We start from the raw sequence: 208405 nt of genomic DNA, 5'->3' as shown, positions 1-208405 counted from the left end.
TTTCTTGCTGGACAAGTGGTGCTGGCCCGACTTTTCAAGTTTGAAGGAGTGCCACCGGGAAATGCAGAACGCCTTTCGTTGTATGCGCTGGTAGGAGCTATCGCAGGCGCACGCCTGGTCCATTGCTTGTTCTATGATCCGCATTACTACCTATCAGACCCGTTGGCAATTCTTCGCATTTGGGAAGGGGGTCTCGCTAGCCATGGAGGGGCTGGGGGAATACTTCTCGGCCTCTGGTTAGGGGCGCGTACGCTACGACCTAAGGTATCGTTTCTCTGGCTCATTGATCGAGCAAGCATCCCCGCAGCGCTAGGAGCTGTGTTTGTGCGGATTGCTAACTTTCTCAACTCAGAGATCGTTGGTATACCTACAATGAGCGGTTGGGGAGTTATATTTGAGGCGGTCGACGGGTTACCCCGCCACCCGGCACAATTGTACGAGGCAGCGGCCTATTTAATCACCTGCTTCATATTGCTGACCATCTACTGGCGTTTGCGACAGCGCACACCACACGGCTTGTTGTTCGCAATCTTCCTTGTGCTCGTATTCACTGCGCGCATTTTTGTTGAATTCTACAAAGTTCCACAGGCTGCATATGAATCTGGTCAATTCTTCAGTGTTGGCCAACTCCTGAGTTTACCGTTTGTAGTTTTCGGGTTAGTTATGGTTCTGTGGTCCACAGGGCATCTAACACGTAGTTCCACCGGGCGCGCAAAAAGCGGCGCGTCGGTGAGCTAGACCTTAGCGATCTAAAAAAGGAATGAGTATGAGGGTATTACTTTTCGTTGCGGTGTTACTGCTGTCTTCTTGTGGGCGCAGTGCTCCTGAGTCATCATCGTGGAATAAGCCGGACTCGATTGTTGTGGGGTGTGAAGACTATCAATCATTAGAGATAAAGCACGGAGTACTATATAACAACGTGTGGAATAAGCACGCCGATGAAAGTGGTGACGGAGTCCAGTGTTTAGAATCAAGAGAAGTCGATGGATCCATTCAGTATGGATGGTCTTGGAGTTGGCCGGAAGGGAAACGCGTCATATACGCCTACCCTCAGATAAAGGTGGGGTCTTCCCCTTGGGACCCAGAACCTAGATTCGACGAAAGATTCCCTAAGAGAATATCGTCCTTGCAAAGGTTCGAGCTGGATTTTGACGTAGAAACAGTCACCAATGGTGACCACAATCTGGCGGCATCGGTGTGGCTCACAACAGAGCCTATCAAAGGAGGCGAGCCCAACCCCTCAGTAATCGCTGCCGAGATAATGATTTGGAGCTACTCCACGGAGGGGCATTTCGATCCTGCGGGAACGAAAACCGCTGAAATTGAAATCGACGGTGATTGGTGGGAAGTCTGGGTGGACAGAGATTGGAAAGATGCGTCAGGCATGAACGACAACCGATGGACTTACGTCACCTATCGATCAAAGGAGCAGTCGATGAGTACAACCTTGAGACTATTGAAATTGCTTGAGTACGCAGTGGAGCACCAAATAGTATCTGAGAATCTGTACGTCTCCGACCTAGAGCTTGGCAATGAGATAATGAGTGGTTCGGGCATCACTTGGATCAACTCGTTCGAAGTGGTCTTGGACTAGGCGCTAAATTCAGAATACAGAGAGGTATATATGACTAACTTGATTCAGCAGTATGTTCAAATATGGAATACTCAGGAAATCGAAAAAATCCCTACAATTTTCTCAAAAACAGCGACATATAAGGATGCCTTTTTTCACAAATAAGCTTAAGAAAGCAAAGTTTGACCGATTTGAAGCTATCAGGCTATTGGGTAGTCTAGAGATTGAATTAGTTGGCTGAAAATTTCTGATAACTGTAGGCTGTTCGTTGAAGTATTTACATCCGACGGCCTCGCCGCGCTGGAGCGTCGCATTTTAAATAGGAACTAGGAAGTCACATGTACAAGTTGTTTTATTTCCCACGCAATGCTAGCTGGGCACCGCATATGGTACTTCACCACATGAAGGTTGAGTATGAGCTGGTGCTGGTCGACAGGAAAACTAACGAACAAAAGTCTGAAAGCTACCTGAAACTTAATCCTACCGGACGTATACCAACTCTCGTAGATGGTGACCTATCGCTCTTTGAAAGTGCAGCCATTTGCCTGCATCTATGCGATCAGAACCCTCACGCAAACCTCATTCCAGCTATAGGCAACCCTGATCGACCCAAGTTTCATCAATGGCTTGCATATTTAACTACCACTTTGCAGCCTGAACTGATGATCTATTTCTACCCTGCCAAGCACACCACCGATACTGCGGGAGAGTTGGCGATTGTTGCAGCGCAAGAATCGCGGGTAGCCGAAATGTATTCATTCCTAGACGAAGCCCTTGAAGGCCGTGAATTTCTTATAGGTAGCAATGTATCCGTATGTGATTACTTTCTTTTCATGCTAGCCCACTGGGGTAGTGGTTTTAGCCGGCCGCCCCTATCATATCCCAACCTGGGCGCTTATCTTAGACGCCTCGCTAAGCGAGAGACCGTGAAAGCAGTGTGCGCCGTTGAGGGTACAGATTTGGGTGCTTACAATTAAATCGGGTTATGAGTGCATTTCAGGCAATGCGGTAACCAAACGGCTGAACTTTTGGTTAGGAGGGTTTATAGTCTCAGTCCTACTAACAGAAGGACTCGTGGCAGCACCAAGGAGCAGCGCGCCTGAAGTACAATATAGTGTCTCTAGAGGAATACCACCACAAGGAGTATGTAAATGAAAGATGTCGTCAAAATTGTCTTATGCTCGGCCCTAGCCGCAATTGCGGCCTATGTCGTGGGAGGGCAAGTAGCCTTGCTTATGGTAGGAAATGAGGCTCGCTCGCTTTTGAACGCAAAGTTTGTAGGATCTCTCTTGGCAGCCATTTTCTTTACATGGCAAGCGGCCGATCTAGCAAACTCCAAGTTTTTTAAAAACATAAAGATCCACAAACATAATATCTCCCCGGATTCCCTGACTTCGCACCGGTAAGCTCAGCGTCATTTGAGTGTGGCGCAAAAAGCAACATTGTCGGGTAGCTGTCGGGCGAAATTCGTACCCGACACCGTAAGAATCTATGAATACTCATGGTTCACTTACGTTGGAGTATTTAGATGATTCTTAAACAGTTACGTATTAGTCGCCATCTATCCCAAGAGCAATTGGCTTTGATGTCTGGTTTGAATGTTAGAACCATTCAAAGGATAGAAAGCGGTCATAAACCTAGCTTAGAGTCTCTTAAATGTCTTGCGTCTGTGCTTGAAGTTGATGTTTCAACCTTAAACCAGGAGATATTTATGATGGACAAAAATACGGACAACTGGCACAGCTTGCCATTTTGGGTTAAATGTTGGTTTTTCTTTAACTTTCTAGATTTCCGCCCCACTAGGGCTACAGCTAAAAGAGTAGAGGTTCTAGCTCATGCCAGTGGGTTTACATTTTGTGCTTTGGGTTTCGTAAATCAGGCTGCGTTAGCTGGCGGTTTATGCATGCTTTTTACTGCATATCTATTTTACTTTCTGGTTTGGAAGGGAGATAAATATGGCATTTGGTATGAACCTCTAGAGCCTAAAAGAACATAGCAGATCGTTTCAGCATTGCATCCGCGGTGCTGAACGTTTTTTAAGTAGAGCGCAACGTTAAAATTCTTTCGTGACGAAAAACAAGCCCAGAATTCTCGAAAGGAGTATGCATGCATCAAAAGGCAGCCCAATGGATCGTGGGATTACTGGGTGATCGAAGCATCCCATATCTAATCTGCGGCGGCCTTGCAGCAAAGGGGTACGGTTCTACGCGTGAGTTGAACGATATTGATCTTTTCGTTCCCGGCGAACATTTTCAGTGCGTGGTGCAGGCCGGCGAGGATTATATATCCAAGGCCTCCGATCACTACCGAGAGGAAGGATGGGATCTGACCTACGTCCAGTTCCAGTATGATGGAATCAAAGTAGAGGTGGGCAACGCTGACGGTTCGAAAATTCTTGATGCGGGTAGTCAGACCTGGATTCCGCTGAACATAGATTTTTCTCGCTATAATACTGTGCACCTGCTCGGCCTTGAGTTGCATGTTATGTTGAAGGAAGATTTGATCAAGTATAAAACGGCACTTTCACGATCTGTAGACCTTGAGGATATTCGTGTCATCGGTTAGATCGCATCGCATACTTCATGTGGTGGACGACCAAATGAAGCTTCGCACTTTCATGGCCGCTGTCGCTGGAGTCGTTACACGAGGGAAAAATGAGTCGATGTCCAAACTGCAACGTACATATTGGCATACGAAAGAAGCTCTTCTTTAATCAAGTATCGCTTCTTAGATGTCGGGAATGCGGGGTTCTGCTCGGGCGCAGTCACACATCAAATGTGCTGACAGGATTGCTAGTCGCGGTTACGCTATTTGCTCTTGTGGCGCTTCTCATGGTGCCCCACAATGGCTATGCTCAACTGTTGGCATTGATAAGTACGCTTAGCCTTTTGTCGCAACGGTATTCGTCTAAGCTATATGCCGTTAATAAGATTGGGTCCGGAAAGTATGAGTAACAAACGGCACCAGCGACTTAACTCGTACCCACTTTCAGGGCGACAAATCCGCCTAATAACCGGGCGTTTTTCGCCAACGGAGATTCATTGTCAGTCATGAGCCAGTTGAACGACGAAACTGTATCTTTCTCGCCTGAAAAGTATTTCAGGTTGAGAATAGAAAAGCGGTTCGAAGAGCTGCGAAACGAGCTGCAAGCCATGGTGCCAAACTCTGAGATTGAGCACGTTGGAAGTACAGCCATACCTGGATCCCTAACCAAGGGCGATCTCGATATTCAGGTTCGTATCGGAAAGTCTGAATATTCTGCTGCTAAGGATAAGTTGTTTCAGTTATACGATGTTAATCACGGTGGATTTACAGCCGAAGATGCTATCTCATTCGAAGATTACAGTAGCGATCCCCATGTAGGAATTCATCTAACCGTCAGGGGCGGTAGTGGTGATATCCAGTATCTGTTTCGGGATCGTTTAATCGCATCGGAGCCTCTTCGCCGTGAGTACGACAACCTGAAGCGACGATATGAAGGAAAGTCAATGGCGGAGTATCGTGATGCTAAAGAGAAGTTTGTTATGCGAGTTCTCGATGGCACCGCCTCGCCAATTCCAGACGCGATGACGAAAAAGGAGTGACTGTGAAGAAAGAGCAAGTGCGTCGCTTCTACGAAGATATATGGAACGCATATGATAAGAAGGTGATTCCGGAAGTGCTGCATGAGGGGTTTACGTTTCGTGGGTCGTTAGGTCAGCAGGCCCACGGCTATGATGGGTTCGCCGAGTATGTTGATATGGTGCATGGTGCTCTAAGCGATTACCGATGCATCATCGAGGAGCTCGTTTCTGAAGGCAATAAAGTTTTTGCAAAAGTGACGTTTACCGGAGTTCATCAACATGAGTTTATGGGGCATCTTCCGACTCACAACCAGCTAAGCTGGCTTGCGTGTGCATTATTCACGTTCGAAATGGACAAGATATCGGATGTTTGGGTGCTCGGTGACTTAAAAGGGTTGGAGTCTCAGTTGATCCAAAATAGGGCATAACTAGGCCAACAGAGCGATAACTGGAGCGGGAGCTAAGACCCGCTCCGAGCAAAGCGGATCAATTTATTGACCTGCTCCTAGGTCTAGCTTGGATGAGCGCCGGCCCAAGGCCTTGATATTCACCCCCCGGAGGATTAATTTAGATAGCTTGGCGTCGGGGTGTCTCGGCAAGAACGGTGAATAATACGACAATTAAATGGAGATACCCATGGATATATGGACTGCCTGGACCGCTCTTTTGGAGTACGGGATTACCCTGCTTTCTACCCAGCTCGGACTGTCCGAAGCCCTTGCCATCATTGCGTTCACTTTGCTCGCGCGGCTGGCTTTGATGCCGCTCTCCTTCAGGGCGGCGTACGACACGTACCAGAATCAAGCGGCCATTCGCAGTGCCAAGCCGGAAATCGAGCGGCTGAAGGAAGTCTATAAAGACAATCCTCCCGAACTCGCCAAGAGAACCATGGCGTTGTATAAGAAAAGAGGCATCAAATTTCTGGGCAAGAGCATGGTCTTCAATATCGGTAGTCAGGGCGTCCTCGGCTTGGGTCTGTTTCACACCCTTAAGAATATGACCTTCAGCTCCAAGTTCCTCTGGATCACCAACCTGGCGAAGCCCGACGTCATTTTGGCCTTGGCGGTAGGCGCTTTGATGTTCGCCGGTATGCTTTTGATGCCCGGCAGCGCGGAACAGGCTTCCTTGCTGATATTTCTGATACCAGTGGCCATCTCGGTGTTTGTACTGGTGAGCTTTCCATCCGCTATCGGCATTTATTGGGCTGCATCCAATTTCGCTACCCTGGGGCAATCACTCTATCTGCGGCACGTGGTGAAGCGAGAAGCTACTTTAGCTCGCGACTAGTGCCGTGCCCCGCTTCTCGCGGGATGTTTCCTTCGCGTTCGCAGCGGGATTCCGCTGCACCTCAGCCGAACCAGTTCGTCATGCCTTTTGGCCGCGTCAAGTGGGCAGTAGACGCGCGCCTGGTTCAGCAATGTTGGCGGGGATATACTCCATGGAATTGGTGAAAGCTACAAGCAGCAGTGACTGGGCGAGTGCTTCAGAACTATTGAGTCGAGTGGTAAATCGACTAGCGCTGCTTGAAAAGCCTTTATGGACGTTGGAGCAAGTGTCAACTCAGGGCCTGAAGGAGGCCTATCGCTTGGAAGAGCTTCACTTCTTAACCCTGAATAATCAGCGAATTGGTTTAGCATTCCTTCAAGAGTCCGATCCGATGTTTTGGCCTGAAATCACGAACAATGACAGTTTGTTCGTGCACAAACTCGCGTTGGATCCGGCGTTGCAGGGCAAAGGGAACGGAAGAATGGCTATCTCAAAAGTTCTGCAAGAGGCCATTGCTAGGGGCCTGAACTGGCTTCGCTTGGACTGTGATGACCGCCCGGAACTCCATCGATTTTACCAGAAGTGCGGCTTCGCCTTTGTAGATTTAAAAATCATGGGAGCATTCAACGTGGCTCGTTACCAACGGTTAACTAGCATGGAAAAGTAACTACAAGAAGCGGATTGAATGCAGTAAGCGATAAGCATCGAACAAATAGCTGGCCGAACGTTCGTGATCCGCGTCGGTTGGTGACGTTCAATAATAACAGTAGATAATTGGAGAGCCGCCTTTGAAAATATGGATTTGGTATGTAATAGCTTTAGCGTTTGCCGCGTATTGGGCATCGAATCTCATCCTATGGTATCCATGGAGCTACAGCCCTATCTTAGGGATGACCATTATGCTGACGGTGAATCCAGTTTTATGGGCGTACGTAACGGTTTTAGGCATAAGGTCCTATCCAGGGCAGCGTGTGAGCGCAGCTGTATCACTGATTGCGGTTGTGTTTCTTGTTTTGGCAATAGTGGCCGATTACCTATTTTTTGCTCTGATTAGAGGTGCGCTAGAAGAGCTGTACCACCCTACGACATTCTACGGTTATGCCTTTCTTGTTTTTTGGCCAGTGCTCATCGGTTCTTTATTCGGAAAGAACATGCTGAAAAACCCCAAGCCATTGAACTGGGAAAATCTCGCGTACGTTGGCGCATGGGGTTTTGGGTGCATGGGAATAATTGCGGTTATCATATGGCTTGATATTAAGTTGTTCTAGACAGGTCTAGTTCACGCAAAACAATTGCGGCTCTGATATTTGAGCGCGGCAGTACCACAGAGATCTAAGCTATGAAAGCTCAATCCCGTCTACTCGAAAAGTTGTGCCAAAGCCTGCCAGAGGGCCGGCTCGAATGGATCGGTTTGCGCAGTGAAAGGCGCGGCGTTGTGGAGGTGGTAGAAAGTGCCTTTGCGGTAGAAGGTCTTGGGTTGGACGGGGATCATCGCATGACAAAGACTCCTGGTTCAGCCCGCCAGGTAACCATGATTAGCAGCGAGTTTATCGAAGCGATTTGTCGCCATACGGGTCACTCCAGCATCGACCCGGCACTCTTGCGGCGCAACCTGGTGATTTCGGGTATGAACATGAATCTACTGCGCCATCAACGGTTGCAGATAGGTGATGTTGTGTTGGAAACCACCGCCCTCTGTCACCCCTGTTCCCGCATGAACGAAGCGCTGGGCCCCGGCGGCGCAGCATCGATGTTTGGCTACGGTGGGCTCTGCGCCAAAATCATCCAAAGCGGCCGCATGACAGTGGGGGACCCGGTGATGCGCCTGGCTCCTGCGGCCAACCATAGCCCGCAATAGGGTGCGCTCTGATCGCAATCTTTACGCTTCTTGCGCCCCTTACGGCATGCTATGCTCAGCTGGTTCAGGGGACTGTTCTTGGTGGCAGTCGCCGCTACGGGAACAACCGATCCTTGAACGAGGTATTCATACAGTCCCGGCTATGACAGCGGCCCCCATCAGATGCGCGGCGGTCCCCAGTGGGGAGCGGTTTACAGGAAGCAAGTAATGAAATGTATCTTGGTTTTGTTGGTTGTTGTAATTTGTGGTTGTGCAGCGCAAGGAGACCTATATAAGGACGTTCAGACTCAAGCATTGGATGGCAAAAGCAGTATCGTTATTTTTCGGAAAAAGCAGTTCACGGACGGCGGGTCGTGCTACACGGTCAGGGTGAATGGTGAGCCTGTTGGAGTCCTGGGGAATGGAGGCTTCTTAGAGGTTCTGTTGGATCCGGGCAAGCACGTTATCAGTATTCCACACCTCGACGGGAAAACCTTGAGTAGCGAAGCAATACTAGAAGAAGGTGAGGTTTACTATGTGGAGTATAACTCAGCACTAAGGGGCGTTAGCGCGATTCCCATCGGGGCCGCAGTGATGACCAATGTGAGTTTTAACTTTGCGCTTTCTCCAGTGCCTGAGCCCTATGCACTTGAGCAACTGGAAGGCTTGAAAGACTCCTCAAAAAAAGTTTCATGTATGGCAACGCTAAAGTGAGTTAAAGCCACGGAATGTAGGCCCAACGCTATGTTACTAACTGAGAGCTACCGCACTGAACGACGTTTGATGGAGATGTCTGATTTTCTCCGGGAAGACTTAGGTACAGTCGTTCGATACAGTCCTTTGTCTCAGAATGTTGAGGGCCTGGTTTGTTTTGCGAATATTCCTCATCAACTGTTGGATGAGGAAATTCAGCGTCACATCGCGCACTTTGACGGGATGAATATCGGCTTCGAGTGGAAAGTCTATGATTCGGATGAGCCGGCTTGCTTAAGAGATAAATTAATTGAGGCAGGGTTCCAAGAAGGCGAAGCAGAATCTCTGATGGTCTATGACACCAGTGAGCATCGGCCGGCTGTGGTTTCGGAGCTTGGCGGGATCATGGTGCGGCGAATCGAACACACTAACGAGCTGAATGAAGTTGTGGATCTCCAGGAAACTATTTGGGATAGGTCCTTTTCGTGGCTTTTTGATCAGCTTCTCTCCATATGGAATCATGGCACCTTCTATGGAGCTTATGACAATGAGAGGTTGGTGGGCGCCGGTTGGATTGAATATCCACCGGGCGCCCAGTTCGCTGAGCTGCACGGCGGGTCCGTCCTTCCTGCCTTTCGTGGGCGCGGTATCTATTCTCAGCTACTTCATAAGAGACTGAGCGATGCTCTTGTGAAGGGTGTCAGGTGGGTAGCCGTGGACGCGGCGCCGATGAGCCGCCCCATCCTTGAAGCGAAGGGCTTGAAGAAGCTTGATACCACGTATCCGATGGCGTGGCTTCCGCGCGGTACGACTGTGTCGCACGAGCGATAAACTATCCCAGCCCACAGCTACAGATTCGGTGAATTGTAAAAATAGAGACGTTCATGATTACCTCATTGTTCTTCCCCATGCTACTTCACGTAATACTGGTGGCGATGCTTTATGCTCTGCTGACGCTTATGCGAAAGTGTGGGGCGTCGGCGCCAATGCCGATGGTAGTAATCCCTACGCGCTGATAGAGCAGAGAGTAAGTGCTAACCTATCCAATCAGTTTGAATGGCCGGTATTGTTTTACGCCGCGTCCATCATTCTTATTGCGCGCCCGGAATTGTATCAGCCAATACATGTGTGGTTCGCCTGGTTGTTTGTGTTTGGCCGTGTAATCCATAGTGCAGTACAAATCTGTACTACGAATGTCCGCCTTCGGGGCGCGATATTTACAATCAATTTTGTTGCAGTAATATGCATCTGGGGTGTGCTTGGGCTAAGCGTGATAGACCAATAAATGGCTGCTAGCCGCAGCCCATGGCGACGGGTCTTCATACTGTTGGACTATGACTTGGAAAGGCCGCCATTTTTTCCGCCGAATAACCGCTTCAGCACCCAGTGGGACGGCAGATAGATGGCGGTGATCATCACCACCATCAGCGCCATCAAATACAGCCACGGGTGCACTAAGTCCTGCGGGCGGCCTGGTCCGTAGGACCAATTGATATTGCTTTCAGGGGTGCCGAACCAATAGCTTAATGGGATAGCCACAACGGCGATAACAATTTGCAGCCGCAGGGCTCGAGGGTCATACCCAAATCGAATCAGCATAAACAGCATCACCGGCGGTAATGCCAAGTGGAATAGCCCGGACAAAAAGCGTATATGAGTCTCCGTGTCGGGGCTAAACATATAGGCCGCAACGCCAATCACATTCCCCAGCGTCAAAAAATCTAGAACCCAAACCAATTCCAGAAACAGCACGCCCACGGCCATGGTGCTGGCCAGCAGCCGGCTTTGCAGCCACAGGGCAAACGCTAATACGATCAGGGCAATATCGGAGAACCACAAAAGGTTGGCGGGGCCAAGGTCGCGCCAGTAAATGGGTACGATCACCACCACCATGGCGGTGTAGCTCCATTTCAACCACGACGGCACTCCACGCTTGGGGTCGCTCAGCTGCGTGAGCCATTGGTGTCGTTGATTGTCGCTGGGGTTGTCCATCACGGCTCCTTTTCCCGTGGTTACGAATTTACTGTATAGGCTGCGGAGGGCACAGGTCAAAGGCGGACCCGCCCCATTTGGCTGGTTTCTGAGGGCCACAGTTGGGCGCAGGTCTAGATTAGGGGGTGATGCGCACTGGATTTTGCGCCAGAGCCGGAGTATCTTGGCTGGCCGGTGCTTGTAAAGGATGTTTGCCCCTATGTTCCAGGATTACGATCTCTTCGCCCTCTGGTTTATCGCCGGTGCCGTACTCATGCTTCTGGAATTAGTGATTCCAGGCGGCATAGTCATATTTCTGGGTATCGGCGCAGTTCTCGTCTCTTTCTTGCTCTACACCGGCGTGATCGATGGCTGGTTACAGGCATTTACCGTCTGGTTTATCGGTTCACTGGTGTTGGTGTTCGCTTTGCGTGGTCTGGTTCAAAAGCTGATTCCCGCTCAGGTGGAGCGCGGCAAAACCGATGAAGACCTGGATGCCTACGATCAAGTAGCGGTGGTGGCCGAGCGTATACCCGCGCAAGGGGAGGGGCGTATCAATTTTCGAGGCAGCACCTGGGCGGCCCGTTGCCACCAGCCGGACCTGGAAGTCGAGGCCGGTACACAAGTCCGTGTAGTGTTGCGAGAAAATCTCGTATGGCTGGTTGAGCCGGTTGACCCCCCGGTAGCCCCCGACGAGCAGCATACTCATTAAAAGTACAAACCGTTTTGTCCATTCTTAAGGAGTTTTCATGTTAACCGCATTTACCATTTTTGTTTTGGTGACCGGTATCATCTTGTTGAAACTGATGATCATCGTTCCCATGCGCCAAGCGTGTGTTCTAGAGCGCTTTGGCAACTTTCGCCGTGTGTTGGAGCCGGGCTTTCACGTCATAGTGCCATTCTTGGATAAAGTGGCCTACCGGCACGAGATCCGCGAGCAAGTATTCGATATTCCCGCCCAGAGCTGTATCACCCGCGACAACATTCAGGTAGCCGTGGATGGTCTGGTGTATCTAAAAGTCATGGACGCCAAGCGTGCCAGTTACGGCATTGGCGATTACAAAATGGCGAGCGTGAACTTGGCGCAAACCACCATGCGTTCGGAAATCGGCAAGCTGACGCTGGGCGATACCTTCTCTGAGCGCGATAAGCTCAACGAAGCCATTGTGCGCGAAATCGACAAAGCGTCGGATCCTTGGGGCATTAAAGTGCTGCGCTACGAAATTAAAAACATATCGCCCTCGGCGCAGGTAGTGCACACCTTGGAAAAACAAATGGAAGCGGAGCGGGAAAAGCGCGCTGACATCACCCTAGCCACAGCGGCCAAAGAATCCAAAATCCTGGTTTCCGAGGGGCACCGTCAGGAAGCCATCAATATCTCCGAAGGTGAAAAGCAAAAACGCATCAATGAAGCCAAAGGCCGCGCCAGCGAAATCGAGATTCTCGCCGAAGCCTCGGCTGAAGGTTTGCAGAAAGTAGCCCAGGCTATTAAGAAGCCAGGTGGCGATTACGCCGTGAAAATGCGTCTGGTAGAAGATTTTGTGGGCCGTACCGGCGAGGTGCTTAAAGGCGCCGACGTCTCCGTGCTGCCCACCGATCTGGCGCACATCAAAGGCATACTGACGGCCCTGAACCAGAATATCGGTAGCGGCGCGGCGAAAGGAGTGTCCAAATGAACGATTTGAATCCATTTGATCTGTTTAACCTGGCGGTGTGGGGCATTATTTTCCTCACCATTATCTCCCAGCTGTTTGCGTCCATCCGTATTGTGTCCACGCGCACCACGCTCATTGTTGAGCGCTTGGGGAAATACCATGCCACCCTAGGGCCCGGCTTTCACGTTCTGATGCCGTTTATCGACAAAGTGACGGCTCTGCAGGATCTGCGCGAAGAAACCATTGATGTGCCGCCGCAAGAATGTTTCTCCATGGACGAAGTTCAGGTGGAAGTAGACGGCGTCATCTACATGTCGGTTTCCGATCCGGTGAAAGCCACCTATGGTGTGACTGACTACCGTTTTGCCGCCATGCAGCTAGCGCAGACCACTACGCGCTCGGTGATCGGTACCCTCGATATGGATAAAACCTTCGAAGAGCGGGACATGATCAGCCAGGCCGTGGTGGATACCCTGAACGAAGCGGGTGCCGCTTGGGGTGTGCACGTGCACCGTTACGAAATCCGCAACATCAAACCGCCCGCTCGGGTGCAAGATGCCATGGAGAAGCAGGTAACCGCTGAGCGGGAAAGACGCGCCATTCTGGCCCGGGCCGAGGGTGACAAGCAAAGCCGTATCAATACCTCTGAAGGTACCATGCGCGAGCTGATTAACCTGTCCGAAGGTGAACGCCAACGTTTGGTTAACGAAGCAGAAGGTCGCGCGTCGGAAATTCTGGCCCTGGCCACCGCTACCGCTAACTCCATCGAAAAAATTGGTAACGCCGTAGTGCAACCTGGCGGCGAAGAGGCGATCAAACTTAACTTGTCGGAAAAATTCATCGATAACATCGGCCACCTGGCCGATGCGCACACGAAAGTAATTTTCCCGGCCGACCTCACCAACATGGGCCGTCTGTTGTCAGAGCTAGACCTTGCCATCGACGATAAAACAGCTTCCTAATGCGCGATCTGTCCGCTGCCAAAACCGCTCCACCCAACTGGCGCTTACTGCGCCTGGGCGGTTTTGTGCTTGTTCTTTTGGCCGGCCTTATGGGCCTGGCCGAGGGGCAGGTGGATGCTGGGCCCGCGCCCGTGTATCAGGTGGACATCAAGGGCGTGATTAACCCCGGCTCATTGGGGTTACTGCGCCACGCCATTGAGCGCGCGGAAACGGAAGGGGCGGAAGCGCTGGTGGTGCGCATCAATACCCCCGGTGGTTTGCTCAGTAGTACCCGCGATATGGTGGCTGCCATTTCCGAATCCGGTGTGCCGGTGATTGGCTATGTGGGCCCGGCGGGAGCTGGTGCCACCTCGGCCGGCGCCTTTATCCTACTCTCCACGCATGTGGCGGTGATGAACGACGGCACCACTGTGGGCGCTTCATCTCCGGTGGCCGGCGACGGGCAGGACATTGATAGCACCATGGCGCAAAAGGTGCTGAACGACACTCGGGCGTTTATGCGCTCCATCGCCAAAAACCGAGGCCGAGATGCGGACACCGCCGAGCGTTTTGTCACCGAGGCGGAAAGCCTGACCGCCGATGAGGCGTTGGAGCACCAGGTAATCGATTTGGTGATACCCGATGCGTCGGCTCTGATGAGTGCCCTGGAAGGTCGGGAGTTTCAATTCAAAGGCGAGTCGCTTGCGCTCAGCCTAGAGGGGCGGGACATCTACACCGTTTCTCCCCGGCTGATGGACCGGCTAATGGACATTATTGCGCACCCGCAAATTGCCCACCTGCTGATTTCTCTGGGCATGTTGGCTCTGTACATTGAGCTGCTGAACCCCGGTTTGATGGTGCCCGGCGTCGTGGGCGTCATCGCGATGATTCTGGGGTTAATGGGGGTGCAGACGCTACCGGTGCACATCGGCTTTCTGATGCTGCTGTTCCTCGGTTTGGGTTTGATGGTGGCGGAGTATTTTGTCTCCGGTTTTGGCGTCCTGGGGATTGGGGGTGCCGCCGCGTTCATTATCGGTAGCCTCAATTTGTTCGATATGCCCGCCGACCAGGAGCACCAGGAGATGGTGTTGTCGGTTAGTGTCGGCGTCAGTGCGGCTATTCTTCTGGGCTCGTTCCTGATCAGCTACGCGTTGGGCAAAAGCGGCGCCAAGGCCAAAAACAAAAGCTTGGTGGGTAAAACCGGCGAGGCCATGGTGAGTTTCGATCGCACTGGCTATGTGTTGATCAACGATCGGCGCTGGCTCGCCGAAACCACTGAGCCTCTGCGCCACGGCGATCAGGTGGTCGTGGTGGCGCAAACCGACGATGATCGGCTGCAGGTTAAAAAGGGCGCCTCCTCCTAGTAACCTTGTGATGCGGGTGGCGCGCTAAGGTAGGTGTCCTTGCTATACTCAACGTTCAGTAGTTGCTCAGGTTTTACACCTCATCATTACCCGTATACTCAGAGAACTGCCATGAAAGTTTTTTTTCCTTCGCTTTTAGCCCTCCTGTTGTTGCTAGGGTGCGCTGCTGCGCCCGACACACCTGTGTATGTAGAAGGTGCGGATCAGACCTACTACCAGTTGAATGACCGGCGATTTCACCGGTTTGTGGTGCCAGATAGGGACGCCTTCGCAAAATACGACAAACTATTACTGTTTCCTCTGCAGTTGGATGGAATGTTAATACTGCGCTCTACCGACCAGGAAATTAACCGGAGCTGGGGCGGTTCAACCTATGAAGACATGCTGCCTTACGTAAGCTCGTTTGATGAGTTGGCGGCGCATCTTTTTGCTCAGGGCCGGACGTTTGATTTGACCAATACGGGTGGTCCTAACGTGCTGGCCGTGGAGTTCCGTTTGAAGAGCTATCGCCCGCACACTCCCCGGCTTGATGCCATGGGCGGCGGTACGGTGGGCGATTTTACGGTCACCTCTTTTGGCGACCTACGCATTGAAGTGGTGCTGGCGGACTCCCAAAGCGGTGAGTTGGTGGCCGTGCTTGAAGACGCGGTACGGGTTTCGCCGCGCAGCTTTGGCATGACCGCTTTTGGCAATACCACCACGGTGGATGCTTCAGCACGAAATACGCGTGGCAACCAGCGGGCCGCCTGGCGTCGAACCTTTCGGCACTGGCTGGCACGTTTTGATGCGGATCTGAACGACCTGCGCGAAGAGGCCTTAAAATCCGCGGCTATTGAGATCTGAATCATGCGCATTAACCCGCAAGAAATTTGAGGTAATCTTTTATGCCTACGCTGCAAGATCAGTTGCTAAAAGCGGGCTTGGTTGACGCCAAGCAAGCAAAGCAGGTCAGTAAGGAAAAGCGCAAGAAAAACAAACAAGCACGCCGGTCCGGCGAGCCGGAGGTGGACGAGCTTAAACAGTCGGCTCAACAAGTGCGGGCGCAAAAAGCCGAACGCGACCGGGAGTTAAACCGCCAGCGCCAGGAAGAACTGGAGCGTAAAGCAGTAGAGGCACAAATCAAACAATTGATTCTCAATCATCGCCAGCCCAAAAACTCCGGCGGTGATACTGTGGAGTACAACTTCACCGACGACAAACGCATCAAAAAAATACGCGTTTCACCGGCCGTACAACAGCAGATCATTCGTGGCCAATTGGCCATAGTGCGGCTCGGGGAAGACTATGAACTGGTGCCCCGCATCGTTGCGGATAAAATTGCCGTGAGGGGCGAGGGCAGGGTGGTCGTCGCGAACGTCAAAGCAGAGAGTGCCGTCGAGGAAGCGGACGACCCATACAAAGATTACGTGATCCCTGACGATCTCATGTGGTAGCAATAGGCCACAGCGAATGTAGAGCACTGGCGCCCTGTCGCAATCCAGGGTTAGAATTGAAACGTCTCCAGTAACGATGCCCGGATGGCACGTTTTTCGGGGCTATTATTCAACAGGGAGTTTATTTTATGGCGAAAAATCTTTACATGCTGCCGCCGGATTTGCCGGTACCAGAAGACGACGGTGCCTGCGATCATCTCACCGGCAGTCGGTTGCCTTCGGTCGCGTTGCCAAGCACCGGCGGATCCACCGTGGATTTGAGTGCCGAGAAGGGTTGGGTGGTGGCGTACTTTTATCCGATGACCGGCAACCCCGATCAGCCACCCATGCTGGGCTGGAATAAGATTCCGGGGGCGCGTGGCTGCACCACGGAGTGTTGTGCGTTCCGAGATCGCCACCTTGAGTTGCGGCGTTTGGGTGCCACCGTATTTGGCGTCAGTTCACAGCCTTTTGACGAGCAGAAAGAAGCCGCGCAGCGGTTACATTTGCCCTTCGAGCTTTTGAACGACAGCAATCTGGCGCTGGCCGGGGCTTTGAAGCTGCCCACCTTTGAGCACGATTTTGCGCGTCTGATTAAGCGGGTCACACTGGTATTGAAGGACGGAGTAATTCGCAAGGTCTACTACCCAGTCTTCCCTCCTCACCTGAACCCTACCGAGGTTATTGCTTGGTTGGAAAAGCAGGCTTAAGGCGAAATTCTAACGGGGCGGTTTCTGCCGCTATTCCTCAAAGCGGATATCAATGTCCAGGTCACTCTCCAGGCATGGCCAGCGACGAATCTCCTCAGACCAGCCCCGATCTTTGTGCAGTGCGATGTAGCGCTGAAAGCTTTCACTCTTGAAGCTGTATTCATTCAACAGTAACTCGGCAGAAAACAGCACCGCCTGATCCAGTTCATTGGCGAAAGGTTCGCCGATAAGCTCATGAGCGATTACATTGGCGCGCGTGCTGTCCATGGGCGCCAGGGGAATACCACAATAACCCATAAAACGGTCATTCACTTCCTCCAATAACCGGTGTGCCAGATAGGCTTCATCAAGCAGCGCTTCCAGTTGGCTGCGTCCATTGATTAAATCCGGTGGCGAGAGAAAATAGTCGCAGGCGATATTCAGCAGTGGCGTGACCGGTTCATCGATGCCCGCTTCGCGGCTGATGTGATCAATGGCATCGATGAAAGCGGGTACCCGTTCGATGTAGCGAATCACGAAAGCACGCAGAGCCTGAACCGATTTGTCGGCAGGCAACTTAATCGCGCCGTGCAAATGCTGGGCACGAGCTTCCAGTACCTTCGTCAGTTTGTCATTTTCAAAATCGCGCGCCTTGGCTTTTTGAATCAGAGCCTCGATGTCGGCGAGCTGTTGAAGGCTCATGATAGGCATGTCCTCTGCGGTATATCCGCATGAAGCCCGCTGGGTGGCTGGTGTTGTTCTGAACGAACGGAACAAAAACCTAGCCAAAAGCCTGCTGGGTTTAAGGTTGAGGATGGCGGCAATCGCGCCATCTACTCTTTAAACTTAATTCAAAAGTTGGTAATTACAAGCTGGCTTTAAGAACGTTTTATCATAGGGGTGGCGTCGCATTCGACAAAAGGGTGAGCCGGAACCCAGGTTTTCGCCCGGCTGTAGTGCAGAAAGATAGCGCCCATCAGCAACCCTCGGGCACCATTGAAGACAGTAAACGTTAGCCAGAGTCCTTGGTTTCCCCAGCCTCGGGTTAACCACCAGAGGGGCAGAAAAACCAGCCCGGCCGAAATCAACATGGCGTATTGCATGGCGGCGGTCTTCCCGCTGCCCAAAAACAATCCATCCAATTGGTACGCCCACACCGCGACCAGAGGCAAGAGGCACACCCAGAGATAATACTGGCTCGCCAACTCGAGAACCGACTCCAGCTCGGTGAATAACGTCAAAAGCCAAGCTTGCCCCAGGAAAAACGTTAAGCTCACCAAAACCGCCATCCCCAAGGCCCAAATGGTGCTGGCTCGGCATATTCGGAAAAACTCCGCTCGCCGTCCAGCGCCTATGGCGCGCCCGCTTAAAGCTTCGGCGGCATGGGCAAAACCATCCAGGGCGTGAGATGTGAGCAGCACAAACTGCAGCAGTATGGCGTTGGCCGCAAGAACTTGATCACCCAAGCGTGCCCCTTGAGCGGCAAAAAATACGAACACGGCTAATAGGCACAAGGTGCGCACAAACAAATGGCGATTGACCTGCAGCAGCGGAAGATAAGTGGCCGGCCGAGTTAAGTGTTTGGTGGCGAGGCGGCCGCCCATCCCCTTAAGACGTTTACAAAGCAGCCATAAGCCCAGAGCCAAACCAGCGTATTCCGCCACCACGCTGGCCATGGCCGCGCCATCGCTGTTCAGGCCGAGCCCCCATATAAAAACGCCATCCAAAACGATGTTCAGCAGGTTGGTGGAAACGAGAATCACCAGCGGTCGACGCGTGTCCTGTTGGCCGATAAACCAGCCCACTAGGGCATAGGTGAGCAATACCGCAGGAGCACCCAGCAAGCGAATCTCGGCGTAACTTTGAGCCAGCGTTGCCACTTCTTCACTTGGGTTAATCCAGGCCAGAGCTACGGGGGTCAGTAAGCGCCCCAGTACCGCCAAGGAAACACCCAGCAACAGGCCCAGTACAGCGCTCTGGGCGAGGATCAGCCGGCTGTTGTCGTGATCTTCCCGGCCATAGGCCCGAGCCACCAAACTGGTGGTGCCCATGCGCAGAAAGCCGAACGACCATAGGAGCAGGGTAACCAAGCTGGCCCCGAGCGTTGCCGCCGCGAGGTACACCGGGCTGGGCAGGTGGCCGAGAATGGCGGTATCCACAGCGCCCAGCAGGGGCACAGACAAGTTGGTCAGCATCATGGGCCAGGCCAACTGCCAGATTTGTCGATGGGTGCGGCGGGATCTAGAAATCATGAGGTAGGGCTTCTGGTTGTGCTGGATCCCTGAGGTTTTTGGAACCCCGCGAGGCGCCAGTTTAAAGCGCTCTGGGCCGCGCATAAAGCGCCCCGTCCAGGGCGGGGGCTAGGACAAAGACGTTGACTTTTTGGTGCCATTGTGGCCTCCTACGCGCCTGTATTTGCGACGATTTGCCACAGTCGAACTGGCCGTACCCCGCCGAACGCGTTTCCGTTGGTACCCCTGCCCCTGGTAAAAAGCGCTGTCTAGCGCGGCAGAGGTGCGGGCGATTCTTACGGAATTGGGCCGGTTGGGGCTGCGGCTGAGCACACGATCGTCGTTTTTTCCTGGGTTGAGCGATTTTCGGCATTTTTAACCAATGTTGCGATCCTCGAAGTAAAAAAAGCATCAATTGGCTACACGGAGAAAAAGGGCGATGTTAAAACGAGCGCGTAGGCTTTGGGCCTGGCTGCTTGCCCCTGCAGTTCTGATGACCAGCTATCAGGCCATGGCAGAAGAGGTTGAGCGGTGGAAGTTCAATATGGTCGAGGGCGTAACCCCGGTTAGCCGCGAAATCTACGGCCTTCACATGCAGATGTTTTGGTGGTGTGTGGCCATCTCCGTGGTGGTGTTTGGAATTATGCTCTACAGCATGATCATGCACCGTAAGTCCCGTGGCGTGAAAGCGGCCAACTTCCATGAGAGCACAGCGCTGGAAATCGTCTGGACGGCAATCCCCCTGGCCATTCTCATCGCCATGGCCTTCCCCGCCACCAAATCGCTGATCAATTTGTACGACGCCTCTGAAGCCGAGATCGATGTGGTGATCACCGGCTATCAATGGCGTTGGCGCTACGACTACCTGGATGAAGACCTCAGCTTCTTCAGCAATATGAGCACCCCGCGTGATCAAATCGAAGGCTTCGAGCCTTTTGGTCCGCACTATTTGCTGGAAGTGGATGAGCCGTTGGTTATCCCGGTAGATACCAAAGTGCGTTTCCTGATTACTGCCGCTGACGTTATCCACTCTTGGTGGGTGCCCGCGTTCGGTGTCAAGAAAGACGCTATCCCCGGTTTTATCAATGAGTCCTGGGCTATTGTCGAAGAGCCCGGTATTTACCGCGGCCAGTGCGCTGAGCTGTGTGGGCGCGACCACGCGTTCATGCCCATCGTGGTTGAGGCTTTGCCTAAAGAAGAGTATCAGGCGTGGCTGCAAGAAAAGCGTGCCGAACAGGAAGCTGTACGTCAGTTGACTGAGCAAACTTTCGAATTCGAAGAGCTGTATGACCGTGGGCGGCAAGTGCATACCCAGTGGTGTGCGGCTTGTCACAGACCAGACGGTACCGGCGTTTCCGGGATCTTCCCTGCCCTGATCGGCGGCATGGCCGTTGGGCCGGTCGAAGACCACCTAAATATCGTTGTAAATGGTTCGAGAGGTACTGCAATGCAAGCTTTCGGTGACCAGTTGAGCGAGGTCGATATCGCGGCTGTTGTGACCTATCAGCGTAATGCTTGGGGTAACAATATGGGCGATTCGGTCCAGCCCATAGATGTCTTTAACTTCAAGCAGAACGACTAGGAGGCTTACTCGCAATGGCACACGGTCCCGCAAAAGGTTTAAGCCGCTGGTTGTTCACCACCAACCACAAAGACATCGGCAGCATGTACCTCTGGTTCAGCTTCGCCATGTTTATTATCGGCGGTATATTCGCGTTGGTAATTCGCGCTGAGCTGTTTGAACCCGGCATGCAAATTGTCGACCCCAACTTCTTCAACCAAATGACCACCCTGCACGGGTTGATCATGGTGTTCGGGGCAATCATGCCGGCGTTTGTCGGTCTGGCCAACTGGATGTTGCCGATGATGATCGGTGCTCCGGATATGGCTCTGCCGCGCATGAACAACTGGAGTTTCTGGATTCTGCCTTTCGCATTCTTCATGCTCCTGTCCACTTTGTTTATGCCGGGCGGTGCGCCCAACTTCGGTTGGACTTTCTACGCGCCCCTGTCCACCACTTACGCTCCAGAGAGTGTGACATTCTTTATTTTTGCTGTGCACATCATGGGTGCCAGCTCCATCATGGGGGCCATTAACATTGTGGCCACCATTTTGAACATGCGTGCGCCCGGCATGACTCTGATGAAAATGCCGCTGTTCGTCTGGACCTGGTTGATCACCGCCTACCTCTTGATTGCGGTTATGCCGGTACTGGCTGGCCTGGTCACCATGATGCTGATGGATATTCACTTCGGCACCAGCTTCTTTGATGCCGCTGGTGGTGGTGATCCGGTACTGTTCCAGCACATTTTCTGGTTCTTCGGACACCCCGAGGTGTACATCATGATTCTGCCGGCATTCGGCATTATCAGTGCGATTATTCCGACTTTTGCGCGTAAGCCGCTGTTCGGTTACTCGTCCATGGTTTACGCCTCAGCGTCCATCGCCTTCCTCAGCTTTATTGTATGGGCGCACCACATGTTTACGGTGGGTATGCCTATCGCGGGCGAGTTGTTCTTCATGTACGCCACCATGCTGATTGCCGTTCCCACTGGGGTTAAGGTGTTTAACTGGGTGGCGACCATGTTCCGAGGCGCCATGACGTTCGAGACGCCCATGCTGTTTTCCATCGCGTTCGTGATTTTGTTCACTATCGGTGGTTTGTCCGGTCTTATGCTGGCGATCGCTCCGGCGGACTTCCAGTATCACGACACCTATTTCGTAGTGGCGCATTTCCACTATGTACTGGTGCCGGGCGCGCTCTTCTCTATTATTGCCGCGGTATACTACTGGCTGCCTAAGTGGACCGGCCGTATGTACAACGAGATTTTGGGTAAGACGCATTTTTGGGTAGCTTTTGTGGGCCTGAACGTTACTTTCTTCCCCATGCACTTTGCTGGCTTGGCCGGTATGCCTCGGCGGATTCCCGATTACCACATGATGTTCGCGGACTGGAACATGATCTCCAGTGTGGGCGCCTTTATATTTGGTGCCTCTCAGATTCTGTTCTTGTACATCGTGCTGGATACGATCTTTAGAGGTAAAAAAGCGACTGACCGGGTTTGGGAAAACTCGGAAGGCCTGGAGTGGACTGTAGCTTCTCCCGCGCCTTACCATACGTTCAGTACGCCACCTGAGATCAAGTAACCGCGTCCAGAGGTGCCATCATGAAACTGCCGATGCCAAGTAATCCATTGACAGCGCTGTGTTTGAAGTTGTGTGGTTTGGCCACAGGGATGTTCGTGTTTGCCATCTGGATAATGCCGCCGATGTACGAGGTCTTTTGTGAGATCACCGGTTTGAACGGTAAAACCGGTGGTCGTTACGAAGCAGTGGATGTACGAGGGGCTGATACAAGTCGCACCATTAGGGTTCAGTTTGTCGCCTTCAACAATGATGGCATGCCTTGGGAGTTTGGCCCTGAGGTGCGTACCTTGCACGTTCACCCTGGTGAACAGGTGCGCATCGATTACAGCGCGTATAACCCGACTGAACGTGACATGGTGGGGCAGGCCATCCCGAGTCTGACCCCTTTTATGGCCGCAAACTATTTCCACAAAACCGAGTGCTTTTGTTTTGAACAGCAGCCGCTGACGGCAGGCGAGCGAGCCGAAATGCCCATGCTTTTTATCGTGGATCGCGACATTCCGGCTTCGGTAAACACCATCACGCTCTCCTATACCCTGTTTGATGTGACCGATCGGTTCGGGTCGAGCAGAGCGGCCGCCGAAAGAAATTCGGGCCGAGTCGCAGCCGCAACAAATTAGTGTTTAACCTTTATAAGTAGCGCCATCTGAGTAGCGCGGAGACTAAAAAATGGCAACAAGCGAAGGAAACTACTACGTACCGGAACAGAGTAAGCTGCCCCTGTTGGCCAGTATCGGCATGTTTCTTACGGTATTTGGAGCGTCGGCCTGGCTGAGTGGTGTAACCACCAGCCCGCTGATCGTGGCAGTGGCGTTGTTTGTTTTTGCGGCTGCACTGTTTGACTGGAGCCGCCGGTTAACCATCGTGGCAGGCATTATCATGTTTGTCGTGGTCAGCGCCGCTTCGGAAACTCTGTCAAATCTCCTTACTGGCCCAATGGTTTTTGCCTTGGGTGGCTTGGCCTTCGCTGGCGTCATCTGGAATTGGTTCTCCATTGTTATCCGAGAGAACATTGCGGGCTTGAACAGCCCCCAGCTAAAGCGTTCTTACGTGTGGGGCATGGGCTGGTTTATTTTCAGTGAAGTGATGTTTTTCGCCGCCTTCTTTGGTGCACTGTTTTACGTTCGGACCCTGGCTTTGCCCTGGCTCGCCGGCGAAGGGCACGGTGCCGAGAACGTTTTATTGTGGCCGGGCTTTGAGGCGAATTGGCCGCTCATGGTAACCCCGGACATGGCTGTGCACGGTGATGCTGCTAACGTCACGGGCCCGGATCAGAGCATGAGCTTCCGTGACGCAGCGTCCCTGTGGACTTGGTTGCCGTTCTGGAACACCGTGATACTTCTCGCATCCAGTGTTACGTGTCACTTCGCGCACAGTGCCATTAAGAAAAACGCACGCAAGCCTTTTAACGTCTGGCTGGGCGTAACCATCGTTCTGGCGTTAATTTTTATGACTCTGCAGGCCTGGGAGTACGTTATCGCCTACAGAGATATGGGTTTGACGCTCGATACCGGTATCTATGGTGCAACGTTCTTTATGCTGACTGGGTTCCACGGTGCGCACGTACTGTTGGGTACCTTCATGCTGGCGGTGATGTGGTTCCGCTCTGTGCTTAAGGGCCACTTCTCGTCTGAGGACAGCTTCGGCTTTGATGCGGCAAGCTGGTATTGGCACTTCGTGGATGTGGTCTGGGTAGGCTTGTTCTTCGCAGTGTATATCTTCGGTTAAGAAACCAATCGGGCAGGCCGTTGACTAACGGCCTGCCCGTGTTTAATCCGTGCCCTTAAGGGCCGGCATCCCAAGGTGCTTGGCTGGTCAGAATGCCGCTGTGAAATCCGTAAAAGATGAGCGCCATCATTACGGTCGCCAGACATACCCGTACGCCCAATGCGTACAGTGTGCGTTTGGACTCCGGTACCCCCATGTCCTTGAGCAAGAAGCGCAGGCCGCTGCCTAGACTCAGGACAACGCCAATGAACAACACCACAATTAAGATTTTAAGCCACATATTCATTCTCTAATTTCAAAGGAATACTCTGTTAGTCCGTCTATGCTGGACAGTGCGCTCAGGATTTATGCCGCGCACCCGGTGTTAAGGGTATCAAGCCGTGAGCTTCGTTCAAGAACCATCCAGCCCCGTCCGATTACGGTTCAGTCTCAACTGGAAAATCACCGCCGTGGCCGCTTTGGCGTTGCCGCTGTTGCTGACTTTGGGGTTTTGGCAATTGGACCGAGGGGCAGAAAAGCGCGCCATTGAGGCCAGTTTTGCGGCTCGACAGAGCGCTCCACCCATTGAGCTGAGCGGCGACAACCTAGAGGTATTAGAGCCGTTTCAGCGGGTCATCGCCCGAGGGCAATTCGACAACGAACATACATGGTTGCTCGACAATAAACAACGACGGGGCCGGGTAGGTTACGAAGTGGTATCTCCGTTTCAATTGGAGAATGGTACTTGGATTCTGGTCAACCGAGGTTGGCTACAGGGCACCGGAGATCGACAGCAACTACCGCCGGTGCCACCGGTTCGCGGCGAGAGGAGTATCTTCGCTGAACTGGCGACTGTCTCTCATCATCCCATGCTGGACGCATCAAGCCTTACCAGCGAGTGGCCCCGAGTGGTGATGGCGATCGAGACCGACGCCATGGCTGAGCAATTGGGTCGGCCGTTGGCGGTGCCCTACCTTCGTATCGCCGAAACCAGTCCGGGAGCCTTTGAAACCGGCTGGCAGGCGGTTAATATGACCGCCCATACACACCTGGGCTATGCCTTTCAGTGGTTCGCCATGGCGGCGGCATTGGTGGTGTGGTTTTTGTTTGCCAACAGTAATGTGCTCGCCTGGTGGCGCAGCCGCCGATCTAAGAAGTGAGTACTGAATGAATTCTGAATCTCCACGCGAATTTAGCAAGGCGGCTCTGTGGCGAGGCCGAATTATGGCCTCTGCCATCATGCTGGTAGTGGCCTTGCCCTTGGTAGCCGCCATGGTGGTTTACCACACAGGCATCGGCATGCCCTCAGGCACGGCCAATGAGGGTGTGTTGTTAACGCCCCCCCAACCGGTGGCGCAACTACAACTGGTGGAGCAAGGTGCGGCAGAGCAGTGGGATCTGAGCAGTGAACGTCGGCGCTGGCGTTTGCTGGTGCCCGCCTTTGGTGGCTGTAATACCCAGTGTGAGCAAACTCTCTTTCTAACCCGGCAAGTGCATGTGCGTTTGGGGAGCGACGCCTATAGAATGGAGCGCTTCCTGTTGCTGGGAGAGAACGAAGCAGTGGAGGCCAACTTGGCCACATTTTTGGAGCAGGAGCATCCGGGCCTGCGGGTAATGCGTTTAGCCGAAAACCGCCTGTCTGATCTTTTGGGTCAAACAAATTTAGCGGGAAGCGAGCCAGTGGCCGAAGGACACTACTATCTGATGGACCAGTCAGGATACCTGATGATGGCTTATGATCCAGGCCACTCAGGCAACCAACTGCTAACAGATATCAAACGCATGTTGAAAGTAACCTACGAGGACTAAAACGGCGTGAACGAGACAAAAAAATCCCCTCAAATGTATCGCTGGGCACTAGCGGCCACCGCTTTTTGCGTTATTGTGGTTGTACTGGGTGCTTTTACTCGGCTAGTGGATGCCGGTTTGGGATGCCCAGACTGGCCCGGTTGTTACGGGCATTTAACCTGGCCTAAATCGGATGAGGCCGTAGCTCGCGCCGAGGCTGCCTTTCCTGAATTCCCGGTGGAGCACGACAAAACCTGGCCGGAGATGGTGCACCGTTACGCGGCCGGGATTCTGGGCCTGATGATCCTAGGCCTGACCATCGCCACTTGGCGGCGGGCTAGCCGCGACCCGGAGCATAGCTATCCGCGCAAACTCACCTTGGGGCTGCTAATCCTGGTGATTGTGCAAGCCTTGTTTGGCATGTGGACGGTTACCCTAAAGTTGTGGCCGCAGGTTGTGGTGGCGCATTTGTTGGGCGGCTTTGCCACGCTGTCATTACTGTGGCTGCTTAGCCAGCGTTACGCAGGCCACCGGTGGCGCATGCCCTCCAACAGCGTACGACGCCTGCGCGGTATCACGTCGCTGCTGTGGTTGGTGATTATTGTTGTTGTTGCCCAGATTGCCCTGGGCGGCTGGGTCAGCGCCAATTATGCGGCTCTGGCATGCACCGATTTTCCCCAGTGCCATGGTCAGTGGTGGCCAGAGATGGACTTCCGCCAGGGCTTCAATTTCGCTCAGGACGTGGGCCCCAACTATCTGGGCGGATTGCTGGAAAGTGATGCTCGCACCGCGATTCACGTGACTCACCGCTTGGGCGCTCTAGTGGTGATCCTACTGGCGGGACTGCTGTGTTGGCGTCTGTGGCAGATTAAGCATCGCAGACCTCAGCGTATGGCGTTGATAATTGCCGGTGTCCTTGCGGTGCAAGTGGCCTTGGGCGTCACCAACATCCTGGCGTCTCTGCCTCTGGCGGTAGCGGTTGCCCACAATGCCGGGGGTGCGTTACTGTTATTGACACTGGTAACCCTCGCCCATCGCACCTACACAGCCCAGCGGCACTAAGTGCACCGCTGGCAAATTAAGGCCCCCATCTGATGAGTAAAGCAACCGAGAGCAGCCATCTCGCACCCGCACCCGCTACTTGGCGGGACTACTACGAGCTGTGCAAGCCCCGGGTGGTCATGCTGATGATCCTCACCGCCATCATTGGCATGCTTCTGGCCGTGCCAGGCATGGTGCCTTTGGATGTACTGATCATCGGCAATCTCGGTATCGCGCTCTGTGCCGGTTCCGCGGCTGCGGTCAATCATCTGGTGGATCGCCAGGTGGACAAAAAAATGGCGCGCACGTTTAACCGGCCTGTCGCCACAGGGCGGGTAGACCCCTGGCATGCCGGCCTGTTCGCCTTGGTGATCGGCTTGGCTGGTATGACTCTGTTGGTGGTGTTTATTAACACCCTGACAGCAGTACTGACTCTGGTTTCTTTGTTGGGTTATGCGGTGGTGTACACCCTGTTTCTCAAGCGAGCCACGCCCCAGAACATTGTGATCGGTGGTATTGCCGGCGCTGCGCCGCCGCTGCTGGGTTGGACCGCCGTTACTGGCGAGATCCACGGCCATGCACTGTTGTTGGTGCTGATTATCTTTGCATGGACACCTCCGCATTTTTGGGCCCTGGCTGTGCACCGTAAGGACGAGTACGCCAAGGCGGAGATACCCATGCTGCCGGTTACCCACGGTGAGCACTACACCAAAGTGCATATCCTGCTGTACACCTTGATTCTGGTGCTTGTGACGGTGCTGCCCTACATTACCGGCATGCTGAACTGGCTGTACCTGCTCGGTGCCTTGGTGCTGGGCGCGGGGTTTATTTACTGGTCGGTGGTTCTTTTGGTCAGCAAAAAGCCCTCGGTGGGCATGGATACCTTCAAGTATTCCATCGTCTACTTAATGGCGCTGTTTGTGGTTATGTTACTGGATCATTATTTGTTGCCGGTGCCCGCCGATTATTTGAGCGGCGGTTAATGTTGTTTGGAGTTGTCCGTGAGTCAAGAAAGTCCTGAGAAAGACCAATCCTCCCATCCACACTTAGACGCTGATCGCAAGCGCGGTATTCGCCGCACCGTGGTGGTGCTGATATTGGCGGTGGCGTTAGTCATTGGAATGCTGGTGTTTAATGTCACCCGCGCCCCCGTGGTAGATCGGGAGGCCTTGCGGGAGCAGGGCGCGGTACTGCTGGAGCAACCGCGTCGGTTCACGGACTTTGAGTTGGTGGATCATCGCGGTGAGAGCTTCACCCGGGAAGACTTGAAGGGCAAGTGGACGTTTATCTTTTTCGGTTTTACCCATTGCCCGGATATTTGCCCCCTGGCTATGGTGGATCTCAGCCGTTTGGTGAATGAGCTGCCCGCCGACATGGCGGAACAGACCCAAGTGCTGATGGTCAGTTTGGACCCGGCCCGGGATACCCCTGAGGTGTTGGCCGATTATGTGCCGTATTTTCATGAAGATTTTGTGGGCGTGACCGGAGAGTTTCTGACCATCCGCCGTTTTGCCAACGAGTTAAACGTAGCGTTTGCCAAGGTAACTCAGGGTGACGATTACACCGTGGATCACAGCGGGCACATTACTCTGATTAACCCCAAAGGCGATTACCACGCTATTTTTACCTCACCATTTAACACTGGCTCCATGCAGACAGCCTATCGCACCATCGTGAACAGCTTTCCATTCTAAGGCGCGTCTCAGCGCTCAGACAATGAATACAGCGGCTAGGGATTGGGGAAAAGAACTCGGTATCTGAGACTACTAAGGACGTGCAGGGTGAGTGTTCAGCAAGCCTCAAAAGAGGGACCTTTCGGCCGGCGCTCCGGTGAGGCAGTCCCCACGGATGGGTTCACGACGTTTGCTGAACACTCACCCTGCGCGGCCGTTGGGCTTGCTTACGAAGCAGCTACTAGTGAGATAAACCCAGAACCTCTTACCCCTCCGGGCGGACCTTCTGAGCTTTTCGTATTTCCAATAACTAGTCTAGGCCCAACGCACTTTTAGTGACGTTCAACCTACGCGTTGCTCACGGTTCAGCCAGTCGAGTACCGCGTTACGGCTATCGAGCATGTCCTGATAGACTTTGATGACTTGGGGATTGGGGGAGGGTTGGCGATTCAGGCGTTCAATTCGGTTAGCCAGGAAGGCGATATCCTGGTGCAGCTTTTCCGACACTAAATCTCCGTTTACAAGTTCGTTGCCAATCACTATGTTGGGGCTGGCCATAAGCACTATCCTTTATGCATGAGCTGAATATTTAAGCGAAACTACGCCATCGGACGCTGGCGCATAGTATCGCATAGAGGTGGGGTGGTCGTGCAAGGGTTTTTAACGGGGTTGGCGTACCAGCAACGAAAGTACAAACAACAACGCGGCGCTGAGGACGATGGACGGGCCTGCCGGCGTGTCCCACAGGAAAGAGGCCGCCAGCCCGCCGCCGACAGACAGGCACCCGAGTAGGCTGGCGCCAATGGCCATGTGCTCGGGTGTGTGGGTCAGGCGCCGGCTAGCGGCAGCGGGAATGATTAACAGCGCGGTAATCAGTAGCGCCCCGACGACCTTCATGGCTATGGCAATCACCAGCGCCATCAGTAGCATCAACGCGGTGCGCACCGCCGTAACACGAACACCCTCGACCTGGGCCAACTCCTCATGCACCGTAATGGCCAGTAGCGGCCGCCATAACCAGATCAGTAGAGCGCCCACCACAAGGCTAATCAGCCAAATAGTGATCACGTCGGCCCGGTTGGCGGACAGAATGTCGCCGAACAGGTAGGCAAGCAAATCAATACGGCTATCAGTAAACAGGCTCAAAGTTACTAGGCCCAGAGCCAGAGTGGAGTGGGACAGAATCCCCAGTAATGTGTCTGTCGCGAGCAGTCGATTCTGTTGCAGCGCGACCAACACCAAAGCCAGTAGTAAACACCCCATGGCGACAGCGAAATTCAGGTTAATCTGCAGCAGCAACCCAAACGTTACCCCCAACAGTGCCGAATGCGCCAGGGTGTCGCCAAAGTACGCCATACGGCGCCATACGGCAAAGGCGCCAAGCGGGCCGGCCACAACAGCCACGCCCAGACCGGATAAAAGTGCATAGAGTAAAAAATCAGGCATCGGGGCGTGTGTCCTCGGGGACGATATCGCCGTGGGCGTCGTGATGGTGGTCATGATGGTGTGTGTACAGGGCCACTTGCGGCTCAAGCGTACCGCCAAACAATGCCAGATACGCGGGGTCGGAGGTCACTTCCTCCGGGTGACCTTGGCAGCAGACATGTTGGTTGAGGCACACCACCGTGTCGGTATTGGCCATAACCAGATGCAAATCGTGAGAAACCAGCAGCACCCCGCAGCCTTGTTTATGGCGAATGTCGTTAATCAGATCGTAGAGTGCGGCTTGACCCCTGACGTCCACGCCCTGCACGGGCTCATCCAGAACCAGCAAGTCGGGGTCACGCAACAGAGCTCTGGCCAATAGCACCCTTTGGGTTTCTCCGCCCGACAGGTTTTGCAGCCGGGCGCGGTGCAAGTGCTCAATTCCGGTAAGCGCCAAGACTTCGGGCAGCGCTAAGCGAGGCTTCCCGCCGAGCGTTAAAAAGCGCTCGACCGATAAGGGAAGGCTGGGATCGACGTGCATTTTTTGTGGCATATAGCCAATACGGAGGCCGGGCTTGCGCTGAAGGCTACCGCTATCAGGTTTCATCAGGCCCAAAATGGTCCGCACCAGCGTGGTTTTGCCCGCGCCGTTGGGACCTATCAAGGTGACGATTTTCCCGACTTCGAGAGTCAGATCGGCATCTTTGAGGATATCCCTTCCGCCTCGTTTCACGCCCAGGCCCTGGCCGCGAATCAAAAGCTCAGGCACCATCACTACTCCGGCAGCTAGGACAAAGACCGTTGACTTCCAGCGAGTCGCTTTCCACTAAAAAGCCGTCAACTTCCGCCGTTTTTCGGATAACCGTACTGAGGTCGTTACTCTCCATCTCCTTAGCCACACCACAACTTCGGCACAGGAGGAAATGACTCTGATGGCGCTCATTCGGTGTGGGGCAACCCACAAAAGCATTAAGGCCATTGATTCGATGAATAAGCCCCTGCTCGAGCAGAAAGTCCAAAGCCCGATAGACCGTTGGTGGCGCGACGCGCCGGGTGGACTCTTCGGCTAAGAGATCCATCAGGGCGTAGGCGCCAAGGGGCCGATGGCTTCGCCACACCAACTCCAGTACCTGGCGGCGGAGCGGCGTAAGCCGGGCGCCCCGCTCTGTGCAGAGCTCCTGCGCCTCAGCGAGTGCGGACGAAACGCAGTGGCTGTGGTTGTGCCGGTGGAAGGCGACTGGCTTCTGGGGCATAAAGCGGGGTTCCTGCTACAGGGCTAAAATGTTATACTATAACCCTAATGTTACTGTATAGCCTCACTATAACCGCTTGAGACTTCCTTGCCTATGTCGCGCCTCAGTTTCCCGTCCTTTGCGGCGCGGTCGTTCTTATTACTGCTTATTATGGTTGCCTCTGCGCTGCCCGCTCGCGCCGAACTTCAGGTGTTGGTCAGCATTAAGCCGTTAAAGCTAATTGCCCAAGAAGTCATGGGCGGCACAGGTGAGGTAACCAGCCTACTGGAAGGTTCGGCCTCACCTCACGACTATGCTATGCGTGTTTCGGATATTCGGCGCCTGAGGGCTGCGGACCTTGTCCTTTGGGTGGGGCCGGAGATGGAAACCTTCCTGGTGCGCCCTTTGGCCAATTTGCCGCTAGAACGTATTCTCGAAGCGCAAGAGCTGGAAGGGCTTCACTGGCCAAGCGGTGAGGCTGCGGGCGTTCATCACGGTGATCACTTTCACGAGCGCGACCCACACATTTGGCTGGACCCTCGCAACGGCGCGATCATTGCCGAGGCGCTCGCGGCACGCTTAGCCAAGCTGGACCCGAAAGGGGCCAGTCAGTACCAGGCCAATGCCCAGCGTTTGACGGAAAAATTGTATCAATTGGATGAGGAGCTGCAGCGGCGCTTGCAGCCCGTGTCTGGCCGGGGTTTTGCCGTCTATCACGAAGGTTACACCCACTTTGTCAAACGCTACGATTTGAAGCAGATAGGCTACGTCACCTTCGGCCCCGAGCAGCGACCTGGCGCTCGGCATATGCATCAGCTGCGCCAGCGCCTGACGGATGCGCATTGCCTGTTCGTAGAGCCCTATTATGACACTCGGGCGGCTGCCGAACTGGCGCGAAACCTGGACTTAAAGGTAGGCGAGCTTGACCCACTGGGCATGGGATCCAGCAGCTACCCTGAGCTGATTGAAACCATGGCCCAATCGTTCTTAGACTGCCTCGCGCCCTAGCTCTGTGGCCTCTGCTGGGATGGAGGCCACCAACGGTACGCCGCGGGCTTGCAAAGAACTTTTTTCGGTCCGGTTCAGGATGCGTATAAACGCTTGATATTGCATTGCAATGCCGGGCGTAGGCGCCTGAGAGGCGTAGCGCAAGAGCATCAACAGGTTGTTTGGCTCGGACAACTTGTGGCGTACCCCGCTGTGCTTATGTACGGCGCCGGCCAGTTGCTGCAAACGAAAGATTGCCGCTTGGGAGAAGATGGGAATGTTCACGCAGTGTCCTCAAAGTCGACCTTGACGAAAGGGTGTTTGGGTTAAGTTTTTCTACTTTGTGCCTGTTCAGTATAGAGACTGGGTGCAAAAGCACAGAGAAAAGTGCATTAAATGCATAGTTTTGTGACGCGCTTACCAAAAGCCGTTTGGCGGTTATTCACTTAAGGAATAGGGGCGCCAAATTCCACCTGAATACCACAAAAAAGCCCCGCGGGAATCCCGGCGGGGCTAAGCAAAGGAGAAGTGGGGTCAAAAGTTTTAGGGGGTTGACGCCTAAAACTCCAAGTTGAGTTGCTGCTCCAGTTTTTCCTGCAACCGCTGTTCTACACGATTGCTAATTTCCTCATTGAGCCGACGGGCGCTCTCTGCAAAACGCTCTTCCTGGTGAGCCAGGGACTCCATTCCGGGAAGCTCCAGAGCCGGGCGATCTAAAGCGGCGCCAGTTTCGGCCACCGCGATCGCTAGGCTGGGCTGAGGAATAGAAATTGCGCCCTCGGCGAATACATTACTGCTGAATAAAATCGTCGCTACGATAAAGCCAAATTTTCTCATGGTGAGACCCTCCGTGGGTGTTCCCCGTTTTAGGCCGCTCCTTTTTGGCGTGGTGAGCAGCCTGTGAATGTTCTGTTACCTTGTGTTACCCATGGTAACAACAGTCGCCAATATAGTCTAGTGGTGTTGCACATTTATTACGCTAATGAAATAAAATTGTTAAACAGTTCAATGTTTTATGGGGTTGAGTGAAAGCAATATCGAGATCGTTTCTTAGGTAACACTTTGGCGGTGGACTGAACCTCACGCCTAACGAGCTCAAATTTGCGGTATCCTTGGCCCTCGCAAGCGCCTTTTCAGTGCAAAAGGCCAGTTTCCCGATTCTTGCTAGAGAACACTCATGACCCAAGTCGCCCCCTTGGTCCTGGTTGATGGATCTTCTTACCTCTATCGTGCCTACCACGCACTTCCGCCCCTCAACAACGCCAAGGGCCAGCCCACGGGCGCGGTCAAAGGTGTCATAAGCATGCTGCGCCGGTTGATCAAGGATTACCCGGAGAGCCCCTTGGCGGTAGTATTTGATGCCAAAGGGAAAACCTTTCGGGACGAATTGTTTGCCGAATACAAAGCCCAGCGCCCGGCCATGCCCGATGACCTTCGCCCTCAGGTGGAGCCCATTAAAGCCATAGTGCGTGCCATGGGCTTGCCGTTGCTGGTGGTGGACGGGGTTGAGGCGGACGACGTCATTGGCACCTTGGCTAGGCAGGCCACCGAAGCCGGGCGGGATATGGTTATATCCACCGGGGACAAGGATATGGCTCAGCTGGTCAACTCCCATGTGTCACTGGTGAATACCATGACCGGTAGTTACCTGGATGAAGCCGGGGTGGGCGAGAAATACGGGTTCGGTCCAGAGCGAATGATTGATTACTTGGCGCTGATGGGTGACAAGTCGGACAACATTCCTGGGGTACCGGGCGTGGGAGAAAAAACCGCCCAAGCGCTGATACAGGGCTTGGGCAGTTTGGATGATATTTACGCGGACTTGGAGGCAGTGCGCGAGCTGGGTTTTCGTGGCGCCAAGAAGATGCCCGAAAAGCTGGAAGAGCATCGCGATCAGGCCTACCTGTCCTACCAGTTGGCGACCATCAAAACCGATGTACCTTTGGAGTTGGGCCTGGATGACCTGACCCTTGGTGAGGAGGACCCGCAAGCGCTCCTGGAGCTGTTCCAGGAAATGGAGTTCAAAAGTTGGGTCAACGAGCTGGCAGACCGGGACGAGGTGGACGTGTCTGCCGCCACCGTAGAACCGGAAAAGCTCGATACACAATACGACGTCATAACCGATGCTAAAGACTTGGCGGCTTGGGTAGAAGCCCTGGAGCAAGCCGAGCTGTTTGCTTTTGATACGGAAACCACCAGCTTGAATGCCATGGCCGCCCGCGTGGTGGGGGTATCTTTTGCCATAGAGCCGGGGCGCGCCGCCTACGTGCCTTTCGGGCACGATTACATGGGCGCGCCGGAGCAGCTTTCCGAAGAGCAAGTGTTGGGTGCGTTGAGGCCGGTGTTGGAGGACGCCGCCAAAGCCAAGGTGGGGCAGAACCTTAAGTACGACCGCAACGTGCTGCTGAATCACGGTGTGAATCTGCGCGGTATTGTCTACGACACTATGCTGGAGTCTTACGTCCTTAACTCCACCGCCAGTCGCCATGATATGGACAGCCTGGCGCTCAAGTATTTGGATCACCGTTGCATCAGCTTCGAATCCATCGCCGGCAAGGGCGCAAAACAACTGACCTTCAATCAGATACAGCTGGATCAGGCCGGCCCTTACGCCGCCGAAGACGCGGACATCACCTTGCGACTGCACCGACGCCTATGGCCGGAGCTGGAGCAAATCGGGCCCTTGAAGCAAGTATTCACTGACCTGGAAATACCGTTGGTGCCGGTGCTTGCGAATATAGAACGCAATGGCGCCCTGGTGGATGCCAAGCGTTTGGGGGAGCACAGCCTGGAGTTGGCCGAACGCCTGGACGCCTTAGAGCGACAAGCCCACGAACTGGCCGGCCAGCCCTTTAATCTGGGCTCACCCAAACAGCTGGGGGCCATTTTGTTTGATGAGCTGCAGTTGCCTGTGCTGAAAAAGACCCCCAAAGGCGCGCCGTCCACCGCAGAAGAAGTGCTTCAGGAGTTGGCTCTGGATTACCCATTGCCCAAGGTGTTGATGGAGTATCGCGGGCTGAGTAAATTGAAAAGCACCTACACGGATCGCCTGCCGCTGATGATCAATCCGGCCACCGGCCGCATCCATACCTCCTACCATCAGGCCGTGACCGCCACCGGCCGTTTGTCTTCCAGTGATCCAAATCTGCAAAATATTCCCATCCGCACAGAAGAGGGGCGGCGAATTCGCCAAGCTTTTGTGGCGCCTGAGGGTTGCCGCATAGTGGCGGCGGATTACTCCCAGATCGAACTGCGAATCATGGCGCACCTGTCCGAAGACAAAGGCCTGCTGCAGGCCTTTGAGCAGGAGTTGGATGTACACCGTGCGACCGCCGCTGAGGTGTTTGGTGTGGACCTGGACGCCGTGAGTCCGGAAATGCGCCGCAGCGCCAAGGCCATCAATTTTGGATTGATTTACGGCATGTCCGCCTTTGGGTTGGCGCGTCAGCTTCGTTTAGGGCGCCAGGAAGCACAGCAATACATTGATCGGTATTTTGAGCGCTACCCAGGTGTGCAGCGTTATATGGATGAAACCCGCGCCCGCGCCCATGAGCAGGGTTATGTGGAAACCATTATGGGGCGACGTTTGTACCTGCCGGAGATCAATGCCCGCAACGGCAATCTGCGTCAGGGCGCGGAGCGAACCGCCATTAACGCGCCCATGCAGGGTACCGCCGCCGATATTATCAAAACCGCCATGATCGACGTGGACCGCTGGCTCCAAAAAAGCGACTTCAATGCCAAAATTGTCATGCAGGTGCACGACGAACTGGTGCTGGAAGTGGCGCAGGAGCAAGTGGAAGAGGTTAGTCGGGGGCTCGTCGAGCGCATGTCCGGCGCTGCCGAACTCAAAGTGCCGCTGCTGGTGGAGGCAGGGTCAGGAAATAATTGGGATGAAGCTCATTGAGGCGCTGAACTTTTGTAGGGGTGCTGAGTCATACGAATTAGTGCGATTGAATTTTTGTGTGTGCAAGCTCTCCCCTAAGTAGTAACTTGGTACTGATTGAGGCTTGAGCCATAGGCTCGGCCCCGACAGCAACCCCGACCAGTTTGGTTGGGGTTTTTTTTGTCTGCAATTTAGCAGGACACGTCGCCTGGGAACTTTCTCCCGCCCCGGGGCTCAACACAAGTACACCGGCTGCGACGCCCGTGTTAGTCACTTTGCTTTTTTTCTCCGCTTCACTGGCGCCACCCCAAGGGCGCCAGTTTTACTCCGGCGACTTCTCCAGGTTGCCGGTTTTTTTTGTCCTAGGCTTCCGTAGTCGCCTCACCATCTTCAGGCTGATTGGGTTCTTCCAGTGCCAGCCAGGCTTCCAATTTGGCTTTAAGCTCGTCCACGCCCGTTCGCTTCAGAGAGGAGAAACACTGAGCGCTGACCAGATCCGAGACGCCCGATTCACGCATCTGTTTTTGTACCGCCATGAGCGTACTGTTGGCCGGCCCCCGCTTTAGCTTGTCCGCCTTGGTAAGCAGGATGTGGACGGGCATTTCCGCTTCGACCGCCCAATTTATCATCATGGTGTCGAATTCCTGCATGGGGTGGCGAATGTCCATCATGAGCACCAGCCCCCGCAAGCTCTGGCGCTCATGCAAATACTCCGACAGGTTGCGCTGCCAAGCTTCTTTCATGTTTCGCCCAACCTTTGCGTAGCCATAGCCCGGTAGATCCACCAGGCGTTGTTGCTCGCTGAGGTTAAAATAGTTGATTAGCTGCGTGCGACCGGGCGTTTTACTGGTGCGGGCCAGCTTGCCGTTGTCGGTGAGCGTATTAATGGCGCTGGATTTACCCGCATTGGAGCGTCCCGCAAAGGCCACCTCGCTGCCGCCCTCGGGCGGGCACTCCCGTATGCTGGGAGCGCTCTGGGTGAAATAAGCCTGGCGAAAATCGATTTTGCTGTCCATAAACCCCTGCAAAGTGCCGTGTTATCCAATATAATGCGCGGTGCCCGGCGCCGCCGTTTTCGGGTTACCGATAATGACCGGCCGCTCCGGGAGGAGATTGTAGCCCGAACCGACCCAACCGGGCGAAAAATAATCGCGACTACAGGTTAGCCAATGAAACAATTAGTAAAGCATCTGCTGCCCGCCTTGGGCTTTTTGGTTCTCGCACAGGCCGCACTGGCCGGTAATCCGGATGCCGGTGCAGAGAAAGTCGCTATATGCGCCGCCTGCCACGGCCCTGATGGGAACAGCCCCTCCTCCGCATTCCCCCATATTGCTGGACTTGGTGAGCGCTACCTGCTTGCGCAATTGCGCGACATTCGCGCTTGGGACCGGGAAACTGATCCAGAGCTGAAAGCCACCACCGGCCGCGCTGTGCCTGAAATGACCGGCATGATGCGAAATCTGAGCGATCAGGATCTGGCCGATATCGCGGCTTTTTATGACCAGCAGGTCATGCAATTGGCCGGTTCTCAGGAAAAAGAAGTACGCATCTACACCGGTGAGCTCGTGGATTCCTTGGAGCTGGGTGAGCGGGTTTACCGCGCCGGCAACCTGGAGAGTGGTGTGCCGTCCTGCATGGGCTGTCATGCGCCCGATGGTTCAGGCAACCCGCCTGCAGGCTTCCCCCGTTTGGGTGGCCAGCATCCAGAGTACATTGCCGATCAGCTGCGGGCCTTCCGCTCTGGCGAGCGCACCAACGACGGCGACACTATGATGATGCGCCTGACCGCGCGCAACATGACTGACGCTGAAATTGATGCCGTGGCCAACTATATCGGTGGCTTGCACTAAGGTCCGCCCGTTCGCGGATTCTCGAAAGGCGACTTCGGTCGCCTTTTTGTTGAGAGTGTGCTGTGGCATTGTTAAGAGCTTGGTGGGAACTACCGCCGCCACATGACTCTCTTAGGTAGGCTAATCGCTCGACTACACATCGAATAAATGGAGAAAGCCGCTATGCGCATTTTGACGGGCTTGTTGGTCCTGACACTATCTATGGCCGCCATGGCCCAACAGACGCCGACCCAGTACCAGGCTGGTCGCCATTACGAAGTACTGAGTACACCCGTGCCCACCAGCGATCCGGACAAAATCGAAGTGGTGGAAATCTTTTCATACCTGTGCGGCCATTGTTTTACCTTTGCGCCCCTGGTGAGTGCTTGGGAAGAGCGCCAGAAGGATGATGTTGTGCTCGTGCATGCCCACGCGGTCTGGGCTCCGGCAATGGAAGCCTACGCTCGGGGCTTACACACCGCCAAGGCACTGGGAATCTTTGAAGAAGTGCACATGCCCATTTTTACGGCTGTGCATCAAGAGCGCAAACAGATGACCACGCCTGAGCAATGGGCGGACTTTCTGGCCAGCTATGGCGCTGACCGAGAAGAAGCGCTGAAAACCTATGGATCCATGGGTGTCACCCGCATCGTGAGACGCGACACCAATCGTATACGCAATCAGTACGGTATACGCGGCACGCCAGAAATCGTGGTCGACGGCAAATACCGCATAACGGCAGGCTCGGCGGGAACCCACAGTGAAATGTTGCGCATCGTGGACTTTCTGGTAGAGAAAATCCGGGCCGAAAACGAGTAAGCGCTCGCTTCTGCGTGTCAAAACCCATCGCCGCCTAAAGCGCCGATGGGTTTTTTCGTTCAGGGCAATGAAAATAGGCGGTAGAATCCTCAGCTATACTCAAAAAAACCTAAAACCGGGAAGTCCATGGCCACCAATCTCAGTGCCGATGCCATAAGCTGGCGGGAAAAATACCTAGAGGCACTAGATGCCCAGGAGCAAGTGGAGCGCGACGCTCAACAGCAGCAGCGTAGCCTGCGCCGCGCCCTGGTGCAGCTGAGTCTTCTGGTGGACGGCCAGGACTCTGCGCTGGATAACTTTTTAGACCAACTGCGCGCCGCCCTGAGAAACGAAGCCGAGGCCGTGCCCGACCATCTGTTAACACAGTTGGATCAGACCGTGCGCGCCGCCGATGGCCAACAGGACCAGTTTGACGCTGACGTCCTTCGGGAACTGACTCGCTTGGCGTCCGGGTTGCGATCTCTCGGTCTAACCGGAGGCCTAAAGAGAGAATTAGATCATTACCTCACTCGGCTACCGGCACGGGCACAAAAAATTGGTCTCTACCCCGCCTTGCTGGATCAGTTGGCCGAACTGCAGGAGCGCGCTCTGGAGGAACTTCGAGCCCCGCGCCCCGGGCTTTTCCAGCGTTTGCGCGGTGCTAGCGCAGCGCCGCAGTTCGCATCTGAAGGCCTTCTGGAAGAGCTCGGGGAAGTGTTGCAGCGGTTACTTGACGCCGTGGACACCGAATATGTGGCTCCAGAGTCCTTACAAGAACTGCGCGAGCGCATTACCTCAGATGTTCTCCTAAATGATCTGCCCGCCATCTTGGCGCAATCCCGCGATCTCCTGAAACAAGCGTGGCTGGCGGCTAATGAAGTGTTCGCGCAGTACCTGGACCAAGTCAACGCGGAGCTAGCGGAGATAGCTGGGGTGCTGGGCGGCGCGGTGGCCCAAGAGACCGCGCGCAACAGTGCACAGAGCGACTTTCAAAACGCTTTGGAGATGAATTGCCAATCCTTGGAAGGTCAGGTGGTGGACGCACGTGACCTACAGCAATTGAAGCAGCAGGTGAGTACCCAGCTGAGCCAGATACGCTCCGCGCTGGCGGATTTTCGTGCCGCCGAGCGCCAGGATGAGGGCTTGGTCGGGCAGCTCACCACCCTCGCCGAGCGTGTGGCCTTAATGGAGCGGGACGCCGAGGCGAATCGAGCCAAACTTAAAGAGCAGCGTCACAAGGCCTTACACGATCCCCTGACTCAGCTTCCCAACCGGGAGGCGTACGAAGAGCGGGTGCGCCACGAAACGCAGCGCTGGCAGCGCTACGGTCACCCGCTTTCCCTGGCTGTGTGCGATATAGATCACTTTAAGCAAATCAACGATCGTTTTGGTCATCAGGCTGGTGACCGGGTGCTGAAAGTATTAAGCCAGGCCATCGAAAAACGGCTGCGAGAGGTGGACTTTATCGGTCGATTCGGGGGCGAGGAGTTTATTATTTTGATGCCGGAGACCGGCGCGGCCGAAGCTCACAAGGCTTTGGACGCAATACGAGACGCTATTGCCAGCACCAGCTTCCATTATCGCAAGGAGCCGCTGACTGTCACTCTGTGCATGGGGGTGGCGGAATTCCAGCAGGGAGATACACCAGAGAAGGTCTTTGGTCGGGCTGATCGTGCACTCTATGAGGCTAAAGCGGCGGGTCGTAACCGCACCTGCCTGGGGTAGACAGGTGTGGTTACGTCACGGATTACTCGACGGCGTGCCACTCTAAAAGAATGGAGCGTACAAACTCGCCGGACGCCGTAAAGTCATCATCGGACCAGCCGCCGTCGGTATCGACGCCAGGGTAAAACATAGACGCGCCTTCTTCCTTGTCATTCAACGCCCAGTTGGCATGAGACAGGTTATTCTCACGCATGAACTCCAACCACAAGCTCGTCTCCTCGGCGGCGATTTGGCCATCACCATCGGCATTCACGGTGCCCCACTCGGTGACCATTAAGGCCAGACCCTGATCCAGCGCCTCTTGTGCCTTGTCACGCAGCTCCTGGCCGTGTGAGCCGGCGTAGAAGTGCAGGGCGTATACGATGTTTTCGAAACCGACTATGGGATCCTGGGCGGCGACGTCCACATCCTGCGACCAGGACGGGGTTCCCACCACAATCAGGTTCTGAGGGTCTATCGCCCGTATGGCTCGAATGACTTCTTCGGCATAGGGTTTAATGGTTTCTGACCAGTCGGTGTCCTCCAGCGGTTCATTGTAAATTTCGTAAATGATGTTCGGAAACTCGCCGTATTCCCGGGCGATGTGGGTAAAAAACTCTACGGCCTCTTCTGGGTGCTCCTCGGCACGGTGCGAATGCCAGTCAACGATGACGTAAAGACCTTCCTTAATGGCCGCGTCAATCACCGTTTCCACTCTGGCCAGATTGCTCTCCTTGTCTTCCAGATAACCCCCGGATGCCTCAACGCCCATGGCGGCGCGAATCAGAGAGGCGTTCCAGTTCCAGGCCACCTCGTGCACAACCCCGCTGTTGTAGAAGCGTTCCCCGCCCCAATTGTTGTTCGACCAGAATAGGCTGGGCCCTGCCAGAGCCACTGGCTCTCCATGCATATCAACGATTTGGTTACCGTCCACCGATAGAAAACCGTATGTGGTTACTGGCGCCACGTGGGGCGGGGTCCTATCCACCAAACTAAGCGAGAAAATCACAACACATGCGACCAGAACGAGCAAAAAAATACGCATCGGTGTTAGAGATCTGACCATCCAAAGTACCCCTTTTTTGTAAGACTTCTTTTAGATTGTGCGCGAAAGAAGCCTTGAGAATCAAGCCAGATATGTTATGTTATAACGTCCAACGATCATTAGGATGCCTATCAAAATGAGCGAGCTCCCGCCTTTGAGCGAAAGCCAGTTGTTGCGTATGCCCAAAGCTGAGTACATGAATTCGCGCCAGCGAGAGTTTTTTCGCAATCGCTTACTGACTCTCAAAAAAGAGACACAAGAGGCCATAGAAGGTATCAAGCAAGCGATAGCAGCCAGCGAGCCTGAAGCCGATGAATTGGATCGCGCGGCCGCCGAGGAGGAAAACCGCCAGCGCATGCGTTTGGCTGAGCGGCAGTATTACCTGCTGCGCAAAATCGACCAGTCGCTTAACCACATCGAAGACGGCAGCTACGGTTATTGTGCCGTTACCGGCGAGCCCATAGGCCTGGCTCGGCTGCTGCTGCGGCCCACCGCCGAGCTGTGCGTGGAAGAAAAAAATCGGCAAGAACAGCAAGAACGCAATTACGCAAAACAACGAGGTTAATCATGCAACCCCTTCCCGTTACCGTCCTGTCCGGCTTTCTCGGCGCTGGAAAAACCACTCTGCTCAATCACATTTTGAACAATCGACAAGACCGCAAGGTCGCGGTGATTGTGAACGACATGAGTGAGGTCAACATTGACGCCGCCTTGGTGCAAGGTGCGCTCAACCGCACCGAGGAAAAACTGGTGGAAATGAGCAACGGCTGCATATGTTGCACCTTGCGCGAGGATTTACTTCTGGAGGTCAGTCGTCTGGCGGAAGAAGGGCGCTTTGACGCCTTGGTGATTGAGTCCACCGGCATCTCCGAACCTCTGCCCGTGGCCGAAACCTTCACGTTTGAAGATGAACAAGGGCGGTCCCTGTCACAAGTGGCGCGCCTGGACACCATGGTCACGGTGGTGGACGGCGCCAATTTCTTAAACGATTACCATCAGGCCAAATCGCTGAAAGAGGCTGGTGAGCACCTGGGCGAAGAAGACGAGCGCAATGTGGCCGACTTGTTGGTGGATCAAATCGAATTCTGCGACATTCTGCTGATCAGCAAAACCGACCTGTTGAGTGAGGCCCAGTTGGATGAACTGAAAGCGGTATTGCGCAGTTTGAACACCCGTGCGGAGATTCTACCCATGACCATGGGCCAAGTACCTCTGGATGCCGTTCTAAATACCGGCAAGTTTAATTTTGAACATGCGCAGCTGGCTCCAGGCTGGCTGGCGGAAATGCGTGGAGAGCATACGCCAGAGACAGAGGAGTATGGGATTTCCAGCTTTACCTACACCGCACGTCGGCCCTTTCATCCCCAAAAGTTGCATGACTTCTTTGACAACCCGCAATTGAGCGGCAAACTCCTACGCTCAAAGGGCTTTTTTTGGCTCGCCACGCGGCCGCAGTTGGCTGGCCAATGGAGTCAGGCGGGCGGCATCGCCCAGCACGGTGCTGCGGGTCTGTTTTGGAAGGCCGTACCGGAACAACATTGGCCGGACGATGACGAGCAGCGCGCCTACATCATGGAGAAGTGGCAGGAGCCTTTTGGGGATATGCGTCAGGAGCTGGTGTTCATAGGTCAGGGCTTGGGTAAAGAGGACATTACCCGCCAGCTGGATCAGTGCCTATTGTCGGATGCGGAACTGCTGGCTGGAGAAAGTCTTTGGCGGACACTGCCGGACCCCTTCCCTCAATGGATGGAGGCAGAGGAAACCGAATGAGCCTGACCGAGCAACTTGACCACCAAGCCTCCGACCACTGGGCATTCGGGCCCACACCAGACGTGTTCACCGAGTTTTATCGGGATACTGTGAGCCTCTCCTGTTGGCAGCGCGACCTGGACCTGGAGTTAAACGCCTGTGTGCAGAATTTACTCAACTCTGGCCGGACCTTGGCCATCAAGGAAGCAGGGTCTCCTTTCGCACTGTATCAATCGATTCTGGGTGCCTGTAAAGCCGTGCAGCCCTTGGCGGATGATATCCACTGGTTGTTGGACATGTACTGTTGCCTCTTTGATTGCCGCAACGTCGGTCTGCGGCTCAGCACGCTGGATGCGGCCATGTGCCCTCGTTTTCACGTGGACCGGGTTCCGGTCCGTCTGGTCACCACTTATGGCGGCCCGGGCAGCGAGTGGTTGAGCAATCACTGTGCCGACCGAACCAGGTTGGGCGCGGGCGCCAAGGGCTTAAGCGACGCTGAATCCGGACTTATGCAGAGCGACGCTGACGTACAACAACTGGCCGAGGGTGAAGTGGCGTTGTTCAAAGGGGAGCTTTGGGAGAACAATGAGGGCCGTGGCTTAATTCATCGTTCGCCGGCCCTGGCGGCCGGCGAGCGTAGGTTGCTGGTGACCTTTGATGTTGTATCCTAAGAGCGTGTGCACTCCACCCAGCAACCCGTTGGAACCCTAGAACCTTTGAGATTCAGAGAGCTACCATGACTACTGCAGCCGCCGTATCGGCCATTCGTCGCGCGACGCTTTTATTGCCAGTGATTCTCGCCGGCTTACTCATGGCCTGTGAACGTGAAGGTTCTGGCTCGCATAGCCACAGTCATGCCGAACCTGGAATTGATCGGGCGCATGGCTTCGAGCATGCTGATGACCATGACCATGACCACCATCACAGCCATGAACCACGTCGTCAGCACGGCGCCCATGTCCACGGCCGAGGTGAAATTAACTTGGTTCTGGAAGGCAACAGGCTCGATGTGGAGCTGGTCTTACCCGGTGTTGATGTGGTGGGGTTTGAGTCCGCACCCAGTACCGGCAGACAACACCAAGCTATTCAAGAAGCCGAAACGCTTTTGAATACGGCCGAAAAAGTATTGCTGCTTCCTCCTGAAGCGGAGTGTCGCCTAAAAGAATCCGAAACCCTGCTGCCGCAATACCGCCGTGGAAATACTCACGCTGACTTCCAAGCCTATTACGCCTTCGAGTGTGCTGAGCCCGCGCGTCTGAGGCGCGTGCAATTTGCTCTCTTTGAACAGCTTCCGACGCTGGAAGCGATGTCGCTCAAATGGATTGTCGAAGATCAACAAGGTGCGGCAACCCTCTCCCCCAGTTTGCCCGCAACGCGCTTTTCCCACTAAAGGCCTCGCGGCGGTAATTTACCGCCGCAGTACCTATTTCTTATAGGCTCTTGACTCCGACTCCGAGTATTTTTACTCTTTTTTTATGCTTGCCCGCTTTGGTGCGCCCATCTACGCACGAGAGCGTTTATACTGGCCAGTAAGACTCGTACGCCATACACAGGGAATGGAACTTGCGCGAATGCCTTGCCAAATCTCTTGGTGTCCCGTATTCCAAATAATCGATGATCGTGGGTAGCACCTGAGACACATTCATGGAAGCTGTATTTAAGGTATTTGAAAGGCACGCCCAAGAGCACCCTCAGACACCGGCTCTGCGTTATAGCGACAGGCAGATGAGCTATGCCGCTGTGAACCGGGAGGCGAACCGACTGGCCAGCTTCTTGATTGCCAACGATATTGGCAGAGAAACAGCCGTAGCCGTGTTTCTAGAACCCGGCTTTGAAATTGTGACCACCCTGTTGGGCATTTTAAAGGCCGGTGGTGTCTACGTTCCCTTGGACCCGACGCACCCGCCAGCCCGTGTTGAAATGATCTTGGATGACGTTCGTCCGAAAGTCATCATCACCCGCTCGAAACTTGCTAGTCAGTTGCCCGCTCATGAAGGCACCGTGCTTTGTCTGGACGACGATGAAGAAATGCTGGCGTCGTTTCCAGCCGAAAACCCTGGGGTAGACGTTCACCCCGATGATAGTGCCTATATTTATTATACCTCCGGGACTACCGGCACTCCCAAAGGCGTGCTCGCCAGCCACAATAATTTGTGCAACTACTTGTACAGCGCTCGGGATCGCTACGGTGTTACCGAGCACGATGTCATCCCTTCCGTTGCGCGCTACAGTTTCAGTATCAGCATGTTTGAACTTATGTTGCCGCTGATATCGGGCGCTAGGCTTGTGCTGCTGGACCGGGACCATATTCTTGATCCGCACCGCATGCTGGCTACTTTTCGGGAGGTGACCTTCTTTCACATAGGGCCGAGTCTGCTGCGTAGTCTGGTGAATTTCATCCGTACCACGGTGGAAAACGTTGACCAATTCGGTCATGTTCGGCACGCCTCTTCCGGTGGCGATATGGTGCCCCCGGAGCTGCTGGAGGAGCTGCGTCAGGTTTTCCGCAACGCCGAAGTTTACGTCATCTATGGTTGCAGCGAAGTGAGTTGCATGGGCTGCACGCACCAAGTGCCTGAGTCGGGCGCCATTAACAAGACCTTTGTGGGTCAACCGTTTCCAGGTGTTGAGGTCCGAGTACTCGACGATCAACAGCGCGTTCTCGGCCCGGGTCAAGTGGGTGAGGTATGGTTTGCCGGAAATGGTTTGGTGAAAGGCTATCTCAACAAGCCGGAACTGACCCAGGAAAAGTTTCGCTGGCTTGAAGGGCGGCGATTTTACGCTACGGGTGACATTGGCCGCTTCGATGCGCAGGGCGACTTGGAAATGCTCGGTCGCCGGGACTTTCAAGTGCAGTTACGTGGCATGCGTGTAGAGCTCGCTGAAATCGAACTCATGTTACGTCGGGCCCCGAATGTTCAAGATGGTGTGGTGATGGCATGGGAGTTGGTTCCGGGGGACAAAACCCTCGTAGCGTATCCGGTGTTTGCCCAGGGAACTGAAAAAGACACGGCGGCCGTGCGGGAGTACCTGGCGAGATTTTTGCCGGACTATATGGTTCCCAGCCGTTATGTTCCCCTGCAGGCCTTGCCTCTCAATCACAACATGAAAGTCGATCGTTTCGCGCTGCCGCAGCCCGCTGCACATAAAATACAGCGATCCACAAAACCCCTTTCGCCTGAGACTGAAACAGAAATTGCTTTAACCTCACTATGGATGGAACTCCTGCGTGTAGAAGACGTAGGAAGGGAGGACAACTTCTTCTTTTTGGGTGGCTATTCGCTTTTGGCGATGGAATTCATTCTTCGCGTCGAGTCGGAATTGGCGGTTACGTTGGATGGAATGGATGTACTACGAGAAAACCTCCAGGTTTTAGCCGCGATCTGTGACCGCCAACGGGGCTTGGTTCCCCCGAGTCGGAGCAACTCACAAAGCGCTGTACGTGAGGAGCCTTACAGCGAGGCCTTCTACTTTGGCCCTGAAGCGGAATTGTATGGCCTTTACTACCCATCAGAGGCGAATCATGCCGAGTCTGCCGTCTTGATTTGCCCCCCCATCGGCAGCGAATGGACTCGTACTCACTTTGTGATGCGTAAAGTAATTCGCCAGCTAATTGCTCGCGGCGTTCCCGTGATGCGCTTTGATTTTTTTGGTATGGGCGATTCCCTTGGGGAGGGCTCTCAAGCCAGTTTGGAGCTTTGGAAAGCCAATATTGATTCTGCCGTCGGTGAGTTAAAGCGACGAGCGGGCGTTCGTCAGGTTGTGGGTATTGGAGTTCGCCTGGGTGCGAGTCTCATGACTCAGGTGGCTGAGGCGCAGCCAGAGAGTTTCTCGCGGCTTGTACTGTGGGATCCCATTTTCTCTGGCATCCAGCACCTAGAAGATCTAAGGCGCGCCCAGCGTCGGCTTACTAAGGCTCACCGATCCATGTTGCCGCTGTTCTATCGACAGAAATCTGTTCAAGGCGAAGAGTTGCTAGCGTTCGTTTATTCGCACCTGACCATCGCGCAGCTGCGTGACCTGGATTTACATAAAACGATATCTCGCCTGCGACCAACAGCGGCGACCATTTACTCCGGTAATGAGCAACGCGCCGATCTAGCGGAGCATATCAGTGCCGAGGTGCCCATAGTGGCGAACGAAATTGTGTGCGATTGGTGGGACATCTCCGCATTGGAAGATATCCTCCCCGATGTCGGCATGTCTGAATCCATTTGTTCACTGGTAAATTAACATGAAGGAAGTACCGGTAAAATTTGGTCGAAGTTCGTCTCTTCTGGGCGTTGTATCGGAACCAGAAACCGCTGTTCGTTCAGTGTGTTGTATTCTGGTTACCGCAGGATTAACGCTCAGAAGCGGACCGTTCAGGTTGTATACGACGCTGGCCAGGAGGTTGGCTCAGCAGGGTGTGCTGGTATTGCGTTTTGATTTGGACAGCATTGGTGACAGTGGGGCTTGTTATTCAGATTATTCCTTGAACGAGCGGACGCCTTTGGAGCTTCAAGCGGCGGTCGATTTTATGCACCAGCAGTATGGGATCAATCAAGTCGTGATGGGGGGGCTGTGTTCAGGTGCGGAGGCGGCCTTTCGGTATGCGGAAGCTGATCGCCGGGTTATGGGGGTGTTGATGTACGATCCGTTTGCTCACCCCGCGTCCGGTCATCGCTGGCGGGTGCAACGGCACCGATTGTACCGCCGAATGTTACGTTTTTTAGGCCTTTTTGAGCCCATCCGCTACGCGAACGGGACCGGACCGAACGGTAGTTTGGTGCAATACCAGTATATGAGTTATGACGAGTCTAAGCGGATATTGGCTAACCTGATTAAGCGTCAGGTCTATCTTCATTTTGTTTACACGGGCGCGGTACACGAAGTGTTCAATCATCCAAAACAGCTAAAAAAGGCGTTTCCGGAGCTGGTGGATGCGGAATATTCACAGGTGGATTTTTTGGCGGACATCAGTCATACGCCGGTGTTTGCCAGTCAGTTGGAAAATATGACCGAAGTGGTTGCCACCAAACTTGTACGCTTTTTGGACGGACTAGATCCAGAGCCGGAGGCTTTGTCGGTACATGTCGATGGTGTCACCACGAGCCTTTCTAGCAGCTAGATGACTCCGCGCTGCTCCTGATCCAACTCAATGGATTCAAATAGAGCCTGAAAGTTGCCCTCGCCAAAACCTTCGTTGCCTTTTCTTTGAATGTACTCGAAGAAAATCGGACCTATGCTATTTTTGGTAAAAATTTGCAGTAAAAAGCCACCGCCTTGACGCTCGCCTCCATCGATGAGGATGCGACTATTGCGCAGCTTTTCCACTTCTTCTCCGTGATCGGGTAGTCGGTCGTTGAGCATGTCGTAGTAAGTGTCCGGGGTGTCCTGAAATTCGATGCCGTTGTGGGACAAATTTGCCACGGTTTCATAAAGGTTGGCCGAATGCAGGGCAATATGTTGTATTCCCTCTCCGTTATAGTCGCGAATAAACTCAGCAATCTGCGATTTGTCATCTTTGGTTTCGTTCAGGGGAATCACAACCCGGCCACATGGGCTGGAGATGACCTCGCTGTAAAGACCGGTTTTTTTACCTTCGATGTCGAACGATCTTACACTTTTAAAACCGAACAGTTTGCCGTAGAACTGTTTGAACTTTTCGATGCCGCCTTCACGTAAATTGTGGGTTAGGTGATCGATGCGCACGAGTTGATTAACGTTGTCGATGCTAGAACCAAAAAAACCAAACTCCGAAAAAAGATCAGCCTGATGATCGGCATCCACCAGATAAATAAGCGAATTCCCCACGCCTTTGATGGCAGGAATATCGTAGTCGCGTGTCTGTACGGGTTCGGCGCCCAGGCGCATAACCTGCTCCAGCGCTTGGGCAGAATTCTCAACCAATAGCCCAATGGCCGAAGCCCCCCGCTCGTGTACGTCTCTGAAGCGCTCGGCGCTGCCTCCAGATGAGGGGTTGGAGATGAAGTGGATATTACCTGCGGTGTGAAGGGTTACCCCTTCTCGCAAACGACTCTTGTGCTCCTGAAGCTCCATTTGTTGAAACAAATCTCTGAGTAGGTGGGGGCGTCTTCCAGTAAATTCGAGAAACCCGATTCCGTAGGTGGTAACGTAGTTGGTGTCCACTATGGATTCCTTTTCGTGAGTATTTGTGCGGCCATAGTTCCAGTGGCGCGCTTTTTGTTGGGGCAAGAGTCGGAGCAGGGGAAACCACGACTTTAGGTGCCCAAGGGTGAACCTTGCTGGTACAATCACGCTCTTCGTAGAGTTTGTACCATGGGCTCCTGGTGATGTAAATGCAGGCGGTGATCTGTTAACCCTTTTCGCATTCACGCGCGGCGCAATACAGACTATTCGTTCTCAATAGTGGGTGATCTGGGGTTTCGCAGTGGTGGGCGATGTTTTTTGTGGCGGATCCAATTCAGAGTATTCAATACGGGCGGCCGACTCACCAGCCAGCGTTCGAGACGGTATTTTCCCGGAAAATTCAACAGCATAATGCCCACTGACAAGGTCAGCAGTCCCTGTCCGGGTAGTACAAGCATTAGAACGCCCAGCACGAGCAACAGCGCGCCTAATAGATTTTTGCCCGCGATCATGAGCCAGTAGGGTAGCGGCCTTTGTTCGCCTCTTAGGAGTCGACGCGAAGGAGCAGAAAAGTAATCTTCTGGCAATCGGGCGATGATGATTGGCAGCGCCAACAAACTGCCCAAGAACATCAAGATTGAAAAGGCCGCCAGGAACCACAAGAGCGTGTCGTGAGTGGCCAGTAGATGCATAAACTCCGATATAACCGCCATTGAACACAACCTTGCCCAGCTCTGAATACGTAAAAGGAGGCGCAGTGCCCCAAGCTATCCCGACCAATGTTATCACCGGTTTCCTTGGCGTGGGAAAAACCACCAGCATACTGCATTTGCTGCGCAGCAAACCGGAGGATGAAGTTTGGTCAGTGTTGGTCAACGAATTTGGTGAGATTGGCATTGACGGAGGCTTGCTAAAAGCAGGCGACGCCCATGTGCGCGAAGTGCCTGGCGGTTGCATCTGCTGCGTAGGAAACCTGCCCATGAAAGTCGCGCTGAACATGCTGATCGGAACTACCAATCCAGACCGAATCATCATTGAACCCACGGGTCTCGGGCACCCGGCAGAAATTGTAAGTACCCTCACGGGTGAGTACTACGGTGACGTGTTGGATTTGCGGGCTACGGTAACGTTGGTGGACCCACGTAAGCTGTCCGACGACCGCTATCGGAACAACTCCACTTTCATGGATCAAATAGCCATCGCCGACGTACTGATCGCCAATAAGAGTGATTTGGCGTCTCCGGCGGATTGGTCCCTGTTCGACCAATTATTGGCAGACTGTAACCCGCGTAAGGTCGGACACCAGCGAGTGGCCCACGGTGCTGTGGACCGCGCTTGGCTAGATTCTCAGCGCATCGAGCGCGATCTGCCGCCAACGCCGCTTCAGCACGCGAATCCGCTACAGCCCCGGAGGGAGTTGCCCAATCCTCAGGTCGCCATCCCTGAGGGGCATCAGTTCGTACGTCGTGTCAATCAAGGGCAGGGCCATTACAGTATCGGCTGGGCGTTCGTGCCGGATGCCGTTTTCGATTTCGAGCAGGTGTTCTCGATGCTCAATGGCGCCGACGTGATTCGTGCCAAAGCCATTTTCATCACAGAGCGGGGCGTCTTCAGCTACAACATGGATGGTGGTGTACTCAGTGTGCTGGAATTGGATGAGGCGCCTGACAGCCGTGTGGAGCTGATCAGTGACCAGCCTCTAGATGCCGAGCTTGTGGAAAATCAGCTTCTGGCTATGGTTATGCCCTGAGTCGATCAGCGACAGCAACTTGCGCGTGCTGCTCTTTTGTAAAAAATGTTTCCAGCCAAAGTTCTAACCCAATCAAGGTAAAGATTAATTGACTCGTGCTCTGCTTCAGCTGCCCGCTGGTCAACTCATCTTTGTACCGGGCAACAATGGCGTTAATAGCGGGTCGGTCGAGATAGTCTCCGATGAGCGCATTCGGTTCCGCAAGCCGATACACCGCTGCTTTAAGCTTTGGTGAGTCCCGCAACCAGAGGGCTCCTGGTGACGAGAACTTGGTTTTGTCACGGTAGGCAAAATCACGAGAGTAGTGTTTAGCGGCTAGTTCGCGCAGGCAAGGCTTGGTGTGCTTGCGAGAGACTTTTCCCCGGTAGGGCATTTGCAGAGATAGTTCGTACAGCGACTTTGATTGGAACGGGTGCACCATGTCCATACCGTGGTTGCTGCCGATTTGCTCAAACATCTCGTTGAAGCAGTGCACAAACATCAGGCTGCCGACAATAGTGTATTCATTCTCCGCGCTGAATCCTTTTATAGCTTGATAAACCTGTTCCATGTGAGGGGCACATTCTTCCGGCTTCGGGCTTTGTAATAATCCATGAAGGTCGACGTTAACTCGCTGGTTGAACAGCAGGTATTCCTTCATGGAGGCCACATCGCCGCGCTTAAACCAAGCAGCGTAGCCGCGCAGTTTGGGTAGATGCTGAAACATGGGGAGGGAACGTCTTACCAAGTTCCAGAGCGCTGGAGGACAGCGTTGGCGAAGTGCGTAGATGGGTGTGTCGTACTGGGTTTGTTCGCCAAAGAGAACGTCCGCAAAGGTGCCGGTCATCAGAAGATCCAATTGGCCATGGAACTGATCTAGTGCCTGTTCAGTGGAAAGGCTGATGAAGGTTCGGGGCGGCTCTTCTGTATTGACTACGGTGCGCCGTAAGAGATCCAAAAGGTCGTCCTCTGCAGCGATGCTGACGTTCTTGTAGGCAAGGCCGTAACGTTGTGCGTTCTCGCATGCGGTGGCCGTCTCATCAAAGTGTCTGGCACCTGGGTCTGTATAGCCGCAACTGACCGCTGTCGTTTTGGAGAGTCCGCATTCCTTTTGTGCGGCGGCGATTAACGCTGAGTCGATACCGCCGGACATGAGCAGGCCGGAGCGACGATTTTCGCCAACACGATGGAATTGGATCGTTTGGCAGAGCTTGGTCCACAATGGTTGTTCGTAGTGGCGGGAGGACGCCGGTCCTTTTTTTATGCGCTTTGGTCGTGCGTAAAAATGTAGGCTCAGTGGCGGCACTACATTGCCTTCCCGCACATTGCCCTCTACATAAAAGCCGGGCACGACTTTAAAGATGTCTTGAAACAAGGTTTCTGGGCCAAAGTTTCCACGGTACGTCAACTGCTGAGCGAGCGTCGAAGTGTTGACGCTGCGCGTGAATATGGGATCGCTCAGAATGGCTTTAATTTCAGAGGCAAACCAAAAGCGGCCCTGTTGAAAGGCGTAGTACAGAGGCCGGTGGGCGAACATGTCCCGGCACAGAAGAATTTTGCCTGTGCTTCGGTCGTAAAGGAAAATCGCAAAATCGCCATCGAGACCTGCCAGAAAATCTACGCCTTCCGCCTGATAAGCGGCGCAAACATAATCTGACAGTGCTTTGCCCCATAGGACCCTTTGATCTGAGGCTTGAACCCGACCATCGGCTACCACACAGAGGGAGTTCGTTTCGGTGATGCCTGGTTGGTAAACACCGTTCTGTTTGTATCGACAAAAAAAGGCCGTGTTGGTGTCGGGACAGACCACATTGCCCAGCTCACCCCGGTGGGACATCGCGGCGTTCATGCGCGCGGCCAGGGTGTTATCGAGGCTACCCTCCCTGGGATATAGGATGCCACCTATAGCACTCATATCAGGCTCCTGAAATTTTGCGTCCTTCTTATAAGGGGGGGCAGAAGCGCAAAAAGTTCAAGCCAGGCAGATTTGGGCGCGTTGGGATGCGTCCAAGTCCACTGTTCAATGCCTGCAAAGTGACGTGACTAAAGCGTGATCAATCCTCGCGATATTCTATGATGGTGGCCGCTTCCATACTGTAGGCGGACAGAGCCATGTCGTTTTCTACCATCTCCACTTTCATCTCCCCGGTGACCCAGAAAGGCGTGTAAAGAGCGTCCAGTTGGAGGCCCTGGGGGTAGCTGACGAAAATAATTTGGTTCGGTGGCGGTGGCGGTACGTGGATGCAGGCTCCGAAGAAGGGCACCAGGAAGAACTCACTGATGTTCATATCATCATCGAATTCCAACGGCACCACAAAACCAGGCAAACGTACCTTTGCTCCGTCAAACTCGGGGCGGATGTTGGTGGACACAAGCGCGTCCTCCCAGGTACGCCCTCCAGATCCCCCTGAGCCCATGGCCTGGGCTATGGCATTCTCCACTTGGTTGGCCAGGAAGTCGTCAGCCGTGCGCAGCCCATCCGCTTGCTGGTCCTCGGCGAGCTCTTCGTCGCTCAGGTCGCCGTGATCAATGGCCGGCATGTTGAGGAGCAGCTCCAGGTCTTCGTCTGGGAGCAGGTCAGTCCACTCGATGGTCTTGTAATCGTCAGCTCGAACCGAAAAAATAATGTTGGCACTGATCAACAGTGCGATGAAAAACAATTTTTTATGTGGCATCTTGTCCAAGTCCAGAATGCGTTATTGGTAACATACATGCGAAAAACTCAAGCCGTCGAGCCCACTGCTCCCCTTGATTGCAGCACACCCGCTATTAGCCTTCAACAGGTAGAGTTCGCTTGGACGCGTCGCTCCCCGTTGTTGCGCATTGACCAGTTTCAAGTAAACCAGGGTGAGCGGGTTTTCCTATACGGCTCTTCCGGGTCCGGAAAAACCAGCTTGCTGAACCTGCTGGCGGGAGTTAGTTCGCCGCAACTAGGCGAAGTCCAGCTCCTTGGCCAGAGCTTGCAAGCTCTGTCGCAACGTCGCCGGGACCGTTTCCGGGCCCGCCATGTGGGCGTCATTTTTCAGCAGTTTAACCTGATTCCCTACCTGAGTGTGCTCGACAATGTCCTCTTGGCCGCGCACTTTGCCCGCCGCCGGGAAGGCGCTGTGGACAAGGCCCGGGAGCTGCTGGCAGCCCTTGGGCTGGAGCCTAACCTTGAGGCCAGGCCGGCTCATCAACTGAGCGTTGGACAACAACAGCGGCTGGCGGTTGCCCGGGCGCTGGTGATTGAACCGGAAATTTTGCTGGCTGACGAGCCCACCTCGGCGCTGGACAGTGACAGCCGGGATGCCTTTATGTCGCTCTTGCTGCAAGTAGCCGAGCAAAACCGGTGTGCGGTGGTGTTCGTCAGTCACGATCGCAGTTTGGAACCATATTTTTCCCGTTCAGTGGATATTCGATCGCTGTTGGCGGAGGGGGTGGCCTGATGCTGTTCAAACTCGCCCGTAAAAGCTTGTGGAACCGGCGTACCACGGCGCTCCTCACCTTACTCTCTCTCACGGTTAGCATCGTGCTTCTGTTGGGGATCGACCACTTGCGTCACCAAGCAAAAGACAGCTTCAGCCAAACGTTATCCGGCACCGACTTGGTGGTGGGCGCGCGCGGTGGCCAACTGAATCTGCTGCTCTACTCCGTGTTCCGGATGGGTAATCCCACCCAAAATATCAGTTGGGAGAGTTATCAGGAATTGGCAGCCATGCGCGCGGTGGAATGGGCGGTACCTTTATCACTGGGCGATTCCCACCGGGGCTTTCGGGTTCTGGGCACCACCGGGGAGTATTTTGAACGCTATCGCTATGGTCAGAGAAGAGCGCTGGAGTTTTCCCATGGAGAACCCTTCGATGGTGTTTACCACGCCGTACTAGGGGCTCAGGTGGCCCGGCAGCTCGGCTACGACCTGGGTCAGGAAATCACCCTGGCCCACGGGACCGGGTCGGTGAGTTTTATGCCCCACGATGGCCATCCGTTTATCGTGGTGGGGATTTTGGCGCCAACTGGCACGCCGGTGGACCGAACTGTCCATGTCAGTCTGGAAGGTATTGAGGCCATTCATATCGGCTGGGAAGGCGGTGCTCCGAGGCCTGGTCGACAAGTATCGCCGGAGGAGGCGCTTCAGCGGGATCTGACGCCGGAGAGTGTAACGGCGGTCTTGGTTGGGCTCAGCTCGCGCGCGGCGACCTTCAGCGTTCAGCGATTCATCAATCAATACCCCCAGGAGGCGCTTATGGCCATCCTGCCTGGTGTCGCGTTGACTGAACTGTGGCAAATGCTGTCCATGGTGGAGAACCTTCTCTATGTCATCAGTGCCATGGTCTTGCTGGCGGCACTGATCGGCATGGTGACCATGCTGTTGGCATCCATGAAAGAGCGCCAGCGTGAAATCGCGGTGTTGCGGGCGGTAGGCGCAGGGCGTTGGTACCTGTTCTGGCTGGTGGAGCTGGAAGCGCTCCTACTGATGGCCGTGGCTTTTGCTTTGGGAGCCCTGCTGCTGGTTGTTGGCCTTTGGGTAGCCCAGCCCTGGCTGGCGATGCAATTTGGTCTGTTCGTCGATATTAATCCGCTGGGAGCGCATACTGCTTACTTGATGTTGGCGGTCGCCGCACTGGCAGCGCTGGCGGGAGCCGTCCCAGCAGCCGTAGCCTACCGGCGCGCCCTGGCAGAAGGTCTGACCCCGCGCGCGTGAATGGGGAAAACCCCCGGCGGGCCGACGAATAGACTATGGTTATTAAGAATACCTATTAAAAGGTTAGATGTGCGAACAGCCATGGGAGATTGGCTGTCATACTCAGTATTGATTATCCAGGGAGACACCTATGTTACTGCTTTTGTCGTTTGTGCTGATCTTGATCCTGTTGGGGGTGCTGTTCTATTACCAGGTGGCTTTGCCACTGGGCTCGGCGATCCTGCTGATTGCCTGGTTGGCACTCGGCGTTCTCTCTCCCGTGTTGTGGTCTTTGTGGCTGGTAATCCCGTTAGTGACGGTGCTGCTGGTCTTAAACCTGCCCGGCATCCGGCGGCCACTGATCTCCCGGCATGTATTCAAAGCCTTGCGCAAAGTTCTTCCTCCCATGAGCCAGACAGAAACAGAGGCTCTGGAAGCGGGCAGCACCTGGTGGGAAAAAGACCTCTTCAGCGGCCGGCCCGACTGGCACGAGTTTGCCGAAATTACCCTGCCGAAGTTGACCGCCGAAGAGCAGTCCTTTCTGGATAACGAAGTCAATGAACTTTGCGCCATGCTGGACGAGTGGGATATCCACCACACCCGTAAGGATCTGCCGCCCGAAGCTTGGCAATATCTAAAAGACAAAGGCTTTCTGGGGCTCATTATTCCCAAGGAATTTGGCGGGCGGGATTTCACCCCTTACGCCCAAAGCCGGGTAATGAGCAAAATTGCCAGCCGCTCAGTCACCGCGGCGGTGACCGCGATGGTGCCCAATTCATTGGGGCCTGGAGAGCTGTTGGTAAAATACGGCACCGAAGAGCAAAAACAACGCTGGTTGCCTGGCCTGGCCAACGGTACGGAGATTCCGTGTTTTGGTCTTACCGGCCCGGAAGCGGGCTCCGATGCGGGCTCGATTCCCGATACCGGTATCGTCTGTAAGGGCGAGTTTGAAGGCAAAGAAGTTCTCGGATTAAAGCTCACCTTCAACAAGCGCTGGATTACCTTGGCGCCTGTGGCAACCGTGGTTGGCCTTGCGTTCAAACTTTATGACCCGGATGGTTTGCTGGGTGATAAAAACAAAACGGCCTATGGGATTACCTGCGCCCTGCTACCGGCCGACCTGCCCGGCATTCAAATCGGCCGTAGACACAACCCCGGCTCACCGTTTATGAACGGGCCCATCAGCGGTGAGGACGTTTTCATCCCCGTGGATTGGATCATCGGTGGCGCCCCCATGGCGGGCAGGGGTTGGCGCATGCTGATCGAGTGCCTGGGCGCCGGACGGGGAATCTCACTACCGTCCATGGCTACCGCCAGCGGTGAAATGTGTTACCAAACCGTGGGCGCCTATGCTCGCATTCGGCGTCAATTCAACATGGAAATCGGTAAGTTCGAGGGTGTGCAGGAAGCCACCGCCGATATCGCTGCCGGTGCCTACATGCTGGAAGCCATGCGCCAGTTAGTAACCAAAGGTCTGGATCAAGGCAAGGCGCCCTCGGTGGTTACCTCCATGGCCAAGTTCCATGCCACGGAAATGATGCGCGTGATCGTCAATCACGGTATGGATGTGGTGGGCGGACGTGCCATTCAAATGGGGCCGCGCAATTTTCTCGCGTTGCCTTACCAAAGTATTCCGGTGGGGATTACAGTTGAGGGCGCGAACATCCTCACGCGTTCACTGATGATTTTTGGCCAAGGCGCCATCCGTTGCCACCCCTATCTGCTGGCCGAAATGGAAGCCATGCAAAACGAGGATTCGGCGGCTGGTTTGAAGGAATTCGATCAGGTGTTCTTCCGCCACGTAGGTCACGTGTTCAGCAACAGCGTACGCACCAAAGTGTATGGTCTGACTCGGGCTCGTTTTAGTCGCGTGCCTGAGAATGCCGATGCGTTCAGCCGGCGGTGGTATCAACGTATCAACTTGCTCAGTGCCGCCTTGGCCGTCAGTGCCGATACAGCGTTGGGTGTATTGGGCGGCAACCTGAAACGACGCGAGTTGCTTTCCGCGCGGCTGGGGGATGTACTTAGCCAGCTGTTTATCGCCTGTAGCATTCTTAAATTTCATTCCAGTCACACGCGTACAGAGGAAGAAGATGCTCATGCTGACCATGCGTTAACACAGGCCCTGTATGCGGCTCAGGAAGCGCTGTACGACTTCTACGCTAACTTCCCGGCACGTCTGCCGGCCTGCGGTTTGAAATTAATGACCTTCCCTTGGGGCCGCATTGTTTCCAAACCCAGTGATGAGTCGATTCGCGCCCTGGGTGACCTGATCATGGAAGACAACCCGGTGCGCAAAGAGCTGGCGTCCTATCTCTACATTAGTAACGATCCAAAGGACGCCACCGGGCGTGTGGAGCACACTTTTCAACTTTTGCTGGCCCTGGGCCCGACTTGGAATACGTTTGCCAAAGCTCAGGCCAGTGGAAAGTTTACAGGCGACACAGTGGAGGAGCGTTTGAAGGACGCCGCCGCCAAAGGTGTTATTTTGGAATCAGAGATCGAGGCGCTGAAAGAATACGATGCGTGTCGTTATGATTGCCTTCTGACTGACGCGTTTGATTCCCTCTAAAAAAAAAGTTAACACCCCTAAAGATGCATGGACGCATCTTGGGGGTGAGCGCTCACCATCCACACGGTCTCCTTTCTTGCTTGGCACATTATTCGTGTGTTAGCGTATCCCGAAAGCGAATTTTCCTGACACGCTTTGGCTCGTATTTATTCTCGCTGTCACCCATATCTGAACCATAAAAAGTAATTGCGTTGTCCGCTGAAAAACCGTTGACGGTCCAGCGTGTTTGGTGTTTTCCTATCGACCATATTCGAGTGGAACTGACATGCAAGGAGCGTGGAATAATCTCATGGCAAGGCGTCTAGATTGCGATACAGCTACCGGTGCCAACCTTCGATTGGGGCCGTTTCAGGTAGAAGCCATCTCATCTTATGAGCGCTTTGTCCAGCTGCGCAGTGAGTGGGATCGCCTCTTCGACTCAGCCGTAGAAGCATTCCCCACCACCAGTCACGCTTGGCTGTCGGCCTGGTGGAAAACGTTTGCAGACGGTCGCCGGCCTTACGTTATTCTCATTTGGAATGATGGAGTGCTCATTGGCGCGGCCCCTTTTTATTACGACAGCAAAAAGATTTTTGGTAGCCAATTTCGTGTGTTAAGGCCCTGGGTAAACTCCTGGGTAGACAGGTTTAATTTTCTCGCCAGCTTTCCGCCTACAGAGGTCGTCGAGGCCATTCTGGATCACATCGAAGATATCGAGCATACCTGGGATCTTGTTGAGCTGCCGCGACTGGACAGAAATTCTGAAATTACCGAGTGCATTTGGCAGTCATGCCAAACTCGAGAGCTGGAGGTCGGCGTAGAAGATGACTTGCAGTCTCCGTTTTTGCGTTTTCCGGCCACTTGGGACCAGCTTTTAAAAAGTCTTTCCCCGTCATTTCGTCAAAACCTGAAGCGAAAGATTCGCTCCGTGGAAAAAATGGACAGCGTCCGCATGACCGTGCTTGACGGGGAAGAGTGCATAGATCCCATCGTAGAAATCTCGCGAGAAAGCTGGCAACACGAACAGGGCACGTCAATTGCGTCGCGACAGGAAATATTCGATTTTTATCAAAAAGTAATCAAGGCATATGCCCAGCGTGGTCAACTGCGCTGTGCGCTGATGGAAGTCAATGGTGAGCCGGCTGCCTTTGAGCTCAATTTGGGCCACAACCGAACCTTGCATAACTTCAAACTTGGCTTCAAAAAGAAATTCAGCCACATCTCCACTGGCATCGTGTTAAAAGCATTCCTGTTAAAACAAATTCTGGATTCAGAAGGGCCGGAGCCGGAATTTATGGAATACGACTTTATGGGCGTAGCCGAAGCCTATAAATTGAGGTGGAGCAAGAAAGTGCGGGTGCAAAACCGGTATATTGTTTTCTCTAAGCGCAAGACGACTAGACGCCTGTACCAGTGGTTGTACGTAGTCAAACCCTACGTGCGGGATAGTTTTCCAGCGCTTTACACATTGGCCAAAAAGGTGAGCTCCGGAATTCATACGGGGCGAATCTAAGTTCCGGGAAGAAACTCTGGAAGCCTTCCAGAAATCAAGGGTGATCGTAATGGCATTGCCGCGTGCTTTTGTACTGAATCATATCGCCGCCAACAGCGGAAATTCCAAGCAGCTTAACCTGAGCACTCTGGCGGTTGTGCGCTCGCTCGCTAGGCGAGGTATTCCCGTTACCTTGGTGACCACCAACGAATCAGATGCCGTGATTGATTCCCGCTGGTGTCGCTCGGTGGAATACTGTCCGTACCTTTACGACGACGAGCAATCATTGGTGGAATTCATGCAATCCCTGGGGGCGACCTACCCGGGGACAAAGGTCCTAATACCCGCGATAGACGAATGCGCGTATTTTGTGGGCAAATACTACTCGGAGTTGGAGCCTCACTTTCAGATTCCGGCCCCCAAGTGGGAGGCGGTGCGCCTGGTTAACAACAAGCGCCACCAGTATGAGCTTGCCGAATCCCTGGGCATTGCCATCCCGGAAACCTATTTTCCACAATCGGTTGAGGATGTCGTCGCGCTCGCCGCACGAATTACCAACTACCCCTACGTGATCAAGCCCAATGTGTCCTTTGAATGGAAGCTCGCCGCCATGCGCTCCAAGGCCAAGGGCAAGAAGGGTATTAAGGTGGACAGCGCCAAGGAACTCATTGCCCGTGCCGAAGAAATTTTTGTGCCTGGTTACGACTTTATGGTGCAAGAGGTTATCGGCGGTCGGGATGAGCGGCTGGTCTCCTTTCTTTCCTATTTTGATCAGTCGGCGCAACCCAACTCCTATTTTGTCCGCAAGAAAATTCGCCAAGCGCCGGTAGATTTCGGTTACTGCACCATGACCGAGTCCTGCCACAACGATGTGGTGGTTGATCAGTCCACTCGTTTGTTAAACGCTTTGGCGTTCCAGGGCATATCGGGCGTGGAGTGGAAGCTAGACCCTGTCACTGAAACCTACAAACTCATTGAAATCAACGCCCGCGCCGTGAACACCACCGGTTGCGCCATTGCCGCCGGTGTGGATCTGCCCGCAATTGCTTATTTTGACGCTATCGATCAGCCCCTTGAGCCGGTGACAGACTGGCAGGACGGGTGTCGATGGGCGTGGTTGAGCATGGACTTTTGGGCGGGACGGCAACTGGTCGGCGAGGGCAAGCTTACCACTATGGCTTGGCTGAAAGACGTTTCAGGAATTCGCGCCGATGCGGTGTTTGCCTGGGACGACTGGTTGTTTTCCACCAATTACTACACACGATTTTTTGGCTCGGCCCTATCGGCGAAGTTCAAAAAACTGTTTGTGCGCAGGCAGAAGCCAGTGGCCGCGTCTGCTGAAGTTTCAGGCCCGGAGGCCTAGCTATGAGCTGGAAGCAACAGGCCCAAGAACGCTTCTCGGTGGCCAAAGATGCCAACAAGTGGGCGGACATTTATAAGGATGCGGCCGGCGTTGAAGCCGCCATGTTTAGAAAACGGCGTGACTTTACGGTGCGGTATGTTCTCGGCGAGATTCCAAAAAACGCGTGCGTACTTGACCTAGGCTGTGGCGCTGGGCCGGTTCTAGAACCCTTACACCAAGCCGGTATCACTTGTCTCGGCATGGACTATTCCATGGACATGTTAAGCCTGGCCAGAAAAAATTTGGGTGCTGCCGAAGTGCCGCTGATCCAGGGAGAGTGCGAGAAAATTCCCCTTCCGGACAACAGTGTAGACTGCATCGTGTGCTTGGGAGTGATCAGTTACGCCTTCTCGGTGGATGGCGCCATGCGCGAATTAAAACGGGTGCTAAAGGACGGCGGGGTGGCAATCGTGAGCTATCGAAACCGTTACAACGAGATGCTTCTCGACCCGCCGAAGTTGGTGTCCTCCGCGTTGAAGAAACCTGTCCGGTGGCTGCGGAGCAAAGACCGTGAAACGACGGCAATTGGCAGCGCCTTGGATCCCGCCTCTGTACTGCGCAGCGCCAAGGATAGCGGTTTGCATCTGGTGCATCGGCAACCCATTGGCTTTGGCGCTATTCGACTCAATGGCAAAGTCGTTTCCGACGGGCGACTTGCCCACGCCTACAACCGATTCCTGGATGGACTGTTCCGAGTCATTCCGATACGCGCCCTGCACAGACTGTGTGCCGACGTTCACGTACTGGTGTTAAAAAACGCAGTTCCCTGATTGACCGTTCCCCGTTCAAGGAGGGTTTATGACGATCCACAGGTTGGAATGTGCAATCGTAAGAGGCGGCACAACGAAGGGCGTTTTCATAGACGGCGCCGCTTTGCCGGACGACCCAAAGCGCCGGGATCAGCTGATACTTTCCCTTTTTGGCAGCCCCGACACCCGACAAATTAACGGCCTGGGGGGTGGCGACCCCTTGACCAGTAAAGTTGCCATAATGAGGCGCGTCGACGGTAGCGATGTAGACCTGGAATACCTTTCTGGAGAAGTGGGCATCGACGAAGCCATCATCAATTTCAGCACCATGTGCGGAAACCTTGCGGCGGGTGCTGGTTTATATGCCGTTGAAGCCGGGTGGGTAAAAAAGACCGAGCCGGTGACTACCGTGCGCATTCGCAACGGCAATACTGGAAAGCGACTAACCGCCTTTATTCCAATCGCAAGCGGCGCTTGCGTTATGGCACCCAGCGGCGCGGTGGATGGTGCCGCGGGTTATGGTGCAGAGATGAGCCTAGCCTTTCATGACCCCGCGGGTGCAATTACCGGTCAACTGCTGCCCACCGGATCGGCCACGGATACTCTGACTCTGGCGCACGAGCAACCAGTACCCTGTTCCATTGTCGACTGCGGCACTTTGTATGGGTTTGTACACGCCTCGTCTTTCGGGCTTTCAGGGCATGAGAGCCCGCGAGAGCTGGATAACAATACCGCGTTCAAAGAAACCATGGAACATTTGCGTGAACAGGTCGCCATCACCCTGACGGAACGGTCGGGCAATGCCTACACAAGTCGGCAGATTAAAATGGCCATTGTTGCCGCCGCCGAAGATGCCCCTGCCAAAGTGATTTCGCGAGTCATCAACCGCTACAAAACCCACAAGGCGTTTCCCGTCACCGGCGCGATTTGCCTCAGCGCGGCAGCGGCCGTCGACGGTACCTTGGTGCACGAGTTGGTGGGCAACAGCAAAGGTTTGTGTCGTATCGGAATAGGCCATCCGACGGGTGCGCTTTCCGTGCGTTCAAGCTTTGAGGTGGAGCAGGGGGCCTATAAAATTCTGGAAACCGTGGTAAACCGTTCTGCCCGGGTGTTGATGGAGGGCGTCGCGTACGCCTATTTGGCGGACGAGCGCAGCAACTACAAAGCGCTTTCCTGAGAGTCGCGTATTTCCTCGCCAGCCTCCATGCAGGCGGTATAGTCCTCCAGGGATGCTCGGTCGTTGCAGTAGTAGTGATCGTTTCGCTGGCCGTGGGTGCAGCCGCTCAGTGTAATCAGCAGGCAAAGAATCAGATATTTCATGCGCATCTCCGAAGTGGACTTTTTGCTCCGAAGTCCGAAAAAACCTACAACGTACCCGCTTCACAGGACGCGATAATGTCCAGGTCGCGGCGGGTGTCCGCGCCAGCGTAGCGAGTGAAAGTGGTCTCGAGCCTGGACAGCCGAGACAGCCGAAAAACCTTTTCCGCCTGGGTACGATCCCGCGCTGCCATCAGTAGCTGTTCGTTAGCGTGCTCCGCCGCCGCTTGAATCTCCAACAACTCTGGGTAGAGCTCAGAACTCTGTATGACTTGGGATAGGTGCTCCAGTTCATTGTCTGGCAGGCTGGCAAGATGCTCCATGGTCACCTCCGGCATGTTGGGCAGTGACTCCTGAAGCTGTTCCCGAAGCGCTTCCCGCGTGGCTTGAACTTCCCGGCGAAGCGCCCGAGTTTGCTCCACCTGTACCGCCTCTTCGGCCAAAAGGCGCCGTTCGGCCCGTAATCTGTTTAGCCCTCTGGCAGGTAATTGGTGCCGCTCGGCCACGGCATCCCGCGCTTGGCGGTAATCATTGTCAGGGTTGCGTGGCCCGAAGGAGTTCCAGCGCAGATACCAGGGCTCCCACTGCTCCATAAAAACTTCGCTGGTGGAACGGGACAGGTCACTGCTGTGGGCATTGCGCAGGGTGTAGAGGTGCGCCTCGCGAAAACTGATTTCCCCGGAGCCGTCCAGATCGATCTCTTCAGCGGGAATCTCTTCCCCTAAGCGCGTCTTCTGATTTAGGGCGGCAAAGAAAAACGTGGTGTAGTCCCGGAATTCAGCCTGGTTTGTGCCCAAGTCGCAGCCCTCGGCCTCCCGGCGATCCGACTCAGCGAGAAAGCCGCAACGCTTTTGAGAAGCCAGAGTGGTGCTCTCGGGAGATTCATACACCAAAGACGCGAAAGATCCAGAAAAACACTGAGTTAACACAAAACGAACGTCGGCCTCCGGCGTTATATGCCCCAGCAAGTCATTGAGTTCGCCAATATTCAGCGACGTATTGTTCCAAAGCAATAAATTGTTATTCAGTGTGTTACTGGTATCGATGTCGCCGTGACCGTTATAAACCAACAAGACCGAATCATCCGGCCCCACCCGGGAGAAATCCTCTGCCAGACTGGCGGTCAATTGGCTCTTCTCTGTAGAACCGACAATATTCTGCAAGCTGTTGGTGCGGGTTTTCTGGGCGTACTGAAGGCCTTCGCCAAAGACGCGCAAAATGGGTTCAAGCACCGGATCACGCTCATCGGGCAGCGCAAAATAGATGACATCATCACTGCCATCCGCGCCTTCACCATGGGTGTAATACGTACGGGTTTCAATGCCCCTGTTGGCAAAAATGTCTTCCAGCCAGCGGACGTTCTCTTCAATCTGGCCTTGTGAGTTACCCAGATTATTCCCGCCACCGATAAGCCACACACGTAGGTCCTCGGCAGTCGCGGGAGCGGCGGTGAGGAACAAAAGAGCGGGCAACAGAAAAGGAAAACGGCGAATCATCCGTTGACCCTCCTGTACATACAGTTAAATAACGCGTTCAACACGCCTGCCCACAAGAGCATGGCGCCAAAAATTAGTGGCAGATAAGGAGGCATGAAGGCGAGAACCGTCAGCAGAGCCCCCAGCCCCACGGGCACGGCGATGGAGGTTCTCGTCCAGCCGAGGCGCGCTAGCCCTCGAATGAGAAACCACAGCGGCAAAGCGACCAGCAGTGCGGCAAACCAGTCCGCCAGTATAACCCTGGCCCATTGGTGCCAAGCCTGAAGTGCAAGCTGGCGGGCGAACTCAGCGTCGCCCACCATCGTGTCGGCGGCGATGACCAATAACACGGCCAAAGGATAAAGCAGAACCGCGATGACCCCAGTGCCGAGCATGAAAAGCAGACGCATAAAAGGAATATCCTGTCGTTCAAATTCCGCGAGCCCTGTGAACTGTATCACAAGCTTTTGGATTTTTAACGTTGGCGTCGTCGAGGCCCTGACGGATTTAATTTACCCCATACTCGCTTGAGGGCGATGTACACGGGGCGGGCAATACGAAGCAGGCGCGCATAGGCCGTGGTGTTAAAAATACTGACGTTCCAAGTGGGCTCAGTATTGAAGTGCCATTGCTGTGCCCAGGCGGGGTTGGTGACTAGATTTAGCTCGCGGGATTCTCGCTCTTCCTTTTCCAGGCAGCACAGCAGAGCCATGGCTCCGGGACCCACTTCTTTTAGCATGTCGTCGTAGCCGATTTTCAGTAGTGCTAGGCGGTCTCCCGAGCGTAACCCCATCTGGGCAGCCGCCGGTTTGCCACCCACATACAGCACATCAACTTGTGCTTCGCGCGTGTCCGCAAATTCGCTCAGCACGGCCTCATAAAATGCCTTGCTACGAGACTGGAAACGAATCGCCGTGCGAGTGCCCTTAGGCCCCTTCCAGCTGGCGGCTTCCACATCCAGAAATAACTCAAAGGCTGTGCGGATTTGGTCCGCCTCCCGGGCGCTGGTAAACGTGACCGGTCCGTAGGCCATTTCCGCCTTGTTTCGGTGGCGGCGGGTATTTTTAACCTTCTTTTTGGACAGAGCGCTGATCAATCCTTTTTCATCGCGCTCGACAAATGCCGACATTTGTCCTGGACGAGCCTGGTTACCGATCAGGGCGTAGGTGCTGGATCGCGTCGTAAAATGTGTTAGCTCTAGTACGTCCCAGCGAAACTGACCCTGCTCGTCAATGTGTTTAAGGACAATGTTGATTACATCCGCATGGCGCTTGTTTTCCCGCAGCAGCAAGTCGGAAGCGTCGATGGCTGTATGGGTGGGAAAGCGCAAGTAAACAATGGGAAAGCCAAAGCAACGCTGAGTCTCCCGGCTAAGGGGTAGCACGCCAATCAGTTCATCTCCCTCATAAACGGCGAAATAGTGAATGTTGCAGGGAGCCAGGTGCCGTTGCACGGCGTAATGCCAACGCCAATCATTGTAAAAACAGGGGTTTACACAGAATCGAAATAGCTCTTCCCAGGCGGGCTTGAGGTGCTCGAGCCCCTTGATGCCGGTGAAACATCGGACCTGTATTTCTGGATTCAAACAAACCTCCTAGTCCAGTTTGAACTGTAGTTCTGGGGCTTTGCCTTCAGCGCATAAGTAACGACACCTTAGTGTGCCAGCCGGTAGTAGGCAATAGCCGAGAACTTATCTTTACACAATAGAGAATTGACTGTCAGGAACTGTTTCGCGCCTAGAGGAGAAGGAGAGTCCGAACGACACCAGACTGTGCTTAGTGGCAGGCAATCCAAATACTGTCCAGAATTATCGAACTACGTAAGCAAGCCCTCGGGCCGCGCAGGCTGAGTATTCAGCAAACGTCGTGAACCCTTCCCTGGGGACTGCCCCAAAAGATCCCTCTTTTGAGGCTTGCTGAACACTCACCCTGCGCGTCCCCCCTAGCCTCAAGCTACGACGTTTTCGAAGCACCGCTTGCAGTCCGAACGACGCCAAGCTGTGCTTGGTGGCCGGCAATCCTAAGGGTGCGGGAAAGAGGGATCCGCGACAGCGGATCAACTTTAAATGGCGCACCCGGCAGGATTTGAACCTGCGACCAACGGCTTCGGAAACCGCTACTCTATCCAACTGAGCTACGGGTGCAAAAAACTGATTTTCATAGCAAGTACGGTACTCGCCGATCGTTCTAGCAGCGCGTTGCGCTGCCGCTACTCCCCTCGCTGCGCTCGGGTCCTGCCTTCCAGCTGACTGGAAGGCGTTCGAGCGGCGCACGAAGCGGTGCTTCGTAAACGCTTGCTCTCACCCAACTGAGCTACGGGTGCAAAAACTGAGGGCGCGATTTTACAGTTCAGGGCCGTATACGTCTACGGATTGGGGCATTAATCTGCGTATTGTGGCGCAGCGTCCCGTAAGTCCAGAGTTTGTTTTAACTCCACGCTACCCAGGCTTTGGCTCATGGTGCCAAAAGGAAAATCCTGAATCAGGCGCTCGAGGCGGGGCATACAGCGATGCAAGTTGGTGTAGTGACGGAAGCGAGAGAACCAGCTGGCATTGGGAATTCGGGGTTGATCCGGGTCGATCTCCCAGGGGTGGAGATAGAAAATTTGAGGTTTTTTGCCGTTGTCGCTGGCCCTTTGAAACAGCCAACGGGACAAGGCGTAGGGGTATTGACGAAAATAACCGCCGCCAGCGGCAGGTACCGACTGACCCAGTACTTTGGCGGTGGTTAGGGGGAACTCGGTGAGTTCCGCGCCGCTGCGGGTAATGATCTTATAGGGCTCTTCCGGGCTGCCGGGGATGCCGTAGTTGTCGTGTCGGGTAGGGAAAATGCTCGAATCCCAGGTAAAGCCCAGCTCGGCTAGTGTATCCAGTGCCCACAGAGACCGATTGGTAATGGAATAGCTCGCGGCCCGATAGCCGTTGACGGGCTCTTGGATCAAATCTTCCAATATTTGCTTGGAGCGCCGGGTTTCATCGTAAAAAACCTCCGGGCTTTGCCGGTAGATAAACTGATGGCTGTAGCCATGAGAGGCCACTTCGTGCCCCGCGCTGTGGATGCGCTTCACCAAATCCGGATGGCGCTCGGCCACCCAGCCCAGGATAAAGAAAGTGACTTTTAGATCTGCTTCGCTAAACAGATCCAGAAGCCGATCGGTGTTGTCCACCACCCGCGAGGGCCACTGCTCCCAATCCTCGGGTTTAATGACATCAAAAAATGCGGCGACTTGAAAATAGTCCTCTACATCGACGGTCATAGCATGGGTAATGGCGTGGGTCATAACAGCTCCTGGTTTGCCCATTACACTTTGTAATAGTCGCGATACCACTTCACAAAGTTCTCGATTCCAACCTCTACTGGGGTGCTGGGCTTATAGTCGACGTCTTCAATCAGTGCGTCGACATCGGCATAAGTGTCGGGTACATCGCCGGGCTGCAGGGGTAAAAGATTTTTTTCCGCCTTTTTACCCAGACAATCTTCCAATACTTCGATGTAACGCAGCAGTTCTACCGGGTTATTGCTGCCGATGTTGTAGATGCGATAGGGAGCTTTCGAGGTGGCTGGGTCTGGCGTGTCGCCGCTCCAGTCTTGATTGACCGGGGCAACATGATCCAAGGTGCGAATGACACCTTCGACAATGTCATCGATGTACGTGAAGTCGCGCCGGTGGTTACCGTAGTTGAAAACGTCAATGGGCTCGCCCGCGAGTATCTTGCGGGTAAAGATGAACAGTGCCATGTCCGGTCGGCCCCAGGGACCATAGACGGTAAAAAAGCGCAAGCCGGTCGTCGGAATACCGAACAAATGGCTGTAAGTATGGGCCATCAGCTCATTGGCTTTTTTACTGGTCGCGTACAGGCTAACGGGATGATCCACATTGTTGTGCACCGAAAACGGCATGGCCGTATTGGCCCCGTACACGGAGCTGCTTGAGGCGTACACCAAGTGCTCGGTGCCGAAATGACGGCACGCTTCCAGAATGTTCAAAAAGCCAGTGATGTTGGCATCGACATACGCTTGGGGGTTGATTAGCGAGTAACGCACCCCGGCTTGAGCGGCGAGGTTGACTACCCGGTCGGGCCGATGCTCTTTAAATAGGGCGTCAATGCCGGCTTTATCCTCTAGGTTAAGGCGCGCATCGGTAAAGCCCTTGTGATCGGCAATACGGGCCAGGCGTGCCTTTTTGATGTTCACGTCGTAGTAGTCGTTTAGGTTGTCCACCCCAATGACTTCGTCGCCTCGCTCCAGTAGCCGCAGGGCCAAATGATTGCCGATAAAGCCCGCGGTGCCTGTGACCAATACTTTCATGGATTTTCCTTCTCTATCTTTTGTGGCGGTATCGACGCCTCTTAAAGTCGTGCGTCAACCAAGTGTTTGGGGAGAACGTGTTTCACATCGAACAGGACATGCTCAGGTTTGCCCAGGGCGCGAATGGCCTCGGCGCCCATCTCTCTGAACTGATTGTGTCCAACGCACAAAATAATCGCGTCGTAGGTGCCAGGGCAGGGCGCAGAGACTGTCTCCATGCCGTACTCCTGCATAGCCTCTTCCGGGTCCACCCAGGGATCATAAATTTGAACGAAAGCGTGATACGTTTCCAGCTCTCTCACGATATCCACTACGCGAGTATTGCGCAGGTCGGGACAGTTTTCTTTAAAAGCCAGGCCCATTACCAGGATGTTGGCACCCACCAGGTGAATTTTGTGTCGAGCCATCAGTTTTATGACGGAGCCAGCGATAAACTCGCCCATCCGATCATTGATGCGTCGGCCGGCCAGGATGACCTCGGGGTTGTAGCCCAACTGCTGTGCTTTGTGGGTGAGGTAGTAAGGGTCAACGCTGATACAGTGGCCACCCACCAACCCAGGTCGGAAAGGCAGAAAATTCCATTTGGTGCCGGCTGCTTCCAGTACTTCCAGGGTATCGATACCCATGCGGCTGAAGATCAGTGCCAATTCATTGATCAGCGCAATATTGATGTCACGCTGAGTGTTCTCAATGACTTTGGCGGCTTCGGCCACTTTAATAGAGCTGGCTTTGTGGGTGCCGGCGGTCACGATGCGTTTGTACAGGTCATCAAGGTATTCAGCCGCTTCCGGGGTTGAACCGGAAGTTACTTTGGTGATGTTGTGCACCCGGTGCTCTTTGTCGCCGGGATTAATACGCTCCGGGCTGTAGCCGGCAAAAAAGTCCCGGTTAAAAACCAGTCCGGAGCCTTTTTCAATGATGGGCACACAGATGTCTTCCGTGCAGCCAGGGAAAACCGTGGACTCGAAAACCACCAAGCTATTTTTGCCAATGACCCGGCCAAGCAGCTCTGAAGCTTTTTCCAGGGGAGTAAGGTCGGGTTGCTTACTGTCATTGATCGGTGTGGGCACGGTCACGATATAGACATCGCAGCCGCGAATGTCGTCTTCGTCGCAGGTAAAGCTGAGTCGGCTGGCGGCCGCTAATTCCTCGCGGTCCAATTCCCGGGTATGGTCCACACCGTCGCGGAGCTGCTCTACGCGACGGGTGTTAATGTCAAATCCTATGGTATTCAGTTGCTTACCGAATTCCGCCGCAAGGGGGAGGCCGACATAGCCCAAGCCGATGACACAGAGAGTGGGTTCGCTGGCAAACATGTGTATTCCTTTGGCAGTTTGTGGATCCTTCGGGCTCCTGAAAGCGGGCCGTGCGGCGCACAAAGGTAGCATATTTGCCTTGGCTTTTGACCCAGTGAACGGAAAATTTCCTTAGCTGAAAAATTTAGTGCGCGTGGTGTCGCCTTTCCCGGCTCAAACGGTCGAGTATTTGCCATAAAACCCGCTATAATGCCGCCCTTGGCTCGCCGCTCAGGCATTCAAATGCGCCAACTCTTCAAGGATCCAGATTTTGTCTTATATACGCGTCAATAAACACTACATTCACTTACCATACTTATTCCTGGGCGTGATTGAATTGGGATTGCTGCTGGTAGCAGCGTGGATGGCGCAGCAATGGCAGTGGGCGTTGACCGATCAACTGGCCGCTTGGAGCGGCTTACCAGACAACCCCTGGCCCCAGCTCAGCTTTGCGGCTGTCCTCAGTTGTTGCACTCTGTCCATGGGGGTGTACCCCGCCATGGTTCGGGAAGGCTATTCCAGTATGGTTTTGAGGACCCTGGTCAGCTTCTTCCTGTTAGGTAGTGTGGCGCTTTACGTACTGAATATTTTAATCCCCGGCCTGCAATTGTCCCAAGGTATGATTTTCTGGGGTGTCCTCCTGGCTACAGCGATGGTGTTTCTGACCCGCTGGATATTTCTAAAAGTCGTCGATACCGCCGAGCTGAAGCGTCGGGTGGTGGTGTATGGCGCGGGCGAACGGGCTCGGGCGCTGCTGGAAAACCTCGAGCCGGAGAAAGATCTGGTAGGGGTCCAAGTGGTTGGCTGTGTTCCCAGTGGCAACGAGACGCTGGCGGTAGACCCGGCTCTGGTTCTGCCCACTCCCACGGATTGGGTTTCTTTTGTGCGTTCACGACAAATTTCGGAGATTGTGGTCTCCCCAGAGGAGCGACGCCGAGGGGAGGGGGGAGCCTTCCCCCTCAATGAACTGATTGACTGCAAGTTGGTGGGTGTACCCACCAGTGACGCCTTAGGTTTTTGTGAGCGGGAGTTAGGGAAAATTGACATTGGACTGCTCAAGCCGGGCTGGATGCTTTTCTCCGATGGCTTTCGGTATTCACGGCGCCGATTGTTGGCTAAACGCCTGTTTGATTTGACTCTGGCCTCCCTGTTTGTGCTGGTTTTGTGGCCCTTTATGCTGTTGACAGCCTTGGCGGTCATGCTGGAAAGTGGTAGGCCTGTCCTTTACCACCAGCTGCGTGTAGGCTTGAACGGCAAGACGTTTCGAATCTACAAGTTTCGAAGTATGCGCCAGGATGCGGAAAAAGGCGGTAAGGCTGTTTGGGCCAAGAAAAACGACAGCCGGGTTACTCGCGTGGGTGCTTTTATTCGAAACACTCGTTTGGATGAACTGCCGCAGCTTTACAATGTCATTAGAGGCGATATGAGTTTTGTGGGGCCTCGTCCTGAACGGCCTGAGTTCGTCGAAGAATTGGCGCAACAGATCCCGTTCTATGACATGCGCCACAAAGTGAAACCCGGCTTGATGGGCTGGGCGCAGCTGAAGTATCCCTACGGTGCATCCGTTGAGGATGCCAAGCACAAGCTGCAGTACGATCTTTACTACACAAAAAACCACAGCTTCTTCATGGATATCTTAATCATGATCCAGACTGTGGAAATTGTATTACTGGGAAAAGGGGTGCACTGATTGCATCATGTGCCTCTTTAAGAATGTGGCCGGCAGCAGATGTCCGGTTGCCCGCAAAGGAGAATGAATGTGAAAGTATTACAGTGGATACTTGGTATAGGCGTATTGGCCATGGTTGGCTGTACCAGCCCCCAGGTAGAACCCCCTCCCACTTCCGACGCACGATTCACTGAAGACTACCGCATTGGTGTGGGCGATGAACTGCGCATTAACGTCTGGCGGAATGAAGAGTTGTCCGGCAATGTGCCAGTTCGGCCCGATGGTAAAATTTCCCTAGCCTTGGTGGGGGATGTTACCGCTGCCGGGCAAACCGCTACCGGGCTCGCCAGTGAGCTTGCCTCCCAACTGAACGAATACATTCGCAACCCTCAGGTGACGGTCATTGTCACCAATCCTAGTAGCTCGGATTATCAGCGTCGGGTACGAATTACCGGTGCCGTGCGGAATCCGCAGTCCATCCCCTACCGGGACGGTATGACCGTTTTGGATTTGGTGTTAATGGCTGGTGGTGTGAATGAGTTCGCCTCGGCGAACAACGCCAAATTGTATCGCCGTCTGGATGGTGAGCTGAAGGTATTCCCGATTTACCTCAATGATTTGATCAATCGGGGTCGAGTAGAGACCAACTACGACTTGCAGCCCTCCGATATTGTCACTGTTCCTGAACGCTCCTTTTAAGGATATTGAGATAATTCATGGATACAACTTACATCAAAGAACTGTTGAGAGCCTTGAAGCTTGAGGCGATTCGCTTTCGAGTAACCTGTGTTCTGCTGTTTATAGCCGTCGCATTTTTTCCGCTCGCAGTTGGTTACATGTGGCCGAACAGTTATTACGCCGAAGCGCTGATTTCCGCGGAAGAAAGCAACATCATTGAGCCGTTAATGCGGGGCCGGGCGTCGGTATCGGACAGAAATCGGGCGGATCGCGCCGAAGAAATTATTTTTTCCCGGCAATTTTTGGAGACGGCGGCAAAGGATGCAGGCTTCCTGGATGAGTCCATGGCCGGGCAGGAGCGCACTCGTGCCATAGGCCAGTTGCGGTCAGGCTTGAACGTGCAATCCGAAGGCCGGAACCACTTTCGCGTCAGCCATACCGCTCGTGATCCGGATGTCGCCTTCCAAGCCGTGAACAGCGTCGTCAGCGCCTTTCTTCAGCATGCCGCTCGCACTAAGCGTGAAGAGAGCTTGGGCGCTTACACCTTCATCGATACGCAGGTACAGTCCTATAAGCGTCAGTTGGAAGAAGCTGAGGAGCGATTAAAACAGTTCCGCTCGCAAAACACCGATGGTACAGAAGCTACCGTAACGGCACGCATCAATGAGTTGCGCAACCAAATTGAAAGTTTGCAAATCGCCATTGAGGAAAGTGAATCCCGTATCAGCTCCTTGAAATCTCAGCTGGAGAATGAAGGACGCTACCTATCGGCGCGCGGTAGGTCGGACGATTTGCGTGAGCGTCGGCAAACGCTTCAAACCCAGCTCGAAGCGCTGCGCCTGCGTTTTCAGGAGAACTATCCGGACGTTGTATCTCTGCGCGAACAAATCGCCGCGCTGGACGACGAAATCGCTGAAGTTGAGTTGTTCGGTGGCTCCTTCGGCGGTGGCGGCGGTTCGGAGCGTGTTGAAAACCCCCTATACGATGAACTGCGTAAGCAGCTGGCGGCGGCAGAGGTGGAGCTCAGCGCTCAGCAGCGGCGTATGAGGTCGCTGGTACACTTGCAGGAACAGGAGTACAAACGGGCCGAGCGAGTGGCGGCAAACCAAGCCGAGTTATCGGAGCTTACCCGGGACTACAACGTAACCCGAGACGTGTATGAGGAAATGTTGCAGCGCAAGGAATCAGCTCGTCTGTCTATGGCGCTGGATATCGAAGGCCAGGGTGTGAATTACCAAATTCAAGACCCGGCCAGATACCCCACGGATCCGTCTGGCTTGCAGTTTGTCCATTTCGCGGTAATAGGTCCATTCGTTGGCTTTATGGCTCCGATTGGCCTTTTATTTCTCTTCGTTTTGCTGGATCCCCATTTCCGCTCAGCGCGAGCGATGCAGCAGAGCCTCCCAGAAGGCATTGATCTGATGGGATCCATTCCCCACTATCACACTCCCTTGAGCGAGCGTTTGATGCGCAAGGATATGCTGCTCCTCTTTGGCCTGAGCCTGCTAGCTATGGCTGGTTATGTGAGTTTGGCCATCTCTTGGTACGAGGTGAAAAGTTAAGCAGCAAATGACGCCGCGGCGGATACCATCCGCCGCTATGCAGAGGGGCAAGCTGCCCCGAGGAGGTCGCAATGGACAAAGGCAAACCCGCCCCAAACAATGATGTCAATTTGAGAAAATTCATTGAGAGAATTGACACTGTGAAAGAAAATCCGAACGCTGATCCGACGGTGAAAAGTGCTGTGTCAGAGCACCGTAAACGTGAACAGATCAAAAGCATGTCTACGCCTGTGATCTGGACTCAAGAGGAGCTGTACGAGCGCAAGGTGGTGTTCACAGGTATGCGCCAGCGTAAAGTTCTGAATGCGTTTCGCGAAGTTCGCACCCGGCTGTTACAAAAAAGTAAAAGCGACAACGTCGTGGTGTTGGTTTCTTCTATCGCCGAGAGCGGTGGTGGAACTTTTGTTGCGTTCAACTTGGCGGCAACGTTTGCGTTGGATCGTCAAAAAACAGCGCTTTACGTTGACTGTAACCCTTATCAGTCCTCTGCTGAGCGGTATACCGCTACGCCCGTAGAACAAGGGCTGACTCAGTATCTACACGATTACACCGTGCCTTTGAAACGCATTATTTATCCGTCCGGGATAGAACGCTTGAGAGTGATTCCTTCGGGCACAAGCAGCGAATCGGCGGCCGAGTTGTTTAACTCCAAGCGTATGGAAGTGTTTATATCCGAAGTGAAAAGCCGTTATCCCGACCGTTTTATCGTTTTGGATGCGCCTTCGGTAGGCACCTCAACAGAGGCTCGTATCCTGTCACAGTATTGCGACCATGCCTTGCTTGTAGTGCCGTTTGGCAAAACCACCACAGATGATGTGCTGTCAGGCATAGACGCCGTGGGCCGGGATCGCTTCTCGGGGCTGATGTTCAACCATCAATAAATCGGTGTTCGCACACCGCAGGGTAGTACCCGCTTGACCATTGAGCTAGGAGGCGAATAGGTGGAGTCTTGCACAATAAAAAATGTGCTGAGCACGGGAGCGGCGCTAATGCTGTTGTCCTCTGCCAGCGCCTCAGCGGGTCAGTACGTGGATATCGGAATTCTTCTCGGTACCGAGTACACAGACAACGCAAACCGCTCCCATGAAGACGGCATTTCCGAGCGTCAGGATCGCTATGGGATCACTGTGGCGAGCGACTACGAAAATCAGTTGCTTGACTTGGATGTCAGTTACAACGCCCAGGAGCGACGCTTCAGCGAAGGCAGTCAGCCTACGAGAAGCTTTCTAGAGGGCGATTTTAATCTGCGCGTCGGCAAGCCGCATCATGCCGCTGACCTCCTCCTCTCCCATAGCCGGCGCTCCGCCCTCCGGGCTCCCGACCAGATTGACCTGCTGGTTAATAGGGATGAACGGGATATCTATTCCGCCATACCCACTGTTCGGGCTCGCGTATCCAGCGTCGATTATTTGATGCTGCAAGGTCATTACTCAATGATCAGTTACCGATTTGACGAGCAGCGCGATTCGGAGCGGCTCGGTGCCAGCCTCATCTGGCAACACGATTTTTCCGCGACGGATCAGATGCAAATCACCGCTACCCAAACTGAGGTCAGTTTTGATTTGGCCCCGGATTTTGACTACACCTATCAGGCGGTTCTGGCCGCTTATTCGGTGCGGCTCCAGCGTTTGGCGTATACCCTCGAAGTTGGTTACAACGAGACGACGCCGGAGATGGGTGATACTTTTTCCGGACCCACCTTTCGAGTTGAGGCGAGCTATGACACCGGGCTGCATCGTTTTAGTGTGAATGCCCGGCAGTTTATTACCGACAGCTCCCAGGCTGGAGGAAACTTGGGGGACCCGTCCAGTTTTGGGGCGGGGCGCGACACGGTTGGCGAGTTGGACCAGCTGGAACGGCGAACAGCCGACGTACGCTGGGATTATTTGGCGCTATGCCAGCGTTGCGACCTGCACGTCAACGCTTTCTATCGCTACGATGATTACCAAACTTTGGGCGAAGATACGGATGAGGTGGGCCTCGGTTCGGGGCTTGGCTACCGATTCAGCAACCGTGCCTCTACCCGCTTGACTTTGAACGTCCGCCGGCAAAGCTTTGAGGCTGAGGCTGATCGAGAAGCATTCACTGTAGGTCGTGCGCGGCTCAGCTATCAGTATAGTTTTGTCAATGATTTGAGTCTGGAGCTTTTTACCCACTTTGAAAAGCGTGATTCAAACGCAGAACAGCGCTACGACGAGGCCCGCGTCGGCCTCACTCTGGGCTTGGCCTTCTAGTTCCACCCCCCTTCAATGACCTCCTCAAGCCCTTCCATTCAGTTGGAAGGCGCTCCAATCTTTATAGTTATACGTTATTTCCAGAGCCCTTTTATATTTCTTTGCACTTATATAACATAAGTGCATAAACATAAGAGTTTTGAGCAAAACTGCTCTTCAGTTGTCCCGCGCACCAGATCCCTAAATAGAAAATTAGGCTGCCAAATCGACGATTTTGACGGCTTTAGCTGCTAAAACTACGCCATGAGGTCGCTGCGTTAAAGCTGACCAAAATTCGTAGCAAATATAAACAAAGGCTTTGGCCGGGATTTTTTCTATCATGAAACACGTTCTATTAAACCACCGCCGGTTGCTGACGGCTGCTGTTCTGAGTTCCGCTGTTGTTTTGAGCGCCTGTGGCGGCGCCGAGGGCGCTAACTCTCTTCTGGACCAAAAACGGCCTACTTCCCCTTGGAGTGAAACCAGTCCGGATGCCCCTGAAACTGAGGCACCGATTGGTGTTGGCTCAGAGGCGCCCGTGGGTTCCGAGCCTGGCTTGCCCCAGGACACGGACGGGGGTAACGATACAACGGATCCCGACCAGCCGGATTCTTCCGATTCAACGGATCCCACCGAGCCGGTGGACGCCGGTACTGACCCCGACAATAACCATTCCGAGCCAGAGCAGCCCCCCACAGCCGGAGGTTCTTCGGAAGAAGAGCCGGAAGTGCCAGCGGAGCCCCCGGAAGCGGACGTCAACGTGGTCCTGATGTGGAGCCCCCCGACCGAGCGCGAGAATGGTGACTATTTGGAAGACACCGAGCTGGGTGGATACGAAATTCGCTTCCGGAAATCCATTGATGAGGACTACGAAGTGATCCGAATTGAGGATGGTTACACAACGGAGTACGAGTTTTTAGAGCTGGACGGCGAATTCGAATTCGAAATTGCCGCTTACGACACCAGTGGACTGTACAGTGTTTTTGTGGCCATCGAGCCACTCTGATGCAAATGTGACGGGGTCCACCTAATTGGCTATACGGGCGGATTAGGTGGTTCCTTCAAGATCAAACTGTGACAGCCTCCACAGCCCATCCCCATTGATACTTGTATTCTGCGGGCTGTTTTTCCAACCGTAGGTATCCCCCGTGTTCAAGCGTATTACTTTTCCTCTTCTTTTGGTTGCTCTGCTGTCTGCTTGCGGCGGCGGCAACTCCTCTGGTCTGACCTTCGATAACCCGAACGAGACCACTCAGAACCAGAACGAACCGACCGACCTGACTTCTAACGAACCAACTGACCCCGGCCTTGAGCAAACCGTCGAAGGGCAGAAAGTGGTCGTTCTGGAATGGGTTCGACCCACCGAGCGGGAAAATGGCGATTTTTTAGAAGGGGAAGAGATAGGCGGCTATGAAGTTCGCTATCGGCTTCCGGGTGAGGAAGAGGTTCAAAGCGTGATGATTCCCGATGGTTGGGTGGAGCGTTACGAGATTACCCTGATCTCGGAGGCCTACGAATTTGAAATTGCCACGTACGACAGTGAGGGCTTGTACAGCGATTTCGTGCAGTTACAAGGCCGCGAGCAAATTCTATAAGCGTCAATCCCCAGTAAATCCCGTAGTTTGACGAACCTCTGAGCAAGCCCTGACCCCCTCAGGATTTGCTCAGAGGTTCCTCCGTTTCCGGCTATTCATCGCCCCCTCCGCAGCGTTATACTCGCTCAAGCGCCGACTCCTCTTCATGGGAGCTCGGTCACTACGTATCTGGCCAATTAGCTTGCCGGATGAATATTCCCCTTTCGCCAGACAGCGGACGTTTTCAAGCGCCGTTTCTCTTGGTAAAGACACCATAAATGGGTTTGGCCCGCGTAGATGAAGGGCCCTTTGAGCCATAGGGAAAGTCATGTGTAACCAACGCCTGCGTTTTTTAGTGCTTTGTGTGTTCGTTTTATTAGGGGTGGCAGGATGCAGCCGCGGCGAGTCCGAGCAAAAAGCTCAGAACTACCTAGAGCGAAGTGAGGCTTACATCGCTCAGGGTCAGTATCGCGCGGCGATGATTGAAGCCTCCAATGCTATGGCATCCTCTCCCGAAAACATTGCCTACCGCGTGGCCATGGCGGATATTTACAATACGCTGGGCGCCGGTGCCCGAGCCTCTGAGTTGTTGGAAGGCGCTGCCGAACATCACCCGAACGAGGTCAGCCTCACTCTGGCCAAAGCCTACTTACTTCAAGGCAAGTTCCTCTCAGCTCGGGAAGTGCTCGATCAATTCGAGCCGCAAACGGAAGCCGATGCCCGACAGAAATCCGTCTACCTAGCTGACAGCGCCCGTATCCAAGGCGAGCTCGGCGTGGCTCGCGATGCCTATCAAGCCTTGTTGGAACAGTACCCGGGCGATCGGGAAATTCAGAAGCAGCTGGCGGAAAACTACGTATTTATGGGTGAGGCCGACAAGGCTCAAACTCTGGTGGATGAACTGCTATCAGCGCAACCCACCGACATAAAGGCGTTGCATCTCGATGCCGCCCTGGCGTTACAGCGCAACGACCGGGAGCGGGCGGAGCGTCGCCTCAGCAAAGCCTTGGTGGAAATCCCCAGAACCGACATTATGCTGCCCGAGCGGGCGGCTGTGCTGCAGCTGCTGGTAGAAACACTGATTGCTCTGGGCCGCAGCACCGAAGCGTTGATCTATCAAAAAGTGCTGGCGGACGGCGCCCCGGAAAGTTTGGAAGCGCAACGGCGCCTGCGTGATGCATTGGCTGCACTGGAAAAGGGAAATTTTGACGAGGCCGAGCGCCTGCTCGAAGACCTATTGCAAGACAACCCCAATAGCCGCTCGGCGGCGGTGATGTTGGGCGTGGTACGCCTGAACAAGGGCGACGTAGAGGCTGCGGAATCCTTATTGAGTCGCCACGTGGATGTGGAAACCGCCAACACCGATATTATTCAAGCCACGGTCCTGGCCCAAGCCGAAGCGGGTAAGTCGGAATTAGCGCTTGAGACTCTGGAACGGGCCTTACAGGCGCGCCCCAATGACCCTGTTCTAAGATCAATATACGGACTGTTGGCTTTGAGCCTGCCGGAGCACCAACGCGAGGGCTACCTCAGTTTGCAAAAGGCGCTGGCGCAAGAGCCGCAAAGAGGGCGGCTACGGTTAGCTCTGGCTCGATATCACACTGAACGCGCAGAGCCTGAGCAGGCACTGGCACAGTTGAAGACAGCTTTTTCCCATCAGCCGACGGATTGGTCGGTAACCAACGTATACATCAATCAATTGTTTGCTGCCGGAAAATTGGATGAAGTTGCGCGAGTGGTAAGCGAGTTGGAAAAAGCTGCCCCTAGCGCACCTGAAACGCAGCTGTTTGAGTCCCAATATTTGTTTCGCTCCGGCGATCAGGCAACTGGCATCCAGCGGTTAAGACGTTTGTTGCAATCAGAACCGGAATTCGCCCGTGGTCATGGTGTACTGGCGCAAATGTATACGGAGACAGAGCGCCCTGCCGAAGCTTTGGCAGCGTTGGAACGACTGCTGGCCCTTGAACCTGAAAACGAACGTGCACTTCGGGCGGGCCTGGAGCTTGTGACGGAACAATCCTTGGGTCAAACACCGGAGCAGTGGCTAATAAGCATCGCTGAAAAAATACCAGAGGCCACGGGCAACACGCTTGGGTTGCGAGCCATGGCGCTGCGCTCGGACGGTGACTTAGCCGCGGCACAGGCACTGCTGAATCGTTACGCCGGTGAAGACAGTGACTATCTTCGCCAAACGCGCGCACTCATTGCGCGCGATCTGGCTCAAGCGGAAGCTACTTCGGGAGAGTTTGACGCAGCGCGTGAGTATCTGATGCAGGCCCTGACGCTGTTCCCCAACAGCCTGAGCCTCAACGTCGACCTGGTCCACTTAGAACTCAACGCCGGACGTGAACGCGCCGCACGACTCTTACTGGATGATCTTGAAGCCCGTCATCAGAACGAACCTAGACTGATCGTTTTGCAAGCTCAGCTCATTGCCAGAGATAAAGGCGTGGGCCCCGCTTACGAAAGATTAAAGGCGGCGTGGGATAAACAGCCCCATAGCCAGATGGCCCCGCTGTTAGTGAGTTGGGCCGACCAGCGGGATCCCGCTGCTGTGCCCGGACTCCTCAAGCAGTGGCAGACTTTGGATCCTCGGGGAAGAGAGCGCCTGTTATACATGGCTGAGCGTTCCCAGAGACAGGGTGATACTGAAGCGGCCGAGGAGTATTACGAACTCGTTTTGGCCCAGAACGAAGATGATGTCATTGCGCTGAACAACCTGGCTTGGATCCTGAAAGAGCGCAATCCGAGTAGAGCCTCTGGGCTTGCTCAGCGCGCCGTTAGTTTGCAGCCTGCATCGGCACCGATTCTCGATACCTATGGCTGGATTCTTCATTTGCAGGGTGAGCATCAGCGGGCACTGGAGCACTTAGAGCGCGCAGTACAGTTGGCTCCTGAAGCGGCCGCGATTAAAGCAAACCTCAATGCCGTGCGGGAAGCTCTGTAATTAATTGTCCGTCCCGGAGTGACCGTTTGGTGCACCGTCACTCCACACGGCTGGCGTTTTGGCGCCGCTTTTTTTAATCCCCCATTTTTGTAAATATTGGTCGGTAAAGGTTACAAGGCACCGTTGATTGCGGTGACGTTCGGAACCTAAGTGTTTGATAGTTGGGCCTAAGGTCGGGCCGGTGCGAATTCTGCATAGAATAGAGTGCACTGTGCGACGCTTCGAAAATGAACTTTTTGCGTCACTCAAAGGATGGAGCACTATGTATGAGCATTGTTAGCAGATCTTTAATCGGAACCGCTTCGCTGGTCCTAGCTTCCCTGGGAGCTACTGGCGTGGGCGCGGACGACAGTATTAGCTCGAGTTTGCAAAGTGACTTCGGTGAAAGCTTCTATCAGGAGCGCTTCAAGGATACTGGCGAGGGAATTGGTTTTGGCCGAGATCGCGGTGCAAATCGTACAGTCCTAGACTCGGACGCGAGCTATTTTAAGGCTGTCAGCTTTTACCTGGAGGGAATGAGTGATAAAACCGCCCGCATTCATCCCGCTAGGGCCGGGTCACCGTTCGCATTAAACGACCTTCACGCCCGGTCATCTGACAAGTCTGAGAAATATGTTACTGTGTCAGGCGATAAACCCATGCTGAACGAAAGCTTCAACTTCGACCGCAGCAACAGCGAAGGCTGGGGACTCAGTGGTAAAACCATTGGTACCCTGGCAGAACCTGGAACCTTGTTGCTGATGGGGTTGGGGTTGTTGGGGCTGGGGTTGGCTCGGCGCCGAGCGGCCAGCAAAGCAAGTTAGAGCGGCACCGTTTAGGCACACCGGCATCGCACCCTTAACGGGCGTGGTGCCAGTGTGCCTGCGCGTTTCTACAATAAAGGGATAGCCCGCCGACAATCCGGGCCAAACGCCTTTCGAATACCGGTAATCCAGCTATGATTATCGACCAATCACGTGACAGTCACGCCTCGCTCCGAGTGCGTAGTGTCCTTCCCCTGGCACTGGTCGGTGCCTGGGCGGTGCTGTATGCCTCTACGTTTACTGGGCTCTTTCACCGGTGGACGCAGTGGGATCAGGATATGTCCTACGGCCTCCCGGTTGTGGCCATCTTCATTTACTTGCTGGCAAAAACTCTACCCTGGCAAAGCCATCCACCAAGCAAATCCCTATTTAGCTTGTGGGCAGGGGCGACGGCGGTGTGTTCGTTGTTGTGGTTCGCATTCCATATTGTGGGCATTTCAATTTTCGAACAACTGATGCTTTTACCGCTGTTGGTTCTAGCACTGACCTGCCTGTTTGGTGTGCGTACAGTGTTTGCCCACCGCATGCTATTACTGCTGCCGATCTTCGTGATCCCCATTTGGGGCAGTTTCAACGGTGTGCTGCTCAATATCAGCAGCCTGGTTGTGGGGGAGTTGGTGCGCCTTATCGGCATGCCGGCGCGTATTGAAGGCAACAGCATTTTCATCCCCTATGGGCACATTTTAATCGCCGATGGCTGCTCAGGGCTGCGCTATTTCGTGATCTCGCTGCTGCTGGGTTATTTGGTGGCTTATCTAAACCGCTACTCCGAGAAAGGCCTGGTGGTTGTACTGGCCGCAGCCGCCACCATTGGGCTGGTGGCCAACTGGCTACGCATTTTTATACTCATCTTGATCGGCTATCGTACCGAGATGCAAAGCTCTTTGATGACGGACCATGAGACGTTCGGTTGGATCGTGTTCGCCGCACTGTGCTTGCCGGCACTGTACTTTGCGCCTGTGGTTAAGGCGCCTGCTGGAAAGGGCGCAGAGGACAAGGCTGCCCTAGCCGAAGGTTCGCAGGATGAGGCTGAAACTCCGAACGTTTCAGCGCTTTCACAGCCTAGGTTAATGTTGGTGTTGTTGGCCTTGGCTGTGGGGCCGGCCTTGAGCCTAGCGGTGGATTTGAAGCCGGTAGTTCGCCCTTTTGAAAGCCACTGGGATGAGGCCTCAAGTGCGCGGCAGGCGACCATGCCGGTGCCCGTGACGGCGCCCGCTAGAGCTCACACTGAGGTCGCTCTTTTGTCGTCCGGCGTTAGGGCTCGAATTGATCAGTACCAACGTGCGAGCGAAGATGACAAACTGGTGCCTTATTTTTCTTATTTGTACCCCCAAAACACCTGGTTGAGGGAAGATCGTGGCCGGGTAGCCGTACAACAAAATGCCGCTAATTTTTCGGTATTCCAGCGACGCAACAGCCATACCTTTGTGGCGCAATTGCAGTGGTTCGAAGTGGGGAGCCACAGTGCTACCACGGTTCCCTGGGCCAAGGTTTTGCAGATCCCGGCGGTAATCGCAGGAGAAAATCATTTTGCGATTATTACTCTTCAGGCCACGTGTGGTGAGCGCAGTTGCGAAGATTCCTTCCCCCAACTCATGGCTGCCGCACAGGATGTGATGTCCGAGCGTTCGCCTTCCCAATAGTTCTCCGAGCTTTCAGGAAGGCCGCCTTCCGTTAGCGGCCCGTGAGCGCGCGGGTGCGCTTAAGGTGATTTTCGGTCACACCGCTATGTACGGGTAAAGTCAGTAATCGGCTGGCAAAATTTTGTGCGTTGCGGCATGGGTGAGGTGCTTCGACCAAATCGTCCATCCCTGGTATTTGCACTAACGGCCGTTGGTACATGGCGGTGGCACCAAGCCCGGCACGGCAAAGTTGCGCGAGCAGGTCGTCTCGCTCCTGGTTGGAGGTTAACAGTAGGGGATAGCGCAAAAGCCGCCGACGCCTTGTGGAATTTAATGCGTGTAACTGGTTATGGCCGTCAAGAAACTCGTCATAGGCCAGTTCTGTCGCGCGCGATCTGGCTCGGTACGCATGAACGTTGGCTGGGACTAATTGCGCTCGATAGGATTCCATTCTCAGCACCCGTTCCAGGGGGTGGTAGCGGGTTTCCCCCAGTTTAATCAGCGGATTCCGATTGAGTAGTTGGTACAACTGCGGACGCAGCAGCCAATTGTAGGCCCCGTGCTTAAGTTTAGTGAGTGCGACGGACTCCGGTTTAGGTTCATCCGCCACGGGCACCATTTCTCGGTGCTTCTTTTTAAACAACAACAGGCCGCCGCCCAACAAACTTACGGGCTTGCCTCGGCCGAAGGAAAAAATAATAAAGTCCCCCTCCAAGTCCCTCTGTTCGGAGTCGTCGGGAAACCATTGAGCATTGTCTTCGATTAACGCAATGCCGGGTTTCAACCGCTGTACTATTTCCGATAAGCGTTCTTTTACGCCCAAAAAGTTGACGGCAATTACCGCCACCGTGCGCTCGTTTACGCATTCCTCAAGAGCTTGTAAGTCGTAACCGGCATCGTTTTCGGCGGTGTCCACCGCTACTGCTTTAATTCCGGCGTAGTGGGCCGCGGCCACCAGGTCCGGACAGCAATACCCGGGCACGATCACCTCGGGAGCGGTTACGTCCGCTCTCATTCGGCGTGCAGCGATCAACGCTAAGGCCAGGGCTGAAGTACCAGAGTCCACCCATTGGGTGTCGTAGCCGGGAAACTCGGGGTGGCTTGTGGATGTAGTCACCTCCCCCCGGACGGGTTCTCCGGCCGGAGGGAGGTGGCCGTTGATCAGCGTGCGGAGGGCTTCCATGTGGTCATCCGATTGCCGCGTAAAAATTTAATGGAGGAGTCCAATATCGCCAGGTTGACCTGCACAAAAAAGTAAACAATTTTTACCAGCGCCTGGGTCCGGGTGCCCGGCAGCAGTTGACCCAAAAGCGCAAGGCCATAGAAAAGTACCTGCGCCACAAGAGCCGCCATAAAAATGGGATGGGTATTTATGAGCGGAAGTGTGGTGAAAAACAACCCGACCAGGAACCAGGGCACCAGCCAGCGCATAAGTTTGTGCGAGAAAACCTGAAAGGCGAACAGGCCAAACCGCGCGGGGTTCAGCACTTCTTTATGCCGCGCCAGGCCGGCCATACCACGCAGTACAGTCCTTACTTTGCGTAGGTACTCTTTGCGCGGGTCTTTTAAGTCGCGATAGTAGCCCAATACCTTAGGAGCGGTCACAGCGCGCAAGCCAAGACGCGCCGCATTCAAGGCGGTGTTGAAGTCGCTGGGGGAGTGAATATCCCACTGTTCGCAAACCGTTTTGCGTGCCGCAAAAAATGAACCGCTTAAGCCCACCAATCCAGCTAACTGAGATTCCTGGCGCCGGAGCCACATTTCGTATTTCACATAGGCGCCTTCGCCAGCGATCTCGCCGCTCTGACTGATAAACCGGTCTTCACTGGACACGGCACCAACGGTAGGATCTTGAAAGTAACGCTCCAACTCCACCAGCGCGTCCTGTGGAATGCGGGTGGCCACGTCAGAGAATACGATCACATCCCCACTGGCTTGTTCAATGGCGGTCTTCTGGGCGTTTTCTTTGCCTAGGCGTTCAGCCGCGCGTACAAGCTTGACACCTTTATCGGCGTATTCACGAACGATGTCGTCGGTACCGTCGTCAGAGCAGTCCGACGCAATAATCAGCTCCAAACGCTCTGGATCAAAGCTCAATTCGAGGGTGTTCTCAATTTTTTCGCGAATTCTTTCCGCCTCGTTGTAAGCGGTCACAATAACCGACAACGACAATGGCTGGGGATCCTGGCCGGGCTTTGGGGCGCGAGCGCGCAGCAGAGAGAGGCACTTCAAAATAATGGGATAAAGAAAGTAACTGTACACCGATCCCACGGCAAACAGCCAAAATAGCGTCTTCAACATCACAAACCTCTCCCATGGCTTTAAGTGCCCGATATTCTACAGGCAGCATGGGCTATGGCAAAGGGAAACCCTTGGGTGGGAGTTAATGATCTAGCGGCTAAACCCACAATTGCCCGCTACCCTGCCAGCCCCTTGGCACGTGCCCACGGGTAGGGCTTGAAGTCGAACAGGTGGTTGACGTACTCCACAGCTTCAGAGCGAGACCAAATACCGCGATAGACCTGTGGCCAGTGCTCAACTTCGCTGAGAAAAAGCATTCGGGAGAGCGATACTGGCACATGTTCATAACCAAGGGCGGCGAGCGCCGCCACGCGGTGCTGGCCGTGAATGATGCAAAAGCGGTACTCGCCCTCTCTTTCTATCGCGGCTACGGTGATGTCTTCCCCCGCTTTGGCGCGGTCAAACCCGTGCTTGCGGATGGATTTGGCTGTGCGCACGATTCGAGCGTATTCGATTTGCCCCTTTTTTGGGGATACCGGTCCGTGTAGTCCATAGCCCGAGGACGCAGTGAGGTCAATTTTTCCTGACCACCGGTTTTCATTGCGTATGTTTTTGGCCATTACAGAGGCCCGCTCGTCGGGAAGTATATCCATCCAAGGAAAATGTAGAGTGTAGGAGGGAAATTCACGCAGTATGTCAGGCCCCGTGGCGCCAATTAGAGCGTCGAGCGCATCGGTAGGCCGCCATTTTTGATAAAAATTCTCCAGAACGGAGCCAGAATAAGTGCCCCTGTTTGCCCGTAGATACTCGTTCGTCGTCGCCACAAACGGGTGCCAGCCATCTGGGTCAAATGTAAGGCCGCTGAAGGTGCAAAGTTGGGATAGTGGGCATTGATAAGTGGCGCGGTTGCCCGATCGGGTCCTTCTTTGGGCTTCCTTCAAATCGCGGTACACCGGAGCCGGTGGGTCACCGCCTTCAATTCGTCGTATTTCCAGTCCTAGCGCACCTAGCGAGCGCTTGACTAAGACCTTAGCTGCACGTCTAAGCATTGAAAGAAGCCCCCAGTCCTAGAAGAGTGGTAAAGCATTCTTCGCTGCCCCCACGGAGTTCGGGCGTTTAACCTAAATGTAACATGGGTTCTTCCCGCAAGGCACTAGCTTTACGAACGGAAAGCTGTAGGGTGGCGCGCCCTTGTTGACTTATGAGGCGTGCTTGGAGAAAGAAGCGTATAATATTTTTATTGTGTCACCTAGACCAGCCCACGGGCGGCGGCCCATTGGTGAGCGTCAAACTCGAACAAGTGATCAATGTAGGCCTCAGCCTCAGCTTTAGACCACACCCCGCGGTAAACTTGTGGCCAATGATTGACTTCATTCAGGGATACAACCCTGATCAGCGAAACAGGAACTTCCTCATGCCCGAGAGCGGCCAAAACCGCCACCCTATGCTGGCCGTGTGAAATACAAAACCGGTATTCCCCCCCGCGCTCCACAGCAGTTACGGTAACATCCTCACCCGCCTTGGCGCGGTCAAAGCCATGCTTGCTGATAGACTCAGCAATGCGGACGATACGGCGGTACTCAATTTCTGCTTTTTCGGGGCTAACTGGCCCGTGTAGACCGTAGCCGGATGATGCATCAAGCTTGATATTGCCCGCGCATCGATTCTCATCCCGAATATTTTTTGCCATTACGGCTTCTCGTTCTTCTGGACGGATCTCCAGCCAGGGCAGGTGCGAGGTATAGGCCGGGAATTCACGAAGAACTTTTGGGCCGTGACTGGCGCCTATGAGTGCCTCCAATGCATCCTTAGGTTGCCATTTCTGGTAGAACTGTTCCAAAATCGAACCTGTATATCCCCTGTGGCCCGCATTGAGATATTCGTCTGTGGTGGCGACAAATGGGTGCCACCCATCGTTGGAAAACGTAAAACCGTTAAATGTTCGCAGCTCGGATAAGGGGCACATGTAAGCTGCTTTTCGGCCGGAGTTTGCCTTTCGGTGCGTCTCCTCTACGCACTTATACACGGGCGCCAACGCAGGGGCGCGCTCGATCCTCCTCACCTCAAGGCACAAGGCTTCCAGGGAAGATTTAATTAACGCTTTGACGGGAGTGGCTAACATTGGCTTCTGGTCCCTACAAGTCCAAAGTGGCTTATCGTTCTTTTGGCGCGTTTGGGGGGTGGGTTCGGCACCATGTCACAATAATGCAACATGCGTCAATGTTATGTAAAGCCTCCTCGATCTTGGTAGAGTGCTCCGGAGAGTGACCTACGGTCAGGGTCCATTCCTGAGAATTATGCATTCCATACAACACAATCCCGACACTCCTACTTTAAGTGTTGTTGCTTTAGCGGTAGCATGCGCGATGGCATAGCGGCAGACCGATGGGCGGCGAGCCGGCTGCGGATAAGGATGCGAACGCAAACAGTTATGAGTGAATCACCACTGCGTGTAATGCACATCATTTCCGGTGATCTTTGGGCGGGAGCGGAGGTACAGGCTTATACCTTGCTTAGTCATTTAAAGCACCAGTGTGAGTTGCAAGTGGTTTTGATGAATCCGGGCCGGTTGGAGCAGGAGCTAAAGCGGCTGAATGTGCCGGTTGTGGTTCTCGACGAAACGAGCATGGGTAGTTTGGCTATTGTGAGGCAGCTCCGTCGTCAAATGAACGGATTTCAGCCACATATAGTGCATACCCATCGGCAAAAAGAGAATATTCTCGGCAGCATCGCCAACGTACTCAGTGTCCGGGCCAAGTCCATCCGTACCAGCCATGGCGCGCCGGAATTCGCCCCCCGTGGCTTGCAGCGGTTGCAGGTCATGGCAGATAGGCTAACGGGGCGCTTCCTTCAGCAAGGCGTGATCGCTGTTTCCGCCAATCTTCACCTTAAACTGCAGCACCTATTTCCCGAGCGCATGATTCACGTTATTCATAACGGCATTGATGTCCCAGCGCTCCAATCCAAGGTAAAAACCGCCGATTTCCGTCAGTCTGAACCAGAACACGTGCATATAGGTATAATAGGCCGCTTGGAGCCGGTGAAGCGGATCGACCTGTTTCTGAGTATGGTGCCGGCTATTGTGGCGCACTTCCCCGAGCGCCAATTCCGATTTCATGTCATTGGCGATGGCCGATTACGGGAACAGCTTCAGCAGCAGGCTGAAAGCCTTGGCGTTGCCCGCTGGGTACGGTTTCACGGGCACCGGGAGGATATGCCAGCTTGCATTAGCTCGTTGGATCTCATCGTTATGTGCTCAGATCATGAGGGAACTCCGATGACGGCATTGGAGTCTTTGGCACTGGGCACTCCGTTGATTGCTCACGATGTTGGTGGGCTCACAGAGATTTTGGCGGCTTACCCACAACTGCTCGTGCAAGACCATTCCGTTGAGGGGTACGCTCAGCAAGTAATTCATCATCTTAGCGGTAAAGGGCCTCAAGACGTTGCCTTGGGTCACAGCTACCGTGCCGAAACCAATGCGGTAGGAACGCGCCAGCTGTATGACACGCTACTGCAGCCTGCACTGGCCAAACTAGGGAATGAGTAGAGACAATACATGTATATCCTGACTGTCATTAAGAATATCTTTAAAGTACTCGATAGCCGAACCATAAAATACTATGTTGGCCTACAGCTTTTCTTTTTCCTCGCTGCATTTTTTCAGGTGGTAGGCATTGCCAGTATTGGTCCATTTATTTCCGTACTTTCAAACCCGGAAATGATTCACACCAATCGTGTGCTGTCTTATGCGTATGAAATTGGTGGGTTCACCACTGACATGCAGTTTATCCTCGCCACCGCAGTAGGTTCACTAGCCCTGATTCTTCTCTCAAACGCCGTGGCGGGCCTCACCATGTGGTTCACCTACAAGTTTTCGGTGAAGCTTGGTAGCCAACTACAGCAAACCGTCTATCGAAGCTTTCTATTTAGGGATTACCTATTCCACAAAACCAAGAATTACAACAAGCTAATATCCATCGTAGCGCAACAAATACCGCGGTTTGTGTACATGGTTTTTCAACCATTCCTGCTTCTCACCAGTCAGTTGTTCGTGGCGTTGATCATCCTCATCGGTTTGTTGGTCCTGGATCCGCTATTGGCACTGATTGCGGCCGTATTGATTGGGGGCTCATACCTGGCGACGTATATATTTTTACGTAAGGCTCTCGTTCGTCATGGGGAAGTGGTGTCTACGAAAAATAGTAAGGTCCAAAGCATACTGTCGGAGTCGTTTATTGGTATAAAGGACGTCAGGCTGGGCTCGATGGAAAGAAATTATATTAAGCAGTTTGATGACATAAACGTCAGAGGGTTGCGCTCTCAGGCCTTCATTGCCCTTTCGGGAGAATTGCCAAAGTTTATTATTGAATCCATTTCGTTTGGCGCAATATTAATACTCGCACTGGTGCTTTTAACCACCCAGGATGATATCCGATCGGTAGTGCCGATCCTTAGTATCTACGCCTTGGCCGGGTACAAACTTCTGCCCACGATGCAGCAGGTGTACAAATCGATTTCCAGTTTGAGTGGCCATGGCTCCGTCGCCAAGGTGGTGCTGGACGAAGTAGAAGCCCTGAAAAAATACAAGGAGCCGCCTGCCGCCAAAGAAGCCATACCCATTAAAACCGTCGAGCTGAAAGATGTTTCTTTTTCATATCCGAAAGCGGGGCAAAGAGCGGTGGATCAGGTGAGCTTACAGTTTGAGCGCGGCTATATATATTCGTTGGCCGGTCATTCTGGCTCAGGTAAGTCCACCCTTGCAGATTTGCTGTTAGGGCTGCTCACCCCGGAATCGGGTAGCATTATTGTTAATGGCCAGGCCCTGACGAACGATAATCTCAGTGCTTTCAGAAACAGCTTGAGCTATGTCGCGCAAAGCATTTTTATCCTGGATGACGATGTTATCAACAATGTCGCCTTTGGCGTACCGGCAGACAAGATTGACCTGGATAGGGTTAAGCAAGCGATAACCATGGCAAATGCCGATGACTTTGTCGACGAGCTTCCGAAGGGTTTGAAGACCAACCTGGGTCAAGATGGCAAATTGCTTAGCGGTGGCCAGCGCCAGAGAATTGGCATAGCCCGTGCCCTATACAAGCAGAGTGATCTTTTGGTTCTGGACGAACCTACAAGTGCTTTGGATATGGAATCCGAATACAAGCTGCTCAAGACGTTGAACAAAATTAAGCATAACCTTATTATTCTTATAATTTCTCACCGTCCCGCATCTCTAAAAATGTCCGATCGCATCATCCTAATGGATCATGGAGCGGTTGAGAGTGTAGGGTCGTGCCAAGATATGATGGAAAAGAACGCTTCGTTCAAGCAGCTTATGGAAATGACGGGGGAGCCCGAGCTGTTGGAGGAGTAAGTCCCACACAAGGAATAATAGGGGGAAGGCATGATTTCAAAACCCAAGGCCCGCTGGCCTGAGGGTCCGTTGTGCATAGTGAAAGATGGAGCTTCAGTCCTAACACAAACGTTCGTAGCGGCTCAGGAAAAAGGGCTGCACTTCAAAACAGTGGCCATCTACGGCCGCTACGCCGCTCGTTCCGACCGTCCTGCTGACGAACCCAGTTACTACAAGCGCGCTTTGCATAGGTTGGATCGCGCGCTGGGCGTTAAACATGCCGACCGTCTGGGTTGTCGTCGAAGTTACCACGCTGCTATCAAAAACATAAAACCCCGTGCTGTCCTCGCGCAATTTGGCCCATTAGGGCTTCGGGTTGAGTCGGCTTGCCGAAACCTCGGCATCCCTTTGGTCGTATACTTTAGGGGTTACGATGCGTCCGCGAAAAGAACCGTCGAAGACTTTGGCGACGAGTACCGCAAGATGTTTTCGACCTGCTCCGCGATTATTGCTAAGTCGTATGCCATAAAAGAGCGGTTGGTTAAGTTGGGCGCGCCCGAGGAAAAGATCCACGTAGAATTTGGCGGCGTCAATCTGCAGAATTTTTCACCCATCACCCCGAGCAACAATGACCAAGTCTTCGTGAGTGTGGGAAGGTTTGTTGAAAAGAAAGCTCCCCACCTCTTACTGATGGCGTTTAAGGAGGTGGTCGAAGAATTTCCCAAAGCCCGTCTGGAGCTAATTGGACAAGGCCCGCTGGATGGGGTCGTGCACGACATCGTAGAAGCCTTGGGCTTGCGGGAAAACGTCCTGCTGCCTGGGCCCCAACCACAAGACCAAGTCGCCCTCTGCTTGTCACGGGCGCGTTGCTACGTCCAGCACTCCGTTACGGCACGCGATGGGGATATTGAAGGCGTTCCCAACAGCATTATGGAGGCGGCTGCTACGGGGCTCCCCGTAGTTTCCACCCGTCATTCGGGCATAAGCAGTGCGGTGCTTCATGGGCGCACAGGTTACCTGGTGGGAGAGCGGGATGTATCGGGTATGGCGGCTTACATGAAAAAGTTACTAGACGAGCCGGGTACGGCAGACATGCTCGGGAATTGGGGACGAAAGCATATGGAGGACAATTTCGATCTGGAGTCAAGCTTAGCCTCTGTATCATCGATAATTGAACACGTGGATCACTCAAAGAGGTTGTATCCAAGCGACGCCACCTTTGGCACGGAGAGCTGTAATCTTTCGTAACCCGAACAAACCTTTTCTGGGGGGGCTAGGCGCCTGTGTGATTTCATGCCAGCGCTTCCATAATACTTTCTTACGCTTTATTTCTTTTCTTCCGTCCTTTAACCAATTCTTTATGTAGCTCGGCGCCGAATAAATATTCCTGTAACGTGCTCGGATTCATCTTTCTGTAAAAAAGTGGCAGTACAATCCTCCCGAGCAAAGCAATGTGCGCCCAGTCTCTTTAAAGCCATTGCCTTGAGCATTTCGATGTAGATAATGAACGGGCAAGAAAGCGCGCAAGCTACTTCGTGAGCCGTGTCACTTTCCAGTGCCAAGGAGGCCGTTATGAAAGCCAACAGAAATGCTATCGTCACAATCACTATTGGCGATAAATTTTGGAGAATGTCTCGTTTCACACATCCGCTGCTTAGCGAGTATGCCAAGAAGTGTGGCGCAGATTTCGTTGTGCTGGACCAGCAAAAGATGGGCGAGCGCTGTGGTCTTCCGACCTACGAGCGATTTCAGTTATACGACCTGTTCTCCGAATATGACCGAATTGCGTTCATCGACACCGACATTTTAGTCGCACCTAACTCACCCTCTGTGTTTGATCTTACGCCGGAAACTCACATCGGTGCGGCGAACGAAGAGAAGTATTCGCAGAGTGGCCGGGATAAGGTGGTCACCCAGGAGGTGTTGGGTCAGGTCGATTGGGTTAATCCCTATATTAACGCTGGCATGATGGTGCTGAGCAAAGAGCATAAAGAGCTGCTCAACCCGGACGCCCCTGGTTTATCTGAGTGGGCTAAAGGCGAGTTCCGTTCAAAGCATAGAAACTTGCTGAACGACCAACCCTTCATAAATCATCGAATCAACGCTCTGGGTCTTAAAGTGCATGACTTGGGGTATCGCTTTAATCATACTCGAGTCATCCCCGAAACTCACACGAGATTCCGAAGCTATTTTATCCACTACGCCGGCCCGAGTGGGCATCGATACGGAGAGCGGATCGATCAGATCGCCAAGGATTCGGAAGTTTTTGGAAGTAAGTTGTCTCTATTGCTTTCTCAGAAATGGTCGGGGTACCGCTGGTTAGCGGATCGGATGAACACAAGCTTTCTTCGCTACTTGCTAAGTGAGAAATTCCAGATTTTAACGCCAAAAGTAAAGTGAATCACTCGTGAAAATTATCGCCTATCCTTACAACGGTTCTGCGTATACTGACGCTTTTTACAGTGCCCTGTCGCCCAAAGTAGAAGTTATCGCGGGGGAATGGTCCGGGCAGTGGATGTGGGCCAACATTGGTTCGGAGGACGTCGTCCACTTTCATTGGCCGTCGTTCTACTATTCTTCAGAAGGGCCGTCGCTAGGGATCTATTGGAGATTTTTTCGTTTTGTTCTACTGTTATTAGTGCTTCACTTTCGAGCGAAGGCGATTTTTTGGACGGCTCATAATCTGCTGCCGCACAAGCGCTGTTCTGTACCCAAAGTGGATGTATGGGCACGTATCCTTTTGATCCGATTGGCAAGTCGGATCTTCGTGCATGGTAAGGAAGCAGAAAAAGTCTTTGTCGGAAAATTTCCTACTGCTAAGAGTAAGTGCCTTTGCATTCCTCACGGAAACTGGAACGGCTACTACCCCAAGGCTCCGTCCCGTATCGAAGCCAGGGAAAGATTGGGGTTTACTGAAAATGCTTTTATCGTCGAACTGTTTGGGTTTTGTCGGCCCTACAAAAATGTTCACGGGTTGATTCGTGCGTTCAATCGAATCGCTACAAGCGGTGACTATCTATTGATTGCTGGACAGTTCTCCAGCGCCGCTTATCGGCAAGAAGTCGAATCCTTGGCTGCAGAAAATCCTAATGTACGAATTGATTCCCGCTTTATTCCTGATGCGGATGTGCCCATGTACATCTCCGCATGCGATGTGCTTTGTGTACCCTACCAAGAGGTGCTCACTTCTGGGACGGCTATGCTGGCACTTACCTATGGGCGGCCAGTAATTTCTATCAATCGCGGTTTTCTGCGCGATGTGGTACCAAAGGATGTAGGAGTTTTAGTGGAACCGGGAGACGAGTTTGCTCTGACCGAAGCTTTGCTGAAAGCTAAGCAGGAAAATTGGTCTGAGGAAGCAATACGAGCGCACTCCCGACGCTTTGAATTTCAGGCCGCTGCCGATCTCTTGTTAGACGAAGCGAGTGGCGTTACTGAGGGAAGAGTGGGGTTGGCAGATCTCTAGGTTAATTTCTGAAAGCACTGTTAACCTTATTAACAATTGACTTCGCAATATAGGCGACTTCCTCTTTGCCTGAATCCGTGTTGTCTATTTTATATACGTTTTTACCGTGTCTGCTGACAATCCTGCTAATGATCATGTTTCTGGTTGATAAAGCGTGAAGGGATTCATTTTTTTCCATGTGGTTAATATCAATTTCATAGTGCCTATTGAGTATTCTATCTAGGGCGATGTCCTCTCTGCATGTCACCCATACAAAAATATCTGGTGGCGCTATTTGAGCTGCAAGCTTTAGGTATCCGCTATTGATTCCAGCCAGCCTGGCAAGGGCGTGATAAGTACTTTCTTCCAGAATATTAACCTTTTCATCATCAAGTGTTTTTTTGTGCCATTCATAGCAACAGAGGCGACAAATTAACTCAAGTTCCTCCTTGCTCCTGGCTTTTGGTAGGCATCTGAAAAACAGGTGCGGCACTTTAAGCCCATCAAGTATTCGGTGCAAAAGCCTAAATCGGATCAAAAAATTTCTATCGGAGCGTCCTCTTGACAGTGTGGCCCCGGGTATCTGCTCCTTAAGCTCCCTTGATAGAGTCGTTTTTCCGGCGCCTTGGATTCCACAAAACTCAACCAACATATACGCTGCTCCTGCTACTTTTCGTGGCTAAAGCTGTATATACATAGAACCAGTGCGAGATGTTTTTGTTCGATTTCAGGTGACCAGAAAAAGTTCGCGGCAATGCGAAAAGTTGATCTGTAACTGATTTGTCGCCAATATTGCGTTTGAATTTGTTCTGCATGTGCGGTACTCGAATGTTACTTGAAATCTGTTTTGGCGCTTTGAGTCAACGGGACTGTGGCCTCTACCGCTACGACAAATCGGCGCGACATGCTCTCGTCTGAGAACTGAGACTCGACCTTTTTTCTGGCCGCTGAGCCGAGGCGCAGACGGGTTTCTGGGGATTCTAGTAGGGTTTTGAGTGCCTCAGCTGCTTCTGTGACTTCGCCTTCTCGGTACAGGAGAGCATACTCGTTGTGAGCCAACGCTGAGCTGACTGAGGGATTGTCAGAGGCGACCACCGGTAAGCCTGCACGCATATACTCTAGAATCGCCAAAGACATTGCCTCACCCCTAGAAGGGTGGAAGGCGATATCGCACTGCACAAGTCTTTCAGGGACATCACTGACAGCGCCAGCAAACGTTACATGTCGGGTTACACCACACGTCTCGGCGAATTCTTTAAATTCGTCAAGGTCTGGCCCGTCACCAAAAAGAACATAATTCAGGTTGGTTACACCTAGATTCTTCACTAAATGCTCAACCACCTTGATCGCAAAGTCGATCCCTTTGTAATAGTTGGCCCGGCCTACAGTTACGACCGTCAGTTTATCTTTTTCACCTCGTTCAGGGGGAGGGGTGCCCACCGCAATGCCGTTGGTGACACAGTGAATTTTACGCTTTGGAACGCAGTTTACCGTATGCAGCCGATCAGCCACGTAAGGACTGACCGCGAAGCACGCAGAGCAGGAAATCAGCGGAAGACGGTTCAAAAGGCCCTTGTACCAACTCTTGAGTCGCCCAGGGCGCGTGCGAACGCCCGGTGTATGGTCGTGAATGATGATCTTTTCAACACCTGCGAATCGAAACAGGGCATATCGAAAAGCCGCCGTACGGGCGTCGGTGAAGTACACGACCTTTATAGAGTTTTGGCGTAAAAACTTGAGTTGATTTAATACACCGGTCAGAGACTTGTCTGTAAAATCTAGGGTATGGGCCTGATAGTCGTGTTCGATCAGGCAGGCGGGAACCACCGATATCGAGGGAAAACAAACATGCATTTCGTGCCCCCTCTCGCTCATAACCTTGGCCAGGTCACACCATAGCGACTCCATCAGCCGCCAGGCGTAACCTATATTCGAGTCAAAGTTTCCTACTGCTAGAACGCCGGACTTACTGGGCATTTTCGCGCCTCCAGAGTTTCCCTACCGTGGATTTCATTAACCTTACCCAGTTTTCCCGGAAGCCCAGGGAGCGAACAATATTGGCGACAGAAAGCCTGTACAGGCCTTTCTTAAAGTAGCTGGTGCCGTCACCGAAGTACTTCTGAGAAATATAGTGGTTGCAGAGTGAGCGTTTGGACTTGGGTAAGTACAAATCACGCAGTAGCTTCATACTGGCGGTATTAATATGATTTTTGGTGATAAAGTCCGACGATTTGTTGGAGTCGTGCACCCTCACGGTTGCCAAGCTCTGATCAATGTACAAAAACGGATACTGACAGCTGAGCTTGAGAACCAAATTAAAGTCTTCGGATTTAAGTATGCCTGGATCCCATCGATAGTGGTTGTGCACTGACCGGTGAATGGCGAAGGTCGAGGGATACAAGGGATAACCACGCAACAATAAGCGCAGTAGAGAATCGCCCTTCAGTGTGTAGGTGTTTTGGCCGGCCGGTTCCGCCAAATCAAAGATATATGGAAAAATCTCCGAATTTGAAATTTCGTAGGGCTTTGGGTTCTTGACGTTATGCTTATGGAAGTCAGAGAAGATAAAGGGCGCGCCAGGGTTTTGGTCTATGACGTCCTTATACTCTGACAATTTGGTTTGTGGCCAAAGATCATCACTGTCCAAATAGCAAATGTACTCGCCGTGGGATAGCGCTACCCCGGTGTTCCTGGCTGTAGCCACACCCGCATTGTCTTGGCGGTAATACTGAACCTTGGCTCCGTAGGCTTCTACAATTCGTGCGGTGCCGTCTGTGGAACCGTCGTCAACTACTATAATTTCGTAGTCCGTAAAATCCTGGCTCAGCGCCGCTTCTATGGCATCTGCCACCATGCTTTCGCGGTTAAATGTCGGTATGACAACAGAAAAAAAAGGCATGTTCCTTGCTCCGGGCAGCAGACCGAGCGACAGGCGTGCTCAGGTTTAACGATGCGCCAACGTGACAGGCGCTGGCGGCCGGCCAAATGATACCGTAGTTAGGGCGACCTCGAAAGGCAGTTAACGGGGTTGTCCGCAGAAGACCACGATACAAGGGGAGGAGGGGCTGCATCCGTGCATGCCAGTTGCCTTGTAGGTGTGGGACCCGAGAGGCTGTTTATTGGGGAATAGGCGGCCTTGGACGAGCAGCGCTTTGCAGTAGGCTGGAGTTTGAGAACTCAATTTCGTCGATCACCCAGATTGTGTCTTCCGAGTAAGTGGCATTGGCATAGCCCATGATATAGCCACTGTGCCAGCCGTTGGGGCCGCCGGGTGGCGCCGCGATGTTGGCATCCTTAATCTCGTGAATCTTGGTAAAGGATCCCTCTCCCTCCCAGCGCCGGTGAGTTTCGATGATGCCATCATTTGAGTTGCGATCAGTCGCAGCCTTGACTCTCAGCACAACCTCCATCCAACGCCCCCGATCCGCCGAGTCATCGATGAAGTCGGTTCTTTGCGCATTTGGGCCAGAGACGGTTTTCTGGCCATGGGAATAGCTTACCGTTAGTTCGGCGCCATTATCACTTCGCCAGTAATTCCAGAACACTGTCGGGCCGTCGCCTTTTGAGGAGTAACCATCCATCCAGAGGGCAAAGAACTTATTGTTGTTTGGGTTACCGCTGCCATGCTTAAAGTTATCTGGCACCCTAATCCAATACCGGACCCAGACTTCCCGATGCGGGTTACCGAGGTCAAACCGCTTTTCAGTCCAACTGCTGCCCGCCTTATAGCGAAAGTGCAACCCGTGACCGAGCTCACCCTTGCGGGTTTCAGTTTCCGCGACATGAGTCACACTGGACAGGTCGTTAGCTGAATCGCTCCCTGACCATTTAAAACCGTTCATGGTCTTCGACACGTCTCCGGAACTGAAATCGTCGATCATTATAGGCTGTGCTGCTACCGAGGCGGACAACATAAGCCCCGTCAACAAGGTCATGAAACTGATCTTCATTCTCATACTGTTTAATCTCAAATGGTCATTACTGGTGACGCAAGCCGCCGATGCGAGCCTAGCCGACCCTTTTGGCTTGGAAAGCAAAGGACTCAAAAAGGCGCAACGCATGGGCAGCACCAATACTGACAAGTTCCCCAAAATAAGCATGGTAATTTCTGGAAACACTTAGGAGAATAGTATTGAAAGAACTGTGTCCGTCGCCGTAAACCACGCGAGGGTTATTTTTGTGGGAGGAGCGACTTTGGAAGGAGATGAAGAAAGGGGGGAGCATGCTTCCGTGCACGCATGCTGATATTACTTAAGCTTATGTCTTGGTTGCGACTCTTTAGTTGTGAGGGTGCGGTGGCAGCGGCCGCGCAGTGGTCTGCAGCAAGCTGGAGCTGGAAAACGCCATGTCATCAATGATCCAGGTGGTATCCTGAGCGTAAGCTGCGTTGGCATAGCCCATCACATAGCCCCGACGCCAACCGTCCGGCCCGCTCGGTGGTACAGCGATATCGGCATCCCGAACTTCTTGGATTTTTGTGAACTTATCCTCATTCTCCCAGCGCCGGTAGGTTTCAATGATCCCATCGTTTGAGCTGCGGTTAGTGGCGGCTTTAACTCTAAGGACTACCTGCATCCAGCGCCCCCGATCCTGTGGAACTCTGATAAAGGGGACCCTCTCCACGTTCGGTCCGGAAACCCGCTTTTGCCCTCTGGAATTGCTTACCGTGAGGGTGGCCCCTTCGCTACTCCGCCAATAATTCCAGAACACAGTCGGGCCTTCGCCTTTGGAGGAATAACCATCCATCCAAATGGCAAAAAACTTATTGTTGTGTGGGCTGCCGCTGCCGTGCTGATAATTCTCGGGTACTTTAATCCAGTACCTAACCCAAAGCTCTCGATGAGGGTTGACTGTATCGAAGCGCTTTTCCACCCAGTTGCTGCCGGCCCGATAACGGAAATGGAGTGCATTGGTGGTTTCGCCGTTTCTGCCAGTGGTTTCTCTGACGTGGACCGGGTTTGATACATCCGCGGATGAACCGATTCCGGACCATTGGAACCCGTTCATGGATTTGGACAAATCACCGCTACTGAAATCGTCCTCCATAAAAGGCTGCGCCGCCACAGTGGCGGTTAACAAAAATCCTGTGAACAACATCACGAAATTGTACTTCATTTTCATACTGCTAAACCTCAAAAGGGCATTACGGGTGGCTAAAGTCGCACTGAGATTAGCCCATCCCCAAGGGAACCGAAAGTTCGGAATCGGTAAATTGAGCACTGCCACTCATTTGCTGAAAAATGCGACTAAAAAGAAAAAGAATGGTGGCCCAAATTGGCCTCAAAAAAATAATTCGTCCTTGTCGCCCAATTGACTCCCTAGCGTCGTAAGATAATCCAACACTTGGGCAAAAAGGACGACTAAACAAGCGCGCGGTTTTCGGCGTCAGTACGGAACATAAAGCGCTGCTCCGCGTCTACAGCGTATAGAAAATTTAAGCCAAGGATAAAGGAAGTAACTCAATGGCCAGCGTTGGTACTTATCAAGTTCCGCAGATCTCTTTTATTATCCCCGCGAAAAATGAGAAGAACAACATCGGGGAAACAATCCGCGTCGTCATGAACCACAAATGGAGAATCCCCATTGAGGTGATCGTCGTGGACAACGAATCAACCGATGCCACCTGTGACATTGCACGCTCTGCTGGCGCGACAGTCGTCACAAAGAAGGGCGGAACCATCGGCGAAGTAAGAAACCGTGGTGTAGAGGAAAGCTCGGCCCCAATACTTGTTTTCATTGATTCTGACGTTAGTCTCACGGACGAGTGGTTCCGCGAGATTAATTCGGTTTGTCGAACTATGCAGGAAAACCCCTATTTAATAACTGGCTCACATTGTGTCCCTCCGGATAATGGAGGGTGGCTTGAGAAACATTGGTTTGGGAAGGTGAGCCAGGAGAAGAAAACGACTCACCTGGGCACCGGCCATCTACTGGTAACACGAGAGCTATTCGATGCCTTGGGTGGATTCAGTGCCGAGCATGAAACGGGTGAAGACTACGACTTTTGCATTAGAGCCAAGAAGTCTGGGGCAACACTCGTTAACAATCCCGCTCTTAAAGCGATCCATCGAGGTTACCCCAAGAGCCTGCGGGAATTTGTTTGTAGAGAAGCATGGCACGGACAAGGCGACACCAAAAGTATAAGTACCATCCTTTCGTCTAAAGTCGCCATTGTGGCAATTCTTATCTTCCTATTTCATATCTTGGCAATAAGCGCGTTTATATACGCTCCAGTAAACCCAGTTCCGTTGATGGCGGGTTTAGCTGGCATTGTAGGTCTACTTTTTCTCAGTTCGATTTACAAATTCAGGCACGCTGGGCCGGCCAGCATCATCATAAACTCGGCCATATTCTACTTCTACTACATTGGGCGATTGTGCTCAGTGTTAAATCTTGCGTTAGGTAAACGAGTTAGAGCGAGCTAAGTATTCCCTGTTTTCTGTTGTACGGAGGCGGCATTATGGATGGCCACATTTCCAGGTACATGCTTTACTATCCGGCCACCTTGCTCAGGGGTGAGCTGATACACAAGCACATGCGCAGTTACAAAAATCAACAATACATGTCCCAAGATCAGCAGCGTGACTACACAGATCAAAAGCTTCGCAGCATCCTTGCGTTTGCCAAAAAACACTCATCGTTTTACCAAGATCGAATCCCGGAACTCGAGCCGGGAAAGTCAGCCCAGGAGCTATTAAGAAGTATACCGTTTCTTGAGAAGTCCGATTTGATCAACAACATTGACAAGCTGGTTACGTACAAGGCGCGTTTCTCTTCTGCGAAAACGACGGGTGGCTCCACGGGGGAGCCGGTAAAGCTTTACAAAAACCCCGATGCATTGGCCAGGGAGCGCGTGGCTACGTGGAGATCCTACGGCTGGGCCGGAGTAAGCATTGGTGACAGTCAAGCGCGCTTTTGGGGGGTTCCGCATGGATCGCTGGATTCCAACAAAGCCAAGTTGATTGACTTCGTCTCAAATCGGCGGCGAATATCGGCATTCGATTTGGCCGCAACGGAATTAAGAGCGCATTACCAAAAAATTCAAAAATTCAAACCCAAGTACCTGTATGGGTACGTAAGCGCCATCGAAGCCCTAACACATTTCGTAGAATCCGAAGGTCTCCCCCGGGTGAACTCCATTCGGTGCATCATTACGACGTCTGAGGTACTTAGTGAGCCAGTCCGTAAGCACATAGAAGTTGTGTGGGGCGTAAAAGTGTTTAATGAATATGGTTGCGGGGAGGTGGGTTCGATAGCCCACGAATGCGAGCACGGTCGCTTGCACGTGATGTCAGACAACATGTTCATTGAGCTGGTGGACGACGATGGTCAGCCGGCAAAAACAGGCCAGATCGTGGTAACCGATTATTTTAATCAGGCGACACCGCTGATACGCTACAAAGTCGGCGATTACGCCACCATGTCAGATGAGGAATGCCCCTGCGGCCGGACCCTACCCGTGCTCGAGAATGTTCATGGCCGGGCATACGACATTATCAAGACCCCATCCGGAAGAGAGATTCACCCTGAATCCGTTATGTACATATTTGAAGGGCTACAAGCGAACAGCGGCGCCTTCAGTCAGTTTCAGGTAATCCAAGAGGAGCTAAACAGATTCAAGATCAACATCGTCAAGACAGGAAAATGGAGCGATCAGTTGGTTGGTTCAATTGAAGCGGGTATACAACAAAGAATACACCCGGATATCAGCTGTGAGTTTGCCTTCTGTGATGCTGTTCCCAGGGAGGCATCTGGAAAGATGCGGGTGGTGAAGTCGATGTTGCGCTGAGGTCGAGATCACCTATTGCTTGTGGGCCTTGTTCACGGTGCACTCACTTTTTTCAGGACGGCCGGTTAGCGATCTTAGGAGTGACGCGGGATTTAGGCTCTCATGCCGCGCATTTTTGGTTGGGGTTTAGCCGAGTTGAAAAGCGTATAGCTAGGCTGACTAATGGGGGCGTACGTGTCTGCCTCAGAATCGAGGCATCTACCGGTGCTACCGGAAGCTTTGTTTGCTGGAATGGGGCGGTAGCCAGAGATAGAAGCCTCGACTTTTGTGACACTGTTCTCAAGTCTGGCGCGGGGGGGGCGTTAGCAAGGAAATTAGTTCTACACTGGATATGGTAGCATCAGCACTGATGTCTGGGTTGCTATGTTAGAGCTTTGAGATTACGTGAGCTATATACTAACATGCGGTATAGGTTCAGCTAAAGTGGGCGCAAGCGATTGGCCCGTGACGGCATCAGTCGAAGGTCCCTCGAGTATGGCAAAGGTATTGACTAATGAACGTAAAGATTAAAGCCTTAGTGCTCGGCATAGCTATTGCTTGCCTGTCTGTTGGGGCGCAGGCTTGGACTATTCATGCTAGCTTTGACGAAGGAGAGGTGGGGGCAGTAGCGGACAAAGCAAATGATGGATTCCACGGGGCAGGCGGGCAAAGTACGTATAGTAATGAGCAGAAACTAAAGAATAACAGCGCCCGGATAAGTATCCGTGAGGGGGAGACGGGGTACGGCAGCTGGGGGGGAGAGTTCATGTTCCCGGAAAGAGTCTATAAAGGGAGCACGATCTGGTTTCTCGTTCATATTTATATGCCAGAAGATTTTGATCATCATTCGTACGGTGAAGGGAATCGCTTGAAGTTTTTGCGAATTCAAACGCTCAGCGCTACTGGGAGTAACCACGGCTACAATGACCTTTACTATGACCAAAAAGGCGCTGGCCAGCCCTACAAGTGGATTTACGAAGGGGAGAGCCGCTGGGTTAATGTAGGAAGCTCGGAAAATCCCCCTCAGAAGGAGGCGTGGCAGAGTTACGAAATGGCTGTAACGCTCGATAACGTGCCTGTAAGTGAAGGAGGAAGTGCAAAAGTCAGGATATGGAAGAATGGCCTACTTCTAAAAGAAATTTTGGACCGGAAGACATTAAGAGAAGCCGATGACTACAGCAATCGGGCCTTGCTTTTTACATATTGGAACGGCGGTGCACCTCAAGACCAGCATATGTATGTTGACGAAATCACCATTACGGTAGAAGAGCCCGTAAACGCAGATGCTCATGGAAACCCTCACATTGGAGGTTTGCTCAAGTATAGGCCTGTGATGGCAGGGGACTAGTTGCTGGAGATGCTTAGGATGGCATTATATTTGCTGTCTCCTGAATATTGCAGTTGAGCGGGCGAAGCAATACACCAAGTGCAAAAACACGATCGCGAGATAAAAGGAAAATCTATACCTGAAACGCGAATTAACAGCAGACGCATTCGCAAATAGAGCTGCACCTAGCAGGGAGATCGATACCATGGTGTGCCCTGCGATTAGCAGCAGGGCGCTAGTTAGAGTTAGGCTGGTGATCGCTACAGAGAACAGTGCGACTTTGGATCTAAAAAAGGTTTTAGCGGAGCGGAAGTCGCCGGTTCCATGCCACAGCTCACGGGCAAAAAAGGATGATAGATCTTTGGGGTAGCCTTCGTGGTGAGCTTTAAAGCGCTCATTGATGATAAGGCTTACCCCGGCTTGAGCCGCTCGCCCGCAAAAATCCACATCCTCGCCGGTAATTAAACCGGGGTCGAAGCCTTTTATCAGGTCAACGACTTGTCTAGTGGTCACCAAGTTGCCCGAGTTTATGTACTTGGTTCCGCTCGCCCTCATGTGAGCAAACCAGGATCTTTCAATCCAGCTCGGCTGCTCCGAGAGCACGTATCTGCATCCGGTAATTTGTAACGGGGCACGCTGTAAGCTATCTATTTGTCTCTCCAGCTCCTCCGCCCATTCGATGGTTAGAAGAACATCTGCGTCGATAAATGCGAGAATGGGAAACTTCGCAGCTTCGATGCCGACATTTCTTGCTGCGGACACCGTCACTTTGTTATCTACTGGAATGACGGTAAGTTTCGCTAGGTTGTTAAGAATGCTTCTCGTTTCATCCGTGCTTGCGTTCTCAACCACAATTACTTCATATTCAAATCTATTCGCTAATACCTGGTGTAAGCGGTTAATGGTTGGTTCAATGTAGCTGGCTTCGTTGTGCGCTGGGATGATTACCGAGACTGACATGCGAGTGAGACCTTTCTGGGCTGGCAGGGGCCAACAATCCAGAGTCGGCCTTAACGGTGTTATATAGTACTTGATTCAACATTAGGAATAAATATAGGTATGGATAAAACGCCACGGACATAAACGTCGATCCTACAAGATAAACCACAAGGGCTATATTCATACCTTTGCAATATAAGGGGACCCAGGAGAGGCGATCGTCCAGTTCTTTGCCCTCCAGTAGCTTCCTCGTTTTTCTGGGTAGGCGGTAACATATCCAGATTAGCAGTAGGTACAAAAATAAGCCGGTATAGCCCATTTCGCTTCCGACTTGTATGTAGCTATTGTGGGCGACTTCCCGTCGGTAAGTGAAGTTTTCGAATTGTACAAACGGGGCATAGTTGTCCTCAAAATAAGATGAGAAAGCATAGTAACCGACCCCGATAAGCTTGTTATCGTTCATCATCTCTATGCCCTTCTCCCAGTACATGAGGCGAGATTCCGAGGTGCCGTCATCTCCCATGTTGGAGAAACGTTCCTTTTGCTCTTCTGGGAGGAGCGAAAGGCCTGCGATGCCTATTAGAGCAAAAAAGACCAAATTTTTGATACGCAGCTTACCTAAGGCTACGACCATTAGAATAACTCCCACGGCCAACGCAAGCTGTCCGCCGCGGGAGCTTGCGCCGAGTACTGTCATGGCTGCGGTTATGGGAACGAGGTAGTAAATTTTATGAATGTTCTTGTGGCCATAAATAAATGCAAACGTCATGATTGCAAATATAGCCATGAGCAAAGAAAGTTCGCCAGAGTTTTGAAAATAACCCGAAGGCCCTTGTATGCCCCAGTCGGTAAAGGCGAAGCCCCGCATCGTCCATGTTCGTGCGCCAAATAGGGATATTTTAAATAAAAACAAAAAGAACAGGATGGCTAGTAGCTTGTATTGCTCGACATTCTTTACGCATGCCGTAAAGAAAACGACAATAAGAAACCAGGAGTATATGTAATAGAGGCGGTTGAACGATGCTGTGGTGTCATAAGACAAATAACTGGATATGATCGCGGTGACCATAAACAGAAAAAGCACCACGTGCATGCCTTGGATTTTAATTCGCCCTGACACGAGAACGTAAAAGAGGCCGATAAGAATGGTCAGTCTAGCCCAAGGGAGTACGTCGATTGCAGAATAAATGACATGCGGCCTCAGGTACTCAAACATGAGGTAAGCGGCTGCGGTATAGAAGGCGAAATCCTGCTTTCTAAGTTTACCGACAAAAACCTTTGTGTCATCAATCAGTTGCACGAGTGAGCACTGTCCTTTTTTCAAGCTGTTCGGAAAGTGTCTTCACGGCGCGGTAGATGTAATTGGTGCAAAAAGCGGCGTAGGCGTCCGTGGAAGAGTAGGGGTCATGAATGTAAACTCGCTTGGGTTGACCAAAAGTGCCGAGAAGTACGATATTTCGGGTGTTGTATGCTTTTTTAACCTGTGCAATATGAATTGGCTCCATGCATACAAACAGGTCTGTGTCTTTGGCGACAAAGTCGTCCTTTGCGGTGGTTAAGTGGGTGCTCATGTCCAATCCCATTGTGCGCGCTACCTGGGTGATTCTCGGGTTCGCTTCTAGGCCAGTGTCGGTATCGAGTCCGATTGAAGCGGTGGGCAGGGTGCAGTATTTGCGAAAGGCATGTTCCGCTGCAGCGCTACGGCATACATTGCCTTTGCAGACAAAAACGACGCGCTCGGTGTTTGGGGGTATTCTCCCGTAACGAAGGTATCCACCGCTGAGGCTGCCGGTCAATTGGTGCCAGGCACTACGAAGATAGCCTTTCTTGCCGCCGTAGTTGCTGGCCATAAGTTGGAAGTATCGACTTAGCAGGCCCGGCCGTTCGCCTTGGCCTTCGAGTGCATGCAAATATACTGCGTTGTATTCATCGCACATGGATTTGAGGCTAAGCTTCTCCCGCACGTGTTTCTGAGCAGCTTTGGTCAAGGTGGTGCGAAGTTGGGGGTTCTCCGACAGCTCGCCAATGTACGCGGCCAACTGTTTGGCATCGCCCAGGCTGGCCAGTAGGGCGGTTTTGCGGTGGGTAACCAGCTCCTCGACGCCACATAGGGTCGCCACTATGGGCGTCTCTGTAGCCATGGCCTGAGTTACCGCCAGAGGCTGACCCTCTGAGCTTGAGCTGAGTAAGAACACGTCAATGCCGTTGAGAAAGCCGCGCGCATCGCGCCAAAAACCCAGCCAGACTATGTATTCTGCGACGCCCAATTCTTGGGCGTATTGCCGGTGCCGTTCCGCCAGATCGTTTTTGTCGTCCCCAGCTATGAGCAGCCGTGCGTCTTTACCGCCTTTGCGCAGCTCGGCGAGCGTTTCAATAGCCAGATCGTAGTTCTTGGCTTTTCGCACGTTGCCCAGGCAGCCCACCAGTAGGGCGCTTTCAGGTAGATCCAGCTCGCGACGTAGGGAGGGATTACTTTCTGGCGAGTAATGTTCCGTATCAATTCCGTTGGGGATCACATCAACTTTTTGGGCTGACAGGGTGGAGATGGCCATGAGCATATCCTTAAGCTGTTCGGTCACCGCGATTACCCGGTTGGTAGCCAACTGAATAATCAGAAACTTCGCCCACCGTAAGCGTTCCCTTGGGGACACGTCGACCAAGCCGTGAAAGGTAGAGCACACAGGAGTGTGTGTGAGCAGACCAGCGATACCGGCATAGACGGCGGAGCCCAGTAGGTGGGATTGGATCAGTTCGACGCGCTCTGTTCGAATGATGCTGATCAGGGTGCGAAGGAACTTGAGGTTGAAAGAGCCCTTGCAATCGATCACCCGGGTTTCTATTCCCAGCCGGGATAGCTCCTGCTCAACCCAGCCCGGGCCGCGGATGATGGCAATCGACCGAAAGCCTGCATTCTGTGTGTAGGCCGCCAGCTGTGTAAAAATTGTTTCCGCACCGCCTGGTCCGGTGGTATCAATAATATGGAGCATTGACCCACGGTCATTAGTCATCTAATTCAGTTCCCTGTTCATGCCTAGACGATCTGGTTTACCATAGGCGCTGCTTGGCGCTGGCAAAGGATGTCATTGAATGCCTAACGATAACTGACTTCAAGCGCAAGGTGTGAAAAGGCTCTCGGCTTCTGGAGCTAATTCACATTTTGTTCTTTGCTTGGGCCTGCAGTTACTCGACATTGTTCCCGTCCGGGGCCTAAAAATTTGGCCCGTGCCCTGTACAACCCTTTAAGGAGAAGGTCGTCATTGTGAAAGTTCTCGTTCTTGATGCGGAGCAACGCAGTGCGCTTGCCGTTACGCGGTCACTGGGATCAATACCGGACGTCGAGGTTACGACGGCCGGCGCCTCTCCGGTGGCCTTGGCGGGATGCTCCCGATTCTCGATGCGCTATATTCAAAGCCCCAACCCGGAAAGGGAGCCAGAGGCCTATCTGACTTGGTTGAAGGGCGTCGTGGCCCAAACTCCTTTTTCGCTGGTGCTGCCCGTGACCGAAATTACCAGTCAGCTTTTGCTGATGAATTCGGAGCACTTAGAGGGCGTCCACCTCCCGTTTTCGCCGTATAGCACACTAATGAAGTTGGCTGATAAAGGCAAGTTGTTAGACTGTGCAAAAAGCTTAAATATCCCGGTGCCAAGCTCTCAGTGGTTTAGTTGTGCTGAAGAGCTGGATCCGACAACGCTTCACTATCCCCTGGTATTGAAACCCTGCCTGTCAAAGATTTATGCGCAAGGGAAATGGATTACCACGCGGGTGCGGATTCTGCGCTCTTCGGACGATTTGTCAAGAGAGCTTGAGGCGTCTCCCTACCTGCACACTTACCCCTTTATGCTGCAGGAATTTATACCGGGCAAGGGGGCGGGAATTTTTTGTTTGTACGATCACGGTGAGCCGGTGGCGTTTTTTGCCCATCGGCGCTTGCGGGAAAAACCACCAGAAGGTGGCGTGAGCGTATTGAGTGAGAGTGCCGAGGTAGACCCGGCCATGCACGACTATTCTGTAAAATTACTCGACAGTGTTAAGTGGCACGGAGTGGCGATGGTGGAATTTCGGGTGTCGCCCGACGGTGTGCCTTATTTGATGGAGGTCAATACTCGCTTTTGGGGTTCGCTGCAGTTGGCCGTCGATGCCGGCGTAGATTTTCCAAAATTGCTCTGGGGCGTTGAACAGCGCTTGCCCCGGGGGGGCTATGAGGGCTATCGTATCGGTCAAAGGTTGCGTTGGTTCCTGGGGGATGTGGACGGTCTTTATCTCTATTTGAAGGGGCACTACGCTCTCAAGGAAAAGCTGACGCGGATACTGCAGTTTTGTACGCCGCGCTTGCACTATGGCCGGTGTGAGATAAACCGGCTGGGGGACATGCGTCCCGCGTGGCACGAATTAAAACTTTATTTAAAACATTTGTCGGGTCGGTAATTAGTGATTAAAAGGATGATTAAGCCGGTATTTCTGGCCGGCGCGGACTACTTCGGTGCCCATAGGCGGGCGACCGCCGAACCCCGCTTGTGGATATTGATGTATCACCGAATCCTGCCGCGCGAGGACGAACGTTTCGCTTCGGAGGAGCCCGGCATGGTTGTGCAACCGGACAGCTTTGACATGCACTTGCGAGAGCTGAAACGGCATTTTGACGTTGTTACATTGGGCGAATGGATCGCGGCAAAAGACCGTGGTGAGACGCTGCCTAAAAAAGCCTGCGCAATTACCTTTGACGATGGCTGGCGGGACAACTATGAGTACGCGTTTCCCGCGTTAAAAGCGCACCAACTTCCGGCCACTTTGTTTGCCGTGGCGGAAAAAATAGGCACGGATTTTCAGTTTTGGCCTAATGTTGTGGCGGGTTTACTGCATGCCGGGGCGGGCCCCGAAATGGCTCGGCATCCGGTGTTTTCCGACGCTATTCAAGGTCACGAGCGGAACAGGGAAGACATTGCCGCGTGCATCAATCGCCTGAAAGCCAACAGTGATGAGGCGATTTTCCGGGCGCTGGAGGATATCAATTGGCGCTCCATGAGTGAAACCGCTCCGGCTCTAATGAGCTGGGAGCAGCTGCGAGAAATGCAGTCATCAGGACTGGTTGAAATCGGCTCACACACGTGTAGCCACCGGCGCTTAAACGGCGATATGGCGCAAGATGCATTAGTGCATGAAATCGTGCATAGTAAGGACGTGCTGGAAACGCAAACTGGTCAGTCGGTTAATTTATTTTGTTTTCCAAACGGAGACTACACACCCGCTGCACTGGATCTGGTTAAAAACCACTACCAAGCGGCGGTCACCACCCAAAGTGGTATCAATCAGGGCGGGGCAATACAGCCCCATGAGCTAACCCGACTTGGTATGCATGACGATATCAGCAACACCGGCCGGCGATTTAACGCGCGGCTTTCCGGGTGGCTGTAGCCTCTATATGAGTGGGTCCCACGAACGTACCGGACGAAGGGGGAGGCGAAGGATTATGAACACGTTCATGCGCTGGGCCATAACTAACAGGGGCTTGGAAACGTATTTCTCGAGTCTGATGGGTTCCTATGTCACGGTGTTTATGTTGCACCGTGCAGAACCAGCGGATAAGTCTTTTCACGGTATCTCAGAGGCATTACTGGAGCGCTGTCTGCGCTACGCCGTGGAAAATGGCTATGACTTTATGTCCGTTGATGAAGTGGTGGATTGCGCGATTCAGCGCAAAAAAGTCAGTCGCCCCACCTTGTGCTTTACCCTTGACGATGGCTATGCGGATCAAGTGTCCAGGTTGGTGCCTGTGTTGCTGCGGTACCGGGCTAAACCAACCATTTTTGCCATTACGGATTTTATCGATGGGCTGGATTGGCCGTGGGATGCAAAGCTCGCTTACGCCGTGAAGCATTCACCGCTTACGGAGTGCGAGCTGGAAGTCGAGGGTACGAGCACGCATTTGGACTTGTCCACACCAGAGGCTCGTATCCGTTCGCGCCGCTTTATTACCTCCCATGTAAAGTCTCAACGCTCTGAATATCTGTCGGACTACATGGCGGCGGTTGAGTCGGCTTGCCAGGTCAAAATACCCGTTGATGCACCGGAAGACTATTGCGCGGCCACTTGGGATGAGCTTCGCGCTAGTGAGAGCCAGGGATTGAAGATCGGTTCTCATACCCGCTCCCACACGGTACTCAGTGCGCTGGACGATCAGCGAGTTGCGGCCGAGTTAGCGCATTCGAAACGCCGCTTGAGTGAGGAGCTGACTAACCCTTCTCAAGTATTCTGTTACCCCTCCGGCACCAAACGGGATTTTTCTCGCAGCCATGAGAAGTTGGTTAAAGCGGCCAATTATCAGGGGGCCGTGAGCACCATATCGCAAACATCGTATTTAAGAGCTATCCGACAAAATCCTTATCGAGTAGCGCGCATCGCCTTTCCAACACAATTTGATCAGTTCGTTCGCTACTCATCCTGGTTTGAGGCGCTGCGCAGCAAATTGCCTATTTAACTGAAGTAAACCGGATTTTTTGCAAGGCATGGGGAATGGATATCAAAGCATTTGTGCGTGACCCGCAAGCGGCCCTTAAAGAGATGGGCCTGGATCTCAAGGAAGAGCTTGGATCCGAATTAATGACACAAGCTCAAATTATTAAAGACGAGCGACAGCGCTTGAAGGCCCTTAAGGCTGACAAAGCTGAGGTCGCTCGTGCCTTTAAGAGTGTTGCAGACGGTACTTCGGAGCACGCGGAGCTTATTGAGCGTATGCAGTCGGTGTCCAGAAGCGTTAAAGCACTGGAGTCCGAGCTGAAAAAACGAGAGAAGTATTTGCGGGCGGCGCTCCCCTCCGAGCAGCAGCCGGAGTCCAAGCCCAAGCTTCCACCGTTGTATCAAATCCCCAACAGTGATTACGCTAGCGCTTTTCAAATTTTCGAGCTCGACGCTGAACAGATGGATCGCTGGTATCAATTTGTAAAGGCCCAGAAGGATGCGCCGGCCTACTGCTTTCCTGCCTGGCGAGAGGCAATCCAGTCGGTATTTGGTCATCAGACTCGAGTATGGGTCGCGCAATCCGAGGCCGGCGACATTGTCGGCGGTGTGCCCCTAACATTTTTCAACAGCCGTTTGTTCGGGCGCTTTGCTGTGTCGGTGCCCTATTTCAACTACGGTGGTGTGCTAACGCCCTATACGGATGTGGCGCGCGCGCTTTTGAAAGAGTTAGAGCAGGTGTGCGCACAGGAAGAGTTGGATCATATTGAAGTTCGTACCATGCAACCCGAACTTTGGCCCCATAAGTCCTCCAAAAAAGTCTCCATGGTATTGCCCTTGCCTAAAAGTTCTCAGCGGCTGGACGAACAGTTGGGGGCGAAGGTTCGCGCTCAGTGTAAAAAAGCCGAACCCTATAACCCGGAAATTCGTTTTGGGGCGACCGATCTGCTGGATGATTTTTACCGGGTTTTCGCCATCAATATGCGCGACCTGGGCACACCGGTTTACACCAAAAAGTGGTTCTCTGAACTTCTCACTCAGCCCGACATCGAGGCCACGTTGGCCGTGGTGTACGTTGGTAACAAACCCGTGTCTGCGGGTTTTCTGGTGGGGCACAACGGTATGCTGGAGATTCCCTGGGCCTCAACAGTGAGATCGGCCAACGCCATGGATACCAATATGTGGATGTATCGGCAGATTCTCGACTTCGCGGTTCGGAACGGCTATGAGTTCTTCGATTTCGGTCGCTCCACCCGCGACGCCGGGACTTACCGATTCAAAAAACAGTGGGGTGCCCAGCCCTTTGAGCATCACTGGTATTACATTTTACCTGCCGGCGGTAGCATGCCGGGCCTAAACCCAGACAACCCCAAGTACAAATTCCTCATTGCCGCTTGGAAGCGCTTGCCGGTATGGATAACTAAGCTGGTTGGCCCGCCTCTGGTAAAAAACATCCCCTAAACCCGCATGGAGGATTGAGCCCTGTGCTGAGTCGCCTGGATAATGTAACATCTGGCGTCACGGTACCAATTCGGGCGAAGACTGCTCGCTGCCAGGGGATTGCCATGACATCGGGTGAGGGGCAACAGCGTCCTTACTACCACGATATTGATATTTTGCGAGGCTTCCTCATGTCGCTGGGGATCCTTTTGCACGCGGCCTTCTATTTATCGCCCAACCCTCTAGGCCCCTACATAAACGTCGGTGTGGAATCGCCGGTTTACCAGTATCTGATCGACGTGATTATGCTGTTTCGCATGGAAGCCTTCTTTCTGGTGGCGGGGTTTTTCGCCGCTATGTTGGCGGAGCGCTACTCCTTACGCCATAACCTGACCCGTCGCGCCGCCCGACTTTTAGTGCCTATGTTGGTGTGCGGTTTGACGTTCAATCTGATCATTGGTTTTCTCGCCTGGCCGGGCGAGTTTGAGCGCTCTCCTCTAAGCGGTCACTATTGGCTAAGCGGGCTGTGGTTGGAGCATCTTTGGTTCTTGCCCATACTTTTTGTGTATGGGGCCGCGTATCAGGTGTTGCATCACTTTACCGCTGTGTTACAGCTGCGGCCCACATTCAAGTTTCCCGTGCCGTTGCTGCTGCTACTGATTTATCTGAGTTACCCGGTGTTGGTTTTTCTGTTCCACCGTGTGGGGTGGCGCTTGGATGTTTGGCCGTGGGGTCGCTCCCTGTTCGGACTCTTCTGGATGCCGCATCTAATAACTTATATTCCGGACTTTTTGCTCGGCGTCGTACTCTGGAAGCTCGGCGCTTTGCGTGCCATTACCACCGGAGCGGTACTCTGGTTGCACGGTAGTCTGGCGCTGCTCGGTATGTATCTGTTCTTCGCTGTCGACGGGGCCCCTTCCACCTGGGTTAGGATACTCTTCGAGCTGTCCGAGTACGCGGTGGCCTTGCCTTTGGCTTTCCTGAGCATGGGGGCTTTTGCGGTTTTGTTCGCTCGTCCTGGGGCTTGGGGTAAATATCTGGCGGACGCGTCTTACACCCTCTATCTGTTGCACATGCCGGTGCTCGCTTGTGTGGCCTTTTACTTTTATCGTGTGGGGGCGCCTTCGGTGCACGTGGCATTTGCCATTTTTTGTGTTCTTACGTTGGTGGTGGGCTTAGTGTCACACCATTTTATTCAGAAGAGCAGGGCTGCGGCCTTTCTGTTGAATGGGAAGTTGACATAGTGCGCCGATCGCGCAGTTTGTAGGCGAGTTTGAGCGCGGGATTTCTTACCAGAATCAGGGATACAAAGTCCCGTTGGCAGGTGGCTAGGGCGGCTTTGTACTGGGAATTCTTGCCACTACCCGCCATAAGATCGTAAAACTCGGTCTCGGAGTTAAAAGCCGCTTCGATTTGATAGCCCAAATGTAAGGTCCCCAGGGAAACGCCCTTAATCAAATCTTCCACAAACCCCGATTGCAAATTGTAGCAACGGCCGTGGATGGTTAGATCCAGTACGGCGGATATGGGCTTGCCAGATAGACTCATAACGGACAGGTCGACGGTATGGCCTTCGTCGGCAAGGCCCGTCAGTAGAGTTTCGATAAATCCCAGGCTGCGCCCTTCGTAAACGGGCTTACCCCAACGTTCCCTATGGAAATCATTGAGCAGCTGGTAGAAACGCTCGCGATCCGGCCAAACATTCTCGACCTTGACCTCTCCCTCTTTCGCCAGTTTTTTACGCCGGTTGTAAAGCTTGAGGCGCGTGTTTTTCCCAAGATTGGCCACGTAATCGTCGAAGTTATGGTCGCGCAGATCCACAGCATAGGCGGTTTCGCGTTCCTGCTCGCTCACGTATAAATTCAGATCTTGAGCGACTTCGAGCAGCGCGTGGTGCTCGTCGGTACCTTCCAGCACGTCGGGCAGGTATAGGAGATCCCAGCGGTAGTTCAGCGCCGGCTTTAGGTAGCGCCGGACATCTGAACTCGCGTTTATTCCCGCGCGAGGGAAGCAAAAATACTCCGACCGGGTGCTGGGTGCCGCGAGAGAGGAGATGCCGGCAGGGATGACAGTGCGAATAGGAATGATGCCCCGCTTGACATGCCAGTAGCGGTAGAACTCCGGTTGCTCTTGCGTTTTGGCTAAAGGGGTGAGCGCTGAGCTCTGCCCCCAGTGTTCGCGCCATGCGTTTTGCCAGGCTTGCGAACGGAACAAACCGAATTTGTGATGAGAAGGAAAAAATTGGTCGGCGGCCGAGTCCATACCCTCTCCGTGTGGTTGCAGTAAAAAAGCACTAGGGTACCCTATTGGTTCCACTTATGTCTGCTTGGTTCCGCTTACATCTGCGGATGTATACGCCCTGTCGAAGCTACTTCAAGTAAGTGTGATGTTACGCATGGCTAGCGATAGGAATATCATGCTTTTTTATAAGATCGTAGAACGTGGGCCGTGTGATGCCCAACAACTTGGCGGCAGCGGAAATATTGTTATCCGTCATCGCCACGGCACGTAGAATCGCATGTTTCTCTGCTTCTTGGCGCACCTGCCGGAGGTTGAAGGACAGCTCATCGCCAGAAGCTAAACCGAGGTCATCGCGAGTAATGTGTTTTCCGTCAGCCATGATCACGGCGCGTTTGATTTTGTTTTCCATTTCGCGAATGTTGCCTGGCCAGGAATAACTTTCGATGGCCGATACGGCGTCGGGCGTAAATCCGTTTATGTTCGGGCTGTGCTCCTTGGCGAATTTGAGCATAAAGTGGCGGGCGAGCAGTACTTTGTCGCCCTGGCGCACGCGCAGAGGTGGTATGTCTACTGTCATTTCACAAATGCGGTAGAACAAGTCTTCCCGGAAGCTGCCTTCCTGAACCATGGCGGACAGGTCTTTGTTGGTGGCGCAGATCACGCGCACGTCCACGGGGATCTCGCTGCGTCCGCCGACGCGCTCGATCACACGTTCCTGCAGGAAACGCAACAGTTTGGATTGTAAGTTGAGTGGCATATCGCCAATCTCGTCCAAAAACAAAGTACCTTCCTGGGCTGTTTCCACTTTGCCCAGACTTTGTTTGTTGGCGCCCGTGAAGGCGCCTTTCTCATAGCCAAACAGTTCGCTTTCGATCAGGTTTTCAGGCACCGCCGCGCAATTGATGGCGACAAAGCGGTTGTTCCTACGCGGGCTTAGCTGATGAATGGCCCGCGCCATAATCTCTTTGCCGGTTCCGCTTTCACCCAAAAGGGTGCAGGTGACATTGGTGGGCGAAATCTTTTCCAGCATTCGGCAGATTTTAAGCATCTGCGGGTCATTGGTGACCAGCCCTTCCAATGGTTTTTGATGCAGGCGGCTCAGGCGCCGGTTGTCTTCTTCGAGATCAAACATGGTGAAGGCGCGCTGAACGATCAAGTCCAGGGTGTTTGGGTCTACGGGTTTCTGATAGTAATCGTAGGCGCCCATGGCGACCGCGCGAATGGCGTGCTCATGATCCGTCTTGCCGGTCATGACAATGATTTTGCTGTGGGGCGAGATGCGCAAAATATCCTGAATGCATTTGAAACCTTCGTCCACGCCATCTTGGTCCGGTGGCAGACCCAGATCCTGAATGATGATTGCCGCTTCGTGGAGTCGTAGCGCGGCGATGGCATCCTGTCGATTCTCGGCAAATACGGTTTCGTAATCGTCAAAGTGCCAGCGGAGTTGGCTTTGCAGCCCGCGGTCGTCTTCAATAATGAGAAGCGTCTTCTTGTGATCTGATTTGCTCATAGAGAAGCCTTAAACTCAATGGAATCTACCGGTAGTTCGACGGTGACCGTGGTGCCTTCACCCAGGGCGCTGGTTACGTTGAGTGTACCTTGCAGGTCGTTAATATACTCCCGTGACAGATACACACCAATACCCATGCCCTTGCCGGATTTGGTGGTTTCGAAGGGCTTGAAGAGGCGGTTGTGAATAAAGTCCCAGTCCATCCCGGTGCCAGTGTCTTCGATGGTGATAACGGCGTGGTGCTCCGTGCAGCGCAGTGTAACATGAACCCGGCCGTGTTCAGGGGTGGCTTCAAGGGCGTTCTTGATAAAGTGGGTGAAGGTCATGATTAGGCGAACTTCATCCGCTTCGATGGTATGCGCACAGTTTTCGATGTCTGAAGTGAGCCTGGTGCTGCTGCCACCGCTACACTCGTCCACAGCTTTCTGCACCGCATCGCGAATCGCCAGTTGCGCCACCAGATCCTTACCGTCGGTGCGCAGTTTTTTCAGTAGTCCGTTCATGCGATCCACTGAGTGGCTGATGGTCTGAATAGCGTCGTCGATGAACTCGGGGTTGTCTTTGTGTTTCTCGGCGTTGCGCACTACCAGCGCTTGCTGGGCAATCAGGTTATTCAGGTCGTGAATAATGAACGCGACCAGCTTGTTGTAGGTTTCAAACTGCGCACCCTCTGCTAACTGCTCCGCTTGTTGATGCCGTTTGAGGTAGCTCGCCAGTTGGCGGCCTATGGTTTTCAATAAATCCAGATCCTCCCAAGTAAGACTTGCATCGGCCTCTGGCTTAATCAAGGCTGTAAAACCCACCAGCTCCTCGCCCACAATAAGTGGAAACAGGAGCCAAAGGTTGGGAATATTGTGCGTCCAGGGCGGCAAGTGTTCGTTATATTGGCTCAGCGCTTGGTTATCGCCACTGTCCGGGAAAAAAACCCACTCTGATTGCAGCAGCGTCTGGCAGAAGGGGCTATCAACCGGCTCCTCCTGCAAGTCAATGAAGCTCGGTAACCCCGATTGATAAACCGGTTCGTAGTAGCCTTGTTTTCGCACCCAAATCGCTCCCCCGGGCGCTCTGGTGACTGACGCCACCGCGAAGAACGCTCGTTGGTTGGCTTCGCTGCTCTCGGCCGGTTGCGCTAAGTAATTGATCAATCGCAGCCACTCGCTGCGGTAATCGTATTTATGCCGGAACAGGTGTTTGTTGATCAGTACCGATAGACGCGAACGGATTGTAGTGGATATGAAAATACTGGTGATAAGAAGCACGGCACCGGCCAGCACCAAGCTGTAAATCACTGTTCCCCAATTGCCCCCGTACAGGCGCACGTAGTAGCCGCCCAGCGCTAGCACCGTGATGAGGACGCCCACCGCCACCAGTGAGGTGGTGTAAAAGGCAATGGGACGCGACAGCGTGATATTGGCCGGCCGTTCTGAGCGCTGCTGCAACAGTAGCCCGCCCAGAGCCATGAATAGACACGCCGCCAGGGAGACTGCCGCTCGAGCCTGAACGAGTAATGGGTCAACAGTTTGGAAGATCAGGGTATGGGTGGAAAGGTAAATATCGAACAGGAAAAGCGCCGCCAGGTTCATGCACAGCAGCTTGATCTGCCGGTCGTTGGAGGCTGCGTAGCGAAATAGCTGCTCGACGCTTACCAAAGCGATCACGGCTAGCGACAACGTCGCCCACGGCGCCCATCCCTGAGTGGACAGGCCCGTCAGCGCGGCCACCAAAGCTAAACCGGTCAGTGGCCAGCCCAAGACGAACAGTACGCGCAGGCTGGTCGGCAGGCGTTTCTGGTCGGAGGTGGCCTTCAGGGTGAGGTAGATCGACAGCGCCCAAAAATTGTAATGCAGGCACTCGATGAACAGCGCCCACTGGGGCGAGTCGATACGGCCGGCAATAACGGCGGCAACGACACCAAGATTAAATGTATGCACCGCGGCGGCGGGTGCAAAGAAGGCCGTTTTTTGATGCCGAAAAAATTGGTAGCAAAATGTAAGGGTGAGCAGCGCGGCCACTACGGCGGCGCTGACGTAAGCCATGATCGTGACGCTGTCGCTTTCCATCGGTTGGGGTCCCTACTTGAAGAGCCCAGCATACCAGCACCCGGAGTGAGGACAAAGATGCCAGCCAGGGTATTCACTACCCGCAGTTCGTAAAAGCTTTGCCGGGGAGGGTTTACTTTGCCCATTGGCGGTGCATTTCCGAAGTAATCGGCGCCAGAACAAACGGAGCCCCAATTTGGTGCTCAGCCATTGGGCGCCCGCCCTCAATTGGTGCAAACCTCTTTCCTTACACCCCTTTGGCGCTTGCCTTTGACGCCATTTTCCTTGTAACACTATGAAAAATAACGAATTTTAGGAGTTGGCCTGCTCTGTGCACCGCTGTAACCCCAGACACAGTCAGCGGCGGTGCGGTTTTTTACCCAGCTGGCCGTTCTGTGTACTGGAAATCTGCCCGCTACAGGACGTAGGCAAGGCCGAGGGAATGCCGGAGCAGACATTAAAAACAGAAACACATCCAGTGTCGCCCGCTCAGTCAATGCGGGTTTTTTAGGAGTCGATCCATGAAACTGGTAACAGCCATTATCAAGCCGTTCAAGCTCGATGTTGTGCGTGAAGCACTTTCTGAGCTGGGTGTTCACGGTATGACGGTCACCGAAGTGAAAGGGTTCGGGCGCCAAAAAGGGCACTCGGAACTCTATCGCGGGGCTGAGTACGTGGTGGACTTTTTGCCCAAGACCAAGGTGGAGATAGCGGTTGCCGACGCCGAGGTGGACAAGGTGGTGGAATCCGTCACCAAAGCCGCCAACAGCAGCAAAATCGGTGACGGCAAGATTTTTGTTTCCACTCTCGAGCAGGTAGTCCGTATTCGCACCGGCGAAACAGGCGATCAAGCGTTGTAATTAACAAACCAAAAAAAGACGGGGAATAAGCAATGGAAGAGAATATTTTTCATCTGCAGTACGCCATAGATACGTTTTACTTTCTTATGTGCGGTGCATTGGTGATGTGGATGGCCGCCGGGTTTTCCATGTTGGAATCCGGCCTGGTGCGTGCCAAGAACACCACTGAAATCTTAACCAAAAACGTGTCACTGTATGCCATCTCATGCATCATGTACTTGGTGTGCGGTTACGCGATCATGTATGGCGGTGGGTTCTTCCTGTCCGGTATTGATGGCGGCGACACCTTGGTTGCTGACGCCTTGGCAGCCTCTGCTGAAAATGGCTTCGACGGCGACTCGGTGTACTCCGATGCTTCGGACTTTTTCTTCCAGGTAGTCTTCGTGGCCACTGCCATGTCTATTGTTTCCGGTGCCGTGGCTGAACGCATGAAGCTCTGGTCCTTCCTGGCCTTCGCGGTAGTCATGACCGGTTTCATTTACCCAATGGAAGGCGCCTGGACTTGGGGCGAAGCCGACGTGTTTGGTTTGTACAACCTGGGCGACCTGGGCTTCTCTGACTTCGCAGGCTCCGGCATTGTGCACATGGCGGGCGCTTCTGCCGCTCTGGCTGGTGTTCTGTTGCTGGGCGCTCGTAAAGGTAAGTACGGCCCCAACGGCGAAATTCACGCCATCCCTGGTGCCAACCTGCCGCTGGCTACCCTCGGTATGTTCATTCTGTGGATGGGCTGGTTTGGTTTCAACGGCGGTTCGGTCTTGAAGCTGGGCGACATTGCCAGTGCCAACGAAGTGGCCATGGTGTTCCTGAACACCAACGCGGCAGCTGCGGCTGGTCTGGTAGCGGCTCTGATCACTGGTCGCCTGCTGTTCGGCAAGGCTGACTTGACCATGGCTTTGAACGGCGCCTTGGCCGGCTTGGTAGCCATTACCGCTGAGCCTTCTACCCCTTCTGCACTGGGTGCAAGCCTCATCGGTGTTGTGGGCGGTGTGATCGTCGTCTTCGCCATCGTAGGCCTCGATAAGCTGAAAATTGATGACCCAGTGGGCGCTATCTCGGTGCACGGTGTTGTCGGTCTGTTCGGTCTGCTGGTGGTACCGCTGACCAACGGCGATGCGAGCTTTGTGGGCCAGATCATTGGCGCGCTGACCATCTTTGTCTGGGTTTTCGTGACCAGCCTGATTGCCTGGAGCATCATCAAAGCGGTGATGGGTATCCGGGTTACGGAAGAACAAGAGTACGAGGGTGTGGACTTGGCCGAATGCGGTATGGAAGCTTACCCTGAGTTTGTCGGCAAGTAACTGCTCGAACCCCGGAGCCGGCTTTAGAGCCGGACTCCGGATTGTAAAGTCTTCTCTTGTTGGTCAGCGGGTGAATTTTTAGGGCGTTGCGTGTATCTTTAGCTCAACGCCCCCGGGTTGGCCGGTTGACTAACAAGACGTACCAAAAAGGAACTCACAAATGAAACTGATTACTGCTGTGGTAAAGCCGTTTAAGCTTGATGACGTACGTACAGCGCTTTCAGAGGTTGGCGTGCAAGGCATGACCGTGACCGAGGTCAAAGGCTTTGGCCGTCAAAAGGGCCACACTGAGCTGTATCGCGGTGCCGAATACGTGGTGGACTTTCTGCCTAAGGTAAAAGTAGAGCTGGCTGTGGACGACTCAATGGTTGAGCAGGCGGTGGAAGCGATCACCAAGGCGGCTCAAACCGGCAAGATTGGCGACGGTAAAATCTTTATTACTCCGCTGGAAGAAATCATCCGTATTCGTACTGGTGAAACAGGTCCAGACGCGATTTAAGCATCTGTACCACAGGCGGCCTAAACCGCCTGACGACAAAGCCGGCCCCTTGTGGCCGGCTTTGTCGTTTCTGGCTACTCTGTTCTCTATTCCTTGTTACCCGCTATTTCCCTGTGCTTGAGTCGCTGGGCCACAAACGGCTTTAGGCGAGCGATATACCGGCGTTGCTGGATAACAATAAAGCCGGGTAAAACGACCACCATAATGAAGATAGCAGTGGACTGCCTGGACAAATTCAGTACCGGGCCTAGCCAAAAAATCAGCGCCAGACTGAGCCCGGTGACGACCGCCAAACTGAGCAGGTTGCTGCGCCAGGTTTCCAGTCGGTGCTCGGGGCCTGTTGCATCCTCATCCGCTCTGCGCAGCAGGCTCTCCTGCTCCTCTTGGGGCAAGTGGGCCAGTTCGGGGAAGTGTTTTAGCAGGGGTTTCGGGTTCATAGCAGGCCTTGGCATTTGTTAATAACTAAAATTTTACCTACTTTTGGTGTTAAGGCAAAAACAACCTAAAAAAATCGCCAAAATATCATGACGTGGAAAACGGCTTGCGCTATAAGTTACGGCGAACGAAGGAGGAAGTCGGCTCCTGATGGCCGCCGCATTCCTGTCGCTTCAACCTTGTTTGGTATTTAGTTAGGTGACAATTTTATGGCTAGTCAATACCCCATTGAAGACGATGACGTCGAGGATGTAGTGGATCACGAGGAAGGTGAAGAAGAGGCGCTGGAAGATGAGGTGGACGCGGAGGTGTCCGGGAAGAGCAAGATTGACACGCCGGAGGACTTCAACATAGCGGCTCGTCAGATGGCACGGGAAGAGCTTTCCAGGCAGGTAGCTGATTTCCTGGCGCGCGGTGGTCAGATTCGGGAAATACCGTCCAACTTCAATAACGACCGCCCGAAAAAACCGGTCTCGGATTTCGGGGACCGCAGCCTATAAGAAGTAAGAACCCTGCGATAAACAGCGACCTGGAGCCTTTGCTCCAGGTGGCTGAATAGCCCTAGGCTAGTTGTTCCTTGCCCTGAAAATCCGAATGGCCTCGTTAAACTCAGCCGCAAACTCTTCCAGTTCCCGCACCTCACGGCGCTGTTGCGCCGAACTCATACGTGAACAGTTGATGAATTCGGTCTGTGCGGCCACATACTCGCGTACGTCATTGTTGGCCTTGACCATCTGCGGCGTCTCGGCGGTGTTTGGATCCGGAATATCCGGCTTTTCGGACGGAGCTTCGCAGGCTAGGGTCAAGCCCGCGAGCCCTGTGCCGAAACAGAAAATGCCTGTCAGGACTAGTTTTTTCATGAAACCCTATCTCGCTCTTTTAAAATTAATCACTACCCTTCCATGCCACTAAACGATAGGCGTGGGTCGCTCCACGCCCTGTTTGCTACAGCTTAAAGCGTCGCACCAAGTCGCTTAGACTGGCGGCCATATCGGCCAGACTGGCGATGTTGGTGTTAATGCGGCTGGAGCTTTCCGCCGAGTTTTCAGCGGCGGCGGAAATACTCTCAATGTTGCTTTCAATCTGCGTGGTGGCGGCGCTTTGTTGTTCCGCGGCTGCCGCGACCTGATTGGTGCGATCCCGGATCACGCTGACGATTTCGGTGATGTCTTCCAAGGAGTGCGTGGCTTCGCCGGCTTGCTCCACGGAGGTGTTCGCCTGAGCGGTGCCCGCCGCCATCATGTCCACGGCTTCTTTTGAGCCGACTTGAAGCCGCTCAATCATTTCCTGAATTTCAGTAGTGGAGCTTTGGGTGCGGGAAGCCAGGGTGCGCACTTCATCCGCTACCACAGCGAAGCCCCGACCTTGTTCGCCCGCGCGTGCCGCTTCGATGGCGGCGTTAAGGGCGAGCAGGTTGGTCTGTTCCGCAACGCCGCGAATCACATCCAATACTGAACCAATGCTGACCGTTTCATTGCGCAGCCGGTCAATGACCTCGGAGGCGGTCTTAATGTCTCTGGCTAAGCTTTCAATCTGCCGCGTGGTGTTGATCACGATGGTCTTGCCAGAGCTGGCTGATTGATCCGCCTGAGAGGCTTTTTCCGCAGTTTCGGTCACGCTGACGGTGACTTCCTGTACCACCGCCGCCATCTGTTTAACAGCGACCACCACTTGCTCAATTTCCGAGCGCTGGGTTTTGATGGCGCGCTCGTTTTCGGCGGACAGCTGAGCGACCATGTTGGCGTTTTCGCTCACTTCCTGGGAGGTTTCCGAGACGCTGGCAATAATGCTGTGCAAGCGTTCCACAAAAGTATTGAAGCAGGTGGCCAGCTCGGAAATTTCGTCGGTACCGGACACTGGCAGGCGCCGTGTCAGATCGCCTTCACCTTCAGAGATGTCTCTAAGTGCCCGCACTACATACTTGATTGGCTTGATGATGCTGGCCTGCACCAAGTAGCCCAAGGTGGCTGCAATGATACTGATAACAAGCACCAACCAAATCGCGTCCACAACCGCTTCGCCAACAATGCGATCCAGCTCAGACATGTCGACGCGCAGCGAGATCACGGCGATTTCCTGACCATCCGACTCAATGGCTTCCGTCAGCACCACAAGATCATTGAGCTCGGTAATTCCGCGTGCGGGAGGGGTACGCGAGACGTCGGCCGGCAAGGCATTGTCCTGAGCACCGGCTGAAAACCAGGCAAAGGGTTTGTTATCCACGTAGATGACGGCGTTGCGCACCCGGTCGCTAATGGCAAGCGCCCTAAGCGAAGACCTAACAGTGCCCGAATCATTGAACGTAATAGCTCCAATGCTGGCCTCACCCAGGACTTTGGCCAGCGTGCGGCTGTCCTCCAGGATGGTTTCCTCTGTGGTGGCCAGCCCCGAACGCACAGTGACCGCGGTAGTGACGATCACTGCAAGGATGCAGGTGAGGGTCACGCTCAATAGAATTTTCCACTTCAGTGATAAATTATTCACTTTTCCCTCTTCTCTGATCTGGGCCCGGGGCGGCGACGCCGAAATGCCGCGGACTTGTTGTCAATTAGGCTGACGAAAACCAGGCACTGCTCGGGGTTGTTTCCACCCGCTGTTTGGCCTGCGCTCACTTTGGCGCGTGTTTAAACCTAGTATAGACCGTCTTCCGATTCTTTCCCGAAAATCTCAGTTCGGGTGGTCTAGGACTTAGCTCGCCTGGACCTGGACGAATTTCCTTGTACAGATAGGTAGCGGCCACTGGACCGGGATCTTGAGGGAACGGGCAAGGAAGGGAACTGAAATCAAGGGGTAAGTGGGGAGAGAGTGGAGGTAGAGGCGAGGTAAGGGCTAAGGGTGGGGTGGCGCCGGAGGGCGCCACCCGCAGAGGATCAATCCCGGATGCCGCGTCCGGTGGCAGCCCAGTACAGACCACCGTAGATGTGTTCGAGGAACAGATCATCACCAAAGGTAGCGGGTACGTGGCCCAGGGCGGTGTAGAAAGACCGGCCGCCATCGTAATACTGGTACCAGGCCAGCGGGTGGAACTCGCCCATGCCTTCAGAGGAAACACGGCCCCAGTCGGCGGCTGGGCTATAGGTGTCCTCATCCACGGTCAGGATGTAGTTCAGGTTTTCGCTCAGCTCAGGGCCAAAATCATAGAACTCGTCGGTCCACAGAAAACGCTTAGGCATGCGCTCAGTGCCTGGGAATGAGTGATCAACCACTTCCAGTTCAGCCGTTTGAATGACGGGGTGAATTTTGAAGGTCCGGCCCACCAGTTTGGTGTACCACTCCCAGCCGTACATGGTGTCTGATGCGCTGTGGATACCCACGAATCCGTTGCCGGCCTGGATGAAGCGTTTCATGGCCGCTTGTTGCTCTTCGTTCAAGATATCGCCAGTGGTCATCAGGAATACGATGGCATCGTATCTGGCCAGGTTGTCGTCGTTAAAATGGTTAGCGTCTTCGTGCCAGTCAATGTTGAAGTGATGCTTCTCGGCCATTTTGCGCATGGCTCGAACACCTTCATTGACGGACTTGTGATGAAAGCCGTCCATTTTAGTGAACAGCAGTACATTAAATTGGGGGGGATCGGCCTTTGCCGGTGCGACGAAACTGAACAGTGCCGCCAGGCACAGTGCTAATAGAGAGGTTTTTTTCATTTACCAAGTCTCCGAATCTTATTTTGAGTGGTCCACATTGTGCCCCGAGCAGGCGGGAAGATAAAGGGCGCAGATCAGCTGCCAGCCCTAAGAAAGGGCTCGGCAAGCGTAAAAAAAGGTAAATTCGAATGGGGCGGAACGGTGTCGGCTGAGCTAAAAGGCCAAGCCGCCGAGTGCTAGAGGCCCAGCTCGTCCCACAGCTCGTCAATGCGTTGTTTTACGGCGGGATCCTGGGCAATGGGAGTGCCCCACTCGCGGTCGGTTTCACCCGGCCACTTGTTGGTGGCGTCAAAACCCATTTTGGAGCCGAGGCCGGAAACCGGAGAGGCGAAATCCAGGTAATCAATCGGGGTATTGTCGATGATGACCGTGTCGCGGCCGGGGTCCATGCGCGTGGTCATGGCCCAAATCACGTCCTTCCAGTCCCGGGCATTCACGTCGGCGTCGGTGACGATCACAAATTTGGTGTACATGAACTGGCGTAGGAAAGACCAAACCCCCAGCATTACCCGTTTGGCGTGACCGGGGTATTGCTTGTTCATGGTGACCACGGCCATCCGATAGGAACAGCCTTCCGGCGGCAGATAAAAGTCGACGATTTCGGGAAACTGCTTTTGCAGTATGGGTACAAACACCTCGTTCAGGGCTACGCCCAATACTGCGGGTTCGTCGGGCGGGCGGCCCGTGTAGGTGCTGTGATAAATGGGGTCTGTACGGTGCGTAATACGCGTGACCGTAAAGACGGGAAACTGGTCCACTTCATTGTAGTAACCGGTGTGGTCACCAAAGGGGCCTTCGGGAGCCATGTCGCCCGGGGCGATATGGCCCTCGAGAATAAATTCGGCGGAAGCGGGAACCTGCAAATCGTTGCTGTGGCAGTTAACCACTTCGGTTTTGCTACCTCTGAGCAGGCCGGCGAAAGCGTATTCGGAAAGGGTATCCGGTACGGGGGTTACGGCCCCCAAGATGGTGGCGGGGTCGGCGCCGAGCGCGACGGCGACCGGAAAGTTCTCGCCCGGGTGACGCGCTTGCCAATCTCGAAAATCCAGAGCACCGCCACGGTGAGCGAGCCAGCGCATAATGAGGCGATTCTTGCCGATTTTTTGCATCCGGTAGATGCCCAGGTTCTGCCGCTCTTTTTCCGGGCCGCGGGTCACCACCAAAGGCCACGTGATTAACGGTCCGGCGTCTCCCGGCCAGCAGGTTTGAATGGGCAGACGATCCAGATCGACGGCTTCGCCTTCAAGCACATGTTCCTGGCAAGGCGCTTTGTTGACCACTTTCGGGCCCATGTTCAACACTTGTTTGAAAATGGGTAGCTTTTCCCAGGCGTCTTTGAAGCCTTTGGGCGGTTCCGGCTCTTTCAAAAACGCCAGCAGTTTGCCCACTTCCCGCAGAGCTTCCACGGACTCTTCGCCCATGCCGAGAGCCACCCGTTCGGGGGTGCCGAAAAGGTTGCCTAGTAGGGGAAAGTCATAGCCTTTGGGGTTTTCGAACAGAAGTGCTGGTCCGCCCGCGCGCAAAGTGCGATCGCAGATTTCGGTGATTTCCAGGTGCGGGCTGACTTCTGTGTGGATGCGCTTGAGTTCGCCGCGCTGCTCGAGAAGGTCGATAAAATCGCGCAGGTCCCGGTATTTCATCTTGGCAAAGCTCCGGCCAGAGCGGGGGCTATGCCCCCGCCCGGTATCATTTCCGTTTCATGGACTGGAAGAATTCGTCGTTGGTTTTGAAGTCCTTGAGTTTATCAATCAAGAACTCGGTTGCCGCGACGTCTTCCATATCGTGCAACAGTCGGCGCAGAATCCAGGCGCGCTGCAACTCATCTTCTTTCATCAGTAGGTCTTCCCGGCGGGTACCGGAACGGCGCACATTGATGGCGGGGTAGATGCGTTTCTCAGAAATTTTCCGGTCCAGGTGCAACTCCAGGTTGCCGGTACCTTTAAATTCTTCGTAAATCACTTCATCCATTTTTGAACCGGTATCCACCAGCGCGGTAGCGATAATACTCAAGCTGCCACCTTCTTCGATGTTACGCGCCGCGCCGAAGAAACGCTTGGGGCGTTCCAGCGCGTGGGCGTCCACACCACCGGTCAAAACCTTGCCAGAGGAAGGTACAACCGTGTTGTAAGCACGCGCCAAACGGGTGATGGAGTCCAGCAAAATAATCACGTCTTTCTTGTGTTCCACCAGGCGTTTGGCCCGTTCAATCACCATGTCGGCAACTTGAACGTGGCGCGCGGGGGGCTCATCAAACGTGGAAGCAACCACTTCGCCGCGAACGGATCGCTGCATCTCGGTGACTTCTTCCGGACGCTCATCGATCAACAGTACGATCAAATGGCACTCTGGATTGTTGCGAGTTATGGCCTGGGCCATGGACTGCATCATCAGTGTTTTACCCGCCTTGGGCGGCGCCACGATCAAACCCCGTTGGCCTTTGCCCACAGGTGCAATCAAATCGATGATACGCCCGGTCAAATCTTCTGTAGAGCCGTTACCAGCTTCCAGAATCAGGCGTTCATCGGGAAATAGGGGGGTCAGGTTTTCAAAGAGAATCTTGTTGCGGGAGCTTTCCGGTTTGTCGAAATTAATTTCGTTAACTTTCAACAGGGCAAAGTAGCGCTCGCCTTCTTTTGGGGGGCGGATCTTTCCAGAAATCGTGTCGCCCGTGCGCAGGTTGAAGCGTCGGATCTGGCTGGGGGAGACGTAGATGTCATCGGGGCCGGCCAGATAGGAGCTGTCCGCAGAACGCAGAAAACCAAAGCCATCCTGAAGAATCTCGAGCACACCGTCGCCGTAAATATCTTCGCCGCTTTTGGCGTGCCGCTTGAGGATATTGAAAATGACATCCTGTTTGCGAGATCGGGCCATGCTCTCCAGGCCTACTTCGCGTGCAATAGAAATCAGTTCTTCAATGGGTTTGGCTTTTAAGTCGGTTAGATTCATACAGTGAGACTTTGTTGTAGGTGGTTAGGTTAGGGTCGCGGAGTGTAAGTGCCGAAACGGCTGTGTTCTAGTGTGGTGTTTTAAGCGCATAGCAATCCCAATCTTGCCGGGAAACGTACCTTGGCGGTTTTTATAAGACGCAGATTGCGATGGCTAAACACGATCCGCTGTTCCTCTCCTTGTCAATCAACATTAGGGCAGCTATAGGGCCACTTGAAGATTGGGTCAGGGGAGCAAACGGGAGTTTGTTACAACGTCAGAGGCAAGTTTCGACTGGCGTTTAACTTTTGCCCAAAGATTTGGCTGGCTTTAATTGGGTAGCTGAATCAGGGCAGGGCTTACATTGGACAGGCCGAGTATAACGGCAAAATCCGGGCAGTGCAAAATAAAAGTTCTGTTGCTGGGTTTACTCCCTATGCATGGTCAAAGTGCCGCCGCGCCTGGGCGCGGCGTACTTCAATTCATTCATTCTTACAATGCGCTGTCGATGAACTCGACCAGTTGGGCCTTGGAAAGAGCGCCCACTTTAGTGGAGTCTGGCTCGCCATTCTTGAAAATGATCAAGGTGGGGATGCCCCGAATATTGAACTTGGCAGGGGTTTCCTTATTGGCGTCCACGTCCAGCTTGGCAATCTTGACTTTGTCCCCATAAGTGCCGGCAAGTTCATCCAGAATGGGAGCAATCATTTTACAGGGGCCACACCAGGCCGCCCAAAAGTCCACCAACACCGGTTGCGAGGCTTTAAGCACTTCGTCTTCAAAATTGGCGTCGGTAACGTGAATGATAGCGTCGCTACTCATAAGTTGTGGTCTCCAAACCTGGATGTTTGTCAATTGAACCGGCTCTGAGGCCGTGTAATGTAAACGCATGATAAGGACTGGCATGCAGCCAGGCAAGGGGTAAAAACCAATAGCGCTTATAGCGGGTGGCAATTATAACCTGATCGGTGGATCGAGAACTTGCGAGCACCCCAGTCCCGCTGGACGCCGAACACCCGGATTGGATGGGTGTTCGGCCAACCTGTTTTTTATGGGTAACCCTTTGTTTCTCAAGTAAAAGAAGGGTGTGCTCAGTACCGGGGGCTTATGCGCTTGACGCCTTCGCTGGTGCCTAGCAGCAGGACGTCAGCCGGGCGGTGGGCAAACAGGCCGTTGGTGACGACGCCCGCGATCTGATTAATGGCGTTTTCCAGCTTGCGAGGTTCCATTATTTGCAGGTTGTAGACATCCAGGATGACGTTGCCATTGTCGGTGACGACGCCCTGCCGGTAGACCGGTTGCCCGCCCAACTTGACCAATTGCCGGCCTACGTACGAGCGGGCCATAGGAATAACTTCCACCGGCAGCGGGAAGTCACCGAGGATTTCCACCCACTTGCTCTCGTCGGCGATGCAGAGAAATTCGCGCGCCACGGCAGCCACGACTTTTTCCCGGGTAAGCGCAGCGCCACCGCCTTTAATCAGTTCCAGCTGGGGATTACTTTCGTCAGCGCCATCGATGTAAATCAGCAGCTCGTTGACATCGTTTAACTCGTATACCGGGATGCCAAGGCTTTTTAGGCGCCGTGTGGTTTCCTCTGAGCTGGCAACCGCGCCTGCGAATTGGTCCTGGATATCGGGTAAGAGGTCAATAAAGTAGTTGGCAGTAGAGCCGGTGCCGATGCCAATGACACTGTCGCGTTCCAGCTTGGGAGTAATGTATTCCACTGCCGCCTCGGCGACTGCCTTCTTGAGTGCGTCTTGAGTCATATTGGCCTCTTTCCCTTGTGCGCCGGTCAGGCGCTGAAAAAAATGTGTTGGTAATTATACGGATTTTGGAGGGATGGATGTCAGATCCTCCCCAAATTGTTTACTATGGGGCGCTGTTTTCTCGTTTTCCTAATAAAGAACCGCTATGCCTGAATCCTACATAAAACGCATCCTCAACGCCCGCATCTACGATCTGGCTATAGAGACACCTCTGGACCCTGCGCCGCTTTTGTCGCACCGAACCAATAATACGGTGCTGCTCAAGCGCGAAGACCTGCAGCCGGTGTTCTCATTCAAAATTCGCGGCGCTTACAATAAGCTGCTTCAGCTGAGTGGGGAAGAACGAGCTCGGGGTGTGATTGCGGCCTCGGCGGGTAATCATGCCCAGGGGCTGGCCATGGGCGCCAAGCATTTGGGTATTAAGGCCATCATCGTGATGCCGCGTACTACGCCGCAGATTAAGGTGGATGCGGTGCGCGCTCGCGGAGCCAAAGTGGTGCTCCATGGGGACAATTATGACGAGGCGTCCTCACACGCACAGCAGCTGGTGGCGGAAAAAGGACTTACCTATATTCATCCTTTTGACGACCCGGATGTCATTGCCGGCCAGGGCACCGTGGCCATGGAAATTCTGCGTCAGTACCCGGGGCACATTGATGCCATCTTCGTGGCGGTGGGCGGTGGAGGGCTGTGTGCCGGCGTTGCGGCTTATGTGAAGTACGTGCGCCCGAACGTCAAGGTCTTCGCCGTGGAGTCCGACGAGTCCGCCTGCCTAAAGGCCGCCTTGGAGAAGAACCGCCGAGTGGCACTGCCTCAAGTGGGGATTTTTGCCGACGGCATTGCGGTCGCCAAGATCGGTAAGGAAACCTACCGAGTACTCAAGAAAACCATTGATGGTGTTATCACCGTCAATACCGACGAGATCTGCGCCGGCATTAAAGATATTTTCGAGGATACCCGTTCCATTGCTGAGCCTGCCGGTGCCGTCAGTGTGGCCGGTATGAAAAAGTACGTGGAAGAAACCGGCTGTACCGGGCAGACGTTTGTGGCCATCGACTGTGGGGCTAATATTAACTTTGACCGCCTGCGGTACATCTCCGAGCGCACTGAGATCGGTGAGCAGCGGGAAGCCATATTGGCGGTCACCATTCCCGAGCGCCCCGGCGCCTACAAGGAGTTTTGCAAGGCTCTGGGGCGGCGCAACATCACCGAATTCAACTATCGCTATGCCGACAAAGAAGCCGCGCGGATTTTTGTGGGTATACAGGTTGGGATGGGCGGCTCAGATCGGCAAGAGCTGGTGGAAATGCTGACCAACAAAGGGTACACGGTTGAGGACATGACCGAAAACGAGCTGGCCAAGCTCCACATTCGCCATATGGTGGGTGGTCACGCGCCTCAGGTGGGCGAGGAGATGGTATTCCGCTTCGAGTTTCCGGAGCGACCCGGCGCCCTCTATGCCTTCCTCAACCGGGTGGCTGGGCAATGGAATATCTCCCTGTTCCATTACCGTAACCACGGCTCAGCGTTTGGGCGCGTACTGGTGGGCATGCAAGTGCCCAAAGGTGAGCGGGCCCAGGTGCGGAAGTTTCTCGATGAGATCAATTACCCCTACTGGGATGAGACGGAAAACCCCGCCTACCGGTTCTTTTTGGCTTAAAAAGGCCGGTTTGGGGGCTAGGCAAGCGAATTTGATGTGATAACCTTCACAAACTGCCGTTTTATCCCACATTTTGGCATTTTATCCCTTGATAGACGGCTGTCCTACGCTAAGATGAAAGTTGCCGCCTCTTGGCACACATGGCGCTTAAACCGGATTTTGGCACCAAAAACAATAATGGACATCGAAAAACGTCTTGTCTGAAGGTCACCCGGTAATGAAAACTGACATAATCACCATCGTAATCCTGGTGTTTTGCGTCGGAGTCCTGATCAGTGCGCTCGGCGTGGGGGATTTCTTCTCCGCCGACCAAACCGCTTCGGTTCTGGCACACCAGGCTCAATAAGCAAAAAGCACTCGACGACGACCCTGCCACCTGGCCGGGCCAGTCATTGAGCGCGGGCTGCAATGATCTCGTGGTCAGTGACCACGGCGCTTAAGGGTAGATCCCAGTTTTCCCGCACCACCTCCTTGGTTTCCTGGCAGCTGTGCGCTAGCCCCATAAGCTGTGGCTTGCGATGTGGCCCCCAGCGCTTTTGGCGCTTGAAGGCGAAGGTGCTGTCGTAAAAACCTCCCCCCATGCCCAAGCGCCCGCCCGCCCGGTCAAATGCAACCAGTGGTAACAAAACAAGATCCAGGTAATGGGGCGCAAGCCATTGGTTGCGCCCAAAAGCCGGTTCCGGAATGCCGAACCGGTTCGGAAACAGGCGAGTGTCGGGTTTAAAACGGACAAAAGCCAGTTGCCGAGCTTTTAAAGGATGCAAGACTGGTAGGTAGCAGCGCTTGCCCATACGCCACGCGAGTCGGGCGAGCGGGCGCGGATCAATTTCCCCGTCGTTCGGCAAATACAGAGCAATGTGACGGCTGCGCACAAAAGCAGGAAAGCGCACCAGGAGTTTCGCTAAACGATGCGCGGCGCGGCGTTGTTGGCCGGGGCTCAGGCGTCGTCGGCGCGCACGCATCTGACGCCGCATCTGGCGTTTGGCGTGGGCAAGTTCGGCGTGGAGGTTTGTGTGCGTTTGGCCCATCGGGCAGCCTGGATTGGTCGGCTTGTTTGGAGGGCCGCATTGATCGGCCTAAATCGCTATGGAGCGCCCCGGGGTGCCGCTGTCGAGCGGGCCTTGAACCCAATGGTTCAAGGTGGCGGTGCCAGTGGTCTATCAGGCTTCCCGACGTGCGGTAATGCTCAACAAGATCCACAAAGCACTGCCTGGTACACAGTTATCGGCTCAAGGACGTGTCGACTGGCGTACACCCTAGGACTGTTTTCAGTATAACCCGAATAGCCGGAGGCGGCGCAAATTTACATTTTTAATTGGACTTTTAGAATTGGGTGAAACCCGCAAATCGGCGCGCGGGAAATGGCTGTTAAATTTGCTCAAACCGCTCCAGCGTGCGATCCAATTTGGCGTGTAACCGGCTCAGTTCTTCCGGGTCCGGCTCGGATGATGTTGGCGTCGGCGCAGACTTGGCTTGCAGCAATTCGTGGCTCAAATTGAGCGCCGCCATCACAGCAATACGCTCCAGTCCAATCACTGATCCGCTGCGCTTAATGGTGCGCATGCGCTCGTCCAGTAAGTGGGCGGATTCTATCAATGCGCTTCGCTCTTCCGCGGGGCAGGAGACTTGGTAGTCTTTATCCAGAATTTGTACGATAACCGTTTCGCTCGCCATTTCGCTCTGTCCTATTTATCTACCCGATTTTATCCGATTCCGAATTCATTCCGATTCCAGGCTTTTCAGGCGGGTAATCATGGCTTCCACGCGTCCGCGCGCCAATTCATTTTTCTCTACCAGACGTACACGCTCCCTTTGCCATTCACTGGCGCGAGCTTTTAGATCGCGGTTTTCTTCCTGGAGGCGCTCACAGGCGCGGATCAGTCGATCCATTTTGGCTTCCAGGGACTGTAGTAGGTCTTGGGACATGGCAAAGGGCCGGACAAAGTGGAATGGCTACTATATGGCGCCTACCCCTAAGGGGTCAATCACTCTCGCGCCTCACTTGAAGTTGATTCGAGAAAGCGCGCGCCAGGTCACGGATTTGCTTGGCATTTTTACCGTCCTGGACCGGCTCCTGAGCCCGTACGGCGGGGCCAAAGAGCGCAAAGCGTGTTAGCATGAGCGCGAACTGAAACAGGACCTTTTGATATGCCCGAATCCGAACCTTCAGCGGTCTCGTATGAGTCTCTGAGCGAGTTGTTGACACCGCTGCAGATCATCCTTGATCCGGCCGAGCTGCACGGTATTTTGTGTGGAAAATTTTGTGGGGGTGCTACCCCTTCGGAAACCGATTGGCTGCTGGAAGCCGTGGAAGAGTTGGACTTTACCCAGCCGCCCGACGGCGCCGTGCGCGCTGCGTTGTCCGCGTTGTTCCAGCAGACTCGCGAGCAAATGGCCCAGCAAGAATTTGAACTGCAGTTGCTTGTGCCCAGCGATGACGACGAAATCGGCCATCGAGTCAGCTGTTTGAGCCGATGGTGTCAGGGCTTTCTGGTGGGTTTTGGCGGAGCCGGAAAAGTGGGTGAGGCTGAGTTGTCGCCCCAGGCGAAGGAGGCTTTGGAAGACCTGGCCGCCATCGGTCTTGTGGGGTTGGACAGAGACGACGCCGAAGCCATGCAAGCCGCCGAGAATGATTACATGGAGGTGTTGGAATACGTGCGTATGGCCGCATCAGCATTGTTTATGGAGTTCGGCGCGGCGCGAGTGGCCACCACTGACGACGAGCCACCGAGCACAGTGCATTAAACCAATGTTTATCGGGAGACGGATAGGCCTATGAAGATCACTCGGCAGGAGTATGCCCGCCGCCGCAAAGCGTTGATGGAGCTCATGGAGCCCAACAGTATTGCCATTGTTCCCTCGGCCCCTGAGCGCACCCGCAGCCGAGATACGGAATACCCCTATCGGCAGGACAGTGACCTTCATTACCTCTCAGGTTTTGATGAGCCCCACGCCGTACTGGTGCTGTTTCCCGAGCGCGAGCACGGTGAATATGTACTGTTTTGCCGGGAGCGGGATCCTGAACGGGAGACTTGGGACGGTTACCGAGCGGGCCCTGAGGGCGCTTGCCGCGACTTCGGGGCCGACGATGCCTTCCCCATTGATGACATCGACGATATTTTGCCGGGGCTTATTGAGGGCCGGGAACGCGTCTATTACGCCATGGGCAAGGACCGTGACTTCGACGCTCAGGTCATGACCTGGGTGAATACTATCCGCGCCAAAGTGCGAGCCGGTGCCCACCCGCCGGGTGAATTTCTGGACTTGAGTCACTTCCTGCACGACATGCGTCTGATCAAGAGCGCCGCCGAGCAGCGAATCATGAGGGAGGCTGGGGAAATTTCTGCGCGTGCCCACTGCCGCGCTATGCGCTTCTGCAAACCCGGCGTCATGGAATACCAGCTGGAAGCGGAAATTCAGCACGAATTTGCCATGGCCGGTGCTCGCTACCCGGCCTACAACAGCATTGTGGGCGGCGGCAAAAACGGCTGCATTCTGCACTACGTGGAAAACAATGCCGCGCTGCGCAATGGCGACTTGGTGCTCATCGACGCCGGTTGCGAGTTGGAGTCTTACGCCGCCGATATCAGTCGCACCTTTCCCGTCAACGGACGCTTCAGCCCGGAACAGCGCAGCCTTTACGAATTGGTATTAAGCGCCCAGCTGGCCGCCATTGAAGTGATCCGCCCGGGTAGCCACTGGAACCTGCCGCACGAGATGTCGGTGGAAGTTCTCACGCGTGGCTTAGTTGAACTCGGACTGCTGAGCGGCTCGGTGGAAGAGCTTATCGAAAACGGCGCTTACAAGCAGTTTTATATGCACCGAGTCGGTCATTGGTTGGGGCTGGACGTGCACGACGTGGGCGACTACAAAATCGAGGGCGAATGGCGTGCTCTCGAACCCGGCATGGTGATGACCGTCGAGCCGGGCCTGTACATCGCGCCGGACAATGAAACGGTCGCCAAAAAATGGCGCGGTATTGGCATTCGTATCGAGGATGATGTGCTGGTGACCAAAGACGGGTGTGAAGTGCTCACCTCAGGTGTGCCCAAAAGCCCCGATGACATTGAAGCATTGATGAACGCCTGATGAGTGCACCGGATTTCGACATCGCCATCGTCGGCGGCGGCTTGGTCGGTGCCAGCCTTGCGAGCCTGCTGGCGGCCGGTGAAGAGCCTTGGCGCATCGCCCTGATTGACGCCAAGGGTAGTTTGTCAGCAAGTACTGACTATCAGCCGGACTATGATCATCGCTCCACGGCTGTCTCCTCCGGCAGTGCAGAGATTTTGGATCGTCTGGGAATCTGGAAGCGTTTGCGCCAACACGCCACCGCTATTCGTCGCGTGCACGTATCTGATCGCGGCCACCTGGGCGGCGCCAACATAGACGCCGACGAGCAGCGACTCGATGCCTTGGGCTATGTGATTGAAAATGCCTGGTTGGCGCCCCTGCTGTTGGAGTGGGCGCAAAACGCCGAGGGTGTGACCAGCTTAATGCCCATGTCCGTGCAGACGCTGGAGCCCGGTCGCGGCCACGCCCGGTTAACCCTCGCCAGTCCGGAGGGCGGCGAGCAAACACTAACGGCCGCTCTGGTGGTCGTGGCTGAAGGCTCCAACTCCCCTCTGCGCAAGGCTCTGGGTATCGAAACCCGAATTGTGGATTATCGCCAAAGCGCGGTGATTGCCAATGTATCCTTTACTGAACCTCATCAGAGCGTGGCCTACGAGCGTTTTACCGGGGAGGGCCCTTTGGCCCTTCTTCCCCTGGACGAATCCCCTCAGGCGCAACGTGCGGCGCTGGTATGGACGCTGCCCCCGCACCGCGCTGAGCAGCTGCGAGATTCCGAGTCTTCGGTATTTTTAGCCGCACTCCAAGAGCGTTTTGGCTGGCGTTTGGGTCGTTTTCAGAAAGTGGGTGAGCGGCAGCTTTGGCCATTGCGCTTGTTGATGGCCGAAGAGCAGATTCGCTCTAACGTGGTCTTAATGGGCAATGCCGCCCACAGCCTGCATCCGGTAGCGGGGCAGGGCTTTAATCTGGCTCTACGCGATTGCGCGCGTTTGGCCGAAGTGCTGATTCACGCCCGGCGTCGGGACAAAAGCCCCGGAGAACTGCCGGTGCTGGAAGATTACTTGGCCCTGCAAAAACGAGATCAGGCGTTGACCATTAACCTTAGCGACCAACTGGTGCGCCTGTTTACCAGTACCGACAAGCCCCAGACCGCCGCCCGGCATTTGGGGCTTTTGGGTTTGGATCTTTTGCCCCCGGTCAAAGCCCAGTTTGCCGCTCAAACCATGGGCACCGCCGGCTCCCGAGCTCGCTGGCTGGAGGGTTCCTTATGAACGGCCACTTTGACGTGATTGTCATTGGCGCCGGTCTGGTGGGCGCCACGCTCGCGGCGAAGGTTGCCAATGGGGAAGCGGGCAGCCAGTTGCGCATTGCCGTGGTTGAAGCGGGTGCTAAGCCGGCGCGTTTTGACGGCGAGAATTTTGACCCCCGGGTCGTGGCGCTAACGCCGGCGTCGCAACAACTACTGGAAAGCATCGATTGCTGGACCGGTCTGTTTACTGAACGCGCCTGCCCCTATCGGGATATGGAAGTCTGGGACGGCGAAGGCACCGGCCGCATCGAGTTCAGCGCCGAAGATCTGCACAGCGACACGCTGGGCCACATCGTCGAAAATTCTGTGGCTCTGCGAGCCGTTAGGCAGCGTTTGTCCGAGTTGAACGTATCCGTAATACAACCGGCCAAAGTCATTGGCCTACTCAAACCTGAGTCGGCCGGGCAGCCGGTGCAATTGACGCTGGAAGATGGCCGACGCTTGAATGCGCCCCTGATCGTAGCCGCCGATGGTGCTCACTCCCAGGTGCGCGAGCTGGCCGGTTTTGCCACCCGCGAATGGACCTACGATCAGCGCGCCATCATTACCACGATACGCACGGAAAAGCCCCACAACTACACCGCCCGGCAGCGCTTTATGCGCACCGGCCCTCTGGCGTTGTTGCCCCTGCGTTGGCACAACGGCTCGGAGTGGGATGCTCACTATTGTTCCATCGTTTGGTCCGCGGACAATGCGCTGTCGGAAGAGCTGATGGCGCTCGACGACGCGGAATTCTGTGCGCGTCTGGGGCGGGATTTCGAACACCGTTTGGGTGAAGTCACCGGTACCGCCGAACGTTTTGCAATTCCGCTTTACCAGCGCCATGCACGGCAATACATTCAGCCGGGCATCGCCCTGGTCGGTGATGCCGCTCACAGCATCCACCCCCTGGCGGGCCAGGGCGTAAATCTTGGCTTGCGAGATGTGCAGGTTTTTGCCGCCGAGCTTGAGCGAGCTGTACGGCGAGGCCTTCAAGCGGGGGATTATTCCGTGTTGCGACGCTACCAGCGGCAGCGCTTGGGGGATAACCTTGCCATGATGGGAGTCATGGAAGGGTTTAAGCGTTTATTCGGCAACAGCAACCCAGAGCTGACCTGGTTGCGCAACGCGGGCATGGGCACACTCAACCAGGCGCCCCTGGCAAAAAATGCCATTGTTCGACGCGCCATGGGTTTCTGACAAAAGGGGAGTTAAATGTGCAACGTTTGAATCCATTGTTGAATGGTCTTTTGGTTGCCACACTGGTGTTGCTGGGCGTCGCTTTCGTGGTGGTGACGCAGGGTTACGGCTTATGGTTAGGGTTGGCGGCTTTGCCCGTCGCCGTGGGCGTCTTTTTTCATAAGCGCTGGGCCTACTTTGCCGGTGCCGTCTGGGCGCTCGCCTGTTATCAGTTGGCTCGCCAGGGTATGTTAGTCGAGGTGGAGCGCTTGGCTATGGTAATGGTGATTCCCTTGGTTGCCTTGTGCATTTATTTGCATGAGCAGTTTGCCCGTAAAAAGCGCGCCAAAACAGGGCAATAGAAGGCCATGGGTGCCATATAGGGCCAAGAGTCCGACAGTAACGAGAATTCATGGATATAGGCTTGAACTCCCGCAACCGAAGTGCTTTAATTTTTGAGGAATCTCTGGTTCTGTAAACAGAGATCTCTTGCTAAAGCTTGATTTCCGGTCAAAGACTAGGCTCCCGCGAGGCACCCTCAAGTTACTTTGCTCGAATGTCACCTTAGCAATAATTTGTTCGTTTCCGCTTTGTTAACGAAACGGCGAGTTATTTCACTTCGGCGATACGGGTCGCGGTAGAAAGCCTGTTCAGCTGGTTTCCATGTTAGGTCAGCTCTGCTGACACTTATAAGCAAGACGAGGATTGTATGTCAGACCAACTGGTATCTGGGGTAGTTAAGTGGTTCAACGACGATAAAGGCTACGGCTTTATCGAGCGTGAAGGTGGAGCCGACGTATTCGTGCACTTCCGTGCAATCAATGGTTCGGGCCGCAAAACCCTGAAAGAAGGTCAGAGTGTTACCTTCGAAGTCACACAGGGTCAAAAAGGTCCGCAGGCGGAAAACGTAACGCCGCTGTAAAACGTTTGAAACCGAGGAGCCGGGCAGCCGGTTCCTCGAGTTTCACCCACGCTGAACCAGGGTGATTTTCCGGATTAAGCGCTGGGTGAAAGATATGTACGCTTCTGCGTGTCGCCAGCGACAGGCCAACGCTAGTTTATCGCGCCTGCTTTTTGTCGACCGTTCTCTTTTCTCTCTGCCGGTATCCCGCCTGCCTCTCCAACGTGTATCATTTTTATGGATCTTGTCGCGCTCGCATGGTTGATGGCTTTGGGCCTGGGTATTTATTATTTGTGGCGCTCCTTTCAGGTAAAAGAACTCGCCTTTGTCGCCGCTCGCCGCCATTGTGAAGGCATGCAGGTGCAAATGCTGGATCAGAGCGTCTACCTTCGTAAACTCTGGCTACGCCGTGACCGAAATGGCCGGGTCAGATTCTGGCGGATGTTCTATTTCGAATTTACCGTTACAGGCGGTGACCGCTATTTTGGGCGCGTATTTATGCTGGGTCGACGAGTTGAGCGGGTTGAGCTTGAGCCGCATCGTCTGCAGTGACGACAAAGAGTTTGGAGAAACCCATGCTGTTTAAAAACCGACTGTGGTTTAAGCACCGACTTCTTCTTGGCCTATTGGTCTTACCTTTTGTATCAATGGCATCGATCTTTGTGTACGCGGAAGAAGATTGGTCGGGAGGTCCGCCTAAGCTGGATGTGCCTTTCGTGACCACCCCAGAGCCAAGTGTTGAACGAATGCTTGAGCTGGCACAAGTGACACCCCAAGACACGGTTATTGATTTAGGGTCGGGCGATGGACGCATCGTGATTGCCGCCGTGCGCGACTGGGGCGCGCGGCGCGCTGTGGGGGTGGAGATAGATCCGCTACTGGTGAGAACATCACGAGAAAATGCGCGCACTGAGGGTGTTAATGATCGCGTGACCTTCAAGCAAGGCGACCTTTTTGAGCAGGACATTTCCGACGCTACGGTGCTGACATTATTCCTACTGCAAGCCATCAACAACCGACTGCGCCCGATTATTCTCGACACAATGGCTCCAGGGTCGAGGGTTGTATCGCACGTTTTTCATATGGAAGATTGGGAGCCCGATGCCTCCGACGACTACCTGAATCTTTATATGTGGGTAGTGCCGGCGAAAGTAGCTGGCGAGTGGGAGGTTCAAAACACAATCGATGACATAACCTTGGTGTTGCAACAGCGCTTTCAAGAGATTGAAGGCTATGCCGTGGTCAGTGGCGATTGGCAACAGCTGAGCAACGCCACATTGCGCGGTGACGAAATTCGCTTCACCATCGACAACGCTTACTTCGTCGGCCAAGTGAATGGCGATCGAATCAGCGCAACCGACGAAGGTAACGTCCCCGGGTGGCAGGCGATCAGGACATCTCATGAGTAATAAGCAAAGACCCGATTACAAACAAACCGGCGCTTGGCAGCGTAAATCCTCAGAACGCATTTACGACAATCCGTGGATCGAGGTCTACCACGAAGAAGTTATCACCCCGGCCGGGACTGACGGCATTTACGGCGTGGTGCATTTCAAAAACACCGCCGTGGGCGTAGTGCCGTTGGACGATGACAATAACACCTGGTTAGTTCGACAAACCCGCTACACCCTGAACCAGTTCACTTGGGAGATTCCCGAAGGCGGCTGCCCCCGAAACGAAGACAGCCTCACCGCTGCCAAACGCGAACTGCAGGAAGAGGTGGGCCTAGTCGCCGAGCGGTGGGAAAAACTGCTGGACCTGCAACTGTCCAACTCCGTCACCGACGAAATCGGCGTGGTCTATACGGCCCGCCAACTCTCGCCCGTACCCCAGACCCTGGACGCCACCGAAGATATCGAAGTCCGTAAATTGCCTCTGGAAAAAGCTATCGCCATGGTGGATCGGGGAGAAATCACTGACGTCATCTCTGTAGCTGCCCTGCTCATGCTGTCTAGATTGGCTAGGCAGTGACCGTTTTCGGTCTACTCGAGAGTATTTTTATATAATAAAAGTTATATGGCAGATGATATATTTCATGCCATAATCGAATAGCTCCATTCGTTGGAGTTAGAAAAAGAGCCGCCTGAAGAGCGGCTGTCAGGCATTTCATGCCGACCTAAAGTAAGGGACCTACCTAGGACGACCCATTATGCCCCCCTCTCGCTTAACTTCCTGGCTGTTTTTTTTCATCCTGTTTGGTTTTCTCACCGCTTGTGGCGGGAGTAGTAACCCCGAACCTGGGAATACACCCACCCCTACGCCTCCACCGCCCCCCAGCGCAGTCAATTTTGTTGTGAGTTATAGCGCCGAAATTGATGGCACTATTGAAGGGGCAGCGCAGCAAAACGTGGAAGAAGGCGCAGATGGTATCGAGGTAACCGCCGTGCCCGCGGAAGGTTACTACTTCGTCAGTTGGAGCGATGGGCGCGAAGACAACCCCCGTACCGATACTGATATCCGCTATGACCTAAGTGTTAGCGCCAGCTTTGCGCGCAAGCAATATACTTTGAATTACATTGCTGGGGAGAACGGGAGGATCCAAGGTGAGACCACCCAGAGAGTCTTCCACGGTGGCGATGGGCAGGAGGTCATAGCCATAGCGGATGAAGGCTATGAGTTTATGGGCTGGAACGACGCTGCGGATTCAAGTTCACGCATCGACCAGAACGTTACCGAGAGCCTGGAATTGTACGCAAGCTTTGCGTTTGTACACACTGCGACCTATAGCGTTGAGTTCGGCGGAATGGTGCAAGGTAGAACAACCCAATTCGTAACCGATGGAGCCGACACCAGTGCTGTAACAGCTGTTCCATTTGAGGGTTACCAGTTTACCTCCTGGAGCGATGGCTCCACAGCCAACCCTCGTGTGGATAATCAGCTTGTCAGCAGTCTGAGCGTAATGGCGCAGTTCACTCCTGATCAATATACCCTGGCCTACGCCACAGGCCAGGGAGGTAGCTTGGCGGGGCAGGTTGTGCAAGAAGTTACTCATGGTTCAGATGGTAGCGAGCTGATCGCCATTCCCGAGGAGGGCTACCATTTTATCGGCTGGAGTGACGGCCGTACGGTTAATCCTCGCATTGATGTTCGCGTTACCGGCGATCTAAGCGTTACAGCTTACTTCGCTCCTTCCGAATACATCTTGAGCTACGACGCTGGAGAAAACGGCAGTTTGAAAGGAGACACACTTCAGAATGTAGTCCACGGATTGGACGGAACCAAAGTGACCGCGGTTCCCGCTGAGAACTACCAGTTCGAAGGTTGGAGTGACGGCCGTACGGATAACCCGCGCACTGATACTAACGTTATGGGAACGCTTTCTGTGACCGCCTACTTTTACAGGAACGAATACACTTTGAGTTACAGCGCTGGTGCTGGCGGCACTCTTGATGGTCAAACTGACCAGTATGTGCTCAAAGGCGCGAATGGTACTGCATTGACTGCTGTGCCCGATAAAAAATACCACTTTGTAAACTGGAGCGACGGTCGTACCGATAATCCTCGCATAGATCAAATGGTGACGGAAAATCTATTTGTCACTGCCAACTTTGAAATCGTGGAATACAGCCTAACGTATGCCGCTGCTGAAAATGGCAGCTTGCAAGGTGATACCAATCAACGAGTAATCATAGGCTCAAATGGGTCCCCGGTGACTGCATTGCCTGAAGTAAACTATCAGTTTGTACACTGGAATGATGGCCGCACGGATAACCCCCGGTCGGACCATGACGTGACAGAAAACCTTTCTGTCAAAGCCATTTTTTCCCGCCCCGAATACAGTGTGAATTACACCGCCAGTGCAAACGGAACCTTGTTAGGTGAGATTGAGCAACAAGTGCTTCATGGCTCGAGCGGCACTGCGGTGACTGCCGTGCCCGCAGAAACCTACCGTTTCGTGAGCTGGAGTGATGGTCGCACTGACAACCCGCGCACCGATACGCATGTTATGGAAGACCGAAGTATTACCGCATACTTTGCACTCAAAGAATACACTTTGAACTACAGTACTGATGGCAATGGCGTTGTGCAAGGGAGTGCTAAGCAACAGGTGCCCCATGGCTCAAACGGTAGCGCCGTAACTGCGGCACCCAATGAAGGTTATCACTTCACAAGCTGGAGTGACGGCCGCACCGACAACCCCCGGACCGACTTAGAAATTATCGAGAGTCTGATTGTTGGTGCCAAATTTTCAATCAATGAATATACGTTGAGTTACAGTGCAGGAGCAAACGGCTCCTTGGGCGGAGAGCCACTACAGAAAGTTACTCATGGCTCGTCTGGCGGTACTATCGTTGCGATACCGGATGAGGGCTTCCAGTTCATTGAGTGGAGTGATGGTAAAGCCGCTATCAGCAGAACTGACTCCAATGTCCGGGGGGATGTCAATGTTACCGCTCGGTTTGGTCAAACCCCCTGGGCAGAAAAGGGGCACTATGGTGGCCTTCAGGCAAAGGTTACAAGTTCACAAAGTGCCATTCTCAATTGGCCTACAGACGATGTCGATAGCTATAACCTGATTATCGCCAATAGTCCTACCACGGATATCCAGAACTATGCTTCCTTTGGCGCGACGCTGGAAGTGGATGTCACCTCGCCAATTGAGTTGAAGGGACTTGAAGCCGGTGCACCTGTGTATGTCGCGCTGGAAACCAACGGGGTCATCACGGCGTGGAGTAGTTTTACTCCGCGTAAAGTGGATCCGAAGCGAATTGCGGGCCTGCATACTTTAGCAATTGATACCGATGGAACCCACTACGTGGGAGGCAGTTTTACCCAAGTTGGGTCACCAACCGGATCTGGCGTGGGTTTACCTCCTGCCGCCGATGGGGCGCAGCACGCTCTGGCGTGGCCTTTTGTAAACGGCGATGTTTATGCCTCTGTGCCGGATGGCGAGGGAGGTTGGTACATTGGCGGTCATTTTACTGAAGTCGGGGGTGAACCGCGTTACAGCTTGGCCCAGATTGACCGTATGGGCAGAGTCACACCTTGGGCCCCCCGTACAACTCTTAGTGACGCCTCACCGGGGATAGTCCGGGCCATAGCTCTCTATGAAGAAGTGATATACGTAGGTGGGTGGTTTTCCTATGTCGATGGTAAGCCTAGTCGAACGCTGGCGTCCTTTAGCAGAGAAGGAGATGTATTGGGGTGGAAAGGTTCCGTATCGGGGGAGGTAAACGCCCTGGCCATTGAGAACGACGTTGTTTATGTTGGGGGAGATTTCTGGTTTGCGGGCGGTGAGAGCCGTCGGCGACTGGCCGCATTTACTCTCGAAGGAGATCTGCTGCTTTGGAATCCAGGAGCAGACCGGTCGGTCCAGAGTCTTGCGGTAAAATCTGGAACTATCTATGTGGGAGGAAGGTTTGAAAGCATTGGCGAAACCTCCCAAAGTTACTTGGCGGCCATTGATGAAGCCGGAAATGTATTGCCATGGAAGCCCACCGGCGTTTGGAGTTCTGTATATAGTCTGGTTATTAAAGATGATGTTCTATATGTAGGTGGCAATCATGTATTGAAAGCTTTTGATGCCGACGGCACTGTGGTGTGGGAACCAGCTAACGACTTTATGTGGCATATGGTACATAGCCTCGCGGTTGATAACGGTATTGTATATGCCGGCGGGAACCTTACTGGTAAGTGGTATCCGCGTCGACCTTACTTAGTGGCTTTTGACGACGAAGCCGAAATATTAAGTTGGGACCCAGCTCCAAATGGTGAGGTATATAGCCTCGCGGTCAGCGGTGGTGTGGTTTATGCGGGAGGGAAATTTTCAAGTGTCGGTGGTGAGCAGCGTGATCGACTGGCGGCGGTTTCTTCTAGTGGTGAGTTACTGCCTTGGAACCCGGGGACAAGCGGGCCAGTAAATTCGCTTACCCTAATCAATGGAGACATTTACTCTGGCGGCAGCTTCTCGACTGCCGGGGGTGTATCCCGGGGGAACCTTGCGGCCTTTACTGCACAAGGCGACTTATTGCCTTGGAGTCCTAGCACAGGGCGAACTGTACTGAGTCTTGCGTACGATGATAATGCCGTCTATGTGGGTGGACTGTTTACCAGTGCCAACGGTCAGCCTCGAGAACGATTGGCTGCTTTTGATTTCGACGGAGAGTTGCTGCCTTGGGACCCGGGCGCAGATGATTTGGTTCGAACTCTAGTTGTGGGCGACGGGGTAATTTATGCGGGAGGCTCCTTTATGAGCGCAGGGGGCGAACCTCGAGAGAGATTGGCAGCGTTTAACTTCGCAGGGGATGTGCTGCCATGGAGCCCCGGGGCAGGCAGAACTGTACGCAGCCTTGTGTTTAATGACGGCGTTCTTTACGCAGCTGGAGAGTTTACGGATGCGGGCGGTTTCCCGCGTGACCGTTTGGCCGCGTTCAATACAGCAGGTAGCCTAACGCCTTGGAATCCCAGTGCCAGCAGTGAGGTTTCCAGGTTGATTATTGATGGCGAAGAAATATCCGCTGCCGGTGATTTCTCATTTGCAGGTGGGGAGCCCCGTTTTCGATTCGCCGTTTTTGATTTCGAGGGCAATGTGCTAAATCGCTAGTCGTATTGATAGGGCAAAATCAGTTCCCGAAAAAAAGGGGCGGACAAATAACTTGTCCGCCCCTTTTTTGTGGCTTCAGGAAAGCTGAATCTTAGCCTTCCATCTGCTCCAACTCCCGACCTTTGGTTTCGTTCACCATCTTCAGTACAAAGACCACCGACAAGGCGGCGAAGAGGGTGTAGATGCCGTAGGTCAAGGACAGACCGATGCCCACCAGCAGCATGGGGAAGGTCGCGGTGACCAGGAAGTTGGCCAGCCATTGCGCCAAGCCCGCTACCGCCAAGCCGGAGCCGCGGATCTGGTTGGGGAACATTTCGCCCAACATAATCCACATGACCGGTCCCCAGGACAGGTTGAACAGGAACACGTAGGCATTGGCCGCGATCAGGGCCAGCAACGCCGCGTTGTCGGACAGTTCCAGGTTGCCCGTGTCCACATCAACCGGTGCGCCGGCGAAGGCGAAGGCGACCAGCGCCAAGCTGATCGCCATACCGGCGGAGCCGAACCACAACAGCGGTTTGCGGCCGATTTTGTCCACGAAAAAGAAGGTGATAAAGCAGGCGGCAATACTGATGCTGCCGGAAATCACGTTGATGGCCAGGGCATCCCCTTCCGAGAAACCGGCGGCTTGCCAGAGTACCGCACCGTAATAGAACACCACGTTGATGCCGACAAATTGTTGCAGTACGGCCAGGCCAATACCCACCCAGACAATAACGCGCAATCCGCCTTTTTTCTTGTCGATCAAATCGGCGAGGCGTGGTTTGTGGTGGTCTGTGGCCAGGGAGTCGTTGATCTCCTGCACTTTGGTAGCGGCAACAGCGCGGCCATAAAGCCGGGCTAGAACTGAACCCGCCTGTTCGGTTTTACCGCTGACCACTAGGTAGCGGGGGCTTTCAGGAATGGCCAACAAAGCAAAAAAGAAAATGCTGGCGGGAACGAGTTCCATCCAGAACATCCAGCGCCAGGTTTCATACCCGCCCCAAAATTCCGCACGTGATCCGCCGGCCGTTTCCGCGAGCAAGTAGTTGCTTAGGAAGGCAGCGGTCAAGCCGGTAATAATGGCAATTTGCTGAATGGAGGTGAGCATGCCGCGAAAGCGCGCCGGGGCCACTTCACTGATATAGGCTGGAGCCATGACGCTGGCAGCGCCCACGGCCAGGCCGCCGATGATGCGGTAGAACACGAACTCCGTGGTGGAGCCGGCAATACCGGAGCCCCAGGCGGAGACGATAAAAAACAACGACGCTACGATAAGCACCGTGCGGCGCCCGTACTTATCACCTAGCCGACCGGCAAAGAACGCGCCGGCAGCGCAGCCGAGCAGCATGGAGGAAACACTAAAGCCGGTACCAGCGGTATCAGATTGAAACGCGGTTTGCAGGCCATCGATGGTGCCGTTGATCACGCCGCTGTCAAAGCCGAACAGAAAACCACCAATGGTGGCGACACAACTGATTAAAATGACAAAGGCGGTACTGCCTTGTTCAGGGTGCGAAGCTGTATTCATGACGCTACCTTTTACTTTATTGTAAAGACGTTAAGGAATCTCTAGCTGGAGTCATTCCCGCGCAGGAACGTCATCCTCGACCCCAAATGGGGACGGGAATCCATTCAAGTCACACGTTGAATGGGCTAGAGCGTCCTTCCAAGCTGGATGAATGCTGTCTCACGTTATTTTTTTATGCCCCAGATAAAACAACGGGGTGGAAAGCCAAGCTTCCACCCCGTCTGAGGTACGACTAAATTAACCCGATTGGGCCGAGGAAGCAATCATGCCTCCTCGACACATTCAGGTTTTGCCGTGCCGGCTTAGCGAACATACCGGTTGATGATGTTCTCGTACAGCTCCTGCTGGCCGCTGGTCTGCTTGGGCTCGCCACCGGCGTTGCCGATTTCAGCCAGTTGCTCCAGAGTCAGTTTGCCTTTTTCGAAGTCGGAACCTTTGCCGCTATCGAAGGAGGCATAACGCTCTTCGCGCATTTTTTCCAGGGGTGACTTCTGAATCAGATCATCAGCAATCAGCAGTGACCGGGCGAACACATCCATACCGCCAATGTGGCCGTGGAAGGTGTCGTTCAGGTCAGTGGAGTTGCGACGACGCTTAGCGTCAAAGTTGACACCGCCGCCCTGGAAGCCGCCATGACGCAGCAGTACCAGCATCATCTCAACAGTTTCGTTGATGTTGTAAGGGAACTGGTCAGTGTCCCAAGAGTTCTGGTAGTCGCCGCGGTTGGCGTCGATGGAACCCAGCATGCCGGCGTTGGCAGCAACTTGCATCTCGTGGTCCATGGTGTGCTGGGCCAGAGTGGCGTGGTTGGTTTCGATGTTCAGTTTGAAATCTTTGTCCAGGCCGTGATGACGCAGGAAGCCGATAACGGTTTCGCTGTCGAAATCGTACTGGTGCTTGGTGGGCTCCATGGGCTTGGGCTCGATCAGGAAGTTACCCTTAAAGCCATTGGCGCGGCCGTAGTCGCGAGCCATGGTCAGGAAGCGGGCCAGGTGTTCTTGCTCGCGCTTCATGTCGGTGTTGAGCAGGCTCATGTAACCTTCGCGGCCGCCCCAGAACACGTAGTTTTCACCGCTCAGTTCAATGGTCGCATCCAGCGCGTCTTTCAGCTGTGCGCCAGCATAAGCGACGACATTGAAGTCGGGGTTGGTGGAAGCACCGTTCATAAAGCGCGGGTTGCTGAACAGGTTGGAAGTGCCCCACAGCAGTTTAACGCCGGAGTCCTTTTGCTTCTGCTTAGCGTACTCAACGATCGCCTGCAGGCGCTTGGCGGTTTCCGCACGGCTGTCGCCTTCTTCGATCAGGTCAACGTCGTGGAAGCAGTAGTAGGGCGCGCCCAGCTTGGTGATGAACTCGAACGCCGCGTCCATTTTCATGCGTGAACGAGTGGCTTCGTCTTTGGCCTGGGCCCAGGGGAAAACAAAGGGGCCAGGGCCGAAGGGATCGTGACCAGCGCCACAGAAGGTGTGCCAGTAACAAACCGCGAAGCGGAAGTGTTCTTTCATGGTTTTGCCGGCGACGACTTTGTTCTCGTCGTACCATTTGAATGCAAGCGGGTTATCGGATTCCGGACCTTCATAGGCAATTTTGCCAACGCCGGGGAAGTACTCTTTATCACCGAGGGTAATACTCATAGGAAAAATCCTTGCTGTTGTCATGGATAGGTTAAAAATAACGGAGCCACTGCCGGGGGCGTGACTCCACGTGAGTCAAAAACGTTACTGCGCTAACAATCGATCCAGGTGCTCGCGCCAGCGCCCGTACACAGCCTGATACTGGCTCTGCAGAGCGGCTTCCGGCTCGATCACTTTAATGCGCGTCAGGCTGCGGAACACATCGGTACGGTTGGAATAGTAGTCACTGCCCCAAGCGGCGGCGCGTGCCACACCGTCGGCGCTGTCGGTTTGGTACAGCTCCAGCGGCGCTTGGGTCATGTTCACGAATGCCTGGCTGAACAGCGGGCTCAAGAACATATTGCTGTGGCCCGCGCGCACCAGGTTCGTGCTGGCGCCCAAGCCTTTGATCAGTTCAAAGCCCATGTTCATGGCGCAGGCAACGCCTTCCTGAGTAGCACGAGCCAAATGAGGCAGGCCGTGCCGGTTCAAATCGAGGCCGGACATCTGGCCGGACAGTTGACGATTTTGCAGCAGCCGCTCAGCGCCATTGCCAAACGGGTGCACGGTCAGGCCATCGCTGCCGATTTCCGCCTGCTCGGCGAACTCGTTCAACTTCGGGTAGGAAACATCGCCGCCCGCGCTCAACACATTGCGCAACCAGCTGTTCATGCGGCCGGCGCCGTTAATGCAGGCCAGTAGGCCGTTGTGCGCCTGGGCATCTTTGTTGACGTGCAGAAAGGTATTGATGCGTTGATCGGGGTCGGCAATATTCTTGTCGGTCACCGCGTACACCACGCCGGACGTACCTGCGGTGGTGGCCACTTCGCCCGGCTCCAGCACATTCAGGCTGAAAGCGTTGGCCACCTGGTCACCGGCTCGGAACGCCAGCTTGGCGCCGGCATTAATGCCCAGCTCGGCGGCGGCCTGCTCGGACACTTCACCGGAGACGCCCAGGTTGGGCACCTGACGGGCTACCAAGCTGGGGTCGATTTGCCAGTGATCCAGCAGTTTGCTGGCGACCTGGTTTTCGGAGAAATCCCACATAACCCCTTCGGACAAGCCGGAGGCGGTGGTGGTGCACTCGCCAGTAAGTTTCAGGGCGATGTAGTCACCTGGCAGCAATATCTTATCGATGCGCGCGTAAATGTCCGGTTGGTTTTCCTGTACCCAGCGCAGCTTAGCGGCGGTGAAGTTGCCCGGGGAGTTGAGCAGGTGCTCCATGCACCAATCCCGACCTAGAGCCTCACAAGCGGCTTCGCCCGTACCTACGGCACGGCTGTCGCACCAGATGATGGAGGGGCGCAAGACTTCGCCCTTGTCGTCCACGGCTACTAGGCCGTGCATCTGATAGGAAATGCCGATGGCGCCGATTTTGTCTTTCAGCTCCGGCTTGGCCTGCCACATTTGCGCGCAGCCTTTCTTGATGGCATCCCACCAGTCTTCCGGCGCCTGTTCAGCCCAGCCGGACTGCGGGGCCTGAATGGCCATCTCCTGAGGAGGGTAGGTGGCGTTGGCCACGCGCTCGCCACTCTCGCCGTCAATGACGGCCAGCTTGACGGAGGAGCTGCCGATGTCTAATCCAAGAAAATACATAGTTTCACTCGTCTCAGTTGCTGTTGTTACGTTAGCGGGCTGAAGCATGCCCGGCCTGTTCTTTAAGATGACGCCCTTAATCGCTGTGGCTCGTCAGTGTTTCCGGCTGCTCGCGGTGGTGCGGTGGACTCGCGCACAATCAGCCGATGTTCAACAATTTCCGGGGCCTCACCAATGTCCCGCCCTTCGATGGCGTTCAGTAAGCGGCGCATGGTGCGTTCGCCAATTTCTTCTGTCGGCTGTACCACGGTGGTCAGCGGTGGATCCATAATGGCCGCGTAGCGAATGTCGTCGAAACCGACCACGGACACATCTTCCGGTACCCGCAAGCCACTGCGCTTGATCTCGTAGATAGAAGCCATGGCCATTTCGTCATTGGCGCAAAAGATGGCGGTGGGTGGCGCATCGAGGCTGAGCAACTTGCGCGTTGCCCGGCGTGCGCCATCAATACTTTGGTCGCCGTTGGCTACCCAGTCCCGGTGTTGGCCGAGCGGGCTGGATTTCATTGCATCCCAGTAGCCGCGCTCTCGGTCTCGGGTAAGCAGTGAGCTGCGCGAGCCGGCGATAAATCCTATCCGTTCATGCCCCAGTTGTAGCAGGTACTGAGTGGCTTCACTGGCGGCGCGTCGGTTGTCCACTCGCACGCTGGGAATATGGGCCAGCTCATCGGTGACGTTTTCACAGCCTAGCACGATCGGTGTCCGGCGATCCTGAGTGGAGTAAGCACTCGCTCCGGCAAAGGGCGAGGGACTGGCGAGAATGATGATGCCGTCAGCCTCTTTGGACATAACCATTTTGCAATACTCGTCCAGCTCCGGAGGGCTACTGGCGGTTTCTCGAATCAAAATGGAGTAGCCTTCTTCTTGAGCGACCCCGTTGATACCGCGCATGACGCCCTCCCAGAAAGGTAGCCCCACCGATTGCAGTACCACCATGACCAAGCCGGTTTTGCCTCGGCGGAAGTTGCGTGCGAGCGCATTGGGGGCATAGCCCGTCTGCGCAATGGCGGACTGAACCGCGGCCAAGGTCTTGCTCTTCACCTGGTCCGGGCTGTTCAGACAGCGGGACACGGTGGAGATAGATACTCCGGCAATTTTCGCGACTTCTTTAATGGACACAGTGTATGGGGCCCGCAGGCGTACTCCAAAATAGAAACGTTTTCATTTTTGGGCGCCGTTAGAGCGCCAAATGAGACTTGATGGCAGTATGCCGTGACTGGCTTTGGGGATGCAAGCGTTTTTCTGACCCCAGGTCGTGCAGGTGGTGCGATTGACCAATCTTGGCCATAGGGATGGCCTGCGTTTGGCTCTGATTGTTGTCCGTAACTGTCTGAATTATAAGCAATTAATTCAATATCGTTCGAGGGAATTCGAGGCTCGAATAAGGGTTGTTTATAAGCATCTTTGGGGGGATGGAGGAGTACTTATTAAGGAAGAGTATAACCAATACCGTTGTGGCACCTGTTCCTGAAAACGTTTCCTATATCGGGCTCCGTAGTCTCCATAGGGCGCTGAATGGCCTCGGATGAAGGGGGTAAAGCTGTCGAATGCCGGCGCCGGAAGCGCTTCTGAGGGTGCGACCGAGGTGGGTATCCTGTGGCCAGGATGTCCCCCAAAAAACCCCTTGCAACTGCCGCCGTAACCCTGAACAATTCCGTCTCGACCGACCGGTATCGCCCGGGAATTAAGATGCTTCCAAACGCTGTACGGTGATCAATGAGCGAGCTTTACATACTCCAGAACCAAGACAAACTGTTTCTCAGCAAGCAAAAAGAGTGGTTGGATGGGCGTGATCGCAATAGCCTGTTCAAGACGCCTCACAAAGATGAAGCGGTGAATCAGCGCGTGGAGATCAGCGCTAAGGATTACACTCAGCGGATTACCTTGATGTTGTGCCCGGTTGATGAGCGCGGCCTACCGGTGATCGCCCCCGAGGATCTGCCCCCGGCCCAACCCCGTCCGGCCAAAGACAGTAAAGACGCGGAAGCGGTGATGGACGACATGCTTTCCAATGTGGAAGAGTGACGTCATCCGAGCCACAGATCTTTGCCGTGCGGCGTGAGTGAGCCGTCGCCTTACTTGAGGATTCACCTTGCCCCATTCCAGTCGATACGCTAAGCACCTGAAGCATTTTGGCGGCTCTGACCCTAACCGTGCCCTGGGGGGAATCCTTCGAGGGGTGGAGAAGGAAAGTCTGCGCGTAACACCCGCCGGAGCGCTGGCGCAAACTGAGCATCCCCGCGCGCTAGGCTCGGCACTCACGCACCCTCATGTCACCACGGATTACAGTGAAGCCCTTCTGGAATTTATTACTGAGCCCTTTAATCGGGTTGGCTCAATCTTGCAGCAATTGGATCGGATTCACCGCTACACCTACGCCTCCATTGGTGATGAGTTGCTCTGGCCAGCCAGTATGCCGTGCTCGCTGGGCGACGATGCGCAGATACCGGTTGCGCGCTACGGAAGCTCCAATAGTGGCACCATGAAAACCGTGTATCGCCTCGGGCTCGGGCACCGCTATGGCCGGAAAATGCAAACCATTGCCGGGGTGCACTACAACTTTTCCCTGCCGGATGAATTCTGGCGCGAGTTGCAGGTTCAAGAAGGCGATCAGCAGTCTTTGCAAGAGTACAAAACCCAGCGCTACTTCGACCTGATTCGCAATTTCCGCCGGCATTTCTGGTTGCTGATCTACCTCTTCGGCGCTGCGCCTGCCGTATCCAGATCCTTTGTAGAAGGGCGCGAGCACCAGCTCGAGCCTTTTGGTGATGACCGGGAGACGTTTTACTCGCCTTACGCCACGTCCCTGCGCATGGGTGACCTGGGTTACCAAAGTGCGGCTCAACAGTCCCTGCTGGTGTGTTACAACGACTTGCCCAGTTACCTGAATACCTTGTGTGGCGCCATTACCCGGCCCCACCCGGATTACCAGGCCGTCGGCGTGAAAGACGCTCAAGGTCATTACCAGCAGCTCAATACCAGCTTGCTGCAGATTGAAAATGAGTTTTACAGCAGTGTTCGTCCCAAGCGCACCACTCGTTTTGGTGAAACAGCTCTGCAGGCATTGCGTTTGCGCGGTGTGGAGTACGTGGAGGTGCGCTGTGTCGATCTGGACCCTTATCACCCTCTGGGTATCGGTTCAGAGCAGATGCATTTTATGGACGCATTCCTGATCCATTGTCTACTCAGCGACAGCCCCATTACCGAACAGCAAGAGTATCGGCACATCCAGGAAAACCAAAAACGCATTGTCTACCGAGGCCGAGAGCCCGGGCTTAAGCTCTGGAACGGGGGCGGTGAACGAGCCATGGACGAATGGGCTAGGGAGTTGCTGGAGGAGATGTCGGACTGTGCTGCGCTACTGGATCAGTCGCAGGGCGACGGACATTTCCGCGCGGCCGTGGAGCATCAAAAGGCGAAGCTGGGCCATCCCGAGCTCACCCCCTCGGCTCGTATCCTGGCGGATATGAAACAGCAGGGCGTGAGCTTTTCCCGGCTGGTCATGAAGCTGGCAGAGCAACACAGAAAAGATTTTGAGGATCGGCCGTTGACGCCGGAATCCCTGGGCGCGCATCGTCACTTGGCTGAAGTGTCGCTGGCTGACCAGCAAGCACTTGAACAAGCGGAAGGGGTAACCTTTGAGGAGTATCTGCGCCGCTACTATGAGCAGTACCGGTGCTGCCAGGAAAGCCCCCAGCCGTGTTAAGCGGCGCCCTTAGCGCTGCACAACAAAGTTGCTGAACAGCAAATCCCTCACCAAGTTGGCTTGACCTTCCTCTTCCGTGAGCAGTTGATTGGTCTCTTCCAGGGCTAGTTGGCGCAACTGTTCCCGGCCGGTTTGGGTATTGACGGCCTCTTCGTCCTGGCGGCTAAACAGCAGCACCAAGTTGCCTCGAATCAGGGGCATGTGGTGCCGAACGATGGCGGCATCCGTGGAGTTTCGGACTCGGAGCGAGACATCGGCGCGCAGGTACTTAAGCCGGCCCGGCCCCCCATAGTTGACCACCAGAGCTTCACCTAGGGGCACGTAAATGCCACCGTCCTGCCGTTGTCCATCCTGCGCCCAAGCTCCGACGCTCACAACGGCGAGTGCCAGCAGCGCGATGGTCAGCAGAAATCGTTTGCTGGGAAGAGCGGCGGGGAGGCGATACGCGTGGTTCATAAATGTGTCTCGGTCGTTGCCTTTGCGGTCCTGTAATACACTATAATAGCTCAAATATACGCCAGAACCCGAACTCTGGCCGAGCGGCGCGTCTAACGGCCGGTCGCTTCGCCTTGGCGGCTTAGTTGCGCGGTTCCGTTCCGTCCCTTTGAGACCCTTTATGTTACCCAGTGTACGCCAGACCAACTTCCTGATTGTCTTCGCTTGTTCTCTCTTGCTTGCCATTGCTCTGTACATGGAGCACGTCATGGGCTTGGTGCCCTGTCCCTTGTGCATGACGCAGCGCGTGTTTGTCGCGCTCGTCGGGCTGCTGGCGCTGGTGGCTTTTGTGCATCACCCGCGGCGCCTGGGGCGGCGCGTGTACGCCAGTTTGGGACTGTTGGCAGCGGTCATTGGCGGTGGTTTTTCCACTCGACAATTGTGGCTTCAGAGCCTACCCCCGGATCGAGTGCCTGCTTGTGGGCCGGATTTGTACTATATGCTGGATGTGTTTCCTTTTTTGGACACGCTCAGAGTAATGATTACCGGCGATGGCAACTGCGCCGAAGTCAGTTGGACTTTTCTTGGTGTGAGCATTCCGGGCTGGACTTTGCTGGCGTTCGTGGCGCTCGCCGCACTGAATGTTTGGCAGTTCGTCCGGCGCTAACCACACCACTTGCCGCTACGAGCTGAATGGCCTATTGTGGGTTTTACAGAGCGCTCGTGAGAACGCCGCGCCGCAGTGAAGTCATTGCCAGAGTGAAGTAATTAATAGGACTAACCTATGCTAGAAGACTGTAAAACGGCCGAAGAACGTTGGGGCGGCGTGAGTAAATTGATTGACCGCTGGCTGGAGGCGCGTCGCCTCATGCTGGTGGAGTACTGTGCCTTGAGCGCGCTGAAAGAGCCTGAACACAGCGATCAGGTACGCGGCGGTAAGCTGCGTTACTTGTGCGAAATTTTGGTGGACTATGTTTCCGCCGGACACTTCGAAATATACGACCAACTCATAAAAGAAGGGCGCGAGTTTGGTGATGAGGAAGGGCTACGTGAAGCCGAACGCCTGATTACCAAAGTGGACCAAACCACGGCCGAGGTCTTGGATTTTAACGATAAGTATCTCGAGACCGACGATCTGGAAGCCCTGGAGCGGGACCTCTCTCATTTGGGAGAAACCCTGGAAACCCGCTTTAGCGCCGAAGATCGCATGATCGCCATATTGCATACGGCCCACAAAGAGCTGGTAGGCGCCTGAGCGACGGCGGACTGACAGTCGTTTGCTGGAGAGCCTGCTAAGCTGTAGGTAGGTTCTCCATTCATTATCTTGGGTTGCGCGCCCCATGCCGAAACGCTTTGCTATTCATGGCTCCCTCATCGCCCGCACGCTGGGCGCCGTCTTTGTGCTTCTGGCACTGTCAGGTTGTGAGCGTCCGGGGGAGCCGGAAGCCAGCCTGGAGGTGGCGGTACGTAGCGTTTCAGCGGGCGTACTGGTGGGGGATCGGGCTCTGCTTGGCTCCACCCGCCATGGCGGCAGCTACTGGAATCTGACTACCCAGGAACGGCTTTACAGCTGGAATCACACATCGGGCGAAGCTACCTTAATGACCGCCGTTGGTCTGTCCCCTCAGGCGGACTGGGCCTTAACCTCTGATCGCAACACCTTGGTACTTTGGAACGCTCAAACCGGCGCTGCAGAACAGTTCTGGAGTAGCCCCGCTGAGGTGATCGACCTTGCCCTGGGGGTGGAGGGTGAGCGAGCTTTCCTCGGCTTAACCGACCATCGAGCGGCTCTCTACAACGTTAAGCGCGGCGGTGTTATACGCAGCTTCCCACACGAAGGTCCTGTCACCACGGTATCGCTCAGTGCCGATGGCCGTTTGGCATTAACGGGTTCAGACGATGGTTCCGCCGTGTTGTGGAATGCCGACAACGGAGAAGCCTTGGCGCGCCACAGGTACTCAACCGATGTGCATTTGGTGCGCTTGAGTCCAAACGGCGAGCGCGCCCTGTCGGCGACTCGTTATGACGGGGTTTCCATATGGTCCACACAAGACGACGACGTGTGGAAGCTGCCCCAAGGTGAAGAGCGTTTGAAGCGAGGCTTGAGAATTTCCGCCGCCCGCTTTAGCGACGACGGGGCCTATCTGCTGACAGGCCGGCCCGACGGACTGGTGCAGCTTTGGGATCTGGAGGCGCGGACTCTCATGTACACATGGCGCCTACCCAAACGCAAGCGCTTGCAGCCCACCGCCACCGTGGTTTTGGATGTGGGCTTTACCGAAGATTTGAATCGCTATAGGGCTATGAGCTCGAACGGTTTTGTGCATGAATTGGCCTACTAACCCGGTAACGTAAAGCCAAGAGTAAAAACACGGATAGGCTTTTCGAACACCCATAAAAAAACCCGCCGGAGCGGGTTTTTTTATGGGTCGACTCAACTTACTCGTCGCCGCTGGTTTCCACTTCCAACAATTCCACTTCAAAGATCAGCGCGGCGTTGGGGGGGATGGGACCGTTGCCGCTGGAGCCGTAGGCCAAGTCTGGCGGAATGTAGAGCTCCATACGGCCGCCTTCGCGCATAAGCTGAAGGCCTTCAGTCCAGCCGGCGATCACACCAGTCAGAGAAAAGGTGGCCGGTTGGTCACGCTCGTAGGAACTGTCAAAGACGGTGCCATCCAGCAGTTGGCCACGATAGTGGACAGTAACCGTGTCGTCCGCTTGCGGTTGTGGGCCTTCACCTTCTTCAAGCACCCGGTACTGAAGGCCACTTTCTGTGACTTCAACACCTTCTTCTTCGGCGTTGCTGGCAAGAAATGCACGCGCTTCGGCGAGGTTGGTTTCGGCCACGGCACTGTGCTCGGCTTGGCGACGGGCCATCTCTTGTTCTTGGAAGGTACGCATCACCTGAGTGATTTCCTCCTCGCTAAGGCGGGGTTCGACGCCATCGCGCATATCTCTCAATGCCAGGGCAAAGGCGTCGGGCTCAATTTGCACTCCCCCTTCCGCGAAGTTCTCCGCCAGGTTCATGCCGAAGATATAGTTGACCTTCTCTTCGAGCGTGTTCAGTTCAGTGACCCTTTCCTCTTCGTCCTGGGCCTCTCCGCAGCCGACCAACAACCCGGCGGAGGCGAGAAATCCCAGTAACAGTAGCTGCTTACGTAACATGGTGTTTACCTTCTTATCCTGAATGTAGTTAACCTGGGTGGATACCTCAATAATGAGCCGTCATGGTATACCAAGTGAAGTTAAAATGCGCCCTTACCGGTCTTCCCTTCGATAAATCTTCGCCTACTGGCCCGTTGGACATTCGAGCCGGCTAAAAAATCGTGTTCGGCTTTAAAAAATTGCCCTTTACCCACCTAAAATACGGGGTGGGGCTGTACACATTTTTTTTCCCGAAGACTACAATGAAACCCACACATCTTTTGTAGCACCCGACTCTGACAGGAATTGACTTATGGCCGCTAAAAAGAACGCAACACCCAGTTTGACTCAGCTTGAAAATCAGATCGCCCAGGTGGAAGCCAAGTTGGACAAGGCCCGCCGTAAGAAAGTGCGGGACGTGGAAAAAACGGTTTCGCAAGCCAAATCCAGTCTCGACACAGCCCGTAAAAAGCTGCGCGTGCTGCGCAACAAGAAGAGCGCGGCCAGCAAGATCAAGAGCAATACCGCCGCCGCTCAAAAGCGCTTAAAGTCGGCCGTCAAGGCGTTTGACGATCAACAGAGCCAAGTAGAGCAGCTCACAAAGCAGCTGGATGATGCCAAAAAGGCCTATGCGGAAGTGAAGACCGAACAGCAGAACGCCGACATGCGTGCTCGCGAAGTGGCCAAGTCTGTCAAAGCGGTAGAGAAAAAGCTGAAGAAAAAAGCCTCGAGCAGTCCGAAGCGCGCCAAAAAAACCGCCAGTAGTAGCAAGGCCGCCAGTAAAGGCGCTGCAGATACCGGGACAGACGCCAAAAAAACCACGGCCAAGAAGGCCGCTGCTAAGAAGACTACCACCAAGAAGACAGCAACCAAAAAGGCTACCGCAAAGAAAGCTCGCACAAAAACCGCTGAGCCCGGTGCGTCCACCGCACCGGCGAAGAAAAAAGTAGCGGCTAAGAAAGCGGCACCGAAAAAAGCCGCTGCGAAAAAGGCGACGCCTAAAGCCAAAGCGGCTAAAGCGAGTTCCGGTGCGCCGGAAGCCAAACCGGCTCCAGTGGCTGAAGTGGCTCCCAAGCCCACACCCGCGCCGGTGTCTCAGCCCGCCACCCCCGTTCCAGTAAAAACACCGGAGCGGCCCCAGTACGGTGAGCCCGGCCATGGCACCACGCATATGATTGAACCGCGGGAGTCCGAGCTGCCCAAGCCTGAGCCAGTACCCGAGCGGCCGGCGACTGGGAGTCTGTTCGATAAGGGCTTCTATGACACCGATGACAAAATCTAACTGACCGTTAGACCTTTAAGGGGAGCGCTATCGCGCTCCCCTTTTTTAATGCCTTAAGGCTTATCGATGGCGCACAGGATTTGTTGCATCTCCTGGGTGAGATACGGCGGTAACCTCAGGTGGTGTGCATAAATGGCCAAGTTGCTGCCCGGCACCACTTGCTGGCGCTCGGTTCCCGCGAGCCAGGTGCGACCGAGTTTTTCTAAGCGTATCTGCACTACGCGCTCCGCCTGCAACTCCGCGGCCTTGATTGCTTCACGGGTATCCTCAATCGCCTTGTCGCTCACACCGTAGTGTTGCTTCATCTCCATGCGAAGTTTGCGTAGAGGTAGCACGGCGTCTTTGTTCCAGGTGGCTATGTGAGCTTCTGCCAGTTGTATGCGGGTGCTATTAATCGCCATGGATTCGGTTTCCAGCCAGCGCAGCCAGAACAGAATATTAACGTCCGCACGCCATTGGTTTTGGAGCATCAGGCATAGGGGCTCAACGCCGGGGTAGCGATAGAGTCTCAGGGAAAAATCCCAGAGATGGCTGGAAAGCGTGGACAGTGTCATGACAGTGGTGGCCTTCCTAAGCGTAAACTTGCCTGGCAATTTGGGTTGTGGGGCATGCGAGTCATCCTGGATACGCATAACATTGGCTCGGCTGCCGCCTGAAAGGCGTATACAAGCCGCAAGCCTATCCATAGAATACGCGCCATGATTCAACTACAGCAAGTTTCTTTGCAAATTGGCCGCCAGTTTTTACTGCAGTCGGCCGATTTGACCGTCTTTCCCGGGCAAAAAGTCGGCCTGATCGGTGCCAACGGCAGCGGCAAATCAACGCTTTTCCAATTGTTGTTGGGCCGGGTGGCCAGCGATAGTGGTCAGTGGGATATGCCTCGCAACTGGCGCATTGCCCACATGGCCCAGGAAGTGGAAGCCCTGGAACGAACCGCTCTGGACTATGTTTTGGACGGTGACCAGGAGTTGCGGCGCCTGGAGGCTAGCCTTGAACAGGCTCACGGCGAAGCACTGGCTCGGCTGTACGCCGATATGGAGCGTATTCAGGCTTACTCGGCGCCCGCCCGCGCGCAACAGTTGCTGAGCGGCCTTGGCTTTGCGCCCACGGACAGCGAGCGGCCGGTGTCTGACTTTTCCGGTGGTTGGCGGATTCGATTGAATTTGGCCCAGGCATTGATGTGTCCTTCGGATTTACTGCTTCTGGACGAACCCACCAACCACTTGGATCTGGATGCTACCCTCTGGTTGGAGCAATGGCTGCAGCGCTACCCGGGCACCTTATTGATTATCTCCCATGACCGGGACTTTCTCGATAATGTGGTACAGCGCATTGTGTCTATCGAGAATAATAAGCTCAACAGCTACACCGGTAACTACTCCTCCTACGAGCAACAGCGCGCCGAGCAACTGGCCCAACAGCAGGCGAGCTTCGAGAAACAGCAGGAGCGCATCGCTCACATGCAGGCCTACGTGAACCGGTTCCGCGCGCAGGCCACTAAGGCGCGTCAGGCTCAGAGCCGCCTTAAGGCGCTGGAGCGTATGGAAACCATTGCCCCCGCCCATGTGGACTCGCCGTTTCAGTTCAGTTTTTTTCCGCCCGGTAAAATGTCCAGCCCACTCATTAAACTGGCCCAGGCGGACATAGGGTATGGTCAGTCGCCGGTACTGCAAAATGCCAACTTCAGCGTATTACCCGGTACCCGCATCGGCCTGCTTGGACCCAACGGGGCGGGCAAATCCAGTTTGATCAAAACTCTCGCAGGCGACTTGCCGCTATTGGCGGGCGAGTGCGTGAAAGGAGAAAATTTTAACCTGGGGTACTTCGCTCAAGATCAATTGGAAGCGTTGGATCTGGGTGCTTCCGCCGCCTTGCATATTCAGCGCCTCTCCCCCGGAGCGCGAGAGCAGGAAGTGCGCAACTTCTTGGGCGGTTTTGGTTTTCAGGGTGACCGGGCGTTCGAGCCGATTCGGCACTTTTCCGGGGGCGAAAAAGCTCGCGTGGCGCTGGCGATTATTACCTGGAAAAAGCCCAACGTCATGCTGTTGGACGAGCCCACCAACCACTTGGATCTGGAGATGCGCCAGGCACTTACCGTTGCCCTGCAAGACTTTGAGGGCGCGGTAATTGTGGTGTCCCATGACCGACACCTGCTGCGCAATACAGTGGATGAATTTGTCCTGGTGGCCGATGGCAAGGTGACCGACTTTGATGGCGACCTGGACGATTACTACCGTTGGTTGCTACAGCGACGTCAGCAAGAAGGTGCGGACGAACGCAATGCCGGCGCCTCCCCCGACAGTAAAAAAGTATTGCGACAGAAAGCGGCGGCGCGGCGGGAGCAACTCAAGCCCTTGACCAATAAGCGCAAACAACTGGAACGAGACATGGCCAAACTGCAGGCGCAGTTGGCTGAGTTGGACGCGAAGTTAGCCGATGAGGCGCTCTATACCGACGAGAAAAAGGGCGAGTTGGCGCAGTTGTTGGAAGACCAAACTCAACTGCGCAGCCGCCTCTCTGATCAAGAGGACCTGTGGCTTGGCGTTTCGGAGGAAATAGAAGCGCTGGAAGCGGAGTGACGCCAACTTCTCGTAGACAGTATTTTCGGTGAGTGCCACACTGCCAGCATGATCCTGCTGGCCAGTGTCACTGGCTAGCCTCACTCTGCGGGCTTCAACATGTTTAACTTGTCTCGCCTTTTCGCCGACCGCGCCGCGCATATCGCAGCCATTGATCTCGGCTCCAACAGTTTTCACCTGATTATCGCCCGCTGGGAAGACGAGCAACTCACCCTGCTGGACCGACTGCGGGAGCCAGTGCGTTTGGGCTGGGGTCTTGAGGACAGTGGCGAGTTGGATGCGGCGGCCTGGGAGCGCGCCATGGCCTGCCTGGAGCGATTCGGCGAGCGATTGCGGGAGTACCCGTCGCGTCGGGTACGGGCCGTGGGCACCAAAACCTTACGCAGTATTATCGATTCCCAGGAGTTTTTACAACAGGCCCAGCAGCGCCTCGGGCATCCCGTGGAAATTATTTCCGGCGAAGAGGAAGCGCGCCTGGTATACCTGGGAGTGGCCCACTGCATTGCACCCGGTGAGGGGCAGCGGGTGGTGCTGGATATTGGCGGTGGGAGTACCGAAGTGATTCTCGGGCGCGGTATGGCACCAGAGCTTAAGGAAAGCTTGAGCATGGGTTGCGTCGCCTTAACGAAAAAATTTTTCATCGAGGGTAAGGTGACCGACACCCTCATTACACGCGCGCGAGTCGCGTGTTTACAGGAGCTGGCCCCTGTCAGTGACGCCTTCGTAGAGGCCGGCTGGAATGAAGCACTGGGCGCCTCAGGCACAATCAAGGCCGTGGCCAAGGTGTGCGAAGAAAACGGCTGGAGTGATGGCACCATTACCGAAGATGGCCTACACAAAATCATCGATCTTTATCGCCGCCACAAGACTCTGGAGCTCGACATCAAAGGACTGCCTGACGATCGCCGGCCGGTCTTTTTAGGCGGTGTGATCGTCCTGGCGGCGCTGTTTGAAAGTCTCCGCTTGGAACAAGTCACGGCCGCGGACTGGGCTTTGCGTGAGGGGTTGTTATACGATCTGAAAGGGCGGTTGGAAGATCGCGATATTCGAGAGGAAAGCATCAACGCTCTGGCGCGCCGCTTTCATGTCAACCTCGACAAAGCCGCCCAGGTGGAACAGACTTGCCTAGCCTTACTCGAACAAGTGGAAGAGCCCTGGCAGCTGAACCGGGTCGAGGCCGGCAAACTGCTCACGTGGGCGGCGCGGCTTTACGCGCTGGGGCTGGACATTGCCCACGGTGATTACCACAAACACAGTGCCTATATTGTTGAGCATGTGGATCTGGCTGGTTGCTCGCGGTTGGAGCAAAAACATCTGGCCGCACTCGTCTTGGCGCATCGCAAACGGTTCCCCGTGAAAGATTTTCCCATGGAGGAGGCCCACCTTATTCATCTGGCGATTCTGCTGCGACTGGCCGTTATTTTTCACCGGACACAAAAGAAAAGCGGGCCGCCGCCAGTGTCAATCAACGTGGGAAAAAGCCGGCTTAGGTTAAGTTTTCCAGCGCAATGGCTGGACTCGAACCCGTTGACTCGGGCAGACCTGGAAACGGAGCGGGGCTATTTACAGGACTTGGGGTACCGTTTGGTATTGGCCCGGCATTAGCCCGGCCACTCCCTAATTAATAGTGGCACTTAACTCAGTGCCTGGCCGCCCACTGCTCCAGCAATACGGCTTGGGCATCAACAATCGCTTCATCTTTTGCCGGTTTGACCCGCTCGTAACTGCCGTTGGATTGCAAAATCCAAGCGCGGCAGTTATCGCTTAGGTATAAATCCAGGTCGGCGAGAATTCGCTCACGGGTTTTCTTGGCGCGGATTGGAAAACAGGTTTCCACTCGGTGGAACATGTTGCGCGCCATCCAATCGGCACTGGAGCAAAAAATTTCCGGCTCGCCGCCGTTTTCAAAATAAAAAACCCGCGAGTGCTCCAGGAAGCGACCGACGATGGATCGCACCTGTATGTTCTCTGAAAGCCCTTTCACCTGTGGCCGCAATTGGCAGATGCCGCGGACAATTAAGTCAACTTTAACACCCGCTTGAGAGGCGGCGTAGAGCTCGTTGGTAAGCTCTTCCTCGTACAGTGCATTCATTTTCAGAATTATGCGCGCTGGCCGACCCTGTTCGGCGTTTTCCCGCTCGGTGCGAATACGACGAACCATGCCCTTGTGCAGGGTAAATGGCGCGTACATAACCGCATCCATTTTAGAGGTTTTTCCTAAGCTGCTGAGCTGCAAAAAAATTCGGTATATGTCCGAGCTGATCTCCCGGTCACCGGTTATCAACCCGTAGTCGGTGTATTGCAGAGCGGTTTGTGAGTGATAGTTACCGGTACCCAAGTGCACGTAGTAGCGTAGCGCTTTGCCTTCGCGGCGCGCCACCAGCAACATTTTGGCGTGGGTTTTAAAGCCTACCACACCGTATATCACATGGATGCCATAGCGCTGCAGGCGTTCGGCCAGGGCGACATTGCGCTCTTCGTCAAAGCGCGCTCGCAGCTCGACAATCGCGGTAACTTCCTTACCTGCTTTGGCAGCCGCTACCAGAGCGTCCACAACGGGAGAATCGGTTCCGGCCCGATAGAGCGTTTGTTTAATGGCAAGCACATCCGGGTCACTGGCTGCTTCGCGCAAGAAGTCCACCACGCAGTGGAAGGAGTCAAATGGGTGGTGCAGTAATATGTCGTGCTTCTGCAGGGCCTCGAAGTAACTGCTGGTGCGTTTGGGCAATTTGATCAAAGCCGGCACAAAAGGTGGGAAGTACAGCTGAGTGTCTTTAACGAAATCGAACAAGTCGGTAAAACGATTCAAATTGACCGGCCCATTGATCAGGTACAGGTCCCGCTCCAGGATTTCGCAGCGCTGAAGGAGAAACTGCACCAGCTCGTCAGGACAGGTGTCCGTTAATTCCAGGCGAACTTCATCCCCATACATGCGATAGGCGAGTTCCCCTTGGACCGCGCGCAGTAAGTCCTCGGTTTCCTCTTCATCCAAAAAAATGTCCGAGTTTCTGGTAAGACGAAACTGATAACTGTCGATCACCGTCATGCCGACGAACACTTCCGCCATAAAATAGTGAATGATGGAGGACACAAAAACGAAGCTCCGGCTGCCTTCGGAAAGAGCTTCTGGGAGTTCAATCATATGGGGTAGGGCCCGGGGGACCTGCACAATGGCGCGGCCCGAGTTGCGCCCAAACGCGTCCTTGCCATCCAGCTTGACGATAAAGTTGAGACTCTTGTTTAGAATGCGCGGGAAAGGGTGCGCGGGGTCCAAGCCTATAGGGCTTAGCACAGGCAACACATCGGATTCAAAGAACTGTTTGAGATACTGAATCTGTGGCTCGCTCCACTCTTCTCGGCGCAATACTCTGATCTGTTGCGCACGCATCAGCGGCAGCAGTTGTTGGTTCAGCAGTTGGTATTGCTCGTCTACCAACGCGTGGGCGCGCTTGGAAATCTCTGCCAGCGCCTCTTCCCGGCTCAGGCCGTCGGGCCCGATACTTGAGGGGTGTTGTAACTCCAGTACTTCCACCAAGCTCCCCACCCGGACTTCAAAGAACTCATCCAGATTACTGGCAAAAATGCACAGGAAGCGCAATCGCTCTAAAAGGGGTAGTTGGTCGTCGTAGGCTTGGTGGAGCACCCGGCGGTGGAACTCCAACAGACTGAGGTCGCGGTTAAAAAAAGCGTTTACCACGGGGTAACCTTTACTCATACAAAGTGCTTCAGCCTACGGCAGGTATGTGACAGGAATAAGACAGAGGAGGCTAGGCGAGTCTGGGTCGGACGGAAGCCCACGCCAGAGTTGGCGGGGCTTCTTGTGCGGACGAGCAGGGCGCTCCTATTTACATTGGTACATGGCAAAGCTCTGACGGCCGTCTTTCGGTTCGGACGTGGGTACTATGGTATCCGCCCCCATGCGCAGAGCTTCGTTTCTGCCTAGATTCAACAACTCCTGGGACACTTTATCGCGGCTACGGGCTACGGGCCCGACCTTGTCTGCCACCCTGACGTTGGTCTCACTGAGCTTTTCACAGCCGCGTACGTTAGCCATGGTGCCGACCACGATGTCCTCCGCGTCGTCTTCGACCTTTACCCAGGTGCAGGCGGTACCGGCCAGAGTAGCGGCGATGATGAGCACGAGCAGTTTTTTCATGGGTGTATCCTCAATGGGTGGTGGGCTTGATGGTCTCTACACTAATCCCAACCCCCGCGCCTTTCAATAGAGCGCGTCACCTTTTTGCTCATTTGTGTGTTGCGATAGCCGTTGCACTCAGTCCGTCACAACGACACAGTTACGGCCCTTTTCCTTGGCTTGATAGAGCGCCTTATCGGCGCGCTTTAAGGCACTTTCAAAGCTGTCATCCGGTCGGATATTGGTCACCCCAATGCTAACGGTAACCCGAAGTGGGATAGGTTGCTGCTGTTCGTAGCTTCGCTCTTCAATGGCTTTGCGCACCTTTTCCGCCAATAGGTGGCTGTCCTCCGGGCGGTTGGTGGCACACAAAATAACAAACTCCTCGCCGCCCCAGCGGCCCAGGTAATCACTGGAGCGCAGATGGCTCTTGGCCGCATCGGCCAACTCGCACAGAATCCGGTCGCCAGCATCGTGACCGCGCCGGTCATTGATGCGTTTGAAGTGGTCGATATCCATAAGCATCAAGCAGGTGCCTTTTTTCGTTTCCAGGTTGGCAAAAATGCCTTCGGAAATCTGCGCCACGCCGGCGCGGTTGTAGAGCCCAGTCAGGGGGTCGGTGATTGCCTTGCTACGATACAGTTCAGCGCGCACCTGCAGGGTAATGTACTTTTGTGCGAACAGCAGTAGAGCAGCGAACAGCAGTGCATATAGGCTGTAGGCCCACCAGGTGCGCCAGGGTGGCGCCAGTATCGTGATGGCCAGGGTTTGCCCCTCGACCCAGTCGCGCCCATTGGTGGAGGCCCGAACTCGGAAACGGTACTCGCCCGGATTTATATTGGTGTAGGTGGCCGTGGCAATTTGGCCGATGTTGTTCCAGCTTCGGTCAAACCCTTCAAGCATATAGCTGTAGCGCATGGTGCCGCTTTGCCGGAAATTCAGTGCGGCAAAATCGAACGAGAACATGGTGTCCTGGTGACCGAGCGTGAGAGCTTGGGTCGTGAGAATTGACTGGGTTAAGGGTGAGCCCTCGGTACCTATGTACATTTCCCGGTTAAGAATGCGTAAGTTGGTGATAACCACCGGGAACTCGGCACTTTCTCGCACCAGATCGTCTGGATGAAAAACGGTGATGCCTTCCGAGCTGCCAAAATACAAATTGCCTGCTCGATCTTTCAGCGTTGCGTCGCGATTGTAGTGACTGCCCGCCAAGCCATGCTCGCGACCAAAGTTGGTGATTTGTCCGGTTTCCACATCAAGCCGGGCCAGGCCGCTGGCGGTGGCCAGCCAAATGGTGCCCGTGTCGTCTTCGACAATGCTGGAAATATTGGAGGAGGGGAGGCCGTCGGGTACGTCCAAGTGAGAAAATGTACGGGTGTCAGGATCAAAGATATTCACCCCCCGGTGCTGGGTGCCCACCCACACTTTGCCAGTACTGTCTTCATACAGCGAACGAATGTTCGGGCTGCTAATGGCGTTGGGAGCACCCGTACCTGCTGGAATATGAGTGAACTGTTCGGTTTCGAGGTCGAGAATGTCCAAGCCGGAAAAACTGCCCACCCAGAGCTTCCCGTGTCGGTCCTCAATCACGGCGGGAATGAAGTTGCCCGAGACGCTATTGCCGCTGCCCGATGTATGAACAAAATGGCTAAAGCTGTCGGTGTCCGGGTGGTATCGGTTCAAGCCGCCATTCTCGGTACCTATCCAGAGTGTATTGTCCCGGCTCCGGGTAATGTTCCACACAAAAGTGTCATTGAGGCGGGTGGGGTCTGAGCGGTCCGCGGCGTAGTGAGTAAATTGACCGGTGGCCGGATCCAAGCGGTGCAAACCGCCGGCCCAGGTGCCCACCCAGATTTGGCCGTCGATATCCTCTTCCAGAGCCAGCACCGGGTTGGCTTTAAGGGAGTAGGGGTCTGAAGGCTTGCTCAGGTAACGAGTGAATAGCCCGGTGTCGGGGTCTAGGGCGTTCAGCCCACCTTCTGTGCCCACCCAAATCGTGCCGTCACGTGCTTCGAGAAAGCGCAAGATGGCATTATGGCTGATGCTGGTCGGGTCATTGGAGCGAGTGGTGTGGTGCTTGAACACCTGGGTACTGCGGTTGTAAAAACTGACCCCGGACGGAAAGGCGCCAATCCACAAGTCATTCGCGCTGTCTTCAAACACTACTCGCACTTGGTTTGAAACCAAGCTTTGGGGGTCATACGGCGAATGCAGGTAGTGGTCGAAAGACTGAGTCGCCTCGTCAAAGCGCGCCAGACCACCTTGGTCCAGCGTGATCCAAATGATTCCTTCGCTGTCCTGAGTGATATCCCAGACGATATTGACTCGTAGGGAGCGCGGATCATCTGGGTGGTGCCTGAAATGCGTAAAAACCCCTGTTTCAGGGTCGAGTAGGCTGATACCTCCACCGTAGGTACCCAGCCAGACGCGACCCTGGTCATCGTGGGTGATGACTCTAACACTGTTGTACGCCAGGGAATTGGGGTTATTCCGGTCATTCACCAGGTAGCGGAAGCGTTCGGTTTTTGGATTGAATACGGCGACACCCATGCCGGCTGTGGCGACCCAAACCTGGCCTTGGGCATCGACGGCCAGATCGCGTACTTGTTCAATGTTCGGACCGGATTCGACGGGAGGGTTGAACCTGTGCACGGTCATGCTGCTGCGGTCGGGGCTGATCACATGAATAGCTCCCGCTCCCCCAGCGTATAGCGTGTTGTCCTTACCAACGGCCAGCCCGGTGATGGCCTCTGAGGTAAACCGGGTGCGCCCTACGGTTTCGAAGTGCGTAAAGTCATCAGTTTCTGGATGATAGCGGCTTAAACCGCCTTCGCTTCCTTGCCAGAGAACGCCATTCCGGTCCAGCGCCAGTTTGGTAATGTAGCTGGCCGGAAGGCTGCGTGGTATTTGCGCCTCGGCTTGATAGACGCGCAAGCTGAGTCCATCGTAACGACCCAGGCCGTTTTCCGCCCCCATCCACATAAATCCATAGGTATCCTGCACGATGGTGTTAACGCCCCCCATTTGATGGCTGGCGGCTTCTACGCGAGACAGGGGGTTTTCAAAGCGCACGATGGGCGCTCTTGAGTCGGACGAGTTTTCGGGCTCAGTTGCAGCGGCGGCTGTGCTCAAAAGAGAGAAAATCAATACCCACAGCACAAAGCAGAACCTGTACCGCCCTGTTTCGTGGGAGATGCTGCGAAAATGGCGCGCTGTGATCATTCGCTGGTTCCGGCCTTTCGTTGTGACTTGGCACATGAGTCACTCCTACTTGAAGCATAGCTAACTTTGTTCTCTGGCACACGCAAATGGGATTGGCAATGTGTCCAAGCGCACAGGTTGGCTTGTTACATGGTGGGGCATTGGTCCCAAATGGCTTGAAAGTCCTAATTAATAGGACTTCAATACGTGGGTTACCGCAGTTAGTGGGCTAACCTATAGCGAAATCGTATAAGGAGAATTTGGTGTCAGAATGCAAACACTATCGGATCAGCGGCCGCGTGCAGCGGGTTTCTTACCGGGCCACAACACAGGCTAAAGCGAAAGAGTTGGGCCTGACCGGCTGGGTGCGCAACTTGCCCGATGGGCGAGTTGAAGCCATGGCTTGCGGCAGCGAACAGGCGCTGCAGGCCTTTGAAGGCTGGCTTTGGCAGGGGCCGCGCCGTGCGCAGGTGACTGATGTAGAGGCTGCAGAGGCGGAGCCCGAAGCCTGGCACGACTTTGTGGTGCGTTGAGGTTCTGGTTGCGCACAGTCAGGCATGAAATTGCGCTTTTGAACTTCCCGTACGTCTCTGCCTCTTACTCCGCGTCAGTGCGCCAGTAGGTAAATAAGTGTTAATCATGCCTCTGCACATTACAGCGCCATGGATCGGTGCCGTAGAATGTGTCGCACCAGCGCCAGAGGCTCAAGTGGGCAGGTTAACCCTCTGCCAGCTCCCCTCGCTCCGTCGAAGCCGCACTGAGGTACTTTGGCGCTCCCAAAATCGTATTACCGGTGAGCAGTGATGATAAGCAACCGAATTCTCGCCCTGGTAGGGCTTGTGATATTTACTAGCCCGTTGTGGGTTCTGGCCGATAGCGGCCCGGAAGTCATTGTCCAGCAGGTGTTTCAGGAGAAACTCTCCAGTCGCGTCGAAGCGCTGGGCAGTTTGCGCGCCAACGAATCCATTCGTCTCAGTTCCCAGGTGACCCGCACGGTAACCCGCATCAATTTTCAGGACGGTCAACGTGTATCCAAGGGGCGAGTGCTGGTTGAAATGACCAGTTCCGAAGAACTGGCGTTGCTGGATGAAGCGCGCATCAACGCGGAAGAAGCTCGTAAACAGAAAGAGCGCGTCGAAGCGCTGGTACGCCAAGGTGCGGTGTCTCAGTCGAACCTAGACGAACGCGTACGTCAGTATGAATCCGCCCAGGCACGTTTTAACGCCATTCAGGCGCGTTTGGATGACCTGCGTATTCGCGCGCCGTTTGACGGCGTTGTGGGCCTGCGCAATATCAGCGTCGGTGCGTTGGTTTCGCCCGGTGAACTGATCACCACGTTAAATGACGATTCGCAAATGAAGCTGGACTTCACCGTCCCCTCCATTCATCTGCGTCATTTGCGCGTGGGCCTGCCCATTGAAGCCCGCAGCCGCGCCATGGGCGATCAGGTGTTTATGGGCGAGGTGTACAGTATTGATAACCGTGTCGACCCGGTGACTCGATCCATTACCGTGCGTGCTCTTTTACCCAACGACGGGCAGCAGCTCATGCAGGGGCTGTTGATGAACGTTACCCTCAGCACTCGTGAGCGCGACGCGGCGATGATTTCTGAATCAGCCCTGATCACCACCGGCAGCAACCACCATGTGTTCGTAGTGCAAGGTGACGAGGGCAACCGGCGCGCGGAACGGGTGGATGTCACCATCGGCCAGCGCACCGTAGGTCGCGTGGAAATTTTGTCCGGCTTGGAGCCGGGCCAGCGTGTGGTTACCCATGGCGTGCAAAAAGTCCGCGATGGTGAGCCGGTGCGTATCCGTGCCGAGGAAACCGGCTCGGAAGCACTCAGCGACTTGCTCAAGAGGTAACGCCGGCCACCATGATTTTATCTGATGTCTCCATTAAACGACCGGTTTTTGCCTCGGTCATCTCTTTACTGCTAATTGCGTTCGGTCTGTTGGCGTTTGATCGCCTGACTCTGCGCGAATACCCCGATATCGATCCCCCGGTTGTTTCCATCCGCACTGACTACCCCGGCGCGGCGGCGGCCATTGTGGAAACCCGAGTGACCCGGGTTATTGAGGATCGAATCGCCGGTGTGGAAGGGATCGAATACATCACCTCCACAAGCGAGAACGGTCGCTCCAGCGTCAACGTGCGCTTTAGGGTTGACCGGGACATCGATGCGGCGGCCAACGATATTCGTGACCGTATTTCCCGAGTGTTAAACAACCTGCCCACCGAGGCGGACCCGCCGGATGTGCAAAAAGTCAGCTCCGATGAAGACGTCATTGTCTGGTTCAACCTAGCGGGCGAAGGTCGCACCGTGGCGGAGCTGTCCGATTACGCTGAACGCTACCTGGTGGACCGCTTTTCCGTCATCGACGGCGTGGCCCGCGTGCGCGTGGGTGGTCAGCGACGCTACGCCATGCGCGTCTGGCTGGACCGCCAAGAACTGGCAGCCCGGAGCTTGACCGTTAACGACGTGGAGGCGGCATTGCGTGCGGAAAACGTTGAGCTTCCGGCAGGCAGTATCGAATCCGACCAGCGTCACTTTACCGTGCGTATGGCGCGCCAATATCTAAGCCCCGAGGATTTCGCCCAACTGGTTCTGTCTCGTGGCGACGACGGTTACCTGGTGCGCCTGGGCGATGTGGCCAACGTGGTTATCGGCACAGTGGAAGATCGAAATATTTTCCGCGGCAACCAAGTGCCTATGGTGGGCATTGGTGTGATCAAGCAATCCACCGCCAATACCATCAATGTCGCCCGGGCAGCGCGTCAGGAAGTTGAGCGTCTCAACGAAACCCTCCCCGAGGGTATGAGCCTGGAACAGAGTTTCGACAGCTCGGTGTTTATCGAGCAGGCCGTGAAGGAAGTTTACTTTACGCTCACCGTCGCCATTGCCATGGTGATACTGGTGATCTATCTGTTCCTGGGCAGCGCCCGGGCCATGCTGATTCCCGCCGTGACAGTACCCGTATCCATTATCGCCACGTTTACCGTGCTCGCCATGCTGGGTTTCTCGGTCAACCTGTTGACCTTGTTGGCACTGGTGCTGGCCATTGGTTTGGTGGTGGACGATGCCATTGTGGTATTGGAAAACGTCGTTCGTCATATTGAAGAAAAAGGCAAGCCGCCTTTGCTCGCCGCTTACGAAGGCACACGTGAAGTTGGCTTTGCGGTCGTTACCACAACACTGGTATTGATTTCCGTTTTCGTACCCATTGCCTTTCTACAGGGAGACATCGGCCGTTTGTTTTCCGAATTCGCCCTTACCATGGCGGCGGCTGTAGCTTTCTCTTCGCTCATTGCCTTGACGTTATCCGCCATGTTGGCTTCCAAGCTGCTCAAGAAAAAGAGCGGCACCAACAAGCTGGTGGAAAAGATTGATCAAGGTATTGTGTGTTTGCGCCACTACTACATGGCCGCCCTGCGGGTATGCTTGCGGCGCCTACCGTTGGTCTCGGTGATTTTTGTGGCGCTGTTGGGCGGCAGCCTGTGGTTGCTTCAGCATTTGCCATCGGAATACGCTCCGCGTGAAGATCGGGGTTCCTTCTTGGTCATTGTGAATGGTCCGGAAGGGGCCAGCTTTTCCTACATGTCCGAGTACATGAACGAGATCGAAAACCGTTTAATGAAATACGTGGACGCCGGGGACGTGAGCCGCCTGCTGGTGCTCGCGCCGCGCGCCTGGGGTGCGCTTGAGCGGTACAACAGCGGTATGGTAATTGCGACACTGCCGGACTGGAGCGAACGGCGTAGCGGTTTTGACATCATGAATGATGTGCGCGAGGAGTTGAGCGATTTGCCCGGCGTAGCCGCTTTCCCGGTGATGCGCCAAGGTTTCGGCTCGGGTACGCAAAAGCCAATTCAATTCGTAATTGGCGGGGGCACTTATGAAGATCTGGCCAGTTGGAGGGATATCTTGTTAGAGAAAATCGAGCAAGATAATCCCGGTTTTTCCGCTTTGGATTGGGACTACAAAGAAACCCGCCCTCAATTTGAAGTACGTATTGATAGCGATAGTGCGGCCGACCTAGGCGTTAGTGTTCGCAACGTGGGTCAAACTCTACAGACCATGCTTGGGTCTCTGCGTGTCACCACGTATATTGACGATGGTGAGGAGTACGAAGTGATGCTGGAGGGGCAGCGGGATACCCAGCGAACCATCGACAGTTTGGAGAATATTTACGTCCGTTCCGAGCGCAGTGGCGAGTTGATTCCACTGGGTAGCCTTGTCACCGTGAACGAATTTGCGGATGCCGCTCAGTTGAATCGGTACAACCGAATCCGGGCCATCACCATTGAAGCCAATCTTGAAAATGGCCTCACCCTGGCGGAAGGCTTGGCCCATTTGGAGCAGCTGGTTGCTGACCACCTTCCAGAGCATGTGGTCATCGATTACAAAGGCCAGTCCCTGGAGTACAAACAGGCCGGTGATTCAGTGATGTTTATCTTTTTGCTGGGCATCATGATCACCTTCCTGGTATTGGCCGCGCAGTTTGAAAGTTACGTGCATCCACTGGTGATTATGCTCACCGTGCCTTTGGCCATTGCCGGTGGCTTGCTCGGGCTTTACTTCACTGGCAATTCGTTGAATGTCTATTCACAAATTGGTTTGGTAATGCTGGTGGGCCTGGCGGCGAAAAACGGCATTTTGATTGTGGAGTTCGCCAACCAGCTTCGGGACAAAGGCGTGGCGTTTGCCGAAGCGTTGGAAGAAGCCGCCGCTACCCGCATGCGCCCCATCCTGATGACCGGTATTACCACTGCCGCCGGAGCCATGCCGCTGGTGTTGTCCTCCGGCGCTGGGGCGGAAACCCGCGCGGTGATCGGCGTGGTGGTTATCTCCGGCGTTTTGGCGGCAACACTGTTTACTCTGTTCATTGTGCCCTGTGCCTATAGCCTGTTGGCGCGCAACACGGGTTCGCCCAATGATGTGAAGAGAAACATTGAGCGGCTCAGGGCGGAACACCATCGAGAACCCCTTTCGCAGCCGGTAGAGTAAATACTCGGCTAATAAAGCCCCGTTTGCCGCTCGACCATTAGCGCGAGCGGGGTCGCTACAAACTCCAAAGCTTAAGTAACTGGCTCCCCCAGCTCGGTTCTCCCCGGGCTGTGGATGAGTTACTATCGTCGTCCTGTGCCAATATAAGAAAAATAGGACTTCGTTATGGCTTTTTGGTTGTTGGTTGCTCTGCTTGCAGCAGTGTTTGCTCTGATCTCCAATCGGGATTTGGCCCGCCGGTTGAACACGGCGGAGCAGCGGCTGCGTGCAGTTGAGCAAAAGGTTGCAGCCGAGCATCGTGCGGACTCCGCTTCGCTTCGCGAATATGAGCTTCCACCCTCAGCGAGAAAGGGCTTATCCCCAGAGCCCAGCCGACCCTCCCAGCCTGCATCACCGACTTCAGCCGTTGCGAAGGCATCGATTACAAGCTCCAGCACTACCTCCGCCGAATCGGCCCAGGCACAGGCCGATAACTGGCGTGCTCCAGTTGCGGCGCGGAGCCACACGTCAGACTGGTCCCGCGTCACGTCGGGGGCGGGTACCCCCACATTGGACTGGCTAAGCCCCGTAATGGAGCGGATCAAGCGTTACTTTACCGAAGGCAATGTGATCGTCCGCGTGGGCGTTATCGTGTTGTTTTTTGGTGTGGCGTTTCTGCTGCGCTATGCACAGCAGCAGGTCGCCGTGCCGATGCAGATGAAACTGTCGGCCGTGGGAGCCTTGGGCGCAGCGCTGTTGGCGGTCGGTTGGCACTTGCGTCACTCACGCCGAGCCTACGCACTGATTTTGCAAGGTGGTGGGGTAGGCATTTTGTACATCACTGTATTCGCGGCATTGCGACTGTTCGATCTGCTGTCGCCCACCGTAGGGTTTGGTTTGCTGTTGGTTATGGTGGCGCTGGCGGCGGCGGCCGCGGTGTTGCAAAACGCCCGCTCGCTTGCAGTGATGGCGGTCACCGGTGGCTTTCTCGCGCCCATTTTGACGGCCACCGAGCCGGGCAGTCACATTGTGCTGTTCAGTTATTACGCCGTTCTTAACCTGGGAATTCTCGCTATTGCTTGGGCCAAATCCTGGCGGGAACTTAACGTGTTGGGTTTCCTGTTTACGTTTGTGATCGGCACCGTTTGGGGCGTGCTTAGCTATTCCGCCGTGCACGTACTCAGTGCACAAGCATTTCTGATTTTGTTTTTCCTATTCTATGTACTCATCGCTCTGCTGTTTGCGCGTCGGCAGCCGGTCGAACTCAAGGGCTATGTGGACGGTACTTTGGTGTTCGGAACACCGCTGGTGGGTTTTGGTTTGCAGGCGGGGTTGATGCAGCCTTACGACTTTGGTCTTGCCTGGTCCGCTTTGGTTTTGGGTGGCTTCTACACGGGGTTGGTTTGGTTGTGTCGCCGCTACGGAGGTTCGGCTTATCGGCTGTTGAGCGAAGCCTTTTTGGCGTTGGCGGTGGTCTTCTTTTCTCTGACCATTCCCTTCGCACTGGAGGGAGAGTGGATCGCGCTGGCATGGGCATTGGAAGGCGCGGCGATTCTTTGGGTCAGCCTGAAACAAAAACGCCAGATGGGAGTGGCGTTTGCTCTGCTATTACAACTGGGCGCCGGGCTCTTGTTTCTGCCGGACTTATGGCTGCGCAGTTCCGCATGGCCGGGTGTTAATGCGGTATTCTTGGGCGGCGCCTTTGTGGCTTTGGCGGGCCTGTATTCCAGTTATGCGCTGACGCGGGCGGGTGATTGGTTGATCCCCAGCCTCCGGTCCTTAGCGCCCGTGATGCTGCTCTGGGGTTTGGGCTGGTGGTTGACCAACGGCGTTTTGGAGCTCGTGGAGTTTGCACCTTCGGGATATCGCTGGGGCTCACTGCTGTGTCTGTTTGCGGTTACGGCCGCGGCTTTGGGTGCGGCGGAAGCCAAGCTTAACTGGCAGCAGTTGCGCTATACGCCCGTGGTGTTGTTCGGATTGATGGTACTGCTTTCGATAGCGTCCATCCAAGGGTTCGAGCACCCTCTGTCCGATTTCGGGCTCGTCGGCTGGCCGGCGCTTTTTGCGGCACTTTACGGGCTGCTATATCTTCAGGACAAAATTCACCACTTGCCCGCGAAAGTTTTGGCCACTCTGCATGCTGGCGCTTGGTGGCTCGTAGCGCTTATTTTTGGTGTGGAGTTTTATTGGTTGGTCGAATCGCGATACGAGCTGGGTGGCTCATGGCCAGTCGTAGCCCAGGTACCCTTATTGTTGGCCATGCTTTGGATCGCCCTTAAGGGGGGCGCTTGGCCCTGGCGGCCGCATCGCCCCACTTACACCACTCTGGGCTCATGGCCGATAGTGGGTTTCTTTGTTCTGTGGAGCTTGTTTGTCAGTACCAGCAGTTCGGGCGACTTCTCACCGCTGCCTTACTTGCCGACTATTAACCCGCTCGACATAACACAGATTTTGGTACTGCTAACACTGGCGTACTGGGTGCAAGACGGTTACCGCGATAGCAGCGGCCCCGTGGCGTTGTTCCACGGGCATGCGCTGTTGGGCGCATTAACATTTGTCTGGTTGACCGCCGTGCTGCTGCGCACTCTCCATCACTGGGCTGAAATCGATTACCACTGGACAACGTTGTGGGACTCTCATTTGGTGCAAGCCGCTGTGTCGGTATTCTGGACGCTGGTGGGATTGGTCACCATGTACTTCGCCGCACGATTCAAGGCGCGCCCCGTATGGATTGCCGCAGCCACATTGCTGGGGCTGACTGTGGCAAAGTTATTCTTGTTGGATATGCGGGACAACGACACACTGGAAACCATCGTGGCGTTTTTAGCTGTGGGTATACTGCTATTGGTGGTGGGTTATCTGTCGCCCATGCCGCCCGGGAAAGCCAGCGACGCTTTGGAAGCTAAGGTGGCACCGTAATCGTACGTGGCCTCAGCGGCAACCGCGTAGACGACGCGCCAATTGTCACGACCAGTATCAGTGGATTGGCGCGATCAACTGAAAGCGAACCGGCTTGCCGGTGAAGTTTTTCTGCGCGGGTAGGTCAGTCTTATAAAAATTCTCTGCTGTTCGCCAGAATGCGCCCATCAACCGAGCGTTCCAGCTTTAGCTCAATGTCACTGAACAGTGACTCCACATCTTTGCGCAACAGGCCTGTGACAACGAAGGACCACTCGCTAGCGTCATGGCGGTCGCGTTCACCACTCTCGCAAACGGCAATCGCCGGGTTGCGCCCAAGGCGTTCATGAAGTCCGCCCATACGCTGACGTTTTTCTTTGAGGGAGCTGCAACCGGGCAGTGAAATTTGACAGGTCAGAATGCCGATGTGCATGGGATTCCACTCCTCACGTCATTGAAGAAAACTTAGGTAGCCTCTGCTCCCTAGCCGACCAGCTTCGCTTTTAACCACTCCGCTCCGCGACTACTGACCAGATACAGGCAGGGAATCACCGCCAGGGTTAGCAGCATGGCACCCATCAGGCCGCCGATCACGGCGATGGCGAGCGGGCGCATAATTTCGGCGCCTTCGCCCAAGCCGATGGCGAGCGGAGTCATACCCACTACGGTCGTGAGAGTGGTCATTAAAATCGGACGAAGGCGGATGCTGCCGGCTTCCAGTACGGCGTCTTCAATGCTTAGGTTGTGATTGCGCCGACCAAGCTCAATGTACTCCACCAGTAGAATCGCATTGTTGACCACTATCCCGATCAGCAACACTACACCGATCATCACGGGTGCGGACAAAGGTGTACCCGTGGCCCACAACATCAACACCACACCAATCAAAGACAGTGGCGCAGCGGCGAGAATCACCAGTGGGTTAGTCAGCCGTTCATACTGCACCGCCAACACCACCAGCACCAGGAACAGCGCCAGGCCGATAACGCTCATCAGTTCGCGATTGGTTTCTTGAATGGCTTCCCATTGGCCGCCAAAAATCAAACTGTAGCGGTCAGACATTTCCATACCCTGCAAGCGCTCTTCCACTTGCTCCATGATGGTGCCCACGTCTGAAACCTGCGTGTTGATGTTGCCCACCACGCGCTGAATTCGGCCCTGGTTTTCGCGTTCAATGTGCGCAGGCCCAGTACTCATTTCAAAGCGGGCTACATCGCGCAGCAATACCGCTTCGCCGTGTTGGCGGAACAGTAGCAGGTCGCCCAGCCGTTCAGGGTCGGCGGTTTCTTCACGCGGTAGGCGTACGCGCACATCGTACTCCACGCTGCCGCTGATAAAACGTGTGGGGAGAGCGCCGTTGACGGCCATACGAATGGCTTCGCCCACTTCGGATACATTCAACCCCAGCGCCGTAGCGCGCTCACGGTCGACCCGAATGCGCACCAGCGGACTTTGGGAATCACGCCCAACTTCCACGCCTTCAAGCCCGGGAATATCTTCCAGTCGGTTGGTGATTTCCCGCGCGTAGTCTTGCAACTGATTCAGCTCCGGCCCAACAATGGTGATGGCGAAATCGTCACCGGAGGTGGTAAAGCGCAGGCCGCGAATGGAGGGTGGATGTACACCCATTCGAACACCGGGCAAATCCAGTGCTTCCAGTTTTCGCTGGGCATCCGCCACCCACTGGCCGGCGGTCATATTTGGGCGCTCAGAGGCGGGCGTCAACTGCACGCGCAGGCGCGCGGTGCCTGGGCGCTCATTGATGCTGCCGCCGCCCAAGTGACCGCCTACCAGCGCGAATTGGGTTTCCACATGGGGCAGTTCCCGAATCGTGTTTTCAATCACGCGGGTGAGGCGGTCGGTTTCGTCGGGCGGTGTGCCCGAGGGTAGGCCAATCCAGACAAATACGCTGCCATCGTCTACTTGCGGTAAGAATTCGTTGCCCAGGCCTTCACCCAGCTTGAGCGCGCCTACAAACGCCAATACCGCCAGGGCCAGGACCGCCCAGCGCCAATGCAGAATTTTGGCCAGCAGAGTGCGGTACCCAGCGCGCAGCTTGGCGATCATGCGATTGAAGCTGCGCTGGAATCGGCTGCGCTCGAAACCGCTTTGATACTTCACCTTAGCGAGCAGAGCCGCGAGCATGGGAATCAGGGTTAGGGCGGCGGCCAGGGTGGCCAAAATCGCGAAAGAAATGGTCAGGATCAGGTCGGTAAAGACCATGGCGGCCATGCCGGTAATCAGCAAAAACGGCAGTACCGCTGCCAGGTTGGTCAAGGTTCCGGCCGTGATCGCGCCCCGAACTTCTGCGGCGCCGGTGTGCGCGGCTTCATCGGGGCTTTTATTCAGTTCATCCCGGTGCCGGTAGATGTTTTCCAGCATCACTATGCCGTTGTCCAACAGCAAGCCGACGCCCAGGGCTAGGCCACCGAGGCTAATAATATTCAGAGTGAGGTTGCCGATACCCATCATCGCGAAGGTGGCCATGATGGCGATGGGGATGGACATGCCCACCACGAAGGCTTTGCGCAGGCTGCCTAAAAACAGCAACACCAGCACCATGGCCAGCAAGCCGCCCAGAATGGCGGCGCTGGCAACGCTGGCGATGGCACCGCGAATAAAGTAGGCCTCGTCGCCAATGGGCTGGAAATTGATGTCCTCGGGGATAAAACCGGAGCGTTCCAGTCGCGCAATGGTGGCCTGCACGGCTTCCACTACTTCCACCGTGTTGGCATCCGGTTGTTTAAAGACTGACACCTGGGCCGACGGTGTGCCGTCCAAACGCACGAACAGTCGCTGCTCCTGGTGCCCGTCGGTTACTTGTGCCACGTCACTGATGCGTACACTGCTATCGCTGTCCGGCAAATGGATCAGCACATTGGCGATGTCCTCCACGGAGGTGAACAGGCCGTCAGTTTTGGCCATGACGTCAAAGTCGCCGGAAGTCATCCAGCCGGAGGCGATGTCCACGTTTTCCGCTTCAAGTGCGGCAACCAAGTCGGCCATGGTGAGGTGGTAGTAGCGTAGCCGGTGCTGGTCAACCTCAACCCGCATTTCCCGCACTAGGCCGCCGGCGGTTTCCACCCCGGATACGCCGTGAATGGCGACTAATTGAGGCGTGAGCTGGTGCTCCACCCAATCCGCCACTTCCACTTCCGAGCGCACGGCGGAGCTAAAGCCGGCCTGCCACACAGGTTGTTGGGAAGGGTCGAATTTGTACAGACGCGGCGGCTCGATGTCGCGCGGCAATTGGGTTCGGGCCAGCTCCAGGTACCGTGAGGCATCTTGCAGTGCCAGATCCAGATTGGTGCCGGCCGCAAAGTGCAGGTTGACGTTGGTGCGCCCTTCAGAAGCTCGGCTGTCGATGCGGATCAGATTTTCCGTGCCGGCCAGATTGCGCTCCAGCACACGGGTGATTTGCTCTTCCATAACTTCCGGCGCCGTGCCGGGGTAGTTAACCGTCACCCGAATTTGGGGAATATCGATGGTGGGTAGCAGGTCGATGGGCAGGCGCTCGATAAAGAACAAGCCTAGAACAAACACCACCGAGGCCAGCGCCAATGTGCCAATGGGGCGGCGAATAGCGGTGCTGGTGATGCCGCGGTGCTCTATGTTCCTGTCATGAGGCGGATCGTTCCTGTCGTGATGCGGATCACTCATAATCAGTTCCGCCGCTCGACAATCCGCACTCGCTGTCCATCGCGCATATCTATGGGGTTGCTGGCCAGGACTACATCGCCAGGTTCAAGACCGGATGTGATTTCCGTCCAGCCGCCGCGATTGATCCCAATGGAGACTTCTCGGCGCTTCAGCTCGTTATCTTCAACCAGATAGACGTAATAGCCGTCGGCTTCGGTATCCGCGCCGACTGACGGTGTAGGTAGGGCGAGCACTTCCGTTCTGGCGTCCACGTCGAACTGCAGCCGAGCCAGGTAGCCCGGCCTGACGCCGCGCTCATCCGCCCCTTCAGGCAGCGCCACTTCCACAGTGACCAACCGGCTGCCGGTGTCCGCGGCGGGGAAAATGCGCCGGACGGTACCGGCAAAGATTTCATCGCGCAGAGCATCCAGGCGCACTGTGACCAGTTGGCCCGGCATCAAATGCACCACGTCCACTTCCGGCAGGCCGGGGCGCACCACCAATTCATCCATGGCCGCCAGTTCAAAGAGAGTTTCGTGCTGCTGTACCGCTTCGCCGGGCTCGATATGGCGTTGTGTAACTACCCCGTCCTGGGGTGCCGTAATGCGGCCAAAGGCCACTCGGGCGCGCCATAATTCCCGCTCACTTTCGGCGACGCGCAGTGTCGCTTGCGCCTGTTGGTATTCCGACAAGCTCACGGCACCGCGTTGGCGCAGCTCGGCCATGCGTTCATAATCCAGGCGTGCCCGTTCTTCTTCCGCGTTGGCACGCCCCAGCTCGGCCTGCTGCTCGGACATATCCAACTCTGCGAGCAGCTCGCCCGCGCGCACTCGATCACCTTCTTCCTTGTGCAAGCGGTGCACGGTGCCATGGGTGCGGCTGGCCAAACGAATATGCACCCTCGGCTCCACCGGGCCGCTGACCATGACGCGGCGCGACATATCGCGGGGTTCCATCCCCATAACGGCAATAGCCGTACCGCGGTCGGTGCGTTCGGGTTCGGAAGCTGTTTCGCGGCCGCAGCCGGTCATAAGCAGGATCAGCGCACCGCCAATCATCGCGGCGCGAATACCTGGGGGGAAGGTCATGGGCAATATCCAACAAATAAGTACTTCGTACTCCAACTTTACCAGCCGGGAGGTTGGGCGGGCCAGCTCTGTTCGGTTAAGAAGTGTTCAGAGAGCAATCTGCCAATGCCCCTTGGGGGGAGCGATACGCTCTGTGAGCCAAGCAGTTTTCTTGATTACAAAGCTTGCGGACAGGATTATTATTGTTGCGCCCAATCGGGGCAAGCGAGTCCCATAAACACAAGAAGAGGCGTTGATAGTAATGGATAGAAAATATTTGCTTACGGCGTTTGGTTACGGACTTCTGGGGTTGGTGCTGGGTATTTATATGGCCGCGTCCAAAAATCACGGCCAAGCGGTCACCCACGCTCATATCTTGCTGATTGGTTTTGTTGTTTCCTTCGTGTATGCCGTGTGTCACAAGCTTTGGTTGACGGGGGCAATCGGTCGGCTCGGAGCGGTGCAGTTTTTCCTGCACCAGGTGGGTACTGTGGGCGTAGTAGTGGGATTGTTCCTGCTGTACGGCGGCTATGCCAACGAAGCCGTGCTGGGCCCAGTGCTAGGTGCGGCCTCTTTGGTGGTATTGGCGTCCATGATCATGATGAAGGTTATGGTGGTACGAACCCGCGCTACTTAAATGCGGCACCACAACCGCTAGGGTTGATGAACTGCGGCGCTTGACTCCTCAGCCGGTCGGGACTCTTCATTCGGTCGGGATTCTGCGTGTTGTTGTGCGGGCAAACCGGCGGCGACTATGTCACTCCACAGGGCCCGCCACACGTCCCAGTTGTGCCCGCCGGGTTGGGTAAATACCCGCTCGGCGGGTAAGCGCACCGCCAACAGTTCGCTGGCTTTGGCAAAACGATCTTCCTCGCCGTAGCCCAACACAATCTGGGGGCCGTTCGATCCACGGGTGGCTTCTTTAAACCAGTGCCACACCGCTCGTTCGTAGTCTTCACCCGCTTTGCCGTCGTTGGGCCATTGATCCAGCCCGCCCGCTTCGTGAATTTCCCTAACCAGCGCCGAATCACCGGGGTAGGGCGCTAGCAGTATCAAACCATCAATAATGCCGGGGTGCTCGTCGCAGTAAAGTACCGCGCCTAAACCGCCCATGGAGACACCCATCAACCAAATACGCTTATAGCCCCGTGCCCGAGCGGGAACGATAATATCCTGATGCAAACGCTCCACCACTGTTCGCTCCCGGTAGTATCCGAAGTGCGCGTCCACCGCCACGATGTCCGCCTCCAGCTCGTTGCCGGTAGCGAAGAAACCGTTAGAGGGGAAGGACTCCATGCCCTCTTTGCGACCGGGCAGCATGATCAGCAGGGTGTCCGACTGACGCTCCACTTGCGCTTCGAGGTAGGGCATGGGGGTTTTCGCGGCTTGGAAAAAGCCGCAAGCGGTGAGCAGACTTGAGAACAGCATAAGTAATGGCGCTTTCCGCATGGGCGTGATCCTTGCTGGCGCCGCACCGGCTCAGAGTAACCTCAGAAACCGGTAAGGCGCGATGTATCCTGCAAGACGTTTAAGGATGAAAGCCGCCGTGGATCAGGCTTCTTCCTCGATGGTGTTTTGGTAACCATCGGCATCCAGGGCGCTGTCCAGCTCGGATAAGTCGTCCGGACGTACACGGAAAAACCAGCCGTCATCGTAAGGGGAGTCGTTTACGGTTTCAGGGGCGTCTTCCAGGCTGGTGTTGATTTCAAGCACTTCGCCGGATACGGGGGAATAGATGTCGGAAGCGGCTTTAACGGACTCCACCACGCCGGCCTCTTCACCCATGGTCACGTGACTTCCGGCCTCGGGCATTTCCACAAACACCACATCGCCTAAAGCGCTCTGAGCATGGTCGCTGATGCCGACGGTGACGGTGCCGTCAGATTCCACGCGCGCCCACTCGTGGCTGGGTAGGTACTTCAGTTCAGGGCGGATCTCACTCATGAATTGCTTCCTTAATAAAGACTTGGAAAATTTTTGTTGTTACACCAATGCTTGGCCTTTGCGTACAAAGTTAGGCTTGACCACTTCAACAGGCAAGCGCTTACTGCGCACTTCCACCTGAGCTTCGGAGCCGATACCTTTGGGAACCCGCGCTAAAGCCACAGACACCCCAAGCGTGGGGGAGAAGCTGCCGCTGGTAATCACCCCGGCCTCGGTGCCATTCGCCAGCACTGGCTGACCAGCACGTAATACGCCTCGTTCACGCAATACCAAACCGACTAGCTTGTTCTGTACACCTTCAATACGTTGACTTTCCAGCGCCTTTCGGCCGACAAAGTCGCGGCTTTCGGGCTGCCAAGCCAGGGTCCAACCCATGTTGGCTTCCAGGGGCGAGACGCTTTCGTCCATCTCGTGCCCGTATAGATTGAGACCCGCCTCCAGGCGCAAGGTATCCCGGGCACCCAGGCCACACGGGCGGACTCCCGCTTCGGCCAGTTGCTGCCAAAAGGCGACTGCCTCGTCGCCCGGCAGAATAATCTCCAGACCATCCTCACCGGTATAACCGGTGCGGGCAATAAACCAATCGCCCTGTTCCGAGGCTTGAAAAGGCGTTAGTGCCTGAATGGCAGCGGCTAGCTCGGGCCGGACCTGGCTGACGCGTTCAATGGCCTCTGGCCCCTGCACGGCAATCATAGCCAGCTCGGCCCGTTCTTCCAGCTCGACGTCATAATCTGCGGCGATGCGGCCCATCCAGTCCAGATCTTTCTCCCGTGTGGCGCAATTGACCACGGTGCGGAAGTGACCATTGCTATTGTAGACGATCAAATCATCAATCACGCCGCCCTGGGGGTTGAGCATAGCGGTATAAAGAGCCTTGCCTGGACGGGCAGAGATAAGGTCCACATCATTGGCGAGCAAATACTGCAGATAGCCCTTAGCCTCAGGGCCGCGCACATCCACCACGGTCATGTGCGACACATCAAACATGCCCGCCGCACGGCGCACCTGGTGGTGTTCCTCGATCTGCGAGCCGTAATTGATTGGCATGTCCCAACCGCCAAAATCGACCATTTTGGCGCCCATGTCGAGGTGGCTCGTGTAGAGCGGGGTTTGTTTGCCCATTGATACTTCCGTCAAAGGTCGCCGGGTAGAGAACCGGCACGTGTCTGGGAGCCCCGCAAAGGGACAGGAAAAAGCGGTGCCTATTCTACTGGGGGAGAGGGGGTTTCGCCAGCGTCGGTTGTCGCGCACCGCCTTCGCCAACGCATGATGACGTCATCTCCTGTCATGCTGTGACGATTTCATCTCCCACCGCGAATAATAGAGAAATTTTGAAATAAGCGAAGGGAGATTTAGTAATGAGCGTGACAAAAGCATTCTTTCTACAGTTCAGCCTGCTGGTTTCAAGTGTTGTGTTGGCGGGCGATAGCGTGCCCGCCGAGGGATCGCCGGAAGCTTTGGCCATGGTGAACCTTCCCGAACCGACTTTCAGCAGCGACCCGCCACCACTTGGCCCGCAAGCAATGACTGATTTGGGCTTTGAGCAAGTGTACGACAACTTCGACGTGTTCTTTACCGCCCGTGACGGCGCAAAGCTCCATAGCGACCACTATAAGCACCACGGTGACATCACCGTGGTGCTTATACATGGCTCCGCAGGCTCCAGTTTTACCATGAACAGAATGGCCGGACGCCTTCGTGAAGCCGCGCGTGCCGAAGTCTATGCGCTTAATCTGAGAGGGCACGGCCTCTCGGAAGGCCGTCCGGGAGATGTTGACTATATAGGCCAGTATGCTGATGATCTGGATGACGTACTGAATCAGATTAAGGAAGCCAAGCCGGAGAATGCGGTTATCATCGCCGGCCACTCAATGGGGGGCGGGGTTGCGCTAGAGTTCGCCAGGCTTCACCAATCTACCAGCGTGGATGGTTATCTCCTCTTTGCTCCGGACCTGGGACCAGTGTCCCCAACGGTCCGAAAGGAGGTGCCGGCGACCAAGGACGGTAAAGAACCGGCGTTGAAGCTGCATATGGCCCGTATTATCGGATTACATATGTTGAACCAGGAAGGCATCCACAGCTATGACCACCTGCCAGTGCTGTTTTACAACTTGCCCGAGCAAATGCCTATCAGGCAATACAGCTACAGAAGCGTCTTGAGTGGTTCACCGCAAGACTACCGCGCCGCGCTGAAACAAATGCAGCAACCGCTCTTGGTGATCGTTGGCGAGCAGGATGAAGCGTTCATTGCACGCGAGTTTCCTACTGCCATTGAGCGGCTGTCGGATGGTGAGGTGGTGATAGTAGAAGATGAAACACACAACGGCATCCGCCATTCAATTAAAGCCATGAAGGCGGTGAATGATTGGGCGAGAACGAACTTTGGGAAAAGTAGAATCGCTCATGAGTAAGGATAACGAGTTCGAAACCGTGCTTGCAGAACATCGAGCGCTGATTTACAAAATCGCCTCGGGTTACAGCAGAAACTCTGACGATCTTGAGGATTTGACTCAAGAAATAGCACTACAGCTTTGGCGCAGTTTTGACAGATACGATCCACAGTATAGATTCAGCACTTGGATTTACCGAATCGCATTGAACGTTTCTATTTCATATTTGAGAAAGAAAACGACATACGACAGGCGCCACACTAATCAAGATCAACCATTGCTCGAACAGGCGGCATCGGCACCTGATTGCAGCATCCTATATGAGCTTAACCAGATATTAAGCCGTTTGAACAAGTTTGACAGGGCACTGATCATGTTGGATATGGACGGACTGAGCTACGCCGAAATAGCGGAAATTATGAGTATCTCGCCAAGCAATGTGGGAACTAAGCTCTCGAGAATCAAGCGTCGTTTGGCAGATCAACTGTGATATTGGAGCAATCATGAACGATATTGAAAGAATGCAACAACTTTGGAAGAAGCAGGAAGAGACCATTAATCAAAACGTCAAGCTTAGCCTGGAATGCTTGAAAGAGGTCAAAAGCCAAAAATCGGCGTCTCGGCTAAACAGCTATCTCTACCTGAATATCTTTAGCTTAATCGCGGGATGCGCATTGGCCGCCGTTGGTAGCTATTTTGCGATTCAGTATCAGGCGAGTACGCACCTTTTGATATCGGGCAGTCTCATTGCGCTTTGGTCGTTGGCGCTTTGCTATGGTGCAATCAGTCAGATACAGCGGATAACCAAGTTGAACTACGCAGGGCCAATCTACGACGTCCAGCGACAGCTCCAAAATATTAGATTATCCGCGCTGTTCTATTTAAAACTGTCGTTAATGATTGTTCCTTTCTACTGGGCGTTTGCGCTCGTGTGGGGCAAGGTATTCATGGGAGTTGACTTGATTCATCATTTAAATATTGTGATGACGACGTTTGTACTGTTACCCATCGCTGCCTGTATTTATTGGGCTTTGTCGCCACAAAACATTGATAAGCCTTGGGCTAGATGGCTAATGCAGGGTGCCGGAAGCCAAGTTCGAAAGGCGCTGGAAGACCTTGATGAGTTGCGCGAGTTTGAAAGTGAGGTGTCCGGAAAAGAAGGGGTGGATAATTAATCGGGTGTCTTCTGCCGCACCGGCGGCTGTTATCCATTGGTTGGGCTGTAAGTCCAGTCTTTCTTTGAGGATGAGTCACCCCGCGCTTATCATCGCGCCGTTCGACTCGTCCAGTCGCCGATCTGCTATGCAGGCGCAAAGTGCAAACTGAATCCAGCTAGCGCTAATAGGAGAAGCAGGTAAACTATTCCATCTATACCGAAAAAAGTAACCTGAAATCAACCACTTTTCTTGTTGGATTATATCCTTCGTAGCGCATTGAATGGAACGACCAACAAAGCCGCCAAAAGAGATTTTGGGGAAATATCACTTTGTCCGATCTAGTGCTGCGGTGCTTTTCTGAATAGTGCTAACTGCCCTTAGCCGTTTCCAGCGGTGGAGAGTGCAATTTTATGCTCCGGTAGCTGGCCAAATTATTTACTCTGCGTAGAGTTTTTACAGAAGTAAGTCCGACAATTATCGATGTGGCAATAAAGGGCAGTATCAATAGAGGGCTTTGAGATATAGTGGCAAGCATAGATCTAACCCCTCCATGATTAGACCCAATAACTATTGCAATTCCTAAAGTCAACATTAGCGTTAAGCAGAAGAACAGCGAGAATCTTTTGATTTTCACAATTCTGATCCATCAATTTTAAGATATGGCATGGGGAGAACTACGCCCGCGACTATTGCGGGCGTAGCACGGGAAAAATGACTTGCGGTTTACTGTGTGGTTAGTACCGGAAGATGCTTCTCCAAAAACTCCCCCATGGCTCTAAAAGTCGCGACGCGATTGTCTTCGTTGGATAGGTAATGATCCTCATTCGGCAGTTCGATGTAGGTCACGTCTTTTCCGGCTCGCTTCAGTGCTGCGTACATTTTCTGGCTGTGTTCCGCCTCCACCTGGCGGTCACTATCACCGTGAACCAGCAACACTGGAATTTTTACGGTTTCGGCGTGATTGACGGGAGAGATCTCCCTGAGTTGCCGGCCATGGCGACCAACTTGAGCTTCAATTACGTTGTAAGATTGCGAGAAATCCCGACGGCTGCGCACCAGTTCGAATACGTCGCTCACGCCGGCGAAGCTAATGGCACACTGATAAAAATCAGGTGTTTTTACGGCACCCATGAGAGCCGCATAGCCACCATAACTGGCCCCAACAATACAGATGCGGTCTGGGTCGGCGATGCCGTCGGCGATCAATGCCCGGGCGCCGTCTTCGATATCGTCCTGCATCTCTTTACCCCAGTTCTGCAGGCCAGCTTCAAAAAAGGCATGGCCCTGGCCGGTAGAGCCCCGGAAGTTCATCTGCAGTACCGCATAGCCCAAGCTGGCAAAGTATTGGGACCAATAATCGAACGCGTCCGAATCGCGCGCGTGGGGCCCGCCATGAGGAAACATCAGTGTTGGCAGCTTTCCTTCACTGCCCGCCGGCCTGGTCAGCCAAGCGTGTATGTCTAGGCCGTCCCGAGCTTTGTAGTGGTAGTTCCTAACCGGTGTCATCCGCTGGGGTTCGAGTGCCCCGTAACGATAGGCCACGGCGTTCAGAGAGCGGGGTTCACGGGTGCCGAGATAGTAGGTGCCTGATTCGGTTCTCCCGGTGGAGTAAACCAGAAATTTATTGAGGTCGTCCGTCAAAGAATAGACGGAGTTGCGGCTGTTCGGCAGTGCGGAATCAATGCTTGCCTTGAGGGCATTAAGTTCATCATCGAAAAACACCGTGCCGCCATCGTGAGAGCCGCCGATGCCGATTACGCGCTTTCCTTTTCGGTCGTATACGAGCCCGGCGCTAATATCGAAATGAGGATGGGAGTAGACCAATTCTTTGGTGAGGTCCTCATCACCCAGGTCCACTTTAAACAGCGCCTTTAAACCGTTGTGATAGGCATTGATGTACAGCGTATTGGGATCGTAGCCGAACCCAATTGGGTACACTTCATCAGCGGAGAAAATGTCGTAATTCCACAGATCGCGCCACCTTCCAGACTTCGCTTCCTTGGCGCGAAGAGTCACGGTTTGGTCGTGGATATGGGTGGCCAAGCGCACGTTGTGCTGCTGGTCCAAATGCCAGCTGACAACGCGGTTCTCCGGACGTTGGACGACCCGGGTTCTTTGATTGCGGATATTGACTCTGTGGATAACGTTATTGGGCCCTAAAGCGTTTTCCGCAGGGAGGGCCATAAGGATATGGTCTGGATCATCCGGCAATATGTCCACCACCTCGTCCAGGCCGGGAGGCAGTATTTGAAATCGCCGCAGGAAATTTGAGCGGAAAGGTGTGGTGACCTCACCTGAATCTGTGTCGATAATTAATAATCGGGTTTCGCGTGTGTCGCCTCTTATCTGAGCGAAGCCGATCCAGGTGTCCCGCCTGGCAGGGTAGTAAGTGGATACCAGCAGTGTGCGGTCGTCCTTCCAACGCATCCAGTTAATAAAGTACCGACTGTTATCGGTGAAGAGCATGAACTCTTTCTCGCCGGACTTCAGCTCAGTGACCTGAACAGCTACGCCTTTCTGGTCGGGTAATGCGACGCGTACCAAGGCGGCCAGCTTTTTACCACCTGGGGAAAGGGTGAGGTCAGACGCATCAGGCAACTGGGAGAAATCTTTGTAGGTCAGTGGGTTATCTGCCCATACGTTGGCTGCAACAAAAACTAGAGTGAGAAAGGCTAGGCGTAGCATCGGGAGGTCCCTCTTCTTATCGTTTTTTGAGAGATGAAAATTAGCACTATTGTCGGTAAAAAGCAAAATGTAGAGGACTTATCTGCCACTGTCTCGGCTTTGTCTCAGGCCGGTGTTAAATAACGAGTGTTGTAACTGTAAGTAACCCTCGTTACCTAACTGGACTTAGATACTTAATCGACACTTCATGGCCGAAGTGGCTTTGTCGGTGAGCCTTCGATCCCTCTACGTGATGGCCCCACTCTCACTAGCTTTAACGCCCCTAAGCTGGAATTCGGTCAGTTCTATCTCGAAAAGTCATCTTTTGAGTGCATGTTTTAATGTTGTTACCTCACTAAAAGTGGGACCAGCCCACTTTTACCCTTTTTACAAACCGGGACGACATTCTTTGGTGTATGCCTATATTGGTGGCAGGAAGCGCGCAAGGCTCTGATTCTTTACCAGCAGGATGCCAAGTGGTATTCGCTCCTCCCCCGTAACGTACGAGTGTTCTTAGATCACTCGTCAATGGGGCTGTGATGTAGATCACAACAGCAAGTCCGGCCCAGCATGCGGCATGTTGACTCCCAAATAATTATATCGGACGGCTGCTTGCTGAAATTCACATTACCCGGAGAAAAATCATGCGAATCACCGGCCTTAAACAACGGATAATCTGGAGTTCACTTTTAGCGCTACTAGCCTTTATCAGTATAGGCGTTGTGGCTCAAACCAACGTGGCGCTCGACGGCACCGCTACCGCAAGTAGCACCGATCTGCCCGCCAGTGCGGCCATTGATGGCGATATGAACACTCGTTGGGCCTCGGCGGCCCAAACCGATCCATCCCATATAACGATCGATTTAGGTCAAGCCTACGAGCTTTCCCAAGTCATTATTCATTGGGAAGCAGCCAACGCTGATACCTATGAAATCCAAGGCTCCAATGACAATGCCAACTGGGCCACCCTGGCCACAGAGACTGGGGGGAGTTTTGGTGACCGGACCGATAACGTTTCTGTTTCAGGTATTTACCGATACGTTCGTATGTACGGGATCAGCCGTAGCGAGGGAAACTACTGGGGTTATTCGATTTGGCAATTTGAAATTAACGGACAGGAGCCCACCCAAGCTACAGCTTTGACCGTTCAAGCTCAGGATTATGTGAATTATTTTGATACCACAGCCGGCAATACAGGCGGTGCCTACAGGAACGACGATGTGGATATAGAGCCCACCTCGGACGTTAGCGGCGACTATAACGTCGGCTGGACTGATGCTGGGGAATGGCTGGAGTACGATGTCTCGCTGGCAGCCGGGACTTACTCCGCCAGTGCCCGCGTCGCTTCGGCGTATGGTGGGGGGAGCTACACCCTGTCTCTGAATGGCAACCCTATCGGCAACAACAATGCTGTCGGTGGTACCGGTGGCTGGCAGAGCTGGGATACTCAGTCCGTGGGTGAGATTACTGTCCCGTCGTCGGGAACCTACACGCTTCGGGTTGATATCAGCTCTGGCGGTTTCAACCTGAACTGGATCGAGCTGAACCCCAACGGTTCTTCCGACGACCCGCCGGGTGATGATCCAGGCTTAGGCGATATAGTGCCCCTGTACAACAGCTACACGGAGCTGGAACCCGACATTCAATTTGATCGTGGTGATGCTCTGGTCACTCGGTTTTCCGATCGGGCGCGCGATCGGCATGCAAGAGAAGATCACTTTCAGGCCTATGATCACTACCTGAACTTTTATTGGGAACACCGTACCGCCGCCATCGAAATTGTCGACTACGTAGCCAAAGGCGGCAGCGAGATCAGAATGAATGTTCGGACTCAGTGGCGGCTGAACGATACCGAAGCCGAAAACCGCTGGTTCTATCGGGGCGTTGGCACGGTGGCCGAATACTGCGACAACGGCACCATGGTGGTTGAGGATGACTTTAACTATCACAAAGAGCGCAGTTTCAATTGCCGCGAAGGCCGCGCCATTCAAGTTGGAGACAAACTGGAGTTTGAGATCAGCCAGTTCCTGGACCCCAGCGTGCCCAATGGTCGGGCACCTTATTACGGCACTACCTATCTGTACATAGTGGGCGAGGGCTTAGTGGCCTGGGATGACACAGGAGGCGCTACACCAGCAGGCGGCGTCAGGGATTCCGTTAAAATTCCAGAACGGGCCTGGTTGGGGGGTGAGACCACCATTCATGCCGATACTTCAAACGAGCCCCACAACCGCTTTATGCAGATGGCCACCAACCTTGGCTATGATAACGGTCAGCCATTCGTGTTAGGCCGGCGCGTTTTACACACCTCCTTTGTGACTGGTGTGCACGATGAAAGGCCCCAGGAAAACCCTGTGTTTACAGAGTTAGCCGGTCTTGCCGGGCCGCTGTTTGTGAACGACAGCTGTGCCGCTTGTCATGATCGCAACGGTCGCGCAGTGCCCAACGCCATTGGAGAACATTTGGATCAGTGGGCGTTTAGAGTCGGCGATGCCGACGGTAATCCACATCCAGCCCTAGGCCGAGTGTTGCAGCCCGAAACCGATGGCAGCGCAGCGTCCGAAGGTCAGGTGTCAATTGCCTCTTGGACGGAAGCCAATGGCTTGCGCTCACCGAACTTTCAGTTCACCGGTGTGACCCCAGAAAGATTCTCCGCCCGGATTGCCCCTCAAATTGTGGGTATGGGACTTTTAGAGGCGATTCCAGAGGCCGATATCTTGGCCCTGGCGGATCCAAACGATTCAAGCGGAAACGGAATTTCCGGTCGCGCGCAACGTGTTATAGATCCAGAAACCGGCGAGACTCGCTTGGGCCGTTTCGGGTGGAAAGCCGGTACAGCGAGCGTCAGGCACCAAGTGGCCGCCGCGCTCAATGCCGAGATGGGTGTTATGACTTCGGTATTGCCCGATCCAGATTGTGGCGCTAATCAAACCGATTGCGGTGATGGCGGTCCACAACTGAGTGAGGAACACCTTGAGAATCTGGTGAAGTACATTTCCTTGCTCGGCGTGCCGCCTCAAAGAGATTACGACTCTCCGGCCGTACAAAACGGCGAGGCTGTGTTCTCCGACATCGGCTGTGCCGAATGCCATACGCCCACGCATACCACCAGTGAGTTTCACCCTCTGGCTGAGTTAAGAGGCCAGACCATCCATCCTTATACCGATTTGCTGCTGCACGATATGGGCCCAGGATTGGCGGATAATCTTGGCGAAGGTGAAGCTTCCGGCTCCGAATGGCGTACCGCGCCGCTTTGGTCACTGGGCTTATCGGCCTGCGTGACGGGTGGGGTTACCAACGCGCCTCAGGGCGAGCGGGAATGCACGCCGGTACACGGCTACCTGCACGATGGTAGAGCCAGAACCATTGAGGAGGCCATTCTGTGGCACGGTGGCGAGGGCGAAGCTTCCAGGAATGCCTATCAAGCGCTCTCTTCTGCACAGAAAGAGGATCTACTCGCCTTCTTGAGATCGCTTTAATTCTTCATGTAAACGTGACTTAGTCATTACACCCAAAAAAACCCCGTGCTTAGGCTCGGGGTTTTTTGTTTACGTAATCGCAAAATTCATCAATACACATGATCGAAATTTATCGAAACTTCTTGGATCTTGGTGAGATATCACCAAACAAACTAGCGCAATCATCCCTGAACGACTTCGCCCAGGCTTATCTGTCACGGCTCATTCAACTCTGCTACATTGATACATTCTCTTATCCTCGCGCTGCGAGGTCGCAGTTACATTCAAAGAGTGGAGTTACCCTATGAAGCTTGAGTCTCTGGCGTTACATGAAGGCTACAAATCCGACCCCACCACCCGCGCGGCGGCGGTGCCCATTTACCAGACCACCTCCTATACCTTTGACGACACCCAGCACGGGGCGGATCTTTTTGATCTGAAAGTCGAGGGCAATATCTACACCCGCATCATGAATCCCACCACGGCGGTCCTTGAGGCGCGCATGGCGGCGATGGAAGGAGGAATCGCGGCGTTGGGTTTGGCTTCGGGTATGGCGGCGATTACGTACGCCATTCAGTGCATTACCTCCGCCGGGGACAACATCATAAGTACCAGTCAGCTTTACGGCGGCACCTATAACCTGTTTGCCCACAGTTTGCCCCGCCAAGGGATCGACGTGCGTATGGCGTCTTACGACGATTACGAAAAGCTGGAAAGCTTTATTGACGACAAGACCCGGGCGATTTTCTGCGAATCCATCGGCAACCCGGCGGGCAATGTGGTGGATATAGAGCGCTTGGCGGAAATTGGTCATCGTCACGGTGTGCCCCTGATTGTGGACAATACCGTGGCTACGCCTTATCTCTGTCGGCCGTTCGACCTGGGTGCGGACATCGTGGTCCACTCCCTAACCAAATACATCGGCGGGCATGGTACTACTGTGGGGGGCGTCATTGTGGATTCCGGCAAGTTTGACTGGGTAGCCAATAAGAAGCGCTTCCCCATGCTGAACGAGCCTGATCCGTCGTATCACGACGTGGTTTATACGGAAGCCTTAGGCGCGGCTGCCTTTATTGGCCGCTGCCGAGTGGTGCCCCTGCGCAACACAGGTTCCGCTCTCGCGCCACACAGTGCATTCCTGATTATGCAGGGCTTGGAAACCCTCGGTCTGCGTATGGAGCGCCACTGCGAAAACGCGCTAGCGGTAGCCAAACATTTACAACAACACCCAAAGGTTACTTGGGTCAGCTACGCCGCGTTGCCAGACAGCCCTTACAACGAGCTCTGCCAAAAAATAAGCGGCGGCAAAGCGTCAGGTATTCTCAGTTTTGGTATTAAAGGTGGTAAACAATCCGGCGTTCAGTTTATCGATGCGCTGCAAATGATTCTGCGTTTGGTCAACATCGGCGATGCCAAGTCCCTGGCGTGCCACCCCGCCACTACTACCCACCGACAGTTGAACCCCGAAGAACTCGCCGCAGCGGGAGTGCCGGAAGATTTGGTGCGTTTAAGCATCGGCATAGAACATATCGACGACATCATTGCAGATGTTGATCAGGCGCTGGATAAGGTGTCCGGCTAAATAGGTCGGTGTTGAACGAAGTTTGTCTCGCCCGCTGGCATCGACTTTAAGCCGAACAGCGGGCGCAGTAAGCGCCAGCGCCTTATCGCAAATTCATGTATGGCCGCGCAGCCTATCACTGTGGCTAAGACTACCAGAAGCGGCTCGACTGCCGGCCCCAGTTGGTACTTTGTCAGTGCCACACCTGCGACGATCGTGATGGTCTGGTGCAGGATGTACCAAGAGAAGACAGCCTCGGTTGCATACGGTAACCAGCTAAACGGCCTGTTCAGTAGATGGTGTGCCCAACCTAGCACAGCAAGCAGCCAGAACCAGCCGTTGTAGTTTGAAAGTAGGCGTCGCCCCGCTCTGTTCACTGACGTGGGCAAAAACTCATGCACTTCAACATGGAAGTACAGTAGGTAAGTGCTAACGGCGAGTACGATAGCCGGCCAGCGTAGTCGCTGCAGCTCTCTCCACAGTCGGTCAGCGGTCGCCATTACGTAACCCAAAATAAAGGCGGTAAAGTACACCGCATGACTGTGCCAGTCGTTGTGCCATGCGTAGGTGGCAGGAAAGCGGTCATAGAGCAGGAAGTCGTAAACAACGAACAGCAAAACCGGGACCACAAAGAGTTGCCAGCCACCTAGGTTCTGGAACCCTTGCACCAAACCTCGACCTATCGGCCGACGCAGAAACGGCGCCAAAAGGGAGAGAATCAGTGAATATGTTAATAGATAGGGCAGGTACCAGAGGTGGTTCCAGGTGACGCCGATATCAGAGCCATCGAAAGCCTTAGGTGGCCACGATTGGAGCGTTAAGTATCGCCATAGGAATTCTCCATAATGACCTTCGAAACCGCCATTGGCGACTGCTTGCAAATAGGCCTGAGGCGGTACAATCACTACCATACCGAACAAGAGCGGTAAGAGAAGGCGCCAGACTCGGGAGCGCGCGAAACCATTTCTTCCCAATTTCCGCAGTAGAAAGTAGCTGGCGAAACCCGAGACTAGAAAGATAAGCGGCATGCGCCATGGATTCACCATTAGCATGACCCTTTGCAACACTTCGGATGAATACTGGGACTTCACATGCCAGTGCCAGTCGGACGCGTAAAACATACCCACGTGATAGAAAATCAATAAACCAAAGGCGAACACCCGCAGCGCATCAATATCATACCGTCGTTGGTGGGATGAGCGAGGGTGGGGTGGGGCATGAATACCCTGGGTCATTGTCTACTTCTCCTAGCAACCCCAACAGTTAAGCCCAAAGCATCACCGCAAACGGCTCCTGCGAGAAGCGCCTTGTGACCAACTGCAGCTGCTGGGGGCCAAGCGGTGGAAGTGAGTGACGAGTTGTCCTCACCTTGTTGCTATAATCGCCGCCCAAGGGGAGTGGCAAATGAAACGGGAAAACTGGTTGGCGTATAGGCGCTGGTGGGAAGGCAGCTTTTGGGTGGTTTTTTTAGCCGCGCAAGCCGCAGCTAACAGTATTGTTAGCACCTTAGACATTGCCCGTAATGGCTTAGGGTTTGAAGTTTGGGAACCCTGGGTATGGGAGCTTTCCAGCGCTTTTATGCTGCTCCTTCTCATTCCGTTCATTCTTGCCGTGGACCGAAGGTTTCCACTGCAGCGTCCGTATCTGCGCCGTCATGCCTTGGTGCATTTGGGGTTCACGGTACCTTTTTCGGTATTGCATGTGGTGGGCATGGTGGCGTTGCGGGAGTGGGCCTATGCGTTACTGGGCAGCGACTATGATTTTGGTCATTGGCCTCTGGAGATGCTCTATGAGTATCTGAAAGACGTACGCACCTATGCCACTATTCTCGCATTTATATACCTTTACCGTTTTGTGCTTCGTCGCTGGCAGGGCGAAGCCCAATTTCTAGCTCAAGGGGTCGAGGAGGCACCGGCGGAGGCGGTCACCGACCGTTTCCTGGTGAAGAAACTGGGTCGAGAGTTCTTGGTGAAAGTTGCCGATATCGATTGGGCTGAATCTGCCGGTAACTATGTAACGCTGCATGTGGGTGATCGGCTTTATCCGCTAAGGGAAACCATGGCTAACCTTGAAAAGGCGCTTTCAACGCAGGGATTTGCTCGGGTGCACCGCAGCGCCATTCTCAACCTTGACCGAATTCAAGAAATCGAAACCCTGGAAAGTGGCGATGCGCGCGCTTGTTTAAACGATGGCACCCAGGTGCCCGTCAGTCGGCGCTATAGGCAGCAGCTAAAGCAGCAACTGTAGTTGGCGCGCACGCCGGAGCTGGGGGACTGGCTTTACTCAACGTAAAAAAAACTATACATGGGGTAATAAATAGATTACATTTCTCCTTGTTCAACTATGAGGAGAGAAATGTGAATATTCAAATTTCCGCAACGCGCCGAGAGGCGTTGATTTGGGGCACCTTGGCGGTCGATGTGCTCGTCGCTTTGTACTATTTCGGGAGCATCGCCGCTCAGGGGCTGGGTGGTGAGCTGAGTGAACCAGCCTTAGTCGGCTTGGTAGTGCGGACGGTGGTATTGGCGATAGTGGCCTCGGTGGTGATATTCGGCGCGATTCACGCGCTTACTCGAGCGGAGCCCATGGACGAGCGCGACTACCGCTTTCAGGCTCGCGCCAATACGGTCGGCTACTATGTGTTGGCGGTGGGCGTCGTCGCTGTCATCGGCCACATCATTATGCATTCAGTGGCGGGAAATATCGGTGCTCCAACAATTTTCCGTACTTCCCCTGCCACAGTTGTCCATCTGCTCATTGTGGTTCTGGTCGCTTCTTCCGTGTTGCGTGCTGCCGTGCAGCTGTTTCACTACCGAAGAGGGGGTTAGATGCCGAAGCTAAACATCAGCAACTCAATTCGCCGACTCCGTTTCGAGCACGGCGAAATGACTCAGGCAGCCTTGGCGGAGTCCGTGGGAGTAACACGGCAAACCATCTTGGCATTGGAGGCGAATCGGTATTCACCCTCTTTGGAGCTGGCTTTTCGTATTGCGCGTGTTTTCGATAAGCCGTTGGAAGAGGTTTTTTATTACGAGGGCGAGCCCGATAACTGAGGAAAGAGCTAAGCGTATTAGCTTTTACACGCATGCCGCGGTAAGTGGAATCCATTCAGTTGCCTCTACAGTACCCGCCATGCATACTCCGTAAAAACCGCTACGGCCGCACTGAACTCATATGAAACAATCTGCTGGAAATCTTTGGGCGCTTCACCCTCTGGACTTGAAGGGGTCCTTGTTTGGTTGGGGCGGTTACATGAGCTATCTCGCCATCTACTGCCTGGCCTATACCGCTTGGGTCGAAGCGGCGCCGATCGATATCGTTGATGCGATAATCTGGGTTATCCGTGAATGGGGCCTATGGTTACTGTTGACTCCGGTGCTATCCACCGCTTTGCGCGCCCATCACCAGAAGCCTTCGTTGTCTTGGTCTGCGCATGCCCAGTTTTATGGTGTGGGGGCGATGCTTGCTGTCGCACTCACTTTGGGTTCCCGAGTAACACTGGATGTTCTGGAAGGGGCTGAAGCCTTCACCAGCTTTATTTATTTCCTGCCGCGTCACCTGACAGCGTTCGCCATAGTCGTGCTGGTGTGGCAGGTCATTTATCGTCCTCATCCAGCGCGCCAGCGCAAAGCGGCGGTCGCTCCCCAGCCGGCGGCACTATGCCACAGCTTGTTGGTCTTTCAGGGTAAGCGGGAGTGCCTGGTCAAAGTCGAAAGCATTGACGCCTTAAGTGCGGCCGGTAACTATGTCGATATCTTCTGTGGCCAGGAGCAGTATCTTGTGCGCTCATCCCTTAAGCAACTGCAACAGCGCTTGCCGGCGGATAGCTTTGTTCAGGTACACCGCTCTCACCTCGTAAACATAGGCGCTATCGAGCAGATTGTGGTTCAGCCGGCTGGAAACGGGACGGTCGTGTTGCGCAGTGATCAACAGATCCCCATGAGTAAAGGCTACCGCGCCCAGTTAAAACGATTGTCGATGGTCCAGCAGTCGGGCTGAGTGGTATGCCTGGCTGACACTGTGCGGAGGGACGCTTGCCCCTCTATTCGGACATTGGTACCAAATCTGTGGTGCTAAGGTCTCCTCTCTGTTTTTCTGATGCTTGAGTTCATTCTGGACTCGTTGTCATCGGTAAAGCGGAGATTTTTGATGAATACCAACAACCGGCTTGATGCCACCACTCGACTATTTCACTGGCTGACGGCCATCCTCATTTTTGGCATGCTGGCGAGCGGCGCCTACATGGCGACGGCTGAGGTGTGGGCGTTATACCCCATCCATAAATCCATAGGCGTGTTGATCTTTCCGTTTATTCTCGTGCGTGTCGTCCGGCGCCTTTGGCTGGGGTGGCCGGAACCCGCGCACAGTTACCCCATGTGGGAACGAAGGCTTGCGCACGCAACGCACTGGGTTCTGCTTGTGGGATTACTCGCCCTACCGGTTACCGGCATGCTTTACTCCGGCGCCAGCGGTCACGGGTTTGGAATCTTTGGTTTTGTCCTTGTGCCAACCAATTATGATCCCACTCAGGCAGGGCAGGTAATGGCTTACAGCGAAACCTGGTCCCGCATTGGGCACCTGGCTCATGAATGGTTGGGTTATATCTTGATGGGTGCTGTTGGCTTGCATATTGTGGGCGCGCTAAAGCATCACTACTTTGACAGAGACAGCACGCTACGGCGCATGTTGGGTCGACGAGGAGCTCTGGATGTACATACAGAGTGCGACCATTTGCGCAACACTGGGAGGTAAAGTAGAGTTTAGGTGTCCCGGGTGAGTCCAGATTAGTCCCGCTCAAGCGGTTGGAACCCGGGACCTAGCCACTATGTCAAACGGCCTTGTTGTGCCGGCGGAGCTTTTCAGTGCTAAAGCGTAGCTTCCTTGTAAGCCTAATCTTGTTGTTTCCCCTAGCGGCCCAAGCGTCGGAAGAGTTACGGGAGCAGTTGCGACACCGTTTGGAAGCGCTCTACCTCCCAGACGACGTCACCTCGGTAGATCAAGAGCTGTATGCCGTGGCTCCACTGCAATCACTGTATGAACGCCGAGCGTGGCAGCCTATTTGGTTTGATGAACACGCCCGGCCGAGTGCAGTGCAGGGCGAGTTGTTGGCGGTACTGGAGTTGGCCTACGAGCATGGGTTAAATCCCGATCATTACCATCGCCAACGCATTGTGGAGCTCATGGAGGCTCAAGCGGCTGACGATACCGCTCATATAGAGTTAGAGCTGTTGGCCTCCGACGCGTTGCTAACCTTGGGCCACCATTTGGCCAACGGGCGGATAGATCCCGTTACTATCGATCCAGGCTGGCTGATAGAGCGAGAGCCCGCCGCTTTGCGTACTCATTTGACTCAGATCCAGACCGACCAGGCAACAGAATTGCGAGTGGTTCTGGAATCTCTGGTGCCTGATTATCCCGCGTATCGAACCTTGCAGAAACGTTTAACCTTGCAAAGACAGATTGCTGATCAGGAAAGCTGGCCGCTGATCGGCTCCGGCCCCTTGATTCGACCGGGCGGGAGCGACGCGCGCCTACCGCAAATCCGCACTCGCCTGATAAGACTGCAGGACTTGAAGCCCGAAAGCGGTATGGAGTTGGATGAGTCTTCGGAGCATTACGATGCGGCCTTGCAGCGGGCGGTGGTACGTTTTCAGGACCGCCACGGGTTAAAGCCGGACGGCATTATAGGTCCGCGCACGATTGCGGCGCTCGATGTATCTCCCCAGGAACGAATCGAGCAGTTGCGAGCTAATCTGGAGCGGTGGCGTTGGTTGCCCAGTTCTCTGGGGGAGGAATACATCCTGGTCAACATCGCGGGTTTCGATATGCGGGTGGTGAGCCAGGGGGAAACCGTAATGGAGCAGCGCGTGGTCGTCGGCAGGCCCTACCGCCGCACGCCCGTGTTTACCGGACGAATGAGCTACCTGGTGTTAAACCCCTCCTGGGAAGTCCCCCATAAGCTGGCTGTTCAGGATCAACTCCCCAGAATTCGTTCCAGTTTGAACTATTTGGACGAAATGGGGTTTTCAGTGTTGCAGGGGTGGGGGCCCAGCGAGGTGCGGATAGACCCGGCGGAAGTCCAATGGTCCAAGCTATCCCCCAGAAATTTCCCCTACCGTTTACGGCAGTCCCCGGGCCCACAAAACGCTCTGGGACAGGTCAAATTTATGTTTCCCAACCGTCATAACGTATACCTCCATGATACGCCGGCGCGCGGGCTGTTTGCCGAAGATGATCGAGCGCTAAGCTCGGGCTGTATCCGGGTGGAAGACCCGCAGCGGTTAACGCTCTGGCTGCTGAGCGAACGGGCAAACCTGATGTCGCCGGAGCGCATCGGTCGGACCTTTGAAAGCGGCCAGGAAACAACGGTGCGACTGAACCGGCCATTGCCAGTGCACTTACTTTATTGGACGGCTTGGGTAGACGATCAGGGCCGTATTCAGTATCGAGGTGATGTGTATCAACGGGATCAAGCATTAATTAATGCGCTTAACTCCGAGCCTAAATCTTCGTCGTCCTGAGTACTTTTCTCCTTCGGAGTCCCTATTGAGATGAATCCCTTTCTCCGCTTTGGTTGCGGACTGTTGTTTCTGTTAGCCTGCCTAAATGTCCGCGCGGAGACCGGGTTTGATCCGGGAACCGTGGATTACCGCGTGACATTCAAGGGCAAGCAGGTTGGCTGGCGTGAGTTTGCTTTCTACGTTATGCCCGGGGAAGTGACCGAACTGAGCGTGCACCTTCCCTCCAGCCAGCTAGTGGCTCTGGAAGCGGGCGCTGGAGAGTTAAGAAAAATTTCAGAACACAGGTGGCAGTGGCGTGCTCCGTCGGAACCCGGCCGCGTTCAACTGGTGGTGCAGCCGGAAAATACGCCCCCCATGACCCTCCATGTATTGGTCATGGTAGCAGCGGAAAAAGTGCAAAGGGGCTATTTAAATGGGTACCGAATTGGCCGCCATCCCGACAAACTCTTCCAAAACAACCCAATCTACCGTCCGCCCTCGGGCTTTATTGAAGTGCATGAGGACATGGTCGATCTGCAGATCTCCCCACATTTCACCCTGGGTCAGTTTTTATGTAAGCAGCAGCCAGACCATTGGCCAAAATATCTGGTATTGCGAGAGTCGCTGGTCGCAAAACTTGAGGTCATTTTGGCAGAAGTGAATCGGCGCGGTATTCGAACCGATAGCTTTCACGTCATGAGTGGATACCGTACGCCCTGGTATAACCAAACCATTGGGAATAGTCAGTACTCTCGTCATGTGTGGGGTGGAGCGGCGGATATATTTGTCGACACCAACGGCGATGGCCGCATGGACGATCTAAACGGTGATGGCCGTATCGATATGCGCGATGCACAGCTTTTATTAGATATCGTGGAAGATATTCATAAGTTGCCGCAGTTTCAGCGATTTCATGGTGGCTTGGGGCTGTACGGGCCCCGCGCTCACCGAGGCCCCTTTGTGCACGTGGACGCGCGGGGGTTCGAGGCGCGTTGGACCATACCCTAGCAGGCTGTTGAAAAACTATCTCGGCTTTGGCTTCCTGCGTCGCCCTAACACCTACGTGTAGGTGTCCGCTTATTAACTCGGCGCATCCATGCGCCTCGGCCTACGGCCAGCGGAGCATTCCAATCCGCTCCCGGCGGATTGGTCGCCTGTTTTTGCCTTTTATGCCATGGATGGCATGTATTAGACAACGCAGGAGCTCGTTGTCGGCAGAGCTTGCCTCGAAAGCGTTTTTCAACAGCCTGCTAGAGTCCATCCACAGTTGTCCATCATCGGCTTACTGCTTCGTGACTTTTTCCAACGCCGCGCTGATGCCCGCCCGTGCCGTGAACCGCGTGCGGCGAATCATAAGCATGACTGGTGCGATGCTGAGCAGAACCAAAGTCAGCGCGGGCAGGGCGGCGCGTTGCCATTCGCCTTCGCCGGTGAGTTCGTACACGCGCACGGCCAGGGTGTCCCAGCCGAAGGGGCGCAGCATAAGGGTGGCGGGCAGTTCTTTCATGGTGTCCACCAGCACTAATAAGAAGGCGGTGAGAATGCCTGGCGTTAGCAAGGGCACGTAGATGCGCCAGAGCAAGCGCATTTGGCTGGCTCCTAAGCTTTGCGCGGCTTCCTGATAGCTGGGGCGAATGCGTTCCAGACCGGCTTGTACCGGACCAATGGCCACGGAAAAAAACCGAATGGCGTAGGCCAAGATTAACGCCACGAGGCTGCCTACCAACAGTTGCCGAGGCGTAAGGCCAAACAGTTGTTGCATGGGAATGAGCAACTGCCGGTCGATAAACGCAAAGGCGATCATGATGCCAACCGCCAAAACGGCTCCGGGTAAGGCGTAGCCCATACTCGCCAAGCGCACCGCACCGCCAATTTGATGCCGCCCCAATAAGCGCTGGCCATAGGCCACCAAAAGCGCCGCCAAGGTCGTGGCTAAAGCCGCAGCGCCACCGAGAATAAAAGTGTGTTGAATCAAAGACCAGAAGCGAGGCGTTATGGCTTCGCTCCCTTCGGCCACCGCCCAGAGAAACAGCTGAACAATGGGCACGGCAAAGGCCACCACAAATACCATTAAGCAGTAGCCGCTCGCCAACCAGGCCTGCCCGCCTTTAAGGCAATATCTCTGGTCATCCCGCTTGGGTTGATGGTGAAAGCGTCGGCCGCCTCGGCCTTTTTGTTCGGCGTACAGGGCCAGGGCGACGAACAAGAGTAGTAACGAGGCCAACTGTGCGGCAGCGGTCAGATTGTAAAAACCAAACCAGGCTTGATAGATGGCGGTAGTAAATGTGTCGTAATTAAACGCGGCAACACCACCAAAGTCCGCCAGAGTTTCCATCAGCGCCAGGGACACGCCCACGGCGATGGCCGGGCGCGCCATGGGCATAGCCACAGACCAAAAGCTGCGCCAGGGTCCTTGCCCCAGTAGGCGAGCGGCATCGGTCAGCCCTCGGCCCTGGGTGATAAAAGCGCTGCGGGCGAGCATATACACATAGGGATAGAGCACGCAGGTCATCACGAACACCACGCCCAAGGGGCCGCGCACGGGCAGAAACGGAGTGTCCGCACCGAACAGGCTGCGCCACAGGCTTTGTACCGGGCCAGCGTAATCCATGATGCCCAGGAACACGAAGGCGACCACATAGGTGGGAATGGCTAAGGGGAGCATCAGAGCCCAATCCAGCCAGCGCCGGCCGGGAAAGTCGCACACAGCGGTCAACCAAGCCAGGCTCACCCCCAGGCAGAGCGTCCAGAAGCCGACACCCAATACCAGTATCAGAGTGTTGCCCAGCAAACGCGCCAGTTGGGTCTCGATTAAGTGCTGCCACAGCTCCGTTTGCGGGTCGCTCCAGCTAAATACAATGACGCTGACCGGCAATAAAACCAACGCCACCATAAGGATCACGGGCAAGCGCCACAACCACGGTCCCCAGAGGGACCTTCGAGTGTGGTCTACCGATGACCAAGGGCGAGCGATGGAACTCAAACGATCTCCTTACGTACAGCGTTAACGATAGCGGGCTCGGTCCATCAACCTGATAGCATCACTCTGCAGGCGTCCAGCCACTTCCACGTTGACGTCATCGGCGCGAAAATCGCCCCAGGCGGCCACTTCTTCGGAAACATCGACGCGTGGGTTAGCGGGGTATTCCTGGTTGACCTCAGCAAACTGATACTGCGCTTGTTCGCCGGCCAGCCATTCCAGCAGGGCGCGAGCGCCGTCGGGGTTTTTGGCGTGGCGGGTAATGCCGCCACCGGAGACATTAATGTGCACGCCACGGCCGTCCTGATTGGGCCAGAAAAGTGCCAGGGGTATCTCGGGGTTGCTTCTTTGCAGACGACCAAAGTAGTAAGTGTTGACGATGGCCACGTCGCACTGGCCGGCCGCAATAGCCTCCATGGTAGCAGTGTCATTGGCAAAAGGATCGGTGGCCAAATTGCTTACCCAGCCGCGCACAATGTTTTCGGTTTCGTCTTCTCCAAGCGTGTTTATCATGGTGGCAACCAGCGATTGGTTGTACACTTTTTTCGACGTCCGCAGGCACAACCGACCCTCCCATTGCGGCTCCGCCAAGGCTTCATAAGTACTCAGCTCCGAGGGATCCACTCGGGCTGTGGAATAAACTAGGGTGCGCGCGCGAACGGACAGGCCGGTCCAATCGCCGTTGTCAGCGCGCCTATGAGCGGGGATGTGGGCCTCAATGATTTCGGAATCCAAAGGCTGGAATAAACCTTCCTGCGAAGCCTGCCAAAGGTTGCCCGCGTCCACTGTCAACAGAATGTCTGCCGGTGTATTGCCACCCTCGGCTTTCAAGCGCTGGATCAACGCACCGGCGTTGTCGGTGATGTAGCGGATCTCGATGCCGGTCTCTTCCGTGTATCGGTCGAACAGCGGGCTGATCAAATGTTCCGCCCGGGCAGAGTACACGGTGATGACGTCGTCTCGGGCGGATTTTTCGCCGCAGCCCAGGGTCATAAATGCGCCCACGGCGCAGGCAACGGAAAGGCCGAGGCGGCTGAAGAATCGGGATTGAGCGGGCATGAACTTTACACCTGCAAATGAGAATTGAACAAAGGATGATAAAGATTCTTATTTGCATAAGCAAACAATTTTACCTGGTGGGCCTTGGGCGGCGTATTCTTTGGTCGTACACTGGCCAACAGTGGTCAATGGCCCGCTAATTAAAGGAGAGTGGCGTGAGAACGGTAAGAATCTTATTTAAAGTGTTTGTCGCTTTGGTGCTGCTGTTGGTGGCGGCCGCCGTGGCTCTGGTATTTTTGTTTGATCCGAATATGTTCCGCCCGCACCTGGAGTCCGCAGCTCGGGATCAGGGCGTCGAGCTGCGCATTGAAGGCAACCTGGGTTGGCAGCTCTGGCCCGCACTGGGGGTGGAGGTCAATGGTATCCACGTGGCTGCCCTCGACGCGCCCGATGAGGCTATAGCTCTCGTGGATAGAGCCAGTTTACGTTTGGCCATTCGGCCTTTGTTCGCCGGCAACCTGGAGGTGCACCACTTGGTGGTGCAAGGCGCGGTGTTGGACTTACGCGTTGACGAACAGGGTACCGGCAATTGGGAAGCCTTGCTGCCCGACGAGCCCGAAGCCGAGCCGGTCGATGAGCGGAGAGACGAGCCGACCGAAGTGACCACAGAACCGGGCGAAGGGCTGCAATTGGCTGTGGAGCGAATCAGTTTGCGCGACTCGGCGCTTCGTTATCAAGATCAAAGCACCGGTCAGAGTATTGATCTGTCTGGCCTGAATCTGGAGATCAGTGCTTTTAATCTGCAGGGTAACCCCTTCGATCTGGATATGAGCTGGCGTATCGCCATCGAAGATCAGGAGCTGTTCGGCACTGAGCCGATGGATGTCGAGGGTACTCTGCGCAGCCGCTTTCAGTTGGCGCAGGACATGAACGAGTTCCGGCTCTCCGACGGGCGCCTGACTCTGGATCTGCACCGGGGCGGTTCTTCCGGTCAAATTGGCCTAACGTTCTCTCTCAACGCCCATGAGCTTTTAAGCGCGCCTACTTATCAGGGCGAGTTGCGCCTGGCATCGTTCAACCCGCGTGCCATGATGGCCGTGTTGGACTTGCCGGAGCTGGACATGGCATCGCCCCAGGCGCTGACGGGCGTTGCACTTAACGTTCGCTTTGCGGGTGATACCGAACAATTGGTGCTGAGCCCGCTCAGCATTCGCCTGGACGATACCCGCATTGAAGGTAGTGTGGCAGTAACGGATTTTTCCCGCGCGGCTTTGGAGGTGGCACTGAAAGGCGATCAAATCAATATTGATGATTACCTGCCGCCGCCCACCGAAGAGGAAGAAGTGGCCGAGCCTGAAGCCACCGGCGATGAGGAGCTGATCCCCCTTGATGTGATTCGCGACTTGGTAGCCGATATACGCGTGGAATTTCAGCAGCTGCGCATTGTGGATATGACCTTTACCGATTTGGATCTGCGCCTGCTCGCGGAGGACGGTTTGGTACAGCTAACCAGCCAGCTGCAAGCGTATCGAGGTTCCGTTAATCTCACCGCTGAGCTGGATGGCAGCGGCGAAACCGCTGTTATGGAGTTCAACAGTGTGCTGGAAGGGTTCCAACTGGCGCCGTTTTTAAGTGATATGGAGCTGGATGAAAACCTTCAGTTGAGCGGTGCCCTGAACGCATCTGCTTCTGGCACCACGCGCGGCGTGACCATGAATCAAATAATGGATGCCCTGGTGGCGCAAGCGGACTTTTCCGGCGCTCAGGTGCGTATGTCGCCCTTGAACGTCGAGGAGCAGTTTTGCCGCTTGGTAAATCTGGCCAACCGGCGTGATGCCGTCGAGCGTGATTGGCCGGACTATACCGAAATGCGCCCCCTGGCGGGGCGCGCCACCATGGCCGAGCAAGTGTTAAAACTGGAGTCTTTTGAAGCGGGTGTAAGCGAGCTGACCCTCGGCCTAGTCGGGCAGTTGAATCTAAAAGCCGAGAGCTACGACTTTACCTTACCTATGCGCCTGGGTGGCGAAAGGACTAGCGATCAGGGCTGCCGGGTACAGAGCAACTATTGGATCGATCGCAGCTTGTCCTTGTTGCGCTGTCGCGGTTCGTTGGTTGAAGTTAACCCGCTGCGCGACTGCGGTTTTGACAGCGCCGGCGTGCAGGGCTTGATTTCCGAATTCGCCACCTTCCAGTTGCAGGAGCGTTACGGCGAGAGGTTGGAAGAAGAAAAAGCGCGCGCCCGCCAGAGAGCGGATGAGGAGCAAGCTCGGGCAGAGAAAAAATTGGAAGAAGAAAAAGCCCGTGCGGAACAGCGCCTGGAAGAAGAAAAGCGCGAGCTTGAAGAGCGTGCCCGGGAGAAACTGGGCGGCGACGATGAGAAGAAAGTGGAAGAGCGCTTACGCGGTCTGCTGCGTCGCTAAACTTTTACTCCACCCGGCGAGCGTTGCTCGCCGGGTGCTAGCGCTTTGCTCCGGGTTGATTACTTTCGGTTATCGCACGCGTCAACAATTACACAACTCCGCAGTCCTCCATCATGAGTAACTCCAGTTTTTCAAACGGCGTTTTGCGCTGGTTCGATCAGCACGGCCGCAAACATTTGCCCTGGCAGCAAAACATCAATCCCTACCGCGTTTGGTTGTCTGAGATCATGCTTCAGCAGACTCAGGTCACCACGGTGATTCCCTACTTCGAGCGGTTTACTGAGCGCTTTCCTGACGTGCGCCGCCTGGCCGCCGCGCCCGTGGATGATGTACTGCACTTATGGACCGGCCTGGGCTACTACGCCCGCGCCCGCAACCTACACCAATGCGCCAAAGCCGTGGTGGAACATTATGACGGCGAGTTTCCCAGCTCGGTCGAAGCGCTGAGCGCTTTACCTGGCATTGGCCGTTCCACCGCGGGCGCTATTGTCAGTATCGCCTTTGGGCAGCGTGCCGCCATATTGGATGGCAACGTCAAACGCGTGCTGGCCCGCTATTACGCCGTGCCCGGTTGGCCGGGCAAGACGGCCGTGCTGAACGAACTCTGGACCTACGCCGAGCAACACACACCCAAAAAACGCTGTGCCGATTACACTCAGGCGATGATGGATTTGGGCGCGACCTTGTGTACCCGTAGTCGCCCAGCCTGTGACCTGTGCCCGTTGCATGATGGCTGTATTGCTAGGGCTCAAGGCGATGTGAGTGCTTACCCGGGCAAGAAGCCCAAGACCGAAAAGCCGGTGAAAGCAGTACAGTTTCTGATGCTGCGCAATCCCCACGGCGACATAATGCTAAACCAGCGTCCAGCCACTGGGATCTGGGGCGGCCTGTGGAGCTTCCCTGAACTTCCGTTGGACTCCTGCGCGCTCACGCACACTGAGCAGCACTACGGCCCAGTGGCCGAACAGGAAGTGTGGGACAGTTACCGGCATACATTCAGTCATTACCACCTGGACATCACCCCGGTGCTCGCGCAGCTGACCCGGGAGCCGGAGCAGGTCGCCGAAGGGCCTGCGTCCGTTTGGTGCTCGCCACGACAGCCGGGCAGCCTCGGGTTGGCCGCACCGGTCAAACGCCTACTGGCGAGCCTAGCGGATCTGGACCCGCGCCGCTAATTTTTGCTGTCTCCTGTGAGCGCTGGGAAAATACGTCCAGAGCCGCTACTCTAGTGCGCTATTCGATCATCGACCCCGAGGAACCCTATGTCACGCCTGGTTTTTTGCCGCAAACATCAACAGGAACTGGAAGGCTTGGAGCGGCCGCCCTTTCCCGGCCCCAAGGGCCAGGATATTTACGAACACGTA

General features: G+C 54.4%; 186 protein-coding genes, 1 tRNA gene and 1 other RNA gene (1 of these 188 only partly in view). 117 read left to right on the top strand and 71 right to left on the bottom strand.

Features of this window, described 5'->3' with window-relative positions; translation table 11 throughout:
• The 15 genes from lgt to RBH33_RS17735 all read left to right on the top strand — a co-directional run.
• A partial coding sequence (gene lgt, locus RBH33_RS06150) for a prolipoprotein diacylglyceryl transferase (RefSeq protein WP_306731266.1) occupies window positions 1-738 on the top strand: 738 nt, incomplete at its 5' end.
• 28 nt (window positions 739-766) lie between these two features.
• Window positions 767-1594 carry a GH12 family glycosyl hydrolase domain-containing protein gene (locus RBH33_RS06145; RefSeq protein ID WP_306731265.1) on the top strand — a complete coding sequence of 276 codons (828 nt, stop codon included), beginning with the start codon at window positions 767-769 and terminating at the stop codon, window positions 1592-1594.
• 317 nt (window positions 1595-1911) lie between these two features.
• Window positions 1912-2550 (top strand): glutathione S-transferase family protein, encoded by a 639-nt coding sequence (locus RBH33_RS06140; protein ID WP_306731264.1) that lies wholly within the window; start codon window positions 1912-1914, stop codon window positions 2548-2550.
• A 174-nt stretch (window positions 2551-2724) separates the two neighbouring features.
• On the top strand, window positions 2725-2979 hold the full coding sequence (locus RBH33_RS06135) for a hypothetical protein (RefSeq protein WP_306731263.1): 255 nt from the start codon (window positions 2725-2727) through the stop codon (window positions 2977-2979).
• Between the two features lie 122 nt (window positions 2980-3101).
• The gene (locus tag RBH33_RS06130) at window positions 3102-3569 is read left to right on the top strand and encodes a helix-turn-helix domain-containing protein (protein ID WP_306731262.1); all 468 of its coding nucleotides are present in this window, start codon (window positions 3102-3104) and stop codon (window positions 3567-3569) included.
• 110 nt (window positions 3570-3679) lie between these two features.
• Window positions 3680-4138, top strand: coding sequence for a hypothetical protein (locus RBH33_RS06125; RefSeq protein WP_306731261.1), 459 nt, complete (start codon window positions 3680-3682; stop codon window positions 4136-4138).
• Window positions 4139-4623: 485 nt separating this feature from the next.
• On the top strand, window positions 4624-5157 hold the full coding sequence (locus RBH33_RS06120; protein WP_306731260.1) for a GrpB family protein: 534 nt from the start codon (window positions 4624-4626) through the stop codon (window positions 5155-5157).
• 2 nt (window positions 5158-5159) lie between these two features.
• Window positions 5160-5564 carry an ester cyclase gene (locus RBH33_RS06115; RefSeq protein WP_306731259.1) on the top strand — a complete coding sequence of 135 codons (405 nt, stop codon included), beginning with the start codon at window positions 5160-5162 and terminating at the stop codon, window positions 5562-5564.
• Window positions 5565-5772: 208 nt separating this feature from the next.
• Window positions 5773-6423, top strand: a complete 651-nt coding sequence (locus tag RBH33_RS06110) for a YidC/Oxa1 family membrane protein insertase (RefSeq protein ID WP_306731258.1) — start codon at window positions 5773-5775, stop codon at window positions 6421-6423.
• 151 nt (window positions 6424-6574) lie between these two features.
• On the top strand, window positions 6575-7069 hold the full coding sequence (locus tag RBH33_RS06105) for a GNAT family N-acetyltransferase (protein ID WP_306731257.1): 495 nt from the start codon (window positions 6575-6577) through the stop codon (window positions 7067-7069).
• 121 nt (window positions 7070-7190) lie between these two features.
• Entirely contained in the window at window positions 7191-7670 is a 480-nt protein-coding gene (locus RBH33_RS06100; RefSeq protein ID WP_306731256.1) for a hypothetical protein, read from the top strand.
• Window positions 7671-7741: 71 nt separating this feature from the next.
• Window positions 7742-8260 carry an MOSC domain-containing protein gene (locus RBH33_RS06095; RefSeq protein WP_306731255.1) on the top strand — a complete coding sequence of 173 codons (519 nt, stop codon included), beginning with the start codon at window positions 7742-7744 and terminating at the stop codon, window positions 8258-8260.
• Between the two features lie 207 nt (window positions 8261-8467).
• Window positions 8468-8953, top strand: a complete 486-nt coding sequence (locus RBH33_RS06090) for a hypothetical protein (RefSeq protein WP_306731254.1) — start codon at window positions 8468-8470, stop codon at window positions 8951-8953.
• 30 nt (window positions 8954-8983) lie between these two features.
• Window positions 8984-9763, top strand: coding sequence for a GNAT family N-acetyltransferase (locus RBH33_RS06085; protein WP_306731253.1), 780 nt, complete (start codon window positions 8984-8986; stop codon window positions 9761-9763).
• A gap of 28 nt (window positions 9764-9791) precedes the next feature.
• Window positions 9792-10217 carry an MAPEG family protein gene (locus tag RBH33_RS17735; protein ID WP_373568232.1) on the top strand — a complete coding sequence of 142 codons (426 nt, stop codon included), beginning with the start codon at window positions 9792-9794 and terminating at the stop codon, window positions 10215-10217.
• Between the two features lie 47 nt (window positions 10218-10264).
• Here the strand turns inward: RBH33_RS17735 and RBH33_RS06080 are convergent, their stop codons facing one another.
• A complete protein-coding gene (locus RBH33_RS06080; RefSeq protein ID WP_306731252.1) occupies window positions 10265-10924 on the bottom strand; it encodes a hypothetical protein in 660 nt (219 codons plus the stop codon).
• Window positions 10925-11123: 199 nt separating this feature from the next.
• Here RBH33_RS06080 and RBH33_RS06075 point away from each other — a divergent pair, with 199 nt between their 5' ends.
• The 7 genes from RBH33_RS06075 to RBH33_RS06045 all read left to right on the top strand — a co-directional run bounded on the left by RBH33_RS06075 (window position 11124) and on the right by RBH33_RS06045 (window position 16985).
• On the top strand, window positions 11124-11615 hold the full coding sequence (locus RBH33_RS06075) for an NfeD family protein (protein ID WP_306731251.1): 492 nt from the start codon (window positions 11124-11126) through the stop codon (window positions 11613-11615).
• Window positions 11616-11652: 37 nt separating this feature from the next.
• On the top strand, window positions 11653-12579 hold the full coding sequence (locus RBH33_RS06070; RefSeq protein WP_306731250.1) for an SPFH domain-containing protein: 927 nt from the start codon (window positions 11653-11655) through the stop codon (window positions 12577-12579).
• Entirely contained in the window at window positions 12576-13520 is a 945-nt protein-coding gene (locus RBH33_RS06065) for an SPFH domain-containing protein (protein WP_306731249.1), read from the top strand. Before RBH33_RS06070 ends, RBH33_RS06065 begins: the two co-directional genes overlap by 4 nt.
• A complete protein-coding gene (locus RBH33_RS06060) occupies window positions 13520-14863 on the top strand; it encodes an NfeD family protein (protein ID WP_306731248.1) in 1344 nt (447 codons plus the stop codon). Before RBH33_RS06065 ends, RBH33_RS06060 begins: the two co-directional genes overlap by 1 nt.
• A gap of 111 nt (window positions 14864-14974) precedes the next feature.
• Window positions 14975-15706 (top strand): hypothetical protein, encoded by a 732-nt coding sequence (locus tag RBH33_RS06055; RefSeq protein ID WP_306731247.1) that lies wholly within the window; start codon window positions 14975-14977, stop codon window positions 15704-15706.
• A gap of 41 nt (window positions 15707-15747) precedes the next feature.
• Window positions 15748-16296: a DUF2058 domain-containing protein gene (locus RBH33_RS06050; protein ID WP_306731246.1), complete on the top strand. Its 549-nt coding sequence runs from the start codon at window positions 15748-15750 to the stop codon at window positions 16294-16296.
• A gap of 128 nt (window positions 16297-16424) precedes the next feature.
• Complete coding sequence (locus tag RBH33_RS06045) at window positions 16425-16985, top strand: peroxiredoxin (protein WP_306731245.1); 561 nt, start codon at window positions 16425-16427, stop codon at window positions 16983-16985.
• Window positions 16986-17015: 30 nt separating this feature from the next.
• On the opposite strand, the gene RBH33_RS06040 is transcribed toward RBH33_RS06045, so the two are convergent.
• Both RBH33_RS06040 and RBH33_RS06035 read right to left on the bottom strand, forming a co-directional pair.
• Window positions 17016-17666, bottom strand: coding sequence for a hypothetical protein (locus tag RBH33_RS06040; RefSeq protein ID WP_306731244.1), 651 nt, complete (start codon window positions 17664-17666; stop codon window positions 17016-17018).
• Between the two features lie 176 nt (window positions 17667-17842).
• Window positions 17843-19216 (bottom strand): MATE family efflux transporter, encoded by a 1374-nt coding sequence (locus tag RBH33_RS06035; RefSeq protein WP_306731243.1) that lies wholly within the window; start codon window positions 19214-19216, stop codon window positions 17843-17845.
• A 418-nt stretch (window positions 19217-19634) separates the two neighbouring features.
• Here RBH33_RS06035 and coxB point away from each other — a divergent pair, with 418 nt between their 5' ends.
• The 4 genes from coxB to RBH33_RS06015 are packed head-to-tail and all read left to right on the top strand — an operon-like array spanning window position 19635 to window position 24070.
• Complete coding sequence (gene coxB, locus RBH33_RS06030) at window positions 19635-20777, top strand: cytochrome c oxidase subunit II (RefSeq protein ID WP_306731242.1); 1143 nt, start codon at window positions 19635-19637, stop codon at window positions 20775-20777.
• Window positions 20778-20791: 14 nt separating this feature from the next.
• Window positions 20792-22342, top strand: coding sequence for a cytochrome c oxidase subunit I (gene ctaD / locus RBH33_RS06025; protein ID WP_306731241.1), 1551 nt, complete (start codon window positions 20792-20794; stop codon window positions 22340-22342).
• Between the two features lie 20 nt (window positions 22343-22362).
• Window positions 22363-22962 carry a cytochrome c oxidase assembly protein gene (locus RBH33_RS06020; protein WP_306731240.1) on the top strand — a complete coding sequence of 200 codons (600 nt, stop codon included), beginning with the start codon at window positions 22363-22365 and terminating at the stop codon, window positions 22960-22962.
• Window positions 22963-23011: 49 nt separating this feature from the next.
• Window positions 23012-24070 (top strand): cytochrome c oxidase subunit 3, encoded by a 1059-nt coding sequence (locus tag RBH33_RS06015; protein WP_306731239.1) that lies wholly within the window; start codon window positions 23012-23014, stop codon window positions 24068-24070.
• Between the two features lie 55 nt (window positions 24071-24125).
• Here the strand turns inward: RBH33_RS06015 and RBH33_RS06010 are convergent, their stop codons facing one another.
• Window positions 24126-24350 carry a DUF2909 domain-containing protein gene (locus tag RBH33_RS06010; RefSeq protein WP_306731238.1) on the bottom strand — a complete coding sequence of 75 codons (225 nt, stop codon included), beginning with the start codon at window positions 24348-24350 and terminating at the stop codon, window positions 24126-24128.
• 100 nt (window positions 24351-24450) lie between these two features.
• On the opposite strand from RBH33_RS06010, the gene RBH33_RS06005 reads away from it, so the two are divergent.
• Genes RBH33_RS06005 through RBH33_RS05985 form a run of 5 tightly spaced genes read left to right on the top strand, consistent with a single transcriptional unit; the run spans window position 24451 to window position 28572 of the window.
• On the top strand, window positions 24451-25209 hold the full coding sequence (locus RBH33_RS06005) for an SURF1 family protein (protein ID WP_306731237.1): 759 nt from the start codon (window positions 24451-24453) through the stop codon (window positions 25207-25209).
• 7 nt (window positions 25210-25216) lie between these two features.
• Window positions 25217-25858 (top strand): SCO family protein, encoded by a 642-nt coding sequence (locus RBH33_RS06000; protein ID WP_306731236.1) that lies wholly within the window; start codon window positions 25217-25219, stop codon window positions 25856-25858.
• A gap of 6 nt (window positions 25859-25864) precedes the next feature.
• A complete protein-coding gene (locus RBH33_RS05995) occupies window positions 25865-26899 on the top strand; it encodes a COX15/CtaA family protein (protein ID WP_306731235.1) in 1035 nt (344 codons plus the stop codon).
• A 32-nt stretch (window positions 26900-26931) separates the two neighbouring features.
• Entirely contained in the window at window positions 26932-27861 is a 930-nt protein-coding gene (cyoE, locus tag RBH33_RS05990) for a heme o synthase (protein ID WP_306731234.1), read from the top strand.
• An 18-nt stretch (window positions 27862-27879) separates the two neighbouring features.
• Window positions 27880-28572 carry an SCO family protein gene (locus tag RBH33_RS05985; protein WP_306731233.1) on the top strand — a complete coding sequence of 231 codons (693 nt, stop codon included), beginning with the start codon at window positions 27880-27882 and terminating at the stop codon, window positions 28570-28572.
• 321 nt (window positions 28573-28893) lie between these two features.
• On the opposite strand, the gene RBH33_RS05980 is transcribed toward RBH33_RS05985, so the two are convergent.
• The 4 genes from RBH33_RS05980 to RBH33_RS05965 form a co-directional block, all read right to left on the bottom strand.
• Window positions 28894-29109: a hypothetical protein gene (locus RBH33_RS05980; RefSeq protein ID WP_306731232.1), complete on the bottom strand. Its 216-nt coding sequence runs from the start codon at window positions 29107-29109 to the stop codon at window positions 28894-28896.
• Between the two features lie 102 nt (window positions 29110-29211).
• Window positions 29212-29997, bottom strand: a complete 786-nt coding sequence (znuB, locus tag RBH33_RS05975; RefSeq protein WP_306731231.1) for a zinc ABC transporter permease subunit ZnuB — start codon at window positions 29995-29997, stop codon at window positions 29212-29214.
• Window positions 29990-30748: a zinc ABC transporter ATP-binding protein ZnuC gene (gene znuC, locus RBH33_RS05970; RefSeq protein WP_473752899.1), complete on the bottom strand. Its 759-nt coding sequence runs from the start codon at window positions 30746-30748 to the stop codon at window positions 29990-29992. Before znuC ends, znuB begins: the two co-directional genes overlap by 8 nt.
• A complete protein-coding gene (locus tag RBH33_RS05965) occupies window positions 30738-31229 on the bottom strand; it encodes a Fur family transcriptional regulator (protein WP_306731230.1) in 492 nt (163 codons plus the stop codon). Before RBH33_RS05965 ends, znuC begins: the two co-directional genes overlap by 11 nt.
• A 93-nt stretch (window positions 31230-31322) precedes the next feature.
• On the opposite strand from RBH33_RS05965, the gene RBH33_RS05960 reads away from it, so the two are divergent.
• Window positions 31323-32216: a zinc ABC transporter substrate-binding protein gene (locus RBH33_RS05960; RefSeq protein ID WP_306731229.1), complete on the top strand. Its 894-nt coding sequence runs from the start codon at window positions 31323-31325 to the stop codon at window positions 32214-32216.
• On the opposite strand, the gene RBH33_RS05955 is transcribed toward RBH33_RS05960, so the two are convergent.
• Both RBH33_RS05955 and RBH33_RS05950 read right to left on the bottom strand, forming a co-directional pair.
• Window positions 32196-32480, bottom strand: coding sequence for a hypothetical protein (locus RBH33_RS05955; protein WP_306731228.1), 285 nt, complete (start codon window positions 32478-32480; stop codon window positions 32196-32198). The genes RBH33_RS05960 and RBH33_RS05955 overlap by 21 nt on opposite strands.
• A gap of 273 nt (window positions 32481-32753) precedes the next feature.
• The gene (locus RBH33_RS05950; RefSeq protein ID WP_306731227.1) at window positions 32754-33032 is read right to left on the bottom strand and encodes a hypothetical protein; all 279 of its coding nucleotides are present in this window, start codon (window positions 33030-33032) and stop codon (window positions 32754-32756) included.
• A 340-nt stretch (window positions 33033-33372) separates the two neighbouring features.
• On the opposite strand from RBH33_RS05950, the gene polA reads away from it, so the two are divergent.
• Entirely contained in the window at window positions 33373-36102 is a 2730-nt protein-coding gene (polA, locus tag RBH33_RS05945; protein ID WP_306731226.1) for a DNA polymerase I, read from the top strand.
• A 341-nt stretch (window positions 36103-36443) separates the two neighbouring features.
• Here the strand turns inward: polA and yihA are convergent, their stop codons facing one another.
• Window positions 36444-37097 carry a ribosome biogenesis GTP-binding protein YihA/YsxC gene (yihA, locus tag RBH33_RS05940; protein WP_306731225.1) on the bottom strand — a complete coding sequence of 218 codons (654 nt, stop codon included), beginning with the start codon at window positions 37095-37097 and terminating at the stop codon, window positions 36444-36446.
• A 153-nt stretch (window positions 37098-37250) separates the two neighbouring features.
• On the opposite strand from yihA, the gene RBH33_RS05935 reads away from it, so the two are divergent.
• The 3 genes from RBH33_RS05935 (at window position 37251) to RBH33_RS05925 (ending at window position 40433) form a co-directional block, all read left to right on the top strand.
• The gene (locus RBH33_RS05935; protein ID WP_306731224.1) at window positions 37251-37931 is read left to right on the top strand and encodes a c-type cytochrome; all 681 of its coding nucleotides are present in this window, start codon (window positions 37251-37253) and stop codon (window positions 37929-37931) included.
• Between the two features lie 162 nt (window positions 37932-38093).
• Window positions 38094-38729, top strand: a complete 636-nt coding sequence (locus RBH33_RS05930; protein ID WP_306731223.1) for a thiol:disulfide interchange protein DsbA/DsbL — start codon at window positions 38094-38096, stop codon at window positions 38727-38729.
• A gap of 126 nt (window positions 38730-38855) precedes the next feature.
• Window positions 38856-40433, top strand: coding sequence for a GGDEF domain-containing protein (locus RBH33_RS05925; RefSeq protein ID WP_306731222.1), 1578 nt, complete (start codon window positions 38856-38858; stop codon window positions 40431-40433).
• Window positions 40434-40455: 22 nt separating this feature from the next.
• Here the strand turns inward: RBH33_RS05925 and RBH33_RS05920 are convergent, their stop codons facing one another.
• Window positions 40456-41379 carry a glycoside hydrolase family 5 protein gene (locus RBH33_RS05920; RefSeq protein WP_306731221.1) on the bottom strand — a complete coding sequence of 308 codons (924 nt, stop codon included), beginning with the start codon at window positions 41377-41379 and terminating at the stop codon, window positions 40456-40458.
• 214 nt (window positions 41380-41593) lie between these two features.
• On the opposite strand from RBH33_RS05920, the gene RBH33_RS05915 reads away from it, so the two are divergent.
• From RBH33_RS05915 to RBH33_RS05890, 6 genes are all read left to right on the top strand, one after another.
• Window positions 41594-42022 (top strand): TraR/DksA family transcriptional regulator, encoded by a 429-nt coding sequence (locus RBH33_RS05915; protein WP_306731220.1) that lies wholly within the window; start codon window positions 41594-41596, stop codon window positions 42020-42022.
• Window positions 42023-42024: 2 nt separating this feature from the next.
• Window positions 42025-43227, top strand: coding sequence for a zinc metallochaperone GTPase ZigA (zigA, locus tag RBH33_RS05910; RefSeq protein ID WP_373568230.1), 1203 nt, complete (start codon window positions 42025-42027; stop codon window positions 43225-43227).
• Window positions 43224-43877, top strand: coding sequence for a DUF1826 domain-containing protein (locus RBH33_RS05905; protein WP_306731219.1), 654 nt, complete (start codon window positions 43224-43226; stop codon window positions 43875-43877). Before zigA ends, RBH33_RS05905 begins: the two co-directional genes overlap by 4 nt.
• 65 nt (window positions 43878-43942) lie before the next feature.
• A complete protein-coding gene (locus RBH33_RS05900; RefSeq protein ID WP_306731218.1) occupies window positions 43943-44596 on the top strand; it encodes a ZrgA family zinc uptake protein in 654 nt (217 codons plus the stop codon).
• A 254-nt stretch (window positions 44597-44850) separates the two neighbouring features.
• Window positions 44851-47439 carry a non-ribosomal peptide synthetase gene (locus RBH33_RS05895; protein WP_306731217.1) on the top strand — a complete coding sequence of 863 codons (2589 nt, stop codon included), beginning with the start codon at window positions 44851-44853 and terminating at the stop codon, window positions 47437-47439.
• A 1-nt stretch (window position 47440) separates the two neighbouring features.
• Window positions 47441-48316: an alpha/beta hydrolase family protein gene (locus RBH33_RS05890; protein WP_306731216.1), complete on the top strand. Its 876-nt coding sequence runs from the start codon at window positions 47441-47443 to the stop codon at window positions 48314-48316.
• Here the strand turns inward: RBH33_RS05890 and hppD are convergent.
• Both hppD and RBH33_RS05880 read right to left on the bottom strand, forming a co-directional pair.
• Entirely contained in the window at window positions 48313-49338 is a 1026-nt protein-coding gene (hppD, locus tag RBH33_RS05885; RefSeq protein WP_306731215.1) for a 4-hydroxyphenylpyruvate dioxygenase, read from the bottom strand. The genes RBH33_RS05890 and hppD overlap by 4 nt on opposite strands.
• A 224-nt stretch (window positions 49339-49562) precedes the next feature.
• A complete protein-coding gene (locus tag RBH33_RS05880) occupies window positions 49563-50012 on the bottom strand; it encodes a hypothetical protein (protein ID WP_306731214.1) in 450 nt (149 codons plus the stop codon).
• Window positions 50013-50056: 44 nt separating this feature from the next.
• Between RBH33_RS05880 and RBH33_RS05875 the strand changes: the two genes are divergently transcribed.
• Window positions 50057-51049: a CobW family GTP-binding protein gene (locus RBH33_RS05875; RefSeq protein ID WP_306731213.1), complete on the top strand. Its 993-nt coding sequence runs from the start codon at window positions 50057-50059 to the stop codon at window positions 51047-51049.
• Here the strand turns inward: RBH33_RS05875 and RBH33_RS05870 are convergent.
• Entirely contained in the window at window positions 51039-52943 is a 1905-nt protein-coding gene (locus RBH33_RS05870) for an asparagine synthase-related protein (protein WP_306731212.1), read from the bottom strand. The two genes, RBH33_RS05875 and RBH33_RS05870, sit on opposite strands and share 11 nt — an antisense overlap.
• 139 nt (window positions 52944-53082) lie before the next feature.
• Window positions 53083-53703: a DUF3299 domain-containing protein gene (locus RBH33_RS05865; RefSeq protein WP_306731211.1), complete on the bottom strand. Its 621-nt coding sequence runs from the start codon at window positions 53701-53703 to the stop codon at window positions 53083-53085.
• Between the two features lie 36 nt (window positions 53704-53739).
• Between RBH33_RS05865 and RBH33_RS05860 the strand changes: the two genes are divergently transcribed.
• The 7 genes from RBH33_RS05860 (at window position 53740) to RBH33_RS05830 (ending at window position 63062) form a co-directional block, all read left to right on the top strand.
• A complete protein-coding gene (locus RBH33_RS05860; RefSeq protein ID WP_306731210.1) occupies window positions 53740-54456 on the top strand; it encodes an ABC transporter ATP-binding protein in 717 nt (238 codons plus the stop codon).
• On the top strand, window positions 54456-55712 hold the full coding sequence (locus tag RBH33_RS05855) for an ABC transporter permease (protein ID WP_306731209.1): 1257 nt from the start codon (window positions 54456-54458) through the stop codon (window positions 55710-55712). The genes RBH33_RS05860 and RBH33_RS05855 overlap by 1 nt, the downstream gene beginning before the upstream one ends.
• A 130-nt stretch (window positions 55713-55842) precedes the next feature.
• The gene (locus tag RBH33_RS05850; protein ID WP_306731208.1) at window positions 55843-58263 is read left to right on the top strand and encodes an acyl-CoA dehydrogenase; all 2421 of its coding nucleotides are present in this window, start codon (window positions 55843-55845) and stop codon (window positions 58261-58263) included.
• Window positions 58264-58552: 289 nt separating this feature from the next.
• On the top strand, window positions 58553-59755 hold the full coding sequence (locus tag RBH33_RS05845) for a GNAT family N-acetyltransferase (RefSeq protein WP_306731207.1): 1203 nt from the start codon (window positions 58553-58555) through the stop codon (window positions 59753-59755).
• A 49-nt stretch (window positions 59756-59804) separates the two neighbouring features.
• The gene (locus RBH33_RS05840) at window positions 59805-61097 is read left to right on the top strand and encodes a carboxylate--amine ligase (RefSeq protein ID WP_306731206.1); all 1293 of its coding nucleotides are present in this window, start codon (window positions 59805-59807) and stop codon (window positions 61095-61097) included.
• A 2-nt stretch (window positions 61098-61099) separates the two neighbouring features.
• Window positions 61100-61906 carry a class I SAM-dependent methyltransferase gene (locus RBH33_RS05835; protein ID WP_306731205.1) on the top strand — a complete coding sequence of 269 codons (807 nt, stop codon included), beginning with the start codon at window positions 61100-61102 and terminating at the stop codon, window positions 61904-61906.
• Window positions 61907-61934: 28 nt separating this feature from the next.
• Window positions 61935-63062 (top strand): PrpF domain-containing protein, encoded by a 1128-nt coding sequence (locus RBH33_RS05830; protein WP_306731204.1) that lies wholly within the window; start codon window positions 61935-61937, stop codon window positions 63060-63062.
• Here the strand turns inward: RBH33_RS05830 and RBH33_RS05825 are convergent.
• The 8 genes from RBH33_RS05825 to tviB form a co-directional block, all read right to left on the bottom strand.
• Entirely contained in the window at window positions 63044-63205 is a 162-nt protein-coding gene (locus tag RBH33_RS05825) for a YfiM family lipoprotein (RefSeq protein ID WP_306731203.1), read from the bottom strand. The genes RBH33_RS05830 and RBH33_RS05825 overlap by 19 nt on opposite strands.
• 44 nt (window positions 63206-63249) lie before the next feature.
• Window positions 63250-64698: a hypothetical protein gene (locus RBH33_RS05820; protein WP_306731202.1), complete on the bottom strand. Its 1449-nt coding sequence runs from the start codon at window positions 64696-64698 to the stop codon at window positions 63250-63252.
• Window positions 64695-65087, bottom strand: coding sequence for a hypothetical protein (locus RBH33_RS05815; RefSeq protein ID WP_306731201.1), 393 nt, complete (start codon window positions 65085-65087; stop codon window positions 64695-64697). The genes RBH33_RS05820 and RBH33_RS05815 overlap by 4 nt, the downstream gene beginning before the upstream one ends.
• 65 nt (window positions 65088-65152) lie before the next feature.
• On the bottom strand, window positions 65153-66262 hold the full coding sequence (locus RBH33_RS05810) for a GNAT family N-acetyltransferase (protein WP_306731200.1): 1110 nt from the start codon (window positions 66260-66262) through the stop codon (window positions 65153-65155).
• Between the two features lie 481 nt (window positions 66263-66743).
• A tRNA-Arg gene (locus RBH33_RS05805) sits at window positions 66744-66820 on the bottom strand.
• Window positions 66821-67056: 236 nt separating this feature from the next.
• Window positions 67057-67956 carry an XrtA system polysaccharide deacetylase gene (locus tag RBH33_RS05800; protein WP_306731199.1) on the bottom strand — a complete coding sequence of 300 codons (900 nt, stop codon included), beginning with the start codon at window positions 67954-67956 and terminating at the stop codon, window positions 67057-67059.
• A gap of 20 nt (window positions 67957-67976) precedes the next feature.
• Window positions 67977-68984 carry an NAD-dependent epimerase gene (locus RBH33_RS05795; RefSeq protein ID WP_306731198.1) on the bottom strand — a complete coding sequence of 336 codons (1008 nt, stop codon included), beginning with the start codon at window positions 68982-68984 and terminating at the stop codon, window positions 67977-67979.
• 41 nt (window positions 68985-69025) lie between these two features.
• Window positions 69026-70300, bottom strand: coding sequence for a Vi polysaccharide biosynthesis UDP-N-acetylglucosamine C-6 dehydrogenase TviB (gene tviB, locus RBH33_RS05790; RefSeq protein WP_306731197.1), 1275 nt, complete (start codon window positions 70298-70300; stop codon window positions 69026-69028).
• Between the two features lie 250 nt (window positions 70301-70550).
• On the opposite strand from tviB, the gene RBH33_RS05785 reads away from it, so the two are divergent.
• The 10 genes from RBH33_RS05785 to RBH33_RS05740 all read left to right on the top strand — a co-directional run bounded on the left by RBH33_RS05785 (window position 70551) and on the right by RBH33_RS05740 (window position 83368).
• Entirely contained in the window at window positions 70551-71969 is a 1419-nt protein-coding gene (locus RBH33_RS05785) for a TIGR03013 family XrtA/PEP-CTERM system glycosyltransferase (RefSeq protein WP_306731196.1), read from the top strand.
• Window positions 71970-72080: 111 nt separating this feature from the next.
• The gene (locus tag RBH33_RS05780) at window positions 72081-72647 is read left to right on the top strand and encodes an XrtA/PEP-CTERM system exopolysaccharide export protein (protein WP_373568233.1); all 567 of its coding nucleotides are present in this window, start codon (window positions 72081-72083) and stop codon (window positions 72645-72647) included.
• A 17-nt stretch (window positions 72648-72664) separates the two neighbouring features.
• On the top strand, window positions 72665-74188 hold the full coding sequence (locus tag RBH33_RS05775) for an XrtA system polysaccharide chain length determinant (RefSeq protein ID WP_306731194.1): 1524 nt from the start codon (window positions 72665-72667) through the stop codon (window positions 74186-74188).
• 71 nt (window positions 74189-74259) lie between these two features.
• On the top strand, window positions 74260-75069 hold the full coding sequence (locus RBH33_RS05770) for a CpsD/CapB family tyrosine-protein kinase (RefSeq protein WP_306731193.1): 810 nt from the start codon (window positions 74260-74262) through the stop codon (window positions 75067-75069).
• A gap of 108 nt (window positions 75070-75177) precedes the next feature.
• Window positions 75178-76422 carry a porin family protein gene (locus RBH33_RS05765; protein ID WP_306731192.1) on the top strand — a complete coding sequence of 415 codons (1245 nt, stop codon included), beginning with the start codon at window positions 75178-75180 and terminating at the stop codon, window positions 76420-76422.
• 319 nt (window positions 76423-76741) lie between these two features.
• A complete protein-coding gene (locus tag RBH33_RS05760) occupies window positions 76742-77407 on the top strand; it encodes a hypothetical protein (RefSeq protein WP_306731191.1) in 666 nt (221 codons plus the stop codon).
• A 142-nt stretch (window positions 77408-77549) separates the two neighbouring features.
• Entirely contained in the window at window positions 77550-77996 is a 447-nt protein-coding gene (locus tag RBH33_RS05755; protein WP_306731190.1) for a fibronectin type III domain-containing protein, read from the top strand.
• A gap of 307 nt (window positions 77997-78303) precedes the next feature.
• Window positions 78304-80922, top strand: coding sequence for a tetratricopeptide repeat protein (locus RBH33_RS05750; RefSeq protein ID WP_306731189.1), 2619 nt, complete (start codon window positions 78304-78306; stop codon window positions 80920-80922).
• 266 nt (window positions 80923-81188) lie between these two features.
• Complete coding sequence (locus tag RBH33_RS05745) at window positions 81189-81725, top strand: PEP-CTERM sorting domain-containing protein (protein WP_306731188.1); 537 nt, start codon at window positions 81189-81191, stop codon at window positions 81723-81725.
• A 134-nt stretch (window positions 81726-81859) separates the two neighbouring features.
• Window positions 81860-83368, top strand: a complete 1509-nt coding sequence (locus RBH33_RS05740) for an exosortase/archaeosortase family protein (RefSeq protein WP_306731187.1) — start codon at window positions 81860-81862, stop codon at window positions 83366-83368.
• A gap of 31 nt (window positions 83369-83399) precedes the next feature.
• Here RBH33_RS05740 and RBH33_RS05735 read toward each other — a convergent pair whose 3' ends face one another.
• The 4 genes from RBH33_RS05735 to RBH33_RS05720 all read right to left on the bottom strand — a co-directional run bounded on the left by RBH33_RS05735 (window position 83400) and on the right by RBH33_RS05720 (window position 87554).
• Window positions 83400-84530: a DegT/DnrJ/EryC1/StrS family aminotransferase gene (locus RBH33_RS05735; RefSeq protein WP_306731186.1), complete on the bottom strand. Its 1131-nt coding sequence runs from the start codon at window positions 84528-84530 to the stop codon at window positions 83400-83402.
• On the bottom strand, window positions 84509-85648 hold the full coding sequence (locus RBH33_RS05730) for a glycosyltransferase family 2 protein (protein WP_306731185.1): 1140 nt from the start codon (window positions 85646-85648) through the stop codon (window positions 84509-84511). Before RBH33_RS05730 ends, RBH33_RS05735 begins: the two co-directional genes overlap by 22 nt.
• 116 nt (window positions 85649-85764) lie before the next feature.
• Window positions 85765-86412, bottom strand: a complete 648-nt coding sequence (locus RBH33_RS05725) for a ParB N-terminal domain-containing protein (RefSeq protein ID WP_306731184.1) — start codon at window positions 86410-86412, stop codon at window positions 85765-85767.
• A gap of 425 nt (window positions 86413-86837) precedes the next feature.
• Window positions 86838-87554 (bottom strand): ParB N-terminal domain-containing protein, encoded by a 717-nt coding sequence (locus RBH33_RS05720; RefSeq protein WP_306731183.1) that lies wholly within the window; start codon window positions 87552-87554, stop codon window positions 86838-86840.
• A gap of 465 nt (window positions 87555-88019) precedes the next feature.
• Between RBH33_RS05720 and RBH33_RS05715 the strand changes: the two genes are divergently transcribed.
• The 5 genes from RBH33_RS05715 to RBH33_RS05695 all read left to right on the top strand — a co-directional run bounded on the left by RBH33_RS05715 (window position 88020) and on the right by RBH33_RS05695 (window position 94407).
• Entirely contained in the window at window positions 88020-89138 is a 1119-nt protein-coding gene (locus RBH33_RS05715; protein ID WP_306731182.1) for a glycosyltransferase, read from the top strand.
• Window positions 89139-89147: 9 nt separating this feature from the next.
• Entirely contained in the window at window positions 89148-90962 is a 1815-nt protein-coding gene (locus tag RBH33_RS05710; RefSeq protein WP_306731181.1) for an ATP-binding cassette domain-containing protein, read from the top strand.
• A 30-nt stretch (window positions 90963-90992) separates the two neighbouring features.
• On the top strand, window positions 90993-92189 hold the full coding sequence (locus tag RBH33_RS05705; protein WP_306731180.1) for a glycosyltransferase: 1197 nt from the start codon (window positions 90993-90995) through the stop codon (window positions 92187-92189).
• Between the two features lie 324 nt (window positions 92190-92513).
• A complete protein-coding gene (locus RBH33_RS05700) occupies window positions 92514-93341 on the top strand; it encodes a glycosyltransferase (RefSeq protein ID WP_306731179.1) in 828 nt (275 codons plus the stop codon).
• A 7-nt stretch (window positions 93342-93348) separates the two neighbouring features.
• Window positions 93349-94407: a glycosyltransferase gene (locus RBH33_RS05695; protein WP_306731178.1), complete on the top strand. Its 1059-nt coding sequence runs from the start codon at window positions 93349-93351 to the stop codon at window positions 94405-94407.
• Between the two features lies 1 nt (window position 94408).
• On the opposite strand, the gene RBH33_RS05690 is transcribed toward RBH33_RS05695, so the two are convergent.
• The 5 genes from RBH33_RS05690 to RBH33_RS05670 form a co-directional block, all read right to left on the bottom strand.
• Window positions 94409-95038 carry a P-loop nucleotide/nucleoside kinase family protein gene (locus tag RBH33_RS05690; protein ID WP_306731177.1) on the bottom strand — a complete coding sequence of 210 codons (630 nt, stop codon included), beginning with the start codon at window positions 95036-95038 and terminating at the stop codon, window positions 94409-94411.
• 179 nt (window positions 95039-95217) lie between these two features.
• Entirely contained in the window at window positions 95218-96363 is a 1146-nt protein-coding gene (locus RBH33_RS05685) for a glycosyltransferase family 4 protein (protein ID WP_306731176.1), read from the bottom strand.
• Complete coding sequence (locus RBH33_RS05680) at window positions 96353-97285, bottom strand: glycosyltransferase family 2 protein (RefSeq protein ID WP_306731175.1); 933 nt, start codon at window positions 97283-97285, stop codon at window positions 96353-96355. The genes RBH33_RS05685 and RBH33_RS05680 overlap by 11 nt, the downstream gene beginning before the upstream one ends.
• Before the next feature lie 217 nt (window positions 97286-97502).
• Complete coding sequence (locus RBH33_RS05675) at window positions 97503-98321, bottom strand: hypothetical protein (protein WP_306731174.1); 819 nt, start codon at window positions 98319-98321, stop codon at window positions 97503-97505.
• Between the two features lie 343 nt (window positions 98322-98664).
• Window positions 98665-99507: a hypothetical protein gene (locus RBH33_RS05670; RefSeq protein WP_306731173.1), complete on the bottom strand. Its 843-nt coding sequence runs from the start codon at window positions 99505-99507 to the stop codon at window positions 98665-98667.
• Between the two features lie 341 nt (window positions 99508-99848).
• Between RBH33_RS05670 and RBH33_RS05665 the strand changes: the two genes are divergently transcribed.
• The 3 genes from RBH33_RS05665 to RBH33_RS05655 all read left to right on the top strand — a co-directional run bounded on the left by RBH33_RS05665 (window position 99849) and on the right by RBH33_RS05655 (window position 103502).
• Window positions 99849-100811, top strand: coding sequence for a glycosyltransferase family 2 protein (locus RBH33_RS05665; RefSeq protein ID WP_306731172.1), 963 nt, complete (start codon window positions 99849-99851; stop codon window positions 100809-100811).
• Window positions 100812-100846: 35 nt separating this feature from the next.
• A complete protein-coding gene (locus RBH33_RS05660) occupies window positions 100847-102175 on the top strand; it encodes a phenylacetate--CoA ligase family protein (protein ID WP_306731171.1) in 1329 nt (442 codons plus the stop codon).
• Between the two features lie 493 nt (window positions 102176-102668).
• Complete coding sequence (locus tag RBH33_RS05655) at window positions 102669-103502, top strand: hypothetical protein (RefSeq protein WP_306731170.1); 834 nt, start codon at window positions 102669-102671, stop codon at window positions 103500-103502.
• 24 nt (window positions 103503-103526) lie between these two features.
• Here the strand turns inward: RBH33_RS05655 and RBH33_RS05650 are convergent, their stop codons facing one another.
• From RBH33_RS05650 to RBH33_RS05640, 3 genes are read right to left on the bottom strand one after another with little or no spacing between them, the layout of a single operon-like run.
• Window positions 103527-104441, bottom strand: coding sequence for a glycosyltransferase family 2 protein (locus RBH33_RS05650; protein ID WP_306731169.1), 915 nt, complete (start codon window positions 104439-104441; stop codon window positions 103527-103529).
• Window positions 104392-105720, bottom strand: coding sequence for an O-antigen ligase family protein (locus RBH33_RS05645; RefSeq protein ID WP_306731168.1), 1329 nt, complete (start codon window positions 105718-105720; stop codon window positions 104392-104394). Before RBH33_RS05645 ends, RBH33_RS05650 begins: the two co-directional genes overlap by 50 nt.
• Complete coding sequence (locus tag RBH33_RS05640) at window positions 105707-107428, bottom strand: glycosyltransferase (protein ID WP_306731167.1); 1722 nt, start codon at window positions 107426-107428, stop codon at window positions 105707-105709. Before RBH33_RS05640 ends, RBH33_RS05645 begins: the two co-directional genes overlap by 14 nt.
• Window positions 107429-107679: 251 nt before the next feature.
• Between RBH33_RS05640 and RBH33_RS05635 the strand changes: the two genes are divergently transcribed.
• The 5 genes from RBH33_RS05635 (at window position 107680) to RBH33_RS05615 (ending at window position 113558) form a co-directional block, all read left to right on the top strand.
• The gene (locus RBH33_RS05635; RefSeq protein ID WP_306731166.1) at window positions 107680-108846 is read left to right on the top strand and encodes a carboxylate--amine ligase; all 1167 of its coding nucleotides are present in this window, start codon (window positions 107680-107682) and stop codon (window positions 108844-108846) included.
• 15 nt (window positions 108847-108861) lie between these two features.
• On the top strand, window positions 108862-109833 hold the full coding sequence (locus tag RBH33_RS05630; protein ID WP_306731165.1) for a polysaccharide deacetylase family protein: 972 nt from the start codon (window positions 108862-108864) through the stop codon (window positions 109831-109833).
• Window positions 109834-109888: 55 nt separating this feature from the next.
• Window positions 109889-110896, top strand: coding sequence for a polysaccharide deacetylase family protein (locus RBH33_RS05625; RefSeq protein WP_306731164.1), 1008 nt, complete (start codon window positions 109889-109891; stop codon window positions 110894-110896).
• Window positions 110897-110931: 35 nt separating this feature from the next.
• The gene (locus RBH33_RS05620; protein ID WP_306731163.1) at window positions 110932-112335 is read left to right on the top strand and encodes a FemAB family XrtA/PEP-CTERM system-associated protein; all 1404 of its coding nucleotides are present in this window, start codon (window positions 110932-110934) and stop codon (window positions 112333-112335) included.
• A gap of 104 nt (window positions 112336-112439) precedes the next feature.
• Window positions 112440-113558, top strand: coding sequence for an acyltransferase family protein (locus RBH33_RS05615; protein ID WP_306731162.1), 1119 nt, complete (start codon window positions 112440-112442; stop codon window positions 113556-113558).
• Here RBH33_RS05615 and RBH33_RS05610 read toward each other — a convergent pair.
• From RBH33_RS05610 to prsK, 3 genes are all read right to left on the bottom strand, one after another.
• A complete protein-coding gene (locus RBH33_RS05610; RefSeq protein WP_306731161.1) occupies window positions 113506-114576 on the bottom strand; it encodes a GNAT family N-acetyltransferase in 1071 nt (356 codons plus the stop codon). The genes RBH33_RS05615 and RBH33_RS05610 overlap by 53 nt on opposite strands.
• Window positions 114577-114703: 127 nt before the next feature.
• The gene (prsR, locus tag RBH33_RS05605; RefSeq protein ID WP_306731160.1) at window positions 114704-116068 is read right to left on the bottom strand and encodes a PEP-CTERM-box response regulator transcription factor; all 1365 of its coding nucleotides are present in this window, start codon (window positions 116066-116068) and stop codon (window positions 114704-114706) included.
• Complete coding sequence (gene prsK / locus RBH33_RS05600; protein WP_306731159.1) at window positions 116065-118128, bottom strand: XrtA/PEP-CTERM system histidine kinase PrsK; 2064 nt, start codon at window positions 118126-118128, stop codon at window positions 116065-116067. Before prsK ends, prsR begins: the two co-directional genes overlap by 4 nt.
• A 500-nt stretch (window positions 118129-118628) precedes the next feature.
• On the opposite strand from prsK, the gene RBH33_RS05595 reads away from it, so the two are divergent.
• The 3 genes from RBH33_RS05595 (at window position 118629) to RBH33_RS05585 (ending at window position 120764) form a co-directional block, all read left to right on the top strand.
• On the top strand, window positions 118629-118967 hold the full coding sequence (locus tag RBH33_RS05595; RefSeq protein WP_306731158.1) for a P-II family nitrogen regulator: 339 nt from the start codon (window positions 118629-118631) through the stop codon (window positions 118965-118967).
• 32 nt (window positions 118968-118999) lie between these two features.
• Window positions 119000-120265, top strand: a complete 1266-nt coding sequence (locus RBH33_RS05590) for an ammonium transporter (protein WP_306731157.1) — start codon at window positions 119000-119002, stop codon at window positions 120263-120265.
• 160 nt (window positions 120266-120425) lie between these two features.
• Window positions 120426-120764: a P-II family nitrogen regulator gene (locus RBH33_RS05585; protein WP_306731156.1), complete on the top strand. Its 339-nt coding sequence runs from the start codon at window positions 120426-120428 to the stop codon at window positions 120762-120764.
• 86 nt (window positions 120765-120850) lie between these two features.
• Here RBH33_RS05585 and RBH33_RS05580 read toward each other — a convergent pair whose 3' ends face one another.
• The gene (locus RBH33_RS05580) at window positions 120851-121201 is read right to left on the bottom strand and encodes a hypothetical protein (protein WP_306731155.1); all 351 of its coding nucleotides are present in this window, start codon (window positions 121199-121201) and stop codon (window positions 120851-120853) included.
• Window positions 121202-121408: 207 nt separating this feature from the next.
• Here RBH33_RS05580 and RBH33_RS05575 point away from each other — a divergent pair, with 207 nt between their 5' ends.
• Window positions 121409-121699: a hypothetical protein gene (locus RBH33_RS05575; protein WP_306731154.1), complete on the top strand. Its 291-nt coding sequence runs from the start codon at window positions 121409-121411 to the stop codon at window positions 121697-121699.
• A gap of 66 nt (window positions 121700-121765) precedes the next feature.
• Here the strand turns inward: RBH33_RS05575 and RBH33_RS05570 are convergent, their stop codons facing one another.
• The 7 genes from RBH33_RS05570 to rpiA all read right to left on the bottom strand — a co-directional run bounded on the left by RBH33_RS05570 (window position 121766) and on the right by rpiA (window position 129537).
• Entirely contained in the window at window positions 121766-122059 is a 294-nt protein-coding gene (locus RBH33_RS05570) for a hypothetical protein (protein WP_306731153.1), read from the bottom strand.
• Between the two features lie 85 nt (window positions 122060-122144).
• Complete coding sequence (locus RBH33_RS05565; RefSeq protein ID WP_306731152.1) at window positions 122145-123683, bottom strand: methyl-accepting chemotaxis protein; 1539 nt, start codon at window positions 123681-123683, stop codon at window positions 122145-122147.
• Between the two features lie 386 nt (window positions 123684-124069).
• Complete coding sequence (locus tag RBH33_RS05560; RefSeq protein WP_306731151.1) at window positions 124070-124843, bottom strand: ThuA domain-containing protein; 774 nt, start codon at window positions 124841-124843, stop codon at window positions 124070-124072.
• Between the two features lie 176 nt (window positions 124844-125019).
• Window positions 125020-126483, bottom strand: a complete 1464-nt coding sequence (gene ubiD, locus RBH33_RS05555) for a 4-hydroxy-3-polyprenylbenzoate decarboxylase (protein WP_306731150.1) — start codon at window positions 126481-126483, stop codon at window positions 125020-125022.
• 46 nt (window positions 126484-126529) lie between these two features.
• Window positions 126530-127789: a transcription termination factor Rho gene (rho, locus tag RBH33_RS05550; RefSeq protein WP_306731149.1), complete on the bottom strand. Its 1260-nt coding sequence runs from the start codon at window positions 127787-127789 to the stop codon at window positions 126530-126532.
• A gap of 471 nt (window positions 127790-128260) precedes the next feature.
• Window positions 128261-128590, bottom strand: a complete 330-nt coding sequence (trxA, locus tag RBH33_RS05545; RefSeq protein ID WP_306731148.1) for a thioredoxin TrxA — start codon at window positions 128588-128590, stop codon at window positions 128261-128263.
• A gap of 269 nt (window positions 128591-128859) precedes the next feature.
• On the bottom strand, window positions 128860-129537 hold the full coding sequence (gene rpiA / locus RBH33_RS05540; RefSeq protein WP_306731147.1) for a ribose-5-phosphate isomerase RpiA: 678 nt from the start codon (window positions 129535-129537) through the stop codon (window positions 128860-128862).
• Window positions 129538-129682: 145 nt separating this feature from the next.
• Between rpiA and ilvA the strand changes: the two genes are divergently transcribed.
• The gene (gene ilvA / locus RBH33_RS05535; RefSeq protein WP_306731146.1) at window positions 129683-131197 is read left to right on the top strand and encodes a threonine ammonia-lyase, biosynthetic; all 1515 of its coding nucleotides are present in this window, start codon (window positions 129683-129685) and stop codon (window positions 131195-131197) included.
• A gap of 217 nt (window positions 131198-131414) precedes the next feature.
• Window positions 131415-131543, top strand: coding sequence for a hypothetical protein (locus RBH33_RS05530; RefSeq protein WP_306731145.1), 129 nt, complete (start codon window positions 131415-131417; stop codon window positions 131541-131543).
• Window positions 131544-131586: 43 nt separating this feature from the next.
• Here the strand turns inward: RBH33_RS05530 and RBH33_RS05525 are convergent, their stop codons facing one another.
• The 4 genes from RBH33_RS05525 to RBH33_RS05510 all read right to left on the bottom strand — a co-directional run bounded on the left by RBH33_RS05525 (window position 131587) and on the right by RBH33_RS05510 (window position 133123).
• Window positions 131587-132225 carry a 5-formyltetrahydrofolate cyclo-ligase gene (locus RBH33_RS05525; protein WP_306731144.1) on the bottom strand — a complete coding sequence of 213 codons (639 nt, stop codon included), beginning with the start codon at window positions 132223-132225 and terminating at the stop codon, window positions 131587-131589.
• Window positions 132226-132286: 61 nt separating this feature from the next.
• Window positions 132287-132463: non-coding RNA, 6S RNA (gene ssrS, locus RBH33_RS05520), on the bottom strand.
• A 102-nt stretch (window positions 132464-132565) separates the two neighbouring features.
• Window positions 132566-132871, bottom strand: a complete 306-nt coding sequence (locus tag RBH33_RS05515; protein WP_306731143.1) for a cell division protein ZapA — start codon at window positions 132869-132871, stop codon at window positions 132566-132568.
• Between the two features lie 45 nt (window positions 132872-132916).
• Window positions 132917-133123 carry a TIGR02449 family protein gene (locus tag RBH33_RS05510; protein WP_306731142.1) on the bottom strand — a complete coding sequence of 69 codons (207 nt, stop codon included), beginning with the start codon at window positions 133121-133123 and terminating at the stop codon, window positions 132917-132919.
• 222 nt (window positions 133124-133345) lie between these two features.
• On the opposite strand from RBH33_RS05510, the gene RBH33_RS05505 reads away from it, so the two are divergent.
• The 10 genes from RBH33_RS05505 (at window position 133346) to RBH33_RS05460 (ending at window position 145177) form a co-directional block, all read left to right on the top strand.
• Window positions 133346-133942: a UPF0149 family protein gene (locus RBH33_RS05505; RefSeq protein WP_306731141.1), complete on the top strand. Its 597-nt coding sequence runs from the start codon at window positions 133346-133348 to the stop codon at window positions 133940-133942.
• A 30-nt stretch (window positions 133943-133972) separates the two neighbouring features.
• On the top strand, window positions 133973-135286 hold the full coding sequence (gene pepP, locus RBH33_RS05500) for a Xaa-Pro aminopeptidase (RefSeq protein ID WP_306731140.1): 1314 nt from the start codon (window positions 133973-133975) through the stop codon (window positions 135284-135286).
• The gene (gene ubiH, locus RBH33_RS05495) at window positions 135286-136536 is read left to right on the top strand and encodes a 2-octaprenyl-6-methoxyphenyl hydroxylase (protein ID WP_306731139.1); all 1251 of its coding nucleotides are present in this window, start codon (window positions 135286-135288) and stop codon (window positions 136534-136536) included. Before pepP ends, ubiH begins: the two co-directional genes overlap by 1 nt.
• Window positions 136533-137753 carry a UbiH/UbiF/VisC/COQ6 family ubiquinone biosynthesis hydroxylase gene (locus tag RBH33_RS05490; protein ID WP_306731138.1) on the top strand — a complete coding sequence of 407 codons (1221 nt, stop codon included), beginning with the start codon at window positions 136533-136535 and terminating at the stop codon, window positions 137751-137753. The genes ubiH and RBH33_RS05490 overlap by 4 nt, the downstream gene beginning before the upstream one ends.
• 17 nt (window positions 137754-137770) lie before the next feature.
• Window positions 137771-138094, top strand: coding sequence for a hypothetical protein (locus RBH33_RS05485; RefSeq protein WP_306731137.1), 324 nt, complete (start codon window positions 137771-137773; stop codon window positions 138092-138094).
• Window positions 138095-138441: 347 nt separating this feature from the next.
• Window positions 138442-138654, top strand: a complete 213-nt coding sequence (locus tag RBH33_RS05480; protein WP_306731136.1) for a cold-shock protein — start codon at window positions 138442-138444, stop codon at window positions 138652-138654.
• Window positions 138655-138870: 216 nt separating this feature from the next.
• Complete coding sequence (locus tag RBH33_RS05475; RefSeq protein WP_306731135.1) at window positions 138871-139185, top strand: DUF3301 domain-containing protein; 315 nt, start codon at window positions 138871-138873, stop codon at window positions 139183-139185.
• 23 nt (window positions 139186-139208) lie between these two features.
• Window positions 139209-140042 carry a 50S ribosomal protein L11 methyltransferase gene (locus RBH33_RS05470; protein ID WP_306731134.1) on the top strand — a complete coding sequence of 278 codons (834 nt, stop codon included), beginning with the start codon at window positions 139209-139211 and terminating at the stop codon, window positions 140040-140042.
• Window positions 140035-140604, top strand: a complete 570-nt coding sequence (locus tag RBH33_RS05465) for an NUDIX domain-containing protein (RefSeq protein ID WP_306731133.1) — start codon at window positions 140035-140037, stop codon at window positions 140602-140604. Before RBH33_RS05470 ends, RBH33_RS05465 begins: the two co-directional genes overlap by 8 nt.
• A gap of 178 nt (window positions 140605-140782) precedes the next feature.
• Window positions 140783-145177, top strand: coding sequence for an InlB B-repeat-containing protein (locus tag RBH33_RS05460; protein WP_306731132.1), 4395 nt, complete (start codon window positions 140783-140785; stop codon window positions 145175-145177).
• A gap of 91 nt (window positions 145178-145268) precedes the next feature.
• On the opposite strand, the gene RBH33_RS05455 is transcribed toward RBH33_RS05460, so the two are convergent.
• The 4 genes from RBH33_RS05455 to RBH33_RS05440 all read right to left on the bottom strand — a co-directional run bounded on the left by RBH33_RS05455 (window position 145269) and on the right by RBH33_RS05440 (window position 151014).
• Window positions 145269-146687 carry a sugar porter family MFS transporter gene (locus RBH33_RS05455; RefSeq protein WP_306731131.1) on the bottom strand — a complete coding sequence of 473 codons (1419 nt, stop codon included), beginning with the start codon at window positions 146685-146687 and terminating at the stop codon, window positions 145269-145271.
• A gap of 302 nt (window positions 146688-146989) precedes the next feature.
• Window positions 146990-148321, bottom strand: a complete 1332-nt coding sequence (gene xylA / locus RBH33_RS05450; RefSeq protein ID WP_306731130.1) for a xylose isomerase — start codon at window positions 148319-148321, stop codon at window positions 146990-146992.
• 84 nt (window positions 148322-148405) lie between these two features.
• Window positions 148406-149896, bottom strand: a complete 1491-nt coding sequence (locus RBH33_RS05445; RefSeq protein ID WP_306731129.1) for a xylulokinase — start codon at window positions 149894-149896, stop codon at window positions 148406-148408.
• Between the two features lie 62 nt (window positions 149897-149958).
• Entirely contained in the window at window positions 149959-151014 is a 1056-nt protein-coding gene (locus RBH33_RS05440; protein WP_306731128.1) for a LacI family DNA-binding transcriptional regulator, read from the bottom strand.
• 597 nt (window positions 151015-151611) lie between these two features.
• Here RBH33_RS05440 and RBH33_RS05435 point away from each other — a divergent pair.
• Window positions 151612-151920 carry a hypothetical protein gene (locus RBH33_RS05435; protein WP_306731127.1) on the top strand — a complete coding sequence of 103 codons (309 nt, stop codon included), beginning with the start codon at window positions 151612-151614 and terminating at the stop codon, window positions 151918-151920.
• 97 nt (window positions 151921-152017) lie between these two features.
• Window positions 152018-153601 (top strand): glutamate--cysteine ligase, encoded by a 1584-nt coding sequence (gene gshA / locus RBH33_RS05430; protein ID WP_306731273.1) that lies wholly within the window; start codon window positions 152018-152020, stop codon window positions 153599-153601.
• 9 nt (window positions 153602-153610) lie between these two features.
• Here gshA and RBH33_RS05425 read toward each other — a convergent pair whose 3' ends face one another.
• Complete coding sequence (locus RBH33_RS05425) at window positions 153611-154111, bottom strand: flagellar basal body-associated FliL family protein (RefSeq protein WP_306731126.1); 501 nt, start codon at window positions 154109-154111, stop codon at window positions 153611-153613.
• Between the two features lie 106 nt (window positions 154112-154217).
• Between RBH33_RS05425 and RBH33_RS05420 the strand changes: the two genes are divergently transcribed.
• The 3 genes from RBH33_RS05420 (at window position 154218) to RBH33_RS05410 (ending at window position 156378) form a co-directional block, all read left to right on the top strand.
• Window positions 154218-154703, top strand: a complete 486-nt coding sequence (locus tag RBH33_RS05420) for a disulfide bond formation protein B (protein WP_306731125.1) — start codon at window positions 154218-154220, stop codon at window positions 154701-154703.
• 117 nt (window positions 154704-154820) lie between these two features.
• Complete coding sequence (gene rsd / locus RBH33_RS05415) at window positions 154821-155291, top strand: sigma D regulator (protein WP_306731124.1); 471 nt, start codon at window positions 154821-154823, stop codon at window positions 155289-155291.
• 85 nt (window positions 155292-155376) lie between these two features.
• Complete coding sequence (locus RBH33_RS05410; RefSeq protein WP_306731123.1) at window positions 155377-156378, top strand: WD40 repeat domain-containing protein; 1002 nt, start codon at window positions 155377-155379, stop codon at window positions 156376-156378.
• A gap of 97 nt (window positions 156379-156475) precedes the next feature.
• On the opposite strand, the gene RBH33_RS05405 is transcribed toward RBH33_RS05410, so the two are convergent.
• Window positions 156476-157201, bottom strand: a complete 726-nt coding sequence (locus tag RBH33_RS05405) for a BamJ family beta-barrel-assembly machinery protein (protein ID WP_306731122.1) — start codon at window positions 157199-157201, stop codon at window positions 156476-156478.
• A 292-nt stretch (window positions 157202-157493) separates the two neighbouring features.
• Here RBH33_RS05405 and RBH33_RS05400 point away from each other — a divergent pair, with 292 nt between their 5' ends.
• Window positions 157494-158462 (top strand): hypothetical protein, encoded by a 969-nt coding sequence (locus tag RBH33_RS05400; RefSeq protein ID WP_306731121.1) that lies wholly within the window; start codon window positions 157494-157496, stop codon window positions 158460-158462.
• A gap of 53 nt (window positions 158463-158515) precedes the next feature.
• Here RBH33_RS05400 and RBH33_RS05395 read toward each other — a convergent pair whose 3' ends face one another.
• Entirely contained in the window at window positions 158516-159016 is a 501-nt protein-coding gene (locus RBH33_RS05395; RefSeq protein WP_306731120.1) for a TIGR02444 family protein, read from the bottom strand.
• Window positions 159017-159160: 144 nt separating this feature from the next.
• On the opposite strand from RBH33_RS05395, the gene RBH33_RS05390 reads away from it, so the two are divergent.
• Together RBH33_RS05390 and RBH33_RS05385 are read left to right on the top strand one after the other, a co-directional pair.
• Window positions 159161-161041 carry an ATP-binding cassette domain-containing protein gene (locus RBH33_RS05390; RefSeq protein ID WP_306731119.1) on the top strand — a complete coding sequence of 627 codons (1881 nt, stop codon included), beginning with the start codon at window positions 159161-159163 and terminating at the stop codon, window positions 161039-161041.
• 99 nt (window positions 161042-161140) lie between these two features.
• The gene (locus tag RBH33_RS05385; RefSeq protein ID WP_306731118.1) at window positions 161141-162646 is read left to right on the top strand and encodes a Ppx/GppA phosphatase family protein; all 1506 of its coding nucleotides are present in this window, start codon (window positions 161141-161143) and stop codon (window positions 162644-162646) included.
• A 34-nt stretch (window positions 162647-162680) separates the two neighbouring features.
• On the opposite strand, the gene ppk1 is transcribed toward RBH33_RS05385, so the two are convergent.
• The 3 genes from ppk1 to RBH33_RS05370 form a co-directional block, all read right to left on the bottom strand.
• Complete coding sequence (gene ppk1 / locus RBH33_RS05380) at window positions 162681-164756, bottom strand: polyphosphate kinase 1 (RefSeq protein WP_306731117.1); 2076 nt, start codon at window positions 164754-164756, stop codon at window positions 162681-162683.
• 126 nt (window positions 164757-164882) lie between these two features.
• Window positions 164883-165197 carry a DUF4156 domain-containing protein gene (locus tag RBH33_RS05375; protein ID WP_306731116.1) on the bottom strand — a complete coding sequence of 105 codons (315 nt, stop codon included), beginning with the start codon at window positions 165195-165197 and terminating at the stop codon, window positions 164883-164885.
• Window positions 165198-165314: 117 nt separating this feature from the next.
• Complete coding sequence (locus RBH33_RS05370; RefSeq protein WP_306731115.1) at window positions 165315-168398, bottom strand: ligand-binding sensor domain-containing diguanylate cyclase; 3084 nt, start codon at window positions 168396-168398, stop codon at window positions 165315-165317.
• A 242-nt stretch (window positions 168399-168640) separates the two neighbouring features.
• Here RBH33_RS05370 and RBH33_RS05365 point away from each other — a divergent pair, with 242 nt between their 5' ends.
• From RBH33_RS05365 to RBH33_RS05350, 4 genes are all read left to right on the top strand, one after another.
• Window positions 168641-168910: an acylphosphatase gene (locus tag RBH33_RS05365; RefSeq protein ID WP_306731114.1), complete on the top strand. Its 270-nt coding sequence runs from the start codon at window positions 168641-168643 to the stop codon at window positions 168908-168910.
• A 270-nt stretch (window positions 168911-169180) separates the two neighbouring features.
• The gene (locus RBH33_RS05360) at window positions 169181-170242 is read left to right on the top strand and encodes an efflux RND transporter periplasmic adaptor subunit (protein WP_306731113.1); all 1062 of its coding nucleotides are present in this window, start codon (window positions 169181-169183) and stop codon (window positions 170240-170242) included.
• An 11-nt stretch (window positions 170243-170253) separates the two neighbouring features.
• Window positions 170254-173385 carry an efflux RND transporter permease subunit gene (locus tag RBH33_RS05355; RefSeq protein WP_306731112.1) on the top strand — a complete coding sequence of 1044 codons (3132 nt, stop codon included), beginning with the start codon at window positions 170254-170256 and terminating at the stop codon, window positions 173383-173385.
• 165 nt (window positions 173386-173550) lie between these two features.
• Window positions 173551-176283, top strand: a complete 2733-nt coding sequence (locus tag RBH33_RS05350) for a DUF2339 domain-containing protein (RefSeq protein WP_306731111.1) — start codon at window positions 173551-173553, stop codon at window positions 176281-176283.
• Window positions 176284-176413: 130 nt separating this feature from the next.
• Here RBH33_RS05350 and RBH33_RS05345 read toward each other — a convergent pair whose 3' ends face one another.
• The 3 genes from RBH33_RS05345 to RBH33_RS05335 are packed head-to-tail and all read right to left on the bottom strand — an operon-like array spanning window position 176414 to window position 180989.
• Complete coding sequence (locus RBH33_RS05345) at window positions 176414-176695, bottom strand: DUF503 domain-containing protein (protein ID WP_306731110.1); 282 nt, start codon at window positions 176693-176695, stop codon at window positions 176414-176416.
• Between the two features lie 50 nt (window positions 176696-176745).
• Window positions 176746-179922, bottom strand: coding sequence for an efflux RND transporter permease subunit (locus tag RBH33_RS05340; protein ID WP_306731109.1), 3177 nt, complete (start codon window positions 179920-179922; stop codon window positions 176746-176748).
• Between the two features lie 2 nt (window positions 179923-179924).
• Window positions 179925-180989 carry an efflux RND transporter periplasmic adaptor subunit gene (locus tag RBH33_RS05335; RefSeq protein WP_306731108.1) on the bottom strand — a complete coding sequence of 355 codons (1065 nt, stop codon included), beginning with the start codon at window positions 180987-180989 and terminating at the stop codon, window positions 179925-179927.
• Window positions 180990-181230: 241 nt separating this feature from the next.
• Here RBH33_RS05335 and RBH33_RS05330 point away from each other — a divergent pair, with 241 nt between their 5' ends.
• Entirely contained in the window at window positions 181231-181605 is a 375-nt protein-coding gene (locus RBH33_RS05330) for a TonB-dependent receptor (protein ID WP_306731107.1), read from the top strand.
• A 17-nt stretch (window positions 181606-181622) separates the two neighbouring features.
• Here the strand turns inward: RBH33_RS05330 and RBH33_RS05325 are convergent, their stop codons facing one another.
• The 3 genes from RBH33_RS05325 to gcvT form a co-directional block, all read right to left on the bottom strand.
• Window positions 181623-182417, bottom strand: a complete 795-nt coding sequence (locus tag RBH33_RS05325; RefSeq protein WP_306731106.1) for a serine aminopeptidase domain-containing protein — start codon at window positions 182415-182417, stop codon at window positions 181623-181625.
• A gap of 102 nt (window positions 182418-182519) precedes the next feature.
• Window positions 182520-182912 (bottom strand): glycine cleavage system protein GcvH, encoded by a 393-nt coding sequence (gcvH, locus tag RBH33_RS05320; RefSeq protein ID WP_306731105.1) that lies wholly within the window; start codon window positions 182910-182912, stop codon window positions 182520-182522.
• Window positions 182913-182951: 39 nt separating this feature from the next.
• The gene (gene gcvT, locus RBH33_RS05315) at window positions 182952-184034 is read right to left on the bottom strand and encodes a glycine cleavage system aminomethyltransferase GcvT (RefSeq protein ID WP_306731104.1); all 1083 of its coding nucleotides are present in this window, start codon (window positions 184032-184034) and stop codon (window positions 182952-182954) included.
• Between the two features lie 236 nt (window positions 184035-184270).
• Here gcvT and RBH33_RS05310 point away from each other — a divergent pair, with 236 nt between their 5' ends.
• Genes RBH33_RS05310 through RBH33_RS05300 form a run of 3 tightly spaced genes read left to right on the top strand, consistent with a single transcriptional unit; the run spans window position 184271 to window position 186477 of the window.
• Window positions 184271-185323, top strand: coding sequence for an alpha/beta fold hydrolase (locus tag RBH33_RS05310; protein WP_306731103.1), 1053 nt, complete (start codon window positions 184271-184273; stop codon window positions 185321-185323).
• On the top strand, window positions 185316-185792 hold the full coding sequence (locus tag RBH33_RS05305) for an RNA polymerase sigma factor (protein ID WP_306731102.1): 477 nt from the start codon (window positions 185316-185318) through the stop codon (window positions 185790-185792). Before RBH33_RS05310 ends, RBH33_RS05305 begins: the two co-directional genes overlap by 8 nt.
• 13 nt (window positions 185793-185805) lie before the next feature.
• Window positions 185806-186477 carry a hypothetical protein gene (locus RBH33_RS05300; protein WP_306731101.1) on the top strand — a complete coding sequence of 224 codons (672 nt, stop codon included), beginning with the start codon at window positions 185806-185808 and terminating at the stop codon, window positions 186475-186477.
• Window positions 186478-187182: 705 nt separating this feature from the next.
• Here the strand turns inward: RBH33_RS05300 and RBH33_RS05295 are convergent.
• The gene (locus RBH33_RS05295) at window positions 187183-189144 is read right to left on the bottom strand and encodes an alpha/beta hydrolase family protein (protein ID WP_306731100.1); all 1962 of its coding nucleotides are present in this window, start codon (window positions 189142-189144) and stop codon (window positions 187183-187185) included.
• 623 nt (window positions 189145-189767) lie between these two features.
• On the opposite strand from RBH33_RS05295, the gene RBH33_RS05290 reads away from it, so the two are divergent.
• Together RBH33_RS05290 and RBH33_RS05285 are read left to right on the top strand one after the other, a co-directional pair.
• The gene (locus RBH33_RS05290) at window positions 189768-192602 is read left to right on the top strand and encodes a di-heme oxidoredictase family protein (RefSeq protein ID WP_306731099.1); all 2835 of its coding nucleotides are present in this window, start codon (window positions 189768-189770) and stop codon (window positions 192600-192602) included.
• A gap of 283 nt (window positions 192603-192885) precedes the next feature.
• Window positions 192886-194163, top strand: coding sequence for an O-acetylhomoserine aminocarboxypropyltransferase/cysteine synthase family protein (locus tag RBH33_RS05285; RefSeq protein WP_306731098.1), 1278 nt, complete (start codon window positions 192886-192888; stop codon window positions 194161-194163).
• Here RBH33_RS05285 and RBH33_RS05280 read toward each other — a convergent pair.
• Window positions 194160-195377, bottom strand: coding sequence for an acyltransferase family protein (locus RBH33_RS05280; protein ID WP_306731097.1), 1218 nt, complete (start codon window positions 195375-195377; stop codon window positions 194160-194162). The two genes, RBH33_RS05285 and RBH33_RS05280, sit on opposite strands and share 4 nt — an antisense overlap.
• Before the next feature lie 169 nt (window positions 195378-195546).
• Here RBH33_RS05280 and RBH33_RS05275 point away from each other — a divergent pair, with 169 nt between their 5' ends.
• The 7 genes from RBH33_RS05275 (at window position 195547) to RBH33_RS05245 (ending at window position 201650) form a co-directional block, all read left to right on the top strand.
• Window positions 195547-196389, top strand: a complete 843-nt coding sequence (locus RBH33_RS05275; protein WP_306731096.1) for a LytTR family DNA-binding domain-containing protein — start codon at window positions 195547-195549, stop codon at window positions 196387-196389.
• 110 nt (window positions 196390-196499) lie between these two features.
• A complete protein-coding gene (locus tag RBH33_RS05270) occupies window positions 196500-196970 on the top strand; it encodes a hypothetical protein (protein WP_306731095.1) in 471 nt (156 codons plus the stop codon).
• Entirely contained in the window at window positions 196971-197195 is a 225-nt protein-coding gene (locus RBH33_RS05265; RefSeq protein WP_306731094.1) for a helix-turn-helix transcriptional regulator, read from the top strand.
• A 199-nt stretch (window positions 197196-197394) separates the two neighbouring features.
• Window positions 197395-198141 (top strand): LytR/AlgR family response regulator transcription factor, encoded by a 747-nt coding sequence (locus tag RBH33_RS05260; RefSeq protein ID WP_306731092.1) that lies wholly within the window; start codon window positions 197395-197397, stop codon window positions 198139-198141.
• A gap of 150 nt (window positions 198142-198291) precedes the next feature.
• Window positions 198292-198894 (top strand): cytochrome b, encoded by a 603-nt coding sequence (locus RBH33_RS05255; RefSeq protein ID WP_306731091.1) that lies wholly within the window; start codon window positions 198292-198294, stop codon window positions 198892-198894.
• A gap of 110 nt (window positions 198895-199004) precedes the next feature.
• A complete protein-coding gene (locus RBH33_RS05250; protein WP_306731090.1) occupies window positions 199005-200663 on the top strand; it encodes a L,D-transpeptidase family protein in 1659 nt (552 codons plus the stop codon).
• Window positions 200664-200693: 30 nt separating this feature from the next.
• The gene (locus RBH33_RS05245) at window positions 200694-201650 is read left to right on the top strand and encodes a D-Ala-D-Ala carboxypeptidase family metallohydrolase (protein WP_306731089.1); all 957 of its coding nucleotides are present in this window, start codon (window positions 200694-200696) and stop codon (window positions 201648-201650) included.
• 274 nt (window positions 201651-201924) lie between these two features.
• On the opposite strand, the gene RBH33_RS05240 is transcribed toward RBH33_RS05245, so the two are convergent.
• Both RBH33_RS05240 and RBH33_RS05235 read right to left on the bottom strand, forming a co-directional pair.
• On the bottom strand, window positions 201925-203625 hold the full coding sequence (locus tag RBH33_RS05240; protein ID WP_306731088.1) for an ABC transporter permease: 1701 nt from the start codon (window positions 203623-203625) through the stop codon (window positions 201925-201927).
• A 21-nt stretch (window positions 203626-203646) separates the two neighbouring features.
• On the bottom strand, window positions 203647-204681 hold the full coding sequence (locus RBH33_RS05235) for an extracellular solute-binding protein (protein WP_306731087.1): 1035 nt from the start codon (window positions 204679-204681) through the stop codon (window positions 203647-203649).
• Between the two features lie 155 nt (window positions 204682-204836).
• Here RBH33_RS05235 and RBH33_RS05230 point away from each other — a divergent pair, with 155 nt between their 5' ends.
• The 3 genes from RBH33_RS05230 to RBH33_RS05220 form a co-directional block, all read left to right on the top strand.
• On the top strand, window positions 204837-207041 hold the full coding sequence (locus tag RBH33_RS05230) for an AsmA family protein (protein WP_306731086.1): 2205 nt from the start codon (window positions 204837-204839) through the stop codon (window positions 207039-207041).
• 113 nt (window positions 207042-207154) lie between these two features.
• Window positions 207155-208216, top strand: coding sequence for an A/G-specific adenine glycosylase (mutY, locus tag RBH33_RS05225; RefSeq protein WP_306731085.1), 1062 nt, complete (start codon window positions 207155-207157; stop codon window positions 208214-208216).
• Window positions 208217-208303: 87 nt separating this feature from the next.
• Window positions 208304-208405, top strand: the start of a protein-coding gene (locus RBH33_RS05220; RefSeq protein WP_306731084.1) for an oxidative damage protection protein. Its footprint extends 171 nt past the window's final position; only the first 102 of its 273 coding nucleotides appear in the window; the start codon lies at window positions 208304-208306; its stop codon lies off the right edge, out of view.

Source organism: Marinimicrobium hydrolyticum, assembly GCF_030848505.1.
Taxonomy (GTDB): Bacteria; Pseudomonadota; Gammaproteobacteria; order Pseudomonadales; family Cellvibrionaceae; genus JAVDDU01.
This window is presented reverse-complemented; position numbering and strand designations above follow the sequence as displayed.

What these genes read in the sequence shown, in the direction of transcription:
- RBH33_RS06145 (WP_306731265.1), top strand. Translation starts at nt 767, where the DNA reads ATGAGGGTATTACTTTTCGTTGCGGTGTTACTGCTGTCTTCTTGTGGG.
- RBH33_RS06140 (WP_306731264.1), top strand. Translation starts at nt 1,912, where the DNA reads ATGTACAAGTTGTTTTATTTCCCACGCAATGCTAGCTGGGCACCGCAT.
- RBH33_RS06135 (WP_306731263.1), top strand. Translation starts at nt 2,725, where the DNA reads ATGAAAGATGTCGTCAAAATTGTCTTATGCTCGGCCCTAGCCGCAATT.
- RBH33_RS06130 (WP_306731262.1), top strand. Translation starts at nt 3,102, where the DNA reads ATGATTCTTAAACAGTTACGTATTAGTCGCCATCTATCCCAAGAGCAA.
- RBH33_RS06125 (WP_306731261.1), top strand. Translation starts at nt 3,680, where the DNA reads ATGCATCAAAAGGCAGCCCAATGGATCGTGGGATTACTGGGTGATCGA.
- RBH33_RS06120 (WP_306731260.1), top strand. Translation starts at nt 4,624, where the DNA reads ATGAGCCAGTTGAACGACGAAACTGTATCTTTCTCGCCTGAAAAGTAT.
- RBH33_RS06110 (WP_306731258.1), top strand. Translation starts at nt 5,773, where the DNA reads ATGGATATATGGACTGCCTGGACCGCTCTTTTGGAGTACGGGATTACC.
- RBH33_RS06105 (WP_306731257.1), top strand. Translation starts at nt 6,575, where the DNA reads ATGGAATTGGTGAAAGCTACAAGCAGCAGTGACTGGGCGAGTGCTTCA.
- RBH33_RS06095 (WP_306731255.1), top strand. Translation starts at nt 7,742, where the DNA reads ATGAAAGCTCAATCCCGTCTACTCGAAAAGTTGTGCCAAAGCCTGCCA.
- RBH33_RS06090 (WP_306731254.1), top strand. Translation starts at nt 8,468, where the DNA reads ATGAAATGTATCTTGGTTTTGTTGGTTGTTGTAATTTGTGGTTGTGCA.
- RBH33_RS06085 (WP_306731253.1), top strand. Translation starts at nt 8,984, where the DNA reads ATGTTACTAACTGAGAGCTACCGCACTGAACGACGTTTGATGGAGATG.
- RBH33_RS06080 (WP_306731252.1), bottom strand. Translation starts at nt 10,924, where the DNA reads ATGGACAACCCCAGCGACAATCAACGACACCAATGGCTCACGCAGCTG.
- RBH33_RS06075 (WP_306731251.1), top strand. Translation starts at nt 11,124, where the DNA reads ATGTTCCAGGATTACGATCTCTTCGCCCTCTGGTTTATCGCCGGTGCC.
- RBH33_RS06070 (WP_306731250.1), top strand. Translation starts at nt 11,653, where the DNA reads ATGTTAACCGCATTTACCATTTTTGTTTTGGTGACCGGTATCATCTTG.
- RBH33_RS06065 (WP_306731249.1), top strand. Translation starts at nt 12,576, where the DNA reads ATGAACGATTTGAATCCATTTGATCTGTTTAACCTGGCGGTGTGGGGC.
- RBH33_RS06060 (WP_306731248.1), top strand. Translation starts at nt 13,520, where the DNA reads ATGCGCGATCTGTCCGCTGCCAAAACCGCTCCACCCAACTGGCGCTTA.
- RBH33_RS06055 (WP_306731247.1), top strand. Translation starts at nt 14,975, where the DNA reads ATGAAAGTTTTTTTTCCTTCGCTTTTAGCCCTCCTGTTGTTGCTAGGG.
- RBH33_RS06050 (WP_306731246.1), top strand. Translation starts at nt 15,748, where the DNA reads ATGCCTACGCTGCAAGATCAGTTGCTAAAAGCGGGCTTGGTTGACGCC.
- RBH33_RS06045 (WP_306731245.1), top strand. Translation starts at nt 16,425, where the DNA reads ATGGCGAAAAATCTTTACATGCTGCCGCCGGATTTGCCGGTACCAGAA.
- RBH33_RS06040 (WP_306731244.1), bottom strand. Translation starts at nt 17,666, where the DNA reads ATGAGCCTTCAACAGCTCGCCGACATCGAGGCTCTGATTCAAAAAGCC.
- RBH33_RS06035 (WP_306731243.1), bottom strand. Translation starts at nt 19,216, where the DNA reads ATGATTTCTAGATCCCGCCGCACCCATCGACAAATCTGGCAGTTGGCC.
- coxB (WP_306731242.1), top strand. Translation starts at nt 19,635, where the DNA reads ATGTTAAAACGAGCGCGTAGGCTTTGGGCCTGGCTGCTTGCCCCTGCA.
- ctaD (WP_306731241.1), top strand. Translation starts at nt 20,792, where the DNA reads ATGGCACACGGTCCCGCAAAAGGTTTAAGCCGCTGGTTGTTCACCACC.
- RBH33_RS06020 (WP_306731240.1), top strand. Translation starts at nt 22,363, where the DNA reads ATGAAACTGCCGATGCCAAGTAATCCATTGACAGCGCTGTGTTTGAAG.
- RBH33_RS06015 (WP_306731239.1), top strand. Translation starts at nt 23,012, where the DNA reads ATGGCAACAAGCGAAGGAAACTACTACGTACCGGAACAGAGTAAGCTG.
- RBH33_RS06010 (WP_306731238.1), bottom strand. Translation starts at nt 24,350, where the DNA reads ATGTGGCTTAAAATCTTAATTGTGGTGTTGTTCATTGGCGTTGTCCTG.
- RBH33_RS06000 (WP_306731236.1), top strand. Translation starts at nt 25,217, where the DNA reads ATGAATTCTGAATCTCCACGCGAATTTAGCAAGGCGGCTCTGTGGCGA.
- cyoE (WP_306731234.1), top strand. Translation starts at nt 26,932, where the DNA reads ATGAGTAAAGCAACCGAGAGCAGCCATCTCGCACCCGCACCCGCTACT.
- RBH33_RS05980 (WP_306731232.1), bottom strand. Translation starts at nt 29,109, where the DNA reads ATGGCCAGCCCCAACATAGTGATTGGCAACGAACTTGTAAACGGAGAT.
- znuB (WP_306731231.1), bottom strand. Translation starts at nt 29,997, where the DNA reads ATGCCTGATTTTTTACTCTATGCACTTTTATCCGGTCTGGGCGTGGCT.
- znuC (WP_473752899.1), bottom strand. Translation starts at nt 30,748, where the DNA reads ATGGTGCCTGAGCTTTTGATTCGCGGCCAGGGCCTGGGCGTGAAACGA.
- RBH33_RS05965 (WP_306731230.1), bottom strand. Translation starts at nt 31,229, where the DNA reads ATGCCCCAGAAGCCAGTCGCCTTCCACCGGCACAACCACAGCCACTGC.
- RBH33_RS05960 (WP_306731229.1), top strand. Translation starts at nt 31,323, where the DNA reads ATGTCGCGCCTCAGTTTCCCGTCCTTTGCGGCGCGGTCGTTCTTATTA.
- RBH33_RS05950 (WP_306731227.1), bottom strand. Translation starts at nt 33,032, where the DNA reads ATGAGAAAATTTGGCTTTATCGTAGCGACGATTTTATTCAGCAGTAAT.
- polA (WP_306731226.1), top strand. Translation starts at nt 33,373, where the DNA reads ATGACCCAAGTCGCCCCCTTGGTCCTGGTTGATGGATCTTCTTACCTC.
- yihA (WP_306731225.1), bottom strand. Translation starts at nt 37,097, where the DNA reads ATGGACAGCAAAATCGATTTTCGCCAGGCTTATTTCACCCAGAGCGCT.
- RBH33_RS05935 (WP_306731224.1), top strand. Translation starts at nt 37,251, where the DNA reads ATGAAACAATTAGTAAAGCATCTGCTGCCCGCCTTGGGCTTTTTGGTT.
- RBH33_RS05930 (WP_306731223.1), top strand. Translation starts at nt 38,094, where the DNA reads ATGCGCATTTTGACGGGCTTGTTGGTCCTGACACTATCTATGGCCGCC.
- RBH33_RS05925 (WP_306731222.1), top strand. Translation starts at nt 38,856, where the DNA reads ATGGCCACCAATCTCAGTGCCGATGCCATAAGCTGGCGGGAAAAATAC.
- RBH33_RS05915 (WP_306731220.1), top strand. Translation starts at nt 41,594, where the DNA reads ATGAGCGAGCTCCCGCCTTTGAGCGAAAGCCAGTTGTTGCGTATGCCC.
- zigA (WP_373568230.1), top strand. Translation starts at nt 42,025, where the DNA reads ATGCAACCCCTTCCCGTTACCGTCCTGTCCGGCTTTCTCGGCGCTGGA.
- RBH33_RS05905 (WP_306731219.1), top strand. Translation starts at nt 43,224, where the DNA reads ATGAGCCTGACCGAGCAACTTGACCACCAAGCCTCCGACCACTGGGCA.
- RBH33_RS05900 (WP_306731218.1), top strand. Translation starts at nt 43,943, where the DNA reads ATGACTACTGCAGCCGCCGTATCGGCCATTCGTCGCGCGACGCTTTTA.
- RBH33_RS05895 (WP_306731217.1), top strand. Translation starts at nt 44,851, where the DNA reads ATGGAAGCTGTATTTAAGGTATTTGAAAGGCACGCCCAAGAGCACCCT.
- RBH33_RS05890 (WP_306731216.1), top strand. Translation starts at nt 47,441, where the DNA reads ATGAAGGAAGTACCGGTAAAATTTGGTCGAAGTTCGTCTCTTCTGGGC.
- RBH33_RS05880 (WP_306731214.1), bottom strand. Translation starts at nt 50,012, where the DNA reads ATGGCGGTTATATCGGAGTTTATGCATCTACTGGCCACTCACGACACG.
- RBH33_RS05870 (WP_306731212.1), bottom strand. Translation starts at nt 52,943, where the DNA reads ATGAGTGCTATAGGTGGCATCCTATATCCCAGGGAGGGTAGCCTCGAT.
- RBH33_RS05865 (WP_306731211.1), bottom strand. Translation starts at nt 53,703, where the DNA reads ATGCCACATAAAAAATTGTTTTTCATCGCACTGTTGATCAGTGCCAAC.
- RBH33_RS05860 (WP_306731210.1), top strand. Translation starts at nt 53,740, where the DNA reads ATGCGAAAAACTCAAGCCGTCGAGCCCACTGCTCCCCTTGATTGCAGC.
- RBH33_RS05855 (WP_306731209.1), top strand. Translation starts at nt 54,456, where the DNA reads ATGCTGTTCAAACTCGCCCGTAAAAGCTTGTGGAACCGGCGTACCACG.
- RBH33_RS05850 (WP_306731208.1), top strand. Translation starts at nt 55,843, where the DNA reads ATGTTACTGCTTTTGTCGTTTGTGCTGATCTTGATCCTGTTGGGGGTG.
- RBH33_RS05845 (WP_306731207.1), top strand. Translation starts at nt 58,553, where the DNA reads ATGGCAAGGCGTCTAGATTGCGATACAGCTACCGGTGCCAACCTTCGA.
- RBH33_RS05840 (WP_306731206.1), top strand. Translation starts at nt 59,805, where the DNA reads ATGGCATTGCCGCGTGCTTTTGTACTGAATCATATCGCCGCCAACAGC.
- RBH33_RS05835 (WP_306731205.1), top strand. Translation starts at nt 61,100, where the DNA reads ATGAGCTGGAAGCAACAGGCCCAAGAACGCTTCTCGGTGGCCAAAGAT.
- RBH33_RS05830 (WP_306731204.1), top strand. Translation starts at nt 61,935, where the DNA reads ATGACGATCCACAGGTTGGAATGTGCAATCGTAAGAGGCGGCACAACG.
- RBH33_RS05825 (WP_306731203.1), bottom strand. Translation starts at nt 63,205, where the DNA reads ATGAAATATCTGATTCTTTGCCTGCTGATTACACTGAGCGGCTGCACC.
- RBH33_RS05820 (WP_306731202.1), bottom strand. Translation starts at nt 64,698, where the DNA reads ATGATTCGCCGTTTTCCTTTTCTGTTGCCCGCTCTTTTGTTCCTCACC.
- RBH33_RS05815 (WP_306731201.1), bottom strand. Translation starts at nt 65,087, where the DNA reads ATGCGTCTGCTTTTCATGCTCGGCACTGGGGTCATCGCGGTTCTGCTT.
- RBH33_RS05800 (WP_306731199.1), bottom strand. Translation starts at nt 67,956, where the DNA reads ATGACCCACGCCATTACCCATGCTATGACCGTCGATGTAGAGGACTAT.
- RBH33_RS05795 (WP_306731198.1), bottom strand. Translation starts at nt 68,984, where the DNA reads ATGAAAGTATTGGTCACAGGCACCGCGGGCTTTATCGGCAATCATTTG.
- tviB (WP_306731197.1), bottom strand. Translation starts at nt 70,300, where the DNA reads ATGTTTGCCAGCGAACCCACTCTCTGTGTCATCGGCTTGGGCTATGTC.
- RBH33_RS05780 (WP_373568233.1), top strand. Translation starts at nt 72,081, where the DNA reads ATGGTTGGCTGTACCAGCCCCCAGGTAGAACCCCCTCCCACTTCCGAC.
- RBH33_RS05775 (WP_306731194.1), top strand. Translation starts at nt 72,665, where the DNA reads ATGGATACAACTTACATCAAAGAACTGTTGAGAGCCTTGAAGCTTGAG.
- RBH33_RS05770 (WP_306731193.1), top strand. Translation starts at nt 74,260, where the DNA reads ATGGACAAAGGCAAACCCGCCCCAAACAATGATGTCAATTTGAGAAAA.
- RBH33_RS05765 (WP_306731192.1), top strand. Translation starts at nt 75,178, where the DNA reads ATGCTGTTGTCCTCTGCCAGCGCCTCAGCGGGTCAGTACGTGGATATC.
- RBH33_RS05760 (WP_306731191.1), top strand. Translation starts at nt 76,742, where the DNA reads ATGAAACACGTTCTATTAAACCACCGCCGGTTGCTGACGGCTGCTGTT.
- RBH33_RS05750 (WP_306731189.1), top strand. Translation starts at nt 78,304, where the DNA reads ATGTGTAACCAACGCCTGCGTTTTTTAGTGCTTTGTGTGTTCGTTTTA.
- RBH33_RS05745 (WP_306731188.1), top strand. Translation starts at nt 81,189, where the DNA reads ATGAGCATTGTTAGCAGATCTTTAATCGGAACCGCTTCGCTGGTCCTA.
- RBH33_RS05740 (WP_306731187.1), top strand. Translation starts at nt 81,860, where the DNA reads ATGATTATCGACCAATCACGTGACAGTCACGCCTCGCTCCGAGTGCGT.
- RBH33_RS05735 (WP_306731186.1), bottom strand. Translation starts at nt 84,530, where the DNA reads ATGGAAGCCCTCCGCACGCTGATCAACGGCCACCTCCCTCCGGCCGGA.
- RBH33_RS05730 (WP_306731185.1), bottom strand. Translation starts at nt 85,648, where the DNA reads ATGTTGAAGACGCTATTTTGGCTGTTTGCCGTGGGATCGGTGTACAGT.
- RBH33_RS05720 (WP_306731183.1), bottom strand. Translation starts at nt 87,554, where the DNA reads ATGTGCCCCTTATCCGAGCTGCGAACATTTAACGGTTTTACGTTTTCC.
- RBH33_RS05715 (WP_306731182.1), top strand. Translation starts at nt 88,020, where the DNA reads ATGAGTGAATCACCACTGCGTGTAATGCACATCATTTCCGGTGATCTT.
- RBH33_RS05710 (WP_306731181.1), top strand. Translation starts at nt 89,148, where the DNA reads ATGTATATCCTGACTGTCATTAAGAATATCTTTAAAGTACTCGATAGC.
- RBH33_RS05705 (WP_306731180.1), top strand. Translation starts at nt 90,993, where the DNA reads ATGATTTCAAAACCCAAGGCCCGCTGGCCTGAGGGTCCGTTGTGCATA.
- RBH33_RS05700 (WP_306731179.1), top strand. Translation starts at nt 92,514, where the DNA reads ATGAAAGCCAACAGAAATGCTATCGTCACAATCACTATTGGCGATAAA.
- RBH33_RS05690 (WP_306731177.1), bottom strand. Translation starts at nt 95,038, where the DNA reads ATGTTGGTTGAGTTTTGTGGAATCCAAGGCGCCGGAAAAACGACTCTA.
- RBH33_RS05685 (WP_306731176.1), bottom strand. Translation starts at nt 96,363, where the DNA reads ATGCCCAGTAAGTCCGGCGTTCTAGCAGTAGGAAACTTTGACTCGAAT.
- RBH33_RS05680 (WP_306731175.1), bottom strand. Translation starts at nt 97,285, where the DNA reads ATGCCTTTTTTTTCTGTTGTCATACCGACATTTAACCGCGAAAGCATG.
- RBH33_RS05675 (WP_306731174.1), bottom strand. Translation starts at nt 98,321, where the DNA reads ATGACCTTGTTGACGGGGCTTATGTTGTCCGCCTCGGTAGCAGCACAG.
- RBH33_RS05670 (WP_306731173.1), bottom strand. Translation starts at nt 99,507, where the DNA reads ATGAAAATGAAGTACAATTTCGTGATGTTGTTCACAGGATTTTTGTTA.
- RBH33_RS05665 (WP_306731172.1), top strand. Translation starts at nt 99,849, where the DNA reads ATGGCCAGCGTTGGTACTTATCAAGTTCCGCAGATCTCTTTTATTATC.
- RBH33_RS05660 (WP_306731171.1), top strand. Translation starts at nt 100,847, where the DNA reads ATGGATGGCCACATTTCCAGGTACATGCTTTACTATCCGGCCACCTTG.
- RBH33_RS05655 (WP_306731170.1), top strand. Translation starts at nt 102,669, where the DNA reads ATGAACGTAAAGATTAAAGCCTTAGTGCTCGGCATAGCTATTGCTTGC.
- RBH33_RS05650 (WP_306731169.1), bottom strand. Translation starts at nt 104,441, where the DNA reads ATGTCAGTCTCGGTAATCATCCCAGCGCACAACGAAGCCAGCTACATT.
- RBH33_RS05640 (WP_306731167.1), bottom strand. Translation starts at nt 107,428, where the DNA reads ATGACTAATGACCGTGGGTCAATGCTCCATATTATTGATACCACCGGA.
- RBH33_RS05630 (WP_306731165.1), top strand. Translation starts at nt 108,862, where the DNA reads ATGATTAAGCCGGTATTTCTGGCCGGCGCGGACTACTTCGGTGCCCAT.
- RBH33_RS05625 (WP_306731164.1), top strand. Translation starts at nt 109,889, where the DNA reads ATGAACACGTTCATGCGCTGGGCCATAACTAACAGGGGCTTGGAAACG.
- RBH33_RS05620 (WP_306731163.1), top strand. Translation starts at nt 110,932, where the DNA reads ATGGATATCAAAGCATTTGTGCGTGACCCGCAAGCGGCCCTTAAAGAG.
- RBH33_RS05615 (WP_306731162.1), top strand. Translation starts at nt 112,440, where the DNA reads ATGACATCGGGTGAGGGGCAACAGCGTCCTTACTACCACGATATTGAT.
- RBH33_RS05610 (WP_306731161.1), bottom strand. Translation starts at nt 114,576, where the DNA reads ATGGACTCGGCCGCCGACCAATTTTTTCCTTCTCATCACAAATTCGGT.
- prsR (WP_306731160.1), bottom strand. Translation starts at nt 116,068, where the DNA reads ATGAGCAAATCAGATCACAAGAAGACGCTTCTCATTATTGAAGACGAC.
- prsK (WP_306731159.1), bottom strand. Translation starts at nt 118,128, where the DNA reads ATGGAAAGCGACAGCGTCACGATCATGGCTTACGTCAGCGCCGCCGTA.
- RBH33_RS05595 (WP_306731158.1), top strand. Translation starts at nt 118,629, where the DNA reads ATGAAACTGGTAACAGCCATTATCAAGCCGTTCAAGCTCGATGTTGTG.
- RBH33_RS05590 (WP_306731157.1), top strand. Translation starts at nt 119,000, where the DNA reads ATGGAAGAGAATATTTTTCATCTGCAGTACGCCATAGATACGTTTTAC.
- RBH33_RS05585 (WP_306731156.1), top strand. Translation starts at nt 120,426, where the DNA reads ATGAAACTGATTACTGCTGTGGTAAAGCCGTTTAAGCTTGATGACGTA.
- RBH33_RS05580 (WP_306731155.1), bottom strand. Translation starts at nt 121,201, where the DNA reads ATGAACCCGAAACCCCTGCTAAAACACTTCCCCGAACTGGCCCACTTG.
- RBH33_RS05575 (WP_306731154.1), top strand. Translation starts at nt 121,409, where the DNA reads ATGGCTAGTCAATACCCCATTGAAGACGATGACGTCGAGGATGTAGTG.
- RBH33_RS05570 (WP_306731153.1), bottom strand. Translation starts at nt 122,059, where the DNA reads ATGAAAAAACTAGTCCTGACAGGCATTTTCTGTTTCGGCACAGGGCTC.
- RBH33_RS05560 (WP_306731151.1), bottom strand. Translation starts at nt 124,843, where the DNA reads ATGAAAAAAACCTCTCTATTAGCACTGTGCCTGGCGGCACTGTTCAGT.
- ubiD (WP_306731150.1), bottom strand. Translation starts at nt 126,483, where the DNA reads ATGAAATACCGGGACCTGCGCGATTTTATCGACCTTCTCGAGCAGCGC.
- rho (WP_306731149.1), bottom strand. Translation starts at nt 127,789, where the DNA reads ATGAATCTAACCGACTTAAAAGCCAAACCCATTGAAGAACTGATTTCT.
- trxA (WP_306731148.1), bottom strand. Translation starts at nt 128,590, where the DNA reads ATGAGTAGCGACGCTATCATTCACGTTACCGACGCCAATTTTGAAGAC.
- rpiA (WP_306731147.1), bottom strand. Translation starts at nt 129,537, where the DNA reads ATGACTCAAGACGCACTCAAGAAGGCAGTCGCCGAGGCGGCAGTGGAA.
- ilvA (WP_306731146.1), top strand. Translation starts at nt 129,683, where the DNA reads ATGCCTGAATCCTACATAAAACGCATCCTCAACGCCCGCATCTACGAT.
- RBH33_RS05530 (WP_306731145.1), top strand. Translation starts at nt 131,415, where the DNA reads ATGAAAACTGACATAATCACCATCGTAATCCTGGTGTTTTGCGTCGGA.
- RBH33_RS05525 (WP_306731144.1), bottom strand. Translation starts at nt 132,225, where the DNA reads ATGGGCCAAACGCACACAAACCTCCACGCCGAACTTGCCCACGCCAAA.
- RBH33_RS05515 (WP_306731143.1), bottom strand. Translation starts at nt 132,871, where the DNA reads ATGGCGAGCGAAACGGTTATCGTACAAATTCTGGATAAAGACTACCAA.
- RBH33_RS05510 (WP_306731142.1), bottom strand. Translation starts at nt 133,123, where the DNA reads ATGTCCCAAGACCTACTACAGTCCCTGGAAGCCAAAATGGATCGACTG.
- RBH33_RS05505 (WP_306731141.1), top strand. Translation starts at nt 133,346, where the DNA reads ATGCCCGAATCCGAACCTTCAGCGGTCTCGTATGAGTCTCTGAGCGAG.
- pepP (WP_306731140.1), top strand. Translation starts at nt 133,973, where the DNA reads ATGAAGATCACTCGGCAGGAGTATGCCCGCCGCCGCAAAGCGTTGATG.
- ubiH (WP_306731139.1), top strand. Translation starts at nt 135,286, where the DNA reads ATGAGTGCACCGGATTTCGACATCGCCATCGTCGGCGGCGGCTTGGTC.
- RBH33_RS05490 (WP_306731138.1), top strand. Translation starts at nt 136,533, where the DNA reads ATGAACGGCCACTTTGACGTGATTGTCATTGGCGCCGGTCTGGTGGGC.
- RBH33_RS05480 (WP_306731136.1), top strand. Translation starts at nt 138,442, where the DNA reads ATGTCAGACCAACTGGTATCTGGGGTAGTTAAGTGGTTCAACGACGAT.
- RBH33_RS05475 (WP_306731135.1), top strand. Translation starts at nt 138,871, where the DNA reads ATGGATCTTGTCGCGCTCGCATGGTTGATGGCTTTGGGCCTGGGTATT.
- RBH33_RS05470 (WP_306731134.1), top strand. Translation starts at nt 139,209, where the DNA reads ATGCTGTTTAAAAACCGACTGTGGTTTAAGCACCGACTTCTTCTTGGC.
- RBH33_RS05465 (WP_306731133.1), top strand. Translation starts at nt 140,035, where the DNA reads ATGAGTAATAAGCAAAGACCCGATTACAAACAAACCGGCGCTTGGCAG.
- RBH33_RS05460 (WP_306731132.1), top strand. Translation starts at nt 140,783, where the DNA reads ATGCCCCCCTCTCGCTTAACTTCCTGGCTGTTTTTTTTCATCCTGTTT.
- RBH33_RS05455 (WP_306731131.1), bottom strand. Translation starts at nt 146,687, where the DNA reads ATGAATACAGCTTCGCACCCTGAACAAGGCAGTACCGCCTTTGTCATT.
- xylA (WP_306731130.1), bottom strand. Translation starts at nt 148,321, where the DNA reads ATGAGTATTACCCTCGGTGATAAAGAGTACTTCCCCGGCGTTGGCAAA.
- RBH33_RS05445 (WP_306731129.1), bottom strand. Translation starts at nt 149,896, where the DNA reads ATGTATTTTCTTGGATTAGACATCGGCAGCTCCTCCGTCAAGCTGGCC.
- RBH33_RS05435 (WP_306731127.1), top strand. Translation starts at nt 151,612, where the DNA reads ATGAGCGAGCTTTACATACTCCAGAACCAAGACAAACTGTTTCTCAGC.
- RBH33_RS05420 (WP_306731125.1), top strand. Translation starts at nt 154,218, where the DNA reads ATGTTACCCAGTGTACGCCAGACCAACTTCCTGATTGTCTTCGCTTGT.
- rsd (WP_306731124.1), top strand. Translation starts at nt 154,821, where the DNA reads ATGCTAGAAGACTGTAAAACGGCCGAAGAACGTTGGGGCGGCGTGAGT.
- RBH33_RS05410 (WP_306731123.1), top strand. Translation starts at nt 155,377, where the DNA reads ATGCCGAAACGCTTTGCTATTCATGGCTCCCTCATCGCCCGCACGCTG.
- RBH33_RS05405 (WP_306731122.1), bottom strand. Translation starts at nt 157,201, where the DNA reads ATGTTACGTAAGCAGCTACTGTTACTGGGATTTCTCGCCTCCGCCGGG.
- RBH33_RS05400 (WP_306731121.1), top strand. Translation starts at nt 157,494, where the DNA reads ATGGCCGCTAAAAAGAACGCAACACCCAGTTTGACTCAGCTTGAAAAT.
- RBH33_RS05395 (WP_306731120.1), bottom strand. Translation starts at nt 159,016, where the DNA reads ATGACACTGTCCACGCTTTCCAGCCATCTCTGGGATTTTTCCCTGAGA.
- RBH33_RS05390 (WP_306731119.1), top strand. Translation starts at nt 159,161, where the DNA reads ATGATTCAACTACAGCAAGTTTCTTTGCAAATTGGCCGCCAGTTTTTA.
- RBH33_RS05385 (WP_306731118.1), top strand. Translation starts at nt 161,141, where the DNA reads ATGTTTAACTTGTCTCGCCTTTTCGCCGACCGCGCCGCGCATATCGCA.
- ppk1 (WP_306731117.1), bottom strand. Translation starts at nt 164,756, where the DNA reads ATGAGTAAAGGTTACCCCGTGGTAAACGCTTTTTTTAACCGCGACCTC.
- RBH33_RS05375 (WP_306731116.1), bottom strand. Translation starts at nt 165,197, where the DNA reads ATGAAAAAACTGCTCGTGCTCATCATCGCCGCTACTCTGGCCGGTACC.
- RBH33_RS05370 (WP_306731115.1), bottom strand. Translation starts at nt 168,398, where the DNA reads ATGATCACAGCGCGCCATTTTCGCAGCATCTCCCACGAAACAGGGCGG.
- RBH33_RS05360 (WP_306731113.1), top strand. Translation starts at nt 169,181, where the DNA reads ATGATAAGCAACCGAATTCTCGCCCTGGTAGGGCTTGTGATATTTACT.
- RBH33_RS05355 (WP_306731112.1), top strand. Translation starts at nt 170,254, where the DNA reads ATGATTTTATCTGATGTCTCCATTAAACGACCGGTTTTTGCCTCGGTC.
- RBH33_RS05350 (WP_306731111.1), top strand. Translation starts at nt 173,551, where the DNA reads ATGGCTTTTTGGTTGTTGGTTGCTCTGCTTGCAGCAGTGTTTGCTCTG.
- RBH33_RS05345 (WP_306731110.1), bottom strand. Translation starts at nt 176,695, where the DNA reads ATGCACATCGGCATTCTGACCTGTCAAATTTCACTGCCCGGTTGCAGC.
- RBH33_RS05340 (WP_306731109.1), bottom strand. Translation starts at nt 179,922, where the DNA reads ATGAGTGATCCGCATCACGACAGGAACGATCCGCCTCATGACAGGAAC.
- RBH33_RS05335 (WP_306731108.1), bottom strand. Translation starts at nt 180,989, where the DNA reads ATGACCTTCCCCCCAGGTATTCGCGCCGCGATGATTGGCGGTGCGCTG.
- RBH33_RS05330 (WP_306731107.1), top strand. Translation starts at nt 181,231, where the DNA reads ATGGATAGAAAATATTTGCTTACGGCGTTTGGTTACGGACTTCTGGGG.
- RBH33_RS05325 (WP_306731106.1), bottom strand. Translation starts at nt 182,417, where the DNA reads ATGCGGAAAGCGCCATTACTTATGCTGTTCTCAAGTCTGCTCACCGCT.
- gcvH (WP_306731105.1), bottom strand. Translation starts at nt 182,912, where the DNA reads ATGAGTGAGATCCGCCCTGAACTGAAGTACCTACCCAGCCACGAGTGG.
- gcvT (WP_306731104.1), bottom strand. Translation starts at nt 184,034, where the DNA reads ATGGGCAAACAAACCCCGCTCTACACGAGCCACCTCGACATGGGCGCC.
- RBH33_RS05310 (WP_306731103.1), top strand. Translation starts at nt 184,271, where the DNA reads ATGAGCGTGACAAAAGCATTCTTTCTACAGTTCAGCCTGCTGGTTTCA.
- RBH33_RS05305 (WP_306731102.1), top strand. Translation starts at nt 185,316, where the DNA reads ATGAGTAAGGATAACGAGTTCGAAACCGTGCTTGCAGAACATCGAGCG.
- RBH33_RS05300 (WP_306731101.1), top strand. Translation starts at nt 185,806, where the DNA reads ATGAACGATATTGAAAGAATGCAACAACTTTGGAAGAAGCAGGAAGAG.
- RBH33_RS05295 (WP_306731100.1), bottom strand. Translation starts at nt 189,144, where the DNA reads ATGCTACGCCTAGCCTTTCTCACTCTAGTTTTTGTTGCAGCCAACGTA.
- RBH33_RS05290 (WP_306731099.1), top strand. Translation starts at nt 189,768, where the DNA reads ATGCGAATCACCGGCCTTAAACAACGGATAATCTGGAGTTCACTTTTA.
- RBH33_RS05285 (WP_306731098.1), top strand. Translation starts at nt 192,886, where the DNA reads ATGAAGCTTGAGTCTCTGGCGTTACATGAAGGCTACAAATCCGACCCC.
- RBH33_RS05280 (WP_306731097.1), bottom strand. Translation starts at nt 195,377, where the DNA reads ATGACCCAGGGTATTCATGCCCCACCCCACCCTCGCTCATCCCACCAA.
- RBH33_RS05275 (WP_306731096.1), top strand. Translation starts at nt 195,547, where the DNA reads ATGAAACGGGAAAACTGGTTGGCGTATAGGCGCTGGTGGGAAGGCAGC.
- RBH33_RS05265 (WP_306731094.1), top strand. Translation starts at nt 196,971, where the DNA reads ATGCCGAAGCTAAACATCAGCAACTCAATTCGCCGACTCCGTTTCGAG.
- RBH33_RS05260 (WP_306731092.1), top strand. Translation starts at nt 197,395, where the DNA reads ATGAGCTATCTCGCCATCTACTGCCTGGCCTATACCGCTTGGGTCGAA.
- RBH33_RS05255 (WP_306731091.1), top strand. Translation starts at nt 198,292, where the DNA reads ATGAATACCAACAACCGGCTTGATGCCACCACTCGACTATTTCACTGG.
- RBH33_RS05245 (WP_306731089.1), top strand. Translation starts at nt 200,694, where the DNA reads ATGAATCCCTTTCTCCGCTTTGGTTGCGGACTGTTGTTTCTGTTAGCC.
- RBH33_RS05235 (WP_306731087.1), bottom strand. Translation starts at nt 204,681, where the DNA reads ATGCCCGCTCAATCCCGATTCTTCAGCCGCCTCGGCCTTTCCGTTGCC.
- mutY (WP_306731085.1), top strand. Translation starts at nt 207,155, where the DNA reads ATGAGTAACTCCAGTTTTTCAAACGGCGTTTTGCGCTGGTTCGATCAG.